This is a genomic window from Bacteroides sp. D2 (assembly GCF_025147085.1).
Taxonomy (GTDB): Bacteria; Bacteroidota; Bacteroidia; order Bacteroidales; family Bacteroidaceae; genus Bacteroides.
Genome location: NZ_CP102261.1, coordinates 4,440,708 through 4,671,393 on the forward strand (window position 1 = coordinate 4,440,708; position 230,686 = coordinate 4,671,393).

The 230,686-nt window shown below is 41.2% G+C and carries 227 protein-coding genes, 9 tRNA genes and 1 pseudogene (2 of these 237 only partly in view); 159 read left to right on the forward strand and 78 right to left on the reverse strand.

All coding sequences use genetic code 11. The features are described 5' to 3' along the window. On the forward strand, positions 1-258 hold the 3' portion of the coding sequence (locus NQ505_RS15860) for a hypothetical protein (protein ID WP_008999290.1). 90 nt of this gene lie to the left of the window's left edge; only the last 258 of its 348 coding nucleotides appear in the window; its start codon lies beyond the left edge, outside the window; the stop codon is at positions 256-258. A gap of 51 nt (positions 259-309) precedes the next feature. Here NQ505_RS15860 and NQ505_RS15865 read toward each other — a convergent pair whose 3' ends face one another. Continuing rightward, the gene (locus tag NQ505_RS15865; protein ID WP_008999291.1) at positions 310-534 is read right to left on the reverse strand and encodes a hypothetical protein; all 225 of its coding nucleotides are present in this window, start codon (positions 532-534) and stop codon (positions 310-312) included. A gap of 48 nt (positions 535-582) precedes the next feature. Here NQ505_RS15865 and NQ505_RS15870 point away from each other — a divergent pair, with 48 nt between their 5' ends. The 4 genes from NQ505_RS15870 to NQ505_RS15885 are packed head-to-tail and all read left to right on the forward strand — an operon-like array spanning position 583 to position 1,521. Next, a complete protein-coding gene (locus tag NQ505_RS15870) occupies positions 583-768 on the forward strand; it encodes a hypothetical protein (protein WP_008999292.1) in 186 nt (61 codons plus the stop codon). After that, positions 765-1,046, forward strand: a complete 282-nt coding sequence (locus NQ505_RS15875; RefSeq protein WP_008999293.1) for a hypothetical protein — start codon at positions 765-767, stop codon at positions 1,044-1,046. Before NQ505_RS15870 ends, NQ505_RS15875 begins: the two co-directional genes overlap by 4 nt. Next, a complete protein-coding gene (locus NQ505_RS15880; protein WP_153260288.1) occupies positions 1,037-1,189 on the forward strand; it encodes a hypothetical protein in 153 nt (50 codons plus the stop codon). The genes NQ505_RS15875 and NQ505_RS15880 overlap by 10 nt, the downstream gene beginning before the upstream one ends. Further along, on the forward strand, positions 1,186-1,521 hold the full coding sequence (locus NQ505_RS15885; RefSeq protein WP_008999294.1) for an HNH endonuclease signature motif containing protein: 336 nt from the start codon (positions 1,186-1,188) through the stop codon (positions 1,519-1,521). Before NQ505_RS15880 ends, NQ505_RS15885 begins: the two co-directional genes overlap by 4 nt. A gap of 37 nt (positions 1,522-1,558) precedes the next feature. Here the strand turns inward: NQ505_RS15885 and NQ505_RS15890 are convergent, their stop codons facing one another. Continuing rightward, a complete protein-coding gene (locus tag NQ505_RS15890; protein ID WP_008999295.1) occupies positions 1,559-2,332 on the reverse strand; it encodes a hypothetical protein in 774 nt (257 codons plus the stop codon). A 231-nt stretch (positions 2,333-2,563) separates the two neighbouring features. Here NQ505_RS15890 and NQ505_RS15895 point away from each other — a divergent pair, with 231 nt between their 5' ends. From NQ505_RS15895 to NQ505_RS15980, 18 genes are all read left to right on the forward strand, one after another. After that, entirely contained in the window at positions 2,564-2,926 is a 363-nt protein-coding gene (locus tag NQ505_RS15895; protein ID WP_032853564.1) for a hypothetical protein, read from the forward strand. Then, positions 2,910-4,625, forward strand: a complete 1,716-nt coding sequence (locus tag NQ505_RS15900) for a terminase TerL endonuclease subunit (RefSeq protein ID WP_008999297.1) — start codon at positions 2,910-2,912, stop codon at positions 4,623-4,625. Before NQ505_RS15895 ends, NQ505_RS15900 begins: the two co-directional genes overlap by 17 nt. Further along, positions 4,625-5,899, forward strand: coding sequence for a phage portal protein (locus NQ505_RS15905; protein WP_008999298.1), 1,275 nt, complete (start codon positions 4,625-4,627; stop codon positions 5,897-5,899). Before NQ505_RS15900 ends, NQ505_RS15905 begins: the two co-directional genes overlap by 1 nt. A gap of 20 nt (positions 5,900-5,919) precedes the next feature. Next, positions 5,920-6,519, forward strand: a complete 600-nt coding sequence (locus tag NQ505_RS15910; RefSeq protein WP_008999299.1) for an HK97 family phage prohead protease — start codon at positions 5,920-5,922, stop codon at positions 6,517-6,519. A gap of 3 nt (positions 6,520-6,522) precedes the next feature. Further along, positions 6,523-7,653, forward strand: coding sequence for a phage major capsid protein (locus tag NQ505_RS15915; RefSeq protein WP_008999300.1), 1,131 nt, complete (start codon positions 6,523-6,525; stop codon positions 7,651-7,653). 69 nt (positions 7,654-7,722) lie between these two features. Further along, positions 7,723-8,019 (forward strand): head-tail connector protein, encoded by a 297-nt coding sequence (locus NQ505_RS15920; protein ID WP_008999301.1) that lies wholly within the window; start codon positions 7,723-7,725, stop codon positions 8,017-8,019. Between the two features lie 23 nt (positions 8,020-8,042). Beyond that, a complete protein-coding gene (locus NQ505_RS15925) occupies positions 8,043-8,336 on the forward strand; it encodes a phage head closure protein (RefSeq protein ID WP_229086256.1) in 294 nt (97 codons plus the stop codon). After that, positions 8,329-8,832 (forward strand): hypothetical protein, encoded by a 504-nt coding sequence (locus tag NQ505_RS15930; RefSeq protein ID WP_008999303.1) that lies wholly within the window; start codon positions 8,329-8,331, stop codon positions 8,830-8,832. The genes NQ505_RS15925 and NQ505_RS15930 overlap by 8 nt, the downstream gene beginning before the upstream one ends. Further along, positions 8,829-9,212, forward strand: coding sequence for a DUF3168 domain-containing protein (locus NQ505_RS15935; protein WP_008999304.1), 384 nt, complete (start codon positions 8,829-8,831; stop codon positions 9,210-9,212). Before NQ505_RS15930 ends, NQ505_RS15935 begins: the two co-directional genes overlap by 4 nt. Positions 9,213-9,233: 21 nt before the next feature. Beyond that, positions 9,234-9,689, forward strand: coding sequence for a phage tail tube protein (locus NQ505_RS15940; protein WP_008999305.1), 456 nt, complete (start codon positions 9,234-9,236; stop codon positions 9,687-9,689). A gap of 41 nt (positions 9,690-9,730) precedes the next feature. After that, positions 9,731-10,054, forward strand: a complete 324-nt coding sequence (locus NQ505_RS15945; protein ID WP_008999306.1) for a hypothetical protein — start codon at positions 9,731-9,733, stop codon at positions 10,052-10,054. A 68-nt stretch (positions 10,055-10,122) separates the two neighbouring features. Next, positions 10,123-10,380, forward strand: coding sequence for a hypothetical protein (locus NQ505_RS15950; RefSeq protein WP_032853565.1), 258 nt, complete (start codon positions 10,123-10,125; stop codon positions 10,378-10,380). Further along, the gene (locus tag NQ505_RS15955; RefSeq protein ID WP_008999307.1) at positions 10,373-12,409 is read left to right on the forward strand and encodes a hypothetical protein; all 2,037 of its coding nucleotides are present in this window, start codon (positions 10,373-10,375) and stop codon (positions 12,407-12,409) included. The genes NQ505_RS15950 and NQ505_RS15955 overlap by 8 nt, the downstream gene beginning before the upstream one ends. Further along, entirely contained in the window at positions 12,406-14,796 is a 2,391-nt protein-coding gene (locus tag NQ505_RS15960) for a hypothetical protein (RefSeq protein WP_008999308.1), read from the forward strand. Before NQ505_RS15955 ends, NQ505_RS15960 begins: the two co-directional genes overlap by 4 nt. Continuing rightward, positions 14,793-17,669, forward strand: coding sequence for a hypothetical protein (locus NQ505_RS15965; protein ID WP_008999309.1), 2,877 nt, complete (start codon positions 14,793-14,795; stop codon positions 17,667-17,669). The genes NQ505_RS15960 and NQ505_RS15965 overlap by 4 nt, the downstream gene beginning before the upstream one ends. 4 nt (positions 17,670-17,673) lie before the next feature. Then, the gene (locus NQ505_RS15970; protein WP_008999310.1) at positions 17,674-17,931 is read left to right on the forward strand and encodes a hypothetical protein; all 258 of its coding nucleotides are present in this window, start codon (positions 17,674-17,676) and stop codon (positions 17,929-17,931) included. 39 nt (positions 17,932-17,970) lie between these two features. Then, positions 17,971-18,381, forward strand: coding sequence for a hypothetical protein (locus NQ505_RS15975; protein WP_032845715.1), 411 nt, complete (start codon positions 17,971-17,973; stop codon positions 18,379-18,381). Next, positions 18,374-18,868, forward strand: coding sequence for an N-acetylmuramoyl-L-alanine amidase (locus NQ505_RS15980; protein ID WP_032853566.1), 495 nt, complete (start codon positions 18,374-18,376; stop codon positions 18,866-18,868). Before NQ505_RS15975 ends, NQ505_RS15980 begins: the two co-directional genes overlap by 8 nt. Before the next feature lie 592 nt (positions 18,869-19,460). Here the strand turns inward: NQ505_RS15980 and NQ505_RS15985 are convergent. From NQ505_RS15985 to NQ505_RS16015, 7 genes are all read right to left on the reverse strand, one after another. After that, positions 19,461-19,910 (reverse strand): DUF5053 domain-containing protein, encoded by a 450-nt coding sequence (locus tag NQ505_RS15985; RefSeq protein WP_004326910.1) that lies wholly within the window; start codon positions 19,908-19,910, stop codon positions 19,461-19,463. Positions 19,911-19,951: 41 nt separating this feature from the next. After that, the gene (locus NQ505_RS15990) at positions 19,952-20,119 is read right to left on the reverse strand and encodes a hypothetical protein (protein ID WP_004326911.1); all 168 of its coding nucleotides are present in this window, start codon (positions 20,117-20,119) and stop codon (positions 19,952-19,954) included. 82 nt (positions 20,120-20,201) lie between these two features. Continuing rightward, on the reverse strand, positions 20,202-21,398 hold the full coding sequence (locus NQ505_RS15995; protein ID WP_008999313.1) for a tyrosine-type recombinase/integrase: 1,197 nt from the start codon (positions 21,396-21,398) through the stop codon (positions 20,202-20,204). A gap of 202 nt (positions 21,399-21,600) precedes the next feature. After that, a tRNA-Glu gene (locus NQ505_RS16000) sits at positions 21,601-21,672 on the reverse strand. 64 nt (positions 21,673-21,736) lie between these two features. Next, positions 21,737-21,823, reverse strand: a tRNA-Ser gene (locus tag NQ505_RS16005). Positions 21,824-22,252: 429 nt separating this feature from the next. Further along, positions 22,253-23,680, reverse strand: a complete 1,428-nt coding sequence (locus tag NQ505_RS16010; protein WP_198286889.1) for a VWA domain-containing protein — start codon at positions 23,678-23,680, stop codon at positions 22,253-22,255. Then, positions 23,655-25,229 carry an AAA family ATPase gene (locus tag NQ505_RS16015; RefSeq protein ID WP_004297848.1) on the reverse strand — a complete coding sequence of 525 codons (1,575 nt, stop codon included), beginning with the start codon at positions 25,227-25,229 and terminating at the stop codon, positions 23,655-23,657. The genes NQ505_RS16010 and NQ505_RS16015 overlap by 26 nt, the downstream gene beginning before the upstream one ends. Before the next feature lie 213 nt (positions 25,230-25,442). Here NQ505_RS16015 and NQ505_RS16020 point away from each other — a divergent pair, with 213 nt between their 5' ends. The 3 genes from NQ505_RS16020 (at position 25,443) to NQ505_RS16030 (ending at position 29,841) form a co-directional block, all read left to right on the forward strand. After that, entirely contained in the window at positions 25,443-25,886 is a 444-nt protein-coding gene (locus NQ505_RS16020; protein ID WP_004306378.1) for a hypothetical protein, read from the forward strand. A 262-nt stretch (positions 25,887-26,148) separates the two neighbouring features. Continuing rightward, the gene (locus NQ505_RS16025; protein ID WP_008999316.1) at positions 26,149-27,813 is read left to right on the forward strand and encodes a putative transporter; all 1,665 of its coding nucleotides are present in this window, start codon (positions 26,149-26,151) and stop codon (positions 27,811-27,813) included. A 33-nt stretch (positions 27,814-27,846) separates the two neighbouring features. Beyond that, positions 27,847-29,841, forward strand: coding sequence for a fructose-bisphosphatase class III (locus tag NQ505_RS16030; RefSeq protein ID WP_004297844.1), 1,995 nt, complete (start codon positions 27,847-27,849; stop codon positions 29,839-29,841). Between the two features lie 196 nt (positions 29,842-30,037). Here the strand turns inward: NQ505_RS16030 and NQ505_RS16035 are convergent, their stop codons facing one another. From NQ505_RS16035 to NQ505_RS16055, 5 genes are all read right to left on the reverse strand, one after another. Next, a complete protein-coding gene (locus NQ505_RS16035; protein WP_008999317.1) occupies positions 30,038-31,186 on the reverse strand; it encodes an LA_2272 family surface repeat-containing protein in 1,149 nt (382 codons plus the stop codon). A gap of 49 nt (positions 31,187-31,235) precedes the next feature. Then, complete coding sequence (locus NQ505_RS16040) at positions 31,236-32,894, reverse strand: AMP-binding protein (RefSeq protein ID WP_004297838.1); 1,659 nt, start codon at positions 32,892-32,894, stop codon at positions 31,236-31,238. A gap of 253 nt (positions 32,895-33,147) precedes the next feature. Beyond that, on the reverse strand, positions 33,148-34,218 hold the full coding sequence (locus NQ505_RS16045) for a GDP-L-fucose synthase family protein (RefSeq protein WP_008999318.1): 1,071 nt from the start codon (positions 34,216-34,218) through the stop codon (positions 33,148-33,150). A gap of 19 nt (positions 34,219-34,237) precedes the next feature. After that, positions 34,238-35,308, reverse strand: coding sequence for a GDP-mannose 4,6-dehydratase (gene gmd, locus NQ505_RS16050; protein ID WP_004297836.1), 1,071 nt, complete (start codon positions 35,306-35,308; stop codon positions 34,238-34,240). A 93-nt stretch (positions 35,309-35,401) separates the two neighbouring features. Beyond that, entirely contained in the window at positions 35,402-36,571 is a 1,170-nt protein-coding gene (locus NQ505_RS16055) for a dicarboxylate/amino acid:cation symporter (RefSeq protein WP_004297835.1), read from the reverse strand. A gap of 109 nt (positions 36,572-36,680) precedes the next feature. Between NQ505_RS16055 and gnd the strand changes: the two genes are divergently transcribed. From gnd to NQ505_RS16075, 4 genes are read left to right on the forward strand one after another with little or no spacing between them, the layout of a single operon-like run. After that, complete coding sequence (gene gnd, locus NQ505_RS16060) at positions 36,681-38,156, forward strand: decarboxylating NADP(+)-dependent phosphogluconate dehydrogenase (RefSeq protein WP_032846467.1); 1,476 nt, start codon at positions 36,681-36,683, stop codon at positions 38,154-38,156. 34 nt (positions 38,157-38,190) lie between these two features. Next, the gene (gene zwf / locus NQ505_RS16065) at positions 38,191-39,687 is read left to right on the forward strand and encodes a glucose-6-phosphate dehydrogenase (RefSeq protein ID WP_032853567.1); all 1,497 of its coding nucleotides are present in this window, start codon (positions 38,191-38,193) and stop codon (positions 39,685-39,687) included. After that, the gene (gene pgl / locus NQ505_RS16070; protein ID WP_004297828.1) at positions 39,684-40,415 is read left to right on the forward strand and encodes a 6-phosphogluconolactonase; all 732 of its coding nucleotides are present in this window, start codon (positions 39,684-39,686) and stop codon (positions 40,413-40,415) included. The genes zwf and pgl overlap by 4 nt, the downstream gene beginning before the upstream one ends. Before the next feature lie 46 nt (positions 40,416-40,461). Further along, entirely contained in the window at positions 40,462-41,412 is a 951-nt protein-coding gene (locus tag NQ505_RS16075) for a Dyp-type peroxidase (protein WP_008647212.1), read from the forward strand. 22 nt (positions 41,413-41,434) lie between these two features. Here NQ505_RS16075 and NQ505_RS16080 read toward each other — a convergent pair whose 3' ends face one another. Continuing rightward, entirely contained in the window at positions 41,435-41,647 is a 213-nt protein-coding gene (locus NQ505_RS16080; RefSeq protein WP_004310918.1) for a hypothetical protein, read from the reverse strand. Between the two features lie 317 nt (positions 41,648-41,964). Here NQ505_RS16080 and NQ505_RS16085 point away from each other — a divergent pair, with 317 nt between their 5' ends. Further along, entirely contained in the window at positions 41,965-42,303 is a 339-nt protein-coding gene (locus NQ505_RS16085) for a hypothetical protein (protein ID WP_004300192.1), read from the forward strand. Here the strand turns inward: NQ505_RS16085 and NQ505_RS16090 are convergent. The 3 genes from NQ505_RS16090 to NQ505_RS16100 are packed head-to-tail and all read right to left on the reverse strand — an operon-like array spanning position 42,300 to position 43,765. Continuing rightward, on the reverse strand, positions 42,300-42,767 hold the full coding sequence (locus NQ505_RS16090) for a hypothetical protein (protein ID WP_004300193.1): 468 nt from the start codon (positions 42,765-42,767) through the stop codon (positions 42,300-42,302). The two genes, NQ505_RS16085 and NQ505_RS16090, sit on opposite strands and share 4 nt — an antisense overlap. Positions 42,768-42,774: 7 nt before the next feature. Beyond that, positions 42,775-43,353 carry a hypothetical protein gene (locus tag NQ505_RS16095; RefSeq protein ID WP_259825621.1) on the reverse strand — a complete coding sequence of 193 codons (579 nt, stop codon included), beginning with the start codon at positions 43,351-43,353 and terminating at the stop codon, positions 42,775-42,777. A gap of 16 nt (positions 43,354-43,369) precedes the next feature. Beyond that, a complete protein-coding gene (locus tag NQ505_RS16100) occupies positions 43,370-43,765 on the reverse strand; it encodes a helix-turn-helix domain-containing protein (protein ID WP_008999321.1) in 396 nt (131 codons plus the stop codon). 153 nt (positions 43,766-43,918) lie between these two features. Between NQ505_RS16100 and NQ505_RS16105 the strand changes: the two genes are divergently transcribed. The 74 genes from NQ505_RS16105 to NQ505_RS16465 all read left to right on the forward strand — a co-directional run bounded on the left by NQ505_RS16105 (position 43,919) and on the right by NQ505_RS16465 (position 103,271). Continuing rightward, positions 43,919-44,212 carry a hypothetical protein gene (locus NQ505_RS16105; protein ID WP_008765982.1) on the forward strand — a complete coding sequence of 98 codons (294 nt, stop codon included), beginning with the start codon at positions 43,919-43,921 and terminating at the stop codon, positions 44,210-44,212. A 15-nt stretch (positions 44,213-44,227) separates the two neighbouring features. Beyond that, positions 44,228-44,464: a hypothetical protein gene (locus NQ505_RS16110; RefSeq protein WP_004300198.1), complete on the forward strand. Its 237-nt coding sequence runs from the start codon at positions 44,228-44,230 to the stop codon at positions 44,462-44,464. Between the two features lie 274 nt (positions 44,465-44,738). Beyond that, positions 44,739-44,872 (forward strand) — tRNA-OTHER (locus NQ505_RS16115). 26 nt (positions 44,873-44,898) lie between these two features. After that, on the forward strand, positions 44,899-45,105 hold the full coding sequence (locus NQ505_RS16120; RefSeq protein WP_004318833.1) for a hypothetical protein: 207 nt from the start codon (positions 44,899-44,901) through the stop codon (positions 45,103-45,105). Between the two features lie 17 nt (positions 45,106-45,122). Beyond that, positions 45,123-45,380 (forward strand): hypothetical protein, encoded by a 258-nt coding sequence (locus NQ505_RS16125; protein WP_004300201.1) that lies wholly within the window; start codon positions 45,123-45,125, stop codon positions 45,378-45,380. Beyond that, a complete protein-coding gene (locus tag NQ505_RS16130) occupies positions 45,377-45,568 on the forward strand; it encodes a hypothetical protein (RefSeq protein WP_004300202.1) in 192 nt (63 codons plus the stop codon). Before NQ505_RS16125 ends, NQ505_RS16130 begins: the two co-directional genes overlap by 4 nt. A gap of 62 nt (positions 45,569-45,630) precedes the next feature. After that, positions 45,631-45,701: transfer RNA gene (locus tag NQ505_RS16135), tRNA-OTHER, on the forward strand. 92 nt (positions 45,702-45,793) lie between these two features. Beyond that, positions 45,794-45,891 (forward strand) — tRNA-OTHER (locus NQ505_RS16140). Between the two features lie 227 nt (positions 45,892-46,118). After that, a tRNA-OTHER gene (locus NQ505_RS16145) sits at positions 46,119-46,185 on the forward strand. Between the two features lie 101 nt (positions 46,186-46,286). Then, positions 46,287-46,369: transfer RNA gene (locus NQ505_RS16150), tRNA-OTHER, on the forward strand. 236 nt (positions 46,370-46,605) lie between these two features. Further along, on the forward strand, positions 46,606-47,388 hold the full coding sequence (locus tag NQ505_RS16155) for a hypothetical protein (RefSeq protein ID WP_004300204.1): 783 nt from the start codon (positions 46,606-46,608) through the stop codon (positions 47,386-47,388). Between the two features lie 5 nt (positions 47,389-47,393). After that, entirely contained in the window at positions 47,394-48,308 is a 915-nt protein-coding gene (locus tag NQ505_RS16160) for a hypothetical protein (protein WP_008999322.1), read from the forward strand. Continuing rightward, a complete protein-coding gene (locus tag NQ505_RS16165; protein ID WP_004300206.1) occupies positions 48,305-48,754 on the forward strand; it encodes a single-stranded DNA-binding protein in 450 nt (149 codons plus the stop codon). The genes NQ505_RS16160 and NQ505_RS16165 overlap by 4 nt, the downstream gene beginning before the upstream one ends. Positions 48,755-48,760: 6 nt before the next feature. Continuing rightward, the gene (locus tag NQ505_RS16170; protein ID WP_004300208.1) at positions 48,761-49,213 is read left to right on the forward strand and encodes a hypothetical protein; all 453 of its coding nucleotides are present in this window, start codon (positions 48,761-48,763) and stop codon (positions 49,211-49,213) included. Between the two features lie 18 nt (positions 49,214-49,231). Continuing rightward, positions 49,232-49,900 (forward strand): hypothetical protein, encoded by a 669-nt coding sequence (locus NQ505_RS16175; RefSeq protein WP_004300209.1) that lies wholly within the window; start codon positions 49,232-49,234, stop codon positions 49,898-49,900. A 112-nt stretch (positions 49,901-50,012) separates the two neighbouring features. Beyond that, positions 50,013-50,168, forward strand: a complete 156-nt coding sequence (locus NQ505_RS16180) for a hypothetical protein (RefSeq protein ID WP_226789546.1) — start codon at positions 50,013-50,015, stop codon at positions 50,166-50,168. Continuing rightward, positions 50,165-51,322 carry a DEAD/DEAH box helicase gene (locus tag NQ505_RS16185; RefSeq protein WP_008999323.1) on the forward strand — a complete coding sequence of 386 codons (1,158 nt, stop codon included), beginning with the start codon at positions 50,165-50,167 and terminating at the stop codon, positions 51,320-51,322. The genes NQ505_RS16180 and NQ505_RS16185 overlap by 4 nt, the downstream gene beginning before the upstream one ends. A 5-nt stretch (positions 51,323-51,327) precedes the next feature. Then, complete coding sequence (locus NQ505_RS16190; RefSeq protein ID WP_004300212.1) at positions 51,328-51,792, forward strand: recombination protein NinG; 465 nt, start codon at positions 51,328-51,330, stop codon at positions 51,790-51,792. A gap of 35 nt (positions 51,793-51,827) precedes the next feature. Beyond that, a complete protein-coding gene (locus NQ505_RS16195; RefSeq protein ID WP_008999324.1) occupies positions 51,828-52,640 on the forward strand; it encodes a DUF6291 domain-containing protein in 813 nt (270 codons plus the stop codon). A gap of 127 nt (positions 52,641-52,767) precedes the next feature. Continuing rightward, positions 52,768-53,184 (forward strand): hypothetical protein, encoded by a 417-nt coding sequence (locus tag NQ505_RS16200; RefSeq protein ID WP_008999325.1) that lies wholly within the window; start codon positions 52,768-52,770, stop codon positions 53,182-53,184. Beyond that, positions 53,141-53,362 (forward strand): hypothetical protein, encoded by a 222-nt coding sequence (locus NQ505_RS16205; RefSeq protein WP_004318822.1) that lies wholly within the window; start codon positions 53,141-53,143, stop codon positions 53,360-53,362. Before NQ505_RS16200 ends, NQ505_RS16205 begins: the two co-directional genes overlap by 44 nt. 101 nt (positions 53,363-53,463) lie before the next feature. Further along, positions 53,464-55,182, forward strand: a complete 1,719-nt coding sequence (locus NQ505_RS16210) for a ParB/RepB/Spo0J family partition protein (RefSeq protein ID WP_008999326.1) — start codon at positions 53,464-53,466, stop codon at positions 55,180-55,182. Positions 55,183-55,209: 27 nt separating this feature from the next. Beyond that, a complete protein-coding gene (locus tag NQ505_RS16215; RefSeq protein ID WP_008999327.1) occupies positions 55,210-55,974 on the forward strand; it encodes an HNH endonuclease signature motif containing protein in 765 nt (254 codons plus the stop codon). Further along, the gene (locus NQ505_RS16220; RefSeq protein WP_004300218.1) at positions 55,971-56,408 is read left to right on the forward strand and encodes a hypothetical protein; all 438 of its coding nucleotides are present in this window, start codon (positions 55,971-55,973) and stop codon (positions 56,406-56,408) included. Before NQ505_RS16215 ends, NQ505_RS16220 begins: the two co-directional genes overlap by 4 nt. A 109-nt stretch (positions 56,409-56,517) precedes the next feature. Further along, positions 56,518-56,811 carry a hypothetical protein gene (locus NQ505_RS16225; protein ID WP_004318818.1) on the forward strand — a complete coding sequence of 98 codons (294 nt, stop codon included), beginning with the start codon at positions 56,518-56,520 and terminating at the stop codon, positions 56,809-56,811. Positions 56,812-56,871: 60 nt separating this feature from the next. Further along, positions 56,872-57,528 (forward strand): ParB N-terminal domain-containing protein, encoded by a 657-nt coding sequence (locus NQ505_RS16230; RefSeq protein WP_008999328.1) that lies wholly within the window; start codon positions 56,872-56,874, stop codon positions 57,526-57,528. Beyond that, a complete protein-coding gene (locus NQ505_RS16235) occupies positions 57,497-58,249 on the forward strand; it encodes a hypothetical protein (protein ID WP_004300221.1) in 753 nt (250 codons plus the stop codon). Before NQ505_RS16230 ends, NQ505_RS16235 begins: the two co-directional genes overlap by 32 nt. Before the next feature lie 111 nt (positions 58,250-58,360). Further along, positions 58,361-58,936 (forward strand): hypothetical protein, encoded by a 576-nt coding sequence (locus tag NQ505_RS16240; protein ID WP_004300222.1) that lies wholly within the window; start codon positions 58,361-58,363, stop codon positions 58,934-58,936. Between the two features lie 49 nt (positions 58,937-58,985). After that, positions 58,986-59,633, forward strand: coding sequence for a DUF3560 domain-containing protein (locus tag NQ505_RS16245; RefSeq protein ID WP_004318814.1), 648 nt, complete (start codon positions 58,986-58,988; stop codon positions 59,631-59,633). Between the two features lie 28 nt (positions 59,634-59,661). After that, entirely contained in the window at positions 59,662-60,126 is a 465-nt protein-coding gene (locus tag NQ505_RS16250; RefSeq protein WP_008999329.1) for a hypothetical protein, read from the forward strand. Continuing rightward, complete coding sequence (locus tag NQ505_RS26265) at positions 60,123-60,449, forward strand: hypothetical protein (RefSeq protein ID WP_008999330.1); 327 nt, start codon at positions 60,123-60,125, stop codon at positions 60,447-60,449. Before NQ505_RS16250 ends, NQ505_RS26265 begins: the two co-directional genes overlap by 4 nt. A 21-nt stretch (positions 60,450-60,470) precedes the next feature. After that, a complete protein-coding gene (locus tag NQ505_RS16255) occupies positions 60,471-61,184 on the forward strand; it encodes a phosphoadenosine phosphosulfate reductase family protein (RefSeq protein WP_008999331.1) in 714 nt (237 codons plus the stop codon). A gap of 5 nt (positions 61,185-61,189) precedes the next feature. Then, positions 61,190-61,741, forward strand: coding sequence for a hypothetical protein (locus NQ505_RS16260; protein ID WP_008999332.1), 552 nt, complete (start codon positions 61,190-61,192; stop codon positions 61,739-61,741). A gap of 1 nt (position 61,742) precedes the next feature. Further along, positions 61,743-61,985: a hypothetical protein gene (locus NQ505_RS16265; RefSeq protein WP_008999333.1), complete on the forward strand. Its 243-nt coding sequence runs from the start codon at positions 61,743-61,745 to the stop codon at positions 61,983-61,985. Positions 61,986-62,074: 89 nt separating this feature from the next. Then, entirely contained in the window at positions 62,075-62,320 is a 246-nt protein-coding gene (locus NQ505_RS16270; RefSeq protein WP_008999335.1) for a hypothetical protein, read from the forward strand. A 23-nt stretch (positions 62,321-62,343) separates the two neighbouring features. Beyond that, on the forward strand, positions 62,344-62,850 hold the full coding sequence (locus NQ505_RS16275) for a hypothetical protein (protein WP_008999336.1): 507 nt from the start codon (positions 62,344-62,346) through the stop codon (positions 62,848-62,850). Between the two features lie 11 nt (positions 62,851-62,861). After that, entirely contained in the window at positions 62,862-63,470 is a 609-nt protein-coding gene (locus tag NQ505_RS16280) for a hypothetical protein (protein WP_008999337.1), read from the forward strand. A 16-nt stretch (positions 63,471-63,486) separates the two neighbouring features. Further along, positions 63,487-64,593: a tyrosine-type recombinase/integrase gene (locus tag NQ505_RS16285; RefSeq protein ID WP_008999338.1), complete on the forward strand. Its 1,107-nt coding sequence runs from the start codon at positions 63,487-63,489 to the stop codon at positions 64,591-64,593. Beyond that, on the forward strand, positions 64,550-65,542 hold the full coding sequence (locus tag NQ505_RS16290; protein ID WP_032853568.1) for a restriction endonuclease subunit M: 993 nt from the start codon (positions 64,550-64,552) through the stop codon (positions 65,540-65,542). Before NQ505_RS16285 ends, NQ505_RS16290 begins: the two co-directional genes overlap by 44 nt. Positions 65,543-65,855: 313 nt before the next feature. After that, a complete protein-coding gene (locus NQ505_RS16295) occupies positions 65,856-66,287 on the forward strand; it encodes a hypothetical protein (protein WP_032853618.1) in 432 nt (143 codons plus the stop codon). 10 nt (positions 66,288-66,297) lie between these two features. Next, complete coding sequence (locus NQ505_RS16300) at positions 66,298-67,215, forward strand: hypothetical protein (RefSeq protein ID WP_008999342.1); 918 nt, start codon at positions 66,298-66,300, stop codon at positions 67,213-67,215. 70 nt (positions 67,216-67,285) lie between these two features. After that, on the forward strand, positions 67,286-68,077 hold the full coding sequence (locus NQ505_RS16305; protein WP_032853569.1) for an NAD-dependent epimerase/dehydratase family protein: 792 nt from the start codon (positions 67,286-67,288) through the stop codon (positions 68,075-68,077). Continuing rightward, on the forward strand, positions 68,046-68,609 hold the full coding sequence (locus NQ505_RS16310) for a phosphoribosyltransferase (protein ID WP_008999344.1): 564 nt from the start codon (positions 68,046-68,048) through the stop codon (positions 68,607-68,609). Before NQ505_RS16305 ends, NQ505_RS16310 begins: the two co-directional genes overlap by 32 nt. A 1-nt stretch (position 68,610) precedes the next feature. Next, entirely contained in the window at positions 68,611-69,156 is a 546-nt protein-coding gene (locus NQ505_RS16315) for a terminase small subunit (RefSeq protein ID WP_004311550.1), read from the forward strand. Between the two features lie 61 nt (positions 69,157-69,217). Further along, positions 69,218-71,233, forward strand: a complete 2,016-nt coding sequence (locus tag NQ505_RS16320; protein ID WP_004314115.1) for a PBSX family phage terminase large subunit — start codon at positions 69,218-69,220, stop codon at positions 71,231-71,233. 126 nt (positions 71,234-71,359) lie between these two features. Further along, positions 71,360-72,805, forward strand: coding sequence for a phage portal protein (locus NQ505_RS16325; protein ID WP_008017300.1), 1,446 nt, complete (start codon positions 71,360-71,362; stop codon positions 72,803-72,805). Beyond that, positions 72,759-73,820: a hypothetical protein gene (locus NQ505_RS16330; RefSeq protein WP_008999345.1), complete on the forward strand. Its 1,062-nt coding sequence runs from the start codon at positions 72,759-72,761 to the stop codon at positions 73,818-73,820. Before NQ505_RS16325 ends, NQ505_RS16330 begins: the two co-directional genes overlap by 47 nt. 17 nt (positions 73,821-73,837) lie before the next feature. Then, a complete protein-coding gene (locus tag NQ505_RS16335) occupies positions 73,838-75,412 on the forward strand; it encodes a phage major capsid protein (RefSeq protein WP_004311554.1) in 1,575 nt (524 codons plus the stop codon). A 4-nt stretch (positions 75,413-75,416) separates the two neighbouring features. Continuing rightward, entirely contained in the window at positions 75,417-75,839 is a 423-nt protein-coding gene (locus NQ505_RS16340) for a hypothetical protein (protein ID WP_008999346.1), read from the forward strand. A gap of 8 nt (positions 75,840-75,847) precedes the next feature. Further along, positions 75,848-76,390 carry a hypothetical protein gene (locus NQ505_RS16345; protein ID WP_004300274.1) on the forward strand — a complete coding sequence of 181 codons (543 nt, stop codon included), beginning with the start codon at positions 75,848-75,850 and terminating at the stop codon, positions 76,388-76,390. Then, positions 76,387-76,959, forward strand: coding sequence for a hypothetical protein (locus NQ505_RS16350; RefSeq protein ID WP_004300276.1), 573 nt, complete (start codon positions 76,387-76,389; stop codon positions 76,957-76,959). Before NQ505_RS16345 ends, NQ505_RS16350 begins: the two co-directional genes overlap by 4 nt. Further along, positions 76,956-77,795 (forward strand): hypothetical protein, encoded by an 840-nt coding sequence (locus NQ505_RS16355; protein ID WP_004300278.1) that lies wholly within the window; start codon positions 76,956-76,958, stop codon positions 77,793-77,795. The genes NQ505_RS16350 and NQ505_RS16355 overlap by 4 nt, the downstream gene beginning before the upstream one ends. Positions 77,796-77,996: 201 nt before the next feature. Beyond that, a complete protein-coding gene (locus NQ505_RS16360) occupies positions 77,997-78,518 on the forward strand; it encodes a hypothetical protein (RefSeq protein ID WP_004300282.1) in 522 nt (173 codons plus the stop codon). A 30-nt stretch (positions 78,519-78,548) separates the two neighbouring features. Beyond that, positions 78,549-78,710, forward strand: a complete 162-nt coding sequence (locus NQ505_RS16365) for a hypothetical protein (protein ID WP_004311558.1) — start codon at positions 78,549-78,551, stop codon at positions 78,708-78,710. Between the two features lie 2 nt (positions 78,711-78,712). Next, a complete protein-coding gene (locus NQ505_RS16370) occupies positions 78,713-82,618 on the forward strand; it encodes a phage tail tape measure protein (RefSeq protein WP_008999347.1) in 3,906 nt (1,301 codons plus the stop codon). A 2-nt stretch (positions 82,619-82,620) separates the two neighbouring features. Beyond that, on the forward strand, positions 82,621-83,202 hold the full coding sequence (locus tag NQ505_RS16375; RefSeq protein ID WP_008999348.1) for a hypothetical protein: 582 nt from the start codon (positions 82,621-82,623) through the stop codon (positions 83,200-83,202). 384 nt (positions 83,203-83,586) lie between these two features. Beyond that, a complete protein-coding gene (locus tag NQ505_RS16380) occupies positions 83,587-84,060 on the forward strand; it encodes an RNA polymerase sigma factor (RefSeq protein ID WP_008999349.1) in 474 nt (157 codons plus the stop codon). A 160-nt stretch (positions 84,061-84,220) separates the two neighbouring features. Then, on the forward strand, positions 84,221-84,427 hold the full coding sequence (locus NQ505_RS16385) for a hypothetical protein (RefSeq protein ID WP_008775906.1): 207 nt from the start codon (positions 84,221-84,223) through the stop codon (positions 84,425-84,427). Further along, on the forward strand, positions 84,414-85,469 hold the full coding sequence (locus NQ505_RS16390) for an LPO_1073/Vpar_1526 family protein (RefSeq protein ID WP_008775905.1): 1,056 nt from the start codon (positions 84,414-84,416) through the stop codon (positions 85,467-85,469). Before NQ505_RS16385 ends, NQ505_RS16390 begins: the two co-directional genes overlap by 14 nt. Before the next feature lie 112 nt (positions 85,470-85,581). Beyond that, entirely contained in the window at positions 85,582-85,770 is a 189-nt protein-coding gene (locus NQ505_RS16395; protein ID WP_008775904.1) for a helix-turn-helix domain-containing protein, read from the forward strand. Positions 85,771-85,874: 104 nt separating this feature from the next. Next, positions 85,875-87,866, forward strand: a complete 1,992-nt coding sequence (locus NQ505_RS16400) for a hypothetical protein (protein ID WP_008999351.1) — start codon at positions 85,875-85,877, stop codon at positions 87,864-87,866. A gap of 3 nt (positions 87,867-87,869) precedes the next feature. Continuing rightward, positions 87,870-89,183 carry a hypothetical protein gene (locus NQ505_RS16405; protein ID WP_008999352.1) on the forward strand — a complete coding sequence of 438 codons (1,314 nt, stop codon included), beginning with the start codon at positions 87,870-87,872 and terminating at the stop codon, positions 89,181-89,183. 11 nt (positions 89,184-89,194) lie between these two features. Beyond that, entirely contained in the window at positions 89,195-95,368 is a 6,174-nt protein-coding gene (locus NQ505_RS16410) for a hypothetical protein (protein WP_008999353.1), read from the forward strand. A 2-nt stretch (positions 95,369-95,370) separates the two neighbouring features. Continuing rightward, complete coding sequence (locus NQ505_RS16415) at positions 95,371-96,159, forward strand: hypothetical protein (RefSeq protein ID WP_004300302.1); 789 nt, start codon at positions 95,371-95,373, stop codon at positions 96,157-96,159. Positions 96,160-96,184: 25 nt separating this feature from the next. Continuing rightward, positions 96,185-96,994, forward strand: a complete 810-nt coding sequence (locus tag NQ505_RS16420; RefSeq protein ID WP_259825622.1) for a DUF1566 domain-containing protein — start codon at positions 96,185-96,187, stop codon at positions 96,992-96,994. A 146-nt stretch (positions 96,995-97,140) separates the two neighbouring features. Then, positions 97,141-97,548 carry a four helix bundle protein gene (locus tag NQ505_RS16425; protein WP_004300306.1) on the forward strand — a complete coding sequence of 136 codons (408 nt, stop codon included), beginning with the start codon at positions 97,141-97,143 and terminating at the stop codon, positions 97,546-97,548. Positions 97,549-97,562: 14 nt separating this feature from the next. Then, positions 97,563-98,984 (forward strand): RNA-directed DNA polymerase, encoded by a 1,422-nt coding sequence (locus NQ505_RS16430; protein WP_008999355.1) that lies wholly within the window; start codon positions 97,563-97,565, stop codon positions 98,982-98,984. Continuing rightward, complete coding sequence (locus NQ505_RS16435) at positions 98,947-99,225, forward strand: hypothetical protein (protein WP_004300310.1); 279 nt, start codon at positions 98,947-98,949, stop codon at positions 99,223-99,225. The genes NQ505_RS16430 and NQ505_RS16435 overlap by 38 nt, the downstream gene beginning before the upstream one ends. Positions 99,226-99,428: 203 nt before the next feature. After that, a complete protein-coding gene (locus NQ505_RS16440; protein WP_004300312.1) occupies positions 99,429-99,716 on the forward strand; it encodes a hypothetical protein in 288 nt (95 codons plus the stop codon). After that, entirely contained in the window at positions 99,713-100,240 is a 528-nt protein-coding gene (locus tag NQ505_RS16445) for a hypothetical protein (RefSeq protein WP_004311566.1), read from the forward strand. The genes NQ505_RS16440 and NQ505_RS16445 overlap by 4 nt, the downstream gene beginning before the upstream one ends. Next, positions 100,224-100,802 (forward strand): N-acetylmuramoyl-L-alanine amidase, encoded by a 579-nt coding sequence (locus NQ505_RS16450; protein ID WP_008999356.1) that lies wholly within the window; start codon positions 100,224-100,226, stop codon positions 100,800-100,802. Before NQ505_RS16445 ends, NQ505_RS16450 begins: the two co-directional genes overlap by 17 nt. Then, positions 100,799-101,302: a histidine kinase gene (locus NQ505_RS16455; protein ID WP_008999357.1), complete on the forward strand. Its 504-nt coding sequence runs from the start codon at positions 100,799-100,801 to the stop codon at positions 101,300-101,302. The genes NQ505_RS16450 and NQ505_RS16455 overlap by 4 nt, the downstream gene beginning before the upstream one ends. Positions 101,303-101,342: 40 nt before the next feature. Further along, on the forward strand, positions 101,343-101,834 hold the full coding sequence (locus NQ505_RS16460; RefSeq protein ID WP_008999358.1) for an HNH endonuclease: 492 nt from the start codon (positions 101,343-101,345) through the stop codon (positions 101,832-101,834). Positions 101,835-102,158: 324 nt separating this feature from the next. Next, positions 102,159-103,271: a putative phage abortive infection protein gene (locus NQ505_RS16465; protein WP_008999359.1), complete on the forward strand. Its 1,113-nt coding sequence runs from the start codon at positions 102,159-102,161 to the stop codon at positions 103,269-103,271. Positions 103,272-103,444: 173 nt separating this feature from the next. On the opposite strand, the gene NQ505_RS16470 is transcribed toward NQ505_RS16465, so the two are convergent. The 9 genes from NQ505_RS16470 to NQ505_RS16510 form a co-directional block, all read right to left on the reverse strand. Then, a complete protein-coding gene (locus NQ505_RS16470) occupies positions 103,445-103,894 on the reverse strand; it encodes a DUF5053 domain-containing protein (protein WP_032849490.1) in 450 nt (149 codons plus the stop codon). A gap of 41 nt (positions 103,895-103,935) precedes the next feature. After that, complete coding sequence (locus NQ505_RS16475; protein WP_004313367.1) at positions 103,936-104,106, reverse strand: hypothetical protein; 171 nt, start codon at positions 104,104-104,106, stop codon at positions 103,936-103,938. A 97-nt stretch (positions 104,107-104,203) separates the two neighbouring features. After that, entirely contained in the window at positions 104,204-105,427 is a 1,224-nt protein-coding gene (locus NQ505_RS16480; protein ID WP_004318751.1) for a tyrosine-type recombinase/integrase, read from the reverse strand. Positions 105,428-105,794: 367 nt separating this feature from the next. Beyond that, entirely contained in the window at positions 105,795-106,493 is a 699-nt protein-coding gene (locus NQ505_RS16485; RefSeq protein WP_004300327.1) for a LytR/AlgR family response regulator transcription factor, read from the reverse strand. Positions 106,494-106,535: 42 nt separating this feature from the next. After that, positions 106,536-107,597: a sensor histidine kinase gene (locus NQ505_RS16490; protein WP_008999361.1), complete on the reverse strand. Its 1,062-nt coding sequence runs from the start codon at positions 107,595-107,597 to the stop codon at positions 106,536-106,538. A gap of 48 nt (positions 107,598-107,645) precedes the next feature. Further along, positions 107,646-108,866 carry an ABC transporter permease gene (locus NQ505_RS16495; RefSeq protein WP_004300329.1) on the reverse strand — a complete coding sequence of 407 codons (1,221 nt, stop codon included), beginning with the start codon at positions 108,864-108,866 and terminating at the stop codon, positions 107,646-107,648. 119 nt (positions 108,867-108,985) lie between these two features. Next, complete coding sequence (locus NQ505_RS16500) at positions 108,986-109,729, reverse strand: ABC transporter ATP-binding protein (protein ID WP_004300330.1); 744 nt, start codon at positions 109,727-109,729, stop codon at positions 108,986-108,988. 48 nt (positions 109,730-109,777) lie between these two features. Next, positions 109,778-110,998 (reverse strand): efflux RND transporter periplasmic adaptor subunit, encoded by a 1,221-nt coding sequence (locus NQ505_RS16505; RefSeq protein WP_008999362.1) that lies wholly within the window; start codon positions 110,996-110,998, stop codon positions 109,778-109,780. A 19-nt stretch (positions 110,999-111,017) separates the two neighbouring features. After that, positions 111,018-112,415 carry a TolC family protein gene (locus tag NQ505_RS16510; protein WP_008999363.1) on the reverse strand — a complete coding sequence of 466 codons (1,398 nt, stop codon included), beginning with the start codon at positions 112,413-112,415 and terminating at the stop codon, positions 111,018-111,020. Between the two features lie 218 nt (positions 112,416-112,633). On the opposite strand from NQ505_RS16510, the gene NQ505_RS16515 reads away from it, so the two are divergent. The 3 genes from NQ505_RS16515 to cydB are packed head-to-tail and all read left to right on the forward strand — an operon-like array spanning position 112,634 to position 115,618. Then, the gene (locus NQ505_RS16515; protein WP_004300334.1) at positions 112,634-112,870 is read left to right on the forward strand and encodes a DUF4492 domain-containing protein; all 237 of its coding nucleotides are present in this window, start codon (positions 112,634-112,636) and stop codon (positions 112,868-112,870) included. A 20-nt stretch (positions 112,871-112,890) separates the two neighbouring features. Continuing rightward, positions 112,891-114,438, forward strand: coding sequence for a cytochrome ubiquinol oxidase subunit I (locus NQ505_RS16520; protein ID WP_004311577.1), 1,548 nt, complete (start codon positions 112,891-112,893; stop codon positions 114,436-114,438). A gap of 37 nt (positions 114,439-114,475) precedes the next feature. After that, on the forward strand, positions 114,476-115,618 hold the full coding sequence (cydB, locus tag NQ505_RS16525; protein WP_004300336.1) for a cytochrome d ubiquinol oxidase subunit II: 1,143 nt from the start codon (positions 114,476-114,478) through the stop codon (positions 115,616-115,618). Positions 115,619-115,764: 146 nt separating this feature from the next. Here the strand turns inward: cydB and NQ505_RS16530 are convergent, their stop codons facing one another. The 4 genes from NQ505_RS16530 to wecB form a co-directional block, all read right to left on the reverse strand. After that, entirely contained in the window at positions 115,765-116,721 is a 957-nt protein-coding gene (locus NQ505_RS16530) for a D-2-hydroxyacid dehydrogenase (protein ID WP_008999364.1), read from the reverse strand. Positions 116,722-116,818: 97 nt separating this feature from the next. Beyond that, positions 116,819-118,090, reverse strand: a complete 1,272-nt coding sequence (locus NQ505_RS16535; RefSeq protein ID WP_004300338.1) for a replication-associated recombination protein A — start codon at positions 118,088-118,090, stop codon at positions 116,819-116,821. A 7-nt stretch (positions 118,091-118,097) separates the two neighbouring features. Then, a complete protein-coding gene (locus NQ505_RS16540) occupies positions 118,098-120,674 on the reverse strand; it encodes a DUF5686 and carboxypeptidase-like regulatory domain-containing protein (protein WP_004300339.1) in 2,577 nt (858 codons plus the stop codon). A gap of 302 nt (positions 120,675-120,976) precedes the next feature. Then, positions 120,977-122,062 carry a non-hydrolyzing UDP-N-acetylglucosamine 2-epimerase gene (gene wecB / locus NQ505_RS16545; protein ID WP_008999366.1) on the reverse strand — a complete coding sequence of 362 codons (1,086 nt, stop codon included), beginning with the start codon at positions 122,060-122,062 and terminating at the stop codon, positions 120,977-120,979. A 92-nt stretch (positions 122,063-122,154) separates the two neighbouring features. Here wecB and NQ505_RS16550 point away from each other — a divergent pair, with 92 nt between their 5' ends. Beyond that, positions 122,155-122,778, forward strand: a complete 624-nt coding sequence (locus NQ505_RS16550) for a trimeric intracellular cation channel family protein (protein WP_004300342.1) — start codon at positions 122,155-122,157, stop codon at positions 122,776-122,778. A gap of 8 nt (positions 122,779-122,786) precedes the next feature. Here NQ505_RS16550 and NQ505_RS16555 read toward each other — a convergent pair whose 3' ends face one another. From NQ505_RS16555 to NQ505_RS16565, 3 genes are all read right to left on the reverse strand, one after another. Beyond that, complete coding sequence (locus tag NQ505_RS16555) at positions 122,787-123,287, reverse strand: DUF4251 domain-containing protein (protein WP_004306358.1); 501 nt, start codon at positions 123,285-123,287, stop codon at positions 122,787-122,789. Positions 123,288-123,413: 126 nt separating this feature from the next. Continuing rightward, positions 123,414-124,376, reverse strand: coding sequence for a M48 family metallopeptidase (locus NQ505_RS16560; protein ID WP_008999367.1), 963 nt, complete (start codon positions 124,374-124,376; stop codon positions 123,414-123,416). A 45-nt stretch (positions 124,377-124,421) separates the two neighbouring features. After that, entirely contained in the window at positions 124,422-124,982 is a 561-nt protein-coding gene (locus NQ505_RS16565) for a LemA family protein (protein ID WP_008999368.1), read from the reverse strand. Positions 124,983-125,222: 240 nt separating this feature from the next. Between NQ505_RS16565 and NQ505_RS16570 the strand changes: the two genes are divergently transcribed. Continuing rightward, positions 125,223-125,726: an RNA polymerase sigma factor gene (locus NQ505_RS16570; RefSeq protein WP_004300346.1), complete on the forward strand. Its 504-nt coding sequence runs from the start codon at positions 125,223-125,225 to the stop codon at positions 125,724-125,726. Positions 125,727-125,817: 91 nt separating this feature from the next. Here the strand turns inward: NQ505_RS16570 and mtgA are convergent, their stop codons facing one another. From mtgA to NQ505_RS16585, 3 genes are all read right to left on the reverse strand, one after another. Continuing rightward, positions 125,818-126,561, reverse strand: a complete 744-nt coding sequence (gene mtgA / locus NQ505_RS16575) for a monofunctional biosynthetic peptidoglycan transglycosylase (protein WP_004300347.1) — start codon at positions 126,559-126,561, stop codon at positions 125,818-125,820. Continuing rightward, a complete protein-coding gene (locus NQ505_RS16580) occupies positions 126,539-127,255 on the reverse strand; it encodes an OmpA family protein (protein WP_004300348.1) in 717 nt (238 codons plus the stop codon). Before NQ505_RS16580 ends, mtgA begins: the two co-directional genes overlap by 23 nt. Before the next feature lie 164 nt (positions 127,256-127,419). Then, positions 127,420-128,772 (reverse strand): MATE family efflux transporter, encoded by a 1,353-nt coding sequence (locus NQ505_RS16585; RefSeq protein ID WP_008999369.1) that lies wholly within the window; start codon positions 128,770-128,772, stop codon positions 127,420-127,422. Positions 128,773-128,863: 91 nt separating this feature from the next. Between NQ505_RS16585 and NQ505_RS16590 the strand changes: the two genes are divergently transcribed. From NQ505_RS16590 to NQ505_RS16600, 3 genes and pseudogenes are all read left to right on the forward strand, one after another. Continuing rightward, a complete protein-coding gene (locus tag NQ505_RS16590) occupies positions 128,864-130,249 on the forward strand; it encodes a GDSL-type esterase/lipase family protein (protein WP_008999370.1) in 1,386 nt (461 codons plus the stop codon). A gap of 192 nt (positions 130,250-130,441) precedes the next feature. Beyond that, positions 130,442-132,312: pseudogene (locus NQ505_RS16595) on the forward strand (PAS domain-containing sensor histidine kinase). Between the two features lie 127 nt (positions 132,313-132,439). Beyond that, entirely contained in the window at positions 132,440-133,378 is a 939-nt protein-coding gene (locus tag NQ505_RS16600) for a helix-turn-helix domain-containing GNAT family N-acetyltransferase (RefSeq protein ID WP_008999371.1), read from the forward strand. Positions 133,379-133,500: 122 nt separating this feature from the next. Here NQ505_RS16600 and NQ505_RS16605 read toward each other — a convergent pair. Continuing rightward, positions 133,501-133,573 (reverse strand) — tRNA-Lys (locus NQ505_RS16605). A 120-nt stretch (positions 133,574-133,693) separates the two neighbouring features. On the opposite strand from NQ505_RS16605, the gene ettA reads away from it, so the two are divergent. Beyond that, positions 133,694-135,385 (forward strand): energy-dependent translational throttle protein EttA, encoded by a 1,692-nt coding sequence (gene ettA / locus NQ505_RS16610; protein ID WP_259825623.1) that lies wholly within the window; start codon positions 133,694-133,696, stop codon positions 135,383-135,385. Between the two features lie 216 nt (positions 135,386-135,601). Beyond that, positions 135,602-138,895: a TonB-dependent receptor domain-containing protein gene (locus NQ505_RS16615; protein WP_008999374.1), complete on the forward strand. Its 3,294-nt coding sequence runs from the start codon at positions 135,602-135,604 to the stop codon at positions 138,893-138,895. Between the two features lie 167 nt (positions 138,896-139,062). Here NQ505_RS16615 and NQ505_RS16620 read toward each other — a convergent pair whose 3' ends face one another. The 13 genes from NQ505_RS16620 to NQ505_RS16680 form a co-directional block, all read right to left on the reverse strand. Continuing rightward, a complete protein-coding gene (locus tag NQ505_RS16620) occupies positions 139,063-140,163 on the reverse strand; it encodes an endonuclease/exonuclease/phosphatase family protein (RefSeq protein WP_008999375.1) in 1,101 nt (366 codons plus the stop codon). Positions 140,164-140,240: 77 nt separating this feature from the next. Then, positions 140,241-142,862, reverse strand: a complete 2,622-nt coding sequence (locus NQ505_RS16625; RefSeq protein ID WP_008999376.1) for a PAS domain-containing hybrid sensor histidine kinase/response regulator — start codon at positions 142,860-142,862, stop codon at positions 140,241-140,243. Between the two features lie 70 nt (positions 142,863-142,932). Continuing rightward, the gene (locus tag NQ505_RS16630; protein WP_008999377.1) at positions 142,933-144,147 is read right to left on the reverse strand and encodes a glycosyltransferase family 2 protein; all 1,215 of its coding nucleotides are present in this window, start codon (positions 144,145-144,147) and stop codon (positions 142,933-142,935) included. Positions 144,148-144,212: 65 nt separating this feature from the next. After that, entirely contained in the window at positions 144,213-145,667 is a 1,455-nt protein-coding gene (locus tag NQ505_RS16635) for a hypothetical protein (protein WP_117610674.1), read from the reverse strand. Positions 145,668-145,671: 4 nt separating this feature from the next. Continuing rightward, the gene (locus NQ505_RS16640) at positions 145,672-146,526 is read right to left on the reverse strand and encodes a glycosyltransferase family 2 protein (RefSeq protein WP_008999378.1); all 855 of its coding nucleotides are present in this window, start codon (positions 146,524-146,526) and stop codon (positions 145,672-145,674) included. 14 nt (positions 146,527-146,540) lie between these two features. After that, positions 146,541-147,695, reverse strand: coding sequence for a glycosyltransferase family 4 protein (locus NQ505_RS16645; protein WP_008999379.1), 1,155 nt, complete (start codon positions 147,693-147,695; stop codon positions 146,541-146,543). Positions 147,696-147,706: 11 nt separating this feature from the next. Continuing rightward, entirely contained in the window at positions 147,707-148,861 is a 1,155-nt protein-coding gene (locus NQ505_RS16650; protein ID WP_008999380.1) for a glycosyltransferase family 4 protein, read from the reverse strand. Positions 148,862-148,900: 39 nt separating this feature from the next. Beyond that, complete coding sequence (locus NQ505_RS16655; RefSeq protein WP_008999381.1) at positions 148,901-150,028, reverse strand: glycosyl transferase; 1,128 nt, start codon at positions 150,026-150,028, stop codon at positions 148,901-148,903. A 47-nt stretch (positions 150,029-150,075) separates the two neighbouring features. After that, complete coding sequence (locus NQ505_RS16660; protein WP_008999382.1) at positions 150,076-150,987, reverse strand: SP_1767 family glycosyltransferase; 912 nt, start codon at positions 150,985-150,987, stop codon at positions 150,076-150,078. Positions 150,988-150,989: 2 nt separating this feature from the next. Continuing rightward, on the reverse strand, positions 150,990-152,444 hold the full coding sequence (locus NQ505_RS16665) for a lipopolysaccharide biosynthesis protein (protein ID WP_008999383.1): 1,455 nt from the start codon (positions 152,442-152,444) through the stop codon (positions 150,990-150,992). A 71-nt stretch (positions 152,445-152,515) separates the two neighbouring features. After that, positions 152,516-153,706, reverse strand: a complete 1,191-nt coding sequence (locus tag NQ505_RS16670; RefSeq protein ID WP_008999384.1) for a glycosyltransferase — start codon at positions 153,704-153,706, stop codon at positions 152,516-152,518. Next, complete coding sequence (locus tag NQ505_RS16675) at positions 153,703-154,815, reverse strand: hypothetical protein (protein WP_008999385.1); 1,113 nt, start codon at positions 154,813-154,815, stop codon at positions 153,703-153,705. The genes NQ505_RS16670 and NQ505_RS16675 overlap by 4 nt, the downstream gene beginning before the upstream one ends. A 74-nt stretch (positions 154,816-154,889) precedes the next feature. Continuing rightward, positions 154,890-155,228, reverse strand: a complete 339-nt coding sequence (locus NQ505_RS16680; protein ID WP_008999386.1) for a hypothetical protein — start codon at positions 155,226-155,228, stop codon at positions 154,890-154,892. Between the two features lie 148 nt (positions 155,229-155,376). On the opposite strand from NQ505_RS16680, the gene NQ505_RS16685 reads away from it, so the two are divergent. The 3 genes from NQ505_RS16685 to NQ505_RS16695 are packed head-to-tail and all read left to right on the forward strand — an operon-like array spanning position 155,377 to position 158,298. Beyond that, entirely contained in the window at positions 155,377-156,345 is a 969-nt protein-coding gene (locus tag NQ505_RS16685) for a Lin1244/Lin1753 domain-containing protein (protein WP_008999387.1), read from the forward strand. Then, positions 156,333-156,488, forward strand: a complete 156-nt coding sequence (locus tag NQ505_RS16690; RefSeq protein ID WP_004300369.1) for a hypothetical protein — start codon at positions 156,333-156,335, stop codon at positions 156,486-156,488. The genes NQ505_RS16685 and NQ505_RS16690 overlap by 13 nt, the downstream gene beginning before the upstream one ends. 16 nt (positions 156,489-156,504) lie before the next feature. Beyond that, the gene (locus tag NQ505_RS16695; protein ID WP_117610672.1) at positions 156,505-158,298 is read left to right on the forward strand and encodes a bifunctional DNA primase/helicase; all 1,794 of its coding nucleotides are present in this window, start codon (positions 156,505-156,507) and stop codon (positions 158,296-158,298) included. Between the two features lie 132 nt (positions 158,299-158,430). On the opposite strand, the gene NQ505_RS16700 is transcribed toward NQ505_RS16695, so the two are convergent. After that, positions 158,431-158,688: a DUF4248 domain-containing protein gene (locus tag NQ505_RS16700; protein WP_004300371.1), complete on the reverse strand. Its 258-nt coding sequence runs from the start codon at positions 158,686-158,688 to the stop codon at positions 158,431-158,433. Positions 158,689-158,868: 180 nt separating this feature from the next. On the opposite strand from NQ505_RS16700, the gene NQ505_RS16705 reads away from it, so the two are divergent. The 4 genes from NQ505_RS16705 (at position 158,869) to NQ505_RS16720 (ending at position 161,977) form a co-directional block, all read left to right on the forward strand. Further along, positions 158,869-160,428: an ATP-binding protein gene (locus NQ505_RS16705; RefSeq protein ID WP_117610671.1), complete on the forward strand. Its 1,560-nt coding sequence runs from the start codon at positions 158,869-158,871 to the stop codon at positions 160,426-160,428. A gap of 193 nt (positions 160,429-160,621) precedes the next feature. Then, a complete protein-coding gene (locus NQ505_RS16710) occupies positions 160,622-161,164 on the forward strand; it encodes an HU family DNA-binding protein (protein WP_004306334.1) in 543 nt (180 codons plus the stop codon). Positions 161,165-161,220: 56 nt separating this feature from the next. Continuing rightward, positions 161,221-161,526, forward strand: a complete 306-nt coding sequence (locus tag NQ505_RS16715) for a hypothetical protein (protein ID WP_008647257.1) — start codon at positions 161,221-161,223, stop codon at positions 161,524-161,526. 4 nt (positions 161,527-161,530) lie between these two features. Beyond that, entirely contained in the window at positions 161,531-161,977 is a 447-nt protein-coding gene (locus NQ505_RS16720; protein ID WP_008999393.1) for an N-acetylmuramoyl-L-alanine amidase, read from the forward strand. A 134-nt stretch (positions 161,978-162,111) separates the two neighbouring features. On the opposite strand, the gene NQ505_RS16725 is transcribed toward NQ505_RS16720, so the two are convergent. The 6 genes from NQ505_RS16725 to NQ505_RS16750 form a co-directional block, all read right to left on the reverse strand. Beyond that, positions 162,112-163,305, reverse strand: coding sequence for a glycosyltransferase (locus NQ505_RS16725; RefSeq protein WP_008999394.1), 1,194 nt, complete (start codon positions 163,303-163,305; stop codon positions 162,112-162,114). Between the two features lie 14 nt (positions 163,306-163,319). Beyond that, a complete protein-coding gene (locus NQ505_RS16730; protein ID WP_008999395.1) occupies positions 163,320-164,237 on the reverse strand; it encodes a glycosyltransferase family 2 protein in 918 nt (305 codons plus the stop codon). Continuing rightward, positions 164,234-165,562 carry an O-antigen ligase family protein gene (locus tag NQ505_RS16735; RefSeq protein ID WP_032853623.1) on the reverse strand — a complete coding sequence of 443 codons (1,329 nt, stop codon included), beginning with the start codon at positions 165,560-165,562 and terminating at the stop codon, positions 164,234-164,236. The genes NQ505_RS16730 and NQ505_RS16735 overlap by 4 nt, the downstream gene beginning before the upstream one ends. Continuing rightward, a complete protein-coding gene (locus NQ505_RS16740) occupies positions 165,552-167,777 on the reverse strand; it encodes a GumC family protein (protein ID WP_008999397.1) in 2,226 nt (741 codons plus the stop codon). Before NQ505_RS16740 ends, NQ505_RS16735 begins: the two co-directional genes overlap by 11 nt. Before the next feature lie 11 nt (positions 167,778-167,788). Beyond that, on the reverse strand, positions 167,789-168,535 hold the full coding sequence (locus NQ505_RS16745; protein ID WP_117610669.1) for a TolC family protein: 747 nt from the start codon (positions 168,533-168,535) through the stop codon (positions 167,789-167,791). Positions 168,536-168,672: 137 nt separating this feature from the next. Then, complete coding sequence (locus tag NQ505_RS16750; protein ID WP_050547463.1) at positions 168,673-169,944, reverse strand: BamA/TamA family outer membrane protein; 1,272 nt, start codon at positions 169,942-169,944, stop codon at positions 168,673-168,675. Positions 169,945-170,163: 219 nt separating this feature from the next. On the opposite strand from NQ505_RS16750, the gene NQ505_RS16755 reads away from it, so the two are divergent. The 16 genes from NQ505_RS16755 (at position 170,164) to NQ505_RS16830 (ending at position 186,661) form a co-directional block, all read left to right on the forward strand. Further along, complete coding sequence (locus NQ505_RS16755; RefSeq protein ID WP_008999399.1) at positions 170,164-171,558, forward strand: C1 family peptidase; 1,395 nt, start codon at positions 170,164-170,166, stop codon at positions 171,556-171,558. A gap of 172 nt (positions 171,559-171,730) precedes the next feature. Beyond that, on the forward strand, positions 171,731-173,080 hold the full coding sequence (locus NQ505_RS16760; protein WP_008999400.1) for a Na(+)-translocating NADH-quinone reductase subunit A: 1,350 nt from the start codon (positions 171,731-171,733) through the stop codon (positions 173,078-173,080). Between the two features lie 121 nt (positions 173,081-173,201). Further along, positions 173,202-174,374 carry an NADH:ubiquinone reductase (Na(+)-transporting) subunit B gene (locus NQ505_RS16765; protein ID WP_004306321.1) on the forward strand — a complete coding sequence of 391 codons (1,173 nt, stop codon included), beginning with the start codon at positions 173,202-173,204 and terminating at the stop codon, positions 174,372-174,374. A gap of 13 nt (positions 174,375-174,387) precedes the next feature. After that, a complete protein-coding gene (locus tag NQ505_RS16770; RefSeq protein WP_008999401.1) occupies positions 174,388-175,062 on the forward strand; it encodes a Na(+)-translocating NADH-quinone reductase subunit C in 675 nt (224 codons plus the stop codon). Positions 175,063-175,082: 20 nt separating this feature from the next. Further along, positions 175,083-175,724, forward strand: coding sequence for an NADH:ubiquinone reductase (Na(+)-transporting) subunit D (locus NQ505_RS16775; protein WP_008999402.1), 642 nt, complete (start codon positions 175,083-175,085; stop codon positions 175,722-175,724). 30 nt (positions 175,725-175,754) lie between these two features. Then, positions 175,755-176,381, forward strand: a complete 627-nt coding sequence (gene nqrE, locus NQ505_RS16780) for an NADH:ubiquinone reductase (Na(+)-transporting) subunit E (RefSeq protein ID WP_008999403.1) — start codon at positions 175,755-175,757, stop codon at positions 176,379-176,381. Positions 176,382-176,399: 18 nt separating this feature from the next. Further along, complete coding sequence (gene nqrF, locus NQ505_RS16785; RefSeq protein ID WP_008999404.1) at positions 176,400-177,674, forward strand: NADH:ubiquinone reductase (Na(+)-transporting) subunit F; 1,275 nt, start codon at positions 176,400-176,402, stop codon at positions 177,672-177,674. Positions 177,675-177,915: 241 nt separating this feature from the next. Further along, the gene (locus tag NQ505_RS16790; protein ID WP_004306317.1) at positions 177,916-178,095 is read left to right on the forward strand and encodes a hypothetical protein; all 180 of its coding nucleotides are present in this window, start codon (positions 177,916-177,918) and stop codon (positions 178,093-178,095) included. Positions 178,096-178,099: 4 nt separating this feature from the next. Then, positions 178,100-179,428, forward strand: a complete 1,329-nt coding sequence (locus NQ505_RS16795) for a DEAD/DEAH box helicase (RefSeq protein WP_259825624.1) — start codon at positions 178,100-178,102, stop codon at positions 179,426-179,428. Positions 179,429-179,633: 205 nt separating this feature from the next. After that, the gene (gene serC, locus NQ505_RS16800; RefSeq protein WP_008999405.1) at positions 179,634-180,701 is read left to right on the forward strand and encodes a 3-phosphoserine/phosphohydroxythreonine transaminase; all 1,068 of its coding nucleotides are present in this window, start codon (positions 179,634-179,636) and stop codon (positions 180,699-180,701) included. A gap of 107 nt (positions 180,702-180,808) precedes the next feature. Beyond that, the gene (locus NQ505_RS16805) at positions 180,809-181,729 is read left to right on the forward strand and encodes an NAD(P)-dependent oxidoreductase (protein WP_008999406.1); all 921 of its coding nucleotides are present in this window, start codon (positions 180,809-180,811) and stop codon (positions 181,727-181,729) included. A gap of 162 nt (positions 181,730-181,891) precedes the next feature. Next, the gene (locus NQ505_RS16810) at positions 181,892-183,139 is read left to right on the forward strand and encodes a DUF1015 domain-containing protein (RefSeq protein WP_008999407.1); all 1,248 of its coding nucleotides are present in this window, start codon (positions 181,892-181,894) and stop codon (positions 183,137-183,139) included. 255 nt (positions 183,140-183,394) lie between these two features. Next, on the forward strand, positions 183,395-184,012 hold the full coding sequence (locus NQ505_RS16815; RefSeq protein ID WP_004300400.1) for an IMPACT family protein: 618 nt from the start codon (positions 183,395-183,397) through the stop codon (positions 184,010-184,012). A gap of 96 nt (positions 184,013-184,108) precedes the next feature. Next, on the forward strand, positions 184,109-184,858 hold the full coding sequence (locus tag NQ505_RS16820) for a C39 family peptidase (protein ID WP_004300401.1): 750 nt from the start codon (positions 184,109-184,111) through the stop codon (positions 184,856-184,858). A 79-nt stretch (positions 184,859-184,937) separates the two neighbouring features. Beyond that, a complete protein-coding gene (locus tag NQ505_RS16825) occupies positions 184,938-186,023 on the forward strand; it encodes an HpaII family restriction endonuclease (protein ID WP_004311625.1) in 1,086 nt (361 codons plus the stop codon). A gap of 68 nt (positions 186,024-186,091) precedes the next feature. Continuing rightward, positions 186,092-186,661 (forward strand): nitroreductase family protein, encoded by a 570-nt coding sequence (locus NQ505_RS16830; RefSeq protein ID WP_004326962.1) that lies wholly within the window; start codon positions 186,092-186,094, stop codon positions 186,659-186,661. Between the two features lie 122 nt (positions 186,662-186,783). On the opposite strand, the gene gcvP is transcribed toward NQ505_RS16830, so the two are convergent. The 6 genes from gcvP to NQ505_RS16860 all read right to left on the reverse strand — a co-directional run bounded on the left by gcvP (position 186,784) and on the right by NQ505_RS16860 (position 193,551). Continuing rightward, positions 186,784-189,633, reverse strand: coding sequence for an aminomethyl-transferring glycine dehydrogenase (gene gcvP, locus NQ505_RS16835; RefSeq protein WP_004311626.1), 2,850 nt, complete (start codon positions 189,631-189,633; stop codon positions 186,784-186,786). Positions 189,634-189,745: 112 nt separating this feature from the next. Further along, the gene (locus NQ505_RS16840; protein WP_004311627.1) at positions 189,746-190,384 is read right to left on the reverse strand and encodes an MBL fold metallo-hydrolase; all 639 of its coding nucleotides are present in this window, start codon (positions 190,382-190,384) and stop codon (positions 189,746-189,748) included. A 43-nt stretch (positions 190,385-190,427) separates the two neighbouring features. Beyond that, a complete protein-coding gene (gene rsmG / locus NQ505_RS16845; RefSeq protein WP_004326963.1) occupies positions 190,428-191,048 on the reverse strand; it encodes a 16S rRNA (guanine(527)-N(7))-methyltransferase RsmG in 621 nt (206 codons plus the stop codon). Positions 191,049-191,161: 113 nt separating this feature from the next. Continuing rightward, positions 191,162-192,013, reverse strand: a complete 852-nt coding sequence (locus NQ505_RS16850; RefSeq protein WP_008999408.1) for an RsiV family protein — start codon at positions 192,011-192,013, stop codon at positions 191,162-191,164. A 144-nt stretch (positions 192,014-192,157) separates the two neighbouring features. Then, a complete protein-coding gene (locus tag NQ505_RS16855) occupies positions 192,158-192,391 on the reverse strand; it encodes a YecH family metal-binding protein (RefSeq protein ID WP_004306297.1) in 234 nt (77 codons plus the stop codon). Between the two features lie 74 nt (positions 192,392-192,465). Beyond that, on the reverse strand, positions 192,466-193,551 hold the full coding sequence (locus NQ505_RS16860) for a metallophosphoesterase (protein WP_008999409.1): 1,086 nt from the start codon (positions 193,549-193,551) through the stop codon (positions 192,466-192,468). 196 nt (positions 193,552-193,747) lie between these two features. Here NQ505_RS16860 and NQ505_RS16865 point away from each other — a divergent pair, with 196 nt between their 5' ends. The 4 genes from NQ505_RS16865 to NQ505_RS16880 all read left to right on the forward strand — a co-directional run bounded on the left by NQ505_RS16865 (position 193,748) and on the right by NQ505_RS16880 (position 199,197). Further along, positions 193,748-194,146, forward strand: a complete 399-nt coding sequence (locus tag NQ505_RS16865; RefSeq protein ID WP_008999410.1) for a hypothetical protein — start codon at positions 193,748-193,750, stop codon at positions 194,144-194,146. Between the two features lie 124 nt (positions 194,147-194,270). Continuing rightward, entirely contained in the window at positions 194,271-196,493 is a 2,223-nt protein-coding gene (locus tag NQ505_RS16870; RefSeq protein ID WP_008999411.1) for a TonB-dependent receptor, read from the forward strand. A gap of 72 nt (positions 196,494-196,565) precedes the next feature. Then, a complete protein-coding gene (locus NQ505_RS16875) occupies positions 196,566-196,889 on the forward strand; it encodes a heavy-metal-associated domain-containing protein (RefSeq protein ID WP_008999412.1) in 324 nt (107 codons plus the stop codon). 97 nt (positions 196,890-196,986) lie between these two features. Next, complete coding sequence (locus tag NQ505_RS16880) at positions 196,987-199,197, forward strand: heavy metal translocating P-type ATPase (protein ID WP_008999413.1); 2,211 nt, start codon at positions 196,987-196,989, stop codon at positions 199,195-199,197. 136 nt (positions 199,198-199,333) lie between these two features. On the opposite strand, the gene NQ505_RS16885 is transcribed toward NQ505_RS16880, so the two are convergent. After that, entirely contained in the window at positions 199,334-200,173 is an 840-nt protein-coding gene (locus NQ505_RS16885) for a helix-turn-helix domain-containing protein (protein WP_008999414.1), read from the reverse strand. A gap of 66 nt (positions 200,174-200,239) precedes the next feature. Between NQ505_RS16885 and lipB the strand changes: the two genes are divergently transcribed. Then, on the forward strand, positions 200,240-200,923 hold the full coding sequence (gene lipB, locus NQ505_RS16890) for a lipoyl(octanoyl) transferase LipB (RefSeq protein ID WP_008999415.1): 684 nt from the start codon (positions 200,240-200,242) through the stop codon (positions 200,921-200,923). Here lipB and NQ505_RS16895 read toward each other — a convergent pair. From NQ505_RS16895 to NQ505_RS16925, 7 genes are all read right to left on the reverse strand, one after another. Then, entirely contained in the window at positions 200,880-201,797 is a 918-nt protein-coding gene (locus NQ505_RS16895) for a PorV/PorQ family protein (RefSeq protein WP_008999416.1), read from the reverse strand. The genes lipB and NQ505_RS16895 overlap by 44 nt on opposite strands. 2 nt (positions 201,798-201,799) lie before the next feature. Then, the gene (locus NQ505_RS16900) at positions 201,800-203,356 is read right to left on the reverse strand and encodes an N-acetylmuramoyl-L-alanine amidase-like domain-containing protein (protein ID WP_008999417.1); all 1,557 of its coding nucleotides are present in this window, start codon (positions 203,354-203,356) and stop codon (positions 201,800-201,802) included. 6 nt (positions 203,357-203,362) lie between these two features. After that, complete coding sequence (locus NQ505_RS16905) at positions 203,363-205,351, reverse strand: OPT family oligopeptide transporter (RefSeq protein WP_008999418.1); 1,989 nt, start codon at positions 205,349-205,351, stop codon at positions 203,363-203,365. 105 nt (positions 205,352-205,456) lie between these two features. Further along, entirely contained in the window at positions 205,457-205,852 is a 396-nt protein-coding gene (locus NQ505_RS16910) for a DUF1573 domain-containing protein (protein ID WP_004300420.1), read from the reverse strand. Between the two features lie 98 nt (positions 205,853-205,950). After that, a complete protein-coding gene (locus NQ505_RS16915) occupies positions 205,951-206,550 on the reverse strand; it encodes a DUF4923 family protein (RefSeq protein ID WP_032853625.1) in 600 nt (199 codons plus the stop codon). A gap of 14 nt (positions 206,551-206,564) precedes the next feature. Continuing rightward, on the reverse strand, positions 206,565-207,170 hold the full coding sequence (gene yihA / locus NQ505_RS16920) for a ribosome biogenesis GTP-binding protein YihA/YsxC (protein WP_008999420.1): 606 nt from the start codon (positions 207,168-207,170) through the stop codon (positions 206,565-206,567). A 7-nt stretch (positions 207,171-207,177) separates the two neighbouring features. Further along, the gene (locus NQ505_RS16925) at positions 207,178-208,629 is read right to left on the reverse strand and encodes a sodium:solute symporter (RefSeq protein WP_008999421.1); all 1,452 of its coding nucleotides are present in this window, start codon (positions 208,627-208,629) and stop codon (positions 207,178-207,180) included. Positions 208,630-208,720: 91 nt separating this feature from the next. Between NQ505_RS16925 and recR the strand changes: the two genes are divergently transcribed. Genes recR through NQ505_RS16940 form a run of 3 tightly spaced genes read left to right on the forward strand, consistent with a single transcriptional unit; the run spans position 208,721 to position 210,356 of the window. Next, entirely contained in the window at positions 208,721-209,338 is a 618-nt protein-coding gene (gene recR / locus NQ505_RS16930) for a recombination mediator RecR (protein ID WP_008999422.1), read from the forward strand. 26 nt (positions 209,339-209,364) lie between these two features. Further along, complete coding sequence (locus NQ505_RS16935; RefSeq protein WP_008999423.1) at positions 209,365-209,823, forward strand: hypothetical protein; 459 nt, start codon at positions 209,365-209,367, stop codon at positions 209,821-209,823. Next, positions 209,820-210,356, forward strand: coding sequence for a GNAT family N-acetyltransferase (locus tag NQ505_RS16940; RefSeq protein WP_008999424.1), 537 nt, complete (start codon positions 209,820-209,822; stop codon positions 210,354-210,356). The genes NQ505_RS16935 and NQ505_RS16940 overlap by 4 nt, the downstream gene beginning before the upstream one ends. A 4-nt stretch (positions 210,357-210,360) precedes the next feature. On the opposite strand, the gene NQ505_RS16945 is transcribed toward NQ505_RS16940, so the two are convergent. Together NQ505_RS16945 and NQ505_RS16950 are read right to left on the reverse strand one after the other, a co-directional pair. Then, a complete protein-coding gene (locus NQ505_RS16945; protein ID WP_032853627.1) occupies positions 210,361-210,951 on the reverse strand; it encodes a YqgE/AlgH family protein in 591 nt (196 codons plus the stop codon). A gap of 94 nt (positions 210,952-211,045) precedes the next feature. Continuing rightward, positions 211,046-212,362 (reverse strand): pyridoxal phosphate-dependent aminotransferase, encoded by a 1,317-nt coding sequence (locus NQ505_RS16950; RefSeq protein WP_008999426.1) that lies wholly within the window; start codon positions 212,360-212,362, stop codon positions 211,046-211,048. A 152-nt stretch (positions 212,363-212,514) separates the two neighbouring features. Between NQ505_RS16950 and NQ505_RS16955 the strand changes: the two genes are divergently transcribed. The 10 genes from NQ505_RS16955 (at position 212,515) to NQ505_RS17000 (ending at position 219,965) form a co-directional block, all read left to right on the forward strand. Next, a tRNA-Asp gene (locus NQ505_RS16955) sits at positions 212,515-212,588 on the forward strand. 223 nt (positions 212,589-212,811) lie between these two features. Further along, positions 212,812-213,720, forward strand: coding sequence for a site-specific integrase (locus NQ505_RS16960; RefSeq protein WP_008999427.1), 909 nt, complete (start codon positions 212,812-212,814; stop codon positions 213,718-213,720). 476 nt (positions 213,721-214,196) lie between these two features. Beyond that, on the forward strand, positions 214,197-215,210 hold the full coding sequence (locus tag NQ505_RS16965; RefSeq protein WP_157179078.1) for a helix-turn-helix domain-containing protein: 1,014 nt from the start codon (positions 214,197-214,199) through the stop codon (positions 215,208-215,210). A gap of 141 nt (positions 215,211-215,351) precedes the next feature. After that, a complete protein-coding gene (locus tag NQ505_RS16970) occupies positions 215,352-215,801 on the forward strand; it encodes a hypothetical protein (protein ID WP_032853572.1) in 450 nt (149 codons plus the stop codon). A gap of 85 nt (positions 215,802-215,886) precedes the next feature. Continuing rightward, positions 215,887-216,528 carry a hypothetical protein gene (locus NQ505_RS16975; RefSeq protein WP_008999430.1) on the forward strand — a complete coding sequence of 214 codons (642 nt, stop codon included), beginning with the start codon at positions 215,887-215,889 and terminating at the stop codon, positions 216,526-216,528. A gap of 13 nt (positions 216,529-216,541) precedes the next feature. Beyond that, complete coding sequence (locus NQ505_RS16980) at positions 216,542-217,393, forward strand: RteC domain-containing protein (protein ID WP_008999431.1); 852 nt, start codon at positions 216,542-216,544, stop codon at positions 217,391-217,393. Positions 217,394-217,700: 307 nt separating this feature from the next. Further along, complete coding sequence (locus tag NQ505_RS16985; protein WP_008999432.1) at positions 217,701-218,210, forward strand: dihydrofolate reductase family protein; 510 nt, start codon at positions 217,701-217,703, stop codon at positions 218,208-218,210. A 256-nt stretch (positions 218,211-218,466) separates the two neighbouring features. After that, a complete protein-coding gene (locus NQ505_RS16990; protein WP_008999433.1) occupies positions 218,467-218,781 on the forward strand; it encodes a helix-turn-helix domain-containing protein in 315 nt (104 codons plus the stop codon). Beyond that, positions 218,778-219,107, forward strand: coding sequence for a helix-turn-helix domain-containing protein (locus NQ505_RS16995; protein WP_008999434.1), 330 nt, complete (start codon positions 218,778-218,780; stop codon positions 219,105-219,107). The genes NQ505_RS16990 and NQ505_RS16995 overlap by 4 nt, the downstream gene beginning before the upstream one ends. Before the next feature lie 129 nt (positions 219,108-219,236). Continuing rightward, entirely contained in the window at positions 219,237-219,965 is a 729-nt protein-coding gene (locus NQ505_RS17000; RefSeq protein WP_032853630.1) for a hypothetical protein, read from the forward strand. A gap of 68 nt (positions 219,966-220,033) precedes the next feature. Here NQ505_RS17000 and NQ505_RS17005 read toward each other — a convergent pair whose 3' ends face one another. The 3 genes from NQ505_RS17005 to NQ505_RS17015 form a co-directional block, all read right to left on the reverse strand. Next, positions 220,034-220,561 carry an antirestriction protein ArdA gene (locus tag NQ505_RS17005; protein WP_008999436.1) on the reverse strand — a complete coding sequence of 176 codons (528 nt, stop codon included), beginning with the start codon at positions 220,559-220,561 and terminating at the stop codon, positions 220,034-220,036. A gap of 561 nt (positions 220,562-221,122) precedes the next feature. Further along, positions 221,123-223,231, reverse strand: coding sequence for a type IA DNA topoisomerase (locus NQ505_RS17010; RefSeq protein ID WP_008999438.1), 2,109 nt, complete (start codon positions 223,229-223,231; stop codon positions 221,123-221,125). 34 nt (positions 223,232-223,265) lie between these two features. Then, positions 223,266-224,831 carry a DUF3945 domain-containing protein gene (locus tag NQ505_RS17015; RefSeq protein ID WP_008999439.1) on the reverse strand — a complete coding sequence of 522 codons (1,566 nt, stop codon included), beginning with the start codon at positions 224,829-224,831 and terminating at the stop codon, positions 223,266-223,268. A 255-nt stretch (positions 224,832-225,086) separates the two neighbouring features. Here NQ505_RS17015 and NQ505_RS17020 point away from each other — a divergent pair, with 255 nt between their 5' ends. From NQ505_RS17020 to NQ505_RS17030, 3 genes are read left to right on the forward strand one after another with little or no spacing between them, the layout of a single operon-like run. Further along, positions 225,087-225,299 carry a helix-turn-helix domain-containing protein gene (locus NQ505_RS17020; RefSeq protein ID WP_008999440.1) on the forward strand — a complete coding sequence of 71 codons (213 nt, stop codon included), beginning with the start codon at positions 225,087-225,089 and terminating at the stop codon, positions 225,297-225,299. Positions 225,300-225,304: 5 nt separating this feature from the next. After that, a complete protein-coding gene (locus NQ505_RS17025; protein WP_008999441.1) occupies positions 225,305-226,255 on the forward strand; it encodes an AAA family ATPase in 951 nt (316 codons plus the stop codon). A 5-nt stretch (positions 226,256-226,260) separates the two neighbouring features. Next, positions 226,261-228,768, forward strand: a complete 2,508-nt coding sequence (locus NQ505_RS17030) for a S8 family peptidase (RefSeq protein ID WP_259825625.1) — start codon at positions 226,261-226,263, stop codon at positions 228,766-228,768. Positions 228,769-228,823: 55 nt separating this feature from the next. On the opposite strand, the gene mobC is transcribed toward NQ505_RS17030, so the two are convergent. After that, positions 228,824-230,686, reverse strand: the 3' portion of a protein-coding gene (gene mobC, locus NQ505_RS17035) for a conjugal transfer protein MobC (protein ID WP_008999444.1). The gene runs 147 nt beyond the window's last position; 1,863 of the gene's 2,010 nt are visible here — the last part of the coding sequence; its start codon lies beyond the right edge, outside the window; it ends in the stop codon at positions 228,824-228,826.

The window sequence follows — 230,686 nt, forward strand, 5'->3', positions numbered from 1 at the left end:
CGATTTGTTTCAGAGAATTATAACGGCTTAGTTGCCAAGTTTTCACCCTTAGACGGTACGATAAATTCAAGTGCTTTCGGAGCACTCGACAAATTAAACTCTACGATTATCTCGCTCTATACTGATCCGAATTTACACTTTACGGATTGGGAGCAGGCGAAACAATATCTATCGAACAAGTTCACGGAAAAGGCGATTCGCGTTTCGGTAAAGAAGCCTGTAAAGAGTGAGGATGGAGAAAACGAGGATGAAAGTTAAATAAAAGATTAATATGTCCTCGAAAATGAGGACATATTTGAAATGTATATACTATTCGTAGAAATGAGGAGTAAATCGCATACTATTCGAATCTGTTTCTTCAGTAATATTATGTGTGTTTTTATAATTTATAATAGCTGCATCAATGTGTCCCATTAATATTTCATGATTGTATTTATGGTTGTTCCATAAATCTTCTGTTAAATAGTCAGATTCAAAGTCGAATTTGTATTCTTTATTATTCACTTTGATAGATACTCCAATTTTGGTTTTCATAATAAATATTTTTTTAAGTTATAGCGCAAATATACAAATTATTCAATAATGAACCAAGCACAAAATCAATCAAAGTATTATTATTCCCCTCGTTTTCGTCACTTCAATATCTATCGTCGCGATCCAGATGGAGACACAAAGGTAGATGATGCGGCAACGCAGGAAGAGGCGAAACGGAAAGTCTACGAGTTAAACGGGTGGAATTACAAACCTAAAAACAACACGGTAAAATGAGTAAAGTAAAACAGTACATCGAACAAGCCACTAACGAGCGCATCCGCTCGCGTGGCTTAATCCGAAAAGTCGCTATCGAAGCGGCTCGGATACAGAGAGACGAAACGAGGCGGCAAGCTATCGAAGTGTATAAACAAATGTGTCCGTCTAAGAACTGCAAAGGTTGTGCGAGTCGGATACATAAACAGGAAACACAATTGACTCGATGCGACGGGAATTGTGCCCGGATTAGGTTACTTATTAACGGATTAGACCGGATCGAAACGTTATGTATATAATTAGGCGTATTCAATGCAAATCGGGCGATGTGTCCGAGACGCATTTAGTTGAGATAGAAACGGACGACATCGAGGCGACACGAAAGGAGTTGCACGATTGTTATCAATGTGATAAGATTCTTTTTAATTATGACGAACAATGAGTAGAAACCCGCATTACATTAAGATGATTAACTCCAACAAATGGAAATTACTCCGCGCTAAGAAGCTACAAAGCAATCCGGTTTGTGAAGTGTGCGAAGCGAACAATCGCAGTACACTTGCAACCGAAGTACATCACACCGTCCCGGTTGAGTCCGTGTCGCATGAACTCGGAATGAGACAACTAATGTTTGATTATAACAATCTGCAAAGCCTCTGCCATTCGTGCCACTCTGATGCGCATCGACGTGCTTTCAGTCATTCGAAAGAGGCGATACAGGCGAATAATAAGCGAGCTACGGAACGGTTTGCAGATAAGTTTTTGAAAATATAATCTTATTTTTTTACTAAGTAGATTATTGTTAATCTACTTAGTAAAATTTTTGAGTTATAATTTGTTCTAGTTCATTTATATTTTTAACGCTCTCTATTGCTTTAAAATCTTCTTCTTCTAAATCTTTTGCATTTCTTGATATTGCTGTTTCTGTACTTCCGCCAATAAATATTTCATTCCTTACATTATCCGTATATTCATTACTAATACTAATATATTTTAGATTAGGATATATTCTTACAGCATCTTTTATAACCTTTTTTATTGTTTCAATATCAATGTCAGCTCCTATCCAAATAGCTTTACTATTTTCGTCAGTTGATGGTTCTTCGGAAAAACCTGAATATATGTCTATATTGTTATATCCTTTTTTTCTAAATGCTTTTGCCATATTTGAGGCAGTTGGAACATCAGCCAATCTAATACGGACGCTATTTTCTGAATTTGCTTTTTGGGGTGCATTCGTACTTGATATAGCAACAAAGCATGTACCGTCTGTCTTTTTTGTATTAGATTGTTTTCTTTCTACAATTTCTATTTTACGATTTTTATCATAAAACTGCCTCATGATTACGTAGTTTTCTTCATTTGAAAAATCCGATGGAGCGTATAGGACATTAGATTTAAACCAAAGAGTTACAAAAAAAAGAACTACCAATATTGTTGGAAAGCCTATTAAGAAATATATGAATATCCCTTGAAGTTCTTTGTCAATAAATGGAGTGATTATTGTTCCACTAACTTCCGCTATTCCAGCAAAAATGGCTATAATAGTTAAAGGGTTTTTTACATGATTTATTTTTTCTGTCATAATATTCATTCTTTGTTGATACAAATATAAATAAAAAATATTTATTATATTAGAGAGAGGGGGCTTTTTTTATTTTTTAACGCGATACGCTAAACCCATCTCACCTCATGTTTACACGCGCGAGCAATTTTCGAAACGAGGGGGTGCGCGTTGGGGGTGTACTTTTTTTATCCATCTTCCGAGCTACCAAATACTTGCGAACTTTTCATATATGCAAAAACGCATATAAAAATGAGTGATTTAGACGATATAAAAGAAAAGATTCGCGCCGCGATGAACTCGCAAGGAACATATACATCTGATTTGGATTTGTGTATAACTCTTTGTGCGGGCTCTTACATTGCGTTTAAAATCGCTCTCAATGACATAGCAAAGAAGAAACGTTCGTTTGTTACGGAAGTTTCTCGCGAAGGAAATAAGAAGCTCGTAGCGCATCCGGCTTTCAAAGTTTTATTTGATGCGCTCGAAGTTACTCGTAAGCAGTTGCGGGAACTTGGTTTGACACTACAAACTTTGTCCTCGTCTGACGATGACGAGGTAAACGACTTAATAAACGAGGTAGACAAGATAGATCGCGATGGAGAAGGAGACTAGAGATAAACTGATAGCATTAAAGCAGTCGGTTATCTCCGATCTGCATAATATCGACGTCGATTCGTATAAACTAGAAGCGGCAGACGAACGATTAAATCTTTATGTAAAGGGCTGCATAAATAACCCGGACGCGCACAACCTTTATGAGTTATTAGCCGTTTCCCGCTTCTTTTCGTTCTTAGATAAATACGAGTTTCGGATCAAGGAAGTAAAGAAGTTCGTCACGTTCTATGAGCGTTTGAAGTTTTCCGGCACAAAGGGAAAAACTAGATACAAGCTGACTCCGATACAAGTGTTTCAGTTCTCTAACATTCTCGCGTTTTACAAGCCCGGAACAAACAAACGTTTGATTCGCGAAGCTCTTCTATTCGTTCCGCGTAAATTCAGTAAGACAACAAGCGTAGCGAGTCTTTCAATTAACGATTTATTGTTCGGTGATGCGAACGCACAAACATACGTTGCTGCAAACTCATATAATCAGGCGAAAGTTTGTTTTGATGAAATACGTAATATTTTAAAGTCTCTCGATCCGAAGTTTAGACACTTCAAAATTAATCGAGAAATCATATATAACCACATAAAGGGAAAAACCTCTTTTGCCCGTTGCCTTGCCTCTAATCCGGATAAATTAGACGGACTTAACGCAAGCATGGTAATAGTAGACGAGTATTCGCAAGCCGATAGCGCCGCGTTGAAGAATGTATTAACTTCCTCAATGGGCGCACGGCTCAACCCTTTAACCGTAGTTATAACTACCGCATCCGATAAAGAAACGGCTCCGTTTGTGGAGATGTTGAAAATGTACAAAGCAATCCTACGCGGTGAGATTGAAAATGATTCCATATTTGCACACATCTTTGAGCCAGACGTAGACGACGAGGAAGGCGATCCGGCAACGTGGCGTAAAGTGCAACCACACATGGGCATAACTGTTTATGAAGATTTCTATATCGACGCATACCAGAAGGCTTTATATAGCGCACCGGACGCGCTAGAGTTTCGGACAAAGTTACTTAATGTGTTTGCGGTTGATTCGACAACAAAATGGATTGAAGCAAAGCAGATCGAGGAACGGTTTAAAGATATTAAAATAGAGAATATCGGTACTTATCCGTTAACAATGGCGGCGGTCGATTTATCCGTTCGAGACGACTTTTCTACGGTTACTTATAATATCTATTCGAAAGAAAGCGGTTCTTTTCATTCACATACGGATTACTATTTTCCAGAAGGAGCTTTGAAAGATCATCCGAATCGGGAACTTTACGAAGGTTGGGCGAAAGCGGGCTATTTAATTCTTTGTGACGGTGATATTATCGACTATCAGCAAATAGTAAACGATATACTTGCACGTGCAAAGTATCTACAAATTATGGGAGTTGGCTATGATCCTTATAAATCGGCTGAATTTGTGAATCTTCTTACTTATTCCGTAGGCGGTGCGAGTGAATATATTAAGCCTGTTAAACAGACATACGGAACGTTTACAAGCCCTATTGAATCTTTTGAACTTGCTTTGTATCGGAGTAAGCTCACCTTTAGCCCTAATCCGATTACGCCATACTGTTTTAGTAATGCGGTATTAGACGAAGATCGGAACATGAATAAGAAGCCAGTCAAGAAAACGCATAACGCGAAGATTGATTCGACTATAACAAACCTAATGACATTCTACTTATTTAATAACATGGAGGTATAATGAAACTATCTTTTAATTTTGAATTGGGACGTTCAAAGACGCAAAAACGCGCCTTAAATGCAGAGATGAGCACAACGGATAAAGATGCGGCGATAAACTCCCGATTACCATCGTTACCCGGTCAGCCAATAGATGTGCATAACAGTAATCAAGCAATGAAACTTTCAGCCGCATATAGATGTACTTCTATTCTTTCGGGGACTATCGCGTCTTTACCGCTTATAATTAAACGGAAAAAAGATGGATATTTCTCACCAGACGAGGAAAACGATTTATATACGATATTAACCCGTATGCCTAACCGACGAATGAATAGTTTTGAAATGGTTAGGAATATGGTTGTTCAAATCGTAAATCAAGGAAACGCCTACATCGTTATCCGTCGAAAGTTCGGTAGTGTCAGCGAGCTTGTATTATGCGCAAATAATACAGTAACCTATGACAAATTGAATGATGTTTATATTATTTCTGATCCATATAACCGGATATATGGGCGTTTTGAATCCTACGAAATAATCCATCTTAAAAATAATAGTTTGGACGGGGGATATACAGGAGTAAGCACAATAATGTACGCTAGCCGTATCTTTTCCATAGCCGCGAGTGCAGATAATCAGAATTTACGAACCTTTCAGAATGGAAGTAAAATAAAGGGGCTTGTTTCCGGTGCAAAAGAGATAAATAAAGGGTTGCCCGGTGCAGGTATGACGGATATTCAACTTTCTACGGTTGGAGATCGCATAGAGGAACAACTAAACACAGGAAGAGACATTATTTCAGTTCCCGGCGATGTTGGATTTCATCAACTTTCTATAAATCCGGTTGATGCGCAGTTATTGGAAACAAAGAAATTCAGTATTCTTGATATATGTAGATTTTACGGAGTTCACCCAGATAAAGTATTTGCCGGACAATCTACTAATTACAAAGCTTCTGAAATGAGCAATGTTTCTTTTTTAACTGATACACTGCAACCAATATTGAAACAAATCGAGGCTGAATTTAATTACAAGCTGATTCCTAATTCAGTCGCTCACTTATATAGTATTTCATTTGATTTGTCATGCTTATATCAAACCGATTTAACGACACAAGCAAGCTATTATAAAGCTTTGGAAGAAATGGGAGCTCATTCCCCGAATGATACTCGTAGGGCTTTAGGAAAACCGCCCGTTGAAGGAGGCGACAAAGTGTTTATCTCCTGCAACGTTCAACCAATCGAGGCGGCTAGTCAAAAAGTAGAGCTACCCAAAAACGAAGAAACAAACATATAGTAAAATGACATTTGCAAAATATGGAAATACGAAGTTATACAGAGTTAGGTGCTCCTAAAGTTGGAGATGGAAGAATAATCGAAGGTTATGCGGTTGTATTCGGACAAGAAAGCCGTGTATTGTACGACAGGGAAAAACAACGCGCTTTTGTTGAGGTGATCGAAAAGGGAGCTATAACGGAAGAGTTATTGCGTAGTTGTGATGTTAAAGCTCTGTTAGATCATAATAAACAGAGATTGTTAGCTCGTTCTAATCGTGGTGCGGGAACTTTGTCGCTTGAACTTGACGACTACGGATTAAAATACAGGTTTGAGGCTCCTAGTACTCCCGATGGAGATTTCGCCGTAGAAATGATTAAACGCGGTGATATTTTCGGTTCGTCTTTTGCGTATGCTTTAAATGAAAAGGATAAAACAAAAGTTTCCTATTCAATGAAAGACGGGTTGTTGCTTCGTACTGTACACATGATTGATCGGATTTCCGATATATCTCCCGTTGTTGATCCTGCTTTTTATGGTACAGACGTAACGGTGCGGAGTATGGACGATACGATAGCGGAGTTGTCCGGCGAGAATAAAGACTATCTAAATGAAATTAATAATTTACGCAAATCAATTTAAAACATGAGAAAAGAATTTGAAACTATTGCTCAATACAAAGAGCAAATGCGTGCTATGTTGGATAAAGCAGAAGCGGAAAAAAGAGCACTCGACGCAAGCGAGAAAGAGCAGTTCGAGCAGTTGAAAACAAAGAAAGAACTTTTGGAAATGAAAGTTGAACGCCGTGCGCTTGAAGATATTAACGCGGGTTTGGTATCTGACCGTCGCGTGTTGTTTTCACAGGCTGTTTTTGACGTCGTTAATCATCGTTCTTTGGAAGAATACAACGGAGTAGTATCGGAAGGCGGTATTAAAGTTGTAGAACGTGCGGTGACTGTTACAGATACAACCGATGCGGCTAGCATGGTTCCTGTTACAATCGGTGAAATCATTGAGCCGTTAGAAAAAGGCTTGATTATTGATAAACTAGGTATCAAGATGCAAAGCGGGCTTGTAGGTGACCTTGTTTTCCCGACATTGGCGGCTGTTGAAGCAACAATTCAGGGTGAAAACGTTGCGGTTACTGATACCGAATTGAATATCGACAAAATCAAGGCTTCACCCAAACGTGTATCTATTTCTATCCCGGTGTCTAAGCGTGCGATCAACCAAACGAACTATTCTTTGCAGGACGTTGTTTTGAAGCAAATTTCGCTTGGTGTCGCTCGCACTTTGAATAAATGGATGTTTTCGGGAACTGCATTGTCTGGCGCAAGCAACGGGGTGTTTGTAAAGACAAAACCAGATGTTGAATATACAAACGCGTTGACATTTGCGGATATTGTTTCGCTTGAATCTACCGTAATGGATGCGGGCGTAGATGTAACCGACGGTACAGCTGCCTATGTTTGCACTCCAAAGGTGTATGGTGCCTTGAAATCCACTCCCAAAGCGGCGGGAGCTGCCGAAATGATCTGCCAAAATGGTATGGTGAACGGTTATCCGGTTCTTGTTACTAACTACATGGACGCCGATTCTATCGGATTCGGTGTATTCTCCAACGCTGCTATCGGTCAGTTCGGCGATATGGATTTAGTGATAGACCCGTACACCGGAGCGAAAAGTAATATCGTAAACTTTGTGTTGAATACAGATTACGACATTGTTGTAGCTCGCCCGGAAGCCTTTGCCATCGCAAAGAAAAAAGCGGCTTAATATAATTTGATTATTGATATTGAAAGGGCTTTGGCTTCACTGCCTTAGCCCTTTCTTAATTACTTGAATATGGCGCAATACGTAACACTTGAAGAGCTTAAACAGCATTTAAACGTCGATTTCGATACTGACGATACATATATAACCGGGCTTATCGAACCCGTTCAACTTCTTATCGAATCGTATCTAAATAATCCGCTAGATACCTACGTTAAGGACACAAAAATAGATCGGCGTATCTGGCACGCGATTCGCATCCTTATAGCGAATTACTACGCAAACCGTGAATCGGTAACATTTGCCACTCCGCAAGTTATTCCGGGGCACATAGAACTACTACTGCAACCATTAAAAAGATACACATAATGCAAGCGGGATTATTAAACGAAATGATCGGATTTTACCGTAGCGAGTCAAAGCGCGATAATCTGGGCGGCACGTCTGAAAGTTGGGTGAAAGTATTCGATAAACGCGCATACATTCGCTTTAAGTCTGGCGCACGCAAAGAAGCGAACGGCGAGATATACAATACGACCGTTAATACAATAATGATTCGCATCTGCAAAGAGATTAACGCTAAAATGCGAATCGAGTACGACGGGCAGAAATACAAGATTCTATCTATTAACCACGACCGGAAGCAACAAGCAACGGTTATAGAAGCGGAGGTAATCAATGAGTAACGACAATTACACCGGGCGCAACTTGTATCGCGTCGAAGTGGATGCAACGCGAGTAAACGAATTACTTAAACGGTTGAACGATAAAGAAGCAAAGAAGGCTATTTCTTCCGCTCTTAGAAAGTCAATTCTTATCATTCGTAAACAGGCGCAGGAAAATTTAATTTCCGCTGTTACTGATGCAGAATTTAGCAGTTCAAAGAATGGCGTATCGTTCAAACCGTTAAAGAACGAAATAAACGTAGCAGTTTATCGCAATGCTTCCGGCGCACGGGTTGACCTGATCGACCGACGCAAAAAGGGATCACGCGCCTATATGCTGAAATGGTTTGAATCAGGAACCAAAGAACGAGCTACCAAAAAAGGAGCGAATAGAGGTATTATAAATGCTTCCCACTTCTTTTCTAATGCGGTCAAATCGAAGCAGAAAGAAGCAGAGAACTCGCTAGAGAAAAATATAATTGATTCTATAACAAAAGTAGCAAATAAAAAGAAATGAGTTTATCAATAGGTGCACACGTATATAAAAAACTAAGCGATTCTACGGAGTTGGCAAAGTTGGTTACTGATAAAATCTATGCGATTTCGACCAAAACGGAAACATCTTTCCCGTTTGTGATCTACAAACGCAACTCTCTAACGCCAGAATATGCAAAATATAGTACCACAGGCGACACTGTATCGGTTGAGATCGTTGTCGCCAGTGATAACTATTTGAACTCTGTTACAATCGCGGAAGAAGTGCGTAAATCACTCGAAAACAAACGAGGAAGTTATGACAACTTCGATGTAATCGACTCGAAACTAATAAGTGCGGACGAGGATTTTATCGAAGATACTTTCATTCAACGCCTTGTGTTTTCTTTTAAAACAGAATAATAACTAAAATACGACAAAATTATGAGTAAAACAAAAGCAGCGTTAGGCAAAGACCTAATGTTATTCACAGAAGATAAGGCTATAGCGTTGGCAACTTCATGCAAGTTAGGGTTATCGGCTGAAACTATCGACACGCAAAGTAAAGATTCGGGTATCTGGACGGAGAAGGATATTAAAAAACTATCTTGGAACGCTTCAAGTGAGAACGTATTCAGTGCCGATGTTGATGCGAATAGTTACGATAAATTATTCGCATTGATGATCGCGCGCAAACCTATTACGTTAAAATTTGGTATTGTGAGTGATCCCAATGCAAACGAGATGCCTGAAGCCGGATGGACGCTTGCGGCGGGTGCTTACACTGGAAAAGCTGTTATCACTTCATTAGAAGCAAATGCGCCGGACGGAGATAAAGCGACTTTCTCTGTGAGCTTCGAAGGAACCGGACCACTTACAAAAGAGGCAGATAGTAAATAACTTACGGGCGGTGTTTTGCCGCCCTCTAAACGACTTATTCAATGAAAACAATATCACTTAACGGAAAAGATCTTTCTTTGAAATATACGCTTCGTGCGTTCTTTGTGTTCGAATCTATATCCGACTATCCGTTTCAGTTCGGGAAATTACTAGATGAATACATTTTGTTTTATTCGTTCCTGATCGCTAGCAATAAGGATTCGTTTAATATGGAATTTGACGAGTTTATAGAATTGTGCGAAAATGACTTGACTCTATTCGAACAATTCAAAGAGTTTATTTTGGATGAAATCAAACTACGTTCGCAATCGGCAGGAAATGACGTAAAAAAAAAGAAGGTGACGACGCGGAAACGAAAGCCGTAAGTATACGCGAACTTTATTCGCGCGTTGTCGGTGAGGGCGGGATCGCTCCCGATTACTTCCTCGATAAAATGGACTTTATCGAGGTTGAATCGTTTATAGACGGATTGAATCGACGCAATCGGGAAGCGTGGGAACAAACTAGATTGTTAGGTTTCATTATAGCGCAATCTAATAGCACAAAGACGCTAAAGCAAACCGATATACTCCGGTTCCCGTGGGATGAAGAAGAAAAGAAAGATACGAGCGTAACGGACGAAGAAATGCAACGATTACGAGCTAAGGCAAAAGAAGTAGAATCACAATTAAATACGAATAAAGATGTCTGATATAGTAACAAGATTATTATTAAAAACGAATGACTTCGACGCGAATTTAGAGAAGTCAAAGAAGGGTGTTAATAACTTTCAGGGCGGTATTAGTAATATGGCTAAAACAGCCGGAGCGGGCATCGTTAAGTTTGCCGGGACTATCGGCGTAGCTATGGGAGCATACGAGGGATTAATGAAAGTTATTAATAGCTCACAAACAACTGGGGATGCTTATGTTAAAATGATGGATCAAGCAAAGGCAAGTGTTGATTCTTTTTTTTCTAGCATTGCATTAGGAAACTTTGATGGCTTTCTTTCTAATCTGCAAAATGTAATCGACAAAGCCGGGGATTTATCCGTCGCTTTAGATAATTTGGGTACAAAAACTTTATTCAATAAAGCAGAGGTAGACGATCTTAACACAAAATATCAGCTTGAACTAAATAAAGCTAAGGCGCGTAATATAAGCGATGAAGAGCGCAATAAACATTTAGCTAAAGCAAAGGAATATCTTATACAGATGGCAACTTTGCAGCAATCGTTAGCGACTGCCAATACTGATACTTCCTATACGGCTTTACAGGCTGAAATTGCAAAAATGGGATTCAATAAGAATGTATCTAGGGAGATGTGGGATTATTTAATAAAAGACAGTAAAAGGTCAGATATTGAAAAGACTAGCACCGCCCACAAAGATAGACTATTTGAATATAACAAAAGGATTGAATCCTCAAAGGTTAGAGACCCATACACAGAGCAAGTAATAGACTCGGACGAGACAAAGAAGATTCGGGCAGAATTGAAAAGATATAAAGAATCTCGTTTTGGTCTTTATGGAGAATTGAATAGATTATTTATTGAAGCGGCAGACGATGAGGAATCAGCAATAGCGCAAGCGTTAAAGATGAGAGCTACGGCGAATAGTTTAAAGGTTGCCGTATCTAACAAAGAATTAGAGGTCGCAAATGCAGATGCCAAGATAAACGGAAGTTATAACAAGAGAAACGGCGGCGGAAGTGGTAGCGATACAAAAATAGAACCTGAAAAAGATTCTATTGCGTGGTATGATGCAGAAATCTCGAAATTAAATAAGAAGCTCATAGCCACTACGGACGAACAGGCAAAAACTACTATCAAAACTACGATTAACGAATTTGAAGCAAAGAAAATAAAATTGCAGGTCGAAACTAGCGGTAACAGTATAGAGGCGATAAACATTCAGTTGGCAGACCTGAATAAGAAACTTATTTCCGTAACCGATATGCAAGCACGCTCAACGATTCAAACCACGATCAACGAATTCGAACAAAAGAAGATCAATCTAAAGTTTGTAGTCGATCAAGAAGCGTTTAAAATCAAAAACGGCGGGATGAAAGACGGCGCTTTATCCGTACCTATCGCACCGACTTACGATAAGGTTCCAACGCATGGAAAGGGAGGTAAAAACTTTAAGTTACCGAAATTTGAGTCTCCAATTAAGAAAAAGGATATAGATATAAATGAGGAATACACTAAATCGCTTTATGCAGTTGGAAGTATTATGAGCTCTTTATCTGGAATCACAAACGAAAGCACCGCGGCGTATCTCCAATGGGGTGCGGGCGTAGTCTCGAGCATTGCGCAAGCTATTCCAGCAATTAGAGATTTGATAACAGCTAAACAAACCGAAGCTGTAATTAACGGCGTGACTTCGGCAACCGAAACACCCGTTGTAGGTTGGCTATTGGCGGGCGCGGCTGTCGCCTCTGTAATTGCGGCAATGGCTAGTATTCCTAAATTCGCAACGGGTGGTATTGTGCCTGGCACATCATTCACAGGCGATAAGGTTCCGGCTTTACTCAATTCAGGCGAGATGATTTTAAACGGATCACAGCAAAGTAATTTGTTTCAAATGCTTAATAGCGGTTTATATGGCTCCTTATCGCAAAAGATTGCACCGTCTGCAGAAAATGGAAATCAGCCCGCAAACGTAACGTTTCGCATACATGGAAGAGATTTGGAAGGAGTTTTGAGTAATCATTATAATCAGAAAAGCAAAGTAAGATGAAACTAAGATATTATTCAGAGTTTAAGAGCAGGAAAGACAAGACGTATAGAATCGAAATTCATACGGTCTTTGCAACGTATTCCGAAGAACTCACCCTAACAGATAGCCCGTTTACTGTTGAGTATGAATCGGACACTCTATACAAACCGTTGAAAATGTCTAATTCGGTAACAAGCATATTGACAGATAGAATTTTATCAGACCTATATACAGCCGAAGGGCAAAATATAGAAGTTCGTTTGTATAATAAAACCGATGATGTTTTAGAGTGGTTTGGATATATGAGTCCAAATTTATATTCGAGCGATTATATAACTCCGCTTAATATAGTGGAGATACAGGCAATCGATACTATTTCCGTTTTGGAAAATAAGAAGTACTCTTATATTAATTCTTCCGAGGTCTATTTTAAAAGTTTCAAAGATGTAATAATGCACATTCTTGATATTGCCGATCCCGGAAAGATTCTAAACAAATTGTACTTTCAAAAAACTAATAGAATCTCGAAAGATGTTTCTACTTCTTTGATAGAAGATATTTATATACATGAACGAAATTTCTTTGATGAAGCTAACGAGCCGATGAATAGTAGAGATGTTTTAGAAGAAATCTCTAAATATATCGGTATGACGTTCATTCAGTATCAGGATGCTTATTATATGATCGACTATGATTTTATCAAAAACGACGAGCTTCATTTTTTCGTTTATGATAGAATAAGCGATACATGTGAAAGTATAACAATCCCTTCCGCACTATTGAATGTGCGTAATATTGGCGTATCTGAAAGCGCGGGAAGTATATCGCTTGGTGATGTGTATAATAAAGTATCTGTTGTTGCTAATATGAATCAGATAACCAACTTATGCCCGGAATTGCTCGACGACGATAAGGATATAGTAAATCAAAACTCCGATCCCAATAAATATTATATATCTGGTAGGGATATAGACGGAAAGAATTACACCCTTCTTAATTCGTTTTTTAAATCTAATAGTAATTGGGGGTATTTGATACCGAGCTTTTCATTTCTTGATATTCCGGCAGAAGGTGTTGAAGTGACTATCGACAACGTTAATGATATATATTCCGGTGTGGTATGGCAGAAGTACAGCGACTACACAACAGAGGACGGGGAACCGTCTTCTTTAAGTTGGAAAACCTGCGTTTCATTCCTGCAAGCGTATAATATAATTAGTGCTTCTCGAAAGACTCTTTTAACATTGAAAAACGGAGAGTATTCTTTATTCAAAGGAGGATATTTCATAATAAATATCGCTTATAGAATGTCCGGCTCTTTTCTTCCGAACGATATAATAAAAACGTCCGATGAAGTATACTCTAATACAAAATATGGCGCCGGATTTGATAATACGATGGTTCCTTGCAAATTATATATAGATGATTACTATTATGATGGTGAAGTATGGAGAAATCAAAAGTATTATACGGATCGAGTAAATCGAGGCTATTATAAAAATACGCATAACTTAACTTATAAAGGGGCTACATGGTATAGGTATAAGGATGAATTTGGAGATTGGAGATTTGTAAGTAAGGGCGAGTATGATTCAGTTAGTGGTGAAAAGGCTTCCGGCGGGTTCGAGGATAGAAATAAGGTTTATGCGTATAGGGAAAACGGCGAAGATATTTTTGTCGAAAAATGGTATCACGACGAATGTACGCTTAAAGATGGTTTCTATTTGGTTCATATAAACAAAGAAGGTGATAAAGTTTTCGATGATGAAAAGAGATTAACGAATACTGTTAGTTATAGATTTAATCTGTACGACTCAACGGACGGAGTTGCGATTAAACTTCCAGATGATAAAATACTATGCGGAAAGATACGCTTTGAATTAAGCACTCCGAATCATTTAGGAAAATATCCTATGTATCGAACGGATGGGGGCTGTTATCCTTGTACTGCATTTCATATATCCGATTTCACGTTTAAGTATACTAACAATAAAGTTACATACGATATATTTAATAATGCAGTTGACGACTCCGACGTAGTTTACAGCAACGTGATAAACGACAATAATGTAACAGAAATGGACGACATCGAACTATTAATCAACTCAAACGCAAAAAATATTTCTTCTTACTCAAATTGCGCTACCAAATCAGGGGATAAATTTGATTATTTAAAAACGGTATATAGTCCGTTGCACGATAAAAATGTATTGCCGGAACAAATACTAATAGACAAGTTTTATACGCATTATAAAGCTCCAAAATTTAGATACAGCAATAATTTAAATCGTGGCTTTTCGATACTGTCTAGGATTTACGAGAATTCCCTCAAAAGAGAAATGGTCGTCGATCAAATGAGTATTGATTACGCAAATGAAAGTTGTAACGTATCATTAATAGAAACATGATAGAAGTAGAAAATAAGAAAGTGCCTCATTCGTTTCGGAATAAGTATTTACGCAATTCCGGTTCGGTAAGTATTAGTACAACAACGCCAACGCCTATAAATGGCGGCGGGGCTAATCTTGACGTGCTGAAAATCGACGACGGGCGTACTGTTTCAGATGAGAATGTATTTTCATCTCTTCGTTCCCTATTTGAAATAAAGTCTCGTATTATTGCTCTGACCGATAATAATACGGCACCGACCGACGATAATACGTTTTCTTCTTTACGCATAAGGCAGGAACTATATGCGGCTATCGACGCTTTAAAAGACTCGTATTTATCCAAAACAGCGCCAGACGAAACGCAATTTCTTATCAAGTTGCTAGGCGGTTTAATTGTTGACAATGGGCTAGACGTAACGAAGGGTATTTCTACAGATACGTTGACCGCAACGACAGTAACGACGCAAATACTTAACGTCCTTGATAAACTGATTGCGAAATCAGCGACTTTTTCCGGTGATATATCCTCAAATGACTACGCAGAAGGCTTAATCGGTTGGCTAATCGGCAAAGACGGTCATATAGATGCAAAATCTCTTCGTCTACGTGATTTCCTTGAAGTTCCTGAATTACGTTACAACCGCGTATCAATCGTTTCGGGCGAAGAGTGGAACGCTCCGGGCGGCGGGATTATTGAAAATATAGACGAATCAAATCGGATCATCTACCTTAAACTCGAACCGGGCGAAATAGCAGAAATAGAGGTAGACGATATTTGCAAAGGTATATTCAACGACTCAACCGGATTTCAAACCGCTTATTTTCGTATTACTGAAAAGATCGGTGATTCTACGTTTAAATATGCACTTCGTTCTGGTACAACCGCACACCCTTGCAAGGCTATGCACTTCGTTTCGTATGGTAACTTCACAAGCAAAGATCGGCAAAGATCGAGCTATTCGACACAAAGCTATGTCCGTTATCTGACGGGTGTTAACAGTTGGGAGATTACAAAAGAAATGATCGCTATGCAGTTGGGCGACCTGTCTAACTTGAAACTGTTTGGTATCGAAATGACTGGACATAGTGCGTATCTCCGCAATGTGTATATGACAGGGACTATCAAGCAATTATCTAACGATGGTATAACAGAAGTTCCCGTACCCGCTTTCAAAGGAGTATGGACGCCGGGCACATATTGGTACTATGATGAAGTTGTATGCAATGGCAGTACATGGATATGTATTGCAGACAAAACAATCCAAGAACCAACAGACAATTCTACTGATTGGCTTAAATATGTTTCTAAGGGAGAAACGGGCGACAAAGGCGACAAAGGAGATAAAGGAGATAAGGGAGATACGGGTGCAACCGGGGCAAAAGGCGACAAAGGTGATACAGGACCGACCGGATCACAAGGTATTCCCGGCACATCACAGTATTTTCACGTAAAGTACTCCGCTAATGCGAACGGTAATCCGATGTCTGACACTCCGAACACTTATATCGGTACAGCGGTAACAACTAGTGCGACCGCTCCAACCGGATACGCTTCTTATAAGTGGGTACAGTTGAAAGGCTCGCAAGGTCCTAAAGGAGAACAAGGTATCGCCGGACCAACCGGAGCCAACGGACAAACTTCCTACTTACACATCAAGTACTCGGACAATGGTACGAGTTTTACTGCTAATAATGGTGAGACTCCCGGTGCTTGGATAGGGCAATATGTTGACTTCACTGCGGCAGACAGCACAACTTTTTCTAAGTATATTTGGACGAAAGTAAAGGGTGATACAGGAGATAAGGGGGATAAAGGGGACAAAGGAGATAAAGGCGATCAGGGAGGCAAGGGAGATACAGGAGCAACCGGACTTCCCGGTGCTTTAATCCGCCCGCGCGGTGAGTGGAAAGCAAACACTAACTATGTTAATAATACGCAGTATCGAGATACTATTATCTACAACGGTAATACTTATTCGTGTCGTGTAGATCATAATTCCGGTTCTTCTTTCGATGTAACGAAATGGACTTTGTTTAACGACTTTGTTAATGTTGCTACGCAGTTGTTAGTAGCTCAAAATGCAACGATCGATATACTCGGCACGTCCGGTCTGTTTATTGGTAATCAAGCAAAAACGCAGGGTTGGTTAATGACGGGCGGTTCGATTAAGCATAATGTAACCGGGCTTGAATTAACAGCAGACGGAAAATTATCACTTCCTGCAACGGGTGCGATATTGGTTGGAAATAAGACGTTTATCACTAATGGAAAGATTGTAACGGATTTTATCGATGTTAAGACCTTAGAAGTTGAAAAACTGAATGGCGCGACAGGCACATTTAAGTCATTACAAGGAACTAAAATAGTAGATAATAAAGAAGTCGTAATGTGCGAAATCGGATTTAGCACATCCGAAGGGAAGATGTATTTTGAAGGCGACATGCAGCATCAAGGCACTTTTAAGGAACCGAACGGAACAAATAGAAGCTATAGGTTTCTAACCGCTGATTTGTGGTGTAGAGGACAATTCGGACACCAACAAATGACTTCTCTTTCATTTAATTCCGCTTCGACTAGTGATTTCTTTGCACATATCTATAATTATGGAACTGATACAACTTATCACAAATATGCGCAATCAGGACAACCGATAGACTGTATTTTTCTTGAAGGAAGTGGAAACTATGTAATATATATATGCAATTCACCTCGGCGCAAAATGATAACAATTGTAAACGCTTCTGGCTATCCTAAGCGGGTTCTTACAACATGGCAAAGCGGGGGTACTTATACTCTCGAACCTTACCGATTTGCAATTTTTGTAACAGCGGAAACATACGCTTCTGTTAATAATACATCTTCTACGGTTAATTTACACGTTATGCAATAAAACTATGAAAATAGACTTTAGAAAAATTCAAGTAAAAGACATCGAAGGGAATAATAGTACCGTCGATATTGCAAAGATGTTAGGCAATGCGATCTATCAGAAAACCGCCGATTTGGGCGAATTGGAATTAGCTCAACAAATCTACAAGAACGGTGAAGTAGAAGTATCTCCCGAACAAGCCGAAAGTATTAAAAAATATGTGAGTACGGGGTTCGTCGCTTTTGTTCAGGTAGCGGTTAATGAGGCTTTATCGGTAGAATAAGAGCTACCCAAAGCGATATGAAATACATAAAATAAAAATATGGACGAATGGTTAAAAATCATAGGAGCGTTAGGAGGATTAGAGGCGATCCGCTTTACAGTCACGTTTCTAGCGAATCGCAAAACGAACGCCAGAAAAGAAAAGGCTACGGCGGATTCTATGGAACTTCAAAATTTACTTTCTATCATTGACAATCTAAACAAGCAGATTGAACGGTATGACGAGCGACTAAAACAACGAGACGAGAAAGTAGATACGATTTATCGAGAATGGAGAACCGCACAGGCAGAGGCGCAAAATTGGATGCGTAAATACTACGAGCTTGAATTAGCTTTGAAGGATGCAGAACATAACCGATGTGACAGACCAGACAGCGAGTGCAGCCGGAGAACTCCACCGCGTAGACCAATTACAATTAATAATCAAAATAAAGAAGAAAGCAATGAATAAAATAGACTCGATTATCATCCATTGTTCGGCTACGCGCGCCGGGCAGGATTTGACCGCAAAAGACATTGATCGTATACACCGGGCACGCGGATTTAACCAGATCGGATATAACTATGTTATCCGGATTGATGGGACGGTAGAAAAAGGGAGATCTTTAGCGGTTGACGGAGCGCATTGTAATACGAAGGGTTTTAGCGAATCTTCGTATAATAAACATAGTGTTGGTATTTGCTACATAGGTGGTTTGGATGCAAACGGAAAGCCTGCAGACACAAGAACGATCGCCCAAAGAGCGGCTTTGCGCGAGTTGGTTGCTAAACTCTGCAAAGAATATGAGATAATCGAGGTTCTCGGACATCGTGATACTTCGCCCGATCTGGACGGAAGCGGAGAGGTAGAGCCGAAAGAATATATAAAGGCGTGCCCCTGTTTTGATGTACGCTCCGAGTTCCCTAATTTCTTACGTAATACAGTAGTTCGACCATGAAACGGCTAGTTTATATTATCATATTGCTGATGTTAGCAATATGTTTCGTATCATGCCGGACTCAATATATCCCGGTTGAATCCGTTCGCACTGAATACAAGACACGTGATAGTATCCGTTATGATAGCATCTATCAACGAGATAGTATTTATACGCTCGTAAAGGGTGATACAGTTTATCAGTATAGATATAAGTATCTGTATCGCTACTTAACAACGAATCGTACCGATACGATTCTTAAAAACGATTCTATTCGTGTGCCTTATCCGGTTGAAAAGAAGTTAAACCGATGGCAATCTATTAAAATGGAGTTGGGCGGGTGGGCGTTTGGAATTATAATTTTGTTTATTCTGATAATAATTGGTCGAATAATATTCAAATCAAAAAATAATTAGTATATTTGTGTACGGGTGGGGATATCTGTTGTACCATCTCTCTACGGAAGTTGCTAGATTTTGAGTTGAGAGATAATGCGTTATTTATTCCATTAAGAATGAGCCTCGACTAAGTATAGTCGGGGCTTTCGCTTTCTACATAAACAAAAAGAGTCCCGCAACGGCTCAAATTGCGGGACTGGTGTCAAATAAGAATCTTAACCGAGTTTAAGCGATGTTTGATGAATCATTTCGCTTACATCCTTCAAGGCATTTAAAAATGTTTGAAGTTCATTATCAGTAAAGCGAGCCTTTTTCCCGTTTACGATGTTACCGTTAATTCTTTGATATAGCCAATTTCTTGACTTACCGAAATACTTCTTTGCGATATAGCTAAACGAAATAGCCTCCGGCAATTCTCCGAGCTTATCTCTTAATATAGCTTCTTCCGCTCTTTCAATGAAATCATTACAAGCGTCTACGGTTGCTTTTAGTCCGGATTCAGACGCTTTTTTATAGGCTTCTCGCTGATCTTCTGGCAGTGCATTATATTTTGCTTGCATTTCTTTTTTGAAAGCATCCCTTTCTTCTTGTGTAGATAAGGTTTTAAATCTTTCAAAATCCGCTTTCATTTCGGGCGTTGGCAAACAAGCGTTTATATCTATCATATTTTAAAGTTTTAATCCCTCCCCGAAGGGAGGGAGGTTAATTATTCTTTTAATTTTTCCCGAATCTCATTCATCCGGTCAAGTATGTCATTTATTAATGCTTCTCTTTCTTTTTCATTTTCGGGAACCCCGTAGGCTTCGTGGAATGAAGCGAGAAGTTTTAAATTCTCATACTCTTGTTCTAATTCCTTTCTTTCTTCATCTTTCATTGGTTAAACATTAAAATTAAGAACTCTTATTTGACTCTACAAAAATAATAAGCATTTGCTTATTGTGCAAGTTTTGGGCGAATTATTTTAATGAATTAATATAATCTATTACTTTTCTATTCGCTTTATCTATTTGCTCTAAATCGTAATCTATATAAATTCCGGTTGTTTTGCATCCGAACTCGTGCCCCAAAGCTAAAGATATTACATCTTTCGATATTTCTATTTTATGCGCTATTGTAGCCCATGTATGGCGCGCCCAATACGAGGTTATGCCGGGAAATAAAATATCTCTAATCTTTTTCCCACCTAATCCTTTGCGTTCAAAGTTTCCAAGTTTTTGCAAACCTCTATTCATTGCTGCCATATACTTTCTATAATTGTAATCGTTGGTTTCGAGCGTGTTTAGTAGAAATCTGTTTCCTTTATACCTGTTTATTATCTCCATTGCTTCCGGTTCTACTTTGATAGAGTATAGCTTTCCGGTTTTTTCTCGTTTATATTCTATGCGTCCGTCAACTATTTGTTTGAGGTTAAATAAGTCTATTGCGTTTATTCCGATTAGATAAAACATAAGCATGAATATGTCTTGATACTCCTTTTGATATTCTTCTCCGTTAAAGTCTCGGAGCGTGGCGAGTTGTTCCGGTCTTAGCGAGCGTTTTCTGGTTTCCTCTTTTTCGATAGCAAACTTTCTAAACGGATATAACTCCGTTTCTTCGTTATCTATCGCATAGTTAAAGACGGCTCTAATATTCCGTAGATGGATTGATATTGAATTGGTTTTCATTCCTGTATCTTTTAGCCATTTATTAAAAGATTCCAACCATTTCTTTGTGATAGTCTCAAATGTACATACCGGGTCGTAGGCAAGAATCTTATTCTTTGTAGCCTTATATAGTTCTATTGTATTTCCTTTCGTCTTTGTCTCTATAAACTCGTCTAGGTAGGTTACGAAAGTTTTGCAGGTTGACTCGTTTTTGATGGACTTTGAAATATAATCTTTCAAGGCTGCGTCGCTCATGCTTTTTAATTTCTGATTATTATCCAACATAACGATAAGTATTTCCACGCGATTTATAAGATTGCGTATCGCTACATTTTTAGCTTTGTAGCTTTTCGCTTCTTTGCTATACTCTGTACCCGTCCACGTTCTCGGAGTAGCGCAAAAATCGGTACTTATTAATATTCGGCTTTTATGCCTAATATACAACTTGATCGGGTATGTGCCGTCTTTCTTTTCTCTACGTGTGTCTAATTGATAACAAACAGTTGCCATAATAATATTGTTTTTAGTATATATACGCAAACAACGTGTCAACGGGATAGCGTGATAATTATGCGAGATGAAAATTTGCGCAAAATTTGCACCATTTTCTTTAATAATACCCGTTTATAACGCCTAAAAACGATACTTTGATATAGATATAAGGCAATAAAAAAGCCCCTTACTTGTTTGTAAGAGGCTGATAATCAGATAGTAGTGGGTACGAGAATCGAACTCGTATTACATGCGTGAGAGGCATGTGTCCTAACCGTTAGACGAACCCACCGGATTTTGATAGATTTAAAAAGAGCCAAGTATAAAACTTAGCTCTTTTTTATTTTGAGATTTTGCGGAAGCTGGGGGATTCGAACCCCCGGTACCCTTACGAGTACGTCAGTTTAGCAAACTGGTGGTTTCAGCCACTCACCCAAACTTCCTTGAACCCGCATTCTCTCTCAAATGCGGTGCAAATATAGGGGGAACTTTTGGACTACGCAAATCTTTTAGCAAGATTTTTTTTACCTATTTTTTGTAAAATGAGATAACCTGCTATGTTTCAAATGTTAAACGGAGGAATTTTTTTTTCGAAAGCTTTTAATTTTTATCGATGGGCGGACGACTTGAAACATATTGACGCTATCCGTTCATTATAGTGACGGTATCTTCATGGGATAGGGTAATCATCGGGATTGGATAGTGACGGTATATTTAACCTTGGAAAAGGGCATAAAAAAAGGCCATCTATCCCAGACAGCCAATCTTTTGTTAACCTTAAATCTAATACTATGAAAAACACAGTACAAATATACGGACTTCTGGCGAATTTGCAAATAAAACAAGAAAAAAGAGATGTTTTATAACATTGATTAAATGTTTGATTCCTCAATTATATTTTTATTAAGATTTTCAGCGTTTTGAACACTATATTCCCAATATTTATCACATAATTTCAGATAACTGCTCTCGGCACTTTTGCCTCCTAAAGAAATGGCATACATCTTTGTCTGTTTTGCTTTTGCATGTTCTATGGACTGGGATAACAGTTTATCGACGGGACGCATCTCAAAATCCGATACGGTGATGATGTCTGCTTCCATATATCCTTCTTCGCTGATTTTTCGCAGAGCATGCGTGATGACTGGTTCCATATCTGTGCCACCATGAAAAGATTGGCTTAGAAAATCGACAAGGCGATCGAAACTACTCCCTAAATCGGTTATTTCAATACACTCGATATCATCGGAGAAGAGGATGACGTAACATTTCCGATGTTGTACTTCTGTCAATTCGGCAATGGCAAGTAGAGTAGATTTTGCGATTCTTTCCCGTTCGCCTGCCATAGAACCGGAAGTGTCCAGGCAAACGATGAAAGGGCCTTCAGCTTCTTCGGAAACTTCATTTCCTACTGTTTTCTTATCATTGATGGTTTGTTTCTCGTGCGATTGATAATCGATGACTTGTAGTCTCTTCTCTATGAAACGCTCGAAAAATATGGGTTGCAGGTTCTTTTCCGCCAGATAACAATATTCCAGAGGGAGAAGACTATTCAAATCGTTTCCTTCACAAATGCCTGCAATATCACTTCGGGTGGCATGAGATATAATTTGTTCCCGGTGAATACCTGCGGTCATTTTGAAACGTTTCCGGCTACTTTGGTGTTTTTTGCCTAAGATTTCTACCAGTTCGCGGATAACGGGATTTCGTTTGATCGTTTCTTCGTATTCTAAAATCTGTTCCGCTATCTGTTTATGATTGCGAAGTAGCCAGACGAGGCGTGAGCCACCGCGTACCGGAAGATTTTTGGCTAATGCCAGTTGAATACGGTAGAAATCCTCACAGAGTTGCTCGATATGTTCCATCTGATAGTTGAACTCATTGTTCGAGAGTAGCGTATGCCACTTGTCGAAAAAAAGAGTCCGCAACGCTTTCCATTCTTTGGAACGCGGGCTGATTGCATTAAAACGTTGGAGGTAGTATTTTACGTTGAGGTCTACCAGGTGATATTTCATGGAGAAGGGGTATGCGCTGTTGTTCAGGAATTGAAGAAACTTTGCGTCCGATGCTTCATTCATTTCATGAAAGTATTCCCATTGCGATGCATAACGGGAGTAGAAATCTTGCAGGGAGGGTTGTGTGTGACGAAAATACAGGTGAATGTCCGCATCCAGTTCTTCGGGACGGATAATCAGATTGTGTAGTTGTTCGTCGTACACATCATAGGCTATTCCCTGCAATTTTTCGTAATAAATGTCTTGCAGGTGCTTGAGCCTAATACTCTCTGTTCTCTTGTTCATGGGCATGAGCGATGATGCGAAGTTCGTTCCGGTAGTTCTCTATGATATGTGCAGTTTCCCCTAAGATTCGCTTAATTTTGCTTTTTTGCGATGAACTTAAGAAAAGATGTTCCTTTGTATATGCTGTTTCCCGCTCGGAGATTGTTTTATATTCTACCTCCATTTGATGAAGTAAATCTATCACTTCCTGCAATGTAAATTCGAACGGAGTACTGCCGTCCTGCTGTGTTGGCAAAGGTTCGCAATTATCATAACATAGTAGTGGATACTCCTGATTGTTGACGAAAACAGATCGTTTCCCTTTTCGGAGGGAATAAATATTCTTTTGTGCGATATTCCTGTTCTTTACGAAATCGTAGGCTTTCAGGATTTTGTTGACCGGACGGAATTTATCCTGTTGGATATAAAACAACCGGTTGCTGTCTTTCCTCAAAGACTGGTAATCCGAAGCAAAGATGAGTAAATTTCCGGCAATGTGGTAACCTTCTATGCGATGATAGAAGGTATCTACGACCTGGATTCCCGGATCGCTAAGTTCCCGTAGGCTGTGTTCGGACTTCATGTTTTCTTTCAATGTATCCAGTTTCTGTTCCAGTCGTTTTTCTCCCAATAAATATGTATTGATTCCCCGTGCAATCGACTGTTCCACTATGTTTTCGATGATGGGGAGCTGCGAAACTTCATCCCACAGACAGGCACTCATCAGCAAGCAGTCGGAGAAGTGAATTCCCGGAGATTCGTTCAGATAGGCCGAGGTGCGGAGCAGACCTACTATTTTTTTCCAACGGCGGTCGGATATATAGATCGGAGGGGTGTTTTCATCCCGCCCTGTATTATATTGTTCGATTTCTCGTTTGATATTGTGAATCAGCTCGAAGATGGTATAGTGGATACCTACTTTCTCACTTTCAGCTTGTATTTGATTGTATAATTCATCGTCTACCTGGAGTTTTGCCGGGATTTCAGGTTCTACTTCCCGTGTAGAAGAAATCATCTGGTCGAAAGCATATTCCTGTTCAATGCATCCGACAAACTGGCGGATCAGGAAACGGTCGTATAGGGCTTCCAGTCCTTCACCTTTTGCGGGTAGTTCGTTGGACGCGGCAATCAGCGCTTTCAGAGGAACACGCACCGTAAATTGTCCGTTGCGATATATCTTTTCATTGATTACTGTCAAAAGAGAATTTTGGATAGCAGGACCGGCTTTCCATATTTCATCCAGGAAGACAATCGATGCTGTCGGCAAGTATCCTTTTGTAATACGTTCGTATGTATCTTCATCTTTCAATTTTGAGATGGAGACGGGGCCGAATATTTCATCCGGTGTACTGAAACGAGACATCAGATATTCAAAAGCATCCGCATCTTTAAAAGCCAGTTTGAGCCTGCGCGCCACTAAGCTCTTGGCTACTCCCGGAGGGCCCAATAGAAAGATACTTTCACCTGCCATGGCAGATAATAGGGAGAGTGCGATGGTATGTTCTTTTTCGAATACTCCCTCATTGAGGGATTTCAGCAGTTGGGTGATATGGGATTTGATTGACTTCATGCGACAGATGATTTCATGTGTTGTTAGCAGGAGGCAAAGATACAAGAATTCTTTGAAATAGACTTCATTGGGGGGATTTACCCCTAGATTTAGGCAATTTCCTCCCGATAAGTAGGAGTTTTCAGTTTCATAAGGAAAATTCATTCTCTACTTTTGTTCTATCGAAAGATAAATGATAGATAATAATTAGAGAACCGTTAAAAATAAAGGAATATGAAAACGAACACATTTAAATACTTCGGTTTGGCTTTGATGGCTATATTGATGGTAAGTTTTACCTCTTGCGAAGTGGAAATAGACAGTTTCTATGATGATGATAATAATGGTGCAGGATACTATAATCGTTCGGCTGATTTGTGTAGCCGTACCTGGGTTAGTTTCTACCGGGACATGGACGGTAACTATTGCCGTCAGGAACTGGATTTCTTTTTAGATCGTACGGGAATTGACTATATACGGGTGGAATATCCTAACGGGACAGTAGAGCAGTATGAATATAATTTCCGTTGGAGCTGGGAGAATTATGCGCAGACTTCCATTCGTATGTCATACGGACCGAATGATGTTTCATACCTGGATGATGTGTACATCGGTGGAAACAGGTTAAGCGGTTATCTGGACGGACGAAATAACTTTGTGGAGTTTCAGGGGAAATGATGAAAGATAAAACGGAAAGAAACAGAGGGAAAAAGATCGTTTGAGGGATAACAAGATGCAGGTGAAAAGAGAAGGATAAGATAGTTAAGATAGAAATAGGATAGTTATTAGGAACAAAATAATAGGTAACGGAGTAAAAGGGTAATCAATAAGATTTCAGGATATATGATTCAGGGTATAAATAGGGCGCGAAATGAAAGCTTAAAAGTTTTGAACCGGACTAAATAGTTTTTATCTTTGCGCCCTATTAGTTTTTATATACATGGAGTGGTTATATAGTCTATTTCTCGAACATTCTGCCTTACAGGCTGTTGTGGTACTTTCATTGATTTCTGCCATTGGTCTGGGCTTGGGAAGAGTGCATTTCTGGGGAGTTTCCCTGGGAGTCACTTTTGTTTTTTTTGCAGGCATCCTCGCCGGCCATCTCGGGCTTTCGGTCGATCCGCAGATGTTGAACTACGCAGAAAGTTTCGGACTGGTCATTTTCGTTTATTCTCTCGGTTTGCAAGTCGGTCCCGGTTTCTTTAGCTCTTTCCGCAAAGGAGGGGTGACATTGAATATGCTGGCATTGGGAGTTGTTCTGTTGGGAACATTGTTGACGGTGGTGGCCAGTTATGCGACAGGTGTCTCTCTTCCTGATATGGTTGGTATCCTTTGTGGAGCAACGACGAATACTCCGGCGTTGGGAGCTGCACAACAAACATTGAAACAGATGGGAATGGACAGCAGTACTCCTGCTTTAGGATGTGCGGTAGCCTATCCGATGGGGGTAGTTGGTGTAATCCTTGCCGTTTTATTAATTCGCAAAGTGTTGGTTCGCAAAGAAGACTTGGAGATAAAAGAGAAAGACGATGCGAACAAAACCTACATTGCAGCGTTTCAAGTACACAATCCTGCTATTTTCAATAAAAGCATCAAGGATATAGCTCGCATGAGTTACCCGAAGTTTGTCATCTCCCGCTTATGGCGTGACGGACATGTAAGTATTCCGACTTCTGACAAGATATTGAAGGAAGGTGACCGTTTGCTGGTGGTAACTGCGGAGAAAGATGCTTTGGCCTTGACCGTGCTTTTTGGTGAACAGGAAAATACGGATTGGAATAAAGAGGACATTGACTGGAATGCGATTGATAGTGAATTGATTTCGCAACGTATTGTCGTTACCCGCCCTGAACTGAATGGTAAGAAACTCGGTTCACTCCGGTTGAGAAATCATTATGGGATTAACATCAGTCGCGTTTACCGGTCGGGTGTGCAGTTGCTTGCTACTCCGGGATTGGTACTTCAATTAGGAGACCGCCTGACGGTAGTGGGAGAGGCTGCTGCTATTCAGAATGTGGAGAAAGTACTTGGAAATGCTGTAAAAAGTTTGAAAGAACCCAATCTGGTTGTTGTGTTTATCGGCATCGTACTCGGTTTGGCATTGGGGGCGATTCCTTTCTCTTTTCCGGGTGTCAGTACTCCTGTGAAGCTGGGATTAGCGGGTGGACCGATTATCGTTGGTATCCTTCTGGGAACTTTTGGACCGCGGATACACATGATTACTTATACCACCCGTAGCGCGAATCTGATGCTGCGTGCCTTAGGACTTTCCATGTACCTTGCTTGTCTGGGACTGGATGCCGGAGCTCATTTTTTCGACACCGTATTCCGTCCGGAAGGTTTGTTATGGATCGCTTTAGGAGCCGGATTGACTATTATTCCAACCGTACTGGTGGGGGTTGTGGCTTTCAAGATGATGAAGATTGATTTCGGCACTGTATCTGGTATGTTGTGCGGAAGTATGGCAAATCCGATGGCACTGAACTATGTAAACGATACAATTCCCGGCGACAACCCATCCGTAGCCTACGCGACTGTTTATCCGCTGTGTATGTTCCTGCGGGTAATTATCGCTCAAGTGTTGTTAATGTTCTTGTTGAATTGAGAAATAATTGTAAATAGTAAAATAGTAAATAGAATGACTGCTCAAAGTAACATAACTCCTGAAAGCATTGTGAGTGATCTCCGTTACCTGCAACTGCTTTCCCGAAGTTTTCCTACCATTGCCGATGCCAGTACGGAAATAATCAACTTAGAGGCTATCTTAAATCTACCTAAAGGGACAGAACATTTCCTGACTGATATTCATGGAGAATATGAAGCTTTTCAGCATGTACTGAAAAATGCTTCCGGTGCGGTAAAACGTAAAGTAAATGAAATATTCGGCAACACTCTTCGTGAAGCTGAAAAGAAAGAAATCTGCACGTTGATTTACTATCCCGAAGAGAAACTCCAATTGGTGAAGGCCCGTGAAAAGGATCTGGACGATTGGTATCTGATTACGCTGAACCAACTGGTGAAAGTCTGCCAGAATGTGTCTTCCAAATATACCCGTTCGAAGGTTCGTAAATCACTACCTGCCGAATTCTCTTATATCATTCAGGAGTTATTGCACGAATCGTCTATCGAACCGAATAAGCATGCTTATATTAATGTAATTATCAGCACGATTATCACTACGAAGCGTGCCGACGATTTCATTATCGCTATGTGTAATCTGATTCAGCGTTTGACTATTGATTCTCTTCATATCGTAGGTGATATTTACGACCGTGGTCCCGGTGCACATATCATTATGGATACATTGTGTAATTACCACAACTTCGATATTCAATGGGGAAATCATGATATTCTTTGGATGGGAGCAGCTTCCGGTAATGATAGTTGTATCGCTAACGTGATACGTATGTCCATGCGCTATGGTAATCTGGGTACACTTGAAGACGGATACGGAATCAATTTGCTTCCATTGGCTACTTTTGCAATGGATACGTATGCCGATGATCCTTGCACAATCTTCATGCCGAAAATGAACTTTGCCGATGCTCATTATAATGAGAAGACTTTGCGTTTGATTACTCAAATGCATAAAGCCATTACCATTATCCAGTTTAAGCTGGAAGCTGAAATCATCGACCGCCGTCCGGAATTCGGAATGGCTAATCGTAAACTTCTGGAGAAGATTGATTTTGAACGCGGCGTCTTTGTATATGAAGGAAAAGAATATGCTTTGCGTGATACCAACTTCCCGACTGTAGACCCGGCAGATCCTTACCGACTGACTGAAGAAGAACGCGAATTGGTAGAAAAGATTCATTATTCATTTATGAATAGTGAGAAATTGAAGAAGCACATGCGTTGTCTGTTTACCTATGGCGGCATGTATCTGGTTTCAAACTCGAATCTTCTTTATCATGCTTCTGTTCCTCTGAATGAGGATGGCAGCTTTAAACATGTCAAAATACGTGGTAAGGAATACTGGGGACACAAATTACTGGATAAAGCCGATCAATTGATCCGTACCGCTTATTTCGATGAAGAAGGAGAGGAGGATAAGGAATTTGCTATGGATTATATCTGGTATATGTGGTGTGGTCCGGAAGCTCCTTTGTTCGATAAAGATAAGATGGCGACTTTTGAGCGCTATTTTGTAGAAGATAAAGAGTTACATAAAGAAAAGAAAGGCTATTATTACACATTGCGTAACCGGGAAGATATTTGTGACCAGATTTTGACAGAGTTTGGAGCTTCAGGGCCTCATTCGCATATTATCAACGGTCATGTGCCTGTGAAGACGATTCAGGGAGAACAACCTATGAAAGCCAATGGCAAGCTTTTTGTTATTGATGGTGGTTTTTCAAAAGCTTATCAGCCGGAAACGGGAATTGCGGGATATACGCTTGTTTATCATTCTCATGGTATGCAACTCGTACAGCACGAACCCTTCCAGTCTCGTCAGAAAGCCATTGAAGAGGGGCTTGATATCAAATCGACCAACTTCGTTCTCGAATTTAATTCGCAACGAATGATGGTGAAAGATACCGATAAGGGAAAAGAACTGGTGACTCAAATACAGGATTTGAAGAAATTGCTTGTTGCTTATCGTACTGGTCTGATAAAAGAAAAAGTGTGAAATGAATGCTATTTCTTTGCAATATAAAATTTAATAACTTTTAGTGCATCGAGTGATTCGTTCCACAACTGTTATCTTTTCGTCCCATAATTGTTTCTCTTTCATTCCACAGATATGGAACTAAAAGGAAACAATTATGGGACGAAATATTTTTAGTAAAGCAAGAGGATATATACTATATACGCAGGATTCATAATTAGAAAAGAACAATACCTGCTTCTATAATCGCTCCTTTATCGTAATTGCTTGATTTATTATAGAATCTGGTTAACCCATAACCACCTGTTGCAAAGATACCGAACTTCCTGGTAAATTGATATTCCAGATTGGCACGTGCCTGCAATGCATATAAACGTTTCGGAATTACCTCGTCTTTGTTATTGAACGCCTCGATATGCTGGTAGCCAAGGTCTCCGCTGATGGATAAGCCTTTGTAAAGAGTGAAGGACAAGCCGGCACGATAGGATGCACTTGCCGAAAACTTATCATTCAATCCCTGATACATGGAGCCGATTCCCAGAATGGTATAAAACAATTGGTTCTTGAAGCGTACGCCTATATTGACAGGCGTAGCATTTCCACCATACACCATCATTTGTACTCTTGTATCAGGATTCGCATTAACCAATCCGAGTTGGAATCCCTTCATATCTTCCTTGTAATAATTGACAAGGCCAATTTGAAGCCCGCGGGCCTGCGTTGCATAATTACATAATGCCATTTGCACCCCATTCAGTTTCGATGCGGTTATATTGGCAATTCCTGCCATCTGCAAGCCGTTCATGTGTTCGCCTACTACATTCAAAAGCCCGGAAGCCATCAAGCCGCCGAAGCTCTGCCCTGTAATATTTGCCGCTCCGGAAAAGTGTAGCCCCGAAGCCATATTGCCCGTCACATTCATGAAACCGCTAATCATTAACCCCGAGGTATTATCTCCTCCGATACTGGTTAAACCGGATATGATTACTCCCTGCGTTCTGTCGCCGGTGATATTTACCAGTCCGGCAGCAGAAAGTCCTACGGTGTTGTTACCGCTGATATTACTGATACCGGCCAGCTGGACACCCCTCATTGTTCCACCTGCCAGATTGGCTAATCCGGTGATCTGTACTCCGTTCATGTCACCATGTACCACACTTCCCAATGCATTGATACCTACACCGTTCAAGCGATTCATTGTAGACAGGAGACCGATGTTCACATAAGTCGTCTGTGTACTGTCATGCGGTTGCGTACAAATATCTTTCCAGATAGATATATTAATACCTGCACTCTTGTTCTGTGCCGGTAAACAAACGGCAGCCATTAGTATAGCTGCCGTGAATATTGTTTTCTTTATCTTCATTCTTTTCTCTTTTCGGTTTAAGTTATATCTCTATGCAGCTAACTTTATATTAGCCTTTTGCTTCCTGATATAAATAACGTTTGATGCTTTTCTTCGGTGTCTTTTCGAATTCTTCCGGATAGATTTTCATCTTGGATATTTGGCTGTAAGCCGGTAGCGTATCATTCAGTGCCACACGGTTTTCTTCCATTATTTGCTCGATGTCTTCATTCTTCAGGCCATGAGCGAAAGCGTCGTCAAAATCAGGATAAACAAGTCCGACAAGTTTTTCGTTTTGCTGAACGATAATACTTTCAGCCACGTATGGCAGGTTGTTCAATTTATCTTCAATTTCTTCCGGATAGATATTCTGTCCGCTGGCACTCAATAACAGGTTCTTGCTGCGTCCTTTGATCGTAACATTTCCTTCGGCATCCATCAAAGCCAGGTCACCTGTATGCAGCCATCCGTCTTTGTCGATAACTTCTTGGGTAGCTTCTTCATTTTTGTAATATCCCAACATCACATTTGGACCCTTACATACGATTTCGCCAACAATGTTCTCGGGATCAGATGACAAAACTTTCACATCCATACGTGGTACAGCTTTTCCGCATGAACCCGGTTTGAATCTTCTCCAATCCTCGTAACAGATAATCGGACCACATTCCGTCATTCCATATCCTACTGTATAAGGGAAATCAATCATTTTCAAGAACTGTTCTACTTCCTGATTGAAAGCAGCACCTCCTACAATAACAGCTTTGAAGTTTCCGCCAAATGCTTTAATCATTTCTTCGCGTACCGTTGCTTTTATCTTGTCGTTGATGATAGGCACTTTTAGTAAGATCTTCATTGCAGGAGTTTCCAATTTCGGAAGCACGCTCTTCTTGATGATTTTTTCGATGATAAGCGGTACGGCAACAATCAGATTAGGTTTCACCTCTTCGAAAGCCTGGAAAATGATTTTCGGACTCGGCATGCGAGTAAGGAAGTAGATGTGGCAACCTACGGAGAACTCATAAAGGAATTCGAAAGCCAGTCCGTACATGTGTGCCATAGGGAGCATGGATACGATCTTATCTCCGGCTTGCAGGTCTAATACTTCAAAAGCAAATTTGGTATTCGACCACAGACTGCGATAGGGGAGCATTACTCCTTTCGAGTAACTTGTTGTTCCTGAAGTATAATTGATAACAGCCAGTTCTTCCGGTTCATCCTTATGATAAGCGATGTGCTCTGTGCGGAAATTCTTCGGATATTTTTTGCCGAACATTTCGTTCAGGTGTTCGCGTGCATAAGTCAGTCGTTCGCTGCGTGACACTAGCAGGGTGAAGTCGTTCATCATCAGGATACCCTCCAGTAGCGGCATTGCCGACTCATTCAGGTTTTCCCATACCATATCTCCTACAAGCAGTAATTTTGCTTCGGAATGGTTGACGATGTTATGTATATTGTCCGCTTTAAATTCATGGAGGATGGGTACAACAACTGCCCCATACGTCAGTGTAGCAAGGAAAGTGACTCCCCAATGAGAGCTGTTTCTTCCGCAAACAGCAATCTTATCTCCTTTGCGGATTCCACTTTCTTCAAAAATGATATGGAGTTTTTCGATCTTGCGAGCTACGTCTTTATACTGTAAAGTTGCACCTTTATAATCGGTCAGGGCATCCAGGTCCCAATTATTTTTGATACTATTCTCAATGTAGGCTATAAAACTTTGTTCCATTGTTTTGCACATTTGGTATTAATTTGTGCAAATATAGCAATTATATTAAGAATGAAGAATTAAGAGGGAAGAATTTTTGGAAATGGGGGAAGGGCGATGTAGTGAGATTGCGACAGGCTGGTAGGAGGAAAGATTATGCTTATAGCTAATTTCATTATGCTATAACCAAAAATCATTATGCTATAATCAAAAAAAAATATGCTATAAGCAAAAATAATTCTGCTCATAGCATATTGATTGATTCTTTAAATTCTTATTTCAAGTACCATTCGTACATTCTTTGTACGCCTTCCTCGATTTCAATTTTATGGTGCCACCCCAAAGAGTGCAGTTTCGAAGGATCGGTCAGCTTGCGCATAGTGCCGTCCGGTTTGCTGCTGTCGAAGGTCAGTTTTCCTTGATACCCTACAGTTTCTACAATACGTTCGGCCAGCTGACGGATGGTGATTTCCTTACCGGTGCCGATATTGATGTGGCAGTTGCGGATATCTTTGCTGCCTTCTTTATAGGTATCTTTGAAGTCTACGTGCTCCATTACGAAGACGCTGGCATCTGCCATTTCTTCGCTCCAAAGGAACTCGCGGAGTGGAGTACCTGTACCCCAAAGAGTGACTTCTGTTTCGCTGATTCCGTATTTTTGCAGAATAGCCAGGATTTCTTCTTTCGGACTGTCGCCATTTACGCCTTCCACCGGACGCAGGTTCATATCCTTGCGTACAGCTTCCCAGTTTCCTTTTTTCAGACAGTGTGCCAGATGAATCTTTCGGATCATGGCAGGCAGTACATGACTGCGTTCCAAGTCGAAATTATCATTCGGTCCGTAAAGGTTTGTCGGCATCACAGCGATGTAGTTCGTTCCATATTGCAGGTTGAAACTTTCGCACATTTTCAGTCCGGCAATTTTAGCGATTGCATACGGCTCGTTGGTATATTCCAACGGTGAAGTAAGCAATACATCTTCCTTCATCGGCTGTTCGGCGTCACGTGGATAAATACACGTGCTACCCAGGAAGAGCAACTTCTTTACATGGTAACGGAAGCTCTCTCCGATGATATTCTGTTGAATTTGCAGATTCTTATAGATAAAGTCGGCGCGGTAGATGCTGTTCGCCATGATACCACCCACAAAGGCAGCAGCAAGGAATACATATTCCGGTTGTTCTTCATCGAAAAAATTACGGACAGCCGTGCCATCCAGCAGATCAAGCTCTTTGTGAGTGCGGCCTACCAGATTGGTGTATCCTTTATCCTGCAAATTCTTCCAGATAGCAGATCCCACAAGTCCGCGGTGTCCTGCTACATATATCTTTGCATTCTTTTCCATTCTATTAGTAAAGCAAGTTTTAATGTTTGGTAGCAATCATTCGTCTCACTTTCTCCATATCGTGGCGAACCATGATACTTACCAGTTCTTCGAATGATGTTTTACGTGGATCCCAGCCCAACAGTGTTTTAGCTTTAGTCGGGTCGCCCAGCAATTGTTCTACTTCCGATGGACGGAAATACTTCGGATCAACTTCTACCAGAGATTTTCCGGTAGCTACGTCGATACCTTTTTCATTTACGCCTTCACCTTCCCAACGAAGCTCGATCCCTGCTTCTTTGAATGCTAACGTTGCGAATTCGCGCACCGTGTGCATTTCTCCAGTAGCAATAACGAAATCTTCGGGAACATCATGTTGCAGGATCAGCCACATACATTCGATGTAATCCTTGGCATATCCCCAGTCGCGAAGAGAATCCAGGTTACCCAGGTACAGTTTGTCCTGTTCGCCCTGTGCGATACGTGCGGCAGCAAGCGAAATTTTACGGGTAACGAACGTCTCACCACGGCGTTCGCTCTCGTGATTGAACAAAATACCGTTTACTGCAAACATACCATAGCTTTCGCGGTAGTTTTTAGTAATCCAGAAACCATATTGTTTGGCTACCCCATACGGAGAACGGGGATAGAATGGAGTTGTCTCTTTTTGTGGAACTTCCTGCACCTTACCGAACAATTCGGAAGTAGAAGCCTGATAGATGCGGGTTTTCTTTTCCAGTCCCAGGATGCGTACAGCTTCGAGCATACGCAACGTACCGATAGCATCTGCTTCGGCAGTGTATTCCGGAACGTCGAACGAAACCTTCACGTGGCTTTGAGCTGCGAGATTGTAGATTTCATCCGGTTGCACCTGTTGAATAATACGAATTAACGAACTAGAATCTGTCATATCCCCATAATGCAGATTAATCGTACGTTTCTGTTTCATGTCGCGCACCCACTCGTCAAAATACAAATGTTCAATACGTCCTGTATTGAACGAAGAAGAACGACGGAGTATACCGTGTACTTCGTAACCTTTTTGCAATAGAAATTCGGCAAGATAAGAACCATCTTGCCCGGTGATGCCTGAAATTAGGGCTTTTTTCATACGCTAATTATTTATATAATTGAAAATGTGGGTGCAAATGTCGGCATTTTTTGTGACCCAGCCAAGTGACTTTCCAATTATTTTTCAGCACAGTCATTCAGCACGGTTTTTTCCCATTATTTTGTCGATAATCAAAGCGATAGCTCCGTCTCCCGTCACATTGCAGGCAGTACCGAAACTATCCATGGCGATGTAAAGCGCAATCATCAAAGCCTGTGCCGATTCGTCGAAACCGAGCATGGATTGCAGAATCCCCAGGGAAGCCATGATTGCTCCACCCGGAACTCCCGGAGCAGCTACCATAGTGATACCCAGCATAAAGATAAACCCGGCAAACAGGGGGAAGTCGAACGGCATTCCCTGCATCATCATCAATGCCAGTGCGCAGGCTACAATTTTCAGTGTACTGCCCGATAGATGGATGGTGGCACATAGTGGAATCACAAATCCGGCTACTTCAGCAGATACTCCGTTCTTTTTGGTCTGTTCCAGCGTCACGGGAATGGTGGCTGCAGATGATTGTGTACCCAATGCCGTGAAGTAAGCGGGCAGCATTTTGCTAAGCAATTTGAATGGATTTCTATGCACAAACAATGCCGCAATGGAATACTGAAAAACCAACAGGAAAATATGAAGAACGAAGATGACTCCGATAATTTTAATAAACACCATCAGGATAGAATATACTTGTCCCGAATGTGTCATGTTGAGGAATATGCCGAAGATGTAAAGCGGCAGCAACGGTAGAATGACGGCACTTATCATTCGTACGATAATTTCCTGAAAATCACGTGCCACATTTTTCAATGCGTCGCTGTTGAGTGACGCTAGTCCTAACCCCAGTGTAAAAGCTAAAACCAGAGCTGTCATTACGTTCATCAGTGGCGGAATGGAGACGGAGAAGTAGGGGAGGATTCCCTGCGCTTCGCTTACTTCTTCAAGTGGTGCACCCGGTTCGATGAGCGAAGGAAATACTGTGACTCCTGTGAAGTAGGAGAGAAAGCCTGAAAAAAGAGTAGCGAAGTAGGCGATCAAAGCTGTCACGAGTAGCATTTTTCCTGCACCTTTTCCGATGTCGGCAATAGCCACAGTAACCAGTCCGACGATAATCAATGGGATAGAGAAATTGAGAAATTCACTGAAAATGCCATTGAACGTAACAAATATTCGCACTAGCGGAGCCGGGAAAACTGTGCCGATGGCAATACCCAAAATGATGGCGATAACGATGCGTGCCAACAAACCGATTTTGATCTTCTTCATCCTTGATTTTATTTGTAGACCACAAAAATAATATTTTAATCTAAAATATTGCGAACAAATGTGCATTTCAAATGTTACTAAGATAAAGAATATTCAAAATATACAAGTTATGGCAAATCAGAATAAAACAGATATCGGACTTATCGGCTTGGCTGTGATGGGCGAGAATCTTGCTTTAAACATGGAGAGTAAGGGATGGCACGTGTCGGTTTATAACCGTACTGTTCCCGGAGTAGAAGAGGGGGTGGTAGAACGCTTCCTGAATGGTCGTGCAAAAGGTAAAAACATCGAAGGATTTACAGATATAAAGGCATTTGTAGATTCGATAGCTATTCCCCGTAAGATTATGATGATGGTTCGTGCCGGAAGTCCGGTTGACGAACTGATGGATCAGCTTTTCCCGCTGCTTTCACCGGGAGATATCCTTATTGATGGCGGTAATTCTAATTACGAAGATACGAACCGCCGTGTCCAACTGGCGGAATCAAAGGGATTTCTTTTCGTCGGTAGCGGTGTGTCCGGTGGTGAAGAGGGAGCCTTGAATGGAGCTTCTATCATGCCTGGTGGCTCGGAAAAAGCTTGGCCGGAAGTGAAGCCGATTCTTCAAAGTATTGCGGCAAAAGCACCGGACGGCACTCCTTGTTGTCAATGGGTGGGTCCTGCCGGCTCCGGTCATTTTGTGAAGATGATTCACAACGGTATCGAATATGGTGATATGCAACTGATCGCCGAAGCCTATTGGGTGATGAAAAAGTTGCTTGATCTGACCAATGAGGAAATGGCTGATGTCTTTGCCCGTTGGAACGAAGGTAAACTTCGAAGTTATCTGATCGAAATCACCGCCAACATTTTGCGGCATAAAGACAAATCCGGAGGTTATCTCATTGATAAAATCCTGGATGCAGCCGGACAGAAAGGAACCGGAAAATGGTCGGTTATCAATGCGATGGAACTCGGTATGCCGTTAGGGCTAATTGCCACGGCGGTATTCGAACGAAGCCTTTCTTCACAGAAAGACTTGCGTCACCTGGCTTCCAAGCAATTCCAGTGTCAACATACACAACCTATATATAATAAGGCGGAACTCGTAAAGAATATCTTTTCTGCTCTTTATGCTTCCAAACTCGTCTCTTATGCCCAGGGATTCGCCGTGTTGCAACGTGCTTCCGACGCTTTCGGCTGGCATCTCGACCTGGCTTCCATTGCGCGTATGTGGCGTGGAGGATGCATCATCCGCAGTATATTCCTGAACGATATTGCAGCTGCCTTCGAAGCCACCGACAAGCCTAAACACTTGTTGTTGGCTCCTTATTTTAAAGAAGAAATGAAGACATTGCTTCCCGGATGGAAGAGCCTGGTGGCGGAATCCATGAAAGAAGAACTTCCCGTTCCTGCTTTCTCCTCTGCCCTCAACTATTTCTATTCGCTTACTTCTGCCGATCTGCCCGCCAACCTTGTGCAGGCACAACGCGATTATTTCGGTGCGCACACTTTTGAGCGTAAGGATGAGTTGCGCGGACAGTTCTTCCACGAGAACTGGACAGGTCACGGAGGAGATACGAAATCGGGCACCTATAATGTTTGAGTAAACCTATAATTCATATTTAGAAATTAATAAAGTGGATAAATTTGCAATGATAATTTTCGGTGCGTCAGGTGATTTGACCAAGCGTAAGCTGATGCCTGCCCTTTACTCCCTCTACCGTGAAAAACGGTTGACCGGAGAGTTTTCCATATTGGGTATCGGGCGTACGGTCTATTCTGACGATAACTACCGTTCCTATATATTAGAAGAACTACAACAGTTCGTCAAGTCCGAAGAACAGGACACAGCTCTTATGGCTTCATTTGTCTCCCATCTCTACTATTTACCGATGGACCCGGCAAAAGAAGAAGGTTACCCGCAACTCCGCCAACGTCTGGTTGAATTGACTAATGAGGTAGATCCGGACAATCTGCTGTTCTATCTTGCCACTCCGCCATCACTTTACGGAGTAGTGCCCCTCTATTTGAAAGCTGCCGGACTTAACACTCCCCACTCGCGCATCATCGTTGAGAAACCTTTCGGTTATGATCTCGAGTCGGCACTTGAACTGAATAAAACGTATGCCTCTGTTTTCAATGAGCATCAAATTTACCGTATCGACCATTTTCTCGGTAAGGAAACGGCCCAGAATGTACTGGCTTTCCGTTTTGCCAACGGTATCTTCGAACCTCTCTGGAATCGTAACTATATTGACTACGTAGAAATTACAGCCGTAGAAAATCTGGGTATCGAGCAACGAGGCGGGTTCTATGAAACGGCAGGTGCGCTGCGGGATATGGTGCAGAATCATCTGATACAGCTTGTGGCCCTTACAGCTATGGAACCGCCTGCTGTTTTCAATGCAGACAATTTCCGTAATGAAGTAGTGAAGGTCTACGAATCTCTTACTCCATTGAATGATGTCGATTTAAATGAACATATTGTTCGCGGACAATATACAGCCTCCGGTAGTAAAAAAGGATACCGTGAAGAAAAAGGAGTGGCTCCCGATTCGCGCACGGAAACTTATATTGCCATGAAACTGGGCATTAGTAACTGGCGCTGGAGTGGCGTTCCGTTCTACATTCGTACAGGTAAACAAATGCCGACGAAAGTAACGGAAATCGTTGTTCATTTCCGGGAAACACCTCACCAGATGTTTCATTGTGCCGGTGGCAACTGTCCACGGGCTAATAAATTGATCCTTCGTTTGCAACCGAATGAAGGAATTGTGCTCAAAATCGGAATGAAAGTCCCCGGTGCAGGTTTCGAAGTCCGCCAGGTGACGATGGATTTCAGTTATGCACAGTTGGGCGGTGTGCCTAGTGGTGACGCTTATGCCCGTCTGATAGATGATTGTATCCAGGGCGATCCGACTTTATTTACTCGAAGTGATGCAGTAGAAGCCTCATGGAAATTCTTCGATCCGGTGCTCCGCTATTGGAAAGATAACCCCGATGCGCCTCTTTACGGTTATCCCGCAGGTACGTGGGGACCTTTGGAAAGCGAAGCAATGATGCACGAACATGGGGCTGACTGGACGAATCCTTGTAAGAATTTGACAAATACAGATCAATATTGTGAATTATGAAACTATCAGTTTTTCCCTCATCAATTGAAACTTCACGAGCATTGATACTCCGCCTGGTGGAAATCATGAATGAAGAGCCGGACAGAGTGTTCAATATCGCAGTTAGTGGTGGTAATACCCCTGCTCTGATGTTCGATTTATGGGCGAATGAATATATGGAAATTACCCCTTGGGACCGTATGCGGATTTATTGGGTGGATGAACGTTGTGTGCCTCCCGATGATTCGGACAGTAATTACGGAATGATGCGCAACCTTCTTTTGGGTATCACTCCTATTCTCTATGAGAATGTATTCCGTATCCGTGGAGAGGCAAAGCCTGCGAAAGAGGCGGTTCGTTATTCGGAGTTAGTCCGGCAGCAAGTGCCGTTTAAGCGTGGTTGGCCGGAATTCGATATTATACTGTTGGGAGCCGGAGATGACGGACACACTTCTTCGATCTTTCCCGGGCAAGAAGATTTGCTGACTTCAAACTCTATTTATGTGGTCAGTGCACATCCCCGTAACGGGCAGAAGCGTATCGCAATGACGGGATACCCCATTCAGAATGCCCGCTATGTCATTTTCCTGATTACCGGAAAAAACAAAGCCGATGTAGTAGAAGAAATCTGTAATTCGGGAGACACTGGTCCCGCAGCCTATGTGGCTCATCATGCGCAAAATGTAGAACTGTTTATGGATAAAGGGGCTGCCGCATATATTGAAGATCCTAATAAAAAGATGAGTTAGAACAGAACTATTTCATTGACGAAACTAATAGAAAAAAAAGAAAAATATGAATCCTTATCAACATTCATTTGGTGGTAATATCCCACAAGACGTAGCGGGGAAACAAGGCGAAAATGTTATTTTTATTGTTTATACTTTAAAAGATTCGCCTGAAACTCTTGACAAAGTAAAAGATGTGTGTGCCAATTTCTCGGCCCTGATTCGCAGTATGCGTAACCGTTTTCCTGATATGATGTTCAGTTGTACCATGGGATTTGGAGCCGATGCCTGGAGCCGTCTTTTCCCGGAACAGGGAAAACCCAAAGAACTGAAAACTTTCGAAGAGATAAAAGGCGAGAAGCATACGGCAGTTTCTACTCCGGGCGACTTATTGTTTCATATCCGTGCAAAACAGATGGGATTATGTTTTGAGTTTGCATCTATCATCGATGAGAAACTTCAAGGCGTGGTTGAACCTGTCGACGAAACTCACGGTTTCAGATATATGGATGGCAAAGCCATTATCGGCTTTGTGGATGGAACGGAGAATCCGGCGGTTGATGAGAATCCCTATCATTTTGCAGTTGTAGGAGAGGAAGATGCTGATTTTGCAGGAGGCAGCTATGTCTTTGTACAGAAGTATATTCACGATATGGTTGCGTGGAACTCCTTGCCTGTGGAAGAACAGGAGAAAGTGATCGGGCGTCGTAAGTTTAACGATGTCGAACTGTCTGACGAGGAGAAACCTCAAAATGCGCATAATGCCGTCACTAATATTGGTGATGACCTGAAAATAGTGCGTGCCAATATGCCGTTCGCCAATACATCTAAAGGAGAATATGGTACTTACTTCATCGGCTATGCAAGTACGTTCACTACTACCCGGCAGATGTTGGAAAGTATGTTTATTGGCAATCCGGTAGGCAATACCGACCGTTTACTGGACTTTAGTACAGCAGTTACGGGAACACTTTTCTTTGCTCCTTCCTACGATTTGCTAGGTGAACTGGGCGAATAAAAAATAAAAGACTGGGGGAGTATTACACTTTAGTAATCTCCTCCACTACATATTGGTCTTTTACTTTCTTGCAGGTACATACGAAGAATTCCGGATGTTTCAGAGCTCCTTGTAAAGTATCAGGAAGAATCATTTCTTTAGTACGACGGTCCATTGCAACCGTTGCATACAGGATACCTTCACTCTCGCATTTCTCTATTAATGCACTTTTTAGTTCTTCTACGCTATATTCCATTTGTGTGATCCTTTGTCGCTGCAAAGTTATGGAAAATATGTATATTTTGTGCAATTATATTCCTGTAATAAATAAAAAAAATAGCTCCCTAGTTCGTCCGCCGACGAGGGAGCTATTAACACAAAAACTAAACTAGACACATTTTTGGAAATCTAGTTGTATATTCTGTATATCAATTATATAGTCCTGCTTTTTTTTATGGTTCGACTATAATTCGACCATTTGATGTTTTATGTACTATCAAGATTTCTATATTTCATATTTTATATTACTTTAAATATTATATTTGCGCATTGTCAAACTAAAATAGTGCGTTTATGAAATCGTTATTAAAAAATGTCCTAAGAAGGATAAGTAAAAAACAATCTTCTAAAGAAGATAATGCAACAGCCTTTTATCCCCAGTGTTGTGCAAAAGTGGATGATTCCGCTCGTATGCGTATAAAAATGTCTTATGACCAAAATGTAAAAGAAACTATATCAAGCTTGAAAACACTTGCTAATGATATGTCTAGTGGCTTTGTTACTTTTAAAAAGTTTCAGACTAGGCGTTATCAATACAACCCGGATGCAGATGCAACTCTATATGCTTCAAGACTGCTTCGTGCAGCTTCTATATTGGAGTTCCTATTAACTGATCCTGATAATAAATCTTAGAGATTCATTTTTTCAGCTAGAGCAGAGAGCCCTATCAGTAGTTCAGTTATATTTTTGGCTTTTCCGACAACATCATCAACTTTTGCTGCTGTATCAGGGCTTAACTCCTTTTCTAATCGTTCTAGCTGCATTTGAAATGTATCAAAACTTAATATATATAAGTCTCTTTCAACAGTGAATCCCCCTTTTTCTGCAAAATTGAATATTTCAAAATTCAACGTAAGATATTCAATACCATATCCTTTATAGTCAATAAATCTCCTATTTTTGAACTCCTCTAAAACTATTTCATATTGTTCTTTACTGATCCTAAGGTCTGGTATATCTTTATAATTTAGTTTAGCTGTTCTTTTCCCGTTTGCTACAACCAAAATATAATTTAATACTTTATCCTTTTCTTCAGCCGTTATAACTAAAGGATATTCTCTTTCATCTTTGGGTGGTGCAGTTCTAATTTGGCACATATAATAATTAAATTATTTTTCTCAATACCTCTTTTTGTGAATCGATGTTGAATTTTGTATCATTTACTTTGGCAGCCTCTTCTTCAGCTATATTCATGTATTTTATAGCTTCATTTAGTTTACCGGAACTTATTGCCCAATATGCAAGATTTCTATATACATATTGTTTTTTAGTGTAAAATTTGCCGGAATCTACATCTTGTTTAGATATCTTGTATTCTTTATTCGGGTCTGTTGCTTCCCTGAACATTTCAACACACCAAAGGCTATTTTCCTTATTCAAATACATTACTACTATCATCTTTTTGTCAATATATTGTCGTGCTTTGTTTTTTATTTTAGAGTTAAGTATTGCTTTATATCCTTTAATATTTAATGTATCTGTATCAAATAATATACTTGTTGGCTCTTCATAATTTAGTAAATCATACATATTTCCTAGATTAAAAGAATATTTAGAAATAATTTCTTTAGATTCTTCAAATTCAAAAGTCTTACATGCATCTAAGAATTTAATCAAATCACTTTTTTGTCCCCATGTTATAATAGGAGTAAAAAGCATTAGTATTAACAGTATCTTTTTCATTCGTTAATGTGTTTATTTATCCTATATTACGTTCATTCTTCAACATAGCTAATTCGCCTTTCAGTTTTTGGTTCTCTTCAGTGAATAGTTGAATTGTTTTCATCTGCTCATTTATAGTCCCCTGAAGGGTTGCTATTGTATCAACTAAACGTTCCATGCGTTCAATATTTGGATCAGGTTTGATATCTGAAATCAGCATTGGACCTTTATTGCGTAGTAACCAATCTGCTGAAATATCCGTAAATGCGTTTAATGTGAGCCTAATTACTTTAGAGGAAGGTTCTGTGTTTTTTTGAAACATAGAACCAATCACCGATTGGGTTACCCCAATTTTAATGGAAAACTGCCTGTCTGACAGCTTATAATAAGAGATAATCTCTCTAATTTTTTCGTTTACGCTTGTTTCAGCCATATCTATATTAATAGTTAATTAACGTAAATACGATTATTTATCAAGTTTTATGTTTCGCAATTAACGTAAATACGTTTATATTTGCATCATAAATCAATCAATCATACAAACATACAAAAAATGATTGATAAAACCAATTAAAAAATAACGATTATGAGCTACAATTTATCACAAATAATGAAGTCTGCACACCGCAATTACAAGAAGGGTGGAAAAACATTTTCAGAGTGTTTAAAATCTGCATGGAGCTTCGCAAAACTCCAAGAAAGTTTCTCACCGGAAGCAGTGAAATCAAGAACTGATAAATTTTTAGCTGAAAGACATGAAGCTATGAGCAAGACTGCCAAAGCTACACCTAGCAAGGAATATAATAACCTTAATATTCCCGCTTCCGCTTACTACAACCCAAATAGTACTCATTACGGTGCACATTACGTCGGAGATTAATCAAATTATACAACAATGGATAAAAGAACCGAACTAGAAATACAGCGAGACAAATATGAAGCTGTGATTGAAGAACGAGACGCGTTGATCAGCTCTTTGAGAGGTGAAAATGAAAAACTCAAACGAGATTTAGAATCAGAACGTGGATTTTATAGAGAGAAAGTTTCCCAATGTGATGATTTGAAGAAATTTATTGAATCGCAACGAAACTTAATGGACATAGTTTTGAAGAACAACCAAAGTATTCTCTAACCCTCACTAAAGTCAAACCAAACCGCCGGTTATCCGGTACCCAGTCCGGTCTTTGAGCCTGCCCTTGAAGGGAGACTGGGAACAACAGAGAAGAGTTCTTTGACATATTGGTAAAATGGTGTTTTGGAAGCCGACACGTGCTGAAAGGGATTACTGACGTAGGCGGGCTTCTCAACGATATAATGCTGTGGTTAATGGTCAAGCCGTATCGTTGTAAAACTAAATCAGTTAGACGTTTGTCGGCAAATCGAGGTATTTGCTTTATGTATATAAAGGTGATGTAGCTCAGGCAGGTTAGAGCGCTGTGTGTGGTGGATGGTTGAGAGTTCGAGTCTCTCAAGAAATACTCTTAGCTTAACGGAAGAGCACCACAAGCAGAGGTCGGCGGTTCGAATCCGCTCATCGCTTCAATGTTTAATTTAAAATTAGATTGTATGGAAAAGGATATTCAGAGACGTAACGTAATTGATGTATTACGGAGTATGGATGTTGGTGCAATAGAAGTATTTCCTATCGTTCAGAAACCGTCTGTAACTAATACATTGAATGCTCGGCTTTATAAAGAAAAAGCTGAAGGAATGGCTTGGAAAACAAAGTCAGATGTAAAAAATATGCAGTTTATAGTAACCAGAATTGCATAACTACCTTGCTTGTTGAGATGATCAGAGGTGAAATGGCTGAAATATTGCTAGATAATATTCTCCGTCTGTTTTCTACAGAAACGTTTGGAAAAGATAAGTCTGCGTATTATGTGGGTGGGGAAAAGAAATTGATGAATCTTATAGAAGCGGGTAAGATTGAAAGTGATAAGCCCACTAATGTCCAAAACGGCAAGTGGCATTGTAATGCTGCTCAAGTATTACTTCATTGCCGATGTGCGGGAAGGAAAGTTAAATCTAAAAAACGGAAGAAATGAAAAAGATTAAAGTGATACAGTATGCCATGATGTTCATTGCCTTATGGACAACACTGTATCTTATAGATAGCATTGAAGTTAGCAAGAAAGAATTTATTGCTGCTTTTGTATTGGTGACTGTCGTATCAGTGAATTATATCTGTTTTCGATACTACGAAGATAGGAAACAAAATAAGGATAGCCTGTGAAGGTCTGCATTGCTTAATTTTAGTATTTGTCATGTTTATTTAGCCCGGTTCGCCGGGCATCTGCCGGGATAGCCCAGTTGGTTAGAGCGCATGTTTCTACATGAGGTCAGCGGTTCGAATCCGTTTCCCGGCTCAACTCAATCAGAGTTAAGTAACCCGTGAGGGTGAAAATATATTTGCATTATATATACAATCAATGTAGCCGGAAGCGTCTGGCTACGACCTGAAGGAATGGCGGAATTGGTAAACGCAAGTATGCAGATAGATTGAAGAAAGTCATACATAGGTAATCTATCATCCCGGTTCGAGTCCGGGTTCCTTCACAGAGAATTTTTCTTTTTATGTTTAACTAATGTTGCCAGCGAAAAGGACGCTGTAGGGTTAAAGCCCCTGTTATTTGAGTTTTAATTGTTCTATACTATTCCGGTGTGCTTTGAACGGCTATCCGGAAGCAAGAAGCTCGTGAGAGTGCTATTTAATAGTTAATGTCGTGTTTTATTTTGTGTTTGTGTTCTAGGTGAATGGTTCGTGAGAATAGTTCACTTAAAACGGATGGCTGGTGTAATTGGCAGCATACGCAGATATGCGTGATGTGGGTTCGATCCCCACGCCATTCACCCTTCTGATCCTAATTAAATTATAGTAGTTCATGAGTTTTGTTTTGTGTTTGTGATTGGGGTGTATGGTCTGTGAAGATAGTGCACCTTTTTAATTAATCGGGCGGATATGTATATCGTTGGTTGAAACTGCGGTGAGGTGCACCAATATTCCGTGAGACCGGTTCGACTCCGGTTCCGTCCACTAGCATTTACATTATGTATAAATCAGGGAGCCGTACACCCTTCAAAGCGTAGCCGTTCCATAAGGTACATTGGATTATTCATTTTCTTATTTTTCTGCCTGTACAATATCGTACAGGCAGTTTTTACTACCTGAAAATGGCGTTAAAATGGCGAAGTTTCTGTTTGCTAAACTTGTCAATAACGATTACCTTTACTGATGTAATGAGCTAAAAGTCAAACCATTAAATTAGAATTATGACAGCGAGAAAAAACACTGTATCAACGGTTCAGAATGAAGAGAAGAAGAAAAATTCTATCAGACCGCTTCTAGCTTCTGAAATTGAATGTAGGGTTGGTACTATGAAACCGGACGGTTCGGGCTGCTCCTTGCTATTATACAAGGATGCTCGAGTAGACATGAGAATACTTGATGAAGTGTTCGGAGAAATGAACTGGAAACGGCACCATGATGTCGTTAATGGGAATCTATTCTGTACGTTGTCCATTTGGGATAATGAAAAGAAGGAATGGGTGAGTAAACAGGATGTTGGGACAGAATCTAGCACAGAAAAAGAGAAAGGGCAGGCTTCGGACGCCTTTAAACGTGCAGGATTTAACTGGGGAATTGGGCGTGAACTTTATACGGGTCCTTTCATTTGGATTCCACTTGAGAAAAATGAAATATATCAGAGCAAAACAGGTTCTCCTGCTCTATACACCAAATTCAGTGTAAAAGAGATTGGTTATAACGAGCAAAAGGAGATTATTTTACTTGTTATTGTGGACAATAAAAACCGCGTTCGTTTTGCTTATGGTAATACAAAGGAAAAAGTATATGCTCCCAATGTTTCTGCTTCAAACGCTTCGGGCAAAGTATATACTGGTGTAGACCTGGATCGTGCAATTAAACAAATGACTGGTGTTAAAAGCCGCGAAGAGCTTGAGAGAGTTTGGGCTGAACATCCCGAACTTCACAATAATAAGGAGTTCAGAAACATAACTATTGACATGCAGAAAACGTATCCTCCTAGAAATTGATAATAATGATAGAATTAGTGAAATCCAGTGTGGTTTTCAATGAGGAAAACCACACTTATATGCTCGGTGAAAAACAGTTGCAAGGTATAACCGGTATGATTAGCCGGCAGTTGTTCCCTGACAAATATAAAGATGTCCCCGATTTTGTATTGAAGAGAGCTGCAGAGAAGGGTAGCCTTATTCATGCTCAATGCCAGTTTGCTGATGTAACAGGCTTACCTCCTGAAAGTATTGAAGCAGAGAATTATATCAGAATGAGGGTAAATGCCGGATATAAGGCGCTTGCCAATGAATATACCGTTTCTGATAACGAATACTTTGCATCGAATATAGATTGTGTTTGGGAGAAAGCCGGTAGAATTAGTCTTGTTGACATCAAAACTACCCTTCATCTTGATAAGGAGTATTTAAGTTGGCAGTTGTCAATCTATGCTTATTTCTTTGAACTTCAAAATCCATTACTCAAAGTTGATAAATTGTTCGGCATTTGGGTACGTGGTGATAAACATGAATTGGTTGAAATTCCTCGTAAGCCTGATAAAGAAGTCAAGAAGTTAATGGAATGCGAGAAGAAGGGTGAGCAATATCTATCCAATCTTCCCGTTCCTACCCCTGATGATGACAAGTTACTTATTCCAGTGCAGCTTGTAAATACTATAATCGGGATTGAGGAAGAACTTGCAGATCTAACCAAGATTCAGAAAGATTATAAGGCAAAATTGAAAACTGCTATGCGTGAGAATGGTGTCAAGTCATGGGATGCCGGAAGATTGCGAGTTAGTTATACACCCGCTTCTACGAGTGACAATTTTGATACTAAAAAGTTTCAGGCTGACTATCCAGAATTATACTCTAAGTATATCAAAACAGTTCCTAAAGCTGATAGTATCCGTGTAACAATAAGGGAGGATAAATCATGAGTTTAAACAAATTGATGCTTATCGGGCACGTTGGCAAAGACCCCGATATTAGAATTTTGGAAGCTGGTTCTAAAGTGGCCACTTTCTCCTTTGCCACCACTGAAAAAGGTTATACCCTTGCCAATGGAACACAGGTTCCTGAAAGAACTGAATGGCATAATATTGTTGTTTGGCGTGGTCTTGCCGATGTTGTTGAGAAGTATGTCCATAAGGGAGACAAGTTGTATCTGGAAGGAAAGATAAGAACTCGGAGTTATGATGATAGCAGAGGAATCAAACGGTATATTACAGAACTTTTTGTTGATAATATGGAGATGCTTTCTGTTAAGCCTCAACAAGCGCCACCACCGCCACCTCTTCCGGAACACACCAATAATCAGACTCGAAGTGCGGTGAATGAGTGCCCGCCACCGCCACCACCGACCAAGGACGATTTGCCATTCTGATAGGTTATGGAAGCAACATTGACGAAGAAAGATGGCAAAATCCAAATGGATAAGTCTTTCGAGTTCATGTGCAGCACACTTCGTAATGGAGAATACACTGTAACCATTAAGAAAAAAACACAGCCGAGAACATTAAATCAAAATGCTCTCATGTGGAAATGGTTTCAGTGTATTGGTGCCTGTTTGCGTGAATACACAGGTGAAGAGTATTGGAGCACTGCTGCTGGAGTTCAGGATATACATGACTTGTATTGTAAGAAGTTTCTTGTGAAACAGGTTCATGTGAATGGTAAAGTGGAAACTATTGTGCGAGGAACAAGTAAACTTAATACTTTAGAGATGCATAATTTCATGGAAAGCGTGAAAATAGATGCGGCCACCGAGTTTGGTATTACACTTCCGTTGCCTGAAGACCAGCATTACTTAGATTTTATTCATGAGTACCAAAACCGGTACTAATTAATCCTTTTATAATTTATGATTGCAAATTTGAGAAACTACGAACCCGAGACAATTGAGTTTGTAGTTCCCGATTCTATTCGGGAAAAATTTCCCCCTGTTTTATTTCAGGGTTCTACGAATGTAGATGAATTGATAAAGTTGGTGAATGAGCATTTCAATGCTACATTCCCTGAAAGTGAGGTGACACAACGTTTACTGGATGAATTTGAGATTTCCGAAATTCGTGAAGAGTATTGCATCAAGCAAGAGAATGAGGTCCCCAAACGCGAACGTGAATTGTTGGAAGCCATTGAACGTGCGAAGAAAATTAAGAGTGATGCTCAAGACAGGTTAGCTTCTATTAAGACTGAAATTAAAGACCTGGCTGCCGAGGTCAAAAAGGGGACGAGGGAGTATCATCTTTCAAGTAAGAATACGATCCGGTTTGCTCTTGATGGATATTTCCTGTATTATTCATGGGTGAACGGTGAGTTTAAGCTTGTGAAAGCTGAAAAAATTCCTGATTGGGACAAACGTTCTCTTTGGGCACAGGAAGATCGAAACAGAAAAGCGATGCTTGATTTGTTTGGTATTGAATATCCTGAAGTAGAACGTCCTATTGATGATACAGAAGATTATGGGGACAAGTTCGAAGAAGACCTGTCTGATAAACTTCCTGAAGAAGAACCGGAAGACGATGAGTAGATTGCAGCACAAAAAAGGCAGGAAGTCCAACTATGTGAAGCGGCTTGTGAATAATCCAGATTGGGAAGAAGCCAAGCGTAAGGTTCGTATTAGGGATGGACATAAATGCCAGATGTGCGGTAAAGACTTCAATTTAGAGATTCACCACAAAACATACAGGGTTAACGGAAAATCAATCGTTGGTCATGAACTTGAACATCTTGATTGTCTCGTTACCCTTTGTGGTGACTGTCATTCGAAAGTTCATAAATATCACATCAAATTATGACATACCAGTTAAGAGACTACCAAAAAAGTGCTAGTGATGCAGCGGTCAGCGTTTTTAAATCCAAGGAAAAGAAAAACTACGTGATAGTTCTTCCCACTGGTGCCGGGAAGTCCCTTGTCATTGCCAATATAGCTGCACGGATAGACGGGCCGCTGATAGTGTTCCAGCCTAGCAAGGAAATACTCGAACAAAATTTTGCGAAACTTCAATCATACGGCATATTCGATTGTGGAGTTTATTCAGCTTCTGCCGGAAGAAAGGATATCAATCGTATTACGTTTGCTATGATTGGTAGTGTGATGAAACACATGAGTTTCTTCAAACATTTCAAGCACGTTCTGATTGATGAATGTCATTTAGTGAATCCGGAGAAAGGAATGTATAAGGAATTCTTTGAAGATGAGCAAAGGAAAGTTATTGGGCTGACAGCGACTCCTTACAGATTATGTTCAGGAAGAGGTGGTGCTATGCTTAAATTTATAACTCGTACCCGGCCAAAGGTTTTCACTGATGTTATTTATCACTGTCAGGTGAGTGAACTACTTGCTAAAGGATTTCTCGCAAGTTTGAAATACTATGATATTACAAAGTTGGATTTAAGTAGAGTCAGGACTAATTCTACTGGTGCAGATTACGATGAAAAAAGTCTTCTGCAAGAGTTTGAACGTGTGGACATATACAAAGATATAGTTGGATGGACAAAACGTCTGTTGAACCCCAAATCGGGCATACCACGCAAAGGTATTTTAATATTCACGAGGTTTATTCGTGAAGCTGAAAAACTGGCTTCCGAAATTCCTAATTGTGCGATCGTTAGCGGTTCTACTCCAAAGGAAGAAAGGGCACGAATTCTGAAAGGTTTTAAAGATGGAAGAATAAAAGTTGTTGCTAATGTCGGAGTACTTACAACCGGATTCGATTACCCGGAGCTTGATACGATTGTTCTTGCACGTCCAACCAAATCCCTTTCCCTCTATTATCAAATGGTCGGTCGTGTTATTCGTCCCTGCCAAGGTAAAGAGGGTTGGGTTGTTGATTTGAGTGGGAATTTCCGGCGTTTTGGGCGTGTTGAAGAGTTACGCATAGAACAGCCTGAAAAGGGAAAATGGTGTATAATGAGTCGTGGCCGTCAATTAACCAATGTAGTATTTTAATTATCATGTGGAGAAATTACAAGAAGAAAGAAAAGAAAAAGCCTCTTTTCGAGGTAGAAGGTGTTAAGGTCAAGAAGAAACCTGATCTTGTCGATAAACTAGACAGAATATTTAGTTTATTCATCCGTTATCGTGATACGATGCCTAATGGATATTTTCAGTGTATTTCATGTGGTAAAATAAAGCCTTTCAATAAAGCAGATTGCGGTCATTACATCAACCGCCAACACATGAGTACTCGCTTTGATGAAATGAACTGCAATGCTCAATGTTCACATTGTAACCGCTTCATGGAAGGAAATATTCAGGATTATCGCAGACGTCTAGTTGCCAAGTATGGTGAACGAAATGTGCTGATCCTGGAAGCCAAGAAAAATGTTACTAAGCAATTTAGTGACTTTCAATTAGAAAAGCTGATTACTCATTACAAGGAAGAAGCGAAAAAACTGAAGGAAGCAAAAGGTCTGTGAGTTTTATTACTAATCGGAGTATAATCCCTTAAAATATGGAAAGAAATTCATTCATCTTTTATAAAGGGTGGAGAGAAGCAATCAAGGATTTGCCGGATGATGTCAGGCTGGAGATTTACGAAAGCATAATTGAGTATGCGACAACGGGAAATCTTCGGGGGTTGAAACCTATGGCAAATATTGCTTTCAACTTTATAAAGATAGATATAGACAGGGATACTGAAAAGTATATGTCTATTGTGGAAAGGAATAAGAGCAATGGTTCTAAGGGGGGACGTCCGAAAAGTGAAAACCCAAAAGAACCCAAAGAACCCACAAAACCCACTGGGTTATTTGGAAACCCAAAAGAACCCACAAAACCCGATAATGATAATGAATATGATAATGATTATGTAGATGATAATGATTCTCATTTAAAAAAGAAAGAAACTTCTCCTAAAGGAGAATCAAAGAAAGACGAGCTTTCTTTGTTCCCCGAGGAAAAGATTGATTGGGGTGGGCTAATGGATTATTTTAATTCCACGTTTAAAGGTAAACTTCCTGCTATAAAGTCCATAGATGCAAAACGAAAGAAAGCTATTAAAGCACGTGTCGCACAATACGGGAAGCAAGCTGTATTCGATGTGTTCCAATTGGTTTTAGACAGTCCTTTCTTGCTTGGACAAAACGATAAAAATTGGAGGTGCACTTTTGACTGGATATTCTTGCCTACAAAATTTACAAATATTTTAGAAGGTAACTATAATGGAAAACGAACTGATACTGCGGCCACAAGAAGAGAATCGGTTAGCAGTCTTACGGACCTCGCCGAAGAACTACTGCAAAGCTCTATGCCCAAAGAAGGTTGAAGATGTATTTCAAAGTGATGAACCTTCTATTGGCACTATCATAAGAAAGTTTGGTGAACCACAGGCTAGAGCAGTGCTGGTCATATTGATAGCTGATGCCTTGGAGTTTTTCAATGTCAGTAATACAATGTCTGCTACCCAAGTTGCTACTACAGTAGATTTAATCATTGAAGAATATCCCTATATGAAAACTGATGATTTTAAACTGTGTTTCAAGAATGCAATGAAAATGAAATATGGTGAAAATTACAATCGTATTGATGGTTCTATCATTATGGGATGGCTTCGTGAATACAACAAAGAACGTTGTGCTGTTGCTGATAATCAGTCATGGAATACTCATAAGGCTAAATTGTCAGGGGAAACGAGTTTTACAAGTGGCTTGTCGTATGAAGAATACCGGAACGAACTCAAACTTAGAGTTGAGCAAGGAGATGAAGAAGCTGCTAAAGCGTTAAGTCTCTCAAATGAAATAATCTCTTATCTAAACAAAAGAGAATATGGCAAACAAGAAGCAGAAGGTGACAATTTACTGGAACACTAGGCATATCAAACTTGAAGATATTCCTGAAGTGAAAAGAAGAATACGGGAGCGTTTTGGTATTCCTAATCACACAACTGTTAATGGTGAAACGGATTGTTATATCCGTGAGGAAGATATGGAATTGCTTCGGGAAACGGAAAAACGTGGCTTCATTCAAATACGTAATAAGCCCGCATGAAAATGGCGTTAAAATGGCGAAGTTTCTGTTTGCATAACTTGTCATTTTACGATAACTTTACTGATGTAATGAATTAAAAGTCAAACCAATATAATTAAATTATGGAAGTACAAAACATTAGAATTGACCTTATCAGTCCTTCTCCTTTGAATCCGAGAAAGACTTTTGATGAAGCAGCTCTTGAAGAGCTTGCAAGCAACATTGAAAAGCAAGGTTTATTGCAACCTATCACTGTCAGAGTTGCTAAATCCGAGGAGATGACTAACCTAGAAACCGGAGATGTTACCCCATTACCTTACACATACGAAATTGTTTGCGGTGAGCGTCGTTTCCGGGCTGTGTCACTTTTGAAAGCAAAGGAAGATGAAGCGAATGTTGCAAAAATCAAAGCCCATCGAAAAAAGTCGGAAAAATTTCAGACAATATCCTGCATTGTCAGAGAAATGACAGATGATGAGGCTTTTGAAGCGATGATTACCGAGAATCTTCAAAGAAAAGATGTTGATCCCATCGAAGAAGCTTTTGCCTTTGCGCAGTTGGCTGAAAAAGGACGAACTTTGGAAGATATCGCTCTTAAAATAGGAAAGTCTACCCGGTTTGTTTTTGACCGTATTAAATTGAATTCTCTTATTCCTGAACTAAAAGAGCGGGTAAGAAATGGAGATATACCATTGTCCGGTGCTATGATTCTTTCTAAATTGGATGAAGATACTCAAAAAGAGTTTCATGAGGAGGAGGAAGAACAATGTACTACTGCTATGATTCGAGAATTTGTGAGTAATTCTTTCATGGAGCTTGGTAACGCACCTTGGATTAAAGATGATTCCGATAATTGGGAAAATACTGATATTAAATCATGTTCTCAATGTGAGAATAATACGTGTAATCATGGTTGTTTGTTCTATGAAATGAATAGTAAGGATGCTAGATGTATCAATGCTGCTTGCTATGAGAAAAAACAGATTGCTTATGTGACGCGGAAAATTCAACTAGAATATGAACATCTTGTTAAAGTTGGCGAACCTCTTTCATTTGGAAAAACAGTAATTATCGCTAGACGTCCCGATACATATTGGGGAGAAGATAGAAAGGTTTTCTATGAAAAAACTTTGGAAGCTGTTAAACAACTTGGATTTGAAATAGTTGATCCTGATGAAATCTTTAGATGTAAGTGCTGGTATTCAGAAGATGATGAACGCATTTTGAAAATGCTTGAAGATGGAGAAGTTTATCGTTGTCTTTCATTTTTTGGACATTATTCTCCCGAATTTAACGTTAGTTTCTATTATGTTAGAAAAGAAACGGCTTCCTCTACTTCCGCCGTTGCCGATCTAAAAGAGATAGAAAGGGAAAAAATAAACGCCCAATTAAAAAGAGCGAAGGATATAGTCAAGGAGAAGTCTGCTGAAGAAATGCGCAAGTGGGCGCAAGAGAAAACATATTATCAGAGAACAAAAGAATTCTCTGAAAATGAACAACTTGTTTTTGATGTGCTGGTTCTTAGCGGTTGTAGCAGTACTTATCTTGAAAAACTGAATTTGAAAAAATGGAATGGTGAGAGTGATTTTGTAAATTATGTCAAGAACAACCAAGCTGACCGACACCAATGGTATAGAGCCTTTATTGCTGAATGCTTATCATCGAATAATGTGAATTTCTACTCCTATTTGCAAAAGTGTCAGAAAATCCTTTTTGCAGAACAATATCCGGATGATTTCAAAGCGCTCTCTAAGAAACTTGCGGATTCATATGATAAGAAAGAAAAGAAGCTCAAAGAAAGACTGAAAGAGCTAAATAACGATAACACAGAGGAAGCCTAGTGGTTTCCTCTCTTTATTGACGCACTTATGAAAACGTGGACTGGCGAACAACTTGCTATACTTGACAGTGAGTACCCGACTGCTGATTTAAAAGAACTTGCTAGGCGTCTTGATAAAACACTTAGTGCTGTTAAAACAAAGGCCTTGATTCGAAAACTTAGGCGCTCTCCGAGAATCTCGTTTTGGAATAGTGAGAGACTTGATAAATTGAAAAAGTTGTATCCCAATCATACTAATGAGGAAATAGCACAGATATTAGGTACCACTTATTCTGCTGTAAATGGAATTGCATTTAAATTACGGCTCTTTAAATCTAAAGAATTTAAATTTCAATGCGCTTCTAAAAGCTTCTTTCCCAAAGGCCACCAACCGATGAACAAGGGACGTAAGCAAACGGAATATATGTCAGAGGAACAATTAGCAAAAACGAAAGCTACTCGATTTAAGAAAGGACATATCCCCAAAAATCATAAACCAGTCGGTTATGAACGCATAACTCGTGACGGTTACATTGAAGTGAAAACTGCCGAACCGAATGTCTTTGAACTTAAACATCGGCTTGTATGGATTGAGCATAATGGAGAAATCCCCCCTGGTTATAATATTCAGTTTAAGGATGGCAACAGGCAAAACGTTTCCATTGAGAACCTTTACATGATTAGTCGTTCTGAACAATTAAAAAAAGAGAATTCTTTGTATGCCCGATATCCGGAAGATGTTCAGTACCTAATCAAGCTAAAAGGAGCTTTGAATAGACAAATTAATAAAGCAACAAAAAAGAATGAATCATGACTGATGGAGCAATAGATAGATTGAAAGAAATGGTTAATAAACCATTCCTTTATCAGAATGAAGAAGTTGTAATTCTCAATTACTGTGACGGTACCGGTGATGATGGTACCGAAGTTGAGATATACTTGAATAATGGCAAAGTATTGGTATTTAGTATGTTTGATTTGGCTTCCAAATTGAATCGTTTTCGGCCAATAACAAACACAGTTGTCGTGTTGGCTAATGAACGGTTGAATAAGGTGTCTACAGTGAACCCTACCATTTTACAAGATTTGAGGAATTTGGTTCTTCAACAAATTAAGGATGTGAAAGAAGATCCTAGTAAAGTGAGCCAAGCAAAACAAGTTTTCCAAGGGGTTAATACCGTAATCAATCTTGCTAAGACAGAATTAGAGTACAGGAAATATTTAGATACAACAGACCCCTCAAAATAAATAATAGTATGCTGATAGATAAAGAATATGTTCATTGGTTTCGCATCAGAGACCAACCTAATAGAATCGTGTGAGATTATTCATAGTCTAACAATTTAACCCGATCGATATGATAACATTGAATAGGTTTGCCCAGAGATGCTTGAATATCATGAGGAAGCGCTTTAAGATGAATGAGCATAGCTCAAGAAAAGCGTTTAGCATAAGAATTGAAGCCGTTTGGAGAAAATTCGATATTGCTTCTAAATATAGGAGTGATAATCTTCCTAAATATTCGGAAGATGAAGAATTGGCAGCCGAGATGATAATTTACCTTGTTGCCTATTTAAAAAGATTTGGTTGTGAGGACATTGAACAGCTTATCAAAGATAAGATAGAGTTCGATGATAGAAAAAATGATTAGGTGTTGTTACTGACTGTTTGTGTTGTTGATTTTGTGTTGTTGATTTTAATATAGTTAGTTATGACAGAGATTATTCAAGTCTGCCTACTTGATTTTAATAAGGGGCAGCTCACGGGATTGCCGAAAAATCCACGTTTTTTTCGTGATTACCGCTTTGAAGCGATGAAGAAAAGCATTCAGGATTCGCCAGAGATGCTTGAGCTTCGAGAACTTATAGTTTTTCCCTACAATGATGGCAGATATATTGTTGTTTGTGGTAATTTACGTTTGCGAGCTTGCAAGGAGTTAGGTTATAAAGAACTGCCTTGTAAAATTCTGGCACCTGATACCCCCATTAAGAAGTTGAGGGAATATGCCACTAAAGATAATGTCAATTTTGGTGAGAATGATTTGGACGTTATGGAAAACGAGTGGAATAAGGCGGAACTCCAAGATTGGGGCATCGAATTTGCCCCGGAGAAGAAAGAGGATGAATTTAAAGAGCGCTTCGATGCCATCACGGATGATACAGCCATTTATCCTCTCATTCCAAAGTATGACGAAAAACATGAGTTGTTTATCATCACCTCAAGTAATGAGGTAGATAGCAACTGGCTTCGTGAAAGGCTGGACATGCAGCACATGAAGTCGTACAAGACCGGGAAAGTAAGTAAGAGTAATGTAATCGACATAAAAGACGTTCGCCATGCCTTGCAAAATAGTAATACCAAGTCATAAGCGCCATGACCGGGTGTTCGCTAAAAAGTTGGTGAACGATCCTATCATTTGCGTTGCTGAAAGTCAAGCTGACTTATATCAACAATTTAACCCGGAATGTGAAATTGTTACTCATCCTGACGACGTTATGGGCCTCATCCCGAAACGTAACTGGATGGCAAAGCATTTTGGAGAACTTTTCATGCTTGATGATGATGTCCATGCCTGCAAACCTATTTATGTGGAAAAAGGAGAACCTAGCCGGATAAAGGATAAAGATAAGATAACCAATATCATTCAGTCATTATTTGAGATGGCCAGTATGATGGATGTACATCTGTTTGGCTTCACCGCTCGGATATCGCCGGTAATGTATGATGAATCCGCTTTTCTTTCTCTTTCGAAAATGATAACCGGTTGCAGTTATGGAGTAATCTATAACAAAAACACTTGGTGGAATGAGGAAATACGTTTGAAGGAAGATTTTTGGATTTCTTGTTACATGAAGTACAAAGAACGTAAGGTTTTAACCGATTTGCGGTATAATTTTGAGCAAAAGAACACTTTTGTAAACGCTGGTGGGCTTGCTTCTATAAGGAATCAGGAAGAGGAACGTAAATCTATCCTCTTTATCAAAAAGAATTTTGGTGATAGTATTTTGCTAAAGAGTGCAACCACTAATGGGAAAGACAAAACAAAGCAGCTCGTTCAATATAATATATCATGCAAATTCAAATTCTAATAGTCTGTAAAAAAGGCGTTTAAATGGCGTCCATTCTGTTTGTCATATTCGCCTTTTTTAGCTAATTTTACTGATGCAATAAACTAAAAGTCAAACCATTAAATTAGAATTATGATTATAAGAACAGTTTGCGGATATGATTTCTTTGAGGTGAGTTCTGCAATGCAGAAAGCCATTAGGCGAGCCGACACCGGGGTAGCCGGCTTTTTTGCATTGGAACTTTGGGCGAGTGGGTACCGCGACTATGTGTGGAAGCGTCTGTTTACCATTAGTGCTGAAGATTGCTATGGAATCATTACTAAAGAGATAGAAGCATTGTGGCAGGGGCATGAGCTGGTAAACAAGACTGCTACTGAACCCAAAGGGAGGATATTTGTCAGTAAAGCTGTTATTCTCCTTTGTGAATGTAGAAAGAATCGTGATGCGGATCATTTGCAAAACTTCATCTATGATAGAAAGGATATTGATATAGAAAAGTGGATAAATGATGTCAGGCGTTACCCTATTCCTATTCCAGATTACACTTTCGATGTACATACACGAAAGGGTAAAAAACATGGGAGAACCAAAGAAGAATTCTTTCAGGAAGAATACAAGGCGTTACAACCTCGTGTTCCTGGTTTATTCGATGATTTGGTTCAACCCAGTCAACCAAAGTTATTTAATGATGAAACCACGGCTAAGTAGCTGTGGTTTCATCATTTTTCATATAAGTCAAACCAATTTAATTAAAAAAATGAACACGTATTACAAATTTGCGCCAAATGTATTTTTGGCAAAGTGTGATGAGAAGCACGAAAAAGGTGAAACTATTGAAGTTACCACCAAGTATGGAAAAGAAAATGAATGTATTGTTTTCAACCTCATTTACGAACGTGATGGATTCTATTACTACTCAATCGTACGGGCTGATGGCTTTAATGTGCAAGAGTGGGCCAAACAAAGAGCTGAACGTCGTCATGAATGGGCTACATCTGCTGTACAGAAAAGCTGTGAATATTACAACAAGTCCAATAAAGATAAGGATTTTCTTTCTCTAGGTGAGCCTATCAAAGTGGGACATCATAGCGAGAAGCGACACAGAAAAGCGATAGATGATGCGTGGAACAATATGGGGAAAAGCGTTGAGTTTAGCGATAAGGCTGCCGAACATGAAAGAGTTGCGAAGTATTGGGAAAAAAGGGCTAATACGATAAACTTGTCCATGCCGGAAAGTATAGATTTCTACGAACATAAGTTGGAACAAGCAAAAGAATATCACGAAGGATTGAAGTCCGGTAAGTACCGACGCGAGCATACATACGCTATGGCTTATGCCAATAAAGCAGTAAAAGAGGCTAAAAAAAATTATGACCTTGCAGTAAAGCTGTGGGGCGATGTTTAATAATTTGTAGTATCTCAAATAATTTACTATGAGAGAATTTTCAAAAGAAACCTCATTACAAAGGGTAATGAGGGCTTCAGGTCGTGTACCTGTACAATGCTCATGCAGTGTTTGTAAACAACAATGTCATACGCCATGTTTAGGTACTCCTGATGATATTGAACGAATTATTGATGCAGGTTATGCCGACAGGTTAGCGCTGACGAACTGGGCTGCTGGTATATTCTTAGGGGTTATTAATATTGCTATTCCGATGATTCAGCCCGTTGCTGGTAAGGAGTATTGTGCTTTTTTCGAGAATGGACTGTGTATCTTACATGATAAGGGTTTGAAGCCCACTGAAGGACGTTTGTCTCATCACACAGTCAGGAAGGATAACTTCAATCCTGCTATGAGTATTGCTTGGAACGTTGCAAAAGAATGGCTGATGCCGGAGAATGAGGATGTACTTTCTCGTGTAGTAAATAAATTCTTGAATGCGAGGAAGCCATGAATGTGTGTCAATCAATACCTCGTAGAGATTGTAAGGTGTTTGCTAAATGTGGAGCAAAATCCTTATCACATTGCCGGCGGCACCGCGAAACTGATGAGAAGTGTAAAAGTTGTACTCTAATTCGTCGTAAGCCGCGTAATCGGATTATAGATGATTCAGGACGTGAAATGAAAAAATGTACCCATTGCGGAAATTACTTCTACTTGAACCGGTTCTACAATCGTATAGTGGTGAGAAAAGGTAAGGAATATCATTTGTTGACTTCCTGGTGCCGTATGTGTATGTCACAGATTAATAATCAGAGGGCAAAGAAGAAAAAGTGACTTGTCTATTAAATTTTTTGTATGAAATATTATGCTTCAGTCAGCTTTGGAAAGGATTCCTTGGCAATGCTTTTCATGCTAATAGATAAAGGATATCAGTTGGATGAAGTCGTTTTCTATGATACAGGTATGGAATTTCAGGCAATCTATAACACTCGTGATGCTGTTCTTCCAATTCTTAAAAAACTTGGCATTAAATATACAGAACTGCATCCGGAGCAACCTTTTCTTTGGACAATGTTTGAAAGGCCGGTTAAGAAAAGAGGGACCAATATTATCCATAAAAAAGGATATAGTTGGTGTGGGGGAACATGCCGGTGGGGAACGAGTGAAAAACTTCGTGCATTGAAAGCTCACACAAAAGACGGAATTGATTATGTCGGTATTGCTGCCGATGAGACCCATCGCTTTGAAAAGGAAAAACGACCAAATCGGGTTTTACCACTTCGTGATTGGGGCATTACTGAAGCAGATGCACTCCAGTATTGTTACACAAAAGGCTTTGTTTGGCATGAGGATGGAGTAAGGCTATATGAACTACTTGATCGTGTGAGTTGCTGGTGTTGTGGAAATAAGAACTTGAAGGAGTTGAAGAATATGTATTTGTACCTTCCATGGTATTGGAAAAAGCTGAAAGAACTTCAGTTAAATACCGATAGGCCCTATCGGCGTAATAGTGGAGAAACCATTTTTGATTTAGAGGAAAGATTTAAACGTGAAATGCAACAAAAATAGTTATTATGATTCCCTTATGTATAAATGGAAAAGATTATTATGATCGAGAAGAAGCACTTGCTGCCTGGTTCGAGGAATGGTTAATGAAACAAGACTTTGAGCAAGATCTTATTGATCGAGAGCTGGAACTTGAATATCGAAAGACTCATCCTGATTGGAACACTCCTTATGTGATGTATGGTGTTCGTAAAAAACATAAGTGTATCCAAAAGAATGAAATTGCCGTGTTTTATGACTTGTTACCGAGACAAAAGCGTGCTCGTACTGCTGAAACACATTGGTATAAAGTATTGTACAAGAGAAAGGCCACTCCTGAAGAAGTTGAGTCACTCAAGGCTGGGGAATATACCCGTAGATATTTGGTGTATTCCCTGTTTATTGAGAAGAAAATGACTCTTGACAAGGCTTTATCTCTTATAGTTGCCGATGATAAATTATTAGGAATTGCTGATAATACCATCTCTGAAATTGTAACAGCCTTTGAGACTTTCTTTAACCGTAAATTTAGAATTTATAAACCCGAGTTTACAACTCAACTTAATTTATTTACAGATTAATATGAAAACAACAATTATTTCATGTGTGATTTTGTTTGTGTTCTTGCTATATGTAGGACACTTTTCTATAACAATCAAGCCGTTCACAGTCCAACTTCCATACTGGCATCGTTCGCTCGGACTGTTTTTGTTGATCCTCTCTTTTATAGTATATAATGTCGGTGAACGTGCAAAAGGGTACATTGATGGAATGAAAGAAGGGGAAAGAATTGTACTTGAATTGTTGAAGAAAAAGACCGAATGAAAATGGCGTTAAAATGGCGAAGTTTCTGTTTGCTAAACTTGTCAATAACGATTACCTTTATAGACGTAAAGCATTAAAAGTCAATCAACATGAAGAGGAATGAAAAAATAGAAAAATTAGAAAGACTAGGTATTTTCAATCAATGGAAATATAATACAGAAAGAGCAAATGAGACATTTAATATTGAATGTCCTGACTTCTCAATGACAAATGAAGAGCGGATGAACAATTTGTTAGATGTTGATTGTAGCTTTCATCAGTTTCTAACTATTTCATTCCCTTTTTATAATACTCCTGAAGGTGCTACTTTTTGGGAGAATATTGCAAAAAAATAATCGAACTTAATTGAATTGAAATTATGAGTAAAAAAGATTTAATAGAGCAGAACATCACAAGAGTTCAAGAATATGTGAGGGAACTTATTGAAGATGCAAAGTGTAATAATGGTGTTTCGGAAACTCTTGAATCTACTTCAATAATTGTAGGTAATAGTGATGATATCTATGATTTTGCAATTTTATTTGCTTCTAATAGTGAATGTGTTTATTGTGAATTCATAAATGGTAAAATAGAGTACATTGATTGTGAACTAGATTGTGAAATATGCCAATTTGAAGGAAGACTAATTTTTCAATATATAAACGGAAGTTTTCATAATCCTACTAGTCAAATTATCGAACTGTCAAAATTGCTGATGAAAGGCGAATTAAAAGACACAAAAAGTATCTTTTGTTCTATGGTACTTCGATTAATGGATACTGAAGAATACAGTAACAATTATTGCAAATCTTTGGATTTAGTTCTGAGGCTGTTTCCTGAAATAGATGGAGAATTATTAGAAAAGGAATTGGATAGATATATTTAAGCATTACAAGGATGAGTAAAATGAATTTAAATGAATTAAGAGACAAAGCATATAAAACAGCTTGTGAACATGTGTTTCACGATCAAGAGCTAAGTAACAATCATTTTCTTTGCCTTGTGATTTCTGAACTGATGGAAGCTGTGGAAGCAGATAGAAAAGGAAGGCGTGCTAATGTTGATCGGTATAATAAGAAGATTGCTAACAGCCGCATTTGTCAAGGATTGGATTCTGACATTCCCAAAGAGCGCGGTTACGAAGTTGCATATAGCGAAACCATTAAAGGTTCAATCGAAGAAGAATTAGCTGATGCTGTTATCCGCTTGCTTGATCTTGCAGGACTTCGAGGAATAAGCCTTGAACTTGCCAACGGAGATATTGATGACTGTATTGAAGATATGGCAGAAGCCTGTAAAGGCGAAAGTTTTACCGAATCAATCTATTCCATCTCTACACTTCCCGTTAGATATGACGGAATATTTGATTTTTCTACAGCCGTGAATGATATGATACTATCTATTTTCGGGCTTGCCAAGCACTTAGATGTAGACCTGCTTTGGCACATCGAGCAGAAAATGAAGTATAACGAACTCCGTGAAAAGATGCACGGGAAGAAGTATTAACTCTCATAACAAAAAAATGGATGATAAACGAAAACAAATATTGGTAGATTACATATCCTACCTGTATACGACGGGTAGGAGCTATGATAGCATCGGGAAATACATCAAATATGTGACTGATTTTCTTGAAAATTCCGAAGAAATCAATCGTCGTGGTTATTATAAATATAAACATAAAAATGCTGATGCTATGGTGCGCCATTCGTTTATGTGTGAGGCTGTTTGTGATTTATTGTCTTATCTTAAAATCGGATATGGCCGACGGGAAAAGGCTGTAAAACCTTTGGAGAAACTTGAGGTTATTTCAGAGAAGAATAAGAAACTGCTTAATGATTTTATAATATGGTTGACTGATAACAATGATTATTCCTCTCACACAATTGATGTCTATTATACCTCGTTGAGAAAATATTTTGAATACGCCAATGAACTAAATATGGATAATTGCAGACGATTTATAAAAAGCCTTGAAGAGGAAAAACTTTCTCCAGCTACCATTCGATTACGTATTACAGCCATTGAGAAGTTCTCCAAATGGGTGAAGAAACCTATTGAACTGAAACGACCTAGAATGAAACGCAAGTTGGATGTAAACAATGTACCGACAGAAGAGGAATATAATAGGTTACTGGAGTATCTGAAAACAAAACTCAACAAGGATTACTATTTCTTCATTAAGGTATTGGGTACTACAGGAGCTCGGCTCTCGGAGTTTCAGCAATTCACGTGGGAGGATATAGCGACCGGCGAAGTTGTTTTGAAAGGGAAAGGGAACAAGTATCGGCGTTTCTTTTTCCAAAAGCAATTGCAGAGGGAAGTGAAGGACTATATAAAGGAGACAGGCAAGTCCGGTACTCTTGCTGTTGGGAGATTCGGGCCGTTGACTCAAAGAGGACTTTCACAGCATCTGAAAGTATGGGGTAAACATTGTGGTATCGATTCGAAAAAAATGCACGCTCACGCCTTCCGGCACTTCTTTGCTAAAATGTTCCTGAAGAAAACCAAAGATGTAATTCAATTAGCAGACCTTCTTGGTCATGGTAGTGTAGATACAACAAGAATTTATTTACAAAAAAGTTATGATGAACAACAAAGAGACTTTAATAAAAACGTTACGTGGTAGTGTAGCCCAGCTCAATGAATTGTCGGATATGACTGAAGGTATAGATGTTTATGACGCTGCCGGATATGTTGATACTGAATTTCTTATGGAAGCGCTTTCCTGTGTTAATACTTTTATGGATGCGAGTAATATGGTTATTACGAAAATATCCTCACTGTTAGCGCCGGACGCTCCGGTTGATGAAAGGAAGAACCAGGCTGATGAAGGTAAGAAATGGAATGTGGAAGAGATACTGAAGCATTGTACTCTTGAGGATAGTGTTCTTAAACTTCCGAAAGTACAATTCAATAAGAAATCCTATGCTGAAGCAAAGAAATGGATAGAAGAAGCTGGCGGCTCATGGCAGGGAGGTAAGATACAGGGATTCACATTTCCTTTTAATCCGGAACGTGTGTTCTCCATCTTGAAAGAAGGTAAGCGATGCGATTTGCAAAAAGATTTTCAGTTCTTTGAAACACCTGCTGATATTGCAGACTGGCTGGTAATGCTTGCCGGTGGAATTCACGAAACAGATACCGTACTTGAACCAAGTGCCGGACGTGGTGCTCTGATAAAAGCGATTCATCGGTCGTGCCCGTCAGTAACAGTTGAATGCTATGAACTGATGCCGGAAAACAGGGAGTTCCTTCATACACTTGATAACATAATATTGCTTGATGAAGATTTTACGAAAGACAGTGTAGGGCATTACACTAAGATTATTGCTAATCCTCCATTTTCCGGTAATCAGGATATTGACCATGTAAGACTTATGTATGAACGCTTGGAAGAAGGTGGAACTCTTGCTGCTATTACCAGCCAGCATTGGAAATTCGCATCTGAAAAGAAATGTGTTGAGTTCCGGGAATGGTTGGAAGAGGTTCATGGAGAAGTTTTTGAAATCGGAGCAGGTGAATTCAAGGAAAGTGGAACGACTGTTAGCACTATGGCAGTTGTAATAAAAAAGTGATTCAAATCTAAAAATAAAGGAGCTAATTAAATATTAGCTCCCTAATGAATTACAGTTAGTAACTTACAGAACTTTCTACTGTTGCAGCCTCAATACCATTTGCTCTTTTATATGCTCCAATGGCTGACATAACGGCTGTTTTTACTAATCCTCTATCATGGAAATTATGAGGATAACTAATATTAGTAGTAAACGAGTAGCTTCTGCCTCCTGCTGTAAACGAAATAGTGTAAGAATACATAGAATTAAATATTAGGTTATTATGCAATATTGCATTGACAAATATAATTATAATCAAATAAAAAAGATAATTATGGCAAAAATTTATGTAGCAAGTAGTTGGAGAAATGTATTTCAACAGGACGTTGTAGGTATTCTCCGTGATTTAGGACATGAGGTTTACGATTTTAAGAATCCTCCTCATGGTAATGGTGGCTTCCAATGGTCTGATATAGACCCTAACTGGCAAAACTGGACAACAGAGCAATATCGTGAAGCTCTTAATCACCCGATTGCACAAAAAGGATTTGATTCAGATTTTAACGGCATGAAGTGGGCGGATGTCTGTGTTATGGTTCTTCCTTGTGGTCGGTCTGCTAACACAGAAGCAGGATGGATGAAAGGTGCAGGCAAAAGAGTAATGGTCTATTCCCCAAAGGAACAGGAACCGGAACTTATGTATAAGATATACGATTTTGTGAGTGATAGCATATTTCGTATCAATGATGAGATAATTGGAGTATAACAAAGTAGTAATGAACATCGGAATATTAGCAGTTGACAGTAATTATCCTAATCTCGCGCTTATGAAGATAAGCAGCTATCATAAAGCACGTGGCGACAATGTAGAATGGTATAATCCCCTTTGTTCTTATGATAAGGTTTACATTGCAAAAGTATTTAGCTTTACGCCGGATTACGGCTATTACATCAATGCCGATCAAGTTGAGAAAGGCGGTACTGGGTATGACATAAAAAAGGTTCTTTTGCCAGAGATTGATAGAATGATTCCTGATTACGATCTGTATAATGTTGATAAGAATTTGGCTTATGGCTTTTTGACAAGGGGCTGTCCTAATCGTTGTAAATGGTGTGTTGTACCTGCCAAAGAAGGAAACATCACTACTTACATGGATATTGCGGATGTATCTGCTGGGCGAAAAAATGTGATTCTCATGGATAACAATATACTTGCATCCAACTACGGTTTGCAGCAGATTGAAAAGATTGTCTCCATGGGCGTACGAGTTGATTTCAATCAGGGGTTAGACGCTCGGTTAGTAACAGAGGATGTTGCAAAATTGTTGGCAAAAGTCAAATGGATAAAACGTATTCGGTTTGGGTGCGATACACCGGGGCAAATTGCAGAGTGTGAGCGTGCTACAGCGTTGATTGATAAATATGGCTATAAGGGTGAATATTTCTTCTACTGTATTTTATTGAATGACTTCAAGGAAGCATTTACCCGAGTAAATCATTGGAGAGTGAAAGGCGGTCGGTTCTTACCGCATTGCCAGCCTTATAGGGATTTGAATAATCCACGTCAAATTATTCCTCAATGGCAAAAGGATTTAGCCGGATGGGCTGATAAGAAGTGGGTGTTTAGAAGCTGTGAATTTAAAGACTTTACTCCTAGAAAGGGTTTTAAGTGTAGGGAGTATTTTCAAAAATAAGATTTAATCTTTAGGATTTTATGTTGAACCTAGGTGTGTCTTTAAACAAGATGCACCTTTAGTTTTTGTGATGATGAGAAAAATGATTGTAACCGGCAGTGAGGGATTTATTGGTAAAGCCCTTTGCCGAGAATTAGCTAAAAGGGATGTCGAAGTCATAGGACTTGATCGAAAGTCTGGTATTGAAGCCACAAAAGTATGTGAGCTCCTGAAAAATGGGGGTATTGATTGTGTGTTTCATTTAGCGGCGCAAACTAGTGTGTTTAATGGAAACCTGGAACAAATCAGGAAGGATAACATTGATACTTTCATGCGAGTAGCTGATGCATGTAACCAGTATCATGTGAAGTTAGTATACGCCAGTTCGTCAACGGCGAATCCGGAGAATACCACTTCCATGTATGGAATAAGCAAGTATTTCGATGAACAGTATGCATCTATCTATTGTAAGGCTGCGACCGGGTGCCGGCTGCATAATGTATATGGACCTAATCCGCGAAAAAGAACTCTTCTCTGGTTCCTGATGGAAAAGGAAAACGTGTCATTATATAACTGTGGTCAGAATATCCGGTGCTTCACTTACATAGATGATGTCATTGAGGGGCTTATTTATGCGGTGGGCTGTAACCGGCAGCTTATCAATATTTGTAACGTCCAACCTGTGACTACTATGTATTTTGCTTCTTTAGTAAAATACTACAAACCGCTTGAAATTGAGCTAATTAATGAAAAACGGGATTTTGACAATTTAGAGCAGTCGGTGAACCGGGATATCTATTTAGTACCTTTGTCTTATACATCTGTCGAGGATGGAGTAAAGAAGATTTTTGATGAAAAGAAAGGGAAAGATATGTCGTATTGATGACTGGGATAAGCCGGAAGCGGTGAAATGTAAGAGCTGGTCTCATCAGGAACGGTTATGTGATCTGAAAGAAAAGGTATCACTTCATAAAAAGGGTGATATCTATTACATCTCCCAGTTCACTCGTTCCAAGACTGGTACCAGCTTTTCAGAAATTAAACAGTCGGAGGAACTTGCATCATTCTTTGCAGAGAGAGCGTGTGAGTTTCTCCACCGCTTCATAGTAGGGGGATATGAAGGATGGTGTATAGTCACCACACCGCGACGGAGACACAACGAGGGCTTTCATTTTGCAACCTCTATCTGTACGAAAATTGCGGGGGCGGTGAAAATACCATTCTATGAGAATGCAATTCAGTGCCTGACTAAAGATAGATTGAATCCGGAATTCTTTCTTCTTCGTCCGATAAGGGAAAAGAAGATAATAGTGTATGATGACATATTAACAACTGGCAGCACACTGCTTGCCACCTATGAGCTTTTAAAGGATAGAGAGCAGCTTCTTTTTCTCGTAGGAATAAATAACAATTGATATGGGAAAGCAAGAGAAACCATTAACATTCAAGCAAGAGAAATTCTGTAAATACTACGTTGATACAGAAGGTAATGCTAGTGAAGCATATAGGATGTCTTATGATGCGTCAAAGATGAAACCTGAAACGATTTGGAGTGCTGCTAGCAGATTGTTAGCCAATAGCAAGGTTAGTGCAAGGATAAGTGAGATTAAGCAACAGAGGGCGAAAGAGACTGAAGTAGAGAGGAAAACGGTCGAAAAGGTATTAATGGATATTGTACTCGCTGATCCCGATGATTTACATTATGTAGACCCTGTTACCGGGAAAACAAAGATGAGAAGTCCGTCCCAACTTCCAAAGCGTGCCCGTAATGCGTTGAAGAAGATTCAGAATAATAGAGGAGTGGTTAATTATGAGTTCAACGGCAAGACAGAAGCCGCCCGGATTCTTGGTGCCTGGAATGGATGGGAAGCCGATAAGAATGTCAATATCAAAGGTGGAGACGGAAATAAAGTCGGTGAACTTCGTATCGGCTTTGAAGATAATGAGAATTCGGAAGAATAGAACAATTTGAACTGCAAAATTCGGTATTCACCCTACGGAGAAACCTTACTTTTAGAACAATATGGTTATAAATTATAAGAAGCTAAATCCTAACGGATTCTATCTATTGAAGTACTTGAATGATGAGACTATCCGTTTTATCATTCTCTATGGAGGTTCATCTTCCGGTAAGTCGTATAGTGTGGCACAAACAATACTGATACAGACATTACAGGATGGTGAGAACACTCTTGTCATGCGTAAGGTAGGAGCTTCTATTCTCAAAACCATTTATGAAGATTATAAGGTCGCTGCGATCGGTCTTGGCATCTCCCATTTGTTCAAATTTCAACAGAATACTATTAAATGTCTAGTAAATGGTGCGAAGATAGATTTCTCCGGTCTTGACGATCCGGAGAAGATAAAAGGTATCTCTAACTATAAGCGAGTTCAGTTAGAGGAATGGTCAGAGTTCGAGCATCCGGATTTCAAGCAGCTACGTAAGCGTTTGCGTGGTAAGAAAGGGCAGCAGATTATTTGTACCTTCAACCCGATTAGTGAAAGCCATTGGATAAAGAAAGAGTTTATTGATAAAGATAAATGGCATGATGTACCGATGACGGTTACCATTGCCGGCAAAGAGTTGCCGAAAGAACTTACCAAGGTCAAATCCGTAAAGAAGAATGCACCCAGGCAAATACTTAATCTTCGTACTAAGCAAATCGAGGAACAGGCACCTAATACAGTTATTATCCAATCTACCTATTTGAATAATTTTTGGGTGGTCGGTAGTCCTGACGGTGCGTATGGTTTCTATGATGAGCAATGTGTTGCCGACTTTGAGTATGATAGAGTTCACGATCCGGACTATTACAATGTGTACGCATTGGGAGAATGGGGTGTCATTCGTACCGGTAGTGAGTTCTTCGGTTCCTTCAATCGTGGCAAACATTCCGGTGAACATAAGTATGTTCCGGACTTACCTATTCATATCTCTGTCGATAACAACGTGCTTCCGTATATCAGTGTATCATATTGGCAGGTCGATTTCACAACTGGTACCAAGGTTTGGCAATTCCATGAAACGTGCGCTGAAAGCCCAAACAATACAGTAAAGAAAGCCTCCAAACTTGTTGCAAAGTATCTGAAATCTATCCAATATTCTGATAGGTTATATGTACATGGTGATGCATCAACGAAAGCGGCAAACAGCATTGACGATGAGAAGCGTTCCTGGATGGACTTATTCATAGATACATTGCAGAAAGAAGGATTCGAGATTGAAGATAAGGTAGGCAACAAGAATCCGAGTGTTGCCATGACCGGTGAGTTTGTTAATGCCATTTTTGATTGTACTGTTCCCGGTATAGAGATATACATTGACGAATCATGTTCGGTATCTATTGAGGACTACATGAGCGTACAGAAAGATGCTAACGGTGCCATTCTTAAAACTAAGGTCAAGAATAAAACTACCTTGCAGACTTATGAGGAGCACGGGCACCTGTCTGATACGTTCCGATATGTCGTTGTGGATTTGTGTAGTGAGCAGTATATAGAGTTTAGTAACCGGCGAAAAAGAAACTTGTATGCTTGTAATGGCACTATTAATTTCTTCAATCCAGATACCGAATGTAAATACACTAAGAAGATTCTATATGTGATGCCGAATGTTAATGGGAAATTTGTCCTTATACAAGCGTTTAGATGTGGGAATAAATGGCATGTTGTTGATGTAGTATTTATGGATACTACTTCAACAGAAGATATACGTTCTTCTATTTTGTCCCATGAATCTGATTCATGTGTAATTGAATGTACGGATGCTTATTTCCCTTTTATCCGGGAACTCCGTTCTAGTACAAACAAGGAGATTCGTGTAATGAAAGAGTTTCCGGATGTAGACAAGCGTATTGCTGCAACATCTGATTATGTGAAAAATAGTATTCTTTTTTCTGCATCAAAAGTAGAATCTGATACAGAATATGTTGCCTTCATGAATAACCTGATGGACTATAATAAAGATAGTGAAACAAAAGAGGCCAGTGCAGTTTTGAGTGGGCTAGTACAGTTCGTTGTAAAATTAGGTTTGAATTGAATTACGTTATATATGATTGAAAATAAGGATGTTATATTGTTGGTATTATGTTTTCGTAATTTCAAGATTTTAGTGTTTTGGAAAACGGTTTTCCTTTTTACTTAGTTTTGCTCAAAAAGGAACCCAATGAATATTTTTTTTGATAATCTATTTGGAAAGAAATCTAAGACTAAAGGTGAAGTTGAAATAGTTACTTCATCTGAAAATAAGGATATAGATACTCAAAGTGGCAAGGCTGAAAAATGGTCAGTTGCATACATTGAGGACCTTACTAGTCCTATTGTAGCGGGCAGTAACTATCTAACGCTATTCAGTACGATACCTGAAGTCTTTTTCCCGATCGATTATATTGCATCGCGAATTGCAGGTGCTAATTTTCAATTGAAGAAAACTAAGGATGACAGTATAGTATGGGCGAATAAACGAATGAATGGCATACTTAGTCGTCCTAATTGTTTGATGCGTTGGAAAGAATTGATTTATCAGCACCATATTTATAAATTGTGTACAGGGAATAGCTTTATTCGTGCCGCTATGCCTGATGTCTTTTCTACAGCTGAAAAATGGAGATATTGCGATAATTATTGGGTGCTACCTTCTGATAAGACTATTGTAGAACCTGTTTACGGGAATATGCCATTGTTTGGTATTGCCCAAACAGAAGATATTATTCGTAGCTATCGTTTGGAGTATGGTTGGAATGGTAGTTTGGAAATTCCTCCATACCAAATATGGCATGATAGAGACGGAAGTGCAGAGTTCTATTCAGGGGCTATGTTCTTGAAGTCCAAAAGTCGTCTTGCTTCCCAAAATAAGCCAATGTCAAATCTAATAGCTGTATATGAAGCTAGAAATGTGATTTATGTAAAGCGGGGTGGATTGGGCTTTATTGTAAGTAAGAAAACTGATGCTACCGGTTCAATAGCGTTGACTGACGATGAAAAGGAACAGCTTTTGAAGCAAAATTTTGAGAAGTATGGTGTAAGGAAGGGCCAGGTACCTTATGGTATTTCAGATGCAGATATTGACTTTGTTCGTACTAATCTTTCTATTGCAGAGTTACAGCCGTTTGAAGAGACTTTGGCTGATGCAATAAATATTGCAGGGGCATACGGCATCCCTGCCGTTCTTGTTCCGCGAAAAGACCAGTCCACATTTAGCAATCAGGCTACTGCTGAAAAGAGCGTATATTGTTCAACTGTTATTCCTATGGCCAAACAATTCTGCAAGGATTTTACAGCTTTCCTTGGTCTTGAAGGAGGGGGATATTATTTGGATTGTGATTTCTCTGATGTTGATTGTTTGCAGGAAGGATTGAAAGAATCCGAGGACGTAAAGACAAATATAAATAAACGTTGTCGTGAACAATTCTCATGTGGGCTTATAACGCTCAATGACTGGCGTGCCCAAATAGGTGAAAGTATGATAGAAAATCCCTTGTTTGACAAATTGAAATTTGATATGTCAGATGAGGAACTGGATAAAGTAAATCGAGTTTTTAACACTAAAAGTGGAGATGAAAAAGATGGAAGAGAAAATCAAAAGCCTTCAGTACAAGACAAAGGCAAATGATGTTGATGAGAAGGGTATCGTTACCGTTGCGGTGAATGGTATCGGTGTGAAGGACTCACAAAATGACATATCTATGCCCGGCTCATTCAATAAGACATTGAAAGAAAATATTGGTCGGATGCGTTGGTTCCTGAATCATCGTACAGACCAGTTGTTAGGTGTTCCGTTGAGTGGTAAGGAAACAGAAGGTAATTTGGTTATGGTCGGTCAGTTAAATCTTGAAAAACAGATTGGCCGTGATACGTTAGCTGATTATAAACTGTTTGCAGAGAATGGCAGAACACTTGAACATTCTATTGGGGTCAAGGCCATTAAAAGAGATTCTGTTGATCCCTGTAAAGTGCTTGAATGGCGTATGATGGAATATTCAACATTGACAAGTTGGGGGAGTAATCCACAGACGTTCCTTGTGAATATCAAGTCTGCTACTGCTGACCAGGTAAAGGAAGCTGTTGATTTCGTCCGGAAAGCGTTCTTGCAGCATGGATATAGTGATGAACGTTTAAAAGGATACGATATGGAATTAAGTTTATTACTGAAGAGCCTCAACGGTGGTGCCGTTGTCTCATGTCCTCATTGTGGTTATCAATTTGATTATGATGCAGAAACAGAGCATACCTTTGCCCAACAGGTATTAGATTATGCTGCTGATTATCAGAGATGGATAACACAGGACATTGTAAGGGAAGAAATGGAGAAGCTCACTCCGGAGATTAGAACCCAAGTAATTTCTCTTATTGATTCTGTCAAATCAGAAAAGAAAGAATTTACTCAAAAGGGTCTACAAGACCTTATGAATTATGTAAGATGTCCCCACTGTTGGGGAAAAGTATATCGTTCGAATGCTATTCTGCAAAACACTTCTGAAAATACCACCGGAAAAAATGAGCCGTCTGTTGACACTCAAGAAAAGAATGACGGGGAAAATGGGAACGATGAAGTAACGATTAAAGCCGCTGATAATGGCACTTTACTCGATTTCAAGAGTTTGAATAGCTGTTTCGAGAATAAATAACTTAAAATTTAAATTTTATGCCTAAAAAATTTACAGTATCAGATTTTAATCTGAAAACAGACGGTCTGCCGGCAGAACAGAAAACTTTCATGGAAAACATTGTCGGCATGATGTGTGAAGTAGTTAACAAGTCACTTGAAGGATTTGCCTCACCGGAGGAGGTAACGAAACAGTTTGGTGACATCAATAATCTATTGAAAGCCTATGATGGAGAAAAGTTCCAGCAATTGGTAAAGGACAACGAGCAACTTGTAGAACAAGTTAAAACTCTAGGTGAAAGTATCGAGAAAATGAAGCAGAAAGGTCTTTCTATGGATACTATCAACAAGTTCGATGAGAAGTTGAACGAGATGCTTGATTCTGAAAAATTCAGAGATTTCGCAGAAGGAAAAACACGCAAATCAGGAGAATTTGACGGCTTCTCCTTGAAAGATGTCGTTTCCATGACTGACAATTACACCGGTGATTTGTTGATTACTCAACAACAGAAACGTGTTGTGACTCAGGTTGCCAACAAAAAGTTGCATATGCGTGATGTATTAACGACGTTGACTGCTGATCCTGCATACCCTCAACTTGCCTATGCACAAGTATATGCTTTCAACCGCAATGCCCGTTTTGTAACAGAGAATGGGCGTTTGCCTGAATCAAGCATCAAGGTAAAAGAGATACAGACAGGAACTAAGCGCCTTGGTACTCATATCCGTATCTCAAAACGTATGTTGAAATCAAGAGTGTACATTCGTTCCTACATCTTGAACATGCTTCCTGAAGCTGTTTGGATGGCAGAAGACTGGAACATCTTGTTTGGTGACGGTAATGGTGAGAATTTGCTTGGTATTATTAATAATACTGGGGTGACTTCTGTAGAGAAGATTATCAGTACAGCCATTGTTACAGGTGCCGCCGGTGCTGTAAAAGCTATTACCGGATATAACGGTGATAAGGATGTGATTGTAGAGTTTGCAGAACCACAGGATTTGATTCTTGATGGAATGAGTATCACGTTCGCTGGTGCCGCTGTTCTTACAGAACTGAACAAAACACACGCTCTTGTGAAAATGGAAGATGGTCGTATCCTTATTCCTGGTGTCGCGTTCTCCGGTGCTGAAACGGCTACGGATAAAATGACATTCAGTGTTCATGAAGCCGGCTTTAAGAACATTGAGGAACCCAACTCTGAAGATGTAGTGAAAACAGCTTTCGCCGCAATGACATATGCCCAGTATTTTCCGAATGCTATTATTCTTAATCCAATGACTGTTAACGGTATGGAATCAGAAAAAGATACGACAGGACGTAATCTTGGTATCGTTAAAATGGTTGATGGGGTGAAATATATTGCCGGTCGTCCGATTATCGAGTATGGTGGTATTCTTCCAGGTAAGTATCTTTTAGGTGACTTTAACCAAGCCGCAAATTTGGTTGATTATACCACTTTGACACTTGAATGGGCTGAAGATGTGGAGACCAAGCTTTGCAATGAGGTTGTGCTGATGGCACAAGAAGAAGTTATCTTCCCGATTTATATGCCGTGGGCTTTCGCTTATGGGGATTTGGCCGCATTGAAGACTGCAATAACTAAAGCGTAGGATTATGGATTACATACTTAGAGGTAACGATAAGGATGTAACCAATGTGCTTAAAGAGCAACGCATTCGGATTAATAGAGGGATGATTCAACTCATCCCTATTTCCGAATGTGGTCTTGTTACAAAAGAAGATGCCCGAAAGACATTGGAATGTATGCTTGCAGAAAAAAATGAAGAGATTGGCAGGCTTACTGCATCCATTGCAGAGAAAGATAAGACAATTGTTGAACTGACAGAAGAGCGTGAAACAATGAAAGCTCGCATTGCAGAACTTGAAGTACAGGTGCCTTCTGATGAAAAGAATCTTCCGGTTGCCGATTCAAAAGATTTGCAAGAGGAAGATGCCAAGGAGGTAACTGTTACAGATGATAAAGCCGTTTCCGTAGAAGATGAAAAGAAAACCGGGAAAGGCAAGACTTCTAAATAACTATCGCTATGTTGATTGATGTTTCATATTTTATGTCAGGTCCCAGGCATATTGAGAATGTTTCGGTCGCTGAAATGCCTTCGCCCCAATCTCTTGCTGTGAATGAGGTGATAAATGGGTATATTAAGGCATTTCAGCCCGAATTTCTCCGGAATGTTGTTGGTGTGACTCTTTCCCAAGCTATCACAGATTATTTGGAGCTTATTGAACGGGAAAAGGAAGATTCTTCAGATGAAGTTGATATTTCAGAAGAGAAGGAAGCCCCCCAGTCCGGATATGCAGTATTATGCGAGAAGCTGTGTGAACCGTTCGCTGACTATGTCTTTTATCATATTCTTCGTGACGCAAACACCCAGGCTACAATAACCGGGCTTGTCCGTTTGAAATGTGCTAATGAATATATAGCTCCTTTGAAGAGACAAGTAAGCACATGGAATAGCATGGTAGAGAAGAATAAACAGTTTGTTGAATGGGCTATGTCGAATGATTGTCCTTTCGATGTGAAAATAACCAAGAATCTTTTGACCCCAATTAATGCTTTCAATTTATGATAGATTTAGATATAACAGAACTGTTTGAGGAGATTGTAAAGGAACTTCCAGAAGGGCTTGAAATTCTCTATCCAAATGGGAAAGGGGGAACTAAAGTTATGAAGTCCCCAAGGTTGAATTACATCTTCGGTAGCAGTCAATATATCAAAGATATTTTAGATGAATACAGTAAGTCTTCTGCCCAGTCTGAAAGGAAGTTTCCATTGGTTGCACTATTCACTCCAATTAGTGAGGATAGAGGTGATGCGGATTATTTTTCAAAAGCAAAGGTTTCGTTAATTATAGCATGTTCTTCTTGTAAAGAGTGGAGCAATGAGATGCGCAGAACCACATCTTTTAAAAATATCCTTCGGCCAATCTATAAACGTTTATTGGAAGTATTATATGAAGATTCTCGGTTCGACTGCGACTATGACGAAAAAGTGAAACATAGTTATTCAGAAAACTATTCATATGGCAGATACGGAGCCTATACAGATTCCGGTGAGGCTGTGAGCGAGCCGATTGATGCCATAAATATACGCTCGATGGAAATAAAAATTAATAATCTTAATTGTAGAAGAAAATGAGAAAGATTAGAACGTGTAAGGGTTCCCGGATGAACACTGGTAGTTCTGCTTGTAGCATTGACTGGAAAAAGGTCAAAGGTGCTATCTTGACAGAACATGGTGTCAAACTCCCTGCTGATATAACAGGTGAGAAGTTGCTCGAATTGTGCCATGCAGACCGTCCCGGGCGTATTTACCCTATTTTGCCATTCCTGGAGTATGCCAAGAATGGTGGAGAGCCTCAAGTTAATCCTGTAGGGTACGGTGCAAGTGAATACAACGGGCTTAGCGCTCAAACAGACACCTTCACTTTGAAGAAATTTGATGAGGTTTTGAATGCCCAGCTTCTGAAATGTGCCAATAAAGGATGGGACGTTTACTTTTGGAATCAGGATAATATGTTGATCGGTTATAATGATGACACTGATATCCTTGCCGGTATTCCGATGTCTACTGTTTACCCGACCGTGACACAGTACCCGACCAGTAGTGCTAAGTCTGCGATGACTGTTAGTTTTTCACATGAAGATGTGGAAGACAGCCAATTGCACTTTGACTACGTGCAGTTAGACTTCAATCCCAAGAATTTCGTTAAAGGCTTGGTTGATGTTGTGTTTCAAAAGTTGGAGGCCGAAAATACTTACAAAATAGTTGAAGTTGTTGGTGGTTATGACCGTACAGAAGAATTTGGCAGTCTTATTGCTGATGGTGCTGCTGAAGTTATGAATAACGTAACTTCTGCTACATATTCGGATGGTATCATTACCATTGTTCCTAAAGCCGGGGCGGTTCCTTCGTTGAAAGCTCCTTCTGTATTGTATGAAAAAGGAATCAGAGGTATCGAGCAGGTGTCATGAAGGTAGATAATGTTACGTTCGTCGAGGTTGCTGTGAAGGGCATGACGAAGGAAGAGTTTATTAATGCGCACATTAAAGTCGTGTGGCAGGAACTGAAGGAAGCTGACCGCAAGAAGAAGCTCTCGGAAGTGTACGATGCGATAACTAAGTAACCGACGGGCTGGGGTGTGATTACAGCCCGGCCCGTTATATTTTTACTGTATGGCAGATTTTGATGAATTACATAGAGTTATTCATTCCATTGCATCCGGGTTTGAAGAGGAATGTATTAGGTGTATGGAAGAACATAAGAATGTGCTCGTTGATTGCATTCAGGAGCAATTATATTCCGGTCTGGACGGTACTGAACATCTATTGAATCCTGATTATGATACTGACACCTATTTTAACGAGCCCGGTCCCTGGCAGAACCGTGCGGAACAATATAAACGATGGAAGGAGAGGATAACTCCACCTCTTAGAAGTGAGATGCTTTATTTGCCACCGCGTCCGGTTGAGGTACCTAACCTCTTTATTACTGGTACTTTCTATGATAGCATAACTGCCGATAGAATTGATTCCGGGCTTCGATTCTCAACGAAAGGATTTACGGACGGTAGTTCTATTGAGAAGAAATACGGTGAGCAGATTTTAGGCATTGGTGATACAGCTAAAGAGTACTTTAATATTATGTATCTCCGTCCCTGGATGGAACGTTTCTTTTCAGAATGTGGATATCGGTAGAAAATGGCTTGTAGTTGCGAAATAAAAAAGATGCAGAGTGAACTGGAACGTATCAGTGATCTTGCAAAGAAAGCAGCTGTCTTGGATGGTTGCATGTATGTCGTTTATCAGAAAGAAGATGGTACCTATGCTTTTGATAAACTAGGAGTTGAGATAAAAGGAAAGATTGTTGAATATAGACATTACCTGTAATTATGGCAGATTTAAAATTAAAAGATTTCGTTGATGAGAACGATTTGCAGAAATTGGTGGAGCTTGATAATACTATTGAGCGTGTGAGGGCTGATTATGTTAATGCGGCCAAAGAATTAGCAAAAGGTTTGAAACTAAATGTAGAAGGCGTTGCTGATCTTGAAAAGTTGAGTAATCTTTATAATACTCAAGCAAAAACGGCTGGTTCTGCATCTGCTGAATTAACCGAGGCTCTTAGAAAACAGTCTGAAATAACTCAAACTGTCAGTAAGAAGATAGAGGAAAAGCTAAATGTAGAGAAATTATCTGCTGCTGAATTGAAGAAACTAACCAAGGCAAACTCGGATAATGCTGCGTCCTTGGAAAAGGCCGCTAAAGCGGAAGCTAACTTGACAAAAGCGCAGAATGCCGGTAATACTACTCGTAAGAAAGCTGTTTTATCTGAAGAAGAACGTTTAAAACTTATCAGAACTGCTATTACCTTGACTAATCAGGAAGTACATAGCCGTTCACAAGCAAAGGAAATGAATAAGCAGCTGCAAAAGGCTGTTGATGTTTTGAAAGATACGGATGAAAACTATATTCGTACACTTGCCCGTCTTAATTCTACTATTGGAATCAACACTGATTACATAAAGCGAAATTCCGATCGATATAGTCAACAGAAAATGACAATTGGTGCATACCGGGAAGAAGTGAAGGCTGCATGGGTTGAGATACAGAACGGTAATAAGTCCATGCAGAATATGGGTATTATTGCCCGGAATGCAGGAAGGATGCTTAAAACGGAGATGGCTCCTGGGCTAAGCCAAGTTAGTGCAGGATTGAAAGGATGGGCTGCTGGATATATTGGTGCACAAGCTGTTGTTGGAGGGATTGTTAAGATGTTTACGCAACTGCGTGAAGGTGTTGGTTCCATTGTTGAATTTGAATTTGCTAATAGCAAACTTGCAGCGATTTTAGGTACGACGGCTGACAATATTAAAGAATTAACCACTGATGCGCGTCAATTAGGAGCAACAACGAAATATACAGCTGCACAAGCTACTGAACTACAGATAGAATTAGCCAAATTAGGTTTTACACGTCGTGAAATATTAGATTCGACAGGTGCCATCTTACGATTCGCACAAGCAACTGGAGCTGAACTTTCGGATGCAGCCGCATTGTCTGGTGCTGCATTGAGAATGTTTAATGCTAGCACTAAAGAAACAGAACGTTATGTATCTGCTATGGCTGTTGCTACATCAAAGAGTGCCTTATCTTTTTCTTACCTAGCTACTGCCTTGCCTATTGTTGGTCCGGTTGCAAAGGCATTCAATTTCCAAATAGAAGATACTTTGGCATTGTTAGGAAAGCTTGCAGATGCAGGTTTTGATGCTTCAATGTCTGCAACAGCCACTCGTAATATTTTGTTGAATTTGGCTGATGGCAATGGCAAATTAGCTAAAGCACTTGGAGAACCTGTAAAAACATTGCCTGAGTTGGTTGTTGGCTTAAAGAAACTGAAAGAACAAGGTGTAGATTTAAATACAACTTTAGAATTAACAGATAAACGGAGTGTCGCCGCTTTCAATGCTTTTCTTACAGCTTCTGATAAAATTGTTCCATTGAGGGACCAAATTACAGGCGTGGATAAAGAACTAACAGATATGGCAGATACCATGAGTAACAATGTTAAAGGTTCTATTGCGGGACTTTCTTCTGCGTGGGAAGCATTTATGTTATCCTTCTATGATTCCAAGGGTATAATGAAGGATGTCCTGGATTTTCTGGCAAGAGGGTTGAGGAATGTTGCTACACAGCTGAAGGGGTATTCTGAATTACAAGATGAAGCAGACAATAAGGCTGTTGCCTTTGCACAGAAAGAGATGATGAAATCTGATATTTTGGAGAAGAATGCTAGAAATATGCAGAGGTTGTATAAAGAATATATAAATTCAGGAATGTCTGCTGATGAGGCGGCCAAAAAGGCTAAAGAAGATTATATTGAAACATTGAAGTCTCGTTTGGAATATGAAAATAGTGATTATCAATTAGCTATAGATAATCGTAAGAAATTGGAAGGAGAATTGAAAGACAGGGGATTCTTTACAATTCTGACCTCATGGAGACGCACAAATAATGTCATTAAAGATGAGATCGATGTTGCAACTAAAGCTGCTGCAGGTAAGAAGGCTATTTCATCAATAACAGAATCTCTTATTGAACAACTTGATACCATTGATTTGAAAGAGAATGGTGGTACAAAGGGGAATTCAGTAAAGGTACTTACTGATAAAGAAAAACGTGAACAGGAAAAAGCTCTCAAAGAGAAGCTGAAAATTCATGAAACTTATCAGGAGTCAGAACTAGCTCTTATGGATGAGGGACTGGAGAAAGAACTTGCTAAAATTGGTGTTGCTTACTCGAAGAAGATTGCTGTCGTCAAGGGTAATAGCAAAGAGGAAATTGCTACACGTCAGAATTTAGCTAAGGAAATGCAGGAAAAGCTAGATGAGTTTACTATTAAGTATAATTCTGATCGTGAGAAGAAGGATGTTGAGAACGCTCTTGCTGTTGTAAAAAAGGGGTCCCAGGAAGAACTTGATTTGAAATTGCACCAGTTGGAATTGCAACGTGAAGCAGAAATTGATACAGCAGAGAAAACAGGTGAAGATGTTTTTCTCATTGACGACAAATATGCAAAAAAGAAACAAGAACTTTACGAAAGACATGCATCCGATCAGGTGCAATTAATAGCAGAGAATGCAGCGCATGAGCAGGAAATCCGGGATGCTGCATATGTTATGGATACGCTTGCTCTTAAAAAACAGTTAGCATCCAAGCTAATAACAGAAGAGCAATATGCGATAGAGGAATACAATTTACAACTTGAATATGTACATAAGACTACTGAAGCAGCGATTGAAGCTTTGGAACTGGAATTAACCGTTGAGAATATTACTGCTGAAGAACGTACTAAGATTGTTACTCAGTTGTATGTTTTGAAGGCTGCTCTCGCTAAAAAGGAGGCAGAATTACAGATAAGTGCTATTCAAAATATTACTAAAGCTGAAGATAAAGCGTTAAAAGAACGCCAAAAGAATCTCAAAAAATGGTTGCAAACTGCATCACAAGCTGTAGGGACTATTGGAAATCTTGTTTCTACACTTTATGATGCTCAAATTGATAAGATAGAGGAAGAGCAGGATGCTAATGATGAAAAATATGACAAAGATGTTGAACGGGTTGATAAACTGGCAGAGTCAGGTGCTATTTCCGAAGAAGAAGCAGAAGCGCGTAAACGTGCTGCAAAATCTTTGACAGAAGCAAAAAATGCTGAACTAGAAAAACAAAAACAAGAAATGGCGCGTAAACAAGCCATTTGGGAAAAGGCGACTAGTGTTGCGCAGGCTGGAATAGCTACTGCACTGGCAATAACTGAAGCATTACCGAATATTCCTTTATCTATTGTTATTGGTGCCATGGGAGCAATTCAGGTTGCAACTATTCTTGCAACTCCTATTCCTTCTTATGCAGAAGGTACCAAAGGAAATGATAGACATCCCGGCGGTACCGCTTTAGTTGGTGATGCTGGTAAGCATGAAGTTATTATGTATTCCGGAAAAGCATGGATTACTCCTGCTACTCCAACTTTAGTTGATATTCCTAAAGGTGCACAAGTCTTTCCTGATGTTGATAAGGTAGATATCTCTAATTTTGATATGCCGGATTGGGACTTTCCTACATTTTCACCGACATATTTTGCATCCTCTTCCGGTGATACCACTGTTTTCAATGATTATTCCCGATTAGAAAAAAGGGTTGATAAAACAAATCTCCTTTTGATGAAGAGTCTTAAAATGCAGCGTCAGGATGCGTCTAACCGTGAATTTGAACTGTATAAGTTGTCTAAACTGAAATAGCTATGATTGAAAGATTAAATCAGATAACATTGAATGATTTCATTGAGCTTTCATGTGGAAACTATGCTTGTTTGCTTTCGGACCGCGGATCTATGTCTGAAAGCACGCTTAAAGAGATGGCATCTAAATTAATTATCGAATACAGAAGCATTGTTAATCCTTCAGGTATGCAGGCTATGATTATGGACAAAGAGGATATGGTGAAGGAACGTGCCAAACTATTGAGCCTTCGTATATGTCAGACTCTTGTTTCTCTTGGCTTTTATGATGATGTTCGTCAGGTGTTGGGTCAACTAAATGTAGATATCCGAAATATGAGTGATGAGCAAGTTATATCGAAGCTTGATTATTTGCTTCATTCTGCAATTTTTGAGCAAAAACGGAACGAGGAAAGACGCAGTGAGGAACATAAAGGAAGTAAGGCTACTCCTGAACAAATTCGTTCTTCTTTTGATGCCGAGATTGCTTTTCTAATGACATTCTTTAAAATGAGTATTGATTCCCGCGTAATTAATGCTGCTGTCTATGCGAATATCGTTCATCAAGCTGATGTTGAAATATCGATCAGAAAAAGAAGCACATGATAATATTGGTATTACATATATGCTGTAATTCGATTAATTTTTAATTAAAGCGAATTATTTCATACAGTCGTTTGTACATCTCCTTTAGAATCACAAACGACTTTTTTATGAATAGAAAAAACAGCATCCATTGTATAAATAGGCATTTATACAATGTCTTATTGTCAGAATTACGTACATTAGAGACGAAGTGTAATCGGATAACGGCAGAAGTGTCCGAGGTAAAAAAAATGATTGCCTTATTGCCCCCCGATATAGGCACTCTTATTAGTTCAATCGAGCGTTCTGCTAAGGAAATGCACGAACAAAGTATCATGCACCGGAAATATGTGGAAAGGTGCATTAATGGCGAACCGAAGATACACCTAATAAGGAGGGCTGACGATGGACTTTGAAAAGGAATTATCAGAAATATATCCTTGGATATTAAAGGTGGCAAGAAAATTCTGCTGTTCCATGCAAGATGCTGAAGACTTAGCCGGTGATACAGTTTATAAGCTACTTGTGAATCGTGATAAATTTGATTGTTCTAAACCACTTCAACCGTGGTGCCTTATTATAATGAGGAATACTTATATAATAAGATACAATAGAAATTCCCTTATACATTTTACAGGGCTTGATATGGTAGACGGAAGTGCCATTTCTAACTGTACAGCTCATTCAATACTGTTTGATGATTTGGTTTCCACAATACAACAGTGTGCTAAAAAATCCCGTTGTATTGACAGTGTGATGTACTATGCAGAAGGGTATTCTTATGAAGAAATAAGCGAAATATTAAATATACCAGTTGGAACTGTTAGGAGCCGTATTTCCTCTGGTCGGAAGTTTCTTCTTCAAGAAATAAGTTCTTAAACAGTTAAATAGCGTTTGAAAAAGGTTGCAGAAGAAAGAAACTTTAGATAAGTTATGTTATAGCGTAACTTTTGGCTATATTTGCAATAAAATTAAAGTGATATATTTGAACGTTTTTTCTAGTAGGAACTTATTATGTATTCATTAAATGTAAATAAAAATGGAAGCTCAAGATTTGATAACTATTATTTTTTCATTTTGCAGAAATAATGCTGGCTGGCTTTTTTCTGGAATAGGCGTAAGTCTTTTGGGATTTATAATAAAGAAAGTATTGTCGAGAAAGAAAAAAACAACAATACATCAGGAAGCTAATTCTAATAAACAATCTAAAATTACACAGGTAGGAGGGCATTATGAAAGACACTAAGCAAAATGCAAATAATAATACAAATACTACTGTTATTCAAGTGAATGGTGATTATTATTCAGGAATTACAGAAAGCCAGGCCAAAGAGATAGCCCTTGCTACTGTTAGAAATGAATTTTCCATATTATATGGGGAAGCCCAAAATATATTTGAAAAGCGTGTTCAAGAAATCGTCGATGAATCATTACTTAGAATACAACATGATAGCCCAGAATCGTTTAAAAGATTTAATGAACCCGCTATCCAAATGATTTTAAATACTGTTTATAAAGAATATGCAAAAAGTGGAGATTCTGATTTAAAGCAAAGATTAATAGATTTGCTTATTGCTAGAATTAAAGTTTCCGAGCATACTTTTACCCAAGTTCTTATTGATGATGCTATAAGAATAACTCCTAAAATAAGAATACAACATTTACAATTTCTGACATCTTTATTTTTTATATATAGTGGTTTGGTAACTTTTACTTGTATAGCAGAATATGACGAATGTATAACTATGTTGGCTAAGAATTATCCACTTTATCCTAAAGAAGCTTCTCTTTTCAATGTAAACGATGTCTATTTTCTTGCACTGTTAAAACATACCGGCTGTATTACGTATGCAGAAAGTTCTTCTTCATTAGTAGAAGAAGAAATATTAATTTGCTTTGGAGGTATTTTTAACAAAGGATTTAAAATATCTGATATAGATTCAGCTTTAAAAAAAGAGTTGGAAGAACATAATTTAATATGTACTAGTGAAATACAACCTGGTAATGTAAGAATAAATACACGAAATGAATTTGTTCTTCGTTTGGATGTTAATAAAATATCGAAAAAATATAGGAAAAATATGTATGATTTATACGTCAACAATTGTAGTACAGTAGAAGATTTAAGAAATTACAATAAATCATTAGATAATAGAGTTCACGCTATGTTTGAATCCGTGAATTTCCTAAATAGAACGGAACATTACAGTTTATCGGAATTTGGTCTTTTCTTAGGACAACAGAATTTTTATAAAATGTTTCCTCGTTATTATACTTCTTTTGATTAGAGTTAAACAATGTGCCTTTGGAAACAAGAATCTGAAAGAGGTTAGACAGGTTTGCCCTACTTTAGGGTGAATTGTCGTTCAAGAATCATATATTTGTCTCAAAATACTATTTATGATACGTGAAGTGATATTAGAAGCTCTTAAAAAGAGAGGAATAAAACAGATTGAATTAGCCGATCATTTAGGGATAAATAAAAGCCCTTTGAATGCTTTTTTGAAGGGAAAAGGAAAGATTAGTATGGAGAACATTGAAAAGTCCTTTCTATTTCTTGGTATAGATATTATTTTGAAAAACAAATAGTTATATCATATTTTAGCAAAGCGTGATTTTCAAGAATTTAGCCAATCGGAAAACCGGTTGGCTTTTTCTATATATTTGCTCGTGAACGTTCAAAAGGAGTTAAAATGCTTTGTAAATATGTACTTACCGTTGATAGTATTTCCTATGATATTCCCAAATCTTGTATTCAGAATTGGGATGAAATAAAGTTTTCCCGTAAACGCTCCGGACTTGAAGGAATAACTAGAACCTTTACTTCAAAATTCCAGTTTGTTGGAGAAGCCTATGATCTCATATTGGAGGAGTATTTGAGCAAATACCTGGCTTCCAATGCTAGTATCACCGTTTATACTATAACTAATTCTCATACTTATGAAGAATTCTTCAGTTGCCGACTGGATTTCGGTTCATTGACCTATGATGGAAATACTGTTTCTATTAATTTGATAGATGATAGTGTCGCTAGTATCATAAAAGCCAATAAAGGTACACAGTACGAGTATTTGGTAGATGAGATAAAAGATACATATCAGCTTTATTATGATAGACTACCGTTTAATTACTACGCGAACTATATATGTGGTGGATACTCTTTAGAAGATGGAGGGCAATATGTTGATTTCTCAAGAGATATAACAGGAAAAACTATATTCCAGTCTCTTCCATTGGAAGTCGTAGAAAAAGACTTACCAGAATCAGATAGTCCTGTAGAAATAAATTCTGTGACTTTAGATACTTCTGTACCTGCTTTTTTAAGGGCGCATAAACCAGTCAAGGTATATATAACTCCCGAATTCAACTTTTATTTAGGCAGAGGAGATGTAATGTTGACACTTGCTAAAGTTGATGGGAACGGTACCACAAGCACTATTGCGAGTTGGATAAATACCGATTATTCAGGAAATGCACATACAACAGAAAAAGACACTTATAGACCCGAACAATATCGGGATGTTTATGCAATAGACCTTCAAGATGGTGAATGTCTTCAATTTGTCATACATGATCCGATAGGTAATATGAATGTTAACGGACCTGGAAAGGTGTATTTTTCTAAATATTCACTACAGGTTAAATGGACTTCAATAGCATCACCTATCAATATAGATGTGGTAAAACCTATTACTGTTCTGAATAGTTTGCTCAAAAGTATGAATGGTGGTAAAGGGGGTATAAAAGGCGAGATAGCTTCCGGTGTAGACAATCGGTTGGACAATTGCCTTATTTTGGCTGCCGAAAGTATTCGTGGGATATTGTCTGCTAAATTATATACCTCATATACGAAGTTTGTAGACTGGATGGAAGCCTGTTTTGGCTTTGTTCAGAAGATTGAGGGGGATATTGTAAAGTTTGTCCATCGTGACAGCTTATTTACTTTTAATGGTAATAAGAATATATCAAGAAGCATTTCAGATTTTCAATTTAAAGTAGACAGTTCTAGGATATATGCACGAGTTAAAGTTGGTTATGATAAAGTTGATTATGAATGCTTGAATGGTCGTGATGAATTTCGATTTACTGCTGAATATACTACTGGATTGCAAGTAACAGACAATACACTAGAGTTAGTGAGTCCTTATCGTGCAGATGCTTATGGCTTGGAAATCGTGTCACAGAAAAGGGGAAGTAGTTCTACTGATAACGAAAGTGATAATGATGTGTTTATCGTTGGCGCAATGCTCGCTTATAATAAGGTTATTGGGAAAGCGGAATATGTACTAGAAAGGAATGCGGATTGGAAGATTGCAGGTGTTCTAAATCCTGATGCAATGTTTAATGTTATGTATTGGCAGAAAGCTATGTTGAAAGCTAATGCTAAGTATATTGGCATGTTCGCTGATTCTCTTCATTATGCTTCTTCGGATGGGAATAGCAATGTTATAGTCAATGATGTGAAATTAACTGATGACTTTATACTTGAAGAGCATTTGGTCACTTGTGGAGATGTTTCATTTACAACCTTTGATGAGGATATTCCACAAACAGATGATGGAACGATTAAGATTCAAAAAGGTGGCCTTGTTTACGAAGGTTACATCAAAGAGGTGAGTAGTGTGGTTGAGAGAAATGAGGGAGTGAAGTATGATTTATTTGTCCGTTCAATAACAAAAGCCTAGAATATGATTATAAGCCCGTTTACCCCACTGTTTTTTTCTCCGTCTACCGATAAGTTTGGAGCGAAGAGCAAATATGTGCAGTTATTTGCACGTACAGACCGGATTTTTGTTGAATTGATTTTGACGCCCAGAGAGCAGGAGCCTATTGTTTACATTAATAATCTTTTAAGTAATATATCTACACCTGTATCATTAAGCTCATGGAAGATGAATGATGATAAGATTCTTTATTTCTATAACATTTCATTGCTTCCATGTGGATACTATACTGTAACAGTTAATGGGAATACGAGTGAGATTTTTAAAGTTACGGACGATGAATGTGAGTTATCAGAAACCAGCCTTATTCAGTATTCAATGAAAGATAATAAGCAGCGTCTTGATGCTGTCTGGTGGATAGATGGGATGCAATACTTTTTTGATTTTCGCGTTCCTGGTGGTTTCAAAGATAACGGATGGACGTTCGGTGTGGATAATGAGCAGTTCGTGACCTCTGATGAGGATATTGTTGAGCTATTCAGCCACGAATATACAACAGTATTATTCACGCTTGGAAATGGGATGGGATGCCCTGTGTGGTTTGCTGAATTATTGAATCGTGTCTTATGCTGTAATTACGTCTACTTTGATGGTGTTCGATATACCAGAAAGGAAAGTAATGTTCCGGAACTTAACCAGCAAATAGAGGGATTGAAGAGTTTTGTGTTCAATCAAATGTTACAGAAGGTAAGAACGATGAATCCAGTTTTGGAATGGAATAACCAGCTTGCTATGAGGTGTGTACAAAGCGGTGCTTATAGGATAGCAGATGATGAAGGAATGCGTAGTATCAAGTATGGTTCAGAAAGTGGGGTTGCAGAGGTCGGAGCATATATCAATATGACTAAGGCTATTCCTAATACTGGAGTTTCTATTAATAGTGATACTATGGTTACTGTCAACAGTATTCATCACCCAGGTGTTGATGAAAATTCATATTGGGATTTGATTGCAATCAAGACGACTGACATAGATAACAAGTATATTGGTAGAAGAGGTTACGGTAAACTTACAGTTAATGGACTGGATAGACTAAAGAACGATTTGGACAACGGTTCGATAAATTTGCGTGCTGTACTATATAAAGGAGATTCGTATACTAACCTCATTGAAGGGAGTGTAATCAGTAGGGATGGTGTATGTGTCTTGAAAGGTATTAACGGTGGAGATATTGGTGCTCTGAAGGAGTTCCAACTTTATCTTGATAATGTCTATGATTGCGACATAGATAATCTTGGTATGACCATTGAGCTTGTATGGGTATATGAAAATGATTAAAAAAGAGAATTATGACAGAAACAGAAAAACAACAGATTATTAGCCTTGTGTTACAAGCGTTGAAGACAAACAGTCTTACAATAGAGCAACTGACTGATACAACAGAGCTATCCAAAGATATGTACGTTGAAGTTAGTGGCGGTCGGAAAATATCTATTGATTTACTTTCAAGTACCATTGCTAAAATGGTGAATGGTGATTTTGATGCATTAGTGGAGAATGTCAATAAGATTGCAAAAGATTTATCGGATGGAGACGCCGAGTTATTGAAACGTATAACAGGAGTGTCTGATAAATCCAATCCTTTGACTGACCCATTTAAAAGTATTGGCTCTTTTACTACTATTGGTAGCTTTAAAGATAAATTAAAAACAATGTATTCCGGGGATTCTTCTATTGGGAATTATCGGTGTATTTTGTCTGTTGATTCGTCTAAGATTCCTGTAAATATACAAATTGAACGGTTGGAGCTTAATAAGGTTTGTCAATCATTCACTTCGTGTATACAACTGGCTACCATGTCAGACAATGCCGAAGGTGTATATTTAGGTACAGTTTGTACAATCTCACGAATAGGTATTGTTTCCAATGAGAGTGTTGCATGGGGCAAATGGACTTCTGTAATAAATGACTTTGAGGAAAGGATAGGAAAAGCGAACGGTATCGCTCCTTTGAACGAAGAAAGTAAAGTTCCTTCTGAATGTCTGCCTGAACCGTTGTCTCTTGGGGAAGGTGAAGAAGAAGCTTTCCCCGGCAACCGTGGAAAGTCTTTGGAAGATACAATGAAAAATATCCCTTCCGATATAATCAAACCGGGTTCTTTCTCCGTCCTGTCTGACGCTTCCTATCTCGATGTGTATTTTAAGAAAGTGTCCAAAACAACCGGTAAAGAAACGGATGACAGCTTCCGTCTGCCTTCTGCTACCCTTGAACAAGCCGGCCTTTTGTCCGCCGAGGATAAGCAAGCCCTTGAGGATATGAAGAGCGGCACGCCCGCTGACGATGTAACACACCCCATCGTCATTGTTGATGAGATCCGCCCATTGAAAGACGGCTACTATACCCTTGAAACCGCTATTGCAGCCATTGTCTCCTATCAACAGGAATCTGGCGTCAAATATGAGCGAACGGGTCTCATCATTACTTACAAAACAGGCGAGTATGAAATGGAAACCCGGCAGTTCCAGGGTGCTGTGTCCGATTTTGCGACCCCTTCTCTTTGGAAACCCTTCGGGAATGGTGGTGGCGGTTCCGTTTTTGAAACTTCCGATGAACCGGCGGAAGGGGGAAAGGACGCCTTTTCAACTGGTGGCGCCTATGCCTATGTTCCGGCCAACCTCGACGTAAACGTGGAAACAGAAGGCATTGTAAAACTTCAGATGAAGAACGCTGCCGGTGAAACCCTTGGCGATGAAGTGCAGTTCGCTATCGGCACGGGTGGCGGCGGTCAAACTGGTGGTACCATTGTTGCCATTGCTTTCCAGTCGACACCTGTCTATGGCTCTTACGGCTCCACGCTACGAACCTTTGCCGCCATTCGTTCCGTGACCTCGAACGGTGTCGAATCCTCTGACAACCTGATTGAGAAACTGGAACTCGTAGACCGTGAAAGCGGGCTTACCGTCTGGACTGAAACCGTCAACAAAGCATCTTCCGGTGACATGAAGGACTTCTCCTTTGAACTGGACTTCACCACATACTTTACGGCTGCTGGTACTCGGAAATTCAAGCTGATAGCCACTGACGAAAGCGGCAACACCGGTTCCAAGAATGTCAATGTAACAGCTGTTGATATTACCTGTACCTGTGTGCAGGTGCTCAACTATACCCCTGAAACTCTGCTTACTCCGACAACTGAAAGTTTCAGCCTTCCACTCTATAAGTTCGGAAACAACACCTCTGATAAAGGTATCAGTGCCCAGGTTGACATCAAGATTAATGGTGAATGGCAATCCCTGTCTACCACCGTTGTAAATGACAACTACTCGCACTCCGTTGTAATCCGCCCTGCTTCCCTCGGCCTAGAACACGGTACCTATCCCTTGCGCATCCAAGGAACGGATGTCGCATCCGGAGTGAAAGGAAATGTCATCTACACGGCTGTCATGGTAATTGACCCGAATAGTTCCACACCTCTTGTCGCCTTGAGATACGATGATAAAAACGGTGGAGTAGTCCGACTGTACGAAACCGTAGAACTTGATGTTGCCTGTTATGACCCGTTGGAAATGACTTCACCCGTCAGCGTGAAAGCCAATAACGTGCAGGTAACACAAATTGCTGCCAGTCGTAACAAAACCTATCAGGTCAAACAACAACTGCAGGGCTACAAGGCTGACGGCACCGATACGGTCAACTATACTGCCGTATGCAAGGACGTGACTAGCGAACCTGTCCGGGTGACAGTTAGCGGTTCCGCCATTGACGCCGCCATAAAAGAAGGCGCCATCTATAACTTTGACTTCTCATCCCGTACCAATCAGGAAACTGACCATAGCATTGTCAGCGGTAATTATGAAATGAAAGTGGACGGTGCCAACTGGACTACCAACGGTTTTGGCACATTCTTGGGTGAGAACTGCCTTCGCGTAGCCGAGAATGTGGGCGTGTCATTAAACCATGCCCCGTTTGCCGGCTCGTCCATCGAATCCAACGGTGCCGCCATCCAGTTCGCTTTCGCTTCCAAGAACGTGACCGATGATGATGCCCTGCTCCTTAGCTGCTATGACGAAACGTCCGGTGCCGGCTTCTATGTCACCGGCCGGGTGGTCGGCATCTTCTGTAACAATGGCGTTTCCCGTCGTGAAGAACGCGCCTATCGACAGGGTGAAAAGATAACCGTAGCCGTGGTTGTTGAACCTGCAAGCAACTACGTTGAACGTGACGGCACACGGTATTCCATGATGAAACTCTTCCTCAACGGTGAGGAAGTCGCCTGCCTTGGTTATGTTCCGGGCGGCGGCTCCCTGATTCAGACCAAGTATATAACGATGGACGGCAAACTGGGTGATTTGTATCTTTATTACATGATGGCCTGGAACTCCTATATGGAATGGGCACAGGCGTTCAAGAACTACCTTGTCCGTCTGACCGATACAGAGGTAATGGTGAAGGAATACGCCTTTGAGGACATCCTTAAAAGCCAGACAGCCGAGGGTAGTACCCAAAGCCGCCCGTCGGCTGCCGAAATCTATTCACGCGGTATGCCTTACATTGTCGAATGCCCCTATGAAGGCTCCGATATAGAAGCACTGGACGGCACCACTTCCACCAGTACGAAGATATACATCACGCTCTATTACTTTGACCCCGAACGCCCGTGGCGTAACTTCAAGGCCGTGAGTGTCCAAACCCGCAACCAGGGAACCACCTCTGCCAAACGCCCGGTAAAGAATAAACGCTACTACCTCGCCAAGAGCAAAGGCAAAAACAAGGACACTCGAATCATACTACTTAATCCGGACGATACGACGGAGGAAGGACGCCGTGCAATAGCCTTGGCTGCCATCAACAAGGTACAGGTCGGTGATAATACAATCCCGGTCGATGTCATTACCGTAAAAGTCGATTACTCCGATTCCGGTAATGCGAACGACTGCGGCGCCTGTGAAATGATGAACGTTACATACCGTGCCTTAGGTGGTAACTATATGACACCTGTCCAACGTGCATTTGACGGAACATTTGACAGCGGTGACTTGCATATCGAAGACTTGCAGATGAACCACTCTACCGCCAATCACCCGGTAGCCACCTATCGGTGTAAGGATGACAGCCTGCAAAACGTCTATTTCCATGCCAAAGGCAACTGGAAAGAAGACAAAGGGGAACAGTTCGCCCTCGGCTTCAAAGATACCCCCGGCTATAACAAAGGTTGCCTGAATTATGGTGACTTCATAGAGTTCTTCGGTACTCCTGACGAAACTTTAGACGCAATTGAGATACGCTTCAAACAGACTGACGGACTCGATACGGACAGCGTGTACCTGCTTTCCCTGTATTGCGGTAGTTCGTACCGGATAATGAGGTATCAGGACAGCTCATGGAAAAAGCAGTCCGGTTCCATGAAGTATGAAAACGGCAAATGGAATGTCACCGGTGACGTCCTGAATCCGGTTGAAGGTTTCGAACTTCTTAACTACCAAGGTATGGACTGGTTTCAGGGCGTTGGTTCTGTTCAGGATATGATGGCCATGAAAACGGACAAGTCCTCATGGGTTCAAAAACTCGTGGATAACGGAACTATCTCTGCTGATACCTTCCCGGCATGGACTTACTACTTTGAATCGCTTGTCGATGATGACCAGCTCGCCATTGATTACGCTTTGGGTAAGAAAGTGCCCTATAACCTCTACCGATGGTTGCGCTTCTGTGATTCCTGCGATTACTCCAAAGGCGGGAACTGGCAAAGAACATGGAAGGAAAACCTGTATAAATACGCCTGCCCGGAAAGTGTCTTGAGTTATGACATCTTCACCGACTACCTTGCCGCCACTGACCAACGCGCCAAGAATATGCAGCCGATGTGGTTCTTGGAAGAGTATGCTTCCGTAACAGACGGTGTGTACAGCTCCGAGGATGCCATGCGCATGTACCTGAATAAAATCTATGACTGCGATACGCTCAATAGCAAGGACAACGACGGTGGTTGCACGGTTGATGCCGAGGTGGACCCCAACCGGACGAGCGATGAAACATTCACTAACCCTTATGCTGGCTACGGCTCCGTTCTGTTTAATAACATCTATCTCCAGCAAGTAGTGTGGACTGACTCATCCGGTACGGAACTCTCCCTGCGTACCGTTGCCGCCGCCATGCGTAACGTTCAGGCGACCATTGACGGCGTCACCCTGCACCCGTTCTCACCCGAAGGAGCTACGCATTTCTTCATTGACAAACGGCTCAAAAAATGGCAGAAACTGGTTAGTTCTTACGACGGTGAACGGAAATACATCTCCTATACCGCCACCTCTGATGCTATTTACTTCTATGCCCTGCAAGGTCTTGGACTTACCGCCCTTCCGTCTTTCATCGAAAGACGTTGGCGTATTCGTGACGGCTATTTCCAAACTGGTGATTTCTTCAGCGGTGTAATTTCCGGGCGCGTATCTTCCAAATCAAACGCCACCATCCGGATTGTCGCTGCTAAAAACGGTTACTTCGGTGTCGGCAATGACGCTAGCGGCAACCTTTCCGAAAGCTGCTTCCTTGAAGCGGGCGAAGAATATGTATTCACCAACTTCTCACATGAGGAAGGCGCCTTGCTGTATATCTATCAGGCTGACCGCATGAAGCTGCTCGACCTGTCTGAAATCTCCCTGTCAAGTACGGTGAGCTTCTCCGCCATGCAACTTGTGGAAACCCTTATCTTGGGCTCTGACACCCATACAGAACAATCCATCGGTTCTTACGCACCGCTTACCTCGCTGAACTGCGGCGAAATGCCCTTCCTCGTATCACTCGATATCCGGAACACACAAATCGCTACGCTCGTTACCGACAAATGCCCACGTATCGCCCATATCAATGCGTCCGGTAGCAAACTGGAGAACATCACTCTTGCAGAGACTTCTCCGATTAATGACATCTCTCTTCCACCAACAATGACAAGCCTCCGTTTTGTCGGTCTTCCTGAACTGACCTATACCGGTCTTTCCGCCCCGTCCGGCCTGCATATAGAATCCATGCCGAACGTCCAACGCCTGCGTCTTGAAACGTCGCCTCAACTTGACGCCATTCAGATGCTCCGTGACGTCCTCGCTTCACAAGCGGCATCCCGTAAACTTTCCATGCTCCGTATCTCGAACATGACCCTGAAGGCTGACGGCTCCGAGCTTCTTGCCATTCTCGAATATGGAGTTGCCGGAATGGATGAGGACGGCAACAGACAGGATAAACCGGTAGTCAACGGCACGTATGAACTGACAGTTATCCGTGAAACGGATGAAATCGAATCCCTTGAATCCGGTATTGACGGCCTTGTCATCCTTACCGTCATAGATGCCTACATCGACCTGATCAACTGGTTCAATAATGAGTCTTATGGCGGAGAACCGTACTACGATAACGTAACGCTGGACAACATCAATGAAGTCCTTGAATATTATAACGGCGAAACCTACGAAGAATATCTCGAACGCTTCGCTGAAGACAATATGGATATTAATGATTTAATCAACAAGTAACTATGACGAATGAACAAAGCGCAACGCTGCTTCGCTTGAATAAACAGGCACAAGTGGCAGCACTGAACGCCGTGGGCTTCTCGGATGTCACCGAGAATTCCCGCGCATCTGAATTTGGACAACGTATCAAGTGGGCCGCCGGTCTGCTTGATCTGCATCTTGCCTGTAATCGTATTTCGGATAACTCCAAGGCATACTTTACTGCTGCCGAATGGAACTCCCTTACGCTCGCTAATAAGCAACTGTATATCAAACGCGGGCTTCGTATCCGTGCCCATGGACACTCCTTCGTAATCGCCGCCCAGGAGTGCTATAATGCCGATATGACTACTACCTTCTATTGGGGCGGTCAGGGTAAAGCCATAGACGGCCTGAACCAAAAAGGACTGGGTGCCATGTACGGCTGCTTCACGGGTGAGGAAGATACCGACCTGATTATCACCGGCCTGAAAGACCAAAACAATAGCGGTGTAATCGGTGCGCCGGCTGCCGAAGCCGCCCGTGCATACCGTGCCTACACTTTGGAAAGTGACGGTATCGAGGATGAATCCAACTGGTTCCTTCCTTCATCTGGCCAAATGCTTCTGATGTACCGCTACCGCGATAAAATCAATGAGATGATGCGTACCTTTTGGAGTAGTGACAGTATGCTGATGACTGATAAATACTACTGGTCATCAACAATTTGGGATACTAACTCCGCCTGGGCGTTCGAACTGAATACCGGGCGTATTACGAATCAAAACAAAAATTCAGCCCTTCTTCATGTGAGAGCTGTTGCTTCCGAATAGTATTAACTTAATATTATACAATAAAATGGATAAAAATATCGCCAACGCCATGCTTCTGCGCTTGAATAAACAAGACCAGATAGAAGCCTTAAAATCAATAGGTTTTACAACCGTGAATGAAAACACCCCCGCAAGCGACATCGCCAAATATATGCAATGGTCAGGTACGCTTCTTGACCTTTCTTTGGCTACGCTCCGGATTGAAGACGGTGAACAAGTCTTTTTCACGGCTTCCGAATGGAACTCCATGAGCGCGAATAATCGCTCCAAGTATATCCGTATCGGCATCCGACTTCGCGCCGAATGCCACCAGTTCATTATCGCCAAAAGCGACTGCGTTGACGCAGGCGGCAATAAAACGTTCAAATGGGGTGGCTACGGTACCGACCTACGCGGCCTGAAAAACTACGGCAGTGGTAACCAAGGACTCTATGATACCTTTGACGGCAAGGAAAATACCGATGTTATAATAGAAACCCTTGCAGGCGTCAAGGACACCCAGGGAACTGTCGGCGCCCCTGCCGCCGAAGTTGCCAGAGCCTATAAAGCCTGTACGCTTGAATCTGACGGAATTGAAGATACAACCGTGTGGAACCTGCCCGCATTGGGTGAACTTATGCTTATGGCCAAGTATAAAACCGAAATCAATGAGCTCATAACTTCTATGTTTGGCAATCAAAATATATTTACAAACGACTGGTATTGGTCTAGTACCGAATATGACGCTTCCAGCAGTTGGGGCGTGAGCTTCAGCGGCGGCTGCGTCAGCACGAACGGCCGCCAGGGCGCGAGCCGGGTTCGTCCCCTCGCCGCAATAAACGCTTTATCCCTTTAATTCTTTATCCCTTAGAGAGTTAGCTAAATAAAAGCCCCGGTAGGGGCTTTTCAGATTCACTTTTTTGTGCTAAAATTGTGTTAATTGCTTTACAGTTATTAACTTTGCGCCCTCTAATATATACATTAAAATATCAAAAAATTAACATGGCACTTACACAAGACCTTCCTATATCAAATTCGATGTATAAGCTTCTGAACCTTATCATTGATGCCCGGCAACAATTCCCCAAGGCGTTCCGGTATGAATTTGGTACGGAGTTGATGATGCTTGCCGTCCATTGTTGCGAATATATCCGTTATGCAAATACAGATATGAACCTTGAGCACCGTGCAGATTATCTGATGAAGTTTTTGTGTGAGTTTGATGCATTGAAATTACTGCTAAGAGTGTGTGAAGAACGACATTTGACCAGCCTGACTCAAACTGCCGAAATCTGTCTGCTTGCAGAGAGCATCGGTAAGCAAAGTACCGGCTGGTACAAAAAAACGGTTGCAGATCTCCAACGGCAAAAAGCTAACGGATCGCAACAAGTCGCAAAGCCGGAGTCATAATCGCCAAGGGGATTATGAGTGAGCAATTAGAATTATTTATTGGGCATCCCCCCGGTGATGAGCCGGGAAAGACTAAGATAGCGGATGCAACGGCTTCCAGCAGTTGGAACGTGAACTTCAACAACGGCAACGTCAACACGAACAACCGCCAGAACGCGAACCGGGTTCGTCCCCTCGCCGCAACAGGTAATATAATCTATGACATACTTCTTAGCAGTATTTTCGAAGCATCCGAAGATTGTGCCAGGCAGAAAAGAACGAGTACGGATTGTGTTGAGTTCTATAATGATTATCAGTCCGCATTGGTGCGGCTATGGCATTCTATTATTTACGGTGAATATGTACCGGACTTTTCAAAAGTATTCATACGGACTTACCCGGTATATCGGGAGGTTTTTGCCGCCGCTTTCATTGATCGTGTTGTCCATCACTGGATCGCTCTTCGTATCGAGCCGATCTTAGAGGAACGCTTCCGGGAACAAGGAAACGTCTCCAAGAACTGCCGGAAAGGTGAGGGATGCTTGTCTGCCGTGCACTATCTGAATAACATGATAGTCGAGGTCAGTGAGAATTATACTGCCGATGCGTACATTTTCAAAGATGACCTGTTCAGTTTCTTCATGTCTATCTCGAAATCGTTGGTATGGGAAATGCTGAACATATTCGTAAGGGACAATTATAAAGGCGATGATATTGAATGTTTGCTTTACCTTCTAGCCGTTACTATCTTTCATTGTCCACAAAATAAGTGTATCAGACGCTCTCCCGTCTCCATGTGGGACAAACTTCCCAGTAATAAAAGTCTGTTTCATAATGACCCTGACAGGGGAGTGGCTATCGGGAACCTGCCGTCGCAACTCATAGCCAACTTTCTGGCGTCTGTATATGATTATTTCGTGATGGAAATACTGGGATTCAGACATTATGTACGCTTTGTTGATGACTTTTGTATCGTGGTGAAATCTCCGGAAGAAATATTGTCCAAAGTCCATCTTCTTGCTGGTTTCCTGAAAGAACAACTCCTTTTACGGTTGCATCCACGCAAGCTGTATCTTCAGCATTATAAGAAAGGAGTCTTGTTTGTTGGGGCGTTCATTTTGCCGGGTAGAATTTATGTATCTAACAGGGTGGTTGGTAACACATATAATGCTGTCAGGAAATTTAATAGAATAGCTGAAAATGGATTTGCAGAAGCGTATGTTGAGAAGTTTGTGAGTACAATGAACTCTTATTATGGCCTGATGAAACACTTTGCAACGTACAATATCCGTCGTAAAATTGCAGCGATGTTACTTCCTGAATGGTGGGAATATGTTTATATCGAAGGACATTTTGAAAAGTTTGTATTGAAGAATAAATATAACCATAGAAAACAACTAATTAAACATATCAAAAAACATGGATCAAAAAAATATCTTACCGCGTGGGATTGCTAAGCCTATCGAGCAACAGCCGGACGGAACTTGGATTGTACGTCATCACTTCCGGGTGGTTGGTACCAGTGAGAATGGTGAAGAACTGGTAACTTTTGCCAGTTCGGAATATCCCGAGAAACCTACCTTGCAACAGATTCAAAGAAGTATTGACCGTTATCGGGTGTGTCTAACAATGTATGGAGATACAATTTCAGACGAAATAGAAAAGGTTGATCTTTCCGTGTATATGTTTACGGATTAATAGTTCAATCTGTTGGTTGTTTAGGGGTGCTTATCAAGCATCCCTTTTTTATTTATGGAAAAAGTGAAAATTATAATGTCTTGTTTTATAGATATTTATCATAGAATTGATTTCCAAGATTTTCCATTTTTGTAAAACTCGTTATTATACTCAATACATTTGTTCCATACAGAATATTTTATTAATAATTAAACGCTATGAGTATGGGTATAAAAGTATTGTATGATTGGCTTTTGCAATCTAACCGACCGGCACACGTCAAAGCCGGGATGTTCGTCTTTGTTGTAATGCTTGTTTTCTGTTTCCTTCTATTAGGCATTGATTTCTGTAAATCTGCTATTGTTTCTTTAACGACAACCGCCATTGCCGCAATAGTGGTTGAGTACATTCAGAAAAAGTGCGGGTTCATCTTTGATTGGCTTGACGCATTAGCTACTGTTTTGCTTCCTGGGCTGATTACTGTGTTTTCAATATTGGTAGTAACTTTATGATTAATATTATGAGATGGTTATATGAGTTATTTAATGTAGACCAGATACGAATTATTTTCGTTTCGATGTTCAGTTCTCTTCTTGCTTATTTAACGCCGACTAAAGGTTTTCTTATAGCATTAGTTGTAATGTTTGGATTTAATATTTGGTGCGGAATGAGGGCTGATGGTGTTTCAATTATACGTTGTAAAAACTTTAAGTGGGATAAGTTTAAAAATGCCTTGGTCGAACTTCTCCTCTATCTTATAATCATTGAAGTAGTCTTCTCCTTTATGAGCTTGATAGGAGATGGTGAGAACTCATTGTTAGTTATTAAGACTATTACGTATGTATTTTCTTATGTATATCTTCAGAACGCATTTAAGAATCTGATTATTGCTTATCCAAGAAACAAAGGGTTTCGTATAATTTACCATGTAATACGTTTTGAATTTAAGCGGGCTACGCCTACACATGTACAAGGAATTATTGATAGAATCGAAAACGAACTAGATAAAGAGGAAAGATATGAAAATATTGATTGATAACGGTCACGGTAGTAATACTCCGGGTAAGTGTTCTCCAGATGGCAGGTTAAGGGAATACTCCTATACCCGTGAAATTGCTGGGCGTGTAGTATTTGAATTGCGTAAATTAGGTATTGATGCGGAACTGGTCGTGAAAGAGGAAATAGATGTTCCTTTGTCAGAACGTTGTAGGCGAGTGAATGAATATAAAACTTCTGAAGCAATTCTTATTTCTATCCATTGCAATGCAGCCGGTAATGGTTCAAATTGGATGCAAGCACGTGGTTGGGAAGCATGGACCAGTGTGGGACAGACAAAAGCCGATAAGCTGGCTGACTGTCTGTATGCTACTGCTGAAGAATGTTTGTTTGGAATGAAAATACGGAAGGATATGGCAGACGGTGATCCAGATAAGGAGAGTAGTTTTTATATCTTGAAACATACGAAGTGTCCGGCTGTTCTGACGGAGAATCTGTTTCAGGATAACAAAGAGGATGTGGATTTCTTGCTGTCAGAAGAAGGTAAACGGACTATTGTCTCTCTTCATGTGAAAGGAATTTGTAAATATCTGAAAGTATGAAAATGCTAATCTATATAACCATATTCCTAGCATTAGGAATATGGTTTGCTTCATGTAAGACTTCTCGCAATATTGAGATGCAAAAACAGGTGGATTATTGGGGGGAATTTCAGTTTCTTCGAAATTCTATTGAGTCGCTAAAAACTGATGTAAGTAAACAAACAAAGATTACGACTGACAAATTGAGTGATTTGAAGATTGAAAATACAACTGTTTACTTATCTGCACCTGATTCGACAGGGAGCCAATATCCAGTCAAGGAAAGTACTACTACTGCATCCAAATTAGAACAGGAGCGAATAGAGGTAAGTGAGGAACTATCTGTAGCATTACAACGGTTTTCCAACAGATTAGATTCATTGAGTAATAAGGTAGATGTAATATTGAACCAAAAGGATATGGTAGTTGAACTTTCATGGTGGAATTTACATAAATACAAGGTTTATTGTGGTATTTCTTGTATGTTAATAATCGTATGGCTTATATATAAAATGAGATAGAAATAATACCTTTGTACAATAATATGTAGATGAAAAATATATGAAACGGAGATTAAAGCGTAATGTAAACAAAAGGTTGGCAGGTAAATGCCATCCTAAAACAGGAGCTCTTTTTGTTAAGAAGGATATATATTGTGGGTGGGGTATACTTGAAGACTTTGTTGGTCCAGAGTTTGAAGGGGTTAAGGTTGATATTGGATTGACATTAGAACAAGCGTATGAAAAGTTAGGTGGTACGGATAGAAAATTTTATAATGGAACAATGAGTTTGGGCATAATGTGTATTAAAGAACAAATTGAAAATAATACGTTATCCGATAATCTATATTTATCTCAAGAAGATATTGATATGATTAAAAAAGGGAAATTACCACAGTGCAAAACAATGCATCATTGTCCAGAAACTACTAAAGAAGGAACTATAGTTATGCAATTAGTAGATAGAGATATACATCATAAGACGAAGCATACTGGTGGATCTGCTACTCTTAATATTGAAAATTCATATGCGGTATCAGATGATTTTGAATAATATAATAGGAATAGGGCATTTATGAAGAAATTGGATGTAAAATAGAGGTAGCCGATAGCTACCTCTTGGTTTTGTAAGCCTTCCCATCAACAACACATGAATCAACAAACTCTCAAGAAGGGTTACATAAGGTAGTACTAATGTATAATTGAAAAGTTCGGTAAGGATATAAAAAAGTGAGGATTTATCTTGTTTGCTGTGATAACTGGAAACAAACTTTAGTACCTTTGGAATCTATTATTACTGGAAATATTTTTTATTTATCAAAATCATGATTATATTTGAATTGATAATATTGTTTTAGGACTAATTAGATTTTGGTTTATGATAAGAATGAAAAGGTATGTAAAAGATTGGCTCGTTTTGGGAACTGTCATCCTCACATTAATCATAATAGTCATTTTAGTTTTCTATTTTATCCAGACCCAAGGTAAGTTTGCGGATAAACAGACCGACTGGGGTGAGTTTGGAAGTCTATTAGGAGCGATTGCAGGATTAATAGCATTCGTCGGAGTTTTATTTACATTAAGACAGAATAAACAGCAATTCTTGAATAGCGAGGATAGAGCTGTCTTTTTTGAGTTGCTTAGGATTTTCATTTCATATCGGGATGCCTTGCAAGTGAAAAGAATAGATTGGGTATATGATGAAAAACAATGTGAATGGAAAATAACTCCTTACAATGAGTTTTGTACACCAGAAAAAACTTATCGACAGATTTATGTAGAGTTATACCATACTTTCTATTTGGAAATCAGAAGAGGTATTCCTGAGAATTTTTCCAAAGAGGAATTTGTAAGGAGGATTATTCCCCAGAATATGTCTAGAGAGCAATGGATGTTTATGTATGGTCAATTGAATGTTGCCATTAACAACATTTATTCAGAGCATGAATTTGGAATACATAAAGGAAAGATTAATATTTATCCTGTACATATAAACACCTATGATTACCTCTGTTTAAATGCGATTAAGATCTATTTTGAACAGAATAATTTCAAGCCCATAGCTGAAGCTTGTGCTAAAGCCGCTGATCATTGTTTTGCCCCATATAAAAATCAACTTGGTACATATTTTAGGAATGCTTATTATATTTTGGAAATGACTTCGGAATTCACTTCGCCCCTAAAATATTCGAATATATTTCGATCGCAACTGTCAAAGTATGAACTTGTGTTGTTGTTTTTTAACTCATTTAGTTCATTATCAACAATTGAGACACGAAGGTTATACTTGAATGCCGATTTGTTCAATAACCTTGAGTTGAAAGATGTGCGATTGAAAGAGGGGATAAATGATGAATCTGTATCCCGCCGAATGGAATATATACATTTTCCACCAGTCTTGTTTCAAAAGGCAAACAAAAACGAATATATGTCTAGTGATTTGTTGAAAAAATTATACAATGTGATTCTTTCAGAAAATAATATACTATAGAATGTTCGGGAGAAATAAAAAAGTGAGGGGAACCACCCCCTCACCAAAGTCAAACCAAAATAATCCGAATTATGTCCGTATTATCTTGATGTTGCAAAGATACTACTATTTTTTGATAAAGCAATAAAAATCCCTGCATCGGCTCAAATGCAGGGATGGTGTCAAATAAGAGCTTAACTGATTTTTAATGATGTCTGATGAATCATTTCGCTAACATCGTTCAAAGCGTTCAGGAACGTTTTGAGTTCATTGTCAGTAAAGCGAGCCTTTTTCCCGTTGACTATATTCCCGTTAATACGCTGATATAGCCAGTTTCTACTTTTACCAAAATATTTCTTTGCAATATAACTGAATGAGATTGCTTCAGGCAATTCTCCAAGTTTATCACGTAATATGGCTTCTTCCGCTCTTTCTATATAATCATTGCAGGCGTTTACCGTTGCTTTTAGCCCAGCTTCAGATACTTTTTTGTAGGCTTCCTTTTGGGCTTCCGGTAGTTTATTATATTTATCCTGCATTTCCTTTTTGAAAGCTTCTTTTTCTTCTGTGGTTTTTAGTTCTTTGAATCTTTCAAAGTCAGCCTGCATTTCTTTTGTTGGCAGGCAATCATTCCAATCTATCATAGCTTTTAATGTTTGTCCCTCCCCGAAGGGAGGGATGTTAATTACAACTTTTTTAATTTCTCTTGGATTTCGTTCATTCGATCGAGTATGTCATTTATAAGCGCTTCCCGTTCTTTGGCATTTTCAGGAACCCCATAGGCCTCGTGAAATGAAGCGAGAAGTTTTAAATTCTCATACTCTTGTTCTAATTCTTTTTTTTCTTCATCTTTCATCAGTTAAACATTAAAATTAAGAACTCTTATTTGACACTACAAAGATAATAAGCATTTGGTTATTATGCAAATTCTTAGTGATTTATTTTATATGTGATTATTCATTTTTCAAGTTGTCAAGTATTTCCCTGATTGCTTTATCAGCGTGTTTTCTCATTATTGTGACATAGTTGAAGATTGGTCTATCTTCTTTCATTGATTGCCCGATACAGTATTCCAGTGTACTAAGAGGAATTCCCAGGTCATATCCATGTTGGACGAAAGATTTGCGGGCTGAATATAGGGTGAATTTATGCCTGATTCCTGCCACCTTGCCTAATTGACTGATTTTCCTGGCCAGCAGGTTATAGCAGGAGGTATAGTTCTTGTATTTCCCGAATATGATTTTCCCTGTATTCTTTTTCATATACTTTTTTATAATGGGCTTTGCTTCTTCGGGAATGGAAAAGGAAATCAGGGAGTCCCCCTCTTTGGTGTTTTTGGTCTTTTTTCGGATGTAGTTTATTTCATCCGTCCGGAAATCGTATGCTAGTATGTCTACTAGGTTCATGCCGGCAAGATAATAAGTAAGCATGAAAATGTCCCGTGTGACGTTGAGATTGTAATGCTCTAAATTGGCGTCCCTGATTGTCTTGAGTTCTTCGACGGTGATTTGCGTTTCCCTCTTTTGGGCTGATGGAATTCTGGCTGTGATGAAAGGGTCGATATCGTAGGTGACGTATCTCATCTTTATAGCATAGTTAATGATAACCTTTAGCAGGGTTATGTAGATGTTGATTGTGGTGCTTGACAGCTTTGTCTTTTTGAGCCATGATATGTACTGGTTCATTCTGATAGGGGTAATATGTTCCATGAGAGAACCGTTCCCGATGAATTGCATAAACTTGTTTGTGGCCAGCCGATAGAGTTTGTATGTCTTGGTACGTTCTTCTTCATCTATTTGGGACAGATATTCATCCACGATATCCTCGAACTTACGATGCTTTTCTCCGTTTAACGGGTTAGTTATCATTTTGACTAATTGCGTGCACGTGAGCGAATCAGGGTAGTCCAGTTCCATGTATCGCTTGAAATAAAGGTTGTATAGCTGTTGTAATTTTGTATTGAGAAAATCCTTGTCTGGACGGTGTACTATTTTACCGTTCTTAAACTCGTTTTCCCTTACCACTATATCCGTGGTGATGAATCTCGTTTCAGAGTTGTGTGCGACTCGAATTCTTATTTTGTGTGTCCCGTCTGATAACCTTTTTGCGGGAACTATTACCAATGTTAATGTAGCCATAATTTGTGTTTTTAGGGTAAAAATGGCGTTTTCGACCATTATTTTTTTAACATCCTATTGTAATTTACTTATAATCAGATTCTAATCCGGGAATTTTCCGACCATAATCCGACCATTTTATAGCGTCAAAAGTGACGTTTTTGCTCTCTATTATAGACTACTAATTGATAGGAAAAATAGTTCGATTGTGCTTTTAATATGCTGTATATCAATAAAATAAAAATCGGAAGCTCATGCTCGCTCGCAGGCTTCCGATCAACACAAAAACTAAACTAGACTTAACTAAACTATTCTATTCTTGGAATTTCACAATCCCTTTCTGTTCGTTGCAAAGGTAGATATAAAACGGGTTTTGACAAACTATAATCGACAAAATTCACTTTTTTACCGATAAATTCATGAATAATTAGCTCCTTTCGTCAAGAAAAGTCTGAAAAACTTGCTTGTAACTATCGCTGATAGGAATATATGTCTTGTCAAAAACAATACGGCCGCGGTCAATCACACGTATCTTATCTTTTTGTACGATGAATGAGCGGTGCACGCGTATGAAACGGCTGGACGGTAAAAGTTCCTCCATTGCTTTCATACTCATCAGTGATAGAATAGGTTTGGAAGCATCTTCCGTATATATTTTAATATAATCTTTCAGTCCTTCGATATACATGATTTTCTTCAAGTCCACTTGCACCAGTTTGTAGTCACTTTTCACAAAAATACTGTCTATCTCTTCCGGTTTCTGCACAAGTTCGAACCATTGGAGGGCCTTGTTGGCAGCTTGCAGGAAATCGACGTAGGAGATTGGTTTCAGCAGGTAATCGAGTGCATTGACACGATAACCGTCGATGGCATACTGTCCGAAAGCGGTAGTAAACACAATGCGGGTGTGCGGATCTACCATCTTCGAAAACTCCAAACCATTAAGCTCCGGCATCTGGATGTCCAGAAACAGGAGATCGACCTCTTCGCCAGGCAATTCTTTCATTGCCTGAACCGCACTGGAATACTTTCCTACGAGTTGCAGGAACGGGGTTTTATTCACGTAACTCTCTAACAAGCTAAGAGCTAACGGCTCATCGTCAACAATTGCACAACGTAACATCATACTATTTTATATCTAAAGTTTTTATATCCAATGTTTTGAAATCTATTCTCTGATCTTGATACTTAATCTCGATTCATATACTTTTTCATCTTTTGAGATGCCTTTCGACCAGGTATAAGCCCCGGGATAAAGAATCTCCAACCGGCGGCTGACTTGCTCCAGTCCCACACCCGAGCCACTTTTATCCTCCACTGTCTTTGGATGATTACTGTTGCGGATTTCGCAAATCACTTCCTTATCATTCTCCGAAAGATGAATACTGATGAAACTCGATTCAGTAGGGGAGATGCCATGCTTGAAAGCATTCTCTATCAATGAGATAAAGATAAGCGGAGCAATAAGTGTCTGACTGTCAGGCTGAATATCAAATTTAGTAATCATCTGTACATTGGCCGACAGGCGGATGCGCATCAGTTCAATGTAATTTCGGATAAAATCAACCTCCTTACAGAGAGGAACGTACGTCTGCTGGTTATCATATAACACATAACGAAGCAGTTTGCTCAACTCCTGAACTGCTTGTTGCGCTTTGTCCGAATCAAATGCAATCAGTGCATAGATATTATTCAGGGTATTCAGCAGAAAGTGAGGGTTCAGTTGGTTTCGCAGATTTTTCAGTTCCGCTTCCGCACGGTTTCGTTCCGCTTCTTTGCGGGCAGCTTCATTTTGCGTCCATCGCGCACTCATACGAATAGCGGCACTTAGGCCGATAGTAAATACGAGGCTCAACATATCTCTAAGGAAGAATAGCCATCCCGGAGGCATACCCGGTCTTTTGGCTTTGGGTGCAAATGACGGATCGAATGTCAGGCTTTGCCAGAGATGTAACAAAATGCCGATGACACATAAAAAGATAATGTTGTAGACGATATATCTTTTGGCCTGACTCTGAAACAGATAACGGGGAACAAGAATGAAATAATTCACGTAGAACGCAATCATAAAAGAGAGTGGTACAGCAAGATGGCGTATATAGGCCATCCAGTTAATGTTCCCGTTTCCACGTTCAACGAAGAAGAACGGGAAACCGAACATAATCCCCCAGCTGATAATGTGTATCAGTATCTCCAGGGGACGACGTGCGGATGTAAAGGTTTGTTTCATAAAGACAAAGATAATTTTTTTAATTGACAACCGACGGTTGTCAATCAATTATTCGTATCTGATGGCTTCTATCGGGTCTAAATCTGCTGCTTTCTTAGCCGGATACCATCCGAAGAAGACGCCCGTAACGGTACATACTGCGAAGGAAAGGAATACACTCCACGGCTGGATATAGATAGGCCAATGCGCTACGCTCTTGACAATCCAGCTGGCCCCGCAACCGATAATCACTCCGATGATACCTCCCGTGATACTAATCATGATGGCCTCGATAAGGAATTGGCTTAGAATATCGACTCCACGTGCACCGACAGACATACGCAGACCGATTTCACGGGTACGTTCCGTAACGGATACATACATGATATTCATAATTCCGATACCACCTACTACCAATGAAATACCTGCGATACAAGCCAGCAGGGTTGTCATCAAATCGGTGGTTGAGTTGAGCATTGTACTCAATTCCTGTTGGGTACGGATAGTAAAATCATCGTCATCCGAAGCTTTCAGCTTATGGTTGCGACGGAGGATCGTACTGATTTCGTCAGTAGCATAATCCGTCATATCTTCGGTAAGGGCAGAGGCAAACACTCCCTGCAAATACGTAACGGCAAGCAGACGTTTCATCACTGTGGTGTATGGCGCAAGTACTACTGCATCTTGGTCTTGTCCCATAGAGTTGTAGCCTTTGGCTTTGAGCACACCTACCACACGAAGCGGTATTTTACTAAAACGAATAATCTTACCTACCGGATCACTTCCGTCCGGAAAAAGATTGTCTACTATAGTCTTTCCAATTACACATACTTTGGCCGAACTCTGTATGTCGGCTTCAGTGAACATCTCTCCGTTTTCAACAGTCAGCTGGCGGATGTCGAGGTATTCTGTTCCGACACCGTTCACGGAAGCTGGGTAGTTGTTGTTTCCGGCAATGAGTTGCCCCGATGATGAAACATTGGGACTGATGGCGGACAGGAAACTTGTCTCATCACGCAAGGCTTCGTAGTCGGCAAGCTTCAAAGTCTGCATAGCAGACGGGTCTTGCCGGACACCTCCACGCATATCGGCTCCCGGATGAATCATAATCATGTTCGATCCCATCTCGGAAATCTGCTGCTGGATGCTTTTCTTCGAACCTTGTCCGATAGCCAGCATCGTGATGACAGAAGCAACACCGATAATGATACCAAGCATGGTTAGAAAAGCACGCAGCTTATTGTTCGCCAATGCCCGGAGAGCTATCTTAAATAAATTAGTTCCATTCATAATGAATAATTTGCTAATTTGTCCATATACTAATGGGGCAATTTTCTGAAGGTATAGTCACTCAACCTGTTTGTTGTTCAGCAATCGGCACATTAGTATATCGGCACATTGAATAATTATTAATCCTCGTCGTTTTTCGGCAATGCGGCCAGCGCTTCGGCAGCAGACAGAATTTTCGGATTGGTTGTATCTTCTATAACCTGACCGTCACGCAGACGGATATTCCGGCTACTATATTGCGAAAGTTCGGGATTATGTGTTACAAAGATAATCGTACGTCCCTCTGCATGAAGCTTTTGAAACAGTACAAGTATCTCGAAAGAGGTACGGCTATCGAGGTTTCCGGTCGCTTCGTCGGCAAGAATCACTGCCGGATTGTTGACCAATGCGCGTGCGATGGCAACGCGTTGCATCTGTCCACCGGACATCTGGTTGGATTTATGTTCCAGACGGTCTCCCAATCCTACAGCCTGTAGGGATTCGATGGCGCGGCGACGGCGTTCGGAAGCGCTCACGGCAGAGTTGTACATAAGCGGTAGTTCCACATTTTCTACAGCCGTCGTTTTAGGTAACAAGTTGTAGCTTTGGAACACGAAGCCAATCTTCCGGTTTCTTAGTACTGCACGTTGAGGCTTGCTCATCGTACGTACGGGAATATCGTCGAGCAGATATTCTCCACTGGTCGGGGTGTCCAGGCAGCCTAATATATTAAGCAGCGTGGATTTTCCCGAACCGGAAGTCCCCATGATGGTAACAAACTCTCCTTCATTGATATTGAACGAAACGCCCCGCAATGCGTGGACGGTTTCGTCGCCTACCTGAAAGTTACGTTTGATATTTTGTATTTCAATTACTTTTTTCATCGTAAATAATGTGTTAATGTGCCAATAACGGATTGGCACATTGAATAATTATTTTTTCTTCTTACTTCCCGGAGGGCCAGGCATGAACGGACTTCTTTCTCCGCCACTTTCCTGATTTCCTTCAGCAGCCACATTTTCACCGGGCATTGCTCCTATGGTAGCTTCGGTCACTACTTTTGTTCCTTCGGAAATGCCACTGATAATTTCTGTAGATATACCGTTGCTGATTCCTACTTCTACCGGATGAGCGGTGAATGTGGTTCCTTCACGAGTCCAGAGTTTATGTTCGCCTTCGCAATCTTTTACGATGTCATTATTACCGATTAACGGTTTTTCAGGTGTGAATCGCAGTGCTTTGTTCGGGACAGACAACACATCCTTTTTATCAAGAATATAGATCGTGACATTAGCTGTCAAACGAGGTTTCAGTTTCAAATCAGGGTTGGGAGCAGAGATTACAACTTCATAAGTAACTACTGTAGTGGTGGTGCTCGTACTGCTCGTACTGCTTGCATCTCCCAGACGAATTTGTGTAACTACGCCTTCGAATACATCATTCGGATAAGCATCTACCGTGAAGCTGGCACGCTGGCCTTCTACTATACCGCCTATATCAGCTTCATCCACATCGGCTACTACCTGCATCTGTGTCAGGTCGGCAGCAATGGTGAACAGTGTCGGAGTTTCGAATCCGGAAGCAACGGTTTGTCCTGCTTCCACATCACGGCTGATGACTACTCCGTCAATCGGTGAGGTGATAGTAGCATAAGCCAGGTTACGTTCTGCTTTTGCGAGCGATGCCTTACTGCTATCATAGCTACTTTTCGCTTTCTGATAGTTGTAAAGGGCCTGTTCGAAATCCGTATCACTAATCAGTGACTTTTCGTGTAAGCCTTTGCTACGTTCATAATTCTTCTTCTGATATTCATATTCGGCTTTTGCACCATCGTACGTTGCCTGTTGTGATGCCAGTTCACTTTGCAATGTGGCACGGTCCATTTCGGCAATCAACTGTCCTTTGGTTACTACCGAGTTGTAATCTACGTAAATCTTGTCGATGATACCGGAAACCTGCGTACCGACTTCTACTTCCGTCACCGGTTCGATGGTTCCGGTAGCAGTGACCGAATTTGAAATATCGCCTTTGCTTACGTTGGCAGTGGCGTAGGTGACTTTATGCTTGGCCGGTGAACCTGCAAAGAACCAGATTCCTGCACCTGCTACCACAACGACTGCCACAGCGATTAAGATAATCTTTTTCGTTTTCATTCGTTTATTATGCTTTTATTTAGATTGCTAATTGATCTCCCTGATAGAACTTCAGCAACTGCGTATTCAGTATGGCCATATATTTGGCTTGAAGCTGTTCCTGCTGTGCTTGCAGCAAGTTGTTCTTTTCAGTAAGAAGTTCTATGGTATTCTTCATTCCCAGATTAAACTGTTCGCTAATCAACTCATAGCTGATTTGTGTACTCTTCAACTTCTCGTTTGCTGCTGCATAACGTTGCTGTGCACTGTTAGCATCCAGCCAGAGTCCTTCGATGGTCTTGTACAGAGCCTTTTGTTCGTCAAGCAAGGATAACATGCTCGTCTCGTATTGCAATTTTGCTTTTTGTACGGCACTTTTAGTTTGACGGTTATTGAAGATCGGCACACTGACAGACAATCCGATCGAATTGTTCCATCCGTTTTTCACTTGCTCTCCGAAAGTGAAGTCACTGCCGCTGGTGTGGTTGGTTCCGATTCCTGCGCTAAGGCTGATTGTGGGCAAATAACTTGATTTGGCAATACCGATACCCAGTTCGGAAGCCTCTACATTAAGTTTGCTAGCTTCAATCTCCGGGCGAAGACTCAATGCACTAATGTACACATCTTTTTTGGTAGGCAACGGAGCCAGTACATTTTCGTCGGACAGGGCAGGGAGGTAGATGTTCATTTCATTCTCCCCATCCAGTTCGAGCAATTGTTTCAGTTGTAATTTGTAATCTTCAAGAGTGGCTTGCGCTGTGACAAGTTGGTATCGGTCTGTGCTCACCTGTGCTTCCAGTTGGGCAAAGTCGCTTTTGGCAATACTTCCGGCGTTCAAAAGTTCCTGTCCGCGGTCACGCTGCGCAATAGAGACTTGCAGGGTACTTTCGTTTACTTTGACAGACTCGGCTGCATAAAGAATCTGGATATACACTTGGGCGATAGATTCCTGAATGTTATTTTCGGAAGTCGCTACGTCCAGTTCGGCTACCTGATTGTTCAACTTTTCCTGCTGGATGGTTTTCAGTCTTTTATTACCATTATATAGAGTCCACGACGCATTCAGTCCATAATTACCATTGTAGCTCGTTTTACTATTGCTACTGATAATTTCGCTGCCGCTTACCCGACTACTCGTCTCCTGATACGGACGATTCACCACCTGCTGGCTGGTAGAGAACGAAAGACTGGGAAACAAGGCAGCCTTAGCTGTCTTTACATCAATCTGCGTGCTGGTCGCAGTGATCCGGTTCTTGCGAATCGTGATGTTCTGCTCTTTTGCGTAGTCGATGCATGACTGCAAATCCCATTGAGCCGGAATTTTCGTTTCTTTCAGCGTATCGACTTGCAGCGGAGAAACTTGGGCAGATATGCCGGACAGCATACCTGCTCCAAGAAATGTCATCACTGTCAATCTTCTTACATTTATCATATTCATACTTCTATTGATTTACTGTTAGCGAAGGTACGTACATATTATATATGCCGCAAAAACGATAGACGGATGACGTAATTTCGCCGTTAAATGTTTTTTTTCTGTCGATAGGCAGGTTTTTGAAGAAAAACACAACAAATCACACAACTTTTTTGACTAGTTGTTTGTTTTAATTATAAAAAATGTATATTTGTACTCATTACAAATTATAACGTCAACATATGAAGAATACACTGCTTACGATCTGGAACTTCTATTTGGAGGGCTTCCGTAGTATGACCTTGGGGCGTACCCTGTGGGTTATCATTCTGCTGAAATTATTCGTTATGTTCTTCATCCTTAAAATGTTCTTTTTCCCTGATTTCCTCCGTGACCATCCTACGGATGACGACAAGGGAACATACGTGGGAAACGAACTGATAGAACGTGCCATCCCCGGTAAATCTACTGATTTTTAACTCTTAAACTACATAGGATTATGATTGAAAGTATTGACACCTCGCTGATCGATTGGTCGAGAGCCCAATTTGCGATGACAGCCATGTACCACTGGATTTTTGTTCCTCTCACACTCGGACTGGCAGTGGTGATGGGAATCATGGAGACGCTGTATTATAAAACAGGCAATGAATTTTGGAAAAAGACTGCCCAGTTTTGGATGAAACTCTTCGGTATAAACTTTGCCATTGGTGTGGCAACCGGTTTGATTCTGGAGTTTGAGTTCGGTACGAACTGGAGCAATTATTCGTGGTTTGTAGGAGATATCTTCGGTGCTCCGTTGGCTATTGAAGGTATTTTGGCATTCTTTATGGAAGCCACATTTATCGCCGTCATGTTCTTTGGGTGGGGCAAAGTAAGTAAACGTTTCCACTTGGCTTCTACCTGGCTCACAGGCTTGGGAGCTACGATTTCTGCCTGGTGGATTCTCGTTGCCAACGCATGGATGCAGCATCCGGTAGGCATGGAATTCAATCCTGATACAGTTCGTAATGAGATGGTAGATTTCTGGGCAGTGGCTACGTCGCCTGTAGCGGTCAATAAATTCTTCCATACGGTATTGTCCGGCTGGGTGCTGGGTGCTATTTTTGTAGTCGGCATCAGTTGTTGGTATCTGCTGAAGAAACGTAATCGTGAGTTTGCGCTTGCCAGCATCAAGATTGGGGCGATTTTCGGATTAGTAGCATCGTTGCTTTCTGTTTGGACAGGTGATGGTTCCGGTTATCAGATTGCCCAGACGCAACCGATGAAACTGGCTGCTGTGGAAGGTCTGTATGAAGGCGGCACTAATGTAGGTCTGGTTGGAATAGGAGTGTTGAACCCGGAAAAGAAGACTTACAACGATGGGAAAGATCCTTTCCTCTTCCGTTTTGAAATCCCCAGCATGCTTTCTTTCCTTGCAGAACGTAATGTAGACGGCTACGTTCCTGGTATTACAAATATCATCGAGGGTGGTTATCAACAGAAAGACGGATCGACAGCTCTTTCTGCTGCCGAGAAGATAGAACGTGGAAAAACGGCTATCGGTGCATTGGCTGCCTATCGTGCAGCAAAGAGTGCAGGACATGAGGAAGATGCTCAAATTGCATATAAAGTATTACAGGAAAATATTCCATATTTCGGTTACGGATATATCAAAGATGTGAACCAACTGGTTCCGAATGTTCCTCTGAACTTTTATGCGTTCCGTGTAATGGTAATCTTGGGCGGATACTTCATCCTGTTCTTTATTGTCGTTCTCTTCTTTATCTATAAGAAAGATTTAAGCCAGATGCGTTGGATGCACTGGATTGCTCTGCTGACAATTCCTTTGGGATACATCGCCGGACAAGCCGGATGGGTGGTTGCCGAATGTGGCCGTCAACCGTGGGCTATCCGTGATATGCTGCCGACAATGGCTGCCATCTCCAAACTGGATGTAAGCTCTGTACAAACGACTTTCTTTATCTTCCTGCTCCTGTTTACAGTGATGCTGATTGCAGGTGTCGGAATTATGGTAAAGGCTATCAAAAAAGGACCGGAGAATTGATAATTACCTATTACTTATTACTTAATATTTTAGCTATATGTATATATTTTTGCAACAATATTGGTGGCTTGTCGTTTCCTTGTTAGGAGCCATACTCGTGTTCTTATTGTTTGTACAAGGAGGTAATTCTTTGTTGTTCTGCTTGGGTAAAACCGAAGAACATCGTAAGATGATGGTGAATTCTACCGGACGTAAGTGGGAGTTTACGTTTACTACATTGGTTACATTTGGAGGAGCTTTCTTCGCTTCTTTCCCCTTGTTTTACAGTACCAGTTTCGGCGGTGCATATTGGCTTTGGATGATTATACTTTTCAGTTTTGTATTGCAAGCTGTCAGTTATGAGTTTCAGAGTAAAGCCGGAAATCTGTTAGGTAAAAAGACATACCGGACTTTTTTGGTGATTAATGGAGTGGTAGGTCCTGTGTTACTTGGTGGGGCAGTGGCTACTTTCTTTACCGGTTCTGATTTCTATATTAATAAGGCCAATATGACAGATACCATTATGCCGGTAATCAGTCATTGGGGAAATGGCTGGCACGGATTGGATGCACTGACCAACATTTGGAATGTTATTCTTGGATTGGCTGTCTTCTTCCTTGCCCGTGTGTTGGGATCTCTCTATTTCATTAATAATATTGATGATAAAGAGCTGACCGATAAATGTCGTCGTGCAGTACGAAATAATACAGTTTTGTTCCTTGTATTCTTTTTGGCATTTGTCATTCGTACATTGGTATCTGATGGCTTTGCCGTTAATCCGGATACACAGGAAATTTATATGCAGCCATATAAGTATCTCACTAACTTTATCGAAATGCCGGTAGTGCTGGCTTTATTCCTGATTGGTGTGGTACTGGTTCTTTTCGGCATTGGAAAGACATTGCTTAAAAAGACGTTTGATAAAGGAATCTGGTTTACGGGGATCGGTACAGTACTGACTGTTTTATCTTTATTGCTGGTAGCAGGGTACAACAATACCGCTTATTATCCGTCATATACAGACCTGCAAAGCTCATTAACTTTAGCCAATAGCTGTTCCAGCGAATTTACACTAAAGACAATGGCCTATGTCTCTATTCTTGTTCCATTCGTAATTGCATATATTTTCTATGCTTGGCGTAGTATCGATCGTCACAAAATTACCGAGAAAGAAATGGATGAAGGAGGACACTCATATTGATACTTTGTCCACATCGAATTTCGAATTGAGATTCTTGTAGGAACAAATAAACTCCCCTTATTTAATTCTCTATGTCATGGTAGAGAAGTTAAATGAGGGGAGTTTTTATATATAAGCCTTTTCTATCTTTTCGGATATATCGCTTTTTATTTATTGACTATATTCTCCGGTTTTCCGGCAATGTAAGCCTGAAGGTTACTGATTGCAATATTCATCAGACGTTCACGAGCCTCGATGGTTGCCCAGGCAATGTGCGGAGTGATGTAGCAGTTCTTTGCAGTAAGTAATGGATTGTCGGCACAAGGCGGTTCAGTAGAAAGCACGTCTACTCCGGCTGCATAAATCTTGCCACTGTTCAAAGCGTCTGCAAGGTCTTGTTCGTTGATAAGCGGGCCGCGACCGGTGTTGATTAAAATAGCTGTCGGCTTCATCATACCCAGACGGCGTGCATTTACCATTTCGCGTGTCTCCGGAGTAAGCGGGCAGTGCAAACTGATAATATCACATTCGCTGAACAACTGATCTAAATCCATCTTCTTGATTTCCGGTGGCAACTGGAAGTGAGATTTAGAAGTCAATGCATACACTTGCATACCGAAACCGATAGCAACGCGCGCTGTGGTATATCCGGTATTTCCCAGTCCTACCAGACCGATTTTCTTTTCCCGCAGTTCCATCAACGGAGTATCCCAAAAACAGAAATCCTTGTTGTTAGCCCAACGACCTTTATGCACTTCTTCAGAGTGGTGTTGCACTTGTTGAGTGATGTTCAGGATATGCGCAAATACCATTTGAGCAACGGAAGCGGTGCTGTATGAAGGAATATTAGTAACGACGATTCCCCGTTCTTTTGCAGCAGCTGTGTCTACCACATTGTATCCGGTAGCCAACACACCGATATATTTCAGTTCGGGCAGTGCAGCCATGTGGTCTGCATTGATGATTACCTTGTTAGTCAGAATTGCTTCTGCACCGGCTGCACGTTCTAATACCTCTTCCGGAGCTGTACGATCATAAATTGTACATTCTCCAAGCACCTTCATACCTTCCCAGGATAAATCTCCGGGATTGGCGGCATAGCCGTCTAAAACTACAATCTTCATTTCTATTTCAATATTATTAGTATGTTATAATGTTTCCTACTGCTTTATTGTGCTTTTAGCTTCTCTTACAGAAGGAAGTGACTTATTTTACGAACACTTATTTCTTAAATTTGTCTCCCCACAACTGTATCATTCGCTCGGCATGTTTCTGTTCTGCCGGATTGTTTTGCGGTTGCCATATCCGTTTGTCTTTCAGCTCGTCCGGAAGAAATTGCTGTTTGACAAAGTTACCTTCATAGCTGTGCGCATATTTATATTCCTGTCCGTATCCCAACTGTTTCATCAGTTTGGTCGGAGCATTGCGCAGATGCAAGGGCACAGGCAGATTACCGGTTGACCGGACTAGCTCTAATGCATCGTTAATTGCACTGTATGCCGAATTGCTTTTAGGACTGGTAGCTAGATATATCGTCGCTTCGGCCAAAGGAATCCGTCCTTCGGGCCAACCGATTTTCATCAATGTATCAAAGCATGCATTGGCGATAAGCAACGCATTCGGGTTGGCAAGTCCGATATCTTCGGAAGCCGAGATCACAAGCCGACGGGCAATGAAGGCAGGATCTTCGCCTCCTTCCACCATACGGGCAAGCCAGTAGATCGCTCCGTCAGGATCGCTACCGCGGATAGACTTGATGAAAGCCGAGATAATGTCATAATGCATCTCTCCATCCTTATCATAAGCCAGTGGATTCTGTTGCAAGCGTTCGGTCACCATTTCATCGGTGATGACAACTGTTTCCTCCGTCTCCGATTGCACAACAAGTTCCAATATATTAAGCAGTTTGCGGGCATCTCCACCGGAGAAGCGCAGCATAGCTGTTGTTTCTTTCAATTCAATTTTTCGTTCCTTCAGTATGGCATCTGTAGTGATGGCACGTTGCAGAAGTTCCTGCAAATCTTCTTTTTCCAAAGATTTGAGTACATAAAGCTGGCAACGGGATAGGAGAGGGCGGATGACTTCGAACGACGGGTTTTCCGTTGTTGCACCAATCAGCGTGACTGTTCCGTTCTCTACAGCTCCCAACAGTGAATCCTGCTGTGACTTGCTGAACCGATGGATTTCATCGATAAACAGAATCGGGCTGGACTGCGAAAAGAAACGGTTGCTCTTGGCACGGTCTATCACTTCGCGCACATCCTTCACACCGGAGGTCACAGCACTCAAAGTATAGAAAGGCGTTTCCAGTTTGTTGGCGATGATCTGTGCAAGAGTCGTTTTACCTACTCCGGGAGGTCCCCAGAGAATAAAAGAAGAGATGCGTCCTGCGTCAATCATCTTCCGCAAGATGGCTCCCGGTCCAACTAAATGTTTCTGACCGATATATTCATCCAAAGTTTTTGGTCGTAACCGTTCTGCTAAAGGTTGCATAATTTTTTTAGAATACCATTAATACCATGAAACGAATACCGTTTTTGTTGATACCCGGATTATCACGATAAGTGAAACGATGTACATATTCAACGTGCAGCAACTTGAAAATGTTGTAGATACCTACACTTCCTTCAATATAAGGCACTTTCGGGTCCATCACGAAACTGGTGAACTTACCGTCGCGTGTCGGGAAACGGAACAAATCGGGATTGTTGCTCTTAAACGGATTATTCTTATCTGTCAATGTTCCCCACAAAGCACGTACGCGGAACATTTCCCTCCATTTCAAGTTCTTGATAAGAGGAATACGGTTGAATAGTTTTCCATTCATATCATAAGATAATGACATGGAAGCGTAACGGTCATTCAGGAATTCCATGTTATTAATCAAATTGAACGTTTCGCGCTGGGTGATGTAGGACAAGTTAGCTTCCGGCAAGATCAACAACGGGAAAGGAACCGTGTTCCATTCTGCTCCTGCTTTTAAGCTACAATCAATCTTTCCCCAGGAAGCGGGGAGCCAGAAACGTTTCCATACACTTGCTTCCGTACGGTTAAAACTGTAATCTCCACCTAGTACTCCTTTGAAACCCATGGCATGAGTCAGGGTAAAGATAGGAGCATCCAGCGATACAGGTACGCGGCGTTGTTTGGAGTTGACAAATGATTCACCCGGAGCATAACGCAGTGTCAGACTCGCTTCCGAAGTCGTGACATCATGCACACGGGTTTGCGCGGCATCATTGCGCAGATATTCCAGTTTGCCGGTAGGCTCGTCGTTACGATGGCGCAGCATGGCTTTCACTCCGAATCCTGTCAGCGTTTCAAGTTCATAATTAATGGTGGCATCGCGCATATACGACATCTGGTCTACTGTCGTTGTTTTTACCGACAGGAAGATATTGTCTTTATCTGTGAACAGGAATTTATCCATCGGAGACATTACGTCATAACTGTACGAAGCCGAAAGATAATGTTTCGGGAATTCCCAGACAACATAATCGCGTTTATTGAACGAATAAGTCACCGTACCGCTATATTTCCAGCGTTCGTCTTTCAGACCGTAAGCTCCGTATCCGTTCAAGAACCAGTGTTTATGGAAATGAGCAGTTGTCATACCGCTTAACCGGAAACGGGTACCATCAATGTAGTTGCTTGAAATCATGGTGTTGATAGGACCGATATCCACTTTGCTCGGATGGCCTTTGCTTCCTGTTTCTACAAAGTTTTCAATCAGCGCTTTCGCTCCGAAGATGATGTATTTGAATCCCGGTATCTGTTCGAGGCGGTTGACGAATACATCCATCGAACTTTCTTTCTTCGTCAGCGGTACTTGACGAACACTCGCCCAATACTCATCGCTTTTCGAAAGCATATCCGCTTCTTTTATCACGCTGCCTTTCAATCGGAACAGTCGTTGTTCGATAGGATCGAATTTATAATTACTATACTTCGTAGTTCGTTCCACCTGCAATCCGCCTGCTGTTTTGTTGGAATTCCAGGACAGGTCTACGGTCATGTCATCATCCGCTAACACCCAGTTTCCGTTAGGGAGTTGCTCGTATTGTTGCACGATGTCCATACGGTTGACAAAGTTTACTCCAGTCTTTTTAGGCAGGTTCATCGTACATTTCTGAACGGCATAAGTGGAGTCGTTCAATACATAAAGATGTCCGGTGAATCCAAAGTCCTGCGAGTTTTGCGGAACAAACGTGAGGTGAACACATTCGCGCTTGTTTACCATCAATGTGTCCATCAGATAATATTTATAAAATGAGATGGCATTGTTACCGATAGGACTAACGAAACGCTGTTGGAGTAACCGGATATCGTCGTCGTAGATATTGATGTCGGCAAATACGTCTTTCAATACAGTGCCGAGCATATCTCCTGTGGAGAAGAATTCATCGATACCGTTGGAGTTTTTACCTTTGATAAGCGTTTTCTTACTTTCGGGATTTTTGCGATAGATGGTTTGTGAAGCCGTCTCCTGTACGGAAATCGGGAGAATCAATTTGTTGGTTGTTTCCGAAACTTCCACCTGATCTTTTAGGAATGAATATTTCTTGTAGATTCCTTTTTCCAGTTTTTCCGGCGTGAGGTCGTTGATAGACATCTTCATTTTCTCGTACTTGTCGTACTGATAGTATTCATTCACTTCAAGGACTTGTGCCTTTTTGTGTTCGATTACTTTCTTCATGAATTCGACTGCCGGGTTGTTCTTACGGGAGTATTTTTCCTTTTGAGGTTTCACGACAACCTCGTTCAGGAGCACATTATCCGGAGCCAGCTTAACGTTTACCGTCTGATTGTTGGAACCGACTCTAACTGTTTTACTGATATAACCTACAGCAGAGAACACAAGAGTTCCTCCGTTTCTGCGGGCTTCAAGACTGTATTCTCCGTCAATATTGGTGATGGTACCCATATCTCTCTTTTCCTGATAGTAAACAGAGATATACATCAATGGCTCGTGGGTAACTGAATCAGTGACTACCCCTTTTATTTGCTGCGCAAAAGCATTTGAAGCTGCCAATACGAGTAAGAACAGTATAAGTATTTTGCTATATCGTTGTTTCATAACGTTCGTAGTAGGGCGCAAAGTTAACAAATAACTCTAAGGATAACAGAATATATAACTTTTTTTACCCATCGTTTTTTGTTGTTTACAAGCATATGTCATCCGATAATCAAAGGAACCTCCCTTTGTTAATCCTTTTGATAAGGCTGTTTCGGCACTTTGTTCTCCCGGTTCCGGCATTTGAAACTTTTTGTTTCGACGCTTGAAACTTTGTGTTTCCCGGCATGAAACTATTGGTTTCCCGGTGTGAAACTAACGATTCCATGCCGGGAAACGGAATGGGGCAAGTAAGGTGTGTACTGTTATTTACTCGTAAGGATCTGTACGATACGCTCTGCGGTACGTCCGTCCCAACGTTCGGGAAGCTCGCCTTGTTTCCATTCGCCTTGCATCAAGGTATCCATTGCTTTGGCAAGCAGGGCAGGATCTTCCCCGACAAGTTCGTTGGTTCCCATGCGCCATGTTTCGGGATGTTCGGCATACGTGTTGAGCGTGATACATGGAATACCCATAAATGTTGCTTCTTCGGCCACGTTGCCCGAATCCGTAATGATTCCTTTTGCCTTGTTTATCAGATAACCGAAGAACAAGTAATTCTGCGGAGGCATTATGTGGAGGTTCGGAGCTTCGATGCCTAATTCTTTGATGGCATTTCGTACGTATGTGTGCAGCGGTGCTACGATAGGCATACCGGCAGATTTTTCAATGATTGTTTTCAGCAACTGACGCAGATTCTCTTTGTTGTTTAGCAATACGCGACGGTTGAGGGTGAGCAGGAGATAATTTCCCTCTTGCAGTCCCAATACGGAAAACCATATAGGTTTGAGCAAACGGTTCCGGTTGTAGCGGATGGTATCTATGAGAATGTTACCTACATAATATACGTTTTCACTTTCCGTTCCTGTCTGGTTCAGGTTGCGGTTGGCAACCATGCCGGCAGTAAACAGATAGTCGGATATTCCATCTGTAATCATACGGTTGACCTCTTTCGGCATCTTCATGTCGAAAGAACGGGTTCCGGCTACGAGATGCGCTACCTTGATTCCTTGTTTCTTGGCAACGATGGCACAGCTCATGGTGGCAGTCAGATCGTCTACCACAAGAACTACGTGTGCCGGATTCTCCGTCAGTTCCTGTTCAAAGGCTACCATGATTCCGGCTGTCAAACTCGTTGGATTACTACTTTCCACTCCCAGATAAACATCAGGAGCTTTCATATCGAGGTCCGAAAAGAGAGAAGCATCCAGACTTGTATCGTCTTTCCTTCCTGTATATACCAGTCGGTAAGAGATACTTTTACCCAGCGCCCGTGCGGCTTCAATAGCGCGTGTAATGGGAGCTATCTTCATAAAATTGGGGCGTGCCCCCGCAACAATTGTTATTTTCATATTGTTTCTATCTTATTCGGTTTAATTCGTGAAGCAAAAGTACATTTTCTTACGGAATTTATTCGTTACTTTGCATACAAAATAACAAATATATGCCCACATTCGTTCAAATTCTTGATTTTATAGGCACATTTGCCTTTGCTATAAGTGGCATCCGGCTGGCTTCGGCGAAACGTTTCGACTGGTTTGGTGCTTATGTGGTAGGACTTGCTACTGCTATCGGTGGCGGTACTATTCGTGATGTCCTGCTCGACGTGACACCGGGGTGGATGACCGACCCTATATATCTGATTTGTACGGGACTGGCTTTGCTGTGGGTAATCTGTTTCGGACGTTGGCTCATCCGGCTCAATAATACTTTCTTTATTTTCGATACCATTGGCTTGGCATTGTTTACCGTGGTAGGTGTAGGCAAGAGCATTGCTTTAGGTTATCCTTTCTGGGTGGCTATTATCATGGGTAGCATTACAGGAGCAGCCGGTGGAGTGATTCGTGACGTATTTATCAATGAAATACCTCTTATCTTCCGAAAAGAAATTTATGCAATGGCCTGCGTTGTAGGCGGTATTGCATACTGGCTGTGCGACGTTGCAGGTCTGGAATCATACGCCTGTCAGTTGATTGGCGGACTGGCGGTATTCCTGACCCGCATCTTAGCTGTCAAATATCACATTTGCCTACCTATATTAAAAGGTAGTGAAGAGCCGGAAGAATAAGGACGGCATTATTTTTCCTCTTTTATATCCAGTTCTCCTTGAAAACTAATGGACTGACGGTTTTGCATATTGACATCGATACTTGCCGAACCATTTGGAAATACTTTGGCTCTGAATTCATATCTGTCTTCAGGATTACGTGCGACGAACTTGATAACGGCATTCCCTTTTTTATCCATTTCCACATTATATTCTTTGAGGATGGCTTTGAAGTTAAGTCCGTCACCTCCGCCATACGGAATGCTATAAGCCCGTCCATAATAAGGCAAGTAAGAAATAACCGAATCATTTCTGATTGTCAGTGAGTAGGAAGATGTCAAAGGGATGGAGCGTCCGCGCATCGGCATGGCAGTGTTGACATCTATCTTGTAATTTTCAGATTCAATTAGTTTCATTACTGCTTCTTTCTTCTGTTCCTTCTTTTCCTTTTTACTTTGTTGAGCCGAAAGGGTAGGGATGCCCACTAGCAAGGCTAGTAACAGCATAAAGATTTGCTTCTTCGTTCTCATATCAGTTTGCATTTAGGTTGATGTATATATGTATAACAATCAAATATACTAAAAAGACAGGGATACTTCTGTTTCTTTTAATGAAAATTAAACAGAACCCCCTGTTATTTATGAGTTTAGCCCGATTTAGAACTGTTCCAGTATTTCGATTCGTTTTTCGATGGGAGGATGAGTGGCAAACAATCCGCTAAGTCCGCTGAATATACTTTTAGATGCCTTTTTGGGGTTATGAATAAATAATTGTGCCACGTCTTTCCTTTCTACTGCCTCGATAGCGGGATCTGCTGATATTTTGCGGAGAGCGCTGGCCAGTGCCAACGGATTCTTCGTCATTTCTGCCGAACCTGCATCTGCCATATATTCGCGTTTGCGTGAGATGGCAAAACGCATCAGGCTTGCAAAAAGATAACCAATGGCGGCTATCACTAAAGCAATAAGAATAAAAAGAATCACCCCGCCGCTACCTTTACTATTACTACGCACGCGTATGTGTGTAATGGTATAAAACGTGATTTCTGTCAGCATGGAGAAGATACCGACAAAGACAATGGAAATAATCAGCAGGCGTACATCGCGGTTGCGGATGTGACTTAGCTCGTGCGCGATGACTGCTTCCAGCTCCTCATCATTTAGTTTCCGGATGATGCCCTCCGAGAGGGTAACGGTGTATGTGCGTTCGTTGATACCGCTGGCAAATGCATTCAGGGAACTGTCATAGATGATATTGATTTTCGGCATTTTCATGCCTTGAGACATACAGAGGTTTTCCACCAGATTATAAACTCGTTTATTCTCCTGACGGTTCAGCGGCTTGGAGCCGGTGGCGGAATTGATAATGCTTGTGTTAGCCCAATAGGCAATCAGAAACCAGATTAATACAATCCCCATGGTATATGGTAACGAAGAGAAGAAGAAATGATTGACTATTGGCATCATTTCGACTTCCATATCCTCTTTATATCCCATAAAAGTCAGCAGGTAGCAGGCCAAATAGAGGAGTGCTGCCACGAGACAGGGAAACAGGAATAGTAGAAACGCAGAGCGCAGATTATTCCGGCTCTGCTGTGTTTGGATTCCGACGTATTGCATGCGTGTTCGACTTTTGTAATTGGATGGACGGTGTATATAAAGGTTTTAGAAACTAATTTTGGGTGCCTGCTCCAAATTCGCACGTTCGTTTTTCCCCAAGTCGAACATTATCTCTCTTTGGAATCCGGTCATTCCTGCTACGATATTCGACGGGAATGTCTGCACGGCGTTATTGTATTCTTTAGTGGCCGAGTTGAAGTAGCGGCGAACAGCAGCCAGTTTATTCTCTACATCAGAAATTTCTTCCTGTAATTGCAGGAAATTCTGATTAGCTTTCAGATCGGGATAAGCCTCGAGAGTAATCTTCAATCCGGCAAGAGCGGAGCTCAACTGATTTTCGGCAGCTATCTTATCGTCGATCGTTTTTGCGCTGACTGCACCGTTACGTGCCTGAATCACCTGGTCGAGCGTTTCTTTCTCATGTGCGGCATATCCTTTCACGGTGTCTACCAGTTGGGGAATGAGATCATGGCGTTGTTTCAACTGCACGTCGATGTCGGCAAATGCGTTTTCACGATTGTTTCTCAATTTCACTAATGAGTTGTACATGGAAGCAAAGATAATGCCCAGCAATACAATAATTCCTACAATAATAAGTATGGTCATAGCCTTTTGTTGTATTTAATAATATAAAATCAAAAGTAATCTATTTGGTTCTTTTAACCAAGAGGTAAAGGAAATATTTACTAAATACCACCTAAAAACTATCAGAAAGCACCTGAAATCTGTCATTTGATAGAATTAACCCCCAAGAAATGACAAATTTTCCCCTGTTGGATACACAAAATTCCTTTAAACTTGCAAATGTCGAGAAAAAACGAATATTAACCATAAAACCATTAAAGTATGAAAAGTTTAAGTTTCAGAAAAGATTTAATTGGAGTACAGGAAGAATTGCTTCGTTTCGCTTATAAATTAACGGCCAACCGTGAAGAAGCAAATGATTTATTGCAGGAAACATCTTTAAAAGCATTAGACAATGAAGAGAAATATGTTCCGGACACAAATTTCAAAGGATGGATGTACACAATCATGCGTAACATCTTTATTAATAACTACCGCAAAATAGTACGCGATCAGACCTTTGTTGATACCACCGATAATTATTATCACTTAAATCTGCCACAAGATTCAGGATTTGAAAGTACCGAAGGTGCTTACGACCTGAAAGAGATGCATCGCATCGTCAACGCACTCCCCCGGGAGTATAAGATTCCTTTCTCCATGCACGTATCAGGTTTCAAATACCGTGAGATTGCAGAGAAATTAGGATTGCCATTAGGTACAGTGAAGAGCCGCATATTCTTCACACGTCAACGTTTACAACAAGAGTTGAAAGATTTTGTATAAATGAGGATAACGCATACAAACAAGCTTATAAGCAAAAGGAGCAAGGGGATAGATCCTCGTTGCTCCTTTCTTTTTATTTATGATTCAATTATCACTTGCTTTTCTTGTTTTTGCTTTTTTTCTTTTCAACGGCTTTTTCTTCAGGTGGAAATTTAGGAACCAGATTCATCAGCCGTAATATCTGATTTTGTCGTTTTAATATGTATGACGAAGGTTTCGCCGAGTTAAACCGTATCGGATTGGGCAGAGTAGCGGCGATAAGTGCGCATTGTCCCCGGGTCAGCTGGGCAGCTGTTGTTCCGAATTTTACCTTTGCGGTGGCTTGCGCGCCGTAGATGCCATTTCCCATTTCTATAGAGTTGAGATAGACTTCCATGATTCGTTCTTTCGACCAGAACAGTTCGATGAGAAACGTAAAGTAGACTTCGAGTCCCTTGCGTACCCACGAAGATTGCGGCCATAAGAACACATTCTTGGCTGTCTGCTGACTAATGGTGCTTGCTCCGCGTTTCCGTTTGCGTGTTTCGTTCTCTTTCATCGCTTTCTTGATTTCTACAAGATCGAATCCGTTGTGTTCGGCAAAACGGTTGTCTTCGGAGGCTATGACCGCCATCGGCAGGTTGGGAGATATCTTATCAAAAGAAACCCACGTGTGCTTCCACGTGGGTTTATCTCCTGAAAAAATCTGCTGAACGCTTCGGATAACCATCAATGGAGTGACATAAACCGGCATAAACCGATACACAATCACTGCCAACAGAGTGGATGCAAAGAAGAAAATCAGCAGGTTGCGCGTATAGCGCAGAATTTTTTTAATTAGCAGCTGCTTGTGCATCTTTAATCATTTGTTCACTTGCGTACATGTATACTTCTACACGACGGTTTTGTTCGCGACCGGCAGCAGTATCATTGCTTGCAACGGGATCGCTTTCACCCATTCCCTGTACACCTTTGATCTGATTGGTGGAAACACCACAGCTCAACAAATAACTGGACACGCTCTGTGCACGTTCTTGTGACAAGTTCAGATTTTTCTGTTGGCTTTGTGCGGCAGTGCTGTTTTTCCAGCCCTGGTTGTCAGTGTATCCGTAGATAGACACGTCCATATCCCGGTTCTGATTGAGCACATTGTTGGCAAACTTGCTTAAAGCAGATTTAGCAGCAGCACTTAGATTTGCATTACCGGTAGTGAAAAGAATACCCGAGTCGAATGTTACTTTCACGGCTTGCAATCCGTTGTTGTCTGTTATCTGTTCTACTTGTGCGCCTTCAATTTGTTTTGCTTCTGCTGCTGCTTTGTCCATCTTCTTACCGATAAGAGCACCCGTACCTGCACCTACTGCCGTACCGATAGCAGCACCAATAGCGGCACCTTTACCTTTACCGATAACACCTCCCAGGATTGCACCCAGTGCAGCACCCGAACCACCACCGATAGCAGCACCTTTACCAGTGTTGTTCATACTTCCACAGCTACCAAATATCATGGCAATACTCATGAAGAGAACCATAAATTTCATCTTGTTCATAATGTTGATGTTTTTTTTAATTGGTTTATAAATAATGTTTTTATACGAATCGCTTCGTATTATAAATAACAATGCAAAGATACATATTATTTGGCAAGCATGTACTTTTTAAGTTAAAATAACTCGGATGAATCCCTTTGTTTGTTAATAAAGGAAAACGAACATTATCCTTTTATCGTTGAAGGAATACTTAAGCACTTCTTTTTGATAATAATGAACCAACTCAAAAGAATTAAACCTTTGGCAACGGTGGTGACGCAGACTGCCCACCAGATTCCTTCCACTCCCATACCCATCCGTACAAACAGGATAGCAAGCGGAATACGCATATAGTTGCAACTGATGCTGATAATGGCAGGGGGTATTGTGCGGCCGATGCCGTAGAAAACTCCCTGCATGGTGATTTCGAGCATCATAAAGAGCTGGGAATATCCGTCGATACGAAGGAATACACCTCCGGCCTCATAAGCAGCCTGTTCGGGCACGAATATGGCGAAAACTTCGTTTCCGAAGAAAACGAATAGCAAAGTACAGAGTGTACCGAAGATTCCCGTCATCCATAGGGTAGTGTACCAGGATTTAAGTACCCGTTCGATTCGCCCGGCAGCATAGTTTTGGGCGATGAAGGCACTTAGTGCGGTGGAGAATCCCTGTGAGGTGTTCCAGGTAATTGCTTCGATTTGTCCCCCGGTGGTGAACGTCATTAAGCCGATATGTCCTCCCTGTTCGGAAGCGGTGCGGCAGAGGAACATGTTGACGAAGGCAAACAATGTATTTAAAGTCGCTACGGGTAATCCAAGTTTAAGGATTCTCCGCGTGTACTTTTTCTTTAGCCGGGTGAAGAAAGGGAAACCGCCCAGCAGCGCATCCCTGCAACGCAACTGATAGACGAAAATCAGGAAAACACTTGCTTCTGCAATCCAGGTGGCGTACGCCGCACCGTTTGTTCCCAGTCCGAAACCGAATATAAAGAGTGGGTCCAGAACGATATTTAATATCAACCCTGTGCCACTGATAAAGAACGGGACTTTGCTGCGTCCTGCTGCATTATAAATTCCGGTGAAGGCAGCGGAAAGGAAAACGAAAGGTAATCCGGTAGAAACAATCCGCAGATATTGAATGGCATTGGCTGTGATATGTTCCTCAAGTTCATAAATACGTATGATAGGTTCTGCAAATATAAAAAGGAGTCCGCCCCAGCAAATGGAAATAATCAAAGCAATCGTAATATTATGAGACGCGAAGCTGCGGGCATCTTCCTGGCTTTGCGCACCGATGGATTGTCCGACACTCACTTCAGATCCTACCTTATTTAATAAGGAGATAGAACCGGACATCCACGTCAGGATTCCGACAGAACCGATAGCGGCTACGGCTTCACTTCCCAACCGTCCTACCCATGCCATGTCTGTGAGACTATATGCCATTTGAATAAACGACGTTGCCATGATCGGCATTGCCAGATTAAACAGTTGGCGGTTGATGGGGCCTTTTGTCAGATTCTTTATTCCTTGCATATATTTTTTCTATTCAAAATGAGGTGCAAAGATACGTAAAATTACTATTTTTGCACGTCTAATTATTCATTAATCAAAGTATATAGATACTATGAAACAGAAATTTTCTACTATTATTCTCCTGTTATTTATCTTACTGGCAGGTTCACGAGTGGTAGCACAGAATGCTCCAAAACCTTTTGATATCGAACAACCCTCACTTCGCGTATTCCTTCCGGCACCGGAACTGGCAACGGGTCGTGCTGTGGTCGCTTGTCCGGGTGGTGGATATGGCGGCTTGGCTGTCAACCACGAGGGTTACGACTGGGCGCCATATTTCAACAAACAAGGCATTGCATTAATTGTGCTCAAATATCGGATGCCGAAAGGTGACCGTACTCTACCCATTTCGGATGCTGAAGCAGCAATGAAAATCGTACGTGACAGTGCTGATGTCTGGAATTTGAATCCCAATGATATCGGTATCATGGGCTCATCTGCCGGTGGACATCTGGCATCTACCATTGCCACTCACGCCAAACCCGAACTTCGTCCGAATTTCCAGATTCTGTTCTATCCTGTGATTACGATGGATAAATCTTATACCCACATGGGTTCTCACAACAATCTTCTGGGAAAAGATGCTTCTGCCGAATTGGAAACGGAATATTCCAATGAGAAACAAGTGACGAAAGATACACCACGTGCCTTCATCGTTTACAGTGACGACGACAAGGTGGTTCCACCTGCTAATGGAGTTAATTATTATCTGGCTCTGAATAAGAACAATGTCCCTTCAGTTCTTCATATCTATCCTTCCGGCGGACATGGCTGGGGGATTCGTGAGGATTTCCTCTACAAGAGTGAAATGCTGAATGAACTGACTTCCTGGCTTCGTAGTTTTAAAGTGCCTCATAAAGATGCCATCCGTGTAGCTTGTATCGGCAATAGTATAACGTATGGAGCACGTATCAAGAATCGCGATCGTGATAGCTATCCTGCTGTGTTAAGTCGTATGCTGGGAGAGGCTTATTGGGTAAAGAATTTTGGAGTAAGTGCCCGCACTCTGTTGAATAAGGGCGATAATCCTTATATGAACGAAAAGGCTTATCAGGATGCGCTGGCTTTCAATCCCAATATCGTTGTCATCAAACTGGGTACGAATGACAGTAAATCGTTCAACTGGAAGTATAAAGCCGACTTCACGAAAGATCTTCAAACAATGGTTGATGCTTTCAAAGCATTGTCTGCCCAACCGAAAATTTATCTTTGTTATCCTTCCAAAGCCTATCAGACCGGAGATAATATCAATGACGATATAATCTCTAAAGAAATTATTCCGATGATAAAGAAAGTTGCTAAGAAAAACAACCTGGCCGTCATCGATCTTCATACGGCAATGGACGGAATGCCCGAACTATTCCCGGATAAGATTCATCCGAATGAAGCAGGTGCCAAAGTGATGGCAAAAGCTGTTTATCAGTCCCTGAAAAAGTAAAATAGAAACACAATAAATGCAGAATTTCCGGTTGAAACTTTCTCATAAAGAGATTGTTCCAACCGGAAATTTTTTAGTTTAACGACGAATAAACTTCTTATAATATGCTAAAAATATAACTTTCTGAAAGTCTGGTTTATAGGTAATCCGTATTTTTGCGCCCGAAAAAGTATTAAAATGATAAATAGCGTTATGAATAGACTACAAGATTTCACTTTTTTCTCGCAGTTGATGGCTAACGCTAATATGGGATGGTGGAAAGCCAATTTATCAACTGCGAATTATGAGTGTTCTGATTTTATATTAGAATTATTAGGTCTGGATAAGACCGGAGTTATAAGTTTTGAGGATTTCAATAAACGTATTCTGAAGGAGGAGCAACGTCCTACGACTGTCCATTCTTTTGGCGTGCATCAAAGACCGGAAGCGGTATATTTACTTGATACGGTGAAAGGAGCTGTCTGGATGCGTAGTAAGATCTGCTTTCAAGAAACGGACGAAGACGGAAATGAAATTGTTTATGGTATAGCCGAAGTGCAAGATGCTCCCGATATGGCATCTGCTTATCAGGCATTGCAGCATAGTGAACGTCTCTTATATAACATTTTCAAGCATTTACCAATCGGCATCGAACTATATAATATGGATGGAGTATTGATAGATTTGAACGATAAGGAATTGGAGATGTTTCATGTAGAGAAGAAAGAAGATATATTGGGTATCAATATTTTCGAGAATCCTATTTTCCCGAAAGAATGAAAGAGCGGTTGAAGAAGAATGAAGATGCCGACTTTACTTTCCGCTATGACTTCTCGAAAGTAGGTTCCTATTATCAGAACTCCCAAAAGGAGGGCAAGATTGATTTGGTGACTAAAGTGACTACGTTGTATGATAACGAACACCAACCGATAAATTACCTGTTGATTAATGCGGATAAGACAGAAACAACTGTGGCTTATAATAAAATCCAGGAGTTTGAAGAGTTTTTTGAACTGGTCGGTGATTATGCCAAGGTTGGTTATGCTCACTTCAATGTTTTGACCGGACATGGTTACGCCCAAAAGAGCTGGTACGATAATATAGGTGAAGAAGATGAAACTCCCTTATCCGAAATCTTTTCTGCATACCGGCATTTCCATTCCGACGACCGTGCCCTATTGATTCAGTTTTTGGACGATGTGCGGAAAGGACTTACTGTCAAACTTAGCAAAGAGATGCGTATCTATAGAGAGGATGGCACCTGCACATGGACGTATGTCCATTTGTTAGTCAGGAAATATGCCCCGCAAGATCAGATTATCGAAATAATCAGCATCAATTATGATATCACAGAACTGAAAAGAACAGAGGAAATGCTTGTCAAAGCACGCGATAAAGCCGAAGCATCCGATCGTTTAAAGTCTGCTTTCCTGGCCAATATGAGCCATGAAATCCGTACTCCTTTAAATGCTATCATCGGGTTTTCGAGCTTGTTGGCTAGTACGGAGGATGCAGCGGAAAAAGAACTTTATAATTCCCTGATCGGCCACAACAACAAACTTCTGCTTAATCTGATTAATGACGTGATTGATCTCTCTAAGATAGAATCCGGATATATAGAACTCCATCCGGACTGGGTTAATCTTACCGAACTTCTTAACGAGAGCGTGGCGGAGTATGTTCATCAAGTACCTTCCGGTGTTGAACTCTTAACCAACTATCCCGAGCATGCTTTTCTGGCAGAACTGGATAAGCTGCGCATCAAACAGATAGTAAGTAACTTCCTCTCGAATGCTTTAAAGAATACTACCACCGGACATGTGGAAGTCTTCTATGAGATAGACCATCAGTTTGTCCGAATCGGTGTTAAAGACACCGGGCGGGGTATCCCGCAAAATATGCTTGAAAAGATATTCGAAAGGTTTGAAAAGTTGGACTCCTTTGTTCAAGGAGCCGGTTTGGGCTTATCTATTTGTAAATTGATCGTCGAAAAAATGAACGGGCGGATATTAGTAGATTCCCAACTGGGGATAGGCACTACTTTCGTAATCGAATTACCGTGCCATTCTATACCTGTTGAATGAGTATATTGGGGAAAATATAAAAAAGAAAGATTCCCTTGATTCATGAATATTGCCCTGAAAGTTTGCGATAAATAATATATTTCGCCCTTTAGTTGACTTTGTCAACTAAAGGGCTTATCTTTGCGGCATGAAACAGGAACATGTGAATAGTATAAGAGCCTTTAACAGGTTCTATACAAAGTTGTTAGGCGTACTTAACAAGTATTATTTAGAAAGTGAATTTGGACTTCCCGAGGTTCGCATTATTCAGGATGTTTATTTGCACCCTGATAGAAGTTCCAAAGATATATCCAGTGAGTTAAACATGGATAAAGGTTTGCTCTCCCGTTTATTAAAACAACTGGAACAAAAAGGGTATATATGTCGAAAAGGAACAGAAAGAGATAGTCGCATGGGGCTGATAAATCTCACACAAAAAGGATGTGAAATTTATCATTGCTTAAATGCTGCCGCTAATCAATCTGTGGAGGAAATCTTTGCACACCTGAATGATGGCCAACTGCAAGAGATAATAAATAGTATGGACTTCATCTATAATACAATGAACGAAAAGGAAACCAATCTTGCAGTTAAGAATGTTGCACCCATTGTAATACGCCCAATAGAGGAAGAAGATAATACTTCAATTGCTTGTGTACTTCGTGCTTCAGTTGAAGAACATGACGCTCCTAAAGTCGGTACATTTTATGATGATCCACATACAGATATGATGTTTCAGACTTTTAATATAAAAAATGCAGAATATTGGGTGGTTGAATGTGACGGTGTAATATTGGGTGGCGGCGGTTTTTATCCAACTAAAGGCCTGCCAAAAGGGTACGCTGAATTGTCAAAATTCCATTTTAAACCAGAGCTTAGAGGGAAAGGAATTGGAAAACGCCTACTTCAACTAATAGAACAGCGAGCAATAAAGGCTGGATATACATATATGTATATTGTTTCATATCACCAGTTTGGAAATGCTGTCGCTATGTATGAAAAATGCGGGTATAAGCACATAAGTAGTGCATTAGATCAGTCAGGGCTGTATCAAGACGCACCTTTTCATATGGTGAAAGAGTTGTAGATAAAAGTGTGACTATCATTTTTAGGAAATATGATAGTGATTATTGGTTACGGATATAATATAAAAAACTCCTGCAATACCTTGATATTGTAGGAGTTATCTTTTTCTATTCTGCCTTTCTGTGATCCGCCTGGGGCTCGAACCCAGGACCCCAACATTAAAAGTGTTGTGCTCTACCTGCTGAGCTAGCGAATCGGTCCTTCAGTGCTTTCTTTCGAATGCGGGTGCAAAGGTAGAACATTTTTTTATAACTCCAAAAGAATTCAAACATTTTTCTTATCTTTGTGCCATTATCAACAATATATAATCATACGTATGGCTGCTGACGATAAAAAAATTATCTTCTCGATGGTGGGAGTGAGCAAGGCTTTCACCCCCAATAAGAATGTGCTGAAAGACATTTACCTGTCGTTTTTCTATGGAGCGAAAATCGGTATTATCGGTTTGAACGGTTCCGGTAAATCAACGTTATTGAAGATCATCGCCGGTTTGGAGAAATCCTATCAGGGAGAAGTGGTGTTCTCTCCGGGATATTCCGTGGGTTACTTGGCACAGGAACCTTATTTAGACAACACAAAGACAGTAAAAGAAGTAGTAATGGAAGGTGTGCAATCCATTGTTGACGCACTGACAGAATACGAAGAAATCAATCAGAAGTTCGGTTTGCCGGAGTACTACGAGGATCAGGATAAGATGGATGCTCTTTTTACTCGTCAGGGCGAACTGCAAGATATCATTGATGCGACTGATGCATGGAATCTGGATAGCAAACTAGAGCGTGCGATGGATGCTCTCCGTTGTCCGCCTGAAGATCAGCCGGTAGAAAACCTGTCCGGAGGTGAACGTCGTCGGGTAGCTTTATGTCGTTTGTTGTTGCAGAAACCGGATGTGCTCTTGCTGGACGAACCTACCAACCACTTGGATGCAGAATCTATCGACTGGTTGGAACAACATCTTCAGCAATATGAAGGTACGGTTATTGCCGTGACGCACGACCGTTACTTCCTCGATCATGTTGCCGGATGGATTCTCGAACTAGACCGTGGTGAAGGTATTCCCTGGAAAGGTAACTACTCTTCCTGGCTGGAACAGAAGACAAAACGCATGGAAATGGAAGAAAAGACCGTCAGTAAACGTCGCAAAACACTGGAACGTGAGTTGGAATGGGTGCGCATGGCTCCGAAAGCCCGTCAGGCAAAGGGTAAGGCACGTCTTAACTCTTATGACAAGTTGCTGAATGAAGACGTGAAAGAGAAAGAAGAAAAACTTGAAATCTTCATTCCGAATGGTCCGCGTCTGGGTAATAAAGTCATTGAAGCGAAACAGGTGGCCAAAGCATACGGCGATAAACTATTGTTTGACGATTTGAACTTTATGCTTCCTCCTAATGGTATTGTTGGTGTGATCGGTCCCAATGGTGCGGGAAAAACGACACTGTTCCGTCTGATTATGGGATTGGAGACAGTAGATAAAGGAGAGTTTGAAGTAGGAGAGACTGTAAAGGTGGCGTATGTAGACCAGCAACACAGAGATATTGATCCGAATAAGAGTGTTTACCAAGTAATTTCCGGTGGCAATGAGTTGATCCGCATGGGAGGACGTGACATCAATGCGCGTGCATACCTTTCCCGTTTCAATTTCTCCGGAGGCGATCAGGAAAAACTTTGCGGTGTACTGTCCGGTGGTGAAAGAAACCGTTTACACTTGGCGATGGCTTTGAAAGAAGAAGGCAATGTACTGTTGCTCGATGAGCCTACCAATGATATTGACGTAAACACACTGCGTGCTTTGGAAGAAGGTCTGGAAGATTTTGCCGGCTGTGCCGTAGTTATCTCGCATGACCGTTGGTTCCTCGACCGTATCTGTACACACATTCTGGCTTTTGAAGGAGACTCCAATGTATTCTACTTCGAAGGGTCTTATTCAGAATACGAAGAAAACAAAATGAAACGTTTGGGAAATGAAGAGCCGAAGCGTGTTCGTTATAGAAAGTTAATGACTGACTAGTATAAAGTAATAGATTGAAGCATTTCTAATGCTTTCTGTTTCAAAATAAAAGGCTCTGCAAATATTGTAGAGCCTTTATCATTTTATAAGGTAGTGAAACGTTTATCTCTCTTAAAAAAATGTAGTATAATCGTAATGTAGTTCTAAATATTATTAATTATATTTGTGCACAGTTTTTAAAAGCAAACAATTTATATTAACTAATCAACTACATTTATGTTAAAGAGAATGCGATCTTTCTTAGTGCTAGTAATGTTGTTTATTGCTGTCACGATGAGCGCGCAGGTTACAACAGCCACGATGAGTGGTAAAGTGACCGCACAAGATGAACCAATCATTGGAGCAACAGTCGTTGCGGTTCACGAACCATCAGGCACTCGTTATGGTACAGTGACTAACGTCAGTGGTCAATTTAATCTGCAGGGTATGCGTACCGGCGGCCCTTACAAAGTAGAAATTTCTTATGTTGGTTATCAAACAGCAATTTACAAGGGAATTAATCTTTTACTGGGAGAGAATTATGTTTTAAATGTTTCTTTAAAAGAGAGTTCAGAACTGTTGGACGAAGTAGTAGTGACTGCTTCTAAAGAGAGTAATATGAAGTCTGACAGAGCAGGTGCTGTAACTAACCTTACCAGTGCAAAAATCGCTTCTATTCCTACAGTGAGCCGCAGCATGAATGATATCATGCGTTTGTCTCCACAATCCAACACAACATCTAATGGTTTTGCAGCTGGTGGTGGTAACTATCGTCAGTCATTTGTAACAGTGGATGGTGCTTCATTTAATAACGCTTTCGGTATCGGTTCTAACTTACCGGCAGGTGGTGCTCCTATTTCTTTGGATGCACTGGAACAGCTTTCTGTTTCTATCACTCCGTATGATGTTCGTCAGAGTGGTTTTACTGGTGCAGCTATCAATGCTGTAACTAAATCCGGAACAAATGAATTGACTGGTTCTGCTTATACGTTCTTAACAAACAATAATTTGATTGGTGATAGAGTAGGTGATGGTTCAATTGAACTTGAAAAATCTCATCAATATACTTATGGTGCAACTTTAGGTGGTGCTATCATTAAAAATAAGTTATTCTTCTTCGTGAATGGAGAATATGAAGATGACTTGACAGCAGGTCCCGTTGCACGTGCACGTAATAATGATGGTGAGAAATATGGGGAGAACGGTATACATCGTCCTGTTGCTTCCAAAATGGATGAAATTCGTGATTATCTGATTAATACCTATGATTATGATCCGGGAGTATATCAAGGATATAATGTAAAGGTGCCATCATATAAGTTTCTGGCACGTGTGGATTGGAATATTAATGAGAACAATAAAGTGAATGTTCGTTTCTCTAAAACTAATAATAGATATGACGCTTCTCCGTCTTCTTCTGTCAATCCGATGACAGCGGGTACGATTTTTCCGGGTAGTACTACAGCAGGTATTTCTGCGGAGAAAGGAGCTACTTCTGACGAGGGTTTGTATTTTAGGAATACGCGTTATCGTCAAGAACAGAGATTTACATCTATTGCTGCCGAGTGGAATTCAAAATGGGGAGTGTTGAATAATACCCTGCGTGGAACCTATTCATATCAGGATGAACCTCGTTCTTATGATGGCGGTATATTCCCAACTACTTATATATTGGAGGATGGTGCGGTATATGCAATGTTTGGTACCGAATTATTTACCGAGGGAAATATTCGTCAAGTGAAGTCATTTACTATTACTGATGAAGCTACTTGGACATGGGGTAATCATAATTTTATGGCTGGCTTACAGTTTGAGTCCAACAAAGCTTTAAATGGATATATGCAAGGTGCAAATGGTGCCTATGTTTATAGTTCATGGGATGATTTTGTAACAGGAAAGAAGCCGTTTTCATTTTTGATTACCCACTCTAATTCTGCAGACTTGTCACAGTTTACCTCTAAGATGAGACAAACACAATATTCTGCATATATTCAAGATCAATGGAATATCAGTGAGAATTTTAAGTTGACAGCAGGTCTGCGTTTTGAGTTGCCAGTGTATCCATCTTTAAAAGATAACTATAATGCTGAATATGCCAAGTTGAATTTCGGTGGTCGTAAATTTACTACGGATCAGGTACCGGGCAATTCCTTGTCTGTTTCTCCCCGTATTGGTTTCAATTGGGATATTACAGGGGAGCGTAAATATGTGTTGCGTGGAGGTACAGGATACTTTGTAGGACGTATGCCGTTTGTGTGGTTAGTTTCGGCTGTAGGAAATTCAGGTGTAGGGCAGACACAATATGGTTATAATATTGGTAAAAGTTCTACTCCAGGTGCAGTTGCTCCTAATTTCTATACAGATGCGAAAGATATGTTGGAGGATATTTATCAAGGCAACTTTACTCCACAAGTTAGTATTCCTGGCAGTCCTACTATTATTGATAAGGATTTGAAGATGCCTGCTACTTGGAAAACGTCATTAGCTTTTGATACCAAGTTACCAGGTGATATTGATTTTACCTTAGAGGGTATTTACAATCGCGACTTTAATCCGGCTGTTATTTCCAATGCTAATATTTATGCTGATGGAACAAAAACAATTAGCAAAAATGACATACGTACTGCTTATAAGAGCTATAATGCTGGTACAGGTGCTTATTTGATTGAAAATGGTGGTTCAAAAGCATACTATCTGTCGTTAACTGCTCAATTGCATAAGAATTTCGATTTTGGTTTGGATGCTTCATTCGCTTATACTTATTCTCGCGCACGTTCTTATGGTGACGGCATTGGTGACCAAGTAACTTCTGCATATAGAACCAATACTTATGCAGTCAATGGTATTAATGACCATGAATTGGGTTATGGTACTTATGTGGCACCTCACCGTATAATTGCATCATTAGGTTATTCAAAAGCTTATGCTAAACACTTTAGGTCAAGTGTTTCATTTATTTACGAGGGCGCTCCATTAGGATATGCAGGTGGAAGCTATTCTTATTCCCGCTATTCATATACTTACACTAAAAATATAGTAGGTGATGGTGGTGCTAATAATTTGCTGTATGTTCCTGCTACTAAAGATGAATTGACATTTAAAGATGTAACCTCAAAGACTGGTGAAGTGACTTATTCAGCTGAACAGCAGAAAGAAGATTTCTGGAATTTTGTTCAACAGGACAAATATTTGAAAAAGCGTTTAGGCAAATATGCAGAGCGTGGTGGTGCAGTGATGCCTTGGCATCATCAGTTGGATTTCAAATTTAATCAAGATTTCTATATGATGATAGGTGGTAAGAAGAATCTATTGCAGTTTGGTATAGATATTCAGAATCTGGCTAACCTACTAAATAAGGACTGGGGATTGTATAAGACTGTAAATTCTATTACTCCGTTAGCAGATAATGGTGATGGAACATTTACCATGCAAAAAGCTAGTGGTCAAATATTAAACTCTACATATAAGAATTATGCAAGTACAGCTTCTACTTATCGTGTGATGTTTAGTTTGCGTTATATCTTCAATTAATATACTATTGTTGAAGTTCTTAATATAAAAAAGCTGTCTCGTGAAAACGAGGCAGCTTTTTTATTATCAGTAATTGATTATATACTTAGGGACATATTACAGAATAATTATATAGTAATCCCTTATCAACTTTGTTTTAATATAAGAGGTTAAAGTAGGAAGATAAATTATAACTTCACCCTCATCACCACCGGATTATGATCGCTATAAGTAAGATCCGGAGAGAAGTAATCCGTACTATTCAGTTCCGGTGAATGGAGAATATAGTCGATTCTTAACAGATGCTTGAAAAACTTGAAAGTATACATATACCCATGACCACTCGTCTGAAAACCGTCCTGCAACTTATCACCTTTTACAGTGTGATAAACATACGAAGACGGCAGAGAGTTAAAGTCACCACAGACTATAGTAGGATAGGGAGAGGCAGCTATCAGTTGCTTTAGAGTATTAGCTTGTGCGGCACGTTTCCGGAAATTCTCATGCAATCCGTCAATCAATCCCACAGCAGCACGTTCCACCCTTTGAGAATCATCCGTGCGGAGTCCCTTTTCCAGTTTGCGCTTGTTCTGGCTCACTTCCGTTGTTTGGAGATGATTGTTGAACAGACGGATAGTACGGCCATTAGTCTCAATATCACACCAGAGACTGCAATTTTTCGAATCAGGATAGACGATAAGATTCTCCTCCTTGATGGGGTAACGGCTGAAAACAGCCAGTTGCAACAAATGTTTTCCCTCGGGAGAAATAGGAATAAAATAATACGGCCAATCAGAAAGAACCGCAGCTATACTGTCTACACCAAACTCATCATTAATGCCAAACTCCTGAAAACAGAGAATATCTGCTTGCAGATTTCTCATGTAAGAGGCTATCTCTTTGCATGAATAACCGGTATCCTCATGATTAAAAGCGTCAACGTTGTAAGTAGCAACAGTTAGAATGCCAGGAGTATACGCGTTCATTTTGACCATTGGAGCCGAAGCCGGGCTGAAAAAAGGAGATTGAATCACACAACTAATATAGCTCCAGTTACTAAATATAGCAATCAGAGGGATGAAAACCCAACACCTCCAACGGATCGTCCAGTAGATGACAGAAGCAAGGTTAGCCAACAAAAGTATCGGTAAAATCAAACCGATGAAAGGCATAAATTTGAAACTATCCGGTGCGGCATTACCTACGAAGGCGCCCGCAATGGTAACTCCTGCCAAAATACTGGTCAGCACGATGGATATGTAATAAAACAGTCTGTAAAAGGCTTTCATCTAATCTAAGTTATTGGGTGATTATATCACTATTAAAGCGTTTTCTATACAATATGTACTCTATAATATGTGCCCTTTTACGGAGGTGACAGCCATTTATGAATCATAGCTTTCAGCTTATCATCCGCTATCGGTTTAGCTATAAAATCGTTGCATCCGGCCTCCTTCGCCGCTTTCCGGTCCTGCTCATAAGCAAAGGCACTTTGAGCAATGATAGGAACAGTGGCAGACAGCTCCCGAATGATTTTCGTTGCCTCCAATCCATCCAAATTCGGCATTTTAATATCCATCAGGATAAGATCGGGTTTCACCTCATCGAACATCGTGACAACCTCCATTCCGTCATGCGCACGAATAATCCGGTGCTCCTTACCTAAGATAGCCTCCAATAAATCAAAGTTACTGTCCGTATCCTCGGCAACCAAAATACAAGCATGCCGTGTATTTATAGCACTGCTCATACCTCCGCTCGTCTCATCATCATTCTTTTTCTCCGAATCTACACTCACGGATTCTGCAACCGTATACGGCAAAGTAAATGTAAACGTCGTTCCCTTACTAAATTCGGAGCTGACGGAAATCTTGCCCCCGAGACGTTCAACGATAGACTTACAGATAGATAATCCCAACCCAGTGCCCTGTGCATGATTGTTCAGCTTGGCAAAACGTTCGAACACACGACCCACTTTCTCCGGCTCAATTCCTGTTCCGGTATCCGTTACGTGGAAAACAATCTGGTTATCCACCAGCTTATAACCATAACTGATACTTCCTTCTTTCGTAAACTTAACAGCATTCCCAATCAGATTCGAAATCACCTGGAATACCCGATTCTTGTCCGTTTCAATCATCAGACTCTCGTCCGAAGGCTCATAGACAAGGCTTACTCCCTGCGGAGTACGGAATATATGAGCATCGTACACTTCCCGGCAGAGATTATGGAGACTAGCCGGTCCGAAGGAAAACTCGATAGTTCCCGATTCAATCTTCGAGAGATCGAGAATCTCGTTGATAAGTTGCAAAAGACGCTCGTTGTTCGCGTTTACGATGTTGTAGTACGTCTTTCGTTCTTCCGCATCATCACTTTCGGCAATGAGATGCGAGAACCCCACAATAGCATTCAGCGGAGTACGTATCTCATGACTCATATTGGCAAGGAAAGCTGATTTCAAACTATCAGACATTTCCGCCTTTTCCTTCGAAGACAGTAGCTCCCGCTTCATCATTTCCAGTTCCGTGACATCCCATTCGATGCTGACGATGATAGGCGAAGACAGTTCGTCCCCATCCACCCGGATTTTCCGCTTGTCAAGGATAATCAGGTTTCCGTTCCGATCCTTTCCTTCCACCGTCCAGTGCATACCTTTTCCGCTGGTGGCCACTTGAATATCCTCCTGTCTCTTCTTCTCGGCCACGATAGGCGGATAGAAATCGAAGTCATTCTTACCGACAGGATCGTTCTTGTAAAGATCGCGGTTATAAGCCTCCCGATTTCGATAAATGTACCGGAAATCATTGTTGATCTCCTTCACAACAATCCCCGCGGGGAGATTATTGATCGTCGTATCCATGATTTGATTGAGCCGTTTGATTTGGGCTTCGTATCGAATCCTCTCGGAAATATCATGAGCAAACGACCAGTAACTTTCTTCTCCGGAGTCATTGGTGACGTTGTACATCGTACCTTCGTAAGCCAATATACCTTTATTGATTTTCGATGGATGATGAGCCACAAAGTTACTGCTGCCACCGTGTATGACATCTTTACAACGTTCGTCCCAAGCCTCTTGCGTAGGCATATCTGCGGTGACATTGTAGATTTTCAACTGACTGATATCCTCACTTTCGGGAATACCGTGATTGTGCAGGAAACGACGATTGGCGAAGATGATCGTACCATCGGGTCTGGCGGCAAAGATACTCTCTTTGGCGTTGTTGATAGCATGTGTCAACGTGTTGATGTCATTTCTGCGATGCTGTATGTCCGTGATGTTCTGAATATACCCTTCGATGTTGAAACTACCGTCGGAGCACTCTTTACGCAAATAAGTCTGGATACGCATATAGAAGATTTCCCCATTCAGACGAACGCGATAACTGATGCTCTCCATGTTGAGTTCTTTCTCGTTCACGTGACACCATTCAATAAAACTCTGACGATCTTCTTCTACAATCAGTTCCACATATTTTTCAATGGCAAGGTTCTGCACACTTTCTTCGCACAAGACACCTGTATATCCAAGATAATGGAAAACATTTTTGTTCGTATTGTACGCCCATTGTCCTATCTGGGCTACCTTTTGTATAGCCCGCAGGGTGAGATTTGCTTGTTCCAACCGTCTTTTTACATTGCTTCTTTGCGTGATGTCGCGATATTGGCAAAGCACCATGCCATCATACGGAAACATGAGGCATTTGAAGTAAAAAGTTTCGTCTTTCAGTACCAACTTGAAGTTCTTGCTGATGCTTCGTTGTTCTTCGAGTACAACCTGAAAGACGGGCATCACCCTCTCTCTCGTATATTCTGGTAAAAGCTCAAATATATTTTTTCCTAAAAGTATATCCTCTTGCAGAAACCATAGATCACAATGTGACTCAATGTCTATGCAGACGCCGTACCTGTCAACTAGTAGCATCGTGTCTGCCGTCAGTTTCAATATTCTTTGTGCGTTATTCGCATCATGTAATATTCTGTTCATATCTGTTTTTTATTAGATGATAGAGACTAATGTCTTATAGTAAGGATAACAAAAGATAATAGCATTTGTTTTACTTTTCAGCGCGTTTCGCCTTTTCCCAGGCTCCGCTTCCTTTTTTCTTTTTCAGATAACGGATGCCTTTCAATACATTGACATTCATAAATAAGAAATAGTAGGGGATAAAAAGCAACTTGTTTTTTATCTGTTTGGTGGATAGATAATATCCCCAATATCCCAATCCGTAAAAAAGAACCTGCATGGCAAGCAGCACTCCGTAGAATATCGCGGAACCGCCCAACAGCAGAATTGCAATATTCAGCGGGAAGAGCGCAAACAACAGGAACGGAGTAATAGACCACCGCAATACCCGGTGCGACGTATATTGAAAGCTAAGTATCCCGTAACGGAAAGGATTCAGCAACGGACGAAGTCGCCAGATGGACTGCAATCCTCCGGCAGCGATGCGCACTTTCCGCTTTTCTTCTTCGCGCATATCTGCCGAACCGCTTTCGATGGCGTAAGCATTGGTGCAATAAGCAATGGTGTAACCTTTCATGGTGATCCGGAGTGAAAGAATAAAATCGTCGAGCAACGTATCCGGCTCCATCGCTTCGAACAGCTCATTACGCACGGCAAACAGTTCGCCTGCTGCTCCTACGGCAGAGTAGAGCCGTGCATCAAGTGCTTTCAGGGTTGATTCGTATTTCCAGTAAATACCTTCACCACCGGCAGCCGCCCCGTCTTTAGTCTGCACGGCAATCCGTTTTTCACCAGCCACGCAGCCCACTTTCGGATCTTGGAAAGCAAGTACGATTTCCCGTATTGCCTCCCGGTTCACCATCGTGTTGGCATCCGTAAAAACAACGAGTGGAGTATCCACCAACGTCATTCCACGTGTCATTGCAGCCGTCTTACCTTGCCGGAGCGGTTGGAAATGTACGGTCGCTTTCCCCTGCCAACGCGTCTGCAATCGTTCGTTCGTACCGTCATCGCTTCCGTCCGTCACCCATACGATGTGCAGCTTGTCCGCAGGATAATCCAGCTCAAGACTGTTTTCCATCTTCTCGTCCACTACATCTTCTTCGTTGAATGCCGTAATGAAGAGGGTAACTTCCGGCAGGTCTGCGTCCGATGCCGGCAACGAACGCTTCACAGGCTTCACGAAAAGCTCTTTCAACTTGACAAGAATATAAAGCACAATTCCGTAGCCCAAATAGGTGTAGAACACAACGAACAGGGCAAGCCAGAAAATAATTTCAAGACAAAGGGTAATGGTTTCGTTCATAGCTATATTTGTTTATTTTTCTTGTATCGTTTTACATTCAGCTCTTATTAGCCTCTTATTTCATTTTATTCAGCTCGTTTCTTCAACTCCGTCTTTTTATCCGAATCTTTCAGCATATTCACAAAGTAGTTTGCGTCCGCTTTGGCAGAAGCATTTGTCGGATTCGCTTCATATCGTTTCACGAAATTCTCGGCGTGTTCCGCCAGGTATTTCCGGCAGTCGATATTTAGCATGATACCGTTTTCGTAGTTTGCATAAGATAAACCGGTTACTTCATCATTGGATGATATATGTTTGATATCTTCCTTCTTGACACCGGATAAATTGACTGTTACAGAGGGATGATAGAAATACTCCTGTCCGGGTAAATGAACCGTCAGTTTGATAGTTTGCTCATCCTCATAGTTCACCTCCGTTGTACCATGTACCTGATAGTAATTATATTCATAATATTCCTCCTGACTGGTGAACCACATTGAGTCGTCACCATCCTTTCCGTAGGTGTCGTTGAGCCATTCAAAGAGATCTATCCATCCGGTATCTGTGCTATGAACACCGATAGAGATGGCTGTCCGTTCTTTTTTATCATACCTAAGTTCTTCAAGAATGACAGGTTTTATCACATCCATGGTTGTCAGTCCGCTACCAGAGGGTGGTTCGTAGAAAACTCTTTCGATTAACACCTTTTCAAGATCTCCTTTCACTTTGAATGGGAGTAGTTTTTTAGCTCCCGCTTGTGCTGTAAGAGTTCTGATGATAGGATATTTATCCGCGGCTTCCACATAAGTTTTATTTCCGTTAGGTTCTGCCAGCATTTTGCATCCTCGTCCTTTCAAGCGATTAAGGATAATGTCCTGTGCTATTTTGTAATGTGATAAAATGTCTTCCGGGTCATATACATCTGTCGCCATTACATCATGAAAAGCAATACCTACGCCAAAGTTCAGCATTTCTTTGACATTTCCCCACACCAGCCCTTTTTGTCCGTTAAAACCATAGTTTTTTTTATTTATAGTTGTCGTTTTATCCATCCATGATTCTTCAGGAGAAAGAGTTGTGCCAAATGAGAATCGGACTTCATTACCTGCCCCATCTGTGCTTCCCAGAGTTTTTCCAAGGTAGTAGTAATCAGAAGGGAGTTCATTCCTTTGCAGATGAGCTAGATCATAGAATGACTTTTTGGATAATGGCTTTCCATGAATGGCCGCCCAAGTATAGCAGAAAGCAGCATGCTTACAGTCATCTTGTGTGAGCATAAATAACCACGATTTATTATATTTAAGTGGTGGAATTACAGCTGTTGGCTGAATTGGCAGCTGCACTCCTTCTTTTACTTGAATTGTAATCTCGGCTGTATGATCGATAGGTTCATTTATAAATGGATAGAAAAATTCCGGATCGCTGATGACCTCTTTTTCTGCAAGCTCGTCATCATAAAGATTCTTCTCCTTTATGCAACCTATGTTTATTGTGCACAATATGAAAACGATAATTTTATTAATAGTCTTTACGCTCCGCATACCTTTACTTCTTTTTTACAAGATTACTCTCCTCATCCTTATATTCCTTCTTCTTGGTAAAAAGTCCTCCGATTCCTTTCAATCTGCTGACGACACGCACCTTGAAACTATTGAACAAAGTTCCGTCGGCTCCCACCGTCCCGTACCCCGTCACGGCACGCGCACGTCTTTTCCGTACAAATGCAATCTTTCCAAATTGCTTGAGCTGCAAAGCCAGATACCCGTCTTCGCCGCGGATAATATCCGTGCGAATTCCCGTTTTCCTCGCATACTCCGTCCGGTAAGCAAATACCAGTCCGCGCACACTAAGCTCCGGACGCTTGAAAGACTGCAACCATAAATGCAAGTCGCGTGCAGCCTCATAGATTTTCAGCCCCATCCAAGAATGATCCTTGTCAGGAATATAACTCCAAAGCGAGCTGACAGCCACTACACCCGGCTTTTCGAGCGCATCCACCATCGTTTCCACATACTTTGCCGGATACATCGTGTCAGAATCAATGTTGATATGATATTTTCCACGGGCATGGTTCAGTCCGCAGAGACGGGCAAAACCACAACTATGTTGCGTTTCCGTGAAATAAGGCACACCGCAAGCCTCGTAAATCTCCGCTGTGCGATCCTTCGATTCGTTGTCCACACCAATGATTTCTACAGGATATTTACATTGCATCTCGCTCAACGACCAGAGACAGGCGAGCAGATGTTTTTCCTCATTGTATCCGATGAGCGATACAGTGACAAGCGGTTCGTTACTCTGCAATCCGGCCAGATTGCGGCGTACTTCCTCGATAACGGCTTGCGGAGCTTCCGCAAAAGGTTTCTCATATACCTGTAAATACTTAGAATACCATTCCATGAGCTATCAATTTATCAATTTTGCGGCTGTTGACTGTTGTTGGTCAGTTCCTCAAACAATCCTTTCCACTGTTTTACAATATTTTCCATTTGGAAGCGTTGGACATTCATACAAGCCTGTTTTCCCATATCCATACGTACCTTCTCATTCTCTATCAGATAAGCGATTTTTTCCGCCAACTCTTCTATGTTCCCGTTTTCAACCAACAAACCATCTTTTCCGTCGTCGATAATATCTTTCGGTCCGCACGGACAGTCGAAAGAAATAGGCGGCACACCACATGACATGGCCTCGGTAATCACCATTCCGAACCCCTCGAAACGCGAGGAGAGGACGAAAATCGAACTTTCGCAATACTTATCTACAATATTAGACACCGTGTGCTCCAGTATACATGAGTCCGTCATACCCAGTTCGTCAATTCTTTGCTGGAAAGAATCTCTTAACGAACCATCCCCGTAAATGCGTAATTTCCACGTCGGGTATTTTTTAGCAATTATATTCCAGGCTTCTATCAATAAATCAAACCCCTTTTGAGGAGCATACCTCCCCACAGCGATCACTTGATGCGAAGTACATTCCGAAAAACGCTCTGTCTGCGTAATAATAGGATTCGGGATGACACGGATATTATTCAGTTCAGGCCAGAAAGCAGCCTCCTCATGCGTGAGAACCACAAATTGATCCAACTTTCTTAAATTCCCTTGCAGTTCATTATCCCACCTCTTCTGCATCATATTGCCAAAGAACCCTCCTTTGCCTACCCCATAGGAATAGCGTGTGACATGAAACTCACCCACCTTTTTGCTCCCATCCGCGATGGAATGAATAAACTTCACCTCCCGGCGTATCGTTGAAAGCGTGATATCCGGCCGTATTTCCATCAATAGACGCGTGAAACGCTTGCGGAATTTATGATAACGGAAAGGATATTTCAGCAATTTGCCAATCGTCGACTGATTGAACGGCCAGTCGAACGCTACATCCAGGTCTATATGCTTCACCTTTGGCGAAAGAGCAAAATGAATTTGCCTGTCCCGTTGTTCCGACGTGATGATATACACCTCATACCCCTCACAATGTTCGGCCAGATAGTTAGCCTTAAAAGTGACGATACGCTCCAAACCACCGGGAGCATAAAGCGAAGGTAAGTAGTATGCGATTTTCATGATCGGGCGTTTTAGGTTGTTTTTACCGGGGGAACCAGACTTTCGAACAACTGTTTCCATTGCTCGGCAATATTTTCTATCTTAAACCGTTGCACATCCACGCGTGCCTGTCGTCCCATTTCCTTGCGGGTTTCTTCGTTTTCAATCAGATAGCAGATCTTCTCCGCCAATTCTTCTATATTCCCATCTTCCACCAGCAACCCGTCCTTTCCGTCGTCGATGATGTCGCGCGGACCGCACGGACAGGTGAACGATACCGGCGGCACACCACAGGCCATTGCTTCAATAATCACCATTCCGAACCCCTCAAAGCGGGAGGAAAGCACGAAAACAGAACTTTCGCAATATTTTTCAACAATATTCGGCACGGTAGGTTCGAGAATACAACTGGAAGTGATTCCCAAAGAATCAATCAACTGTTGAAGTTCCGCCCGCATACCATCTCCGTAAATACGCAACACCCAGTCCGGATGCTTCCGGGCAACAAGTTGCCAGGCAGGGATTAAACGGTCGAATCCTTTCTGCGGCACATAACGTCCCGCGGCTATCACCTGTTTGCGGTTACCGTCGGACACTTGTTCGGGGAAGAAAGGAAGAGGATTGTAGATCACCTCCACATTATCCAATTCAGTCCATTCACGGGCATCCTCATGGCTCAATACGATAAAACGCTTCAGCTGGCGAAGTTGCCGGATGAGTTGGATTCTCCAGAATTTTCTGACGATAGCGCGTATGAAAGAGGGCAGACGACTGTTGCTGAAATCCCTGTAATTAGACTTATTGAAATGTATCTCACCCAGTTTGGCACTGCCGTCCGTCAACTTATTGATAAAGTTGATGTCACGCCGTAACAGAGAGATAGTGATATCCGGTTTGATCCGGCACAGGTGTTCATTCAGTTTGTTTCTGAACAACTTCTGTTTCGCCATATATTGAGGAATCTTCTTATAAAGAGGTAAATTATTCAGATGCGAATAATTAATATCCATTTGGTGTACCGTGATAGATGGATGCAACTCATAATAAGGCTTCCGTCCTTCACCGTCTGTCAGGAATATATGTATTTCATAACCGAACACTTCGGCAAAGTAGTTTGCTTTCAGTGTCAGTACCCGTTCCATGCCACTGGGGTAATCGAGCGAAGGGATGCAGTAGGCTATTTTCATGTTTATCTGAATATTGTTTGTTATTAATTGTGTTTTTGCTTATTTATCTTTGGTCTTTATGGCGTCGATCACTTTCTGCATTTGCGTCTTCCACGATAGCGGGCAGACCGATTCGCGTATCTCGGCAGGCGTCATTTTCAGGGTCTTCCGGAAGTCGATCAGTCCTTGAATATCCACCGGAGATTCGTCGGGTTCCACCTTCCATACATACGGCATGTGGTCGAAGTCGTCGTCGGTTTCCGAGTAAGTGAACGCGAAGCCACGTGCGGCATACTCGCGGTTTTTCAACGTTTTGATATACGTAATTCCGCTGCGGTGGCGTCCCAGGCTGCCAATGGCAAAATCTGCTTTTTCGAACATCGCATCCAGTTCGTCGCCATGCAAAGGACCATGCAGAAGAACATACGGTTCGAGATGGTTGTCACGGACAACAGGCAAGATCCCCGCCCGTTCCCGTTCGCCGGACAGCGGGCCTACAATATGGAAATATACTTTATATTCCGGATTGCTGCGGTAATAATCTGCCAATCCGCGCACAAGGCGGTCGAAGCCGTGCCAGTAGTGCACTTCCGCCACTCCGATCAAGTGCAACTCTTTCGAAGTGTCATTCTGCTGCTGCTTCATCGGAATCGCTTCAAAATCAATTCCGTTGGAGATGCGTATGGTGTTTCCGCCAAATATTTCTTCCGCATTGGAGAAAGTGACAATACCGTCCAGAGCCTTTGCCAGCTTGTGACGGAAACAGCGGTCGATGGCCAAATGAAATTTCATGGAACGGGTGACGTACTCCTGATCGTAAGGATAAGTAGGAATTTCCATCACCACTTTTGCGCCTATACGTTTCAACGACTTCACCAGCCGGAGCGTGAACGGACTGGCATTGTGAAAAGAGCGCATATATACAAAGTCGATTCCTTCGTGGCGTGCATAGTCGACAATAGGAGAGTAGTAGACACGTTTCCAAATCTTTGCGGCAAAGCCAGTGCCGAAATCGGCGATCACTTCGTCATCCACCATCCAACGCCGTTCGCCATAAGAGGTCACATCATAATGACACAAGCGAACATCCACTCCACAATCTTTGAGGGCTTTCACCTGATAACGTATCTTCTTACTAATTCCGTTGGCCTCATTGAAGCCATGAAATATAAGGAAAAGAGCTTTCATTCTTTTTTTTCAGTATTCAATAATTGCTTATTCTGTTTTTTTCTTCCTCAAACGATTTGGGCGATGATTTGTTTCCGGTATTCTTCTCCGGCATCCGCCACTTCGCTGCCAATAGCAGTTTCGTTGACATATTTTCGTTCCAGTTTCACTTTTTTATGGGCTCCCATCCGCCACCATTCATACTCTACGTCCACATGACCAACGTCGATGGCCTGATAACCGGCTTTAAACAAATCGTAGGCCAACACAGTGGCTGCGGGACCGAGGGCAATAAGAAACAATGCTTCTTTTTCTACTTTGCAGGCCTCCCGCTTGATGTCTTCCAGGCGTTCGAATGCATCTCTGGGCGGACAAAGAATACGCCGGATGCTCCGGGCATTGTCGAAAAGATCGTTGCCCACTCCAAGCCGGCTTTTCTCCCCTTCGATGAAGACGATGTCCCGGTTGTCCCAAATGCCCTTCATGTCGTGAAACCATCGGGCGGAATCTTCCTTGCGGGCAAAATCCATATACGGACGGGTGACGAATGTATTGTAATATTTTCGTCCCGCTATTAGCAGACGGTCCCACCACGAACCGTACAGATAAAAATGAGTCCTCCAGAACCGGCGGCTTTTGCGATTGTAGCGATACAAATCGCGGAATGCGTCGGAGATGCAGACAATATGTCCTTCTTCGTGACTTTGCAGCACTTCGGTCAGTCTTTTAGCCAATAACGGATCACCTTTCTGGAAACGGATTTCCTTTTCCGGACTGGTGAGCAACACTTCACCGTCGCCAAAACGACTGACAGAGCAACGGTCGTCGATGATTTTACGTATCGTTTCGTCGATGGATGCTACTTGCGGTGTGATTTTTCTCTTTTTTCGCAAGACGATGTACCAGAAATTGTACCATTCCACAGTGCTACCATAACTTATTTTATAACGTAGCGTTATAAAAATGTCGCGTATATTCATAGCTATAGACTTTTTTTTCTTAACGACCGCACTTTACCGATCATGTCATATTCATGCGTCATCTGTATATAAATGCCAAAGATAATAAAACTAACGATACCTTTAGCAATAATTGTCACAAAAATGTTCATCCCTTCCAGCGCATACTGCATTGGAATGAGGGCTAATGCTATCAAAATGCTAATCACCAACGGAGAAATAAGCTGACGGATGAACGGCCAGGCACTTTGCCGGAAGGTCACCCGGTACATCTGCCAATAACACTGTATGAAGTTGATGGTGAACGTCACCACAATGCAACTGGCCACTGCCGTCAGCGTTCCGAAATGGAAGATGCCGAGCAAGATACCTGCCACGTTGAGCACCGATGAAAACAAACCGCATACGAACAGGCTTCGCGTGTCGCCTGCTGCCTGGAAGATGGATCCGGAAGATGAGAGGATAATCTGTATACCGACAGAGAGTGTCAGGATTCGGAAAACGGGTACGGATGGCAGCCATTGGCTACCGAAAATAATCAATGTTATTTCTTCCGCTGTGAAGAATAGGAGCACGCTAATTGGCAAGCCGATGAAAGCCAGAAACCTGATGATGCGTTCGTAAGAGGTTGCTAATTTCCCTTTGTCGTTTTGTAAGTCACTGAAAATAGGGTGCATTACCGGTGTGATGACTTGAGTTATATTTTGTAAAGGAAGCATCATCAGACGGTATGATTTTTCGTAATATCCCAGATCGGACATGCCCATGTGTTTGCCAATCAGCAGTTTGTCCAGATTACGACTGAAGTAGCAGATGACATTGAATAAGAATTGATAGGCGGAATAGGAGAAAATCTTTCGAAGAGATTGCAGTCCCCATGTCATGCGCAAACGTTGTGGGTAGCGTCGAAATGAAATGATGTATATCAGTATGCTTGATAGGATTGGGTTAATAAGTAGGGCGTACAATCCTGCGCCGCTAAGAGCGGCGATGACAGCTCCGGTGCCACCCATTATTTGAATGAGGAAACTTCGGATAGCTATGAACTTGAATTCCTTGTTTTTATAGAATAGCGCTCCGGGTATAATGTTGGCCGATGCAAAGAATAGATTGACGGATAGTAGTTGGCAAAGTGTACGCAGGATGGGGCTGTCGTAATAGATGGAGATGGGCCATGAGGCTATAAAAAAAAGAAGAGCAATGGCTATTCCTGTCCAAAATGTGAATGAATAGATGTTTGCCAAGTCGTCTTCCGTGAGCGTTTTGTCTTGCACGACGGCGGGAGATATTCCCATATCGGTAAAAATGGCGAAAAAAGAAATGATGACTGTAGCTATTGCTACTGTTCCGAAGTCATTGGGTGAGAGTAATCGTGCTAAAATGCCGGCCACGACTAATGAAATTATGATGCCGATGTATTTGGCCATTGCTGTGTAGAATACTCCCGAAAAGAGTTGTTGTTTAATATTGTTTGTCACGTTGTTGTTTTATAGTTGATTTCACTGATATTGATACTTCGATAGATGATGGCGCGAGTGAGTCACCTTTTTTATTTCATTTTTTCAAAGTAATTTTCCCATTGTTTTATGATTGTTGGCAATTTTAGCGATTCTGCAATATCTAATGATACCTTCCCCATCTGATCCAGTTGTTCGGGCGTAAGCCTTGCAATGTCGGTCATGCATTTGGCCAGTTCCTCTATATTTTCATTCTGAAAAAATAGATGATTGTTTTTTTTATCCAACACTTCTTTGGTGAAAGGAAGATCGGAGCAGATAATGGGTAACCGATGGCTCATGGCTTCTGCCAATACGAGACCAAATCCTTCCCATCGGGAGCTCAATATATATACGCTGGCCGAAGCATAATGTTTTTGTATCTGCTTGGTAAAAGGAGATATGGTGATTCTGTTTTCTAGCTTATGACTGGCTATTTGCTTTTTCAGCAAAGGTGCTTCCGGTCCTTCACCGACAATTTCCAGAGTCCATTCTTTATTGTTACGGGCGAAAAGGGCGAATGCTTCAATCAGTATGTCGAATCCTTTTGTGAGGTGTGACATTCGTCCCACCGACAGGAAACGTTTATATGCGGGTTTTGCTTCTCCTTCGGGTATCAGAGGCAGGGGATTGTATATGGATGTAGGGAAAAGGTGCAATTCTTGTTCAAATCGTTCACGGTCATAATTGGTTAAGACCACCATTCCATCCAGTTTAGGCATTTCATGTTGAAAGTGTTTTTTCTGATCGTATAGATAAAAGCCCGGATTATTGAAGAATGCGTCAAAAGAAGTATGCATCCAGCCTATTACCCGTTTCGCTTTGAGCTGGTGGCGGATGCTGGCCAGTTGGAGTGACAGGAATGCATGTACGCCGATTATAAAATCATAATCTTCGGTATTCAATGCTTTAATTAATTTTTTTCGTTGAGAGCTCGGAAATGAGCTGTATCCATACCACTGTGAAGTGAGAGGTATTTGTGGTATGATTCTTTTCTTGTATAGAAAGCTGTATGTTTTGCAAGGCAGGTATTCCCCGCAACTGATGGGAGGCAGATGTATATATCGGAAGTGGATGTTTGTTCCTTCTAGTCCAAATAAGCTTAGGTCTTCAGATTCCGGCTTGTCATGTGTTAATATCGTAACTTCGTAATTGACAGCAAGTGCATTGGCTATTACCGCCAATACTCGTTGTACTCCTCCAACGCTAAATATGGAGTCGCAATAAAAACAAATTTTCATCATTTCAGGCTCGTAGATTCATAAAGTTGTACATACATTTTTCCTATCTTTTTTATGCTCATATTTTCCATGGCATATTCATAGTTCACTTCTCCCTTTCCCCATGCGGCCAGCTGTCGGGCTTCTTCCAGTGCCCGTATGATGTCGGCCTTATTGTCCGGGCAAAAAGTCGGGTTTCCCGTATTGTTCAACAATTCGCCCATGTTGCCCGTATCGGGTCCTACGGCTACTTTGTGGAAGAGAAAAGCAAGGGGAATATTGGCTGAATTCAGTACATCTTTTCGCTGGATGAATATCGCGTCTGAAGCAGCCATATAGTAGGGCAAATCGCAGTTGTCTATCAGTTCGTCGTTGGCTCCTGCCTGTAGTCTGAACATACGGTTGAACAACGGCACGAGTATATAGTATCCAATTCGTGAAGCCCATCGCTTTAGGATATTCCTGCCATAGCTGTTGCGTCTCGAGAAAGGGTAGAGGCGCGGAGCCAGCAGCAGCTTGTGCTCCTCGTCCCAGGCGCGGAAAGCTCCGAGCACCATGCGTATTTCTTCACGGTTGCGGAATTTTCCGAAAGTCGTGACGATGAATGCATCTTGCGAGAGGTTGAGATACTGACGTGCACGCTCTACGCTGATATCTTCTTTATAGGTATACTGGTAAATGTGATGAGGGATGACAACATTCTGACTGTCAGGATACTTCGTGAGAAATTCATCCCGGCTAAACCGTCCCATGTGTACAACGATATCACTCTGCGATTCGATAATGTCATAGGCCCGGCTGATGATTCCGTTTGCGTAATGCGGACGGACATTGTGGCGTGTGTAGACAAAACGTGTTCCCCTCGAACGAAAAAAACTGATTCGCTCTTCCAGACGCCTGATGATATCAGGATCGTTGCATGTCCATCCCACCACTTCTTCCGGCCACTGGAAATGTATGATATCATAATGCTTATCCGATTCCCAAAACTCTTTTGTGGAACATCGCACGTCGATTCCAGCCATTCTGATAGCATCGCATAAGATAGGAACAAATAGATTGTCGGTTTCTCCGTTTTCTCTGAAAACGATCAGTGCTTTTATTGATGGGCTGTCTGTTTCGCTATCACTCATTTTTTAAGTTTTAAAGACTTTTATTACATTGCAAATGTAATAAAACTTATGATAAGTTTCTCCTTTTCTGTGTTTTAATTGCAGTTTAAGTTGCTATTTGAGGAAATCTGAAACAGGTCTAATGCTTTTATAAGCCGTTTTTCTTCTTGGGTATAAGGAATGTGGTGACTTTCGATATATTGCTTGAGAAAGATGCAAGCATGTATGAAAATGTCTGTCTTCATATAGCTGGTGAAATTTGTGTAGCGGTGGTAGGAGGCTTCACTGATGTTGATATGAACGCAGAGGTCTCCTATGACTAGCTGTGACGTTTTCAGGAGCTCTTTTATCAGCTTTATTCTGTTCTGATAATGCTCGCTTACTATTTTATTTTCTTCTATTTCTTCCAAAGTTTGGTTGCGTTTTGTATCCATATTGTTTGGGGTTATTAATAATATTTGGCAAAGGTCTGATAAAAAATATATAATCCAACTCTCATTTTTGCGATAGCTGGAATAAAATACATTTCGCACCTTTGCGCCCCGGAAGTATTAAATGTGGAATAATAAATGATAAATGAAAATGAAGAAAGATCAGTATTTCAATTTGGAGGTAAATTTGTTGAATGACGACAATATTGCCAGTATGATGTCGGAGATGAATGCCGCGGAAGCACTCGGAATTTACGTGATCTTGCTGTTGCATCTGCGCACTAAAGATGCTTATGAGGCGTCGTGCAAACCGGTTTTACTGAAGGCCATGGCCCGGCGGTATGATGTGGATGAAGTAGCGGTGGAGCGGGTGCTTCGCGAATTCGATCTCTTCGAACTGGATGAGGAACGACAGATGTTTCGTTCTTCTTACTTGGATAGGGTGATGAAAAGCTTGGAAGAGAAGCGGAAAATGGACATCGAAAACGGTAAAAAAGGAGGGCGTCCGAAAAAGGTGGCAAAAAGTGCTGAAACGCCCGTCAGTAAAGGGAGAAAACCCACTGAAAACCAGAAGAGGAGAGAAGAGGAGAGTAAAGAAGAGGAGAGTAAAGGAAGTGTTTCTGTTGTAAACAATAATAGGAGTGATATAGAAACACCGTCTCTTGTGAGCCGTTTGGCGGATGAAGGCAATCATGGTCCGTTACAACCCGTGTTGCCTTGGGAAAAGTTGGTGGACCAACTTTCTACTTTCCAGTCATATATGGAATTGGCCGGGCAGCATTCCGGTTTGGGAAAGCTTTTTGTAGACCATCAAAAACTTATTCTGGAAATCTTCAAAAAACATATCCGCCTTTATGACAAAGGAGCCGGACTGCTTTTCCCGGAGGACGTGAAACGGTATTTTTCAAATTATATCGCGGCCGGTTCCGTTACTTGCCGCACGTTGGGGGAAACCTTGCTGAAAGAGCTTGAGAATACGGTCGACAAGGATGTAAACCGCTTTGAAAGCGTCGTCGACGGGCGGCGAACGTATCTGGGACATCTTATTCCGGCTGATGCGCCGCCACGTCCCGATGCATCGGCGGTGTGGGATGATGTGAAGAAAAGATGGGCGCATTAATCCGGCAGATGACTGGCTTCGTCCGGCAGGTTGTTGATGTTCGTCTGGCAGGTAACGGAAGCTCGTCCGGCAGGTGGCAGACACTCGTCCGTCAGGTAAGTCCTCTGCGTGTGAATGATTATTTTAAACTATTTTTTAATTAGAAAAAAGGAAAAAATTATGAGAAATTTTGCCAACTATGATGTCGACATCCACGGTAAATCGAGTGGAGTGCTCAAGACGATTTGTAAAAAATGTCTTCCTACCCGCAAGAATAAGCGCGACCGTTCGCTACGTGTCAACGTCGACACGGGCCATTGTCACTGTTATCATTGTGGCGCTGATTTTTATGTTCCCGATGATGTGGAAGAGCGCAAGAATGCCGAACGTGCGGTAGCCCGCAAGCGTCGTGCGGCAGCCATTCCGCAGCATTTTCAGCGTCCGATGTTCGATGTTTCGAAAACCACGCTTTCCGAAGACACGGAGCGTTGGCTGGTGGAGACGCGTTGCATCCCGCAGTCCGTCATAGCTGCCCTACGCATCACCGAACAGGAAGAATTTATGCCGCAATCCGGCAAAAAGGAACGTTGCATCTGCTTCAACTATTTTGAAGGGGGGCAACTGATAAACACCAAATTTCGCGCTCTCCCGAAACTTTTCAAAATGGTGCAGGGTGCCGAACTGATTCCCTACAACATCGACTCCATTGTGGGGCAGACCTCCTGCATCATCCACGAGGGCGAACTGGATGCTGCTTCCTCCATCGCCGCCGGATTTCAAAGTGTCATCTCCGTGCCGGCCGGAGCCAATTCGAACCTCTCCTGGCTCGACCGTTTTATGGAGACGCACTTCGAGGACCTGAAAGAAATCATCATTGCCGTTGATGCCGATTCTGCCGGAATCCGGTTGCGCAATGAACTCATCAATCGGCTAGGGGCTGAACGCTGCCGGGTGGTGACTTACGGTCCGGAGTGTAAAGATGCCAACGAGCATCTCTGCAAATATGGTATCGCCAGTCTCCGTATCGCCATCGAACAGGCAGCAGAAGTTCCGCTCGAAGGTATCTTCACCGCTGCCGACTTGCATGACGATCTGCGGGCTCTTTTCGACAACGGCTTCGGTCCCGGAGCGGAAACGGGATGGGAGGAGATGGATAAGATCTGCACGTATGAACGTGGGCGAAGTGTCTACGTCACCGGAGTTCCCGGTGCAGGAAAATCCGAGTGGGTGGACGAATTGGTGTTGCGTCTCTGCCTGCGGCATCAATGGAAAATCGGGTTCTTTAGCCCGGAAAATACCCCTATCGTCTATCATCTCCGCAAACTGATTGAGAAACTCACCGGACACCGTTTTCAAAACGGCTGTGGCATGACGGAGGGACTCCTTGCGAACTCGGAAAATTTTCTGACTGAAAATGTCTCTCATATCTCTCTGAAAGGTAATGTTTCTCCGGATCGTGTACTGGCCAAGGCTCATGAACTCGTTGTCCGCCGTGGCTGCCGCATCATTGTCTTCGACCCGCTCAACCGTTTCGACCACAACCCGCAGCCGGGACAGACGGAAACGCAATATATTTCCAACCTGTTGAATAAATTCACAGAATTTGCCGTACAACATAATTGCCTGCTTGTGGTCGTAGTCCATCCTCGTAAAATGAACCGTAACCCTGTCACGGGCATTACCCCTCGTGTGGAAATGTATGACATCAACGGCTCTGCCGATTTCTATAACAAAGCGGATTACGGCATCATTGTGGAGCGCGATAAGGAGGTCGGCGTCACCCGCGTATATGTGGACAAGGTGAAATTCAAGCATCTCGGTGTCGGTGGAATGGTATCCTTCATCTACGATCCCGTAAGCGGACGATACCTGCCCTGTGAAGAATCTCATGACCCTTCTCTCTCCGTTGACCAGCGTGTCCGAAATACGATGTTCGACAACTCCTGCTGGTTACCGGAAAAAGAACTGTTTTAGGGTATTAGGTATCAAGTATTAAGTATTAGATGTTAAGTATTATGATGTTAAGCATTATGATGTTATCCGTTGTTGTGATGTGTTTACCACGGTTAATACTTGATACCTAATACCTAATACTTGATACTTTAATTAGGGTTCTTGTAGCACTTCGATGATGAGCCTTACTTGTGCGGGAGTGTAGTATCTGGCGCGTGGATTCATGCCGGTGGCCAGGAGCCGTTCTTTTAGTCCGGGTGCAGCTTCAATCCATTCGTTGAATCGGTCTACTGCGCTTTGTTGCAGGATATTGGGGAGGTATAACAAGGCAAGTTCGCCTTTCCCATAGGTGCGGTATTGGAATGTTTTTTCTTCTTCTTGTTCGGGGAGAATCTTGTTTTTTGTTTTCATTTATAGTAGTGCTTTTAGGTTGTTGTATTTGAAGTAAAGTTACTCATTTTTAGTGGAATAGGCAAATTTTGAGAGCAGATGTTCGGGCGTATTCATAAAAGAATTGATAATAATAGAATGCCAATTCTTGAAATTTATTGTATCTTTGTTTATGTTTCACGTTAAAAGCATAGAAAGAGGATGGAAGGAACATTCAGACGCTATCCGATAGGGATACAGAGTTTCGAGAGACTACGCAATGATAATTGTGTGTATATTGATAAGACAGAGTTGATTTATCGTTTGGCTAATTCGGCTAAGGCTTGTTTTCTTAGCCGTCCCCGACGCTTTGGAAAGAGTCTGTTAGTTTCCACTCTTGCAGCCTATTTCTCTGGTAAAAAAGACCTGTTTAAGGGTCTGATGATGGAACAGTTGGAGAAAGACTGGACGGTTTATCCCGTGTTGCATATTGATTTCAGTATCAGTAAGTATATGAATGCGGGGATGCTGCGCTCCGCTATCAACAATCGCTTGGTGGAATGGGAACGAATTTACGGATGCGACACGAGCGAAGACACTTTCAGTCTCCGTCTGAAAGGTATTATCAAACGTGCTTACGAGCAGAGCGGGCGTCAGGTTGTGTTACTTGTAGACGAATATGATTCTCCTATGTTGGATAGCAACAACAATGAGGAGTTGCAAGCTGAAATACGTGGCATCATGCGCGACTTTTTCAGTCCGTTGAAAGCGCAGGGAGAATATCTTCGTTTTCTTTTTCTAACCGGTATCAGTAAATTTAGTCAGATGAGCATCTTTAGTGAATTGAACAATCTTCAGAACATAAGTATGCAAGATGCTTATAGTGCCATTTGTGGTATAACGGAAAATGAATTGCGTACACAGTTGGAAGAAGATATAAGAAGGATGGCCGAGGCGAATGGTGAAACGTATGATGAAGCGTGTATGCATCTGAAGCAACAGTATGATGGGTATCATTTCAGTAAGAAATGTGAGGATGTGTACAATCCGTTTAGCTTGTTTAATGCATTTGCGCAGAAAAGTTATGAGAATTTCTGGTTCTCTACCGGCACTCCCACTTTCCTGATAGACATCTTGCAGCAAAGCGATTTCGATATTCGTCAACTGGATGGCGTTTCGGCGACTGCCGAGCAGTTTGATGCACCTACCAATGTCATTACAGACCCGCTTCCGGTACTTTACCAAAGCGGTTATCTCACTATCAAAGAGTATGACCGGGATTTTCAGATCTATACATTGGCTTATCCTAACAAAGAAGTTCGGAAAGGCTTTATCGAATCATTAATGCCGGCTTATGTGCATTTGCCTGCTCGCGAGAATACATTTTATGTAGTATCGTTTATCAAAGACTTACGGGTCGGCAATCTGGATCAATGTATGGAGCGGATCAAATCATTTTTCGCCTCTATCCCCAATGATATGAATAATAAGGAGGAGAAACACTATCAGACCATCTTCTACCTCCTGTTCCGGCTGATGGGGCAATATGTGGATGCAGAAGTAAAGAGCGCTGTTGGCAGGGCTGATGTTGTGATAAAGATGCAGGAGGCTATCTATGTATTCGAATTCAAAGTAGACGGTACTCCTGAAGAAGCGTTGGCGCAGATCAATAGCAAGCAGTATGCGATTCCTTATCAGGCAGATCATCGGAAAGTCGTTAAAGTGGGAGTTAATTTCGACAGTAGTACGCGAACTATTGGAGAATGGGTCATTGGAAACTAGGGAATGATCTTACATATTCCTACATATTTCCACATATTCCGGTATAATTTGTATAATTCGGTGTAATCCGTTTTAATCCGGCATAATCCGGTGTAGTCCGGTGCAATCCGGCAAGTCGTCAACGTGTTGTCGTATCTTTGTTTCATCAACAGAAAGGGAGAATGTACTTCTTTTCGTAGAAACAAGTTATATTATGGCAACAGTTACAGTTGTGCGCTACAAGCGCAGAAAACGGCTCGGTGATGATAAATCACCGATGATGTACCTTCTCAAGCCCAAGGCTGGGGAGTCGAAAATCTATTCAATCGATTCACTGGCACAGGAAATCGAGTCTATCGGGTCGCTTTCGGTGGAAGACGTGTCGCATGTGATGAAATCCTTTGTCCGTGCGATGAAAAAAGTGCTTGTGGCAGGGAATAAGGTGAAAGTGGATGGACTGGGTATTTTTTATACCACGCTGACCTGTCCGGGTGTGGAACAGGAAAAGGATTGTACGGTGAAAAATATCACTCGCATCAATCTCCGTTTCAAAGTCGACAACTCATTGCGTCTTGCCAATGACAGCACGGCAACTACTCGTGGCGGGGATAATAACATGATGTTTGAATTGTATACGGAGAAGAAGTCCGTTGCCGGAGGAAACGGCGGTGACGGCTCCGATGATGATGGTAAAGGCGATGGGGGAGAACCCGGTGGTGGTAGCGGTGGAGGAGAAGCTCCGGATCCGGCAGCATAAACCGCTTTGATTGACTCTGTTCTCAATTTATTAATTTATCATCTCAATCTATTAAAATGTTAGATAAAATTATCGAAATCATCATGACGATTCTGCCTTTTCTGGGCAGTAGCCGCAAGAAGCGCCAGATTATGGCGCAAGAAGTGAAAGAGTTCAGCGAACTAGTGAAAGACCAGTATACTTTTCTGATGCAGCAGTTGGAGAAAGTGTTGAAGGATTATTTCGACCTTAGCTCGAAAGTGAAAGAGATGCACGCGGAGATTTTCTCGTTGAGAGGACAGTTGACGCAGGCTGCGGCTCTGCAGTGTAGCAGCAAGGAATGTGTGCAACGAGTACAGATGGTCGCTGAAACGGAGGGATGAATTTATGCGAACCATCAACTTGATTGTGATCCACTGTTCCGCCTCAAGGGTAGATAGGAATTTTACGGAAGATGATTTGGAAGTGTGCCACCGTCGGCGTGGTTTCAATGGGACGGGTTATCATTTTTATATCCGCAAAAATGGGGATATAAAGACTACCCGCGAGATTGAACGAATTGGTGCACATGCAAAGGGATACAACCGGAACAGTGTAGGTATCTGCTATGAGGGAGGACTCGACTGCCATGGTCGTCCTGCCGATACACGCACCGAGTGGCAGATTCATTCAATGCACGTACTCATACTGACGCTACTTCGTGATTATCCTGGTTGTCGCATTTGCGGACATCGCGATCTAAGTCCCGACCTGAATGGAAACGGGGAGATCGAACCCGAAGAGTGGATTAAAGCGTGTCCGTGCTTTGATGTGAAAAAAGAGTGGGATGCTTAAAAAAGTGTATTAATACATCATAGGGTAAACAAACAGAGCGAGGTATTTCTGAAGAAACTTCGCTCTGTTTTGTTTGTTGCGTTGTCTGTTTGCTGCACTGTCTGTTTATCAGTTGTCTATTTATCAATCCTTATTTATTTACGATATTCGCCATGTTCTGTATGGATGAACTTTCTATTGGCCCCTTTTAATTTGAATAAGTTACCTATCATGGTGACTGCCAGCATCGGAACTTTTAGAATGGCTTTTCCTACCTGCTTAGTGAATAATTTACCGCCCGATATAGGTAGCGTCATGGCCGCTACTTGTGCCGCTGACAATATCCACCATTTTATTGCTATCATCCATTCGTGGCCGCCATTGTACAAACTTAATATAATGCCGATAACGGTAAAAACGAATGTCAGTCCAAAGACTCCTGCCAATTGAACCAGCCGTGGAGGAAGCATCCATTGGAGTATCTTATTACAATAGTCTATATTCCCTTGTAAAAGTGCTTTGGGTAAATGTGGCAACGAAGCGCGAAGAGCGCCAAATTGTGCGGCTATCCAGCGTTTGCGCTGGTTGCTGATGGCTTCTTTTTTTTGTGTTTTCTCATCGAACACAAGCAGGTCGGGCAGATAAACGGTGTAGATGTGCTGTTGTAAAAGCATGGCTTCCAATTCTTTGTCTTCACCTGCTGTCTGGAGATATTTCACTTGCTGGTGAAACCATTTTGCTTCAAAAGCCATTCCCGAACCTGATAGTCCGGCAGAAAGCCCTACGGCATTATGACCGCTACGGAAGAAACCATTGTTTATTTCTTCACTGATACTGTCGAGAACGGAAATGTCTGTGTTCAGATTCTTTCCTGTCCGGTGTGCCTGTGCAGATTTGATGCCACTATCAAATACGCGGTTGATGGTGGACAGAAAGTCGGACGTTGTTATATTGTCGGCGTCCATGATGACCACAATGTCGTATGCGTCCCTATCAATGGAATCCATTGCTAGTGCCATTGCTTTGGCTTTCGAACTTTCCGTGTAATTTGCCGTTAACAGACGGATGGGAAGGGTTTGCAGCGCCTCGTTTGTTTCCGGTCGCATCTGATCGGAAATGACTATGACATCATAGAGCTCTTTCGGATAATCTTGCTCAAGAAAACTCTCTACAGAAGCGAGAATTACACGGTCTTCCTTGTAAGTAGGAAAGAGCACGACGATGCGTCGGAGCATACGGGCTTCAGGATATTGGGGAGCCCGGTAACATTTGGAGGCAATAGCGTATAGCAATAGGTAGCATACGCAAAACGCTAGGGGAATGTAGAGAATCCAGTCAATAATGTTCATAGTATCTTGAGTTTTTATGCGTTTTTACTGTTTTTATTTGACGAGGACATGAATAGGCCTGCGCAGACTCCATAATAGACAGCACTAAACAGGTCAAAACGACCTTTGAACGCAAATGACAGACTGTTTTTCCCGGCAGCGACGGTGCTCTGATAGAGCACGGACATCCATCGTTCCATGCCTTTCATATTGCGTCGGGCATAGAGCAGGCGATTACGTGTCAGGAAATAGGTGCGTAGTTTACTTAATTGTCCGGTGCTCTGGCTTTCTTTATGAAAAACAGTGCAGCGGGGCTCATACCATAGTTCATAGCCGGCACGAGTCATGCTTGTGCTCCAGTCCAATTCTTCATAATAAAGGAAGAAAATTTCCGGCATCATTCCTACCTTTTCAATCACTTCGCGCTTAATTATCATAGCTGCCCCATGCAGATAGGGGGTGGGATGGGGCGTGTCGTAACTGCCGTCGTCCGGACAGTCGAAACCCAGCATATTGTTGCGCAACGTTACCTTTGTCAGCGGAGTAAATCCTGCAAATTGTATGTGTTGCGGTGGAAAGGCGAAACGTATTTTCGGCGATACGCCTCCGATTTCGGGACGGCTTTCCAGTCGTTCTACCAAACAGGCGACTTCGTCGGACTCGATATATGTATCATTATTGATGAGGAAGATGTATTTGCCCTTTGCGATGCGGATTCCGATATTGTTGCCACCGGAAAAACCTCCGTTTTCATTGCTGCGGATGCTGACAACTGTTGGGTATAATTCGCGTATTTTCGCTGCTTCATCTTCGCGCGAGGCATTGTCTACGACTATGATTTCATAGCTCACAGACTTCAATTTTTTGTGTAGCGATTCTATCAGTTCACAGGTGTCTTTGAACCCGTTGTAACAGATGGTAATAAATGATATGTCCGGAGCAGTGTTTGTCATTCTTGTTCGTTGGTTTCGTTAGTAGATAGTTGCTGCTCTTTTTCTTCGCTTTCTTCTTTTTCTTCGCTGATGCGCTTATCAATATGTGGAGCTGCAAAGCAGAGTGCAAAGCCTATGTATATGGGTAACTGGTTGGGATACTGCATGATATCGTTGACGTAAGTGGCGATGAAGAATCCGGCATCCATGCAAAGCCATGCCGCTACCAACCCACGCAGGCTTTTGTTGCGTACTCTAAACATGAGTATCCAGGAGCACCAGGCGAAAAGAATACCGTGAATGGAAAGATAGAGTATCAGTCCGACAATTCCTGTTTCCACCCATACGCTGACCAACCACGAGTCGGGAGGGTAGGGCATTTGCTCTTTGGATTCGAATTTTCCGGCTTTAGAGAGTCCGATGCCGTAGCCTAGTGGCTTCCTTGCCATTAGCTCTTTCATCCTTTGCCGGTTTTCAACACGCACCTGGTATGAAGCGTCTTCGGATGGATGGAATGAAGAGCGCATTTTATGGATATATTGGTTGCCGTTTCCTATGTTTGTAAAATAAAAAAAGCAAAATACGGAGATTGATACAAAAATTCCTGCCAGTAGTGCTTTCCAGTTTTTGGCGATGATGGTTATCGTCAACATTCCTCCCATGATAACTCCCATGGCTGCCCGGGTTCCTGATATTCCCATTCCGTAAAGTCCTCCGGCAGCAATGAGGATGAAATAAATACGCAGCCATTTGGATTTCACGAAAAAGGCGGAGATGGAGAAAACGACAGCTGACATGGCAGCGTGTACTCCATAATTGGCTGCATCAGAAAAACAAGAGAAGTAGCGGATGCCCGACCAGATGATGTGTGTACGCCATCCGCCCAGTGCATGTAAGAAATAAAGTTCTTTGGAGTTAAATCCATAATTTTTCTGCCAATAGCCTTTTATGGTGAAAATGATGACGAATATGGACCATATAATCAATAAGAGCTCAATGTCTTTTTTAGTGCGGATAACGAGCGGGACGACAAAAGCACATATTAAAGGTATAAGTGCATAAGGTGTCAGGTTGATATTCCATGCCGCCTGCACATTGTTGGGGTTTAGAATCTCTAGGAGATAGAAACATAGCCAGACTGCAAACATATAGGTCATTATGTTTTGTCCCGGTTTCCAGCTTATTTGTTCATCGTTGTTAAGTTGTACTAAAGTGATAGTGGTAAATAGCAAGATGAATACCATTGAGAATAGTCCCACCTTGATATTTATTAACATACCTGCCGCTACCAACACGAATTGTATAGCTAACAGGATATGGAAAGTTACTATCCTGTTATTCGTCATCATCTTCTTCCTCTGTCTCTTTGGCTTTTCTGCTTAGATTGAATTTGATTTTTTCAGTAAGCGACAGTTGGCTGAATCGGTAGCCGATTCTACGTAACAAGGTGTAGGGTGGGAGCTGTCCGGTAAAATCTTCTACTGCATCGCGGTTAGCATTGGTCAGACATATACGGAACGGAACATTCGCTTTACCCATCTGTGTTATAAGTTGCTCGCAAAGTTGCTTGTCGATGGTTTTCCATCCGCGATCTGCTGGGCTTACCAGAATATTGGCGTTGGCGTCATTCAGCAGAGCGGTCGGTATATTGCTTTTCGACAATGGCGGATAGGCAACGATCAGTATGTCTTCTCCTTGCAAGGTGTAAAAGTCTGTGATACTTTTTGCAAGCAAATATTGAGTGGATTCGGTATTAAAATCCTCTCCGTACATGATGAACCTTGTATTTAGCATACGACTTTGCATATATCCGCAGATCAGATTTCCTATGATTTCCTCACTGGAGTTTTCACTGGTGCTGAACAGGTTGATAATAAATACCCCGGGTGATTTTCGTTTGGTCAGGAAACAGAGCAGGGAGTTGCTCAACTCTTTGACTGAAAGTTGAACATACGTTTTGGTCAATCCTCCATAACGGGCGGAAGACGGGTTGGGAACGGCTCCTATCACTTTAAATCCAGTCACGCGTTTGGTTCGGTTTGCATCACGTAATGTCCTGTCAAGAAATTCAATCAGTAATAAGATAGCAATGATTATCAAAAAACTACCCACACAAGCAGCAATAACAATCTGCTTGCGGTTAGTTGAATTAGATCCAATTGGATAAGTAGGCTCATTGAGTACTTTTAATGTGGCAGAAGTCATTTCCAGATTTTTCTTTCTCAACAAGGCTTCGTTGTAGCTCTGCAATACAGTCAGGTAACTGCGTTCCGTGAAATTGATGGAGCGTTCTTTTTGCCTGATGGTGGTACCTACAGGGGCGAAAAACACATAACGGTCGTTCAATTCCCGGCGAGCGTCCTGCACGATTAACAGTTCGGCTTTGGCTTTTTCAAATAGTAGGGTTTGTTCCAGCCATTGGTCGATAATGTTGGTACGGCTGACACCTTCTTTCGTATATTTGTGGCCTACATAGGAGGTCGTTAAATCATTCAGTTCTTGTTTCAGTTCGCTCAACCGTTTTTTGTCACCCGACAGAGATTCTATGTTTCCTTGCTTCGTGTCGCTTATGGCTTCTACTTCCGAAATTTTGCTGGTGATATTGGACGCTTCTCTTAACTTGTCTACGAATTCCATATTCTTGAGCATTTGTTTGGCATTGCTATCCATGTGCTTCTCCAGTTCCTCAAGCATCGATTGGGTGCTGTTATATGCAAAAAGTGCATTTTGCTCCCGCAGTTCGAACTCCTTGCTGATGGCTGCTATTTCTTTCGTTTCATCCAGATAGTTGATGATTCGTTTTTGTACGTTGTATTTGGTCAGGTCTTCTTCTTCTGAATTAAGCTTCTTCCCGATGCGTTTCAACTCCTCTTCAAAGTATTTGATTACTTTGTCTGTTTCTCCGTAGCGGATGCGGCGGTATTCTTCTACGAATTCATCCATCAGGATGCTTACTGTGTTGTAGGCAATGCCAGGATCATCGGAAGTATAGCTGATGTCCAACAAATCACTGGTGAGCCGACGTTGCACTTTGATGTTTTTTAAAGCATTGTAGCTGTAGAAGGGGTGATTGTAGTAGAACATTTCATAGATGTAGTTACCTTTTTTCGGACGGATATATGCTTCCAGATTGGCAACTGTTTTATCTTCGCTCGATTTATCTACCAACTTTAATATTTCGGGGCCATGCGGACTGTTTTTTAAATGATTGTAGGTGTAATTGTAACAGGATGGAGTGATTCCGTCATTTTCATGGTCGGGATTTCCTTGGATAAGTACACGAGCGAATAATCGCAAAAATACTCTTTTAAGAGTACTCTCGGCCTGCATGATACTAATCAGGTTGTCCATAGAGTTTTGTACCGTTGCCCAGTCTGTGCGTTTGTCGCTTTCCAAATTATATCCCGAGGCTACCCCTGTGTAGAGGGTTGCTTTTACATCATATCCTCCCCGCATGTGGCGCGTGTAGTAGAAAACGAGTAATGTGAATATAGAGGTCCCTAGCAGTATCAGCCAGCGGTGGCGAAATAGGGTTCGTATGATGGAAATGATGAAGTTCATATTTTATTCTTTTATTTTCGCATGATGGGAGTACGTGAAATAACCTCAAGTATCATTAAACTTTTTGTCAGTTCAAATCTACTGTTTTCGTATGCTTCACGGGCTTGGGACTGCCGTTCTTTATTTGTCGATAAATCCGCAGAGTCTATTGTCCCGTTGGCAAAATTCTTTTCGGAAATCTCATATTGTATATTGGCAAGCACCAGATTTTCGCTTCTCATTTTAAGAACTCTTATCTGCGAGGTGGCCATTACATACATTTCAATGATAATTTTTTTGATTTCGTCAAACTTCACTTCCCGCTCCAGCTCTGCGCTTCGAAGCGTAAGTCTTTGCCGGCTGACACGTCCTTTGAGGTCAAAAAGGTTATCCAATGGAATATTTAACCCTGCGCCTAATGTATAGCCATTCTGTGCTTGAGTGGAGTAGGTGAGGTAAGGCGCAACCGCCACATCCGTATAGGTGGATTCATTGCCGAACATTCCGTATTGATAGCTTCCCCGTAAACTGAAGAAACCGAGAAAGGACCATTTCTCTTTTTGGAGTAACTTGCGCTCTATCGTCGCCTTAATGGCTGTCAACTCATAGGCTGGATTGTTCTTGGCATTTTCAAATAAAACGGATAGTGGGGGGAGAACGATTTTACTATAATCTTCTTCATTTAATTGAGAATAATCAGACACTTCTTGTGCAACTACACGGGTCGTAGAGACGAATAGAAGTAATAGCCCCGAAAAAAAGTATATAAATTGCTTCATAAAAAAATCCTATTATTTGCTCTTGCTGTGTTATAGCTTGCGCAAATATAAGGATTAATTTCATTTATGTGCAGTCTTTTATTATCTATTTTACAATCTTTTGTGTAAATTGTGTACAGAATGTCGTTTAAATAGTATCAGAAAGCCTCTGTCATGTTGAAATAGAATAAATTCTGTTTGTTCACCATGTCTCTTCCGAAGTCGAGGCGTACATTCATACGGGGTTGAACTTCAATGCGTAATCCCAATCCGAGGTTGGGGAGCACGCCTTCTATCTTGCCCGGAGTGGGTCCCATGAATCCGCATCCTCCCCAGGCTACATATCCTATATGACTTAACATCTTTTTTACCCAAGTGCTTTTGTCCGTATTTATCATCTGGCGGTATTCGGCCATCATGACATGCGAGGACTTGTCGCGAAACTGTCCCATGTAGTAACCGCGAAGATCGAAGGGGGTCCCACTAAGTACATATTTTGTTAGGGGTACATCTCCGAATGCGTTTTTGCTTTGCACTGTCCAGGCTATCACTTTGCGGCGTCCTACTGTTTTGTATTGGCGGTAATCGATTTCCAAACGGTAAAAGTTATTATCACTGCCGAACGTTTTATTGTACATCATTCCCCGGAAGTCAAGGTAAGTTCCGCTATAAGCATTGGCGGGAATATCGCGTGTGTCATACGTCAACAGGAAGCCGAGTCCCGAACTGAAATTTTTGTATCCGTGCTCCGTACCTCCTGCCGCTATGTACGAGGGCTCATTAACCATCCCGGCAGCCGGTTTAGTTATCTTGTCATAGTTCAAATCGACTTGAGGGCCTGCAAAGAAATTACTTTCTCCCAGACGGAACAAGAACCAGGGGTTTACTTGAATGCCGCTATAACGGTACTCGCTGGTATCTTCTCCACGTTCATAATCTTTATTAGTGGAATATCCGATGCCATAAAAATTCTCGATTGTATTTTTATAAGAGAAGGTTCCGAAGATACGGAAACGGTCGCCTTTAAAGAAGAGTTGTGGTTTCGTCATCAGATTCAAGCCGCCCTTGAATATCAAGGCGATGGCCATTGGCACTACTGAACGCCGTTGAGTGGTATCACTCGGATTCATCCGAAACGTCATCAGTGCGCTACCGCCTACTAACAAACCGAAGTCCGGCGTATAACTGGGACCACCTAATATGTTATAGTGCAAATTCCGGTTTGCCACGCGCTGGCGACGCAACTCGCGCTTGGAAAGGGCAGGAATGGTGTCTGACGGGGTGCCTTCAATATCTGTAGGAGTAGTATCACTGATAGAAGTTGTAGACATTTGCAGTTCATCGCTTTTTACTGCCGTACTATCAGCCGTAGCTGACATCATATTGATGGATGGAAGCATCATCAATATTCCTATTATATATTTCTTCATAATTTCTCTGTGAGGAATTCGACTGCAAAGAAAACTCTTTTATTCCGATTAGTTTTGATGTTCTTAGATAATAAATCTAAAAAAGAATCGTATTTTTGCAGAATAAGATGTTTTTCGATATGCTGGTAAATAAAATTGCATGATTTAATCCCATACACTAAAACAATATTTGTTAGCATATCATGATCCGTCAGCCTATTAATTAATTATTTATATCAAATGAATAAACAGATTTTATCAATTTTTGTTTTCTGTGCTTTTTCTTATTCTACACAAGCGCAAGAAGTGAAAGGAGGCATCAGCGACTCCATGATGCAACAAATCAAGCAGAGTTATGCAAACACTCCCACCGACAAGGCTATTCGCAACGCCATCGGCAACAACGACATCCGTAAACTGGCTCTCAACCAGGATAACCTGAAAGGCATGGATACGCATTTTTCTATCAAAGTGTCTTCTAAAGGTATCACCGACCAAAAATCTTCTGGTCGTTGCTGGCTTTTTACAGGTTTGAATGTGATGCGTGCCAAAGCGATCGCCAAGCATAACCTCGGTTCCTTCGAATTCTCGCAAACTTATCCTTTCTTCTTCGACCAACTGGAGAAAGCCAACCTCTTTCTGCAAGGTATTATCGATACCAGCAGTAAGCCGATGGATGATAAAATGGTGGAATGGCTCTTCCGTAATCCTTTGAGTGACGGTGGAACATTCACCGGTGTAGCCGATATTGTCAGTAAATACGGGCTTGTTCCCAAAGATGTGATGCCGGAAACCAACAGTAGTGAAAATACCTCCCGTATGGCAGGTCTGATCGCCCTGAAACTTCGTGAACAGGGGCTTCAACTCCGTGATCTCGCCGCGCAAGGTGTCAAGCCTGCTGCCCTTGAGAAAACAAAAACAGAGATGTTGAGCACCATCTACCGCATGTTAGTGTTGAATCTCGGTGTTCCTCCTACTGAATTTACCTGGACTGAATATAACGCTAAGGGTGAGCCTGTGTCTACCGAAACTTACACTCCGCTTTCTTTCCTGAAAAAGTATGGTGACGAAAAACTGATTGATAATTATGTCATGTTAATGAACGATCCGAGCCGTGAATATTATAAGTGTTATGAGATAGACTACGACCGCCACCGTTACGACGGCAAAAACTGGACGTATGTCAATCTTCCCATCGAGGATATCAAAGAAATGGCTATTTCTTCTCTCAAGGATAGCACGATGATGTATTTTTCTTGCGATGTAGGTAAGTTTCTAAACTCTGACCGTGGTCTGCTGGATGTCAAAAACTACGACTACGAATCTCTTATGGGTACTTCTTTTGGCATGAACAAGAAGCAACGTATCCAAAGTTTTGCCAGTGGCTCCAGTCACGCCATGACTCTTATGGCCGTCGATCTTGACAAAAATGGAAAACCGACGAAATGGATGGTTGAAAATAGTTGGGGACCCGTCGTCGGTTATCAGGGTTATCTCATTATGACAGATGATTGGTTTAACGAATATATGTTCCGTCTAGTAGTAGAAACGAAATATGCATCGAAAAAAGCTCTCGAGGTGTTGAAACAGAAGCCTATCCGACTTCCTGCTTGGGATCCTATGTTTGCTGAATAGTTCTTTTTCTTTGCTTCTGTCTTTTGTTCCGGAACAAAAGATAAAAGATTACGTGCACGAACACGAAAGGAATTACGGATATTTTTCCGTAATTCCTTTCTTTTTTCCTACCGAATCCCAATCTTATTTATTACTTTTGCGGCAAATTTATGAAACCATTATTTTATATAGCATGGCAAATGTAATAAAGTTACGTAAAGGCCTTGACATAAACCTGAAAGGAAAAGCTGCTGAAACGTACGCAACAGTAAAAGAACCGGGATTCTACGCACTTGTACCCGATGACTTTCCTGGAGTGACGCCTAAGGTAGTTGTGAAAGAGCAGGAATATGTAATGGCTGGTGGACCCTTGTTTATCGACAAGTATCATCCTGAAGTGAAATTTGTTTCGCCGGTGAGCGGCGTGGTGACGAGTGTTGAACGTGGTGCTCGTCGTAAGGTGTTGAACATCGTTGTGGAAGCTGCTGCAGAGCAGGACTATGAAGATTTTGGGAAGAAGAATGTTGCTTCGATGGATGCTGAAGCTGTGAAAACCGCTTTGTTGGAAGCCGGACTTTTCGCGTTTATCAAACAGCGCCCTTATGACATCATTGCTGATCCGACGGTCACTCCGAAAGGAATCTTTGTATCCGCATTCGACACTAATCCGTTAGCTCCGGATTTTGAGTTTGCCCTCAAAGGTGAAGAAACAAACTTCCAGACAGGACTTGATGCTCTTGCCAAACTGGCAAAAACCTATCTGAATATCAGTGTGAAACAGAACGCTGCTGCACTGACACAGGCTAAGAATGTTACAATCACCGCTTTCGACGGACCGAACCCTGCGGGTAATGTAGGTGTTCAGATCAACCATCTCGACCCCGTATCCAAGGGAGAAACGGTATGGACTATTGATCCGCAAGCCGTAATCTTCATTGGCCGCCTTTTCAATACAGGTCGTGTAGATTTCACCCGTACAATAGCTGTGACAGGTTCCGAAGTGTTGAAACCTGCATACTGCAAACTCCGGGTAGGCGCATTGCTCACCAACGTGTTTGCCGGTAATGTAACAAAAGACAAAGACTTGCGCTATATCAGCGGTAACGTGCTGACAGGAAAGCAAGTATCCCCGAACGGATTTTTGGGCGCATTCCATAGCCAACTGACTGTTATCCCCGAAGGTGACGACATTCACGAAATGCTTGGATGGATCATGCCACGCTTCAACCAGTTCAGTGCCAACCATTCTTATTTCAGCTGGTTGATGGGTAAGAAGGAATATACGTTGGATGCCCGTATCAAAGGTGGCGAACGTCACATGATTATGTCGGGTGAATACGATAGGGTATTCCCGATGGATATCCTGCCCGAATATCTGATTAAAGCAATCATCGCCGGTGACATCGACCGTATGGAAGCACTTGGCATCTATGAAGTGGCTCCTGAAGATTTCGCTCTTTGCGAATTCGTCTGCTCTTCGAAGATGGAACTGCAACGCATTGTTCGTGCCGGACTTGATATGCTCCGTTCGGAAATGGCATAGGAGAATTAAAAAAGTAAAAAGTAAAAATTAAAAATGATAGTTGAGACTTTATGAAATTGTCTTCTGGTAAACACAGCGTAGCCTTTTCTCGATTCTCAATTTTCAATTCTCAATTTAATAAATGAAAGCGTTAAGAAATTATCTCGATAAGATAAAGCCGAACTTTGAAGAGGGCGGCAAATTCCACGCATTCCAGTCGGTGTTTGACGGCTTCGAAACATTCTTGTTCGTGCCCAACAAGACTGCGAAAACGGGAACGCACATACATGACGCAATTGATAGCAAGCGCATCATGTCGATTGTGGTTATTTCGTTGGTACCGGCTTTGCTGTTCGGTATGTATAACGTAGGTTACCAGCATTTCACTCACACGGGTGCTACTGGCAGCTTTATCGAAATGTTTGCATACGGATTCCTGGCAGTACTGCCTAAAATTATCGTATCTTATGTAGTAGGTTTGGGTATTGAGTTCGTGGTAGCTCAATGGAAGAAAGAAGAAATACAGGAGGGATTCCTCGTTTCCGGTATCTTGATCCCGATGATCGTTCCGGTAGACTGTCCGCTGTGGATTCTTGCCGTAGCTACTGCATTCTCTGTTATCTTCGCAAAAGAAGTATTCGGTGGTACAGGTATGAACGTTTTCAACGTTGCGTTGATTACTCGTGCATTCCTGTTCTTCGCATATCCGACTAAGATGTCCGGTGACGCCGTTTGGGTGTCAGGCGACAGCATTTTCGGTCTGGGACAAAGCGTAGACGGACTTACCGTTGCTACTCCGCTGGGACAAGCTGCTACATCTGGTAGTGTTCCTGCATTTAACATGGATATGATTACAGGTCTGATTCCGGGTTCTATCGGTGAAACCAGTGTGATCGCTATTCTGATTGGTGCGGTTATCTTGCTTTGGACAGGCGTTGCTAGTTGGAAGACAATGATTTCCGTATTTGTCGGTGGTGCATTTATGGCATGGGTATTCAACTCAATCGGCATGGAAAACAATACAATGGCTCAAATGCCTTGGTACGAACATCTCGTTCTCGGTGGTTTCTGCTTCGGTGCCGTATTTATGGCTACTGACCCTGTGACTTCCGCACGTACGGAAAGAGGTAAATATATCTTCGGATTCCTGATCGGTGTGATGGCTATCGTTATCCGCGTACTGAATCCGGGTTATCCGGAAGGTATGATGCTTGCCATCCTGCTGATGAACATCTTCGCTCCGCTGATTGACTACTGTGTAGTACAGGGTAACATCAGTCGTCGCGAAAAACGCGCTATCAAGTCTAACCAATAAATACCGAAAGAAAATGAATACGAATAGTAATAGTTATACTATCATTTATGCTTCGGTAATGGTTATTATCGTAGCATTCCTGCTGGCATTCGTTAGTTCTTCACTGAAATCTACACAAGACAAGAATGTGCAGTTGGACACTAAGAAACAAATCCTCGCTGCATTGAACATTAAGAATGTGGAAGATGCGGATGCTGAATATCAGAAATATGTGAAAGGGGACATGCTGATGAACGTAGACGGTACGCTGACTGAAAATACGGGCGAATTTGCTACCAACTACGAGAAAGAAGCAAAAGAACAACAACGTCTGCACGTGTTTGTATGCGAAGTGGACGGTCAGACTAAATATGTAGTTCCTGTTTACGGTGCCGGTCTTTGGGGCGCTATCTGGGGATACGTTGCACTGAACGAAGATAAAGATACCGTTTACGGTACTTACTTCTCACACGCTAGTGAAACTCCGGGTTTGGGTGCTGAAATTGCAACCGAACATTTCCAGAATGAATTCGTTGGAAAGAAGACTTTGGAGGATGGCTCTATTGCTCTTGGAGTTGTGAAGAATGGCAAGGTGGAAAAACCTGAATATCAGGTGGACGGTATCTCTGGTGGTACAATCACTTCTGTAGGTGTAGATGCCATGCTGAAGACTTGCCTGAATAGTTACTTGAGTTTTTTAACTAAATAAAAGGAGGAGAAAGATAGAATATGGGACAACTGTTTTCAAAGAGAAATAAAGAAGTATTCTCTGCTCCGTTGGGAATTGATAACCCGGTAACCGTACAGGTGCTCGGTATCTGTTCTGCACTTGCTGTTACTGCAAAACTGGAGCCTGCTATTGTAATGGGACTTTCGGTAACAGTGATTACTGCATTTTCTAACGTCGTTATTTCATTGTTGCGCAAAACCATTCCTAACCGTATCCGTATCATCGTTCAGTTGGTAGTGGTAGCCGCTCTGGTAACTATTGTAAGTGAAGTTTTGAAAGCGTATGCTTATGATGTAAGTGTTCAGCTTTCTGTATATGTAGGTTTGATTATCACCAACTGTATCCTGATGGGACGTCTGGAAGCATTTGCCATGCAGAACGGTCCTTGGGAGTCTTTCCTTGATGGTCTGGGCAACGGTTTGGGATATGCTAAGATTTTGATTATCGTTGCTTTCTTCCGCGAACTGCTTGGATCGGGAACATTGCTCGGTTTCAATATCCTGAACTACGAACCTATCCAGAATATCGGATACGTAAATAACGGTTTGATGTTGATGCCGCCGATGGCATTGATTATCGTAGCTTGCATTATATGGTATCAACGTGCACGTCACAAAGAACTGCAAGAAGAAAGTAATTAATTCTTCATTCTTAATTCTTAATTAAAAGATATGGAACATTTATTAAGTTTATTCGTCCGCTCTATCTTTGTGGACAACATGATATTCGCATTCTTCCTGGGTATGTGCTCATACCTGGCTGTTTCGAAGAATGTGAAGACTGCCGTAGGACTGGGTGTTGCTGTGACTTTCGTGTTACTGGTGACGCTTCCGGTGAACTACTTGTTGCAAACCAAAGTGCTGGCTGCTAATGCTATCATTGAAGGTGTCGACCTTAGTTTCTTGAGCTTTATTCTTTTCATTGCCGTTATTGCCGGTATCGTGCAATTGGTGGAGATGGTGGTAGAACGCTTCACTCCGTCACTGTACGCTTCGCTGGGTATCTTCCTGCCGTTGATTGCCGTTAACTGTGCTATCATGGGTGCTTCTCTGTTCATGCAACAGCGTATCAACGTCGCTCCGAGCGATCCGAAATACATTGGTGATATCTGGGATGCTCTTTCTTATGCATTAGGTTCCGGTATCGGTTGGTTGCTGGCTATCGTAGGTCTGGCTGCTATCCGCGAGAAAATGGCTTACTCTGACGTACCTGCTCCGTTGAAAGGTTTGGGTATCACATTTATCACTGTAGGTCTGATGGCAATCGCATTTATGTGTTTCTCTGGTTTGAACATCTAAAAAGAAAGGAATAAGACAATGGATATGAATTTAATATTAGCGAGCATTGGGATATTCCTTGTGGTTATTCTGTTGCTTGTTGTAATCTTGTTGGTTGCCAAGAATTTCCTGGTACCATCAGGAGACGTGAAACTGACAATCAACGGCGAAAAGGAGTTGGAAGTGGCTTCCGGTTCTACTTTGCTGAATACGCTGTCTGTAAACGGAGTATTCCTGTCATCCGCTTGTGGTGGTAAGGGGTCTTGCGGACAGTGCAAATGCCAGGTGCTCGAAGGTGGTGGAGAAATCTTACCTTCAGAAGCTCCTCACTTTAGCCGCAAACAGCAACAGGACCACTGGCGTCTGGGTTGTCAGGTGAAAGTGAAAAGCGACATGGCTATCAAGATCGACGAATCTATCTTGGGCGTGAAAGAGTGGGAGTGCGAAGTAATCTCCAACAAGAACGTGGCTACGTTTATCAAAGAGTTTATCGTTGCTCTGCCTGAAGGTGAACACATGGACTTTATCCCGGGTTCTTACGCACAGATCAAGATTCCTAAATTCTCAATGGATTATGACAAGGATATTGATAAGAGCTTGATCGGTGACGAATATTTGCCTGCATGGGAGAAATTCGGTTTGCTGGGCTTGAAATGTAAGAATGACGAAGAAACAATTCGTGCTTATTCTATGGCCAACTATCCTGCTGAAGGCGATCGTATCATGTTGACAGTACGTATCGCTACTCCGCCGTTCAAACCGAAAGATCAGGGTCCTGGATTTATGGATGTAATGCCGGGTATCGCTTCTTCTTATATCTTTACCCTGAAACCGGGTGACAAGGTTATGATGAGCGGTCCTTACGGAGACTTCCATCCAATCTTCGATTCTAAGAAGGAAATGATGTGGATTGGTGGTGGTGCCGGTATGGCTCCGTTGCGTGCGCAAATCATGCACTTGACCAAGACATTGCATACTACTGACCGTAAGATGTCTTACTTCTACGGTGCCCGTGCGCTGAACGAAGTGTTCTATCTGGAAGATTTCCTGCAAATCGAAAAGGACTTCCCGAATTTCACTTTCCATTTGGCTCTCGACCGTCCGGACCCTGCTGCTGATGCTGCAGGCGTGAAGTACACTCCGGGATTCGTTCACAACGTAATTTACGAAACTTACCTGAAGAATCACGAAGCTCCTGAAGATATTGAATACTACATGTGTGGTCCTGGTCCGATGTCGAAAGCTGTTGAGAAGATGCTCGACGATCTTGGCGTTCCGGCACAGAACCTGATGTTCGATAACTTCGGAGGATAATTCGCGGAAGAGAACAAACCGGTTGGAACAATGACCGGAAAGGTTACATAAACACAGAGCGGGAAATCTGAAAAGCAGTAATGCTTCTTCGATTTCCCGCTTCTTTTTGGCATTATCTCATAATGTCTTTCCGTTATGGTTTGTATCTATTTTATGTCTGTTTTAAAGATAGTTCTCCTTTTTTATCCGTACTTATCTATTATATTCGTATATTTGGCTACACATTAAAGTACAATAGGTTATGGAATATCATCGTATATCTTTTATTCACAATGATACAGAGTATTCATTTGTCAAAGCTATGAGTTCAAGTTTAACGGGATATGCCTTGGTGACAGCTTGTAGGGCAGAAGTAACCATTTACATGAAAGAGAATAATCTGAAAGGTTATTATATATTGACCGGCATGGCTAAAGTTTAATTGTATGAAAAATGAAATTATACAGTCGGCTCTCCGCAATTTGAAGATTGAAGAGCTGAATCCGATGCAGGAAGCATCACTTGAACAAGCTACCGGAAGAAAAGACGTTATACTGTTGTCACCGACAGGGTCGGGCAAGACATTGGCTTATCTGTTACCTTTGCTCCTTACCCTAAAACCGAATGATGACAGCGTGCAGGTATTGATTCTGGTTCCTTCACGTGAGTTGGCATTGCAAATAGACTCTGTGTTCAAAGCAATGGGGACTTCCTGGAAAACCTGTTGTTGTTATGGTGGACATCCTATCGCTGAAGAAAAGAAGAGTATAGTGGGTAATCACCCTGCTATCATCATCGGTACTCCGGGACGTATCACCGACCATTTGTCGAAAGGAAATTTCAATCCCGAAACCATCGAGACTTTAATTATCGATGAGTTTGACAAATCTTTGGAGTTTGGTTTCCATGATGAAATGGCAGAGATTATCACACAACTTCCGGGATTAAAAAAACGTATATTGCTTTCGGCTACCGATGCTGAAGAGATTCCTGAATTTACAGGATTGAACCGCACGGTGAAGTTGGACTTCCTTTCGGACGCTTCTGAAGAGCAGGAGTCCCGTTTGAAACTGATGAAGGTGCTTTCTCCTTCCAAAGATAAGATTGATACTTTATATAATCTGCTTTGTACATTGGGAAGCAGTTCGAGCATCGTATTCTGTAATCATCGGGATGCAGTGGATCGTGTGCATCAGTTATTGGCGGATAAAAAACTGTCTGCGGAACGTTTTCATGGTGGTATGGAACAGCCGGACCGCGAACGTGCGCTCTATAAATTCCGTAACGGCAGTTGTCATGTGTTGATTTCTACCGATTTGGCTGCCCGTGGACTGGATATTCCGGAGGTGGGACATATTGTTCATTATCATTTGCCGGTGAATGAAGAAGCTTTTACGCACCGCAATGGACGAACAGCACGTTGGGATGCTACCGGAACGTCCTATCTGATTTTGCATGCCGAAGAGAAACTTCCTCCGTATATCCCGGAAGATATGGAAACAGTTGTGTTACCTGAAAATCCTCCCCGTCCTCCGAAATCGGTTTGGGCTACCATTTATATAGGTAAAGGAAAAAAGGAGAAACTTAGCCGGATAGATATTGCCGGATTCTTATATAAAAAAGGTAATCTGACGCGCGAAGATGTCGGAGCGATTGACGTCAAAGAACATTATGCTTTTGTCGCTGTTCGCCGGGCTAAGGTGAAGCAACTCTTGAATCTGATTCAGGGGGAGAAAATCAAAGGAATGAAGACTATTATAGAAGAAGCGAAGTAAAGATCTTTTCTGTAAGATACCTTACTTGACATCTATGGATAACAAAATGGTGTATATATCCTGTATAAACCAATAAAAAGAAAGGAAAATCTGCTTTAAAACAGTATTTTTATAAGGAAAGATTTGTGCGGCGGAAATAAATTCGTAAATTCGCAAGGTCAAAAGACAAAAGTAACGAAATTGTTAAACCAAAAACAAACTTCAAATGAAAAAGCATAATTTCAATGCAGGACCTTCCATTCTTCCGCGTGAGGTGATAGAGGATACAGCGAAGGCTATTTTAGATTTCAACGGCTCTGGTCTCTCTTTGATGGAAATCAGCCACCGCGCCAAAGACTTCCAACCTGTGGTTGACGAAGCAGAGGCATTATTCAAGGAATTACTCAATATCCCCGAAGGCTATTCGGTACTGTTCCTGGGTGGAGGTGCTAGTATGGAGTTCTGCATGGTTCCTTATAACTTCCTGGAAAAAAAAGCTGCTTACCTGAACACTGGTGTATGGGCTAAGAAAGCAATGAAAGAAGCTAAAGGGTTTGGCGAAGTTGTAGAAGTTGCTTCCTCTGCTGAAGCTACATATACTTATATCCCAAAAGATTATACAATCCCGACAGACGCAGATTATTTCCACATTACTACTAACAACACAATTTACGGTACAGAATTGAAGAAAGACCTCGATTCTCCGGTTCCGATGATTGCCGATATGTCTTCTGATATTTTCTCACGTCCGATCGACGTTTCTAAATATATCTGTATTTATGGTGGTGCACAAAAGAATCTGGCTCCTGCAGGTGTTACATTCGTTATTGTTAAGAATGATGCTGTAGGTAAGGTTTCTCGTTACATTCCGTCAATGCTGAATTATCAGACACACATTGATAATGGTTCTATGTTCAATACTCCTCCGGTAGTGCCCATCTATGCTGCATTGCTGAACCTTCGTTGGATCAAAGCACAAGGTGGTGTGAAAGAAATGGAACGTCGTGCCATTGAAAAAGCGGATATGTTGTATGCTGAAATCGACCGTAACAAAATGTTCGTGGGGACTGCTGCCAAAGAAGACCGTTCACGTATGAACATCTGTTTCGTGATGGCTTCCGAATACAAAGACTTCGAAGCTGACTTCTTGAAGTTTGCTACTGAAAGAGGTATGGTAGGTATCAAGGGACACCGTTCTGTAGGTGGTTTCCGTGCATCTTGCTACAATGCTCTGCCGAAAGAAAGCGTACAGGCTTTGATTGACTGTATGCAGGAATTTGAAAAACTTCATTAATATATTATTTTCACCACAGATTACACGGATTTTCACAGATTCCTAAATTCTATAATCTGTGAAAATCTGCGTAATCTGTGGTGAGTCTTTATAAACAGAATTAAATTATGAAAGTACTTGTAGCTACAGAGAAACCGTTTGCTAAAGTTGCAGTAGACGGTATTCGTAAAGAAATAGAAGCAGCCGGATTTGAGCTTGCTTTACTTGAAAAATATACTGATAAGGCTCAATTGTTGGATGCAGTGAAAGATGCTAATGCCATCATTATCCGTAGTGATATTGTTGATGCAGAGGTGCTTGATGCTGCTAAAGAATTGAAAATCGTAGTTCGCGCCGGTGCAGGATACGATAATGTGGACCTGGCTGCTGCCACAGCTCACAATGTATGCGTGATGAACACTCCGGGACAGAATTCTAATGCTGTTGCCGAACTTGCTTTGGGTATGATGGTATATGCTGTCCGTAACTTCTATAACGGAACTTCCGGTACAGAATTGATGGGCAAGAAATTAGGTATCCATGCTTATGGAAACGTAGGCCGCAATGTAGCTCGTGTTGCCAAAGGTTTCGGAATGGAAGTGTATGCTTATGATGCATTCTGCCCGAAAGAAGTAATCGAAAAAGATGGTGTAAAAGCACTTGATTCTGCAGAAGAATTGTACAAGACTTGCCAGGTGGTATCTCTTCATATTCCGGCAACTGCCGAAACAAAGAACTCTATCAATTATGCGCTGTTGAAAGATATGCCGAAAGGTGCTATGTTGGTAAACACTGCCCGTAAGGAAGTGATTAACGAAGCAGAACTAATCAAACTGATGGAAGAGCGTGCAGACTTCAAATATATCACAGATATTATGCCTGCTGCTAATGCAGAGTTTGCAGAAAAGTTTGCCGGACGTTATTTCTCAACTCCTAAGAAGATGGGTGCTCAAACTGCTGAAGCAAATATCAATGCCGGTATTGCTGCCGCTCAACAAATTGTTGGCTTCCTGAAAGATGGTTGCGAGAAATTTAGAGTAAACAAGTAAGATTCTGAATAAGTCTGCCGGATTTTTCAGGATAACTAGGGTAGTATCTGAATAAAAACAATCCGTTGCAGAATGTCTTTTTTAGAAATAAGTAGTATATTTGAGCCACAGATTTTCAAGAAGTCTGTGGCTTTAATTTTTTACATATAAAATACTAATATCATGGCAATAATCAAACCTTTCAAGGGCATTCGTCCCCCGCAAAACCTCGTAGAACAGGTCGCTTCACGTCCTTATGATGTACTGAACTCTGAAGAAGCCCGCGCAGAAGCGGAAGGTAACGAAAAGTCTCTTTATCATATTATTAAACCGGAAATAGATTTCCCTGTTGGTACGGATGAACATGACGAACAGGTGTATGCTAAAGCTGCCGAGAATTTCCAACTGTTTCAGGACAAAGGCTGGTTGGTGCAGGATAAGAAGGAAAACTATTATATCTATGCCCAGACGATGAACGGGAAAACGCAATACGGACTGGTGGTCGGTGCTTATGTTCCCGATTATATGAATGGTATTATCAAAAAGCATGAGCTTACCCGTCGTGACAAGGAAGAGGATCGTATGAAACATGTGCGTGTGAACAACGCAAACATTGAGCCTGTTTTCTTTGCTTATCCTGATAATGAGAAGCTGGATGTTATTATAAAGAAATATACAGCAAACAAGCCGGTTTATGACTTTATCGCTCCGGGTGATGGCTTTGGACATACTTTCTGGATTGTCGACCAGGATGCAGATATTGCTACCATTACTGCCGAATTTGCTAAAATGCCTGCTCTTTATATTGCTGACGGGCATCACCGTTCTGCCGCTGCTGCATTGGTGGGAGCAGAGAAAGCAAAGCAAAATCCGAATCATCGTGGTGATGAAGAATATAATTACTTCATGGCTGTTTGCTTCCCTGCAAACCAGCTAACCATCATCGATTATAATCGTGTAGTGAAAGATCTCAATGGTTTGACTCCCGAGCAATTCCTGGCTGCACTTGATAAAAACTTTATAGTAGAAGAGAAGGGTGCGGATATCTATAAACCATCCGGCTTACATAATTTTTCACTCTATTTGGGTGGTAAATGGTACAGCTTGACTGCTAAGGCCGGTACGTATAATGATAACGACCCTATTGGTGTGCTTGATGTTACAATCTCTTCCCACTTGATTTTGGATGAAGTTTTAGGTATAAAGGATCTGCGTTCTGATAAACGTATTGATTTTGTCGGTGGTATCCGTGGATTGGGAGAGCTCAAGAAGCGTGTGGATAGCGGTGAAATGAAAGTGGCTTTGGCTCTCTATCCCGTATCTATGAAACAGTTGATGGATATTGCAGATACAGGCAATATTATGCCGCCGAAGACTACTTGGTTTGAACCGAAACTTCGTTCGGGACTGGTGATTCATAAGTTAGATTAAAAAATATCTGTAAGATGATGCGAAAATCATTGTTGATAGGGACTATATCAGTAGATGTGACGCTTGATTGATGTAGAAAAAATAGTGACGGGATATGCCCGGGATAGTGACGGTATCGTTGTGGTATACCGTCACTATTTTTATTGGATACCGTCACTATTTTTAATTCCCCCAACTGCCTATCATCGATAAGTGGAACATTAATATTTCCAAATGATAGATTGACTTTTCTCATTAAAGCCGTATCTTTGCAACATGACTGCTGAAGATACTTATAAAACCATCATTGAGCCTTCCGAAGGTATTTATACGGAAAAACGAAGCAAGTTCATTGCTATAGCCCTTCCTGTGCGTACTCTCGATGAGATAAAGATGCATCTTGAAACGTATCAGAAAAAGTATTATGATGCACGGCATGTATGCTATGCTTATATGTTGGGAGCTGCGCGAAAGGATTTCCGTGCCAATGACAACGGAGAACCTTCCGGAACAGCGGGTAAACCTATTCTCGGACAGATAAACTCGAATGAACTGACGGATATACTGATTATAGTAGTTCGTTATTTTGGAGGAATCAAGTTGGGGACAAGTGGATTGATTGTTGCTTACAAGGCCGCTGCTGCCGAAGCGATTGCTGCCGCTACTATTATAGAAAAGACGGTAGATGAGGATGTGACGGTAATGTTTGAATATCCTTTTATGAATGATGTCATGCGCATTGTGAAAGAAGAGGAACCGGAGATTCTTAATCAGTCGTATGACATGGATTGTAGCATGACATTGCGGATTCGTCGTTCGATGATGCCTAAGTTGCGTGCACGTTTGGAGAAGGTGGAGACAGCGCGGATTCTTGATGATGAGAATATTTTGTAGGTAAAGTATTAGAAGTAGTAATAGAGATAGAGAGTGGATTGCATGATAAATAAATGTCACATAATTTTTAGTCTGTTTTTAAGTTCCTTTGTATGGATGAGCGTTCAGGCGCAAGCACAAATACAGGAAACTCAAAAACTGGCTCCTAATAATATTCCTGTTCCGTGGTATTCGCAGAAAATCGCGGGATGCCCTTACTCGCATTGCTCTCTGGCTTCTTCGTTAATGGTCTTTGATTATTTTAAGGGAATGACGGCTGATACACAACGTACAGCCCAGGATGCAGAAAAGAAACTGATTGAATATCAGCGGAACTACTTTCTGAAAAAACGTGCTCCTTTCCGTCGCCGTACTTCAATAGGGCAGGGAGGATATTATTCTTTTGAGATTGATTCGTTGACACGTTATTATGAAAACATGATAAGTGCCGAACATTTCCAGCAGAAAGATTATCGGATATTGAAAGATTATATTGATCGTGGCATTCCTGTGCTTGTAAATGTGAGATATACAGGTGCAGTTCGTGGTTTGCGTCCTGGTCCGAGAGGGCACTGGATGGTGCTTCGTGGCATTGATGATAAACATGTGTGGGTGAATGATCCCGGACGTTCGCCGGAGATGCGGACTAAAGGAGAAAACATCTGTTATCCCATTAAGAAACAGCCGGGTAACCCTTCCTATTTTGATGGTTGTTGGACGGGACGATTTATCATAGTCACTCCCAGAGAATGGATACGAAACTCCCTGTTTGCACAGGTAGGCAAGCTCCCTCCATTGGAGGAGGTGACTCATATAGTTCCTCCGGTTGTGTCGTCTGTAACCTTACCGCAGGTTATCAATCAGTAGAAGCAACTCATAGTTAGGAAAATTCAGTAGTAGAATTAAGATAGAACATTTGTAGTAAAATAAAGAAGAACAAAAATATATGGCATTTGAAGCAACCAAAAAAGAATGGTGCGAACTCTATTCTTTCTTTCGTCTCTTAGCAGATGGAAAAGTAGTGTTAGGCACAGCAGAAGCAAAGGCGGGAGATACATTTTGGCCTGTTGCAATGATTCAACGGGAAGAACATGATGGAACACGTCAATATTATATTGAAGAAGATACGATTCGTATAGAAGGAGAGAATGGGAGTAAGTCCATGCCTCGTGAAGATTTTGGTATTGTAGCTGATCTGATATTACAGGCTGTGAAATCTTCGCCGGAAAATGATGTTGCTTCTCCAGAAGGAGTAGAAGAGTTTTTAGACGAAGCTGCCATTTTCGATTTGGAAGCAAAAACAGAAGATCGCACAGATTTTTCCATTACATTTTGGCATCCGAAAGCTCCGTTAAGAGGTTTCAATGTCCGTTCACGGTTGGGCGTAATGAATCCGTTGTTGGACGGAGGACGTGCAGCGAATCTTAAACTGGAACAGAGTGGAGTCAAATTTGCCACTCCAACAGTGAATAAAATCAATGCTTTGCCTGAATCTCCGAATGAAGTTGCCGAACGGATGATGATGATCGAACGTTTGGGGGGCGTACTTAAATACGCTGATGTAGCCGACCGCGTATTCCGCAGTAATCTTTTGATGATTGATCTGCATTTTCCACGTGTACTGACAGAAATGGTTCGTATCATGCATTTGGATGGTATCTCCCGTATTAGTGAGTTGACGGAAGTTATTAAACAAATGAATCCGTTGAAGATTAAAGATGAACTAATCAATAAGCATAAGTTCTATGAATTCAAGATGAAGCAGTTCTTGATGGCATTAGTATTGGGAATGCGTCCTGCAAAGATTTACAATGGATTGGATTCGGCAGTGGAAGGTATTCTATTGGTGGATGGAAATGGAGAAGTGCTCTGTTATCATAAATCGGAAAAGCAAATAATGGAGGATTTTTTGTTTTTAAATACCCGTTTAGAAAAAGGATCTTTAGAGAAAGACAAATACGGGTTCCTGGAGAGAGAGAATGGAGTCTATTATTTCAAACTGAATGCAAAGATTGGGCTGGTCAAACGGTAGAAAAGTATAATGTATTGATGCAGTTAAACTAATAATGATGGCATACTTATATAAAATACTTGTTATCCATGAAAACAAATGAAGTTTTAGAGAACATTAAAGCACGCCGTAGCGTACGGGCTTATACTGGCCAGCAAGTTTTAGAAGAGGATTTGCAGGCTATTTTGGAAGCTGCAACTTATGCACCGAGTGGAATGCATCTGGAAACATGGCATTTTACGGCTATTCAAAATATGGATAAGTTGACAGAACTGAATGAACGGATTAAAGGGGCTTTTGCAAAAAGCGACGATTCTCGTTTGCAGGAACGTGGACATAGTAAGACTTATTGTTGCTATTATCATGCTCCGACTTTAGTGATTGTATCTAATGAGCCTACTCAATGGTGGGCTGGTATGGATTGTGCTTGTGCCATAGAAAATATGTTCCTAGCTGCCCAGTCTTTAGGTATCGGCTCTTGTTGGATCAATCAGTTGGGGACAACATGTGATGATCCGGAGGTTCGTGAATTTATTACTGCTTTAGGTGTTCCTGCCAATCATAAAGTCTACGGTTGTGTAGCTTTGGGTTATCCTGATTCGAAGATTCCAATGAAAGAGAAAAAGGTAAAGGTTAATACAATAACTATCGTTAGATAGAATACAGCCTCTTGTCTGATAAAAATAATTCCGGGACTTAACGTATGTGAGTCCCGGAATTATTTTGTGAGGTGATTTTTTAAGAGACAGTGCTCTAGAAATCTCTTTGGATAGACCTCTTTTTACTCGAAAGTACCATAGCGAGTGGGTAGTAGCTTACGGTCTCCCAAGGTGTTATCTACGCGAGCTACATTTATCCAGAATTTATTATCACGTACACTTTCTATAGGATAAGCTGCTTTCTCGCGTGTATATGAGTGCTCCCAACGATCACTTACAATTTCATATTCTGGATGAGGAGCATTAATCAATACATTATCATCTTTATCCGCTTCGCCATTCTTCACTTCTTGAATTTCTTTCCAGATATTCAGCATGACATCTACGAAATTGTCTAGTTCTGCCAGACTTTCACTTTCTGTTGGTTCAATCATCAACGTACCGTGGACGGGGAAGGAGAGGGTAGGAGCATGATAACCGTAATCCATCAGGCGTTTGGCAATATCATTCTCCGAGATTCCTGCTTCTTCATGTACTTTCCGGCATTCCAGAATCATTTCGTGCCCTACGAAACCGTTGGCTCCCCGATAAACAACTCCATACGTATCTTTCAGACAAGTAGCCAGATAATTAGCGTTCAGGATCGCAATTTTAGTTGCCTGTGTCAGTCCTTCTGCACCCATCATGCGGATATATCCGTATGTGATAGGCAGAATACCTGCACTGCCGAATGGAGCTGCCGATACTTGATTTTGTGAATTGCCGAAGATTCCGTGTCCGGGAAGGAAAGGAACCAAATGTTCGGCTACGCAGATAGGACCGACTCCCGGACCTCCGCCACCATGAGGGGAAGCGAATGTTTTATGAAGATTCAAGTGACAGACATCTGCACCGATGAATCCCGGATTGGTTAATCCTACCTGTGCATTCATGTTGGCTCCGTCCATATATACTTGTGCACCACAGGCGTGAATGATGTCGCAAATCTCTTTTATCTCGGTCTCGAAGATACCATGTGTAGAAGGATAAGTAATCATCAGTGCAGCCAATTCATCTTTATTTTCTTCAGCTTTTACACGTAGGTCAGCCATTTCTACATTCCCCTGCTCGTCGCATGCACAGGTAACAGTTACGAAGCCTGCCTGTATAGCAGACGCAGGATTTGTTCCGTGAGCCGAAGCTGGAATCAAGACTTTGTTACGGTGTCCCTGACCGATACTTTCGAGATAGGCGCGAATCACACGAAGGCCTGCATATTCTCCTGCAGCACCCGAATTGGGTTGTAGGCTAACCCCTGCAAACCCGGTGATAACTTTCAAATCTTCACTTAGGTTCTTGATTAATTCACGATAACCTTCTGCTTGGTCTTCCGGAACCAGCGGGTGCATACCCATAAACTCGGGACGGCTTAAAGGCAACATTTCTGCGGCTGCATTCAGCTTCATTGTACATGAACCGAGGGAAATCATGGATTGTGCAAGAGAAATATCTTTGCGGTCCAGACGTTTGATGTAACGCATCATCTCTGTTTCCGTGTGATACTTGCTGAATACTTCATGTGTCAGGAAAGGAGTTGTACGTTTTAAATCCTTGTCGATGTTGCTTCTTTCCGGAATGTCGTCTACTTTCTGGTAATCTTTTCCGGCGGCAATGGCAAAAATCGAGAGCAACACATTGGCAGCTGCCACATCTGTTGTTTCGTCAATGCTGAAACCAACATTGCCATTTTCATAATAGCGCAGATTAACTTCTTTGGTAAGTGCTATCGTGCGGATTTGCTGTGCCGAAACGTGTTCGGGCAATTCGAAACGTAAGGTGTCAAAGTATTGAGCGTTGACTTGTGTATATCCGCATTTCTTTAATTGCTTTTCAAGAAATACAGTAATGCTGTGTATACGTGATGCAATTGTAGTGATACCCTCCTGACCGTGATAAACGGCGTAAAAGCCTGCCATAGTAGCTAATAATGCTTGTGCGGTACAGATATTTGAAGTTGCTTTTTCCCGTTTGATATGTTGTTCACGTGTCTGTAAAGCCATTCGGTAGCAGAGTTTGCCATATTTGTCTTTAGACCATCCGATGATTCGTCCCGGCATATTCCGTTTGTATTCGTCTTTGGTAGCAAAGAAAGCAGCCGATGGACCGCCATAGAACATTGGGGTACCCAAGCGTTGTGTGGTTCCGAATACAATATCTGCTCCCCATTCTCCCGGAGGAGTTAGCAGGGCGAGACTTAAAATATCAGCGGCAACAGCTACTTTGCAGTCTGCGGCATGTGCTTTTTCGGTAAATTCAGAATAGTCCTCTACGTTTCCATGTGAGTTCGGATATTGCAGAATACAGGCAAACACTTCCGGTGAAGGTTCAAAATCTTTATATTTACCTACACGTAGTTCGATGCCTTGAGGTACGGCACGTGTAGTCATGACAGCTAATGTCTGCGGAAAAATATTCTCGTCTACGAAGACTACGTTCGCATTGGCTTTCTGTTGCGCGCGGGAGCGTAAGGCATACATCATGCTTACGGCTTCGGCGGCGGCAGTTGCTTCGTCCAGAAGTGAGCAGTTGGCGAGTGGCATGGCAGTAAGATCACATACGGCTGTCTGGAAATTCATCAATGCTTCCAGACGTCCTTGCGATACCTCTGTCTGGTACGGAGTGTAAGAAGTATACCATACTGGGTTTTCGAATACATTCCGCTGGATAACGGCCGGAGTGATCGTGTTGTACCATCCCAAACCGATATATGTGGTATATAGTTTGTTTTTAGCTGCCAGTTCAGCGATGTGTTTTCCAAATTCGTATTCCGTCAGTGGACTAGTCAATGCAAGCGGCTCTTTCAGCCGTATATTGGCGGGAATTGTCTGATTAATCAGTTCGTCCAGTGAGTTCACGCCAATTTTGCGGAGCATTATGGCTGTATCTTGTTCATTGATGCCGATGTGACGGCTAGCTAACAAATCGGTTTTCATAATAATCAAGTATTAAATTAAGTATTAAGTATCAAGTATTAAGTATTACTGCGGTTAATGGGCGATTAGCCTTGTTAATACCTAATACCTGATACTTAATACTTCTTTTTTATTATCTAAAAAATGGGTTTTCAGCTTTTTCCATTCCGATAGTCGTGGGAGCGCCGTGTCCCGGATAAACGACTGTTTCGTTGGGAAGAACAAATAAACGGCTGCAAATATGTTCTATCAGTTCATCGAAGTTGCCTCCTGTGAGATCAGCACGGCCGATGCTGCCTTGGAACAGGACGTCACCGGAGAACATGCAGTTGTCTTCTTTGCAATAGTACACCAAGCTGCCGGGTGAATGTCCGGGCACGTGTATTGCTTCCAGTTTGGTATGTCCGAAAGTGATGATATCTCCGTCATGCAGGTATTTGCCCAGTGGTACAGGTTCTTCCTGCAACTGAAAACCAAACATTCTGCTTTGTTTCGGTGCTTCGTCAATCCAGTACTCGTCTGCTTTGTTTGCTTCTGCCGATAACCCGAATTCTTTCAGCATGAACGGATTTCCGAAGATATGATCCAGGTGTAAATGAGTATTCAGCAGATGCTTTACATTCAGTTCATTGGTAAGAATGAACTTTTTCAGTGCCTGCTTTTCTTCTTCATAGAAACAGCCCGGATCAATTACGACTGCTTCTTTAGTGTCATCCCATAATACGTAGCAATTTACGGGAAACATATTAAATTCAAATCTTTTTATTTTCATGGTTTCTCTATGATTTATCATCTATCAGAACATATAGTCTTGTTTAAATCGGAACATATACCACTTTTTTTGTTTTAAAGAACTCTTCCTCGAAGTTGTCGCTCAAGCTATGAATGACCGTTTTATGTTTGAACGGCATTGTTTCATGCTCCAGTTCACCGCCTTTGAGACAGATAAGTCCGTTGGGCAATGCATTCTGTTGTTTCGAAGAGATATTCTTTTTAATAATCTTAATCAAATCCGCCAAAGGCATTACGGCACGGCTGACAACAAAGTCGAACGTTCGTTTCTCCTCTTCTGCACGGGCATGGCGGAAAGTCACATTTTTCAGTCCGATGGCATTTGCCACTTCGGTTGCTACACGTACTTTTTTGCCGATACTGTCTACGAGGTGGAATTTTACCTCGGGAAACAGGATTGCTAAAGGAATGCCAGGAAAACCTCCTCCTGTACCCAAGTCCATGATGCTGGTTCCGGGGCGGAATTGGATGATTTTGGCAATGCCTAATGAATGGAGCACGTGATGCTCATATAAATTCTCAATGTCCTTGCGGGAGATAACGTTGATTTTTGAATTCCAGTCAGTGTAGAGGTCGTATAGAGCTGCGAATTGTTTGCGCTGCTCTTCCGTCAGATCAGGAAAATATTTCAGTATGATTTCCACTGTTTGAATTTTGAATTATAAGTTTTGAATGATAGATGTGGATGAATATCCTATTCTGTCACATGGAAGTGATAACAACAGGATATTCATTGGTGTTCAGCTTTTTATGATTTTTAATTTTTTAGCTCTCCCAGAATCGGGTTACTGCCTAATAGATGTTCCATCATAGCAAATGGGATTGTTACCTTTACAGGTCCCATAGAATAAGGAGTGATATCGTATACATTATAATAGAAGGTGATTCCTTCTTTGCTTAGATAGAAATTTTCTGTCGGAGCGATGTCCCCGGTGGAAGCATATCCCATATCTTCCAATGCTTCGTGAGTGGTCACTTTGTTATCTGCCATGAGCTGATTCCAGATCAGGTCGGTCAATGCGTCTTTGTAGTCTCCGACAAAAATATCATCGAGGCGGAGCGGACGCATCAGGGTGAGGTCCATATTTAAATAAGTTGCCATGTAAATTCCATGTGCACCTCCGGTATATTCGTTATAGTCGATGCGATATACAAGTAGATCTTTATCATACAGTTGCACATGGCTTTCTATACCTTTATAATAAGAATACCAGGCACCGATGGAAGATTCGTCTTCCTTGTCTTTCTCATCTTCGGTATACATAGGCTCGAGATCGCGACGGTATTCGCTGATATAATTCTCGGTATATTGCTTTACAACTTCTTCCGGTTTTTCGCCGATGTATTTATCTCCGAAACAGGCCGAAATGAAATAAGTATTCAGACTGTCTTTCAGCATATCATCCGATGATTTTATCGGATAGGCAAAATTAATAATAATATTGCAGGCCGGTTTGGCTGTATCACTGAAGAGGTGTGCTGTCTCATTCACTTGAATGCTATCAAACTGTAACGCACCTGTGTTTTTGTTCATCTTGTCATGACAAGAAAACAAAAAGCCGCTTACCGAAAGTATAATTGCAAGCAGACTGACATATTGTTTTTTCATACCCGTTTTTTCTGTAAATTCAACATTTGTTTTATCATTCACTATTGACAAATATAGATGAAATTCGTGAACCGGGCTAATAAAAACAGAAAAAAATGCAGCTATTTATTCCCTATAATGGGATTGGCGGATATTATCCGCCAATCAATGCTTGCAAACTTTAGTGATATCTACTGTGAATCCATCTTCAGCTGGCATAAATTTCCCTTTCATTTTCAGGAATTCGATAAGGGTATCTACATCCATGTTTTCTGCCGAGCAAGCATAAAAACGTTGCTGTGAGCCAAACTTCTTAATGATTGCTTCCCGCAATGATGATTCCGAGTAGCTATTTCCTTCCATCATGTGGAGGACTTCATGAGCATGTAATTGTTCCATAATCTTTTTTTTCTGCAAAGATAGGGCAGAGATTGCTTAGAAACTGTAACATATGTGACAAAACTGCATAATATTCATTGAAAATTGAAAATAACCATTTCACTATGCGTTCCTATTCTGAAGGGTGGTCCCCAAAGGGACAATCCGGAAGATACATACACATGACTGTTTCCCCATTGGCGATAACCGTGGCTTTGCTCGAAGATATAGTCGGTCACCCAATTAATAGGCCATATTTGTCCGTGGTGTGTATGCCCGCTGAATTGCAGGTCGATGCCGGCAGCTTTCGTTTTTTCCAAATCAAAGGGTTGGTGATCCAATAAAATGATAGGTTTGCTTTTATCGACATTCACCATTAACTCTTGCAGGGAATGACGCTTGTGGTTATGACGGTCATCACGTCCTATCAGTTGTATGCCGTTGGGAAGTGTAACTACTGAATCGCGCAATAATTGTATTTGAGTGCTTTTAATATATCGGATACTTTCATCGATATCGCTAATGTATTCGTGATTGCCGAGAACCATATAGATACCCATAGGAGCTTTCAAGTCGCCCAATTCTTCCGCCATATTCTCTGTATAAAGAGGTACAACGCTATTATCAATTAAGTCACCACTAATCAAAATCAAGTCGGGATGCTGCGCATTTATCATTTCCACATATTTTTTTAATGCGGCTTTCCCTGTACCGTTTCCCAAGTGAACATCGCTGATTGCGACGATTTTAATTGCTTGGGGAGTATCTTCATATTGTTTATTGGTTAAAATGCTGACTACATTGGTTTCCGGATGATGATAGTTATATACCCCATATCCCAGTAATCCCAACGTGAACACTAAAGACAGATAGAACCTATATTTGCAGACAACTTTGAATAATTTCAAGAGATCAAACAAAAGCAGGAATAATGCCATGTATAGAGTAAATATCAACCAACTTGTTCCAATGGTATACATCGAATGGGAGATAAAGACAGGCATCTCAAGGTTACGAGCCAGCATCGTGCCGAAAAAGGATAAAGCACATATCCAGAATAAAACGGTCAGGAATATTTTTACTCCGAGAGATTTAACTTTCAGAGCTTGCTTTGCTCTGATAAATATGTAGGCATTACCTGCCAGATAAAGAGTGATAATGATGAGTAAATATGTAAGCATAGTGTTTACTTAAAAATCAGAGAATTTATTGGGGCAAAGATAGGTTTTATTGTTGAGTAAAAAGAGTTAATAGTGCTGATATGACTCTAAAATAGCCAAATAAAGGAAAGAGAATGTGTCTGTATCGGATCGATTGAATCTTAATTACGAAAAATGATAGGAAAATCTGTTTTTATTCTTATCTTTGTCCTCTGAAATGAAAAGACTAGCCTACATAACAGAACTGATCCTTTCTCTCCTGATTATCTATTCAGGAGGTGGAGTCTCTATTGTGCGTTATTGCTGTGCCCGTTGTGAAACGGTGCAGAGCTGTTGTGATACAGGCTGTCCGAAGTGTAAAAAGACTCATACTTGTGATTCAAAAAAAGGTTGTAAAGATAAAGGTTGTACGGCTACTATCTATAAGCTCGATTTGATGAAACATACTACTGAACTGACAACATCAGCTTTAGTAGTCGATCTTTTGTGTGAGCATTTTTGCTATCTGTTGACTCCGACTTATGCGGATAAACCGGTAGAATATGATAGTCTGACCTCTCCGCCACCTCTCTGTTCGAGGCAGAAGCTGGCGTTATATTCCACTTATATTATTTAGCCACTATTTCTTTCTTATTTATTCCTTTGCTTTCTATCGAATATGGAAGTAAAGCGAAACTGGATGCAACTAAGTTGCATGAGAAATGAATTAATTTTGTATCTCGAAAGTAACTTTAGAAAGAATGAAATATATGATAATAGGACTGTTCCTGTTATTTGCCGGTAATCTATATGCGCAAGTACGGGGAACAGTGAAAGATAGTACCGGGGAGGCTATTCCGGGTGCAAATGTGTTCTGGATGAATACAGGACAAGGAGTGACAACTAAGGAAGATGGTAGCTTTTCTATTGTAAAACCTTCCAAAAGCCACATGTTAATAATCAGTTTTATTGGTTTCCAGAATGATACCATTCATGTGAACAGTAAAAATCAGCAGTTGGATATTGTGCTTCGTGATGGAGTGGAATTGAATGAGGTGAATATTGTCACTCGCAAACTGGGAACGATGAAATTACGCAGTAGCGTGATGAATGAAGATATGATAAGCAGTGCTGAATTGAGTAGAGCTGCTTGTTGTAATCTGGGTGAAAGTTTTGTGACCAATCCTTCGGTAGATGTGAGCTATTCTGATGCAGCAACAGGGGCCAAGCAGATTAAATTGTTGGGACTGTCCGGCACTTATGTGCAGATGTTGACGGAAAACATTCCGAATTATCGTGGGGCAGCTTCTCCTTATGGACTAGGTTATGTTCCCGGTCCGTGGATGCAGAGTATACAAGTTTCCAAAGGAACATCTTCTGTAAAGAATGGTTATGAAGCCATCACAGGACAGATTAACGTGGAATTTAAGAAGCCGCAGTTGCCGGAAGCCGATTGGGTATCTGCCAATCTTTTTGCAAGCACTACCAACCGGTATGAAGCTAATGCAGATGCTACATTAAAAATTTCCAAACGATGGAGCACTTCTTTGCTGGCACATTATGAGAATGAGACTAAAGCGCATGATGGCAATGATGACGGATTTGTGGATATTCCTCAAGTAGAACAGTATAATGTGTGGAACCGATGGGCATATATGGGCGACCATTATGTTTTTCAGGCAGGTATCAAAGCTCTTTCCGAAACACGTACCAGCGGACAGGCCAATCATGGAGGGGCAATACACTCCGGTGATTTATATAAAGTGGGGATTGATACAGAACGTTATGAATTCTTCACCAAGAACGCTTACATATTTAATAAGGAGAAGAATACGAATCTGGCTTTGATTCTTTCCACCACTTTGCACAATCAGGATGCTACGTATGGACGCAAACTGTATAATGTGGATCAAACCAACGTTTATGCTTCGCTGATGTTTGAAACGGAATTTAATCCGCAGAACAGCTTTTCTGCAGGATTAAGCTTCAATTATGATGCTTACGACCAGCATTATCGTTTGGAGAATAATACGAATAATCCTCTCAAAGCCTTTGAAAAGGAAGCTGTTCCCGGTGCATACGTGCAATATACGTTGAACCTGAATGATAAATGGATGGTGATGGCGGGTTTGCGTGGAGACTACAGTAACGAACATGGTTTCTTTGTGACTCCGCGTGCACATCTTAAATACAATCCGAATGATTATGTGAACTTCCGTCTTTCTGCCGGAAAAGGATATCGTACCAATCATGTGCTGGCAGAAAACAATTATCTGCTTTCCAGTAGTCGTAAGGTAGAAATTGCTAAGAATCTGGATATGGAAGAAGCATGGAATTATGGTGCCAGTGTATCTACTTATATTCCCATATTCGGCAAAACGCTGAATGTAAATGCAGAATACTATTACACAGATTTCTTGAAACAAGTAATAGTGGATATGGATAGCAACCCTCATGAAGTGGCTTTCTATAATTTGAATGGACGTTCTTACTCGCATGTATTCCAGGTGGAAGCAAGTTATCCTTTCTTCAAAGGATTCACCTTGACAGGAGCTTACCGACTCACGGATGCAAAAACGACTTACAAGGGGGTGCGAATGGAGAAACCTCTAACCAGCAAATACAAAGGCTTGCTCACTGCTTCTTACCAGACTCCGCTGGGGATTTGGCAGTTTGATGCAACACTGCAACTGAATGGTGGAGGTAGGATGCCTACTCCTTATGAATTGGGAGATGGACAGTTGTCCTGGGAACGTCGTTATGGTAGTTTTGAGCAGTTGAGCTTACAGGTGACACGTTATTTCCGCCGCTGGTCTATCTATGTGGGAGGCGAGAACCTGACCAATTTCAAACAAAAGAATCCGATTATCGATGCGGCAAATCCTTGGGGAAGCAACTTTGATTCCACTATGATATGGGGACCGGTACACGGGGCAAAAGGATATATCGGAATACGTTTTAATTTAGCTAGGAATAGTGAGTAAAAACTAGGAATAGTGAGTAGCGAAACGATCGCATAGAAAATAAAGAATACTAATTTTAAACTGATAGGAAAAATGAAAACAAAAAGATGGATGGCCACTTGCGTGGTGGCTCTTTTGAGTGTAGCAGCTGTATTGGCAAAAGATATTCGTGTAGTCGTATTTAAAGTGTCCCAGATGCATTGTGAGAAATGCGAAAAGAAAGTAAAGGACAATATGCGTTTTGAAAAAGGATTGAAGGATATTGCGACCGAAGTAAAAACTAGAATGGTGACTATCACGTATGATGCTGAAAAAACGAATGTAAAGAACTTGCAAGCTGGATTTAATAAGTTCAATTATGAAGCTGAATTTGTAAAAGAAACAAAGAAAGACGATCAGAAGACTGATAAGAAGTAATTGAACAAATACCTGTATTAGCTTGTTTCTATAAACAAACAATGGTTCTTCCCCGACTCTTTTCCGGGAGGAAGGGAAGACCGTAAATAATAATTATATGGGTAACACAATAAAAAAGGCATTTCCTGTACTTAATATGCATTGTGCAGGATGTGCCAATAATGTAGAAAAAACAGTGAAAAAATTGCCGGGAGTCATTGAGGCTTCCGTTAATTTTGCTACCAATACATTGGCCGTTTCTTATGAGAAAGATCAGCTGACTCCCGGGGAAATCCGTGCGGCTGTGCTTGCGGCAGGTTATGATCTGATTGTGGAAGAAGCCCACAAGGAAGAACGCCGGGAAGAGGAGCAGCATAAGCGTTACACTCGTTTGAAGTGGAAGGTGATTGGGGCTTGGATTTTCGTAGTACCGTTGCTGGTATTTTCCATGATACTGATGCATGTACCATACTCTAATGAGATTCAAATGGTACTTGCTATCCCTGTCATGGTCTTTTTCGGAGGTGGTTTCTTTACCGGAGCTTGGAAACAGGCTAAACTGGGACGGAGCAATATGGATACTCTGGTTGCACTTAGTACTTCCATCGCTTTTCTGTTCAGTCTGTTCAATACCTTCTTCCCCGAATTTTGGTATGATCGTGGATTGGAACCGCACGTCTATTATGAGGCTTCTGCGGTGATTATCGCTTTCGTTCTTACCGGAAAATTGATGGAGGAGCGTGCTAAAGGCAATACCTCGACTGCTATTCGCAAGTTGATGGGAATGCAGCCTAAAGTTGCCCGGGTTCTGCGTAATGGAGTGGAAGAGGAGATTTTGATCGAGAACCTCCAGATAGGTGATATGGTTGTTGTACGTCCGGGAGAACAGATACCAGTGGACGGTCAGCTTTCCGAAGGCGATTCGTATGTTGACGAAAGTATGATTAGTGGTGAACCGGTTCCGGTGGAAAAGAAGAAAGGCGATAAAGTTTTGGCAGGAACGATCAACCAGCGTGGCTCGTTTATTATACATGCCGCACAGGTAGGCAGTGAAACGGTGCTTGCCCGCATCATTTCCATGGTGCAGGAAGCACAGGGTAGCAAAGCTCCCGTGCAACGTATCGTCGACCGTATTACTGGAATTTTCGTACCTGTCGTATTGGGTATTGCCATCCTGACATTTGTTTTATGGGTTGCCATCGGTGGTAGTGAATATATCTCTTATGGTATTCTGTCGGCTGTTTCTGTCCTTGTCATTGCTTGTCCGTGTGCTTTGGGACTTGCTACGCCTACTGCATTGATGGTGGGAATAGGCAAAGCTGCCAGCCAGCATATTTTGATTAAAGATGCAGTAGCTTTGGAACAAATGCGTAAAGTGGATGTCGTTGTACTGGATAAAACCGGAACATTGACTGAAGGACACCCTACTGCTACCGGATGGTTATGGGCACAATCGCAGGAACCTCATTTCAAAGATGTGCTTTTAGCTGCGGAAATGAAATCGGAGCATCCGCTTGCCGGTGCTATCGTTTCTGCACTTCAGGATGAGGAGAAGATAAAACCTGCTGTATTGGACAGTTTCGAAAGTATTACGGGAAAAGGAATCAAAGTCTCTTATGAGGGACATACCTACTGGGTAGGTAGTCATAAACTCCTAAAAGATTTCAGTGCGACAGTAAATGATGTGATGGCTGAAATGCTGGTTCGCTATGAATCGGATGGTAATGGCATCATCTACTTTGGACGCGAAAACGAATTATTGGCTATCATTGCTGTTTCTGACCCGATAAAGGCTACTTCTGCCGAAGCAGTAAAAGAACTGAAACGTCAAGGTATTGACATTTGTATGTTGACGGGTGACGGGCAGCGGACGGCATTAGCTGTTTCTTCCCGTTTAGGGATTGAACGTTTTGTCGCTGACGCTCTGCCGGACGATAAGGCCGAATTTGTGCGTGAGCTTCAAATGCAGGGAAAGAAAGTCGCTATGGTAGGAGATGGTATCAATGATTCGCAGGCTCTGGCACTGGCTGACGTTAGCATTGCCATGGGGAAAGGAACTGATATTGCTATGGACGTAGCTATGGTAACTTTGATGACATCGGATTTATTGCTGCTTCCTAAAGCTTTTCAGCTGTCAAAGCAGACAGTCAAACTGATTCATCAGAATCTTTTCTGGGCGTTTATTTATAATCTGATCGGCATTCCTATTGCTGCCGGTATCTTGTTCCCATTAAACGGTTTGTTATTGAATCCGATGTTGGCAAGTGCTGCAATGGCCTTCTCCAGTGTGAGTGTAGTGCTCAATTCATTGAGCTTGGGAAGAAAATGAGTAAGCGACTGTAAAAAACAAACTGTAAGTAAATAATAAACGGTGAATACTTTGCGGATCATGCGCAATTTGTTCACCGTTCGTTTTTTTGCAATTCGTTGTTCATTATTTTATCCTCTATCGCTCTTCATAGGAATTATCTGTTTCTGAATTCCAATGGCGTCATTCCTACATACCGCCTAAAATATTTACCAAAGAATGAGGCACTGGGGAAGTTTAGAGAATAAGCTATTTCTTGGATAGTCATATTAGTGCCTTTCAGTTTCGCTTTGGCATCCATGATTACAATATAAGCAATGGTGTCCAATACACTTTTACCTGTCACTTGTCTCACAGTTGTGCTTAGATGCTGAAGAGATATTCCGAGTTTATCGGCGTAGAATTGTGCACGACGTTCATTCTTATAATTCTCGGTGATGGCTTGAATCAATTCCCGGCAGATTTCCTTTTTGCGGTTTGAACTGCTGTTCTCACCCGGAAATTTATGATATATCAGTCGTATACTTGTCAGGATAGTCTGAAGGGATAACTCAACCAATTCGGAATCCATTTCGAAGTTCTCATTGCAACTAGCCCGTGATAATAGAGCAAAATAGTCTTTCAGATAACTGGCTACTTCTTCATTAAGAGGAACCACCGGTTGCTCTATCAGTTTGGGATATGCATTACCAATATTCTTCATCAGATTGATTCGTCCGGCACAATAGGCAGAGAAACCGGCAAAGCAAAGACATACTTTTTCTGTTCTCTCCCGAAACTGGATGATTGTTCCCGGTAACAATGTTATCAGGTCATTAGGACGAATTTCATAATCAAGCAGATTGATGGAGGCTTTCATCGAACCTTCGGTGCAGATGGCAACAATACATGCCTGCAACCGACAAGATTGCTTATAAATATTGAGAATGTCTTCCGTAACATTCGTCCATGCTAATACTTCGGTAGGCAAGTCTACCTGTGGAAAGTCCATTTTCATAGTTGTGTTTGTTATATTAGGCCAACAAATGTACACATTTTCTTTTTATTTCTTACCTTTGTTTTTATGAAAACAGTTTTTCTTGATTGGAATTTAATCCCATATGCCGAAGCATGGCAACGGCAGACAGAATGGTTTGATGATATTGTCCGGGCAAAAGTTCAGGGCGGGAGTTATGAAAATCGTGTCGTAATGTGCGAGCATCCCCATGTTTATACATTAGGGCGTAGCGGGAAAGAAAATAATATGCTGTTGAGTGATGAACAGCTGAAAGCTATTGACGCTACTCTTTATCATATTGATCGGGGAGGGGATATCACTTATCATGGTCCCGGACAACTGGTATGCTATCCGATACTGAATCTTGAAGAATTTCAGTTAGGATTGAAAGAGTACGTTCATCTGTTGGAAGAAGCGGTGATTCGTGTATGTGCTTCTTATGGCATTGAAGCCGGACGTTTAGAGGAAGCGACAGGAGTGTGGCTGGAGGGTGATACGCCCCGTGCACGTAAGATTTGTGCTATCGGAGTGAGGAGTAGTCACTTTGTCACTATGCACGGACTGGCTTTGAATGTGAATACGGATTTACGTTATTTCAGCTATATCCACCCTTGTGGGTTTATAGATAAAGGCGTCACTTCTCTTCGTCAGGAATTAAAGCACGATGTGCCGATGGACGAAGTGAAGCAACGCCTCGAAGATGAGCTTAGAAAACTATTCCAACTCCCAGCTGCCAGGTGCGGTGCATAAAGCAATCCTTATCAGCCAAGGCATAAGAGAAGTCAGCACGTATCGGCCAGAAGTTAATTCCGCAGCCTAGAGTGCCGTAGTTACCTACTCCTTTGTCTTTGTCTCCAAAATGGTATCCTGCACGGACAACTCCATATTTCAGGAAGTTATATTCGGCTCCTACACCGGCCTGTAAATGACGGATTTCAGAAGGAAGCAGGTAATTGAAGTCGAGCGCAACCTGCAAACGATTTTCTATACTGAATGGCAGGTCGATCGTACCTCCTAAGCCTAATCTGGCGGGTAGCTTCTGTCCATCCAGTTTTTTGCCTAAGTTGGCAGCTTGGAAACCAATGCTCCAGGAAGCCATTTCGTCCAACAGAGCCATGCTGCGATAGTAAGTCGCACCGAAGTCCAAGCAAACACTATTCTTGGTGTCCACACCTTCTGCGGCTTTGGCTTGCAGGTATCTGAACGTTAATGACATCGATAGATTCTTGGCTATATTTCTGAAATAGGCAGCTTCCAGATCCCATATATGCGGACGGTAATCAAAGACTTTGGGATCTTTGAAATGCCGGAAACCTATAGCAAATCCATGTATGCCTTCCCTTCCGATCCGATAGAAAAGAGAGGCACTATGTAGCGCATAGTCTTTGTCAATATTAGCATATGAATAACTCGCACCCATTACTTCCTGTGAGAAAGCGATGGTAGAAGCATTATGAAAGATAGCTGTACTACCGTTATCGGTGGTAGCTAATCCTGTACCTGCCATACCTGCCGATTGGGCGTCCGGAGTAAGTTCCAGAAAGTAGGCGTTTGCCATTTCTTGTGCTCCCAACAAGGTGGGGAATAAGCACGAGACGAGAAGGAAATGTTTTACTCGTTTCATAATCAGTTATTTTTAGAGTGAGACATCCGGACAACACGTATGCCTGTCCACGATTTATTGTTGTTTAGCATGTGATTGAGAGGTTCATCGCTGACAACTACTTTTCCCAATGTAGAAGAAGCGTGTAGCAGATGCAGTTTTCCATGTCTATATGCTGCTATTCCCACATGAGCTATATCCAATCCGGACACTTTCGTTGTAATGGCAATAATGTCTCCATTCATGATCCAGGGAAATCCGGCTTCCGGCAGTTCGCTTTTCGGCAGCCAATGTACAACTTTTCCGGAGATTGCTTTTTCATGTTCGGCCATTTGTAGTACATTTCCCGGCGAATCAGCCAATTTTTTGTATTGCCAGGGGTGAGTAGACATATATGAAAGAGCTAACTTATTTGTATGTAGACTGTTCTTGGCAGTAATATCTGTGAGGAATCCGTGGCGAACGCCGTTTTCAATCCATTCAGAAGTGTAATGCAACCGGGAAGGATATCCGTTGATGATTCCATCCCGATAGCGTATTTTCTGCAGATTGTTAGCAAAGGAAGAACCGAGTGCCTGTGCAAGTGTATATTCTACAAAAGTGAGGCAATCTACGGCATCAGTCCGAATCACTAGCGCTTCTTTTTCGTCTTGGTCTAATGTGTTGGCCACATATTTGGTTCCCAGGTAAGATTTCCCGATTCGTAACATAGGTTCCGAATCTTCCGGGAATACAACACCATCGCGCAACCATTTCTCCAATTCTTGTGTCCATTGTTGCTTATATTTAAAACTGTCCTGAAATCCCCAGCCATGTCCTCCGGTAGGATAGACATGGAGAGTGGCCGGGACTTTGTTTTTTTGTAAAGCAAGGTAATAATTTACTCCATGATAAGGCGGTACAGAAGGATCGTCGGAGGTAATAGCTATAAATGCTTGCGGAGTATCGGGAGTTACTTGCAGTTCGGCAGAGAATTTCTGTATCTGTTCCATCGTGGGATTCTTACCGAGCAATGCCTCTCTTGTATTTCCCCGGGTGACTTGCATCATCGTGACCACCGGATAAAGTAATATCTGAAAATCCGGACGTGTTTCCGAATTATAATGAGTGGCGATTGTAGAAGCTAAATGTCCTCCTGCAGAGGCTCCCATTATTCCTACCCTGTGAGGATTGACATTCCATTCCTTGGCATGTTGCCGTACCATGCGAATTGCTTGTTCGGCATCTGATATGGGGACTTCGCAATGTCCGTTCGGCATCCGGTATTTTAACACAATATAGGTGATACCTTGTTCGCAAAACCAGGGGGCCATATCATACCCTTCTCCATCCATACCAAGTCCACGATAACCTCCTCCGGGGCACATGATAATGGCCATTCCATTTGGCTTTTCCGGATGGTAGACCGTCATAGTGGGGTATGTGACATTGGTGACAAAATGGGGGCGCACTTCCTGCTCTTCTCCAGTTAACCCACTGGAATTGGGAGCACCGTCGGGCCACAAAGGTAGCTCGACGGGCTGTTGTGCAAATGTTATTGCAGTTATAAGTGATACTATGATGGATAATAGTCTCCTCATAATTAATTATTTAACTTTCATTGAAGCCTTTATAAAGTAAAGAATCAATAATGCGTATGCTCCTAATGCCAACACTTCAGACCAAGTATTGTTCAACCATGCTTCATTGACCAGATTGATTCCGCCAAAGCGCATTGCAGCACTGATTACTCCCATCAATGCACCTCCGGCAATGAAACCGGATGCCAACAAGGTTCCTTTTTCCCCTCTTTCCGTATTCAGAGTTGCATCTTTGCTACGGGTTGTCACAAACCAGTTAACAGCTCCACCCACTACCAATGGTACGTTCAGTTCCAATGGAATAAACATACCCAGCGCGAAAGCTAATGCAGGAATTTTACAAAGAGTCAGAATAATCGCTAAGACAGCACCGATGCCATATAACAACCAGGGTGCGCCTACACCACTCATCAACGGTTCGATAACGGCTGCCATTGCATTGGCTTGTGGAGCAGCCAGTGCGCCACTTGTAAATCCGTATGTCTTATTCAAGATAATCATTACACCACCCACTGTTGCAGCTGATACGATAGTTCCCAGAAACTTCCATGTTTCCTGTTTGGCGGGTGTACTTCCGAGCCAGTACCCAATCTTCAAGTCGGTGATGAAACCTCCTGCCATTGACAGTGCAGTACATACCACGCCACCCATCACCAATGCGGCAACCATACCCGAAGGACCTTTCAGACCGACAGCTACCATTACTACGGAAGCCAAAATCAGTGTCATCAATGTCATTCCTGAAACCGGGTTAGTACCTACAATGGCAATAGCATTAGCGGCTACTGTGGTAAACAGGAAAGAGATGCCTGCAACTAAAACGATAGCTACCAATGTATGCAACAGATTTCCTTGCATAACGTCGAGGTAGAAGAATAATACGATTAGTATCAATGTGATGATCGAACCGATAGCGATAATCTTCATTGAAAGATCCCGCTGCGTGCGGATAATGCTTTTCTCTACATTTCCTTTGCCACCCATCTCTTTAGCAGCCAGTCCGACAGCACTTTTGATGATGCTCCAGGAACGGATAATACCAATCACACCTGCCATAGCAATACCACCGATACCGATACTCTTGGCATAATATTTGAATATCTCTTCCGGACTCATCATTCCTACGGTAGATGTAACTTCCGGGTTCCAGGCATTCAATACACTGTCTCCCCAGATAGCAGACATTCCCGGAATGATAATCCACCATACAGCCAATGAACCGGCACAAATGATGGAAGCATATTTCAGTCCGACGATATATCCCAAACCGAGTATAGCAGCACCGGTATTTACCTTGAATACTAACTTTGCCTTTTCTGCGAGCATTTCTCCGGCACTGCAAACACGGGTGGTAAAGTTTTCGTTCCACCATCCGAATGTGGCTACGATGAAGTCGTATAATCCACCGATCATACCTGCCATCAATAACGGTTTAGCCTGACTGCCCCCTTTTTCTCCGGAGATCAGCACTTGTGTAGTAGCCGTTGCTTCCGGAAAAGGATATTTTCCATGCATATCACTAACAAAGTATTTTCGGAAAGGAATCAGGAACAGGATACCCAATACACCACCCAGTAAGGAGCTGATGAATACCTGCATGAAAGTAACTGTCATTTCGGGATATTTGGCTTGAAGAATATAAAGAGCGGGGAGGGTAAAGATCGCTCCGGCAACAATGACACCAGAACAAGCTCCGATAGATTGGATAATAACATTTTCTCCCAACGCATTTTTTCTTTTTGCAGCTCCGGAAACTCCTACGGCAATGATTGCAATCGGAATAGCGGCTTCAAATACCTGTCCGACCTTCAACCCCAGATAGGCAGCGGCGGCTGAAAAAAGGATTGCCATGGCAATACCCCATGCAACTGACCAGATATTAACTTCCGGATAATTTTTTGAGGGACCCATCAACGGGTTGTACACTTCCCCGGGTTTCAACTCTCTGAACGCATTCTCGGGTAACCCGGTGAATTTGTCTTCTTCTTGTTTCATAGTTTTTATAATTTGCTAATGTGTCAATTTACATTTCCGTCCTCAAAGTAAACAAAAAAAAAGGAGAACCGAAAGATTCTCCTTTATGTAATAGTCTATTTTTTCCTACTTTGCATCTTTTGCTGTCATATCGCCCTCGATATACAATCTTACCATCTCTGTTTTGGCATTGGTACGCAAGGTGATTGATTTTTTGAAATGTCCCGGATATTTGCCTGTTCCGTTATAAGTCACCTTGATTGTTCCCTTTTTGCCCGGCATGATGGGCTCTTTTGTATATTCAGGTACTGTACATCCGCATGAGGCTACAGCTTGATGGATTACCAAAGGAGCATCACCGATATTAGTAAAGGTAAATGTGCAACTGACAACTGGACTGTTTTCAGAAAACTTACCGAAATCGTGAGTTGTTTTGTCAAACTTGATATCTGCATTTGTTTGCGCAAATGCAAAACTTACACCCATTACTAACAGGGTCATTAAAAAAAGTATCTTTTTCATTTTTCCTTCTCTTTTTGATTATAAATGCCAAAGATAATGCTTTTTCCCCTAAAATATACTTTATAGAGTGCGAAATAGTATTAAACGGTTCTCTTTTGCTATTTTGAGAGTTGGAATCCCAACATCATTCCGTCGTAATTATCAGCGAGTGAACTAACTGTTTTCAGTGCGCTACTGTTGCTTTTGCTGCCGATGAAAGCCATCAGTTTCAGTAGCTTGTCCGAGTTGAACAGTAATTCCAGTGAACTGGAGCTGCAGTTAACTTTTGCATGCAGATTCAGCAGTTTCAGATATTTCAGGTCTACTTGTTTGGTTGAAGCGTTGTAGGAATAAGTTCCTTTCAGTGTTTTCTTACCCACTGTGCTGGTGAAAGTGCTGTCGGCATTGAAGGTGAAACTCATCTGACCGTCTTTAATACCTATTTTGCTTAATTGCTCGTTCAGTTTGCTTTCAGCCATAGTAGCTGCAGCTGCTCCTCCTGCTTTCATCAGCAAGTTGTCCGATTCGAATTCTACAGCCGAACCTTTATAGCTCCATGTTCCGGTCATATCGATAGATTCGGTATTTCCCGTTATGGCATTCACTACCTTTGAAATGTTGTCCTTATTTAATAAATCTGACCATGATTGTGCCTGGCTGTTAGTCGCCATTAGCATAAATACTGCCATAAAGGCAATCGATAAAAAACTCTTTTTCATTTTCATTCTTTTTTTCATTTAATATTGAGATCCTTGTTTATGTTTTCGATATAGTTGAGTATTTCTGTACGTCCCATACGGTCTTCCGAGGAAGAAACGAAGTGAGGAGGGAGTTCTTCCCATTGCTTACTCAACTCACGTAAGTAGGCATTGATATTTATTTTTAAACGTCCACCTTTGAGCTTGTCGGCTTTGGTAAAGATGATAGAGAAAGGAATACCATTCTCGCCCAGCCATTCCATAAACTCCAGGTCTATTTTTTGAGGTTCCAGCCGACTGTCTATCAGGACGAAAAGATTGGTCATTTGCTCCCGTTCCAGGATGTAATCTTCGATTATGGTACGTATCTGATCTTTTCCTTTTTGTCCGCGCCGGGCATAACCGTATCCCGGAAGGTCGACGAGGTACCAGTTCTTATTGATAAAGAAGTGGTTGATTAACATTGTTTTTCCCGGAGTGGCGGAAGTCATAGCCAGTCCTTTACGGTTAGTCAGCATATTGATAAGACTTGATTTACCCACATTTGAACGGCCTATAAAGGCATATTCCGGGAAAATTCCGGCCGGGCATTTCCTCACGTCCGTATTACTAATCACAAATTCAGCACTTGTTATTTCCATCTTCTTGTCATTTATTTCTTTGTAGCTCCTTTTTAGACATCAACATTAAGCCCGCAAAGGTAAGCGTTCCATTTAACATTAGCAATTCATAGCCGAATTTATATCCGGTTTCTTTTCCAATCCACCAGTCGGCAAGATAACAGAGTAGTGGTGATAGGATGGCTATCAGAGGGACCCACCGGTCATTTGTCTGTCTTCGGGTAAAGAGCCCGAAAGCGAACATTCCGAGTAGGGGACCGTACGTGTAGGAGGCGATGATATATATGGCGTCAATTACACTTTTATTATTGAGCATTTCTACGAGGCAAATAAAGAATGCCAATAAGATCGATAGCAGTAAATGTACCTTATCCCTTTTGCGACGCGCTACTTCTTCTGTGTCTTTCCTGGTATTCAGCAAGTCTACACATACGCTGGTTGTCATTGCTGTCAGAGCGGAGTCCGAGTTACTGAAAGCTGCTGCGATAATACCGATTGTAAAGAGAATTAATACGGGTTGCCCCAGATAGCCTTGCGCTGCAAACATGGGTAGTATATCATCATTCATAGCCGGCAGTTCGAGCTGCATTTGTCCCGCTAATGTTATCAATAGAATTCCCAAGCATAGAAAAAGGAAATTTAATGGAATGAATGAGAAGCCGTAGCAATACATGTTTTTTTGTGCTTCCCGAAGGTTTCGACAGGAAAGATTTTTTTGCATCATATCCTGATCTAGTCCGGTCATCACGATAACGATGAAGATACCGCTGAAGAATTGTTTGAAGAAGTTTTGCCGCGATACCCAGTCATCAAATACAAAAATACGGCTATGTTCACTACTTTGGATTGTTTGGACAATACCGCTGAAATCAAGGTCTAATCTTTGAATCGTAAAATAGATAATAAAAATCAGGGCGGCAATCAGGCAAAATGTTTGTAAGGTATCTGTCCACACGATGGTTTTTATCCCGCTTTTATGAGTATATATCCATACCAGTGTAACAGAGCCGACTGCAATCAGCCAAAAAGGGACATGCATTTCCTGAAATACATAAGTATGTAGAATGAGACAGACCAGATAAAGTTTGGCTGCGGTTCCCAACATGCGTGACAGTAGAAAGAAGAAAGAACTTGTGCGATAGGCACGCAATCCGATACGGGAACCGATATACCCGTAGATACTTGTCAGATTTAGCTTATAATATAAAGGAAGTAAGACGTGGGCTACAACCATGTATCCGAAAAAAAAACCGAGTACCGTTTGCATGTAAGTCATATCCATTCCGCGCACCATTCCCGGTACAGAGACAAAAGTGACTCCGGAGATAGAGGCGCCAATCATTCCGAATGAGACTATATACCAAGGTGATTGGTTTTCTCCCTTAAAGAACGCTGCATTCGATCCGCCTTTGCGTCCGGTGATACGGGCTATTAGTAGTAATACCGCAAAGTAGCAAATAATAGTGACAAGTATCATCATAACAGATGCAAAGGTAGCAATTTTTGTAGGTATTAAAAACAATAATCTGTATCTTTGCAAGGTTTTATCGATAGAACAGTAATTATTATCTATGAACCAACAATATCCTTCTATACTGCTTGAAAAGGCAGTCGGCGAATTTTCCAAACTTCCGGGTATCGGGCGTAAGACAGCTATGAGGCTTGTCCTGCATTTGCTCCGTCAGGATACGGCTACTGTGGAAGCTTTCGGGAATTCTGTTATAACTTTGAAACGTGAGGTGAAGTATTGCAAGGTGTGTCATAATATATCTGATACTGAAACTTGCCAGATTTGTGCCAATCCGCAACGGGATGCTTCCACTGTTTGTGTAGTGGAAAATATTCGTGACGTAATGGCAGTGGAAGCAACACAGCAGTACCGCGGACTTTATCATGTCTTAGGAGGAGTTATTTCTCCAATAGATGGAGTCGGACCGAGTGACCTTCAGATTGAAAGTCTGGTGCAGCGGGTAACTGAAGGTGGTATCAAAGAGGTTATTCTGGCTTTAAGTACCACGATGGAGGGTGATACTACCAACTTCTATATCTATCGTAAGTTAGATAAGCTGGGCGTGAAACTAAGTGTCATTGCCCGTGGCATATCAGTTGGCGATGAACTTGAATATGCCGATGAAGTAACCCTGGGGCGTAGCATTGTAAACCGGACACTTTTTACCGGAACAGTATAATCATTATTAATAATTTAAGAACGAACATGGAAGAACAGATAAAACGAGCTGTTAGAAATTTGAATATTAGTTATGTTTTCTTTTGGGTGCTCCCGGCTTTTTTGCTTGGGGCAGGAGAGTTCGAACTCTTTCCCGTAGGAGGTTTGGTAGATAATGCACAAGCTATCTACTATTTTGAGACAATCGGCATTTTGCTCACGGCTTTGTGTGTACCTCTTTCTCTTAAATTGTTTAGCTTGGTGCTTAAAAAGAAGATAGATCATATGACTATCACGCTTGCTTTGAAGCGATATGTGCAATGGAACATTGTTCGTTTGGGAGTACTTGAGGTAGCTATTGTAGTGAATCTTTTGTGTTACTATCTGACATTGAGCAGTACGGGCAATCTTTGTATGCTGATTGGTTTGACAGCATCACTTTTTTGTCTTCCCAGTGAGAAAAGATTACGTAATGAGCTTCACATTGCAAAAGATGAGAAACTATGAGACAATCTTTCTTAATGAACGAACGTATTTATCTTCGTGCAGTAGAACCGGAAGATATGGACATTATGTACGAGATGGAAAATGACCCTTCCATGTGGGATATTAGCAATTTTACGGTTCCTTATTCCCGTTATGTGCTTCGTCAATACATCGAAGGCTCACAGTGCGATGTGTTTGCTGATAAGCAATTGCGGCTGATGATTGTACGCAAATCTGACCAGTGCATACTCGGTACAATTGATATAACAGATTTTGTGCCCCTTCATTCGCGGGGAGAAGTAGGGATTGCCGTCCATAAGGATTATCGGCAACAAGGTTATGCTACTGATGCATTGAAATTACTTTGTGAATATGCTTTTGATTTTCTGTCTTTAAGTCAACTCTATGCACATGTCATGACGGATAATAAAGTGTGTGTAAAACTGTTCACCTCTTGTGGTTTCGTTCAATGCGGATTATTAAAAAACTGGTTGCAGGTGGAGGGTTGTTACAAAGATGCATTGCTTCTCCAATGTTTGAATCCTAAGAAATGAGATATTAATTGAGAGTAGGCACTTGTGGGAAACGTGACCACGTTTCATACTTGCTGCCTAACTTCTCTAAAGCTTTTCGCCACATATCTTTAATATTGTTTTTCATCAGATATGATTTCTCTTCCTCGGACACCAACCAAGTGTTTTCTCTGATTTCGTTGCTCAACTGTTCGCTATCCCAACCGGAATATCCCAAGAAGAAACGAATGCATTCACTGATTTTATTCCCTTGTAATATATATTTTTTTATTTCATCAAAATCTCCATTCAGATAAAGCCCTTTACTGATAGAAATGGATCCGGGGATATCAGATAATGTGTGGAGATAAAATAAGGTATCAGTGGCAATAGGTCCACCTTTATATAGAGGAATCTCATCTAGGTATTTAAATTCCAAGATGATATCGTTAAGGAATAATGGCAGTTGCTTGTTGATAACCAATCCCATACTTCCTTCATCCGTATGATCGACCAGTAAAATTACGGATCTGCCAAACGTTGCGTCACGTAGAAAAGGTTCTGATATTAAAATCCTTCCTCTCGATGGCAACACATTATTCGATTGAATCTTAAATATGTCAGAGTCGATATTCATGCCACTAAAGTAAGAAAAAAAACGGAATAACAATCGTTCTTTCCGTTTTTTTTCATTTTAAGAATGGCTTTTATGAATATCTTATGTCAAATAATCAGGCTATCGGATGATTTTCAGCAAATAGTTTCATTCTTTCATCCAGTTGAGCATATTGGTGGTCTTTAATAAAAGAGGTACACGCGCGCAATCCTTCCTGATGGCTTCCTGTAGTTACTAATGAAATAGCACTGACTCCGTAGTACATCAATTCTTTCGCCAGTTCGCCACTGGTCATTCCCGGATAACCGATGGTGAAATAAAATCCGTCTGCAATCGGCTCGCCCAGATCGTTGTCATATACCAGATGAAAACCGTGACGGAGGAAGATTTCTTTTAATTTCTGTGCTCTTTCACCGTATATCTTCACTTCGTTGAGGAAATTATATTGTCCTTCATTCGCTGCTTTCAGCATGGCGGCCATGGCGAACTGTGCAGAATGACTAGTTCCGGAAGAAAGTGCATAAAGCACACGGTGAATGAAAACCGTTCCGAAAGTTCCGCCACCATATCGTTTAGTCAGTCCCGGATAGCTTCGGTGGTATAGTTTATCAGAGATACAGCTTACACCAATACGTTGCCCGGCATAGCTGAATGCTTTCGAGCCGGAAATCAGCAATATGTAATTGTCCGTATAATGGGCAACCGATGGCTGAAAAGGAGGTTGATACGGCTTGCTTAAATCTTGGCGGAAGTCCATGGCAAAATAAGCCAAATCCTCCAGAACAATCACATCATATTGTGTTGCCAATTCGCCGATAATCCGTAATTCTTCCTCTTTCAGGCAAATCCAGCTGGGATTATTGGGGTTTGAATAAATGATGGCTGATATATTTCCTTTTTTCAGATAGCTTTCCAGTTTCTCTTTGAGTTTTTCTCCGCGGTAGTCATACACATCAAATGTTTCAAACTTTTGTCCCATTACAACCAACTGCTGTTTCTGTACCGGAAACCCTGGATCGATAAACAAAATCGTATCTTTCTTTTCGTCACATTGGCTGCAAGTAAGAAATGAAGCGAATGTACCTTGCATGGAACCGGTGACAGGCACACAACCCTCCGGGCTTAAATCTACGTTGATGAATGCTTTGATAAAGTTGGATGCCTCTTTCTTTAGTTCCGGCAATCCGTTGATGTCGGGATATAGACTGGCAATGCCATTTTGTAGCGCTTCAATTTCCGCTTTCACGCCTACTGCGGAAGGAGGAAGTCCCGGAACACCCATTTCCATTTTAATAAATTCAACTCCCGATGCTGCTTCTGCTTTTGAAGCAATAGCTTTCACTTCACGAATGGTAGCTTTGGAAAAATCGACAATTTGAAACTCATTGATGGTTTCATCAATCAGATGTCGTTCAATTGGTGTATTTTTCATTCTATTTTCTATTTTATTAGTAGCTGCAAATGTACACGATAATTCTTAATAAACCCACTTTTTCAGAAAAAAGATACTGAAGCTATTGCAGGTTTCAAAAAAATATCTACCTTTGCATCCGCAATCGAGAGAGATGCTAAAGTGAATATTTTGGTGCGTTAGTTCAGTTGGTTAGAATACATGCCTGTCACGCATGGGGTCACGGGTTCGAGTCCCGTACGCACCGCGAACCTTGTAACTCTCTGTAAATCAGGTATTTACAGAGAGTTATTTTTTTATCTGTTTTTTAAATTAGGGGCTGATAATCAATCGATTACGTTTCTTGTTCTTTTCTTTTTATGGTATTTTGACCATATTCTTGTGGTTAAATCGTCTCTTAAAATCATGATTTGTCGTTTTTCGGACACAAGTAAAGTATGTATGTTTGTATCTGTAAAAAACAAACTTTTATGAAACATACATTTAAAATTAATTTTTATCTGAAACGTAGTGTTATTAGAAAAAATGGCAAAATGCCAGTTGTTATGCGAATTATTATTAATGGAGAGCGAACAGATGTACATCTACCTATAGATATATGCTCTTCGATGTGGAGTGTTGAATTTGGACGTGCTTCAGGTAAAACGGATGAAGCGCGTCAAGTTAATGTCTTTTTAGAACAAGTACATGCTACTTTATTTACATATTATCGTCAGTCATTGGTGGAAGGTGTAATTGTAACAGCAAAAGGGTTGAAGCAGCGCTTTGTACAATTAGGAGTGCAACCTCAAACTTTGCTTTCAATTTTTAGAAAGCATAATGATGATGCCTATTTAATGGCGAAATCAGAAGGTATAAGTATGTCGACATATAAAAAGTATGATTTGGCGTTCAGGCGTGTTGAACAATTTATTGCAAAACAAGGTAAAACTGATATACAATTGTGTCATTTAGATATGTGCTTTATAAATGATTACGAACTTTTTTTAAGGACAGATTGTAAATTAGGGATAAACATGGCTGCAAAGATGCTGCAGATTTTAAAAAAAGTTGTATTGTTAGCACGAAATCTAGGGATAATTAATTTCAATCCCTTTTTAAATCATCATACGAAACGAGAAGAGATTGGTATTCGCTATTTAACGTGGTCTGAATTAGAGAGAATTAAGCAAAAAGAAATAACTATCCCTAGATTAGCATTTGTGCGTGATTTATTTGTTTTTAGTTCTTATACCGGTTTGTCTTATGCCGATATACGTAAATTGTCTGAATGTCATATATCTAGTTTCAAAAATGGGTCTTTATGGATTATGCAAAATAGAACAAAAACTGGACATTTAGCAAGAATACCGTTACTCCCCCTGCTGTTGAAATACTGAATCGTTATAGAAAAGCGGATTGTGAACTTATTTTTCCTGTAATGAGCAATCAAAAATTGAATAGTTATCTTAAGGAGTTGGCCGATATCTGCAAAATAAAAAAGGTGCTTACCTTTCATGCAGTAAGACATAGGGAAATCTTCAACTGTATGTATTTCAGCGTATTGCAAAACTGAATTTGCAGACAGGTAACGATTTAGAAACCAGCTATCATTATTCGCTGATTAGCTTCGTTTTCAACAATACATTAAGAGCGACTTAACTTGGTGTAAAGGTACAACATATTCCTTATTTTGCCAACGATATTGGCTAAATCTTATTTCAACTCAAATGTCTATATTCTGTGATTAGGTATGACGGGAAAATCTTATCTTTGCAGGCTCAAACTATTGTAAATGTTTCAAATAATATCATTAATAGCAGTGTTTCAGGCATTATTCTTCGGTATACTTGTTATCACCAAGAAGAATAAAAGTATGCTCGACAAGCATGTTTCGGCATGGTTGCTATTTCTGACTATACATATTTTGTGTATCTCCGCATCACAAAGTGAAATCATACCATATTCAAGTAGTTTCCTTTATCCAAGTTATATTTTGGCAGGGCTACATGGTTTTTTCCTTTACTTGTGTACTAAATCTTTAATGAGTAATTCCCCAAAAGATTTCCGTAAAGAATACATTTCAATAGCTGGGTATATAGCGATTGCAGTTATAGGATTTATTTTTTATAATTCATATCCGCAAACTATAACCGTAATAACAAGAATATTAGCATTTCTATGTAACGCTTTGTTCATCATTCTTGCTGTTAGACTCTTTCACAGATATAAGAAATTTTTGCAAACTCACTTTTCCAATATAGACAAGTTGAGTTTTAACTGGATGAGATTTCTTGCTTTTGGATTGATAATCCTATTGAGCGGGGCATTAGTATTGGTTTTGTTAAGTGAAATCTTTTCATTTCCCGTTTCGTTATATAGCGTATTTGCGATTATCGTCTTGTTGTTTGTAAATGTATTAGGATTTCGGGGCATTAAACATAGTACAATCTTCAATCAGACTATTATTCCATATAATCAGGGTCAACCAGAAAAACAACCTGCAACGAACAAAGAAGAAACTTCATACGCTAACTATGGTCTGAAACAAGAAGATGCAATTATTCTTTCCGAGAGGTTGAAAACGTACATGGAGGACGAGAAACCATATACCAATATGGATTTAACTCTTAAAGACCTTGCCTCTGCTTTGGATACTTATCCGCATTATATAACCCAAGTATTGAACACTCTTTTCAATCAGAACTTTTACGAATTTATCAACACCTATCGGGTGGAAGAAGTGCAGAGACGATTGCATGATTCTCAATTCATGAATCTAACGATTTTAGCTATCGCATATGACTGCGGTTTCAATTCCAAATCAGCTTTTAATAGAATTTTCAAGCAAAAAACGGGATTAACTCCGAGTGAATATAAAAAACAATAATCTTTTAGTAATCAAATAAGAACCAGTCCTGCTCATATGAGTGGGACTTTTTTGTTTTATCCGATATGTCCTACTCGTGCGAGTGAGACGATCAGTCCGTGCAAATACTCGTCCTTTGCAATGTTTTGCACAATCAACATTATGATAGTAAATGACAAAAATCAGAGAAATTTTTCTCAAAACAAGAAAAGAAGAATTGGAACAGATATACTGTTTGGAGCTTTTGTGCTGGTAGCAATTAGCGGTTTTATTCTTTTGTATATGAAGATGACTTCAGACAGTGTAGTATTAATGATAAATCAATGGTGGTGGGCTTTTATACATAGAATGTCGGCTTTATTGGCTCTCATATTTACAATGCCTCATGTATATAAGCATAGGAAGTGGTATAAAAAAGTTTTCACACCAAAGCCTAAAAGTAAAATAACGGTAATACTCTCTATTAGTTTCGCTATCACACTTCTTACCATTATTGTATTAGCCGTCAAACGAGATTCTGTTTCATGGGAGATTGTTCATTCTCTCGTCGGCTTCATAGCCGTTGCATTTATCATTATCCACGCATTGAAAAGATACCATATAATCAAATAGTAATAAAGGCTCTATGCCACTGATTCTTCTGATAATGTTCCTTATTGGGAAAAAGATAAAATCAAATCAATTAAAAATAAGCAGTATGAAAATCGAAACAATTAAATCAAAAGGATTTGCATTGTCAATTATCTTATTTCCGCTCATGTTGTTGTGCGGATTTCTAATGCACCCAGATCTTTTAGAAATGAAAATGTTGCACACAGCACAAGATCTTGTGGATAGGTTTCACAACAATCAACTTTATCATATCGGGCATTTTATCGTTATGATGGCTGTTCCGCTCATAATTGTAGTTATGGTAGGAACAATGAACTTGCTACAAGGCAAAGGCAAGAAGCTTGGGTTTTGGGGTGGCATAATAGGCATATTCGGTGCTTTTATCCTGGCGGTCGATAAAGGGGCTTTATGTTTGGTCATGTCGGCTTTCGATACTATCCCTGAGCCCCAGTTTCAAGGACTTTTTCCGTATTTGGATGTAATAGTGAAAAAAGCGGGGCTTCTTTGGATAGTATATTTCTTGCCGCTCTTGCCGTTGGGAGCAGTCATTCAGACTATTGGACTGATGAAGGAAAAAATGGTGCAAAAATGGCAAGGTATCTTAATAATAATCGGGCTTCTTTTATTAAACAACCCCGAAATAGAACTTATCAGCACCGTTGGAAGCATCTTGATGTCTATTGGATATGTTTCTTGGGGAATCAAACTATATCGTAATTCAAACTGATAAAATAATCGCTATGAGAGATTTTTACACACGTCTATCTGCGAAAATCCAAACAGAGCTGCAAAGCATTGATTTGGAAGGGTGCGACATTCCTATAAAGGAATCTGTCAGAATGATTAAGTATCTGGAAGATCGCTTGTCTGAACTTCGGGATTATTTTCTCGTTTTGAAGTCAATAACCCCGGAAGAAGAAATAGTCTTTTTCAAAGAAATGAAGCCCGAATTGCTGGGGCTTCTGTTGTATTTCAATAAGATACACAATATTGAGTTGAAACGTCCTATCGGGAGCAATGAAACTCAAAGCGAGTATTACGATAAGGAGTTAATGAGCCTGACGTATTTCTTTGAACGGAATTTGGATTTTCACCAATATTATAGAGCCAACTCAACCTATTTAGACGAGCAATACTTTATAAGAGGAAAATCAAGTCTTCAACTTTGTGTAGATAGCGCGAAATACATACTTGATCCGCTGTTCTCGACAGGGTACGATTATAAGGTGGCGAAGATTATCTGCAATGAAATGTTAAGGATATACCTGAACAAGAAAAAGCATAGCATCGAGAAACAAGTCATTATCAAAAAGAGCCGGGAATTATTGCCGAATAACAATTTGAAGTGGACTGGCTCCAAATCCGATGCTATCGAGTTAGGTTACTCCATACGGGATAGCGGAGCTATAAACAACGGAAATGTAGATGTAAAAGAGATTATGAACTTTTTGGAAGTCAGCTTCGATATTGACTTGGGTGATTATTACAGAACCTATGTCGCTATCAAAGGTCGGAAGAAGGACAGAACTCCTTTCCTCAACAAACTTATCGAAGTCCTTATCAAAAGAATGGAAAGGGACGATTCGGAATAGGGAGAAACAATAACAACCATTAGATAGGCTAAGTTTCATGGACTTTCACTATCTTTGCAAAACGAAAAAAGAATGAAATCGCAGAATAATTCTGCATAAAATATAACATAACGTTCGCAGAACGTCTCGTTACGAAAACTGGTAATTTTCAAATGAATAGAGGCTACTGTGCAATGTTCATGCTATCATCGTATAGCGTGGACTTGCCTGTTTCTATTCATGGGTATACCAGTACCTCGTAACGGAGCAGTGTGAGTTCCACGCTTCTTTTTGCTCCGGCGTTCCCCGAAATAAATACATTATCAATATGAGTAAGATTAAGGCACACGTGGCAATATCGCTGGACGGTTATATTGCGCACACGGACGGAGAAACAAACTGGATACCCGGAGAACTCGCAAAAGAAATATCGGAGATACACCAAACATCCGAAATACTACTAGCTGGTTTCAACACCTATGAGGCTATTTTTGAACAATGCGCCGGAAGCTGGCCGTACAAAAATACCTATGTTATCTCCCACCATGACTTTTCTGCCCTCGCAAATAAAAACCTGCAATTCCTGTTCTGCGATCAGTTTGAACAAATTTCCACATTGAAGAAAGAGGCTGCCGGAGATATATCGGTTATCGGTGGTGGTAATCTGATAACTTTCCTGCTCAACAATGGACTACTGGACGAACTAAATCTTTATATCGTACCTGTTTTGCTCGGCGATGGCATCCGTTTTTTAGGCAAAACCTACGATGTAAATGTTAAATCCTCGAAAACCGAAGAATATAAGGGAACGACAAAAATATGTTATATTCTCAATTAGAAATTATATTGCTGTAATCAAGGTATTTAAGCACATTTCTGCATTCTGAAAAACTACCATGTTTATACCAACTTGGTAGTTTTTGTTTTCTGTCTGAAAAGACCTCAAATCAGCTCGACTTTAACATAAATCCGGCTGATTTTCTTATTTACAACCCTAATTTTTAACTAAATAAACATCTACCAACTTGGTAATACCTTGTCAATTTTATAGATTTCAGCACCCGATCTTTGCAGCAAATCAAATAGTTACGGATATGAAAGTAATAACAATCGAGTCGGAAGTGTATAAAAGGCTGGTGAGGAAAATAGAATGGCTTTACTCCTATGCAAAAAAGCAGGAGAAAGAGAATGCACTCCCCAACCCCGACCCTTCGGAGATTTGGGTTAGCGACCTGGAAGCTGCTGCCATTCTTCGGGTGAGTAAACGTACCATGCAGCGGTTACGGAGCAACGGAGATATTACCTATTCCATCAGAGGAGGCAAAGCATGGTACACACTGGCAGAGGTTAAACGCTTGTTACTGGGTCGTGTGGTAAATAATGATAAGCCGGAAGGAGGTAAGCCATGAGTGAGGACGCAGGCTTAAGAGATTGGATGCAGGAATGGTTCGAGCAATTCATGGGGCGTTTTGATCGGTTAGATAAATTTATGGATATTATGAGTGGACGACATAATGTATTGAATGGCGAACGGCTTTTGGATAATCAGGATTTGTGCCAACTACTGAACGTGAGTAAGCGGACGTTGCAGCGTTACCGTTCTGCGGGCGAATTGACCTACATAACCATTCATCACAAAATATTTTATACGGAGAAAAATGTAGAGAAATTCATCCGCGACCATTTTTCCAAAGGAGATAATGATAGCGAAAAAGAACCGGAGCCATTGCGTTAGCTTTTCTGATTTATCCATTGTCAAGACCCCGTGCTGTCGTGAGATAGAGCGGGGTTTGTTATTAAAATGAGCCATTTCTCTTTTGCAACTATTTGATTATAAATAACGATGAAGTATCTTTGTATCGAAATGAAATCATATAGTAATAAGATATTTTCAGATGAACGCTTAGATTATTCTTGTTCTTACTGTGGTGGAGACACCCCAGTAACAAGAGATCATGTACCATCACGGATTTTATTGGATGACCCTTTTCCTGAAAATCTGCCTCTTGTAGGGTGCTGTCAGAAATGTAATAATGGCTTTTCAAAAGATGAAGAATATTTTGCATCTGTCATAGAGTGTATTATTCATTCTACATCAAACCCCGAATTGCTATCGCGAGAAAAGATAAAGAGGGTGCTAAGGCATAACTCAAGACTCAGACAAAGAATCGAATCTTCCTTTATTAAAGAAGATCCAATATTATTTGATGATATTGAGCAAAGGCTTTATTTTAAAATAGAATCTGAAAGATTTGATAATGTGCTAATTAAACTGGCAAAAGGTCATGTTAAATTTGAACATAGTACCCCGATGTTTGAAGACCCTGACGTCATTTGGTTTAAGTATATTAATGAATTGTCAGAAGATGAACATACCGCATTTTTTAACATTGAGGATTCTGGGAAAATTACAGAAATTGGAAGCAGAGCTTTCCATAAAACTCATGTTGATAATGTAATGCAAACTTATCATAATCAGTGGGAAATTGTTCAAGAAGGACGATATGTATATTGTGTAAGCAATGATTTAGGACAGACGGCAGTAAGAATAATCTTAAGTAATTACTTAGCGTGTTATATCGTATGGCAATAATCAGGACATTTGTCTGAAAGACATAAAAAAGGCGGATTGTTCCGCCTAAAAAACTATTTCCGGTTCAGTTATGAGTGCCGGAATACATAACCGTCATCGAACCAGTAGTCGGTCATAAACAAATCGCGGGCGAACTTTTCATAGTCGAAATAAGTTTTCGCAAATTCTGGCAGTTCGTAGCATTCTTCAACGACTTCATACGCATAATCTTCTTCATCTTTGTATGCGCCCTGAAAATCATCCTCGAAAGAGGAAATAAGGCCGTTTATATCTTTAGAACTTAAGTCATAGCTTTCGTGGTTCAGCCAAACCTCGAATGCCTCTTTTTTATCGTCGTCTATATCTTCTATGGCTTCGATAATTTCAAATATGTTATCGGACAGCCAGCTTTCACCTATTAGCCCAGAGGGTATATATTCCCAATCCTGAAACATCAGTTCCGGGTCTTGTTCGTCCTTGTGTAATTCGCGGCAAGCCTCGTAAAATTCGTCTTTATCGGAATAATCCGAAAGGTCTAACCACTTACCGAAAATTGAACCTTCATTATACTTAGCGTAAGTTCCTACATAAATCCGTGCTTCTGATATATTTTCCATAACCTTAATTTTTTAATCGGCATCTGCCGGGTTGATTTTTTATTCAGGTGCATTTCCGGTGTAGGAATTAGGGCTGTCAAGTATTCACGGATAAAATACTACCCTGAACTTATGCGGTGTGGAGATTTTTCCGGGAACCTGCAAGGCTTGTGCTTTACTGCCCGTTAAGATTCCGTAAGCACCTTTGCGCCATGATAGAAAATAACCCACCGGGGCGATGCCGTATGTGTTAAGGTGGAAAATTTAAGATGCCGTATTTTTAATACTTATGCCTATGTATGGAGGCGCTTATGAGTAAGTGGTTGCCTGCCGTAACCGATAAGGAAGATAAAATAGGTTGCCGTTTCAACCAGACGAAAGAACCGTTAATAGTATAGGATTGGGAATGCCCTGCTTATAAAGGGGAAATAATGCCGCTTATATGCAAATGCAAGCCTTCGTATATGGACGAAAAAAGGCATCCGAAGCCTTGCCCCGGATGCCCACCACTAAAAGATCAATGTTAAACGACTATTCCGAATCGTAGAACAAAGTCTTTCAGTGGCAAAGATAGTGAAGATTTTACTTAGAACGTCGTTTCTTGCTAGCTCCTTTATTCTGCGGGAACTCAAAGACTGTTTTATAGTCCGTATCGAATTTGACTGCTGCCTCAAACGTGCTTCCGGTTTTACTGCTTATGAAACCTTTAATAAAAGCGGTCTTGCCGTTCATTAAAAGGTCTGTCAGTTGTCCGTCCGTTAATTCCTTTTTAGCAATGGAACGCCAAACGGTAAGCCCGCAGTTTTCATTCAGGCACTTGGCGACTTTATTGTAGATAACCACATTCCCGCTCTTGCATTTCGGGCAAGGGCATGACTGGCGGTTATTCTGCTGCTCAAAAGTCATATCCAGCAATTCGGAAGTTATCTGTGAAGCGTAAACCTCTATCGCTTTATGGAATGTAGAGGCATCCATATTGCCCGATGCAATCTTGTTCAGGGCTTGTTCCCATTGCCCGGTCATGGCAACGTCCGCTATCTTCTTATCCTTTACCGCCAGATAGACGACCAGCCCTTTGTTTGTCGGGACAAGCGATTTTTTATCCCTTACGATATATTCACGGGAGAAGAGCGTTTCGATAATACTTGCACGGGTAGCGGGTGTTCCGATACCACAATCCTTCATCGCCTCGCGTTCTTCTTCGTTCTCTACTTCCTTACCTGCGCTCTCCATCGCCGCCAACAACGAACTTTCAGTGTGAAGTGGGCGGGGCTTGGTCTGTTTCTCCTGTATTTCACAATCACGGACAGATAGACTATCACCTTCAATGAGGGCGGGCAGAACTGCCGTATCGTCCTCATCGTTTGGCTCGTCCTTAAAGTTAAATACTGACCTCCAACCGGGGACGAGCGTAACGCTTCCTTTGCAGGAAAAGTGTACGCCGCCCGCGTCAAGCGAAACGGTGGTGTTCTCTTTGATGCAGCGTTCGCCGAAGGCTTCGAGCATACGCCCGGCAACCATATCGTAGATAAGCTGTTCATCTTTGGATAATCCGGTAGCCGGATCTTCCGTAATAATCAGCGCATGGTGGTCGGTAACTTTCGTATCATCCACCGAACGGGTATTGAGTGTATTATCGAACCTGCTGTCAATATATGCCCCGAAAAGCGGATGCGAACGAAGTATAGCGATCAGGTGCGGTATTTCCTCCAGTACATCTTCGGAGATATAACGGCTGCCTGTTCGGGGATAAGAAATCTTCTTTGCTTCGTACAATGCCTGTGCTATCGTCAGGGTTTTATCTGCCGAAAAGCCATGTTTGCTGTTGGCTTCTTTTTGCAAGGTGGTAAGGTCGTAAAGCAGGGGCGGTTCCTGTTTGACTTCTTTACGCTCCACCCCTGTAACCTGTACCGCTCCGGCAGCTTTGACCTGTGCCGTTACCTCTTCGGCAATAGTTCGAGTAACGAATTTATCTACCGAAAGAGCGGGAAATGCCACAGCATCTTTCGCCGTATGCAGTTTCAGGCGGAAATAGGTTTGCGGCTTGAAATCCTTGTTTTCGAGGTATCGGCTGCAAATAATCGCCAGTGTCGGGGTCTGTACCCTGCCGAGCGACCAGACACCATAGCCAGCCGAAATCGAAAGTGCCTGACTTGCATTCAGTCCTACTAACCAGTCAGCGGTGCTACGGGCTTTCGCCGAAGCATACAGGTTGTCGTAATCACTGCCCGGACGAAGGGTCTGGAAACCATCACGGATGGCACGGTCGGTAAGTGAACTTATCCACAAACGGCGGAACGGAAGTGAACTGCCTATATATTCAAATATATAGCGGAATATGAGTTCTCCTTCACGTCCTGCATCGGTGGCAACGATAATCTCGTCCCCGTTACTGAATAGTTCCCTGATTACTTTAAGCTGTTTCATTACGCCGGGATCGTTCTTATACTCCTTGCCCTCTTTTACTTGACGGGGCAACAGCTTAAATTCTTTCGGGAGTATCGGCAAGTTCTCCCGCTTAAAGCCCTCGATGCCGTAATGCTCCGGCATGGCAAGCCCTATCAGATGCCCGAAAGCCCATGTAACGGCATACCCGTTACCCTCTATATAGCCATCTTTCTTGTTGTTTGCGCCGACTATGGCTGCTATACTCTTAGCCACAGACGGTTTTTCTGCAATTATAATTTTCATTTTAACATTGATTTTTTAGTGGTTGAAATAATGATTACATCTTGCGCCCCTTACCTTTCTTCGGAGCAGCAGGAGATTGTTTTTGTTCCTGCTTCTGCTCCTTCTTCTCCGCCTGTTTTTCGGTAGGCTGCGACTGACCTTTCTTTAATGGTTCGGTAGAATGCTTGGTCGCCTCGTTGGTCTTACCTTCATTATTTACAGCGACCTGCGTTTTACTTTCTGCGGCGGGTTTAATGTTCTGTCCCGATTGGGCTGCCTGCTTCGCCTCGATAGCGCGTACCTGATCGGGATGCTTGCTACTATGACGAACCTTACCTTTGTCTTCGTCAATCCATACCCACGCATTGTACTTCTGTCCTTTCTGGTCGGTCGCTTCCACTTTCTGCGCTCCCGAAGCATCCTGCTGTTGTTTGGGCTTTTGTGATTCCATGTCCTTAACATAGATCGGTTCTTTATTGCACAGCTTGTCGAAATCTTCGCGGGAAAGTTGTACGCCGCCTTGTTTGGAATAGACCCATATCTCACCGAGTTTACGGGCTTTAGGCATTTTCTGTTCCTGACCTTCTGCCTGCCCCTCGCCCTGTTTGGCTCGCCGCTCTTGGTTGAACTGCTGGCGTTGCTCATCGCTAAACTTGAAATCGAAATTCTTACTTGCAGCGTTGTACTGCACGAAGCGGTCAATCTTCTGCGGCTGTTCTCCCTGCTTCGTTTTCTTATCCATACCCTCAATCCAAACAGCTTTACCCTCTTTCAGTCCTTGCTGTTGCTCTTCGGAAAGCGGGGCATTTTTCAAGGTCTGCGGAATATAAATATCCTTCAATGCCATTGCCTCGAATCGGTTGGTGAGTTTGTCAAGGGAGATAAGCGAAGATACTTTTTCGCCTCCGGCTACGGGTTCGATGTCGAATACACGTCCGCCGTGCCCTGTCTTTAGGAACTGTTCTTTGTCCTGATCGGTAAAGACAACTCCCATAAAGGGTTTTTCAAAATCGGGCTGATCCTGCTTGGGATGGGTCGCGATTTTAATACTACCGTCCGGCTGCTGTTCCAGTGATAAGCGGGCTTGCATGGGAAACTCCTGTCCATCAACGGCAGGCTTAATATCGACCAGACCGGGCGACTTATGCCCGTAAACCATTGCTTTGAGAGCATCTTGCAAACTCTCGCCGGAAAGCCCTAACTTTTCAACTTCTTTCCAGTTGAGCTTATTCAGGTCTAAAGGTTGATACTTGCCCGTAAACTCTACCTCTATGCGTATCTTACCGTCAAATTTGACGCGGTACGGGTCGAGTGCTTTGTCTTTGTGGTCGATACGGATAAGTTTGTCGAAGAAAGCCGCAACCTTATCTACGGCAGATTCACATACAGCGTAAACGCCCGTGTGCGATGGGTGGCTGAACTGCGCCGAAAACTTCTTGAAGAAATTCTCCAACGCATTGCCGTTGGTGTCAATCTTCATAAACTGGTCGGCGTTCTCTTTCTTGGGATCGACCGCTTTTAGCTTGCCGTCCTGCTCTCCTGCGATGGCTTTGAGTTTGCCATCTTCGCCCTGTGTCAGAAAGACTTTAGGCTCTTCATTTTTGACTTTTTTTTCGTCCATAATAAATATGTTTTTATTCTGCATTACTATTAATGCAGAACGAAAGTAAGCCTAAGTAATGGATTGACTGCAAGGATTTAAGAGGGTGGATGCTTGTGTCCGGGGTTGTCTGGGGAGGTTTCGGAATCGAGGAGTAAAAAGAATGAAGTATTTTGTCCAAAACACTCTACTTTAGTGGGGATCATTTCAGATATATCAGAAAATAGTGTATTTTTGTAACCTAATTTATACTATGCATGAATCATCGCTAATTCAATGAACAAGATAAAAGAGATACTTGATAAAAAAGGGGTTAAACAAGTTTGGCTGGCAGAGCAGTTGGGCAAAAGTTTTAATGTGGTCAACGCATATGTACACAATCGAAGGCAACCCTCATTAGAGACTTTGTATAAAATAGCATCAATATTGGATGTTGATGTTAATCAGTTACTGTGTTCTAAAGAAGAACTTAAAAAAGGAAATGAATAAATAATATGGCAACAGCAAATCAATTAAAGACCCTTATTAAGAGTCATTTTGAAGAAAACAATGAGAAGTTCAATACTGTTGCTCTTCAGATAGCTGCTCATGAAGCCAAGTTGGGACATTCCAATTTGGCAAATGACATTAAGCAAATTATTGATAATGGGAAAAAAACATCTCCTAAATTAAAACCTTTAAATTCAGAATTACAAGGTTTGGTATTAGAAGTAGAATCTGATAAGAAATTATCAGATTTAATAGTTCCGAGCGAGATAAAAGACCGTATTAATAGAGTCATCAGAGAGTTTACACATAGGAACAAATTATTGAGTCATAATTTAGAAAACAGACGAAAGATACTATTTTCCGGCCCTCCCGGAACAGGGAAAACTATGTCAGCATCAATAATTGCGAATGAACTTCACTTGCCTATCTATGTAATATTAATGGATAAAGTTGTTACCAAATATATGGGAGAAACAAGTGCGAAACTTCGTCAAATATTCGATTTAATCGTTGATAGGCCAGCAGTTTATTTATTTGATGAGTTTGATGCTATTGGTTCTCAACGTGGGAAGGATAATGATGTTGGAGAAATGCGTAGAGTTCTTAACTCATTTCTTCAATTTTTAGAAAGAGATAATTCCGAAAGTTTAATTATTGCAGCTACAAATAATTTAGGGATGTTAGATCAGGCTTTATTCAGAAGGTTTGATGATGTTATCCATTATAACCTTCCCTCTGATGAAGAGAAAATACAACTCTTAAAAAGTAGGCTTAGCAAAAATGTAACAAGTAAGGATATGAAAATCCTTTTACCTATGCTTGAAAATCTTAGTCATGCTGAAATAAATCAAGCATGTTTAGATGCGATAAAAGAATCAGTTTTGAATAACTCTGATATTTCTCTCTCCTTAATAGAAAAAACAATTAAAGAACGCACAATGGCATATAAAATCTAATTATTATGGGTAGATATGATCATATTAAACTTCCTGATTTAGCAGATACAATTCGTTATTCTCCTGGACAAAAGCCAGCAGGAGGGCCAAATGTTCCTAACAGAGATAGAGCTTCTCATGCTGCTTCTTTAGAGGATAAATTTGATAGGATGCGAGAGGCTGACAGTAATATGAAAGTACAGCGAGGTGCACTTTCGTTGCCCACTCGTACAGGCACATACGTGGAATTTAAAGGGATGCAAAATTATGATCTGGTTACTCAAAGCCTTGAAGCCATTAATGCTGGGATGCGTTTAATGAATGTTAGAGATATTACAGATATTAATGGAAATACAGATACTTATGCGACAGTATATATACCAAGAGGACAGGAAAGTAAATTTCTGAACAAATTACGGGATTATGCAACAAAGGTTACTCAAAAGGGAAATCCAAAAAATCAGAAACTGATTAATAGTATAGAAGATATACATATAGCCTTACTTAATTCATTTTGGACAGATTCACCACAGCTTCTTCCTAATGAAAATTATAATTGGTTTGAGGTGTGGATAAAAGTGGATGAATCTACTAATAAATCCGAACAAATAACCCAATTCACTGATTTACTTACAACATTGGAAATTAGTTTCAAATCGAACTATTTACTATTTCCAGAAAGAGCTGTATTGTTGGTATATGCAAACAACGAATCACTAATTCAAATTCTAAATAGTTCAGATAGTTTAGCTGAACTAAAAGCAGGAAAAGAAACTGCGAACTTTTGGACAAACGAAAGCCCAAGTGATCAGAATGAATGGGTTGAGGATTTGTTAAGTAGACTTGTGGTAAATGACCAATCAAATATATCAGTTTGTGTAATTGATACTGGTGTTAATAGTGGACATAAACTACTCTCTCCGGTGTTGCAAAGTGCTCATTGCCTTGCCTATGATAGCCAATGGACTACTGCGGATAGAAAAGGACATGGAACAATGATGGCTGGTGTTTGTGCTTATGGTGATTTATCACGTTCTTTAGAACATAACGCCCCTGTAGAAGTAAAGCATACCTTGTGTTCGGTAAAACTACTTCCAGACGTTGGCGAAAATCCGAAAGAACTTTGGGGAGATATTACAAAACAGTGCATTTATAAGGCAGAAATAACAATTCCAGACAAGAAAGTCCTGAATTGCATGGCTGTAACATCTTCTGATACGCATGACAAAGGACGCCCTTCTTCTTGGTCTGCGGCTTTGGATGATATGTGCGTAGGAACATCTGAAGAAACCCCAAGATTAATAATTGTTGCAGCAGGAAATGTAAATGATGAAGAAGTGTGGAATAATTATCCGGATGGGAATACTCTTCAATCAGTACATAATCCGGGGCAATCATGGAATTGTTTAACAATTGGCGCATATACGGAGAAAATTCAAATAGACGACAGTGATTATGATGAATTTGAACGAGTTGCCCCAAGTGGAGGTATCTCACCTTTTAACTCAACATCCTTTTTATGGGATAAAAAATGGCCAATAAAACCCGATGTTGTTTTTGAAGGTGGAAATTTAATAAAAACGGGAAATGACTTTCCTCCTTATACTGAACATGATGCTTTAGGAGTCCTTACAACTTCAAAGAATATTCAGTTTAGACAATTTGAGTCTTTTAATATGACAAGTGCCTCTTGTGCTCTTGCTTCAAATCTTGTAGGCGAGATTGCGGCAATCTATCCCGATTTATGGGCTGAAAGCCTTCGTGCACTAATCATACACTCTGCAAAATGGTCAGATACAATGCTTCGCCAATTTAATGTTGCAGGAAGAACTAATATAAAAAAGCTTTTACGCTCTTGTGGCTATGGTATTCCAAATAGAGAACGTGCGCTATATAGTACAGAAAATGGATTTACTTATATATCGCAAAGTTCCTTAAAACCTTATATAAAAAATGGTTCTACAGTTTCTCTAAATGAAATGCACTTCATTGATTTACCGTGGCCGAAAGAATTATTAGAGAGTTTAGGAGAAATAAATACAACATTAAGAATAACTCTTTCTTATTTTATTGAACCAAGTCCCGGTGAAATAGGATGGAAAGACAAATATACTTATCAATCTTGTGGTTTAAGATTTGATGTTAATAATCCACAGGAAACGCAAGACCAATTCAAAAGGCGAATAAATAAGTATGTAGAGTCAGAGGATGCTGATGCTGCCAATATCGATTTAGTAGAAAATGATAGCGGGAGATGGTTAATAGGGATGAAAAATAGAAGTGTCGGATCTATTCACAGTGATATGATAATAACAACTGCTGCTGACCTTGCTTCCTGTAATATGATTGCTGTTTTTCCAGTTGGTGGCTGGTGGAAAATGAGAACAAACCTTAATCGATATAACAGTCGGATAAGATATTCTTTGATTGTATCATTAGAAACTCCGGCTACAGAAGTTGATTTATATAATGTTGTTACTACAAAAATAGCAGCAATGGTTGAAACACCTGTTGAAATAAACATCCCTGTTTAGAATATACTTCATAAGAGTAGAGCCGCCCAACTGAAGGAGCGGCTCTAACTATATTCTATTCCTCCTTCGGCAACAACTTCGATAATTCCGGGTCAGCCTTTATCCTCGCCAACTCATCGGCGACAATCTGTTTGGCTTCCGCTTTAATACGGTCGTAATTCTCCTTAATCATTTCTTTCATGCGATCAACGCCGTTTTCATCTACAAAGTTGGTAATAACAGGGATTTTCCTGTACGCCTTTGTTTCGACAGCAACCCGCTCGTTATCGACTACGATTTCGCAGTGGAAAATTTTCTGCTCTATCCGTTCATCGAAATTATCCGCTACTGCCCCGACAAACATTCCCTGTGTCAGATTAGATATTTTGGACGGCGGTATCAAGCTATCCATTTGGGTAGAAATGGAAGTCGATTTATCGTTACGGTTTATCGTCATGGACTGGCGTTTCTGTAACACTTTACCGAAACGGTCAGACAGCGTTTTCGCCGTATCGCCGACCACCTGACCGGAAAAAATATTACCAACGGTATTCATCACAACAGCCGCCTCTTTATCTCCATAGTCACGTTTTAGCTGGGAAAAGTCCTGAAAGCCCAACAGCACGGCAACCTTGTTGCTTCGGGCAGTGGCTATCAGGTTATCCAATCCTTTGAAGTAGATAGTCGGCAACTCATCAATAATCACCGAAGATTTGAGTTGACCCTTTTTATTTATCAACTTCACGATACGGGAATTATACAATCCGAGAGCCGCGCCATATATATTCTGCCTATCGGGATTGTTACCGACACAAAGTATTTTCGGATCATCCGGGTTATTAATATCCAGCGTAAATTCATCACCCGACATTACCCAATATAATTGTGGACTAATCATGCGGGAGAGCGGTATTTTCGCGCTCGCAATCTGCCCCTGTAACTGGTCAGCAGCACCAGATTTCCACGCATCCATGAACGGCGAAAGGTAGTTTTCGAGGTCGGGATAAGAGGTCAGAATCGGGAAAATATCTTCATAGCTTTTATTCAAAAATTCGATGGCGTGTGGAAAAGTACAATACTTTCCGTCCTCGTAGATGCGCAAATACCATATAATAGCTGCGAACAGGATAATCGGCGATTCCACGAAGAAGTCGCCCTGTTTCTGCACCCACGTCCGGTTCAAGTTCAGCATTATCGTATAAGCCGATTCGTAAGCATCCGAAATATCATCCATGAATGAAGGATTAATCGGATTGCAACGGTGGCTGCGGCTGGGGTCGTCAAAGTTAATCACATAGAAAGTCGGTACTTTCTCGTAACCTTCCCGGTTGTTCAACAAATGGTTATACGCGATAGTAGAAAGGTCGGGAAACTTGAAATCATAGATGTAACCCGTATAACCCTTCTCAATCTGCTGTTTGATGAATTGGTTTACCACGGCATAGGATTTACCCGACCCCGGCGTACCTAAAACAATCGCTGCCCGGAATGGATTTACTACGTTTATCCAACCTTTCCACTGCTTCTTTTTATACCAGAATTTTGTCGGCAAATTGATAGAATAATCGTTTACCATCAACTTTGTTTCCTGCATAAACGATTCGTTTTCCGTGTTGAAAACATCGTCAAACATATTGTTTTTGAGCAGGCGGCTTATCCATGTACCCGCCATCAATAGCAATATGTAACCTACCGAAATGGTAAAAATGTAAAACCCGGCATTGGCTACTTTAGGTAACGGCAATGCTAATAGCCACCAGTTCAAGAAAAACAGGACAAAACCAATAGCGAGGCACACATAGATTTTCGTCCATGTAATCTTTTCCTCTTTCACGCCCTTTGTTCCCAGACAGGACAAAGCGAGAAATACCACTGCGAATATTTTGGTTATCAGGATTGAGCTAAACAGCCCTGCTGTCCGTTGAAAGTTCATCAGGAT

Coding starts and splice junctions, on each gene's coding strand:
- NQ505_RS17020 (WP_008999440.1), top strand. CDS start 225,087: ATGAACAAGATAAAAGAGATACTTGATAAAAAAGGGGTTAAACAAGTT.
- NQ505_RS16755 (WP_008999399.1), top strand. CDS start 170,164: ATGAATAAACAGATTTTATCAATTTTTGTTTTCTGTGCTTTTTCTTAT.
- NQ505_RS16695 (WP_117610672.1), top strand. CDS start 156,505: ATGAGAAATTTTGCCAACTATGATGTCGACATCCACGGTAAATCGAGT.
- NQ505_RS16865 (WP_008999410.1), top strand. CDS start 193,748: ATGAAAAGACTAGCCTACATAACAGAACTGATCCTTTCTCTCCTGATT.
- NQ505_RS16560 (WP_008999367.1), bottom strand. CDS start 124,376: ATGCAATACGTCGGAATCCAAACACAGCAGAGCCGGAATAATCTGCGC.
- NQ505_RS16055 (WP_004297835.1), bottom strand. CDS start 36,571: ATGAAGAAGATCAAAATCGGTTTGTTGGCACGCATCGTTATCGCCATC.
- NQ505_RS16035 (WP_008999317.1), bottom strand. CDS start 31,186: ATGAAGATAAAGAAAACAATATTCACGGCAGCTATACTAATGGCTGCC.
- NQ505_RS16380 (WP_008999349.1), top strand. CDS start 83,587: ATGGACTTTGAAAAGGAATTATCAGAAATATATCCTTGGATATTAAAG.
- NQ505_RS16795 (WP_259825624.1), top strand. CDS start 178,100: ATGAAAAATGAAATTATACAGTCGGCTCTCCGCAATTTGAAGATTGAA.
- NQ505_RS16080 (WP_004310918.1), bottom strand. CDS start 41,647: ATGGAATATAGCGTAGAAGAACTAAAAAGTGCATTAATAGAGAAATGC.
- NQ505_RS16540 (WP_004300339.1), bottom strand. CDS start 120,674: ATGAAACAACGATATAGCAAAATACTTATACTGTTCTTACTCGTATTG.
- gnd (WP_032846467.1), top strand. CDS start 36,681: ATGGCAAATCAGAATAAAACAGATATCGGACTTATCGGCTTGGCTGTG.
- NQ505_RS16875 (WP_008999412.1), top strand. CDS start 196,566: ATGAAAACAAAAAGATGGATGGCCACTTGCGTGGTGGCTCTTTTGAGT.
- NQ505_RS16425 (WP_004300306.1), top strand. CDS start 97,141: ATGGCACTTACACAAGACCTTCCTATATCAAATTCGATGTATAAGCTT.
- NQ505_RS15985 (WP_004326910.1), bottom strand. CDS start 19,910: ATGATAGATATAAACGCTTGTTTGCCAACGCCCGAAATGAAAGCGGAT.
- NQ505_RS16420 (WP_259825622.1), top strand. CDS start 96,185: ATGGATAAAAATATCGCCAACGCCATGCTTCTGCGCTTGAATAAACAA.
- NQ505_RS15875 (WP_008999293.1), top strand. CDS start 765: ATGAGTAAAGTAAAACAGTACATCGAACAAGCCACTAACGAGCGCATC.
- NQ505_RS16025 (WP_008999316.1), top strand. CDS start 26,149: ATGGAGTGGTTATATAGTCTATTTCTCGAACATTCTGCCTTACAGGCT.
- NQ505_RS16670 (WP_008999384.1), bottom strand. CDS start 153,706: ATGATGAAAATTTGTTTTTATTGCGACTCCATATTTAGCGTTGGAGGA.
- NQ505_RS16495 (WP_004300329.1), bottom strand. CDS start 108,866: ATGAATGGAACTAATTTATTTAAGATAGCTCTCCGGGCATTGGCGAAC.
- NQ505_RS16620 (WP_008999375.1), bottom strand. CDS start 140,163: ATGAAAGCCTTTTACAGACTGTTTTATTACATATCCATCGTGCTGACC.
- NQ505_RS16655 (WP_008999381.1), bottom strand. CDS start 150,028: ATGAAAGCTCTTTTCCTTATATTTCATGGCTTCAATGAGGCCAACGGA.
- NQ505_RS16685 (WP_008999387.1), top strand. CDS start 155,377: ATGAAGAAAGATCAGTATTTCAATTTGGAGGTAAATTTGTTGAATGAC.
- NQ505_RS15960 (WP_008999308.1), top strand. CDS start 12,406: ATGAAACTAAGATATTATTCAGAGTTTAAGAGCAGGAAAGACAAGACG.
- NQ505_RS16120 (WP_004318833.1), top strand. CDS start 44,899: ATGGAAAAGGATATTCAGAGACGTAACGTAATTGATGTATTACGGAGT.
- NQ505_RS16455 (WP_008999357.1), top strand. CDS start 100,799: ATGAAAATGCTAATCTATATAACCATATTCCTAGCATTAGGAATATGG.
- NQ505_RS15995 (WP_008999313.1), bottom strand. CDS start 21,398: ATGGCAACTGTTTGTTATCAATTAGACACACGTAGAGAAAAGAAAGAC.
- NQ505_RS16240 (WP_004300222.1), top strand. CDS start 58,361: ATGATTATAAGAACAGTTTGCGGATATGATTTCTTTGAGGTGAGTTCT.
- NQ505_RS16660 (WP_008999382.1), bottom strand. CDS start 150,987: ATGAATATACGCGACATTTTTATAACGCTACGTTATAAAATAAGTTAT.
- NQ505_RS16180 (WP_226789546.1), top strand. CDS start 50,013: ATGTGCGGTAAAGACTTCAATTTAGAGATTCACCACAAAACATACAGG.
- NQ505_RS16270 (WP_008999335.1), top strand. CDS start 62,075: ATGAAGAGGAATGAAAAAATAGAAAAATTAGAAAGACTAGGTATTTTC.
- NQ505_RS16825 (WP_004311625.1), top strand. CDS start 184,938: ATGGCATTTGAAGCAACCAAAAAAGAATGGTGCGAACTCTATTCTTTC.
- NQ505_RS16880 (WP_008999413.1), top strand. CDS start 196,987: ATGGGTAACACAATAAAAAAGGCATTTCCTGTACTTAATATGCATTGT.
- NQ505_RS16615 (WP_008999374.1), top strand. CDS start 135,602: ATGTTAAAGAGAATGCGATCTTTCTTAGTGCTAGTAATGTTGTTTATT.
- NQ505_RS15930 (WP_008999303.1), top strand. CDS start 8,329: ATGAGTAACGACAATTACACCGGGCGCAACTTGTATCGCGTCGAAGTG.
- gcvP (WP_004311626.1), bottom strand. CDS start 189,633: ATGAAAACCGATTTGTTAGCTAGCCGTCACATCGGCATCAATGAACAA.
- NQ505_RS16445 (WP_004311566.1), top strand. CDS start 99,713: ATGATTAATATTATGAGATGGTTATATGAGTTATTTAATGTAGACCAG.
- NQ505_RS15955 (WP_008999307.1), top strand. CDS start 10,373: ATGTCTGATATAGTAACAAGATTATTATTAAAAACGAATGACTTCGAC.
- NQ505_RS16410 (WP_008999353.1), top strand. CDS start 89,195: ATGACAGAAACAGAAAAACAACAGATTATTAGCCTTGTGTTACAAGCG.
- NQ505_RS16175 (WP_004300209.1), top strand. CDS start 49,232: ATGATTGCAAATTTGAGAAACTACGAACCCGAGACAATTGAGTTTGTA.
- NQ505_RS15965 (WP_008999309.1), top strand. CDS start 14,793: ATGATAGAAGTAGAAAATAAGAAAGTGCCTCATTCGTTTCGGAATAAG.
- NQ505_RS16405 (WP_008999352.1), top strand. CDS start 87,870: ATGATTATAAGCCCGTTTACCCCACTGTTTTTTTCTCCGTCTACCGAT.
- NQ505_RS16400 (WP_008999351.1), top strand. CDS start 85,875: ATGCTTTGTAAATATGTACTTACCGTTGATAGTATTTCCTATGATATT.
- NQ505_RS15890 (WP_008999295.1), bottom strand. CDS start 2,332: ATGACAGAAAAAATAAATCATGTAAAAAACCCTTTAACTATTATAGCC.
- NQ505_RS16790 (WP_004306317.1), top strand. CDS start 177,916: ATGGAATATCATCGTATATCTTTTATTCACAATGATACAGAGTATTCA.
- NQ505_RS16535 (WP_004300338.1), bottom strand. CDS start 118,090: ATGCAACCTTTAGCAGAACGGTTACGACCAAAAACTTTGGATGAATAT.
- NQ505_RS15895 (WP_032853564.1), top strand. CDS start 2,564: ATGAGTGATTTAGACGATATAAAAGAAAAGATTCGCGCCGCGATGAAC.
- NQ505_RS16230 (WP_008999328.1), top strand. CDS start 56,872: ATGACAGAGATTATTCAAGTCTGCCTACTTGATTTTAATAAGGGGCAG.
- pgl (WP_004297828.1), top strand. CDS start 39,684: ATGAAACTATCAGTTTTTCCCTCATCAATTGAAACTTCACGAGCATTG.
- NQ505_RS16985 (WP_008999432.1), top strand. CDS start 217,701: ATGAGTAAGATTAAGGCACACGTGGCAATATCGCTGGACGGTTATATT.
- nqrF (WP_008999404.1), top strand. CDS start 176,400: ATGGATATGAATTTAATATTAGCGAGCATTGGGATATTCCTTGTGGTT.
- NQ505_RS16020 (WP_004306378.1), top strand. CDS start 25,443: ATGAAAACGAACACATTTAAATACTTCGGTTTGGCTTTGATGGCTATA.
- NQ505_RS16390 (WP_008775905.1), top strand. CDS start 84,414: ATGAAAGACACTAAGCAAAATGCAAATAATAATACAAATACTACTGTT.
- NQ505_RS16125 (WP_004300201.1), top strand. CDS start 45,123: ATGATCAGAGGTGAAATGGCTGAAATATTGCTAGATAATATTCTCCGT.
- NQ505_RS16015 (WP_004297848.1), bottom strand. CDS start 25,229: ATGAAGTCAATCAAATCCCATATCACCCAACTGCTGAAATCCCTCAAT.
- NQ505_RS16705 (WP_117610671.1), top strand. CDS start 158,869: ATGGAAGGAACATTCAGACGCTATCCGATAGGGATACAGAGTTTCGAG.
- NQ505_RS16450 (WP_008999356.1), top strand. CDS start 100,224: ATGAAAATATTGATTGATAACGGTCACGGTAGTAATACTCCGGGTAAG.
- NQ505_RS16280 (WP_008999337.1), top strand. CDS start 62,862: ATGAGTAAAATGAATTTAAATGAATTAAGAGACAAAGCATATAAAACA.
- NQ505_RS16715 (WP_008647257.1), top strand. CDS start 161,221: ATGTTAGATAAAATTATCGAAATCATCATGACGATTCTGCCTTTTCTG.
- NQ505_RS16925 (WP_008999421.1), bottom strand. CDS start 208,629: ATGATGATACTTGTCACTATTATTTGCTACTTTGCGGTATTACTACTA.
- NQ505_RS16650 (WP_008999380.1), bottom strand. CDS start 148,861: ATGAAAATAGCCTACTGCATCCCTTCGCTCGATTACCCCAGTGGCATG.
- NQ505_RS15945 (WP_008999306.1), top strand. CDS start 9,731: ATGAAAACAATATCACTTAACGGAAAAGATCTTTCTTTGAAATATACG.
- NQ505_RS16475 (WP_004313367.1), bottom strand. CDS start 104,106: ATGAAAGATGAAGAAAAAAAAGAATTAGAACAAGAGTATGAGAATTTA.
- NQ505_RS16340 (WP_008999346.1), top strand. CDS start 75,417: ATGGATTACATACTTAGAGGTAACGATAAGGATGTAACCAATGTGCTT.
- NQ505_RS16200 (WP_008999325.1), top strand. CDS start 52,768: ATGTCTGCTACCCAAGTTGCTACTACAGTAGATTTAATCATTGAAGAA.
- mtgA (WP_004300347.1), bottom strand. CDS start 126,561: ATGCACAAGCAGCTGCTAATTAAAAAAATTCTGCGCTATACGCGCAAC.
- NQ505_RS16290 (WP_032853568.1), top strand. CDS start 64,550: ATGATGAACAACAAAGAGACTTTAATAAAAACGTTACGTGGTAGTGTA.
- NQ505_RS15925 (WP_229086256.1), top strand. CDS start 8,043: ATGATCGGATTTTACCGTAGCGAGTCAAAGCGCGATAATCTGGGCGGC.
- NQ505_RS16095 (WP_259825621.1), bottom strand. CDS start 43,353: ATGAAAAAGATACTGTTAATACTAATGCTTTTTACTCCTATTATAACA.
- NQ505_RS16350 (WP_004300276.1), top strand. CDS start 76,387: ATGATAGATTTAGATATAACAGAACTGTTTGAGGAGATTGTAAAGGAA.
- NQ505_RS16185 (WP_008999323.1), top strand. CDS start 50,165: ATGACATACCAGTTAAGAGACTACCAAAAAAGTGCTAGTGATGCAGCG.
- NQ505_RS16325 (WP_008017300.1), top strand. CDS start 71,360: ATGAATATTTTTTTTGATAATCTATTTGGAAAGAAATCTAAGACTAAA.
- NQ505_RS16870 (WP_008999411.1), top strand. CDS start 194,271: ATGAAATATATGATAATAGGACTGTTCCTGTTATTTGCCGGTAATCTA.
- NQ505_RS16485 (WP_004300327.1), bottom strand. CDS start 106,493: ATGATGTTACGTTGTGCAATTGTTGACGATGAGCCGTTAGCTCTTAGC.
- NQ505_RS16740 (WP_008999397.1), bottom strand. CDS start 167,777: ATGAACTTCATCATTTCCATCATACGAACCCTATTTCGCCACCGCTGG.
- NQ505_RS15940 (WP_008999305.1), top strand. CDS start 9,234: ATGAGTAAAACAAAAGCAGCGTTAGGCAAAGACCTAATGTTATTCACA.
- NQ505_RS15910 (WP_008999299.1), top strand. CDS start 5,920: ATGGAAATACGAAGTTATACAGAGTTAGGTGCTCCTAAAGTTGGAGAT.
- NQ505_RS15970 (WP_008999310.1), top strand. CDS start 17,674: ATGAAAATAGACTTTAGAAAAATTCAAGTAAAAGACATCGAAGGGAAT.
- NQ505_RS16765 (WP_004306321.1), top strand. CDS start 173,202: ATGAAAGCGTTAAGAAATTATCTCGATAAGATAAAGCCGAACTTTGAA.
- NQ505_RS16305 (WP_032853569.1), top strand. CDS start 67,286: ATGATGAGAAAAATGATTGTAACCGGCAGTGAGGGATTTATTGGTAAA.
- NQ505_RS16130 (WP_004300202.1), top strand. CDS start 45,377: ATGAAAAAGATTAAAGTGATACAGTATGCCATGATGTTCATTGCCTTA.
- NQ505_RS16975 (WP_008999430.1), top strand. CDS start 215,887: ATGAAAATCGAAACAATTAAATCAAAAGGATTTGCATTGTCAATTATC.
- NQ505_RS16550 (WP_004300342.1), top strand. CDS start 122,155: ATGCCCACATTCGTTCAAATTCTTGATTTTATAGGCACATTTGCCTTT.
- NQ505_RS16245 (WP_004318814.1), top strand. CDS start 58,986: ATGAACACGTATTACAAATTTGCGCCAAATGTATTTTTGGCAAAGTGT.
- NQ505_RS26265 (WP_008999330.1), top strand. CDS start 60,123: ATGAATGTGTGTCAATCAATACCTCGTAGAGATTGTAAGGTGTTTGCT.
- NQ505_RS16690 (WP_004300369.1), top strand. CDS start 156,333: ATGGGCGCATTAATCCGGCAGATGACTGGCTTCGTCCGGCAGGTTGTT.
- NQ505_RS16530 (WP_008999364.1), bottom strand. CDS start 116,721: ATGAAGATTGTAGTTTTAGACGGCTATGCCGCCAATCCCGGAGATTTA.
- NQ505_RS16950 (WP_008999426.1), bottom strand. CDS start 212,362: ATGAAAAATACACCAATTGAACGACATCTGATTGATGAAACCATCAAT.
- wecB (WP_008999366.1), bottom strand. CDS start 122,062: ATGAAAATAACAATTGTTGCGGGGGCACGCCCCAATTTTATGAAGATA.
- NQ505_RS16735 (WP_032853623.1), bottom strand. CDS start 165,562: ATGACGAATAACAGGATAGTAACTTTCCATATCCTGTTAGCTATACAA.
- NQ505_RS16915 (WP_032853625.1), bottom strand. CDS start 206,550: ATGAAAAAGAGTTTTTTATCGATTGCCTTTATGGCAGTATTTATGCTA.
- NQ505_RS16470 (WP_032849490.1), bottom strand. CDS start 103,894: ATGATAGATTGGAATGATTGCCTGCCAACAAAAGAAATGCAGGCTGAC.
- nqrE (WP_008999403.1), top strand. CDS start 175,755: ATGGAACATTTATTAAGTTTATTCGTCCGCTCTATCTTTGTGGACAAC.
- gmd (WP_004297836.1), bottom strand. CDS start 35,308: ATGAAAAAAGCCCTAATTTCAGGCATCACCGGGCAAGATGGTTCTTAT.
- NQ505_RS15905 (WP_008999298.1), top strand. CDS start 4,625: ATGAAACTATCTTTTAATTTTGAATTGGGACGTTCAAAGACGCAAAAA.
- NQ505_RS16250 (WP_008999329.1), top strand. CDS start 59,662: ATGAGAGAATTTTCAAAAGAAACCTCATTACAAAGGGTAATGAGGGCT.
- NQ505_RS16600 (WP_008999371.1), top strand. CDS start 132,440: ATGAAACAGGAACATGTGAATAGTATAAGAGCCTTTAACAGGTTCTAT.
- NQ505_RS16330 (WP_008999345.1), top strand. CDS start 72,759: ATGGAAGAGAAAATCAAAAGCCTTCAGTACAAGACAAAGGCAAATGAT.
- NQ505_RS16385 (WP_008775906.1), top strand. CDS start 84,221: ATGGAAGCTCAAGATTTGATAACTATTATTTTTTCATTTTGCAGAAAT.
- NQ505_RS16210 (WP_008999326.1), top strand. CDS start 53,464: ATGGAAGTACAAAACATTAGAATTGACCTTATCAGTCCTTCTCCTTTG.
- NQ505_RS16260 (WP_008999332.1), top strand. CDS start 61,190: ATGATTCCCTTATGTATAAATGGAAAAGATTATTATGATCGAGAAGAA.
- NQ505_RS16515 (WP_004300334.1), top strand. CDS start 112,634: ATGAAGAATACACTGCTTACGATCTGGAACTTCTATTTGGAGGGCTTC.
- NQ505_RS16900 (WP_008999417.1), bottom strand. CDS start 203,356: ATGAGGAGACTATTATCCATCATAGTATCACTTATAACTGCAATAACA.
- NQ505_RS16910 (WP_004300420.1), bottom strand. CDS start 205,852: ATGAAAAAGATACTTTTTTTAATGACCCTGTTAGTAATGGGTGTAAGT.
- NQ505_RS16990 (WP_008999433.1), top strand. CDS start 218,467: ATGAAAGTAATAACAATCGAGTCGGAAGTGTATAAAAGGCTGGTGAGG.
- NQ505_RS16730 (WP_008999395.1), bottom strand. CDS start 164,237: ATGACAAACACTGCTCCGGACATATCATTTATTACCATCTGTTACAAC.
- NQ505_RS16030 (WP_004297844.1), top strand. CDS start 27,847: ATGACTGCTCAAAGTAACATAACTCCTGAAAGCATTGTGAGTGATCTC.
- NQ505_RS16465 (WP_008999359.1), top strand. CDS start 102,159: ATGATAAGAATGAAAAGGTATGTAAAAGATTGGCTCGTTTTGGGAACT.
- lipB (WP_008999415.1), top strand. CDS start 200,240: ATGAAAACAGTTTTTCTTGATTGGAATTTAATCCCATATGCCGAAGCA.
- NQ505_RS16490 (WP_008999361.1), bottom strand. CDS start 107,597: ATGAAACAAACCTTTACATCCGCACGTCGTCCCCTGGAGATACTGATA.
- yihA (WP_008999420.1), bottom strand. CDS start 207,170: ATGGAAATAACAAGTGCTGAATTTGTGATTAGTAATACGGACGTGAGG.
- NQ505_RS15975 (WP_032845715.1), top strand. CDS start 17,971: ATGGACGAATGGTTAAAAATCATAGGAGCGTTAGGAGGATTAGAGGCG.
- NQ505_RS15920 (WP_008999301.1), top strand. CDS start 7,723: ATGGCGCAATACGTAACACTTGAAGAGCTTAAACAGCATTTAAACGTC.
- NQ505_RS16885 (WP_008999414.1), bottom strand. CDS start 200,173: ATGAAAATGGACTTTCCACAGGTAGACTTGCCTACCGAAGTATTAGCA.
- NQ505_RS16370 (WP_008999347.1), top strand. CDS start 78,713: ATGGCAGATTTAAAATTAAAAGATTTCGTTGATGAGAACGATTTGCAG.
- NQ505_RS16335 (WP_004311554.1), top strand. CDS start 73,838: ATGCCTAAAAAATTTACAGTATCAGATTTTAATCTGAAAACAGACGGT.
- NQ505_RS16940 (WP_008999424.1), top strand. CDS start 209,820: ATGAGACAATCTTTCTTAATGAACGAACGTATTTATCTTCGTGCAGTA.
- NQ505_RS15880 (WP_153260288.1), top strand. CDS start 1,037: ATGTATATAATTAGGCGTATTCAATGCAAATCGGGCGATGTGTCCGAG.
- NQ505_RS16040 (WP_004297838.1), bottom strand. CDS start 32,894: ATGGAACAAAGTTTTATAGCCTACATTGAGAATAGTATCAAAAATAAT.
- NQ505_RS16160 (WP_008999322.1), top strand. CDS start 47,394: ATGATAGAATTAGTGAAATCCAGTGTGGTTTTCAATGAGGAAAACCAC.
- NQ505_RS16770 (WP_008999401.1), top strand. CDS start 174,388: ATGAATACGAATAGTAATAGTTATACTATCATTTATGCTTCGGTAATG.
- NQ505_RS16775 (WP_008999402.1), top strand. CDS start 175,083: ATGGGACAACTGTTTTCAAAGAGAAATAAAGAAGTATTCTCTGCTCCG.
- NQ505_RS16635 (WP_117610674.1), bottom strand. CDS start 145,667: ATGCGGAGCGTAAAGACTATTAATAAAATTATCGTTTTCATATTGTGC.
- NQ505_RS16375 (WP_008999348.1), top strand. CDS start 82,621: ATGATTGAAAGATTAAATCAGATAACATTGAATGATTTCATTGAGCTT.
- NQ505_RS17025 (WP_008999441.1), top strand. CDS start 225,305: ATGGCAACAGCAAATCAATTAAAGACCCTTATTAAGAGTCATTTTGAA.
- NQ505_RS16170 (WP_004300208.1), top strand. CDS start 48,761: ATGGAAGCAACATTGACGAAGAAAGATGGCAAAATCCAAATGGATAAG.
- NQ505_RS16345 (WP_004300274.1), top strand. CDS start 75,848: ATGTTGATTGATGTTTCATATTTTATGTCAGGTCCCAGGCATATTGAG.
- cydB (WP_004300336.1), top strand. CDS start 114,476: ATGTATATATTTTTGCAACAATATTGGTGGCTTGTCGTTTCCTTGTTA.
- NQ505_RS16010 (WP_198286889.1), bottom strand. CDS start 23,680: ATGAACAAGAGAACAGAGAGTATTAGGCTCAAGCACCTGCAAGACATT.
- NQ505_RS16860 (WP_008999409.1), bottom strand. CDS start 193,551: ATGCTTACATATTTACTCATCATTATCACTCTTTATCTGGCAGGTAAT.
- NQ505_RS16320 (WP_004314115.1), top strand. CDS start 69,218: ATGGTTATAAATTATAAGAAGCTAAATCCTAACGGATTCTATCTATTG.
- NQ505_RS17005 (WP_008999436.1), bottom strand. CDS start 220,561: ATGGAAAATATATCAGAAGCACGGATTTATGTAGGAACTTACGCTAAG.
- NQ505_RS16155 (WP_004300204.1), top strand. CDS start 46,606: ATGACAGCGAGAAAAAACACTGTATCAACGGTTCAGAATGAAGAGAAG.
- NQ505_RS16255 (WP_008999331.1), top strand. CDS start 60,471: ATGAAATATTATGCTTCAGTCAGCTTTGGAAAGGATTCCTTGGCAATG.
- NQ505_RS15865 (WP_008999291.1), bottom strand. CDS start 534: ATGAAAACCAAAATTGGAGTATCTATCAAAGTGAATAATAAAGAATAC.
- NQ505_RS16815 (WP_004300400.1), top strand. CDS start 183,395: ATGACTGCTGAAGATACTTATAAAACCATCATTGAGCCTTCCGAAGGT.
- NQ505_RS15900 (WP_008999297.1), top strand. CDS start 2,910: ATGGAGAAGGAGACTAGAGATAAACTGATAGCATTAAAGCAGTCGGTT.
- NQ505_RS17030 (WP_259825625.1), top strand. CDS start 226,261: ATGGGTAGATATGATCATATTAAACTTCCTGATTTAGCAGATACAATT.
- NQ505_RS16750 (WP_050547463.1), bottom strand. CDS start 169,944: ATGAAGAAATATATAATAGGAATATTGATGATGCTTCCATCCATCAAT.
- NQ505_RS16510 (WP_008999363.1), bottom strand. CDS start 112,415: ATGAATATGATAAATGTAAGAAGATTGACAGTGATGACATTTCTTGGA.
- NQ505_RS16675 (WP_008999385.1), bottom strand. CDS start 154,815: ATGAGTGATAGCGAAACAGACAGCCCATCAATAAAAGCACTGATCGTT.
- NQ505_RS16300 (WP_008999342.1), top strand. CDS start 66,298: ATGAACATCGGAATATTAGCAGTTGACAGTAATTATCCTAATCTCGCG.
- NQ505_RS16760 (WP_008999400.1), top strand. CDS start 171,731: ATGGCAAATGTAATAAAGTTACGTAAAGGCCTTGACATAAACCTGAAA.
- recR (WP_008999422.1), top strand. CDS start 208,721: ATGAACCAACAATATCCTTCTATACTGCTTGAAAAGGCAGTCGGCGAA.
- NQ505_RS16500 (WP_004300330.1), bottom strand. CDS start 109,729: ATGAAAAAAGTAATTGAAATACAAAATATCAAACGTAACTTTCAGGTA.
- NQ505_RS16285 (WP_008999338.1), top strand. CDS start 63,487: ATGGATGATAAACGAAAACAAATATTGGTAGATTACATATCCTACCTG.
- NQ505_RS16195 (WP_008999324.1), top strand. CDS start 51,828: ATGGAAAGAAATTCATTCATCTTTTATAAAGGGTGGAGAGAAGCAATC.
- NQ505_RS16075 (WP_008647212.1), top strand. CDS start 40,462: ATGAATCCTTATCAACATTCATTTGGTGGTAATATCCCACAAGACGTA.
- NQ505_RS16045 (WP_008999318.1), bottom strand. CDS start 34,218: ATGGAAAAGAATGCAAAGATATATGTAGCAGGACACCGCGGACTTGTG.
- NQ505_RS16315 (WP_004311550.1), top strand. CDS start 68,611: ATGGGAAAGCAAGAGAAACCATTAACATTCAAGCAAGAGAAATTCTGT.
- NQ505_RS16725 (WP_008999394.1), bottom strand. CDS start 163,305: ATGAACATTATTGACTGGATTCTCTACATTCCCCTAGCGTTTTGCGTA.
- NQ505_RS16995 (WP_008999434.1), top strand. CDS start 218,778: ATGAGTGAGGACGCAGGCTTAAGAGATTGGATGCAGGAATGGTTCGAG.
- NQ505_RS16935 (WP_008999423.1), top strand. CDS start 209,365: ATGGAAGAACAGATAAAACGAGCTGTTAGAAATTTGAATATTAGTTAT.
- NQ505_RS16630 (WP_008999377.1), bottom strand. CDS start 144,147: ATGAACGAAACCATTACCCTTTGTCTTGAAATTATTTTCTGGCTTGCC.
- NQ505_RS16460 (WP_008999358.1), top strand. CDS start 101,343: ATGAAACGGAGATTAAAGCGTAATGTAAACAAAAGGTTGGCAGGTAAA.
- NQ505_RS16360 (WP_004300282.1), top strand. CDS start 77,997: ATGGCAGATTTTGATGAATTACATAGAGTTATTCATTCCATTGCATCC.
- NQ505_RS16190 (WP_004300212.1), top strand. CDS start 51,328: ATGTGGAGAAATTACAAGAAGAAAGAAAAGAAAAAGCCTCTTTTCGAG.
- NQ505_RS15950 (WP_032853565.1), top strand. CDS start 10,123: ATGGACTTTATCGAGGTTGAATCGTTTATAGACGGATTGAATCGACGC.
- NQ505_RS16960 (WP_008999427.1), top strand. CDS start 212,812: ATGAAACATACATTTAAAATTAATTTTTATCTGAAACGTAGTGTTATT.
- NQ505_RS15915 (WP_008999300.1), top strand. CDS start 6,523: ATGAGAAAAGAATTTGAAACTATTGCTCAATACAAAGAGCAAATGCGT.
- NQ505_RS16235 (WP_004300221.1), top strand. CDS start 57,497: ATGCCTTGCAAAATAGTAATACCAAGTCATAAGCGCCATGACCGGGTG.
- NQ505_RS16810 (WP_008999407.1), top strand. CDS start 181,892: ATGGCAATAATCAAACCTTTCAAGGGCATTCGTCCCCCGCAAAACCTC.
- NQ505_RS16980 (WP_008999431.1), top strand. CDS start 216,542: ATGAGAGATTTTTACACACGTCTATCTGCGAAAATCCAAACAGAGCTG.
- NQ505_RS16855 (WP_004306297.1), bottom strand. CDS start 192,391: ATGGAACAATTACATGCTCATGAAGTCCTCCACATGATGGAAGGAAAT.
- NQ505_RS16480 (WP_004318751.1), bottom strand. CDS start 105,427: ATGGTCGAAAACGCCATTTTTACCCTAAAAACACAAATTATGGCTACA.
- NQ505_RS16505 (WP_008999362.1), bottom strand. CDS start 110,998: ATGAAAACGAAAAAGATTATCTTAATCGCTGTGGCAGTCGTTGTGGTA.
- NQ505_RS15935 (WP_008999304.1), top strand. CDS start 8,829: ATGAGTTTATCAATAGGTGCACACGTATATAAAAAACTAAGCGATTCT.
- NQ505_RS16215 (WP_008999327.1), top strand. CDS start 55,210: ATGAAAACGTGGACTGGCGAACAACTTGCTATACTTGACAGTGAGTAC.
- NQ505_RS16895 (WP_008999416.1), bottom strand. CDS start 201,797: ATGAAACGAGTAAAACATTTCCTTCTCGTCTCGTGCTTATTCCCCACC.
- NQ505_RS16565 (WP_008999368.1), bottom strand. CDS start 124,982: ATGACCATACTTATTATTGTAGGAATTATTGTATTGCTGGGCATTATC.
- ettA (WP_259825623.1), top strand. CDS start 133,694: ATGGCTGCTGACGATAAAAAAATTATCTTCTCGATGGTGGGAGTGAGC.
- NQ505_RS16625 (WP_008999376.1), bottom strand. CDS start 142,862: ATGAACAGAATATTACATGATGCGAATAACGCACAAAGAATATTGAAA.
- NQ505_RS16850 (WP_008999408.1), bottom strand. CDS start 192,013: ATGAAAAAACAATATGTCAGTCTGCTTGCAATTATACTTTCGGTAAGC.
- NQ505_RS16395 (WP_008775904.1), top strand. CDS start 85,582: ATGATACGTGAAGTGATATTAGAAGCTCTTAAAAAGAGAGGAATAAAA.
- NQ505_RS15980 (WP_032853566.1), top strand. CDS start 18,374: ATGAATAAAATAGACTCGATTATCATCCATTGTTCGGCTACGCGCGCC.
- NQ505_RS16295 (WP_032853618.1), top strand. CDS start 65,856: ATGGCAAAAATTTATGTAGCAAGTAGTTGGAGAAATGTATTTCAACAG.
- NQ505_RS16805 (WP_008999406.1), top strand. CDS start 180,809: ATGAAAGTACTTGTAGCTACAGAGAAACCGTTTGCTAAAGTTGCAGTA.
- NQ505_RS16590 (WP_008999370.1), top strand. CDS start 128,864: ATGAAACAGAAATTTTCTACTATTATTCTCCTGTTATTTATCTTACTG.
- NQ505_RS16830 (WP_004326962.1), top strand. CDS start 186,092: ATGAAAACAAATGAAGTTTTAGAGAACATTAAAGCACGCCGTAGCGTA.
- NQ505_RS16645 (WP_008999379.1), bottom strand. CDS start 147,695: ATGAAAATCGCATACTACTTACCTTCGCTTTATGCTCCCGGTGGTTTG.
- NQ505_RS16585 (WP_008999369.1), bottom strand. CDS start 128,772: ATGCAAGGAATAAAGAATCTGACAAAAGGCCCCATCAACCGCCAACTG.
- NQ505_RS16265 (WP_008999333.1), top strand. CDS start 61,743: ATGAAAACAACAATTATTTCATGTGTGATTTTGTTTGTGTTCTTGCTA.
- NQ505_RS16435 (WP_004300310.1), top strand. CDS start 98,947: ATGGATCAAAAAAATATCTTACCGCGTGGGATTGCTAAGCCTATCGAG.
- NQ505_RS16090 (WP_004300193.1), bottom strand. CDS start 42,767: ATGTGCCAAATTAGAACTGCACCACCCAAAGATGAAAGAGAATATCCT.
- NQ505_RS16310 (WP_008999344.1), top strand. CDS start 68,046: ATGAAAAGAAAGGGAAAGATATGTCGTATTGATGACTGGGATAAGCCG.
- NQ505_RS16105 (WP_008765982.1), top strand. CDS start 43,919: ATGAGCTACAATTTATCACAAATAATGAAGTCTGCACACCGCAATTAC.
- NQ505_RS16965 (WP_157179078.1), top strand. CDS start 214,197: ATGCTCGACAAGCATGTTTCGGCATGGTTGCTATTTCTGACTATACAT.
- NQ505_RS16905 (WP_008999418.1), bottom strand. CDS start 205,351: ATGAAACAAGAAGAAGACAAATTCACCGGGTTACCCGAGAATGCGTTC.
- NQ505_RS17000 (WP_032853630.1), top strand. CDS start 219,237: ATGAAATCATATAGTAATAAGATATTTTCAGATGAACGCTTAGATTAT.
- NQ505_RS16100 (WP_008999321.1), bottom strand. CDS start 43,765: ATGGCTGAAACAAGCGTAAACGAAAAAATTAGAGAGATTATCTCTTAT.
- NQ505_RS16700 (WP_004300371.1), bottom strand. CDS start 158,688: ATGAAAACAAAAAACAAGATTCTCCCCGAACAAGAAGAAGAAAAAACA.
- NQ505_RS16355 (WP_004300278.1), top strand. CDS start 76,956: ATGAGAAAGATTAGAACGTGTAAGGGTTCCCGGATGAACACTGGTAGT.
- serC (WP_008999405.1), top strand. CDS start 179,634: ATGAAAAAGCATAATTTCAATGCAGGACCTTCCATTCTTCCGCGTGAG.
- NQ505_RS16745 (WP_117610669.1), bottom strand. CDS start 168,535: ATGAAGCAATTTATATACTTTTTTTCGGGGCTATTACTTCTATTCGTC.
- NQ505_RS16520 (WP_004311577.1), top strand. CDS start 112,891: ATGATTGAAAGTATTGACACCTCGCTGATCGATTGGTCGAGAGCCCAA.
- NQ505_RS17010 (WP_008999438.1), bottom strand. CDS start 223,231: ATGAAAATTATAATTGCAGAAAAACCGTCTGTGGCTAAGAGTATAGCA.
- NQ505_RS15870 (WP_008999292.1), top strand. CDS start 583: ATGAACCAAGCACAAAATCAATCAAAGTATTATTATTCCCCTCGTTTT.
- NQ505_RS16820 (WP_004300401.1), top strand. CDS start 184,109: ATGAGCGTTCAGGCGCAAGCACAAATACAGGAAACTCAAAAACTGGCT.
- NQ505_RS16220 (WP_004300218.1), top strand. CDS start 55,971: ATGACTGATGGAGCAATAGATAGATTGAAAGAAATGGTTAATAAACCA.
- NQ505_RS16945 (WP_032853627.1), bottom strand. CDS start 210,951: ATGAATATCGACTCTGACATATTTAAGATTCAATCGAATAATGTGTTG.
- NQ505_RS16365 (WP_004311558.1), top strand. CDS start 78,549: ATGCAGAGTGAACTGGAACGTATCAGTGATCTTGCAAAGAAAGCAGCT.
- NQ505_RS16440 (WP_004300312.1), top strand. CDS start 99,429: ATGGGTATAAAAGTATTGTATGATTGGCTTTTGCAATCTAACCGACCG.
- NQ505_RS16165 (WP_004300206.1), top strand. CDS start 48,305: ATGAGTTTAAACAAATTGATGCTTATCGGGCACGTTGGCAAAGACCCC.
- NQ505_RS16720 (WP_008999393.1), top strand. CDS start 161,531: ATGCGAACCATCAACTTGATTGTGATCCACTGTTCCGCCTCAAGGGTA.
- NQ505_RS16710 (WP_004306334.1), top strand. CDS start 160,622: ATGGCAACAGTTACAGTTGTGCGCTACAAGCGCAGAAAACGGCTCGGT.
- NQ505_RS16415 (WP_004300302.1), top strand. CDS start 95,371: ATGACGAATGAACAAAGCGCAACGCTGCTTCGCTTGAATAAACAGGCA.
- NQ505_RS16970 (WP_032853572.1), top strand. CDS start 215,352: ATGATAGTAAATGACAAAAATCAGAGAAATTTTTCTCAAAACAAGAAA.
- NQ505_RS16110 (WP_004300198.1), top strand. CDS start 44,228: ATGGATAAAAGAACCGAACTAGAAATACAGCGAGACAAATATGAAGCT.
- NQ505_RS15885 (WP_008999294.1), top strand. CDS start 1,186: ATGAGTAGAAACCCGCATTACATTAAGATGATTAACTCCAACAAATGG.
- NQ505_RS16430 (WP_008999355.1), top strand. CDS start 97,563: ATGAGTGAGCAATTAGAATTATTTATTGGGCATCCCCCCGGTGATGAG.
- NQ505_RS15990 (WP_004326911.1), bottom strand. CDS start 20,119: ATGAAAGATGAAGAAAGAAAGGAATTAGAACAAGAGTATGAGAATTTA.
- NQ505_RS16680 (WP_008999386.1), bottom strand. CDS start 155,228: ATGGATACAAAACGCAACCAAACTTTGGAAGAAATAGAAGAAAATAAA.
- NQ505_RS16275 (WP_008999336.1), top strand. CDS start 62,344: ATGAGTAAAAAAGATTTAATAGAGCAGAACATCACAAGAGTTCAAGAA.
- NQ505_RS16085 (WP_004300192.1), top strand. CDS start 41,965: ATGAAATCGTTATTAAAAAATGTCCTAAGAAGGATAAGTAAAAAACAA.
- NQ505_RS16840 (WP_004311627.1), bottom strand. CDS start 190,384: ATGAAAATAAAAAGATTTGAATTTAATATGTTTCCCGTAAATTGCTAC.
- NQ505_RS16570 (WP_004300346.1), top strand. CDS start 125,223: ATGAAAAGTTTAAGTTTCAGAAAAGATTTAATTGGAGTACAGGAAGAA.
- NQ505_RS16580 (WP_004300348.1), bottom strand. CDS start 127,255: ATGAACAAGATGAAATTTATGGTTCTCTTCATGAGTATTGCCATGATA.
- NQ505_RS16640 (WP_008999378.1), bottom strand. CDS start 146,526: ATGGAATGGTATTCTAAGTATTTACAGGTATATGAGAAACCTTTTGCG.
- NQ505_RS16225 (WP_004318818.1), top strand. CDS start 56,518: ATGATAACATTGAATAGGTTTGCCCAGAGATGCTTGAATATCATGAGG.
- NQ505_RS17015 (WP_008999439.1), bottom strand. CDS start 224,831: ATGGACGAAAAAAAAGTCAAAAATGAAGAGCCTAAAGTCTTTCTGACA.
- NQ505_RS16555 (WP_004306358.1), bottom strand. CDS start 123,287: ATGAGAACGAAGAAGCAAATCTTTATGCTGTTACTAGCCTTGCTAGTG.
- NQ505_RS16205 (WP_004318822.1), top strand. CDS start 53,141: ATGGCAAACAAGAAGCAGAAGGTGACAATTTACTGGAACACTAGGCAT.